197 protein-coding genes, 2 tRNA genes and 18 pseudogenes (1 of these 217 running past the window's edge) are annotated in these 230,686 nt (G+C 49.7%); 142 read left to right on the top strand and 75 right to left on the bottom strand.

Features of this window, described 5'->3' with window-relative positions:
• A protein-coding gene (locus IT774_RS13290; RefSeq protein ID WP_195810188.1) for a glycosyltransferase family 4 protein crosses the window boundary here: on the top strand, nucleotides 1-514 show its 3' end. Its footprint begins 614 nt before the window's first position; only the last 514 of its 1,128 coding nucleotides appear in the window; the start codon falls outside the window, past its left edge; the stop codon is at nucleotides 512-514.
• Entirely contained in the window at nucleotides 514-1,515 is a 1,002-nt protein-coding gene (locus IT774_RS13285; RefSeq protein ID WP_195810187.1) for a glycosyltransferase family protein, read from the top strand. The genes IT774_RS13290 and IT774_RS13285 overlap by 1 nt, the downstream gene beginning before the upstream one ends.
• Nucleotides 1,516-1,608: 93 nt before the next feature.
• Here IT774_RS13285 and IT774_RS13280 read toward each other — a convergent pair whose 3' ends face one another.
• Nucleotides 1,609-2,403 (bottom strand): sulfotransferase family 2 domain-containing protein, encoded by a 795-nt coding sequence (locus IT774_RS13280; protein WP_195810186.1) that lies wholly within the window; start codon nucleotides 2,401-2,403, stop codon nucleotides 1,609-1,611.
• Between the two features lie 88 nt (nucleotides 2,404-2,491).
• On the opposite strand from IT774_RS13280, the gene IT774_RS13275 reads away from it, so the two are divergent.
• Genes IT774_RS13275 through IT774_RS13265 form a run of 3 tightly spaced genes read left to right on the top strand, consistent with a single transcriptional unit; the run spans nucleotide 2,492 to nucleotide 5,025 of the window.
• Entirely contained in the window at nucleotides 2,492-3,355 is an 864-nt protein-coding gene (locus tag IT774_RS13275) for a glycosyltransferase family 2 protein (RefSeq protein WP_195810185.1), read from the top strand.
• Between the two features lie 13 nt (nucleotides 3,356-3,368).
• Nucleotides 3,369-4,163, top strand: a complete 795-nt coding sequence (locus tag IT774_RS13270; RefSeq protein ID WP_195810184.1) for a Stf0 family sulfotransferase — start codon at nucleotides 3,369-3,371, stop codon at nucleotides 4,161-4,163.
• 55 nt (nucleotides 4,164-4,218) lie between these two features.
• Nucleotides 4,219-5,025: a polysaccharide pyruvyl transferase family protein gene (locus IT774_RS13265; protein WP_195810183.1), complete on the top strand. Its 807-nt coding sequence runs from the start codon at nucleotides 4,219-4,221 to the stop codon at nucleotides 5,023-5,025.
• Between the two features lie 102 nt (nucleotides 5,026-5,127).
• Here the strand turns inward: IT774_RS13265 and IT774_RS13260 are convergent, their stop codons facing one another.
• From IT774_RS13260 to IT774_RS17795, 7 genes are all read right to left on the bottom strand, one after another.
• On the bottom strand, nucleotides 5,128-6,591 hold the full coding sequence (locus IT774_RS13260) for a lipopolysaccharide biosynthesis protein (protein WP_195810182.1): 1,464 nt from the start codon (nucleotides 6,589-6,591) through the stop codon (nucleotides 5,128-5,130).
• Nucleotides 6,592-6,666: 75 nt separating this feature from the next.
• Nucleotides 6,667-8,721 (bottom strand): right-handed parallel beta-helix repeat-containing protein, encoded by a 2,055-nt coding sequence (locus tag IT774_RS13255; protein ID WP_195810181.1) that lies wholly within the window; start codon nucleotides 8,719-8,721, stop codon nucleotides 6,667-6,669.
• Nucleotides 8,722-9,016: 295 nt separating this feature from the next.
• Complete coding sequence (locus tag IT774_RS13250; RefSeq protein ID WP_195810180.1) at nucleotides 9,017-9,529, bottom strand: protein-tyrosine phosphatase family protein; 513 nt, start codon at nucleotides 9,527-9,529, stop codon at nucleotides 9,017-9,019.
• Between the two features lie 15 nt (nucleotides 9,530-9,544).
• The gene (gene trhA, locus IT774_RS13245; RefSeq protein ID WP_195810179.1) at nucleotides 9,545-10,180 is read right to left on the bottom strand and encodes a PAQR family membrane homeostasis protein TrhA; all 636 of its coding nucleotides are present in this window, start codon (nucleotides 10,178-10,180) and stop codon (nucleotides 9,545-9,547) included.
• Nucleotides 10,181-10,442: 262 nt separating this feature from the next.
• On the bottom strand, nucleotides 10,443-10,610 hold the full coding sequence (locus tag IT774_RS13240) for a hypothetical protein (RefSeq protein ID WP_195810178.1): 168 nt from the start codon (nucleotides 10,608-10,610) through the stop codon (nucleotides 10,443-10,445).
• A 63-nt stretch (nucleotides 10,611-10,673) separates the two neighbouring features.
• On the bottom strand, nucleotides 10,674-11,336 hold the full coding sequence (locus IT774_RS17800) for a DUF2254 family protein (protein ID WP_332308893.1): 663 nt from the start codon (nucleotides 11,334-11,336) through the stop codon (nucleotides 10,674-10,676).
• On the bottom strand, nucleotides 11,267-11,971 hold the full coding sequence (locus IT774_RS17795; protein ID WP_269749768.1) for a DUF2254 family protein: 705 nt from the start codon (nucleotides 11,969-11,971) through the stop codon (nucleotides 11,267-11,269). The genes IT774_RS17800 and IT774_RS17795 overlap by 70 nt, the downstream gene beginning before the upstream one ends.
• Nucleotides 11,972-12,368: 397 nt before the next feature.
• Here IT774_RS17795 and IT774_RS13230 point away from each other — a divergent pair, with 397 nt between their 5' ends.
• Both IT774_RS13230 and IT774_RS13225 read left to right on the top strand, forming a co-directional pair.
• Nucleotides 12,369-12,893 (top strand): methanogen output domain 1-containing protein, encoded by a 525-nt coding sequence (locus tag IT774_RS13230; protein ID WP_195810177.1) that lies wholly within the window; start codon nucleotides 12,369-12,371, stop codon nucleotides 12,891-12,893.
• Between the two features lie 9 nt (nucleotides 12,894-12,902).
• A complete protein-coding gene (locus IT774_RS13225) occupies nucleotides 12,903-14,849 on the top strand; it encodes a hybrid sensor histidine kinase/response regulator (protein ID WP_195810176.1) in 1,947 nt (648 codons plus the stop codon).
• A 205-nt stretch (nucleotides 14,850-15,054) separates the two neighbouring features.
• On the opposite strand, the gene IT774_RS13220 is transcribed toward IT774_RS13225, so the two are convergent.
• The 3 genes from IT774_RS13220 to IT774_RS13210 all read right to left on the bottom strand — a co-directional run bounded on the left by IT774_RS13220 (nucleotide 15,055) and on the right by IT774_RS13210 (nucleotide 18,561).
• Nucleotides 15,055-15,660: a YigZ family protein gene (locus IT774_RS13220; RefSeq protein WP_195810175.1), complete on the bottom strand. Its 606-nt coding sequence runs from the start codon at nucleotides 15,658-15,660 to the stop codon at nucleotides 15,055-15,057.
• A 241-nt stretch (nucleotides 15,661-15,901) separates the two neighbouring features.
• Nucleotides 15,902-18,124 (bottom strand): catalase/peroxidase HPI, encoded by a 2,223-nt coding sequence (gene katG, locus IT774_RS13215; protein ID WP_195810174.1) that lies wholly within the window; start codon nucleotides 18,122-18,124, stop codon nucleotides 15,902-15,904.
• Nucleotides 18,125-18,291: 167 nt separating this feature from the next.
• The gene (locus tag IT774_RS13210; protein ID WP_195810173.1) at nucleotides 18,292-18,561 is read right to left on the bottom strand and encodes an acetate and sugar kinases/Hsc70/actin family protein; all 270 of its coding nucleotides are present in this window, start codon (nucleotides 18,559-18,561) and stop codon (nucleotides 18,292-18,294) included.
• 38 nt (nucleotides 18,562-18,599) lie between these two features.
• On the opposite strand from IT774_RS13210, the pseudogene IT774_RS13205 reads away from it, so the two are divergent.
• Nucleotides 18,600-18,956, top strand: a pseudogene (locus IT774_RS13205) (tryptophan 7-halogenase); the annotation flags it as partial.
• 97 nt (nucleotides 18,957-19,053) lie between these two features.
• Here the strand turns inward: IT774_RS13205 and IT774_RS13200 are convergent.
• The 3 genes from IT774_RS13200 to IT774_RS13190 all read right to left on the bottom strand — a co-directional run bounded on the left by IT774_RS13200 (nucleotide 19,054) and on the right by IT774_RS13190 (nucleotide 22,214).
• Entirely contained in the window at nucleotides 19,054-19,779 is a 726-nt protein-coding gene (locus IT774_RS13200; RefSeq protein WP_195810172.1) for a MauE/DoxX family redox-associated membrane protein, read from the bottom strand.
• A gap of 256 nt (nucleotides 19,780-20,035) precedes the next feature.
• Entirely contained in the window at nucleotides 20,036-21,625 is a 1,590-nt protein-coding gene (locus IT774_RS13195; protein ID WP_195810171.1) for an ABC-F family ATPase, read from the bottom strand.
• A 208-nt stretch (nucleotides 21,626-21,833) separates the two neighbouring features.
• Entirely contained in the window at nucleotides 21,834-22,214 is a 381-nt protein-coding gene (locus IT774_RS13190) for a winged helix-turn-helix domain-containing protein (protein WP_195810170.1), read from the bottom strand.
• A gap of 272 nt (nucleotides 22,215-22,486) precedes the next feature.
• Here IT774_RS13190 and IT774_RS13185 point away from each other — a divergent pair, with 272 nt between their 5' ends.
• The 3 genes from IT774_RS13185 (at nucleotide 22,487) to IT774_RS13175 (ending at nucleotide 23,940) form a co-directional block, all read left to right on the top strand.
• Nucleotides 22,487-22,888, top strand: a complete 402-nt coding sequence (locus tag IT774_RS13185) for a DUF3718 domain-containing protein (protein WP_195810169.1) — start codon at nucleotides 22,487-22,489, stop codon at nucleotides 22,886-22,888.
• A gap of 460 nt (nucleotides 22,889-23,348) precedes the next feature.
• Nucleotides 23,349-23,408 (top strand): class IIb bacteriocin, lactobin A/cerein 7B family, encoded by a 60-nt coding sequence (locus IT774_RS18075; RefSeq protein WP_408641220.1) that lies wholly within the window; start codon nucleotides 23,349-23,351, stop codon nucleotides 23,406-23,408.
• A gap of 295 nt (nucleotides 23,409-23,703) precedes the next feature.
• A complete protein-coding gene (locus tag IT774_RS13175; RefSeq protein WP_195810167.1) occupies nucleotides 23,704-23,940 on the top strand; it encodes a VanZ family protein in 237 nt (78 codons plus the stop codon).
• A 304-nt stretch (nucleotides 23,941-24,244) separates the two neighbouring features.
• Here IT774_RS13175 and IT774_RS13170 read toward each other — a convergent pair.
• Nucleotides 24,245-24,321: transfer RNA gene (locus IT774_RS13170), tRNA-Ile, on the bottom strand.
• Nucleotides 24,322-24,608: 287 nt separating this feature from the next.
• Between IT774_RS13170 and IT774_RS13165 the strand changes: the two genes are divergently transcribed.
• From IT774_RS13165 to IT774_RS13115, 11 genes are all read left to right on the top strand, one after another.
• The gene (locus tag IT774_RS13165; protein ID WP_195810166.1) at nucleotides 24,609-25,433 is read left to right on the top strand and encodes an MbnP family protein; all 825 of its coding nucleotides are present in this window, start codon (nucleotides 24,609-24,611) and stop codon (nucleotides 25,431-25,433) included.
• Between the two features lie 102 nt (nucleotides 25,434-25,535).
• The gene (locus IT774_RS13160; RefSeq protein WP_195810165.1) at nucleotides 25,536-25,865 is read left to right on the top strand and encodes a hypothetical protein; all 330 of its coding nucleotides are present in this window, start codon (nucleotides 25,536-25,538) and stop codon (nucleotides 25,863-25,865) included.
• Nucleotides 25,866-26,175: 310 nt separating this feature from the next.
• The gene (locus tag IT774_RS13155; RefSeq protein WP_195810164.1) at nucleotides 26,176-26,508 is read left to right on the top strand and encodes a DUF3718 domain-containing protein; all 333 of its coding nucleotides are present in this window, start codon (nucleotides 26,176-26,178) and stop codon (nucleotides 26,506-26,508) included.
• Nucleotides 26,508-27,389: a response regulator transcription factor gene (locus IT774_RS13150; RefSeq protein WP_195810163.1), complete on the top strand. Its 882-nt coding sequence runs from the start codon at nucleotides 26,508-26,510 to the stop codon at nucleotides 27,387-27,389. The genes IT774_RS13155 and IT774_RS13150 overlap by 1 nt, the downstream gene beginning before the upstream one ends.
• A 75-nt stretch (nucleotides 27,390-27,464) precedes the next feature.
• Nucleotides 27,465-27,842, top strand: coding sequence for a CidA/LrgA family protein (locus IT774_RS13145; protein WP_195810162.1), 378 nt, complete (start codon nucleotides 27,465-27,467; stop codon nucleotides 27,840-27,842).
• A complete protein-coding gene (locus IT774_RS13140) occupies nucleotides 27,832-28,578 on the top strand; it encodes an LrgB family protein (protein WP_232364989.1) in 747 nt (248 codons plus the stop codon). The genes IT774_RS13145 and IT774_RS13140 overlap by 11 nt, the downstream gene beginning before the upstream one ends.
• Before the next feature lie 219 nt (nucleotides 28,579-28,797).
• A complete protein-coding gene (locus IT774_RS13135) occupies nucleotides 28,798-29,793 on the top strand; it encodes a response regulator (protein WP_195810161.1) in 996 nt (331 codons plus the stop codon).
• The gene (locus tag IT774_RS13130; protein WP_195810160.1) at nucleotides 29,794-30,285 is read left to right on the top strand and encodes a PAS domain-containing protein; all 492 of its coding nucleotides are present in this window, start codon (nucleotides 29,794-29,796) and stop codon (nucleotides 30,283-30,285) included.
• 66 nt (nucleotides 30,286-30,351) lie between these two features.
• Nucleotides 30,352-32,076, top strand: coding sequence for an Lcl C-terminal domain-containing protein (locus IT774_RS13125; protein ID WP_195810159.1), 1,725 nt, complete (start codon nucleotides 30,352-30,354; stop codon nucleotides 32,074-32,076).
• Nucleotides 32,073-32,582 (top strand): Lcl C-terminal domain-containing protein, encoded by a 510-nt coding sequence (locus tag IT774_RS13120; RefSeq protein WP_195810158.1) that lies wholly within the window; start codon nucleotides 32,073-32,075, stop codon nucleotides 32,580-32,582. The genes IT774_RS13125 and IT774_RS13120 overlap by 4 nt, the downstream gene beginning before the upstream one ends.
• 100 nt (nucleotides 32,583-32,682) lie before the next feature.
• Nucleotides 32,683-33,477: a DUF2884 family protein gene (locus IT774_RS13115; RefSeq protein ID WP_195810157.1), complete on the top strand. Its 795-nt coding sequence runs from the start codon at nucleotides 32,683-32,685 to the stop codon at nucleotides 33,475-33,477.
• Here the strand turns inward: IT774_RS13115 and hemW are convergent.
• From hemW to IT774_RS13095, 4 genes are all read right to left on the bottom strand, one after another.
• Complete coding sequence (gene hemW / locus IT774_RS13110) at nucleotides 33,474-34,613, bottom strand: radical SAM family heme chaperone HemW (protein ID WP_195810156.1); 1,140 nt, start codon at nucleotides 34,611-34,613, stop codon at nucleotides 33,474-33,476. The two genes, IT774_RS13115 and hemW, sit on opposite strands and share 4 nt — an antisense overlap.
• On the bottom strand, nucleotides 34,606-35,208 hold the full coding sequence (gene rdgB, locus IT774_RS13105) for an RdgB/HAM1 family non-canonical purine NTP pyrophosphatase (protein ID WP_195810155.1): 603 nt from the start codon (nucleotides 35,206-35,208) through the stop codon (nucleotides 34,606-34,608). Before rdgB ends, hemW begins: the two co-directional genes overlap by 8 nt.
• 12 nt (nucleotides 35,209-35,220) lie before the next feature.
• Nucleotides 35,221-36,465 carry an ATP-dependent RNA helicase SrmB gene (srmB, locus tag IT774_RS13100; protein WP_195810154.1) on the bottom strand — a complete coding sequence of 415 codons (1,245 nt, stop codon included), beginning with the start codon at nucleotides 36,463-36,465 and terminating at the stop codon, nucleotides 35,221-35,223.
• A gap of 72 nt (nucleotides 36,466-36,537) precedes the next feature.
• Nucleotides 36,538-37,635 carry a CCA tRNA nucleotidyltransferase gene (locus IT774_RS13095; RefSeq protein ID WP_195810153.1) on the bottom strand — a complete coding sequence of 366 codons (1,098 nt, stop codon included), beginning with the start codon at nucleotides 37,633-37,635 and terminating at the stop codon, nucleotides 36,538-36,540.
• Between the two features lie 148 nt (nucleotides 37,636-37,783).
• Between IT774_RS13095 and IT774_RS13090 the strand changes: the two are divergent.
• Both IT774_RS13090 and IT774_RS13085 read left to right on the top strand, forming a co-directional pair.
• Nucleotides 37,784-38,680: pseudogene (locus IT774_RS13090) on the top strand (ExeA family protein); the annotation flags it as partial.
• 6 nt (nucleotides 38,681-38,686) lie between these two features.
• The gene (locus IT774_RS13085; protein WP_195812301.1) at nucleotides 38,687-39,808 is read left to right on the top strand and encodes a general secretion pathway protein GspB; all 1,122 of its coding nucleotides are present in this window, start codon (nucleotides 38,687-38,689) and stop codon (nucleotides 39,806-39,808) included.
• 2 nt (nucleotides 39,809-39,810) lie between these two features.
• On the opposite strand, the gene IT774_RS13080 is transcribed toward IT774_RS13085, so the two are convergent.
• The 9 genes from IT774_RS13080 to mutS form a co-directional block, all read right to left on the bottom strand.
• A complete protein-coding gene (locus IT774_RS13080) occupies nucleotides 39,811-40,965 on the bottom strand; it encodes an HD-GYP domain-containing protein (protein ID WP_195810152.1) in 1,155 nt (384 codons plus the stop codon).
• A 153-nt stretch (nucleotides 40,966-41,118) separates the two neighbouring features.
• A complete protein-coding gene (leuD, locus tag IT774_RS13075; protein WP_195810151.1) occupies nucleotides 41,119-41,727 on the bottom strand; it encodes a 3-isopropylmalate dehydratase small subunit in 609 nt (202 codons plus the stop codon).
• Between the two features lie 3 nt (nucleotides 41,728-41,730).
• A complete protein-coding gene (leuC, locus tag IT774_RS13070; RefSeq protein ID WP_195812300.1) occupies nucleotides 41,731-43,131 on the bottom strand; it encodes a 3-isopropylmalate dehydratase large subunit in 1,401 nt (466 codons plus the stop codon).
• Nucleotides 43,132-43,139: 8 nt separating this feature from the next.
• Nucleotides 43,140-44,237: a 3-isopropylmalate dehydrogenase gene (gene leuB, locus IT774_RS13065; RefSeq protein WP_195810150.1), complete on the bottom strand. Its 1,098-nt coding sequence runs from the start codon at nucleotides 44,235-44,237 to the stop codon at nucleotides 43,140-43,142.
• Entirely contained in the window at nucleotides 44,234-45,796 is a 1,563-nt protein-coding gene (gene leuA, locus IT774_RS13060; RefSeq protein ID WP_195810149.1) for a 2-isopropylmalate synthase, read from the bottom strand. The genes leuB and leuA overlap by 4 nt, the downstream gene beginning before the upstream one ends.
• A 288-nt stretch (nucleotides 45,797-46,084) precedes the next feature.
• A complete protein-coding gene (locus tag IT774_RS13055) occupies nucleotides 46,085-46,789 on the bottom strand; it encodes a hypothetical protein (RefSeq protein WP_195810148.1) in 705 nt (234 codons plus the stop codon).
• Between the two features lie 59 nt (nucleotides 46,790-46,848).
• On the bottom strand, nucleotides 46,849-48,141 hold the full coding sequence (gene eno, locus IT774_RS13050) for a phosphopyruvate hydratase (protein WP_195810147.1): 1,293 nt from the start codon (nucleotides 48,139-48,141) through the stop codon (nucleotides 46,849-46,851).
• A gap of 61 nt (nucleotides 48,142-48,202) precedes the next feature.
• Nucleotides 48,203-49,834 (bottom strand): CTP synthase, encoded by a 1,632-nt coding sequence (locus tag IT774_RS13045; protein WP_195810146.1) that lies wholly within the window; start codon nucleotides 49,832-49,834, stop codon nucleotides 48,203-48,205.
• Between the two features lie 180 nt (nucleotides 49,835-50,014).
• Nucleotides 50,015-52,579, bottom strand: a complete 2,565-nt coding sequence (gene mutS / locus IT774_RS13040; protein WP_195812299.1) for a DNA mismatch repair protein MutS — start codon at nucleotides 52,577-52,579, stop codon at nucleotides 50,015-50,017.
• A gap of 118 nt (nucleotides 52,580-52,697) precedes the next feature.
• On the opposite strand from mutS, the gene IT774_RS13035 reads away from it, so the two are divergent.
• Both IT774_RS13035 and recA read left to right on the top strand, forming a co-directional pair.
• Nucleotides 52,698-53,243: a CinA family protein gene (locus IT774_RS13035; RefSeq protein WP_218958918.1), complete on the top strand. Its 546-nt coding sequence runs from the start codon at nucleotides 52,698-52,700 to the stop codon at nucleotides 53,241-53,243.
• Nucleotides 53,244-53,379: 136 nt separating this feature from the next.
• Nucleotides 53,380-54,426, top strand: coding sequence for a recombinase RecA (gene recA / locus IT774_RS13030; protein WP_195810145.1), 1,047 nt, complete (start codon nucleotides 53,380-53,382; stop codon nucleotides 54,424-54,426).
• A 401-nt stretch (nucleotides 54,427-54,827) separates the two neighbouring features.
• On the opposite strand, the gene IT774_RS13025 is transcribed toward recA, so the two are convergent.
• Together IT774_RS13025 and IT774_RS13020 are read right to left on the bottom strand one after the other, a co-directional pair.
• Nucleotides 54,828-55,139, bottom strand: a complete 312-nt coding sequence (locus IT774_RS13025; RefSeq protein WP_195810144.1) for an EscU/YscU/HrcU family type III secretion system export apparatus switch protein — start codon at nucleotides 55,137-55,139, stop codon at nucleotides 54,828-54,830.
• Nucleotides 55,136-57,106, bottom strand: a complete 1,971-nt coding sequence (locus IT774_RS13020) for a hypothetical protein (RefSeq protein WP_195810143.1) — start codon at nucleotides 57,104-57,106, stop codon at nucleotides 55,136-55,138. The genes IT774_RS13025 and IT774_RS13020 overlap by 4 nt, the downstream gene beginning before the upstream one ends.
• A 355-nt stretch (nucleotides 57,107-57,461) precedes the next feature.
• On the opposite strand from IT774_RS13020, the gene IT774_RS13015 reads away from it, so the two are divergent.
• From IT774_RS13015 to IT774_RS12960, 13 genes and pseudogenes are all read left to right on the top strand, one after another.
• Nucleotides 57,462-57,677: a DUF2061 domain-containing protein gene (locus IT774_RS13015; protein ID WP_195810142.1), complete on the top strand. Its 216-nt coding sequence runs from the start codon at nucleotides 57,462-57,464 to the stop codon at nucleotides 57,675-57,677.
• 947 nt (nucleotides 57,678-58,624) lie between these two features.
• A complete protein-coding gene (locus tag IT774_RS13010; protein WP_195810141.1) occupies nucleotides 58,625-60,325 on the top strand; it encodes a methyl-accepting chemotaxis protein in 1,701 nt (566 codons plus the stop codon).
• Between the two features lie 494 nt (nucleotides 60,326-60,819).
• Nucleotides 60,820-61,437, top strand: a complete 618-nt coding sequence (gene ccmA / locus IT774_RS13005; protein WP_195810140.1) for a cytochrome c biogenesis heme-transporting ATPase CcmA — start codon at nucleotides 60,820-60,822, stop codon at nucleotides 61,435-61,437.
• Nucleotides 61,434-62,102 carry a heme exporter protein CcmB gene (gene ccmB, locus IT774_RS13000; protein WP_195810139.1) on the top strand — a complete coding sequence of 223 codons (669 nt, stop codon included), beginning with the start codon at nucleotides 61,434-61,436 and terminating at the stop codon, nucleotides 62,100-62,102. Before ccmA ends, ccmB begins: the two co-directional genes overlap by 4 nt.
• On the top strand, nucleotides 62,102-62,860 hold the full coding sequence (locus IT774_RS12995; protein WP_195810138.1) for a heme ABC transporter permease: 759 nt from the start codon (nucleotides 62,102-62,104) through the stop codon (nucleotides 62,858-62,860). The genes ccmB and IT774_RS12995 overlap by 1 nt, the downstream gene beginning before the upstream one ends.
• Nucleotides 62,850-63,062: a heme exporter protein CcmD gene (gene ccmD, locus IT774_RS12990; RefSeq protein ID WP_195810137.1), complete on the top strand. Its 213-nt coding sequence runs from the start codon at nucleotides 62,850-62,852 to the stop codon at nucleotides 63,060-63,062. Before IT774_RS12995 ends, ccmD begins: the two co-directional genes overlap by 11 nt.
• Before the next feature lie 3 nt (nucleotides 63,063-63,065).
• On the top strand, nucleotides 63,066-63,539 hold the full coding sequence (gene ccmE, locus IT774_RS12985; RefSeq protein ID WP_195810136.1) for a cytochrome c maturation protein CcmE: 474 nt from the start codon (nucleotides 63,066-63,068) through the stop codon (nucleotides 63,537-63,539).
• On the top strand, nucleotides 63,533-65,533 hold the full coding sequence (locus tag IT774_RS12980; protein ID WP_195810135.1) for a heme lyase CcmF/NrfE family subunit: 2,001 nt from the start codon (nucleotides 63,533-63,535) through the stop codon (nucleotides 65,531-65,533). Before ccmE ends, IT774_RS12980 begins: the two co-directional genes overlap by 7 nt.
• On the top strand, nucleotides 65,530-65,871 hold the full coding sequence (locus IT774_RS17930; RefSeq protein ID WP_332308851.1) for a redoxin family protein: 342 nt from the start codon (nucleotides 65,530-65,532) through the stop codon (nucleotides 65,869-65,871). Before IT774_RS12980 ends, IT774_RS17930 begins: the two co-directional genes overlap by 4 nt.
• Nucleotides 65,872-65,876: 5 nt before the next feature.
• A complete protein-coding gene (locus IT774_RS17925) occupies nucleotides 65,877-66,113 on the top strand; it encodes a thioredoxin domain-containing protein (protein WP_332308850.1) in 237 nt (78 codons plus the stop codon).
• The gene (locus tag IT774_RS12970; protein WP_195810134.1) at nucleotides 66,110-66,553 is read left to right on the top strand and encodes a cytochrome c-type biogenesis protein; all 444 of its coding nucleotides are present in this window, start codon (nucleotides 66,110-66,112) and stop codon (nucleotides 66,551-66,553) included. Before IT774_RS17925 ends, IT774_RS12970 begins: the two co-directional genes overlap by 4 nt.
• 2 nt (nucleotides 66,554-66,555) lie before the next feature.
• Nucleotides 66,556-67,782 (top strand): c-type cytochrome biogenesis protein CcmI, encoded by a 1,227-nt coding sequence (ccmI, locus tag IT774_RS12965; protein ID WP_195810133.1) that lies wholly within the window; start codon nucleotides 66,556-66,558, stop codon nucleotides 67,780-67,782.
• Nucleotides 67,783-67,799: 17 nt separating this feature from the next.
• Nucleotides 67,800-68,581 (top strand): annotated as a pseudogene (locus IT774_RS12960) (MlaA family lipoprotein).
• Nucleotides 68,582-68,630: 49 nt separating this feature from the next.
• Here the strand turns inward: IT774_RS12960 and galE are convergent.
• The 8 genes from galE to IT774_RS12920 form a co-directional block, all read right to left on the bottom strand.
• The gene (gene galE / locus IT774_RS12955; protein WP_195810132.1) at nucleotides 68,631-69,650 is read right to left on the bottom strand and encodes a UDP-glucose 4-epimerase GalE; all 1,020 of its coding nucleotides are present in this window, start codon (nucleotides 69,648-69,650) and stop codon (nucleotides 68,631-68,633) included.
• Nucleotides 69,651-69,652: 2 nt separating this feature from the next.
• Nucleotides 69,653-69,955: a DUF6170 family protein gene (locus tag IT774_RS12950; RefSeq protein ID WP_195810131.1), complete on the bottom strand. Its 303-nt coding sequence runs from the start codon at nucleotides 69,953-69,955 to the stop codon at nucleotides 69,653-69,655.
• A gap of 101 nt (nucleotides 69,956-70,056) precedes the next feature.
• Nucleotides 70,057-71,529, bottom strand: coding sequence for a peptide MFS transporter (locus IT774_RS12945; RefSeq protein ID WP_232365209.1), 1,473 nt, complete (start codon nucleotides 71,527-71,529; stop codon nucleotides 70,057-70,059).
• A 418-nt stretch (nucleotides 71,530-71,947) separates the two neighbouring features.
• The gene (locus IT774_RS12940; RefSeq protein ID WP_195810129.1) at nucleotides 71,948-73,066 is read right to left on the bottom strand and encodes a capsule biosynthesis protein; all 1,119 of its coding nucleotides are present in this window, start codon (nucleotides 73,064-73,066) and stop codon (nucleotides 71,948-71,950) included.
• Nucleotides 73,067-73,070: 4 nt separating this feature from the next.
• Nucleotides 73,071-73,742, bottom strand: a complete 672-nt coding sequence (locus tag IT774_RS12935) for an ABC transporter ATP-binding protein (RefSeq protein ID WP_195810128.1) — start codon at nucleotides 73,740-73,742, stop codon at nucleotides 73,071-73,073.
• The gene (locus tag IT774_RS12930; RefSeq protein ID WP_195810127.1) at nucleotides 73,739-74,518 is read right to left on the bottom strand and encodes an ABC transporter permease; all 780 of its coding nucleotides are present in this window, start codon (nucleotides 74,516-74,518) and stop codon (nucleotides 73,739-73,741) included. Before IT774_RS12930 ends, IT774_RS12935 begins: the two co-directional genes overlap by 4 nt.
• A gap of 2 nt (nucleotides 74,519-74,520) precedes the next feature.
• Nucleotides 74,521-76,392 carry a polysaccharide biosynthesis/export family protein gene (locus tag IT774_RS12925; protein ID WP_195810126.1) on the bottom strand — a complete coding sequence of 624 codons (1,872 nt, stop codon included), beginning with the start codon at nucleotides 76,390-76,392 and terminating at the stop codon, nucleotides 74,521-74,523.
• 2 nt (nucleotides 76,393-76,394) lie between these two features.
• On the bottom strand, nucleotides 76,395-76,694 hold the full coding sequence (locus IT774_RS12920) for a hypothetical protein (RefSeq protein WP_195810125.1): 300 nt from the start codon (nucleotides 76,692-76,694) through the stop codon (nucleotides 76,395-76,397).
• Between the two features lie 428 nt (nucleotides 76,695-77,122).
• On the opposite strand from IT774_RS12920, the pseudogene wecA reads away from it, so the two are divergent.
• The 5 genes and pseudogenes from wecA (at nucleotide 77,123) to galU (ending at nucleotide 82,340) form a co-directional block, all read left to right on the top strand.
• Nucleotides 77,123-78,183: pseudogene (wecA, locus tag IT774_RS12915) on the top strand (UDP-N-acetylglucosamine--undecaprenyl-phosphate N-acetylglucosaminephosphotransferase).
• A gap of 66 nt (nucleotides 78,184-78,249) precedes the next feature.
• Nucleotides 78,250-79,152 carry a glycosyltransferase gene (locus tag IT774_RS12910; protein ID WP_232364987.1) on the top strand — a complete coding sequence of 301 codons (903 nt, stop codon included), beginning with the start codon at nucleotides 78,250-78,252 and terminating at the stop codon, nucleotides 79,150-79,152.
• On the top strand, nucleotides 79,149-80,006 hold the full coding sequence (locus IT774_RS12905) for a glycosyltransferase family 2 protein (RefSeq protein WP_195810124.1): 858 nt from the start codon (nucleotides 79,149-79,151) through the stop codon (nucleotides 80,004-80,006). Before IT774_RS12910 ends, IT774_RS12905 begins: the two co-directional genes overlap by 4 nt.
• Before the next feature lie 94 nt (nucleotides 80,007-80,100).
• Nucleotides 80,101-81,444, top strand: coding sequence for a UDP-glucose dehydrogenase family protein (locus IT774_RS12900; RefSeq protein ID WP_195810123.1), 1,344 nt, complete (start codon nucleotides 80,101-80,103; stop codon nucleotides 81,442-81,444).
• Nucleotides 81,445-81,446: 2 nt separating this feature from the next.
• Nucleotides 81,447-82,340: a UTP--glucose-1-phosphate uridylyltransferase GalU gene (galU, locus tag IT774_RS12895; protein WP_195810122.1), complete on the top strand. Its 894-nt coding sequence runs from the start codon at nucleotides 81,447-81,449 to the stop codon at nucleotides 82,338-82,340.
• Nucleotides 82,341-82,419: 79 nt separating this feature from the next.
• Here galU and IT774_RS12890 read toward each other — a convergent pair whose 3' ends face one another.
• The 7 genes and pseudogenes from IT774_RS12890 to queF all read right to left on the bottom strand — a co-directional run bounded on the left by IT774_RS12890 (nucleotide 82,420) and on the right by queF (nucleotide 90,051).
• Entirely contained in the window at nucleotides 82,420-82,731 is a 312-nt protein-coding gene (locus IT774_RS12890) for a ComEA family DNA-binding protein (protein ID WP_195810121.1), read from the bottom strand.
• 195 nt (nucleotides 82,732-82,926) lie between these two features.
• Nucleotides 82,927-83,934, bottom strand: coding sequence for an isocitrate dehydrogenase (locus IT774_RS12885; RefSeq protein ID WP_195810120.1), 1,008 nt, complete (start codon nucleotides 83,932-83,934; stop codon nucleotides 82,927-82,929).
• Between the two features lie 215 nt (nucleotides 83,935-84,149).
• Entirely contained in the window at nucleotides 84,150-85,805 is a 1,656-nt protein-coding gene (locus tag IT774_RS12880) for a hypothetical protein (RefSeq protein ID WP_195810119.1), read from the bottom strand.
• An 8-nt stretch (nucleotides 85,806-85,813) separates the two neighbouring features.
• Entirely contained in the window at nucleotides 85,814-86,188 is a 375-nt protein-coding gene (locus IT774_RS12875) for a DUF3192 domain-containing protein (protein WP_195810118.1), read from the bottom strand.
• Nucleotides 86,189-86,273: 85 nt separating this feature from the next.
• Nucleotides 86,274-87,637 (bottom strand): annotated as a pseudogene (gene ppnN / locus IT774_RS12870) (nucleotide 5'-monophosphate nucleosidase PpnN).
• A pseudogene (locus IT774_RS17920) lies at nucleotides 87,634-89,099 on the bottom strand (GGDEF domain-containing protein). The pseudogenes ppnN and IT774_RS17920 overlap by 4 nt, the downstream one beginning before the upstream one ends.
• A gap of 112 nt (nucleotides 89,100-89,211) precedes the next feature.
• Complete coding sequence (queF, locus tag IT774_RS12855) at nucleotides 89,212-90,051, bottom strand: NADPH-dependent 7-cyano-7-deazaguanine reductase QueF (protein WP_195810115.1); 840 nt, start codon at nucleotides 90,049-90,051, stop codon at nucleotides 89,212-89,214.
• Nucleotides 90,052-90,152: 101 nt separating this feature from the next.
• Here queF and syd point away from each other — a divergent pair, with 101 nt between their 5' ends.
• A complete protein-coding gene (gene syd, locus IT774_RS12850) occupies nucleotides 90,153-90,707 on the top strand; it encodes a SecY-interacting protein (RefSeq protein ID WP_195810114.1) in 555 nt (184 codons plus the stop codon).
• Here syd and IT774_RS12845 read toward each other — a convergent pair.
• Nucleotides 90,673-90,978, bottom strand: a complete 306-nt coding sequence (locus tag IT774_RS12845; RefSeq protein WP_195810113.1) for a hypothetical protein — start codon at nucleotides 90,976-90,978, stop codon at nucleotides 90,673-90,675. The two genes, syd and IT774_RS12845, sit on opposite strands and share 35 nt — an antisense overlap.
• Nucleotides 90,979-91,207: 229 nt before the next feature.
• On the opposite strand from IT774_RS12845, the gene IT774_RS12840 reads away from it, so the two are divergent.
• The 10 genes and pseudogenes from IT774_RS12840 (at nucleotide 91,208) to IT774_RS12795 (ending at nucleotide 105,486) form a co-directional block, all read left to right on the top strand.
• Nucleotides 91,208-91,567, top strand: coding sequence for a DUF3192 domain-containing protein (locus IT774_RS12840; protein WP_195810112.1), 360 nt, complete (start codon nucleotides 91,208-91,210; stop codon nucleotides 91,565-91,567).
• A gap of 109 nt (nucleotides 91,568-91,676) precedes the next feature.
• A complete protein-coding gene (locus tag IT774_RS12835; protein WP_195810111.1) occupies nucleotides 91,677-92,321 on the top strand; it encodes a GNAT family N-acetyltransferase in 645 nt (214 codons plus the stop codon).
• Between the two features lie 854 nt (nucleotides 92,322-93,175).
• Entirely contained in the window at nucleotides 93,176-94,054 is an 879-nt protein-coding gene (locus IT774_RS12830) for an NAD(P)-dependent oxidoreductase (protein ID WP_195810110.1), read from the top strand.
• 168 nt (nucleotides 94,055-94,222) lie between these two features.
• Nucleotides 94,223-96,490 carry a polysaccharide lyase 6 family protein gene (locus tag IT774_RS12825; protein ID WP_195810109.1) on the top strand — a complete coding sequence of 756 codons (2,268 nt, stop codon included), beginning with the start codon at nucleotides 94,223-94,225 and terminating at the stop codon, nucleotides 96,488-96,490.
• Nucleotides 96,487-98,696 (top strand): annotated as a pseudogene (locus IT774_RS12820) (heparinase II/III domain-containing protein). The gene IT774_RS12825 and the pseudogene IT774_RS12820 overlap by 4 nt, the downstream one beginning before the upstream one ends.
• 16 nt (nucleotides 98,697-98,712) lie before the next feature.
• Nucleotides 98,713-99,057, top strand: a complete 345-nt coding sequence (locus tag IT774_RS12815) for a cupin domain-containing protein (protein ID WP_195810108.1) — start codon at nucleotides 98,713-98,715, stop codon at nucleotides 99,055-99,057.
• A 2-nt stretch (nucleotides 99,058-99,059) separates the two neighbouring features.
• Nucleotides 99,060-100,356 (top strand): annotated as a pseudogene (locus IT774_RS12810) (MFS transporter).
• 64 nt (nucleotides 100,357-100,420) lie between these two features.
• Nucleotides 100,421-101,350 (top strand): sugar kinase, encoded by a 930-nt coding sequence (locus tag IT774_RS12805; RefSeq protein ID WP_195810107.1) that lies wholly within the window; start codon nucleotides 100,421-100,423, stop codon nucleotides 101,348-101,350.
• Between the two features lie 78 nt (nucleotides 101,351-101,428).
• A pseudogene (gene eda / locus IT774_RS12800) lies at nucleotides 101,429-102,045 on the top strand (bifunctional 4-hydroxy-2-oxoglutarate aldolase/2-dehydro-3-deoxy-phosphogluconate aldolase).
• Nucleotides 102,046-102,528: 483 nt separating this feature from the next.
• Nucleotides 102,529-105,486 (top strand): TonB-dependent receptor, encoded by a 2,958-nt coding sequence (locus IT774_RS12795; protein WP_195812296.1) that lies wholly within the window; start codon nucleotides 102,529-102,531, stop codon nucleotides 105,484-105,486.
• Nucleotides 105,487-106,031: 545 nt separating this feature from the next.
• Here IT774_RS12795 and IT774_RS12790 read toward each other — a convergent pair.
• The 4 genes from IT774_RS12790 to IT774_RS12775 form a co-directional block, all read right to left on the bottom strand.
• On the bottom strand, nucleotides 106,032-106,763 hold the full coding sequence (locus IT774_RS12790; protein ID WP_195810106.1) for a FadR/GntR family transcriptional regulator: 732 nt from the start codon (nucleotides 106,761-106,763) through the stop codon (nucleotides 106,032-106,034).
• Nucleotides 106,764-107,197: 434 nt separating this feature from the next.
• Nucleotides 107,198-108,268 (bottom strand): hypothetical protein, encoded by a 1,071-nt coding sequence (locus IT774_RS12785; protein WP_195810105.1) that lies wholly within the window; start codon nucleotides 108,266-108,268, stop codon nucleotides 107,198-107,200.
• A 1,138-nt stretch (nucleotides 108,269-109,406) separates the two neighbouring features.
• The gene (locus tag IT774_RS12780; protein WP_195810104.1) at nucleotides 109,407-109,712 is read right to left on the bottom strand and encodes a DUF3301 domain-containing protein; all 306 of its coding nucleotides are present in this window, start codon (nucleotides 109,710-109,712) and stop codon (nucleotides 109,407-109,409) included.
• Between the two features lie 3 nt (nucleotides 109,713-109,715).
• Nucleotides 109,716-110,771 carry a DUF3549 family protein gene (locus tag IT774_RS12775; RefSeq protein WP_195810103.1) on the bottom strand — a complete coding sequence of 352 codons (1,056 nt, stop codon included), beginning with the start codon at nucleotides 110,769-110,771 and terminating at the stop codon, nucleotides 109,716-109,718.
• A gap of 111 nt (nucleotides 110,772-110,882) precedes the next feature.
• Here IT774_RS12775 and IT774_RS12770 point away from each other — a divergent pair, with 111 nt between their 5' ends.
• Genes IT774_RS12770 through IT774_RS12760 form a run of 3 tightly spaced genes read left to right on the top strand, consistent with a single transcriptional unit; the run spans nucleotide 110,883 to nucleotide 112,410 of the window.
• Nucleotides 110,883-111,209, top strand: coding sequence for a YqcC family protein (locus IT774_RS12770; protein ID WP_195810102.1), 327 nt, complete (start codon nucleotides 110,883-110,885; stop codon nucleotides 111,207-111,209).
• A complete protein-coding gene (locus IT774_RS12765) occupies nucleotides 111,202-111,942 on the top strand; it encodes a pseudouridine synthase (protein ID WP_195810101.1) in 741 nt (246 codons plus the stop codon). Before IT774_RS12770 ends, IT774_RS12765 begins: the two co-directional genes overlap by 8 nt.
• 18 nt (nucleotides 111,943-111,960) lie before the next feature.
• Nucleotides 111,961-112,410 (top strand): flavodoxin, encoded by a 450-nt coding sequence (locus IT774_RS12760; protein WP_195810100.1) that lies wholly within the window; start codon nucleotides 111,961-111,963, stop codon nucleotides 112,408-112,410.
• Between the two features lie 96 nt (nucleotides 112,411-112,506).
• On the opposite strand, the gene dapD is transcribed toward IT774_RS12760, so the two are convergent.
• The 3 genes from dapD to map all read right to left on the bottom strand — a co-directional run bounded on the left by dapD (nucleotide 112,507) and on the right by map (nucleotide 116,945).
• On the bottom strand, nucleotides 112,507-113,331 hold the full coding sequence (gene dapD / locus IT774_RS12755) for a 2,3,4,5-tetrahydropyridine-2,6-dicarboxylate N-succinyltransferase (protein ID WP_195810099.1): 825 nt from the start codon (nucleotides 113,329-113,331) through the stop codon (nucleotides 112,507-112,509).
• The gene (glnD, locus tag IT774_RS12750) at nucleotides 113,328-115,979 is read right to left on the bottom strand and encodes a [protein-PII] uridylyltransferase (RefSeq protein WP_195810098.1); all 2,652 of its coding nucleotides are present in this window, start codon (nucleotides 115,977-115,979) and stop codon (nucleotides 113,328-113,330) included. The genes dapD and glnD overlap by 4 nt, the downstream gene beginning before the upstream one ends.
• Before the next feature lie 171 nt (nucleotides 115,980-116,150).
• Nucleotides 116,151-116,945 carry a type I methionyl aminopeptidase gene (gene map / locus IT774_RS12745; RefSeq protein ID WP_195810097.1) on the bottom strand — a complete coding sequence of 265 codons (795 nt, stop codon included), beginning with the start codon at nucleotides 116,943-116,945 and terminating at the stop codon, nucleotides 116,151-116,153.
• A gap of 349 nt (nucleotides 116,946-117,294) precedes the next feature.
• On the opposite strand from map, the gene rpsB reads away from it, so the two are divergent.
• From rpsB to tilS, 17 genes and pseudogenes are all read left to right on the top strand, one after another.
• A complete protein-coding gene (rpsB, locus tag IT774_RS12740) occupies nucleotides 117,295-118,026 on the top strand; it encodes a 30S ribosomal protein S2 (RefSeq protein ID WP_195810096.1) in 732 nt (243 codons plus the stop codon).
• A 124-nt stretch (nucleotides 118,027-118,150) separates the two neighbouring features.
• Nucleotides 118,151-119,023, top strand: a complete 873-nt coding sequence (gene tsf, locus IT774_RS12735; RefSeq protein WP_195810095.1) for a translation elongation factor Ts — start codon at nucleotides 118,151-118,153, stop codon at nucleotides 119,021-119,023.
• Nucleotides 119,024-119,207: 184 nt separating this feature from the next.
• The gene (pyrH, locus tag IT774_RS12730; RefSeq protein WP_195810094.1) at nucleotides 119,208-119,942 is read left to right on the top strand and encodes a UMP kinase; all 735 of its coding nucleotides are present in this window, start codon (nucleotides 119,208-119,210) and stop codon (nucleotides 119,940-119,942) included.
• A 24-nt stretch (nucleotides 119,943-119,966) separates the two neighbouring features.
• Nucleotides 119,967-120,524, top strand: coding sequence for a ribosome recycling factor (gene frr / locus IT774_RS12725; RefSeq protein ID WP_195810093.1), 558 nt, complete (start codon nucleotides 119,967-119,969; stop codon nucleotides 120,522-120,524).
• 8 nt (nucleotides 120,525-120,532) lie between these two features.
• Nucleotides 120,533-121,312 (top strand): polyprenyl diphosphate synthase, encoded by a 780-nt coding sequence (uppS, locus tag IT774_RS12720; RefSeq protein ID WP_195810092.1) that lies wholly within the window; start codon nucleotides 120,533-120,535, stop codon nucleotides 121,310-121,312.
• A gap of 50 nt (nucleotides 121,313-121,362) precedes the next feature.
• The gene (locus tag IT774_RS12715) at nucleotides 121,363-122,226 is read left to right on the top strand and encodes a phosphatidate cytidylyltransferase (protein WP_195810091.1); all 864 of its coding nucleotides are present in this window, start codon (nucleotides 121,363-121,365) and stop codon (nucleotides 122,224-122,226) included.
• The gene (gene ispC, locus IT774_RS12710) at nucleotides 122,226-123,407 is read left to right on the top strand and encodes a 1-deoxy-D-xylulose-5-phosphate reductoisomerase (RefSeq protein WP_195812295.1); all 1,182 of its coding nucleotides are present in this window, start codon (nucleotides 122,226-122,228) and stop codon (nucleotides 123,405-123,407) included. Before IT774_RS12715 ends, ispC begins: the two co-directional genes overlap by 1 nt.
• Nucleotides 123,407-124,759 (top strand): sigma E protease regulator RseP, encoded by a 1,353-nt coding sequence (gene rseP / locus IT774_RS12705; RefSeq protein ID WP_195810090.1) that lies wholly within the window; start codon nucleotides 123,407-123,409, stop codon nucleotides 124,757-124,759. Before ispC ends, rseP begins: the two co-directional genes overlap by 1 nt.
• Before the next feature lie 62 nt (nucleotides 124,760-124,821).
• Entirely contained in the window at nucleotides 124,822-127,299 is a 2,478-nt protein-coding gene (gene bamA, locus IT774_RS12700; protein WP_195810089.1) for an outer membrane protein assembly factor BamA, read from the top strand.
• A 50-nt stretch (nucleotides 127,300-127,349) separates the two neighbouring features.
• Nucleotides 127,350-127,865: an OmpH family outer membrane protein gene (locus IT774_RS12695; protein WP_195810088.1), complete on the top strand. Its 516-nt coding sequence runs from the start codon at nucleotides 127,350-127,352 to the stop codon at nucleotides 127,863-127,865.
• A 333-nt stretch (nucleotides 127,866-128,198) separates the two neighbouring features.
• The gene (fabZ, locus tag IT774_RS12690) at nucleotides 128,199-128,648 is read left to right on the top strand and encodes a 3-hydroxyacyl-ACP dehydratase FabZ (protein WP_195810087.1); all 450 of its coding nucleotides are present in this window, start codon (nucleotides 128,199-128,201) and stop codon (nucleotides 128,646-128,648) included.
• Nucleotide 128,649: 1 nt separating this feature from the next.
• Nucleotides 128,650-129,420, top strand: a complete 771-nt coding sequence (lpxA, locus tag IT774_RS12685) for an acyl-ACP--UDP-N-acetylglucosamine O-acyltransferase (RefSeq protein WP_195810086.1) — start codon at nucleotides 128,650-128,652, stop codon at nucleotides 129,418-129,420.
• Nucleotides 129,421-129,423: 3 nt separating this feature from the next.
• Nucleotides 129,424-130,581 carry a lipid-A-disaccharide synthase gene (gene lpxB, locus IT774_RS12680; protein ID WP_195810085.1) on the top strand — a complete coding sequence of 386 codons (1,158 nt, stop codon included), beginning with the start codon at nucleotides 129,424-129,426 and terminating at the stop codon, nucleotides 130,579-130,581.
• Complete coding sequence (gene rnhB, locus IT774_RS12675) at nucleotides 130,574-131,149, top strand: ribonuclease HII (RefSeq protein WP_195810084.1); 576 nt, start codon at nucleotides 130,574-130,576, stop codon at nucleotides 131,147-131,149. Before lpxB ends, rnhB begins: the two co-directional genes overlap by 8 nt.
• Nucleotides 131,150-131,167: 18 nt before the next feature.
• The gene (gene dnaE, locus IT774_RS12670; RefSeq protein WP_195810083.1) at nucleotides 131,168-134,632 is read left to right on the top strand and encodes a DNA polymerase III subunit alpha; all 3,465 of its coding nucleotides are present in this window, start codon (nucleotides 131,168-131,170) and stop codon (nucleotides 134,630-134,632) included.
• Nucleotides 134,633-134,705: 73 nt separating this feature from the next.
• Nucleotides 134,706-135,661 (top strand): annotated as a pseudogene (gene accA / locus IT774_RS12665) (acetyl-CoA carboxylase carboxyl transferase subunit alpha).
• A 43-nt stretch (nucleotides 135,662-135,704) separates the two neighbouring features.
• Entirely contained in the window at nucleotides 135,705-137,075 is a 1,371-nt protein-coding gene (gene tilS / locus IT774_RS12660) for a tRNA lysidine(34) synthetase TilS (protein ID WP_195810082.1), read from the top strand.
• A 59-nt stretch (nucleotides 137,076-137,134) separates the two neighbouring features.
• On the opposite strand, the gene IT774_RS18070 is transcribed toward tilS, so the two are convergent.
• Together IT774_RS18070 and IT774_RS12650 are read right to left on the bottom strand one after the other, a co-directional pair.
• Nucleotides 137,135-137,215, bottom strand: coding sequence for a hypothetical protein (locus IT774_RS18070; protein WP_408641219.1), 81 nt, complete (start codon nucleotides 137,213-137,215; stop codon nucleotides 137,135-137,137).
• Entirely contained in the window at nucleotides 137,212-137,961 is a 750-nt protein-coding gene (locus IT774_RS12650; RefSeq protein WP_195810081.1) for a GGDEF domain-containing protein, read from the bottom strand. The genes IT774_RS18070 and IT774_RS12650 overlap by 4 nt, the downstream gene beginning before the upstream one ends.
• Before the next feature lie 251 nt (nucleotides 137,962-138,212).
• On the opposite strand from IT774_RS12650, the pseudogene IT774_RS12645 reads away from it, so the two are divergent.
• Nucleotides 138,213-140,152: pseudogene (locus IT774_RS12645) on the top strand (cation:proton antiporter domain-containing protein).
• A 40-nt stretch (nucleotides 140,153-140,192) separates the two neighbouring features.
• Here IT774_RS12645 and IT774_RS12640 read toward each other — a convergent pair.
• On the bottom strand, nucleotides 140,193-140,429 hold the full coding sequence (locus IT774_RS12640; protein WP_195810080.1) for a hypothetical protein: 237 nt from the start codon (nucleotides 140,427-140,429) through the stop codon (nucleotides 140,193-140,195).
• A 346-nt stretch (nucleotides 140,430-140,775) separates the two neighbouring features.
• Here IT774_RS12640 and tadA point away from each other — a divergent pair, with 346 nt between their 5' ends.
• Complete coding sequence (tadA, locus tag IT774_RS12635; RefSeq protein ID WP_332308848.1) at nucleotides 140,776-141,186, top strand: tRNA adenosine(34) deaminase TadA; 411 nt, start codon at nucleotides 140,776-140,778, stop codon at nucleotides 141,184-141,186.
• 312 nt (nucleotides 141,187-141,498) lie between these two features.
• Here tadA and mltF read toward each other — a convergent pair whose 3' ends face one another.
• On the bottom strand, nucleotides 141,499-142,863 hold the full coding sequence (gene mltF, locus IT774_RS12625; protein WP_232364986.1) for a membrane-bound lytic murein transglycosylase MltF: 1,365 nt from the start codon (nucleotides 142,861-142,863) through the stop codon (nucleotides 141,499-141,501).
• A gap of 220 nt (nucleotides 142,864-143,083) precedes the next feature.
• On the opposite strand from mltF, the pseudogene purL reads away from it, so the two are divergent.
• Nucleotides 143,084-146,972: pseudogene (gene purL / locus IT774_RS12620) on the top strand (phosphoribosylformylglycinamidine synthase).
• 362 nt (nucleotides 146,973-147,334) lie between these two features.
• Here the strand turns inward: purL and smrA are convergent.
• The 6 genes from smrA to IT774_RS12595 all read right to left on the bottom strand — a co-directional run bounded on the left by smrA (nucleotide 147,335) and on the right by IT774_RS12595 (nucleotide 150,914).
• Nucleotides 147,335-147,919 carry a DNA endonuclease SmrA gene (gene smrA / locus IT774_RS12615; protein WP_195810077.1) on the bottom strand — a complete coding sequence of 195 codons (585 nt, stop codon included), beginning with the start codon at nucleotides 147,917-147,919 and terminating at the stop codon, nucleotides 147,335-147,337.
• Between the two features lie 160 nt (nucleotides 147,920-148,079).
• Complete coding sequence (locus IT774_RS12610) at nucleotides 148,080-149,036, bottom strand: hypothetical protein (RefSeq protein WP_232364985.1); 957 nt, start codon at nucleotides 149,034-149,036, stop codon at nucleotides 148,080-148,082.
• A gap of 50 nt (nucleotides 149,037-149,086) precedes the next feature.
• Nucleotides 149,087-149,317, bottom strand: a complete 231-nt coding sequence (locus tag IT774_RS17505) for a hypothetical protein (protein WP_232364984.1) — start codon at nucleotides 149,315-149,317, stop codon at nucleotides 149,087-149,089.
• Nucleotides 149,318-149,592: 275 nt separating this feature from the next.
• Nucleotides 149,593-149,667: transfer RNA gene (locus IT774_RS12605), tRNA-Arg, on the bottom strand.
• A 39-nt stretch (nucleotides 149,668-149,706) separates the two neighbouring features.
• The gene (locus tag IT774_RS12600; protein WP_195810076.1) at nucleotides 149,707-150,009 is read right to left on the bottom strand and encodes a FlgT C-terminal domain-containing protein; all 303 of its coding nucleotides are present in this window, start codon (nucleotides 150,007-150,009) and stop codon (nucleotides 149,707-149,709) included.
• Nucleotides 150,010-150,026: 17 nt separating this feature from the next.
• Nucleotides 150,027-150,914, bottom strand: a complete 888-nt coding sequence (locus tag IT774_RS12595) for a flagellar assembly protein T N-terminal domain-containing protein (protein ID WP_195810075.1) — start codon at nucleotides 150,912-150,914, stop codon at nucleotides 150,027-150,029.
• A gap of 214 nt (nucleotides 150,915-151,128) precedes the next feature.
• Between IT774_RS12595 and IT774_RS12590 the strand changes: the two genes are divergently transcribed.
• On the top strand, nucleotides 151,129-151,599 hold the full coding sequence (locus IT774_RS12590) for an LPP20 family lipoprotein (RefSeq protein ID WP_195810074.1): 471 nt from the start codon (nucleotides 151,129-151,131) through the stop codon (nucleotides 151,597-151,599).
• Nucleotides 151,600-151,634: 35 nt separating this feature from the next.
• Here the strand turns inward: IT774_RS12590 and flgN are convergent, their stop codons facing one another.
• From flgN to flgA, 3 genes are all read right to left on the bottom strand, one after another.
• Nucleotides 151,635-152,063 carry a flagellar export chaperone FlgN gene (flgN, locus tag IT774_RS12585; protein ID WP_195810073.1) on the bottom strand — a complete coding sequence of 143 codons (429 nt, stop codon included), beginning with the start codon at nucleotides 152,061-152,063 and terminating at the stop codon, nucleotides 151,635-151,637.
• A 9-nt stretch (nucleotides 152,064-152,072) separates the two neighbouring features.
• The gene (gene flgM, locus IT774_RS12580; RefSeq protein ID WP_195810072.1) at nucleotides 152,073-152,411 is read right to left on the bottom strand and encodes a flagellar biosynthesis anti-sigma factor FlgM; all 339 of its coding nucleotides are present in this window, start codon (nucleotides 152,409-152,411) and stop codon (nucleotides 152,073-152,075) included.
• A 98-nt stretch (nucleotides 152,412-152,509) separates the two neighbouring features.
• On the bottom strand, nucleotides 152,510-153,295 hold the full coding sequence (gene flgA / locus IT774_RS12575) for a flagellar basal body P-ring formation chaperone FlgA (protein WP_232364983.1): 786 nt from the start codon (nucleotides 153,293-153,295) through the stop codon (nucleotides 152,510-152,512).
• 153 nt (nucleotides 153,296-153,448) lie between these two features.
• Here flgA and IT774_RS12570 point away from each other — a divergent pair, with 153 nt between their 5' ends.
• The 27 genes and pseudogenes from IT774_RS12570 (at nucleotide 153,449) to IT774_RS12440 (ending at nucleotide 182,730) form a co-directional block, all read left to right on the top strand.
• Entirely contained in the window at nucleotides 153,449-154,375 is a 927-nt protein-coding gene (locus IT774_RS12570; RefSeq protein ID WP_195810071.1) for a chemotaxis protein CheV, read from the top strand.
• A gap of 12 nt (nucleotides 154,376-154,387) precedes the next feature.
• Entirely contained in the window at nucleotides 154,388-155,221 is an 834-nt protein-coding gene (locus IT774_RS12565) for a CheR family methyltransferase (protein ID WP_195810070.1), read from the top strand.
• A gap of 81 nt (nucleotides 155,222-155,302) precedes the next feature.
• Nucleotides 155,303-155,710: a flagellar basal body rod protein FlgB gene (gene flgB, locus IT774_RS12560; RefSeq protein ID WP_195810069.1), complete on the top strand. Its 408-nt coding sequence runs from the start codon at nucleotides 155,303-155,305 to the stop codon at nucleotides 155,708-155,710.
• Nucleotides 155,710-156,132, top strand: a complete 423-nt coding sequence (flgC, locus tag IT774_RS12555) for a flagellar basal body rod protein FlgC (RefSeq protein WP_195810068.1) — start codon at nucleotides 155,710-155,712, stop codon at nucleotides 156,130-156,132. Before flgB ends, flgC begins: the two co-directional genes overlap by 1 nt.
• 22 nt (nucleotides 156,133-156,154) lie before the next feature.
• Nucleotides 156,155-156,841 carry a flagellar hook assembly protein FlgD gene (locus IT774_RS12550; RefSeq protein WP_195810067.1) on the top strand — a complete coding sequence of 229 codons (687 nt, stop codon included), beginning with the start codon at nucleotides 156,155-156,157 and terminating at the stop codon, nucleotides 156,839-156,841.
• 14 nt (nucleotides 156,842-156,855) lie between these two features.
• On the top strand, nucleotides 156,856-158,238 hold the full coding sequence (gene flgE, locus IT774_RS12545; protein ID WP_195810066.1) for a flagellar hook protein FlgE: 1,383 nt from the start codon (nucleotides 156,856-156,858) through the stop codon (nucleotides 158,236-158,238).
• A 138-nt stretch (nucleotides 158,239-158,376) separates the two neighbouring features.
• On the top strand, nucleotides 158,377-159,120 hold the full coding sequence (locus IT774_RS12540) for a flagellar basal body rod protein FlgF (RefSeq protein ID WP_195810065.1): 744 nt from the start codon (nucleotides 158,377-158,379) through the stop codon (nucleotides 159,118-159,120).
• Nucleotides 159,121-159,168: 48 nt separating this feature from the next.
• Nucleotides 159,169-159,957: a flagellar basal-body rod protein FlgG gene (gene flgG, locus IT774_RS12535; RefSeq protein ID WP_195810064.1), complete on the top strand. Its 789-nt coding sequence runs from the start codon at nucleotides 159,169-159,171 to the stop codon at nucleotides 159,955-159,957.
• 12 nt (nucleotides 159,958-159,969) lie between these two features.
• Nucleotides 159,970-160,650: a flagellar basal body L-ring protein FlgH gene (gene flgH, locus IT774_RS12530; RefSeq protein WP_195810063.1), complete on the top strand. Its 681-nt coding sequence runs from the start codon at nucleotides 159,970-159,972 to the stop codon at nucleotides 160,648-160,650.
• 9 nt (nucleotides 160,651-160,659) lie between these two features.
• On the top strand, nucleotides 160,660-161,772 hold the full coding sequence (locus IT774_RS12525) for a flagellar basal body P-ring protein FlgI (protein ID WP_195810062.1): 1,113 nt from the start codon (nucleotides 160,660-160,662) through the stop codon (nucleotides 161,770-161,772).
• Complete coding sequence (gene flgJ / locus IT774_RS12520) at nucleotides 161,772-162,725, top strand: flagellar assembly peptidoglycan hydrolase FlgJ (RefSeq protein ID WP_195810061.1); 954 nt, start codon at nucleotides 161,772-161,774, stop codon at nucleotides 162,723-162,725. Before IT774_RS12525 ends, flgJ begins: the two co-directional genes overlap by 1 nt.
• Before the next feature lie 22 nt (nucleotides 162,726-162,747).
• Nucleotides 162,748-164,812, top strand: a pseudogene (gene flgK, locus IT774_RS12515) (flagellar hook-associated protein FlgK).
• A 6-nt stretch (nucleotides 164,813-164,818) separates the two neighbouring features.
• Nucleotides 164,819-165,451 (top strand): flagellar hook-associated protein FlgL, encoded by a 633-nt coding sequence (gene flgL / locus IT774_RS17915; RefSeq protein ID WP_332308847.1) that lies wholly within the window; start codon nucleotides 164,819-164,821, stop codon nucleotides 165,449-165,451.
• A complete protein-coding gene (locus tag IT774_RS17910) occupies nucleotides 165,426-166,040 on the top strand; it encodes a hypothetical protein (RefSeq protein WP_332308846.1) in 615 nt (204 codons plus the stop codon). Before flgL ends, IT774_RS17910 begins: the two co-directional genes overlap by 26 nt.
• Before the next feature lie 571 nt (nucleotides 166,041-166,611).
• Entirely contained in the window at nucleotides 166,612-167,448 is an 837-nt protein-coding gene (locus IT774_RS12505) for a flagellin N-terminal helical domain-containing protein (protein ID WP_195810060.1), read from the top strand.
• A gap of 861 nt (nucleotides 167,449-168,309) precedes the next feature.
• Nucleotides 168,310-169,143 (top strand): flagellin domain-containing protein, encoded by an 834-nt coding sequence (locus IT774_RS12495; protein WP_195810058.1) that lies wholly within the window; start codon nucleotides 168,310-168,312, stop codon nucleotides 169,141-169,143.
• Between the two features lie 373 nt (nucleotides 169,144-169,516).
• Complete coding sequence (locus tag IT774_RS12490; protein ID WP_195810057.1) at nucleotides 169,517-171,088, top strand: glycosyltransferase family protein; 1,572 nt, start codon at nucleotides 169,517-169,519, stop codon at nucleotides 171,086-171,088.
• A gap of 334 nt (nucleotides 171,089-171,422) precedes the next feature.
• The gene (locus IT774_RS12485) at nucleotides 171,423-172,247 is read left to right on the top strand and encodes a flagellin N-terminal helical domain-containing protein (protein ID WP_195810056.1); all 825 of its coding nucleotides are present in this window, start codon (nucleotides 171,423-171,425) and stop codon (nucleotides 172,245-172,247) included.
• 83 nt (nucleotides 172,248-172,330) lie between these two features.
• On the top strand, nucleotides 172,331-172,759 hold the full coding sequence (locus IT774_RS12480; protein ID WP_195810055.1) for a flagellar protein FlaG: 429 nt from the start codon (nucleotides 172,331-172,333) through the stop codon (nucleotides 172,757-172,759).
• An 11-nt stretch (nucleotides 172,760-172,770) separates the two neighbouring features.
• Nucleotides 172,771-174,221 (top strand): annotated as a pseudogene (gene fliD, locus IT774_RS12475) (flagellar filament capping protein FliD).
• Nucleotides 174,222-174,238: 17 nt separating this feature from the next.
• A complete protein-coding gene (gene fliS / locus IT774_RS12470) occupies nucleotides 174,239-174,667 on the top strand; it encodes a flagellar export chaperone FliS (RefSeq protein WP_195810054.1) in 429 nt (142 codons plus the stop codon).
• The gene (locus tag IT774_RS12465; RefSeq protein WP_195810053.1) at nucleotides 174,664-174,984 is read left to right on the top strand and encodes a hypothetical protein; all 321 of its coding nucleotides are present in this window, start codon (nucleotides 174,664-174,666) and stop codon (nucleotides 174,982-174,984) included. The genes fliS and IT774_RS12465 overlap by 4 nt, the downstream gene beginning before the upstream one ends.
• A 1-nt stretch (nucleotide 174,985) precedes the next feature.
• A complete protein-coding gene (locus tag IT774_RS12460) occupies nucleotides 174,986-178,474 on the top strand; it encodes a 6-hydroxymethylpterin diphosphokinase MptE-like protein (protein ID WP_195810052.1) in 3,489 nt (1,162 codons plus the stop codon).
• A gap of 3 nt (nucleotides 178,475-178,477) precedes the next feature.
• Nucleotides 178,478-179,482, top strand: coding sequence for a UDP-N-acetylglucosamine 4,6-dehydratase (inverting) (gene pseB / locus IT774_RS12455; protein WP_195810051.1), 1,005 nt, complete (start codon nucleotides 178,478-178,480; stop codon nucleotides 179,480-179,482).
• Nucleotides 179,479-180,621 (top strand): UDP-4-amino-4,6-dideoxy-N-acetyl-beta-L-altrosamine transaminase, encoded by a 1,143-nt coding sequence (gene pseC / locus IT774_RS12450; protein ID WP_195810050.1) that lies wholly within the window; start codon nucleotides 179,479-179,481, stop codon nucleotides 180,619-180,621. The genes pseB and pseC overlap by 4 nt, the downstream gene beginning before the upstream one ends.
• A gap of 37 nt (nucleotides 180,622-180,658) precedes the next feature.
• On the top strand, nucleotides 180,659-181,681 hold the full coding sequence (locus IT774_RS12445) for a glycosyltransferase (protein WP_195810049.1): 1,023 nt from the start codon (nucleotides 180,659-180,661) through the stop codon (nucleotides 181,679-181,681).
• Entirely contained in the window at nucleotides 181,681-182,730 is a 1,050-nt protein-coding gene (locus IT774_RS12440) for a glycosyltransferase (protein WP_195810048.1), read from the top strand. Before IT774_RS12445 ends, IT774_RS12440 begins: the two co-directional genes overlap by 1 nt.
• 110 nt (nucleotides 182,731-182,840) lie before the next feature.
• Here the strand turns inward: IT774_RS12440 and IT774_RS12435 are convergent, their stop codons facing one another.
• The 9 genes and pseudogenes from IT774_RS12435 to pseF form a co-directional block, all read right to left on the bottom strand.
• The gene (locus tag IT774_RS12435; protein WP_195810047.1) at nucleotides 182,841-184,088 is read right to left on the bottom strand and encodes a glycosyltransferase; all 1,248 of its coding nucleotides are present in this window, start codon (nucleotides 184,086-184,088) and stop codon (nucleotides 182,841-182,843) included.
• Nucleotides 184,085-186,250, bottom strand: coding sequence for a polysaccharide pyruvyl transferase family protein (locus IT774_RS12430; protein WP_232364982.1), 2,166 nt, complete (start codon nucleotides 186,248-186,250; stop codon nucleotides 184,085-184,087). Before IT774_RS12430 ends, IT774_RS12435 begins: the two co-directional genes overlap by 4 nt.
• A 79-nt stretch (nucleotides 186,251-186,329) precedes the next feature.
• A complete protein-coding gene (locus IT774_RS12425; protein WP_195810046.1) occupies nucleotides 186,330-186,983 on the bottom strand; it encodes an HAD family hydrolase in 654 nt (217 codons plus the stop codon).
• Nucleotides 186,980-187,912 carry an ATP-grasp domain-containing protein gene (locus IT774_RS12420; protein ID WP_195810045.1) on the bottom strand — a complete coding sequence of 311 codons (933 nt, stop codon included), beginning with the start codon at nucleotides 187,910-187,912 and terminating at the stop codon, nucleotides 186,980-186,982. The genes IT774_RS12425 and IT774_RS12420 overlap by 4 nt, the downstream gene beginning before the upstream one ends.
• Nucleotides 187,906-188,820, bottom strand: a complete 915-nt coding sequence (locus IT774_RS12415) for a LicD family protein (RefSeq protein WP_195810044.1) — start codon at nucleotides 188,818-188,820, stop codon at nucleotides 187,906-187,908. Before IT774_RS12415 ends, IT774_RS12420 begins: the two co-directional genes overlap by 7 nt.
• A gap of 2 nt (nucleotides 188,821-188,822) precedes the next feature.
• Nucleotides 188,823-189,871, bottom strand: a pseudogene (gene pseI, locus IT774_RS12410) (pseudaminic acid synthase).
• A gap of 1 nt (nucleotide 189,872) precedes the next feature.
• Nucleotides 189,873-190,355: a glycosyltransferase gene (locus IT774_RS12405; protein ID WP_195810043.1), complete on the bottom strand. Its 483-nt coding sequence runs from the start codon at nucleotides 190,353-190,355 to the stop codon at nucleotides 189,873-189,875.
• Nucleotides 190,352-190,903 (bottom strand): hypothetical protein, encoded by a 552-nt coding sequence (locus IT774_RS12400; RefSeq protein WP_195810042.1) that lies wholly within the window; start codon nucleotides 190,901-190,903, stop codon nucleotides 190,352-190,354. Before IT774_RS12400 ends, IT774_RS12405 begins: the two co-directional genes overlap by 4 nt.
• On the bottom strand, nucleotides 190,900-191,601 hold the full coding sequence (gene pseF, locus IT774_RS12395; protein ID WP_195810041.1) for a pseudaminic acid cytidylyltransferase: 702 nt from the start codon (nucleotides 191,599-191,601) through the stop codon (nucleotides 190,900-190,902). Before pseF ends, IT774_RS12400 begins: the two co-directional genes overlap by 4 nt.
• Before the next feature lie 272 nt (nucleotides 191,602-191,873).
• Here pseF and IT774_RS12390 point away from each other — a divergent pair, with 272 nt between their 5' ends.
• The 36 genes and pseudogenes from IT774_RS12390 (at nucleotide 191,874) to IT774_RS12215 (ending at nucleotide 230,259) form a co-directional block, all read left to right on the top strand.
• On the top strand, nucleotides 191,874-192,671 hold the full coding sequence (locus IT774_RS12390) for a flagellin N-terminal helical domain-containing protein (protein ID WP_195810040.1): 798 nt from the start codon (nucleotides 191,874-191,876) through the stop codon (nucleotides 192,669-192,671).
• Between the two features lie 151 nt (nucleotides 192,672-192,822).
• Nucleotides 192,823-194,286 (top strand): sigma-54 dependent transcriptional regulator, encoded by a 1,464-nt coding sequence (locus IT774_RS12385; protein WP_195810039.1) that lies wholly within the window; start codon nucleotides 192,823-192,825, stop codon nucleotides 194,284-194,286.
• A gap of 119 nt (nucleotides 194,287-194,405) precedes the next feature.
• Nucleotides 194,406-195,539 carry a sensor histidine kinase gene (locus IT774_RS12380; RefSeq protein ID WP_195810038.1) on the top strand — a complete coding sequence of 378 codons (1,134 nt, stop codon included), beginning with the start codon at nucleotides 194,406-194,408 and terminating at the stop codon, nucleotides 195,537-195,539.
• Complete coding sequence (locus IT774_RS12375; RefSeq protein ID WP_195810037.1) at nucleotides 195,536-196,900, top strand: sigma-54-dependent transcriptional regulator; 1,365 nt, start codon at nucleotides 195,536-195,538, stop codon at nucleotides 196,898-196,900. Before IT774_RS12380 ends, IT774_RS12375 begins: the two co-directional genes overlap by 4 nt.
• A gap of 237 nt (nucleotides 196,901-197,137) precedes the next feature.
• Nucleotides 197,138-197,467: a flagellar hook-basal body complex protein FliE gene (gene fliE, locus IT774_RS12370; RefSeq protein ID WP_195810036.1), complete on the top strand. Its 330-nt coding sequence runs from the start codon at nucleotides 197,138-197,140 to the stop codon at nucleotides 197,465-197,467.
• 16 nt (nucleotides 197,468-197,483) lie between these two features.
• Nucleotides 197,484-199,180 (top strand): annotated as a pseudogene (gene fliF / locus IT774_RS12365) (flagellar basal-body MS-ring/collar protein FliF).
• A gap of 12 nt (nucleotides 199,181-199,192) precedes the next feature.
• On the top strand, nucleotides 199,193-200,233 hold the full coding sequence (fliG, locus tag IT774_RS12360; RefSeq protein WP_195810035.1) for a flagellar motor switch protein FliG: 1,041 nt from the start codon (nucleotides 199,193-199,195) through the stop codon (nucleotides 200,231-200,233).
• Between the two features lie 22 nt (nucleotides 200,234-200,255).
• Nucleotides 200,256-201,029 carry a flagellar assembly protein FliH gene (gene fliH / locus IT774_RS12355; RefSeq protein ID WP_195810034.1) on the top strand — a complete coding sequence of 258 codons (774 nt, stop codon included), beginning with the start codon at nucleotides 200,256-200,258 and terminating at the stop codon, nucleotides 201,027-201,029.
• Complete coding sequence (gene fliI / locus IT774_RS12350) at nucleotides 201,022-202,356, top strand: flagellar protein export ATPase FliI (RefSeq protein WP_195810033.1); 1,335 nt, start codon at nucleotides 201,022-201,024, stop codon at nucleotides 202,354-202,356. The genes fliH and fliI overlap by 8 nt, the downstream gene beginning before the upstream one ends.
• 18 nt (nucleotides 202,357-202,374) lie before the next feature.
• Entirely contained in the window at nucleotides 202,375-202,821 is a 447-nt protein-coding gene (fliJ, locus tag IT774_RS12345; RefSeq protein WP_195810032.1) for a flagellar export protein FliJ, read from the top strand.
• A 169-nt stretch (nucleotides 202,822-202,990) separates the two neighbouring features.
• Nucleotides 202,991-204,805: a flagellar hook-length control protein FliK gene (locus tag IT774_RS12340; RefSeq protein ID WP_195810031.1), complete on the top strand. Its 1,815-nt coding sequence runs from the start codon at nucleotides 202,991-202,993 to the stop codon at nucleotides 204,803-204,805.
• 75 nt (nucleotides 204,806-204,880) lie between these two features.
• Nucleotides 204,881-205,411, top strand: a complete 531-nt coding sequence (gene fliL / locus IT774_RS12335; RefSeq protein ID WP_195810030.1) for a flagellar basal body-associated protein FliL — start codon at nucleotides 204,881-204,883, stop codon at nucleotides 205,409-205,411.
• Nucleotides 205,412-205,424: 13 nt separating this feature from the next.
• Nucleotides 205,425-206,483, top strand: a complete 1,059-nt coding sequence (fliM, locus tag IT774_RS12330) for a flagellar motor switch protein FliM (RefSeq protein ID WP_195810029.1) — start codon at nucleotides 205,425-205,427, stop codon at nucleotides 206,481-206,483.
• 32 nt (nucleotides 206,484-206,515) lie between these two features.
• Complete coding sequence (fliN, locus tag IT774_RS12325; RefSeq protein ID WP_195810028.1) at nucleotides 206,516-206,926, top strand: flagellar motor switch protein FliN; 411 nt, start codon at nucleotides 206,516-206,518, stop codon at nucleotides 206,924-206,926.
• Nucleotides 206,927-206,954: 28 nt separating this feature from the next.
• Nucleotides 206,955-207,371 carry a flagellar biosynthetic protein FliO gene (gene fliO / locus IT774_RS12320; protein WP_195812291.1) on the top strand — a complete coding sequence of 139 codons (417 nt, stop codon included), beginning with the start codon at nucleotides 206,955-206,957 and terminating at the stop codon, nucleotides 207,369-207,371.
• Between the two features lie 10 nt (nucleotides 207,372-207,381).
• Nucleotides 207,382-208,119, top strand: a complete 738-nt coding sequence (gene fliP / locus IT774_RS12315) for a flagellar type III secretion system pore protein FliP (RefSeq protein WP_195810027.1) — start codon at nucleotides 207,382-207,384, stop codon at nucleotides 208,117-208,119.
• Between the two features lie 9 nt (nucleotides 208,120-208,128).
• A complete protein-coding gene (gene fliQ / locus IT774_RS12310) occupies nucleotides 208,129-208,398 on the top strand; it encodes a flagellar biosynthesis protein FliQ (protein WP_108567840.1) in 270 nt (89 codons plus the stop codon).
• A 2-nt stretch (nucleotides 208,399-208,400) separates the two neighbouring features.
• Nucleotides 208,401-209,183, top strand: a complete 783-nt coding sequence (gene fliR, locus IT774_RS12305; RefSeq protein WP_195810026.1) for a flagellar biosynthetic protein FliR — start codon at nucleotides 208,401-208,403, stop codon at nucleotides 209,181-209,183.
• A gap of 12 nt (nucleotides 209,184-209,195) precedes the next feature.
• A complete protein-coding gene (gene flhB, locus IT774_RS12300) occupies nucleotides 209,196-210,323 on the top strand; it encodes a flagellar biosynthesis protein FlhB (RefSeq protein ID WP_195810025.1) in 1,128 nt (375 codons plus the stop codon).
• Nucleotides 210,324-210,419: 96 nt separating this feature from the next.
• The gene (gene flhA / locus IT774_RS12295) at nucleotides 210,420-212,519 is read left to right on the top strand and encodes a flagellar biosynthesis protein FlhA (RefSeq protein WP_195810024.1); all 2,100 of its coding nucleotides are present in this window, start codon (nucleotides 210,420-210,422) and stop codon (nucleotides 212,517-212,519) included.
• 27 nt (nucleotides 212,520-212,546) lie between these two features.
• The gene (gene flhF / locus IT774_RS12290; RefSeq protein WP_195810023.1) at nucleotides 212,547-214,001 is read left to right on the top strand and encodes a flagellar biosynthesis protein FlhF; all 1,455 of its coding nucleotides are present in this window, start codon (nucleotides 212,547-212,549) and stop codon (nucleotides 213,999-214,001) included.
• Nucleotides 213,998-214,864 carry a MinD/ParA family ATP-binding protein gene (locus IT774_RS12285; protein WP_195810022.1) on the top strand — a complete coding sequence of 289 codons (867 nt, stop codon included), beginning with the start codon at nucleotides 213,998-214,000 and terminating at the stop codon, nucleotides 214,862-214,864. The genes flhF and IT774_RS12285 overlap by 4 nt, the downstream gene beginning before the upstream one ends.
• Nucleotides 214,861-215,589, top strand: a complete 729-nt coding sequence (locus IT774_RS12280) for an RNA polymerase sigma factor FliA (RefSeq protein ID WP_195810021.1) — start codon at nucleotides 214,861-214,863, stop codon at nucleotides 215,587-215,589. Before IT774_RS12285 ends, IT774_RS12280 begins: the two co-directional genes overlap by 4 nt.
• Before the next feature lie 48 nt (nucleotides 215,590-215,637).
• Entirely contained in the window at nucleotides 215,638-216,021 is a 384-nt protein-coding gene (gene cheY, locus IT774_RS12275; protein ID WP_218958917.1) for a chemotaxis response regulator CheY, read from the top strand.
• Nucleotides 216,022-216,057: 36 nt separating this feature from the next.
• Nucleotides 216,058-216,807, top strand: a complete 750-nt coding sequence (locus tag IT774_RS12270; RefSeq protein ID WP_195810019.1) for a protein phosphatase CheZ — start codon at nucleotides 216,058-216,060, stop codon at nucleotides 216,805-216,807.
• A 12-nt stretch (nucleotides 216,808-216,819) separates the two neighbouring features.
• On the top strand, nucleotides 216,820-219,087 hold the full coding sequence (locus IT774_RS12265) for a chemotaxis protein CheA (RefSeq protein WP_195810018.1): 2,268 nt from the start codon (nucleotides 216,820-216,822) through the stop codon (nucleotides 219,085-219,087).
• 29 nt (nucleotides 219,088-219,116) lie between these two features.
• Entirely contained in the window at nucleotides 219,117-220,250 is a 1,134-nt protein-coding gene (locus IT774_RS12260; protein WP_195810017.1) for a protein-glutamate methylesterase/protein-glutamine glutaminase, read from the top strand.
• 26 nt (nucleotides 220,251-220,276) lie between these two features.
• Nucleotides 220,277-221,056, top strand: a complete 780-nt coding sequence (locus IT774_RS12255) for a ParA family protein (protein WP_195810016.1) — start codon at nucleotides 220,277-220,279, stop codon at nucleotides 221,054-221,056.
• Nucleotides 221,049-221,794, top strand: a pseudogene (locus IT774_RS12250) (chemotaxis protein CheW). The gene IT774_RS12255 and the pseudogene IT774_RS12250 overlap by 8 nt, the downstream one beginning before the upstream one ends.
• A 23-nt stretch (nucleotides 221,795-221,817) precedes the next feature.
• Nucleotides 221,818-222,309, top strand: a complete 492-nt coding sequence (locus IT774_RS12245) for a chemotaxis protein CheW (protein ID WP_195810015.1) — start codon at nucleotides 221,818-221,820, stop codon at nucleotides 222,307-222,309.
• A gap of 122 nt (nucleotides 222,310-222,431) precedes the next feature.
• Nucleotides 222,432-222,860: a DUF2802 domain-containing protein gene (locus IT774_RS12240; protein ID WP_195810014.1), complete on the top strand. Its 429-nt coding sequence runs from the start codon at nucleotides 222,432-222,434 to the stop codon at nucleotides 222,858-222,860.
• 863 nt (nucleotides 222,861-223,723) lie between these two features.
• Nucleotides 223,724-224,668 carry a homoserine O-acetyltransferase MetA gene (metA, locus tag IT774_RS12235; protein WP_195810013.1) on the top strand — a complete coding sequence of 315 codons (945 nt, stop codon included), beginning with the start codon at nucleotides 223,724-223,726 and terminating at the stop codon, nucleotides 224,666-224,668.
• Nucleotides 224,665-225,720: a homocysteine S-methyltransferase family protein gene (locus IT774_RS12230; protein ID WP_232364981.1), complete on the top strand. Its 1,056-nt coding sequence runs from the start codon at nucleotides 224,665-224,667 to the stop codon at nucleotides 225,718-225,720. The genes metA and IT774_RS12230 overlap by 4 nt, the downstream gene beginning before the upstream one ends.
• Before the next feature lie 9 nt (nucleotides 225,721-225,729).
• Nucleotides 225,730-228,353 (top strand): annotated as a pseudogene (metH, locus tag IT774_RS12225) (methionine synthase).
• Nucleotides 228,346-228,936 carry a DUF938 domain-containing protein gene (locus IT774_RS12220; RefSeq protein WP_195810012.1) on the top strand — a complete coding sequence of 197 codons (591 nt, stop codon included), beginning with the start codon at nucleotides 228,346-228,348 and terminating at the stop codon, nucleotides 228,934-228,936. Before metH ends, IT774_RS12220 begins: the two are co-directional and overlap by 8 nt.
• Nucleotides 228,937-229,449: 513 nt before the next feature.
• On the top strand, nucleotides 229,450-230,259 hold the full coding sequence (locus IT774_RS12215; RefSeq protein WP_195810011.1) for a transposase: 810 nt from the start codon (nucleotides 229,450-229,452) through the stop codon (nucleotides 230,257-230,259).
• Nucleotides 230,260-230,686 lie beyond the last annotated feature (427 nt).

Here is a 230,686-nt window from a genome sequence, read left to right as displayed (position 1 = left end):
CCGTCTGGTGCCTGAAAAGGGGTTTCATGACCTGGTTGAGGCCTTTGGCCAGAGCCAGTCAGAGTTAACCTTGGTGGTGGTGGGCAGTGCCGATCATGAAGACGAGTACTCCCAGAGTCTGCAGCAAAAAGCCACAGATAATGTGGTATTTGCCGGACGCCGCAGCGGCGATGAACTCAATGCCTTATACAAATTTGCCCGGGTTTTCTGTTTGCCCTCTTACCATGAAGGTCTTCCTATTGTGGCGCTTGAAGCAATTGCCGCAGGGACCGAAGTAATCATCAGTGACATCACGCCAAACCTGGACATTGGGTTACCCGATGACTGTTACTTCAGAGTGGGCGATACCCAGCAGTTGGCTGACAAGCTGACACGAGTGGATGAGCTGGCGTTGCAGATTAATAAAGATAACTTCCTGAGTATGTTCAACTGGGACAATATTTCGGTAGATACCTATGATATTGCTCGCAAACTGACAACTTCAGCGTCGGTATCAGGCCCCGCAGCGCACTGATGCCATTCCCATCCTCACCTTACCTGTACCTGTATCCCATTGAACATAGTAATGGGTTTATTGAGCGAACCAAGGGGGTTTTTAGCCAGCTTGGTTATACGCTTGCGCCATTAAAGCAGCTGTTTCGGCCCGCTAACATAGCGCGGCGTAAACACAATACCGTGGTGCTCAATTGGTATGAAGATCAGCCCTATCGGCGTGGTCTGAATGGGATAAAGCGCGTGCTGTTTATTGCCGGTTTTTTGCTCAGCCTGCTGAGCATGCGGCTATTCAGCAGTCAGATTATCTGGCTGCGGCATAATTTTAAGCCCCACAATGCCGGCAGCCAGACCTTATTGTTTAAAGGCATTGCCAAACTGATGCAGTGGGTAAGTCACCGTACCGTGACCCTTGAGATGACCAGTGAGATTGATGCCAGTGTGGTTAAGCATCCGCTCTATCGGTCTGACGAGGATTTATCGGCATTTTTCCAGCAAACGGTGAATCGGCCCCGGGAGATCGATTTTTTGTATTTTGGGGCCATCAAGCCGTATAAACGACTTGATGCGTTGTTGCAGGTATGGCCAGCGGACCAGCGCCTGCGGATTATGGGGTACTGTTCCGATGCTGAACACACCCGTACCCTGAATCAAATCATCAGTCAGCGAGGCCTGCGTGTACAGTGGGACAATGCGTTTATTGAGCAAACCGTGTTGGAAGAGGCCGTCGCCAATACCCGCTTTGTCATTATTCCCCATGATGACGGGGCCATGATTTCCTCCGGCACCTTTTACATGGCGCTGAGTCTGGGGGCTAATGTCCTGTGTTTTGATTCTGCATTTGGTCGCAGTAAAGCCGCAGAATTTTCTTTTGTACAAATTCTGGAAAAACAGCATCTGGAACAACAATTGGTGAAGCTTGAGTATACCAGCGCAGGGCTGGTGGTAGAGCAGGCGGTACGTCGTTACGGCGATCGGGCGGTAAAAGAATCGTGGCGGGTAGTGCTGGCTGACAGCGCCTGATTGCTCAAGCGATTAAGGCACCAAAAAAGGCCCGTGACTGTCGATTGCACGGGCCTTTTTTGATGGTACTTAGAATGTCAGCCCACGCCTCGGTTAACGCTGTCCGGCTGCCAGCGCCATGGTTTTAACCTGTTCGTAAATTGCCTGGTCCACCGCGCACAATTGCGTGATTTTTTCCATCGCGGTCGTATTTTCAGTGACCTGCGAAGAAGCCTGTTTGTTGGGGCTCTTATTGTTACTGGCGATAGCAATTTTAGTATTGAAGGTGCGATTGAAGCTGGCCTGCCATTGCGCCATATTATCGAGGGTGCCAATAACTGAAAACTGTCGTAGATTAGCGACGGCAGCTTCGATAACTGCTTCTTTATTCGCAAGAATTTCGTCAGGGTTAGAGTATCCAGAAAAATAACGGGCATAAGTCAGTGCTGATCCAAGCCCTTTTGCTGAGTCCAGATAAGCGTCAATGTCCTCATCGTGCTTTTGCCATTGTGAAGGTTTATATTTGTTGTATACAAATTCAGAAATGAACCGGTCTGTAGGGTTTCGCAGTATCGTTAAAAAGTGCCAGTCAGTGTAATACTTACGTGTGACGTCAGGGCGAGCAATACAATGACCATTGGTATAACGCATATAAGGGTCATTCAGATGTGTGATTAACTGGCTTTCCCGGGCCGTCATCATATTGATGCCAAGCAACTCTTCGCTGACCCGGCTACTGCGTAAGTCGACATGGCCGGAAAACCGGGTGGCCTTTAGAAATGCAGGGTACACAGCAGCATAAATGGCTTTTGATAACGACACCCCGGCACACTTTGGAACATGGCAGAAAAAGATTCGGGGATAGCGAGCCAGATACTTCTGCGACTGCTGTTTCAACATTTCTTGCATGATTCTTGCTCCTGGACCTTCATTATTAAGATTTTCATTAGAGTACAAAACCCGTTATTTGTTACTTACTAACCGTTGCAGGGACATTATGAGCTATACAGTCAGTGTTGTGATCACAACCTATAACCGCCCGAATGAGCTAAAAGAAGCCCTGGATGGCGTGTTCGCTCAAATCGTCAAGCCACTGGAAGTGATCGTGGTGAACGATGCATCATCCTTGCCATATGATGACGTAATTAAACAATTCAGCCATCATCCAAACTTCAGTTATCACTTCCTGGAGCAGTCGGCCGGCGCTAATAAGGCGCGTAATATCGGTGTCGATAGTGCCAAAGGCGATATTATTGCGTTTTTGGATGATGATGATATCTGGATGCCTGATTATTTACTCGAGCATCTGACGGCATATGACGACGGCGCGGATGCGGTGGTCAGCGGCTATCAGAACCTGGGTAAAGAATCCGAGGTCTATGTACAGCCCACTTCACAGGTGGAGGCCGACATCCTGAAAACCGGTAATCAGTATTGTGGAATGAGCGGCTTTAGCATACGCCGTCCCCTGGCTATCAAGGAGCGTTTTGATGAAACCCTGCCTAATGGCCAGGACTGGGATATGTATGTTCGCCTGCTGCAACAAGGCTATAAGCTGGTGAATATTCCTAAAGCCATCTTTATGTACCGGTTTATGAATATGGATGGTATTGGCGCTAAGGTGGCCAAAATGTCTCCTGAAGAAGCACTGGTGCGCTTGCGCTCAGCAGATAAGCACCGCACGTTTTTGGGCGAGGATAATTATCGCAAGCGGGTGGCAGCCCAGTTGTTGGTTTACTTACCGCTCAAAAAACAAAAGCTGAAATGGGTGATGATGTCGATGCGCCTGGCCGGGATGAAATGGACACTGTCGCATATCGCCAATGTCACCGCCAAAAAATTACGCAGCCGTCAGGCCTAAGGAGTTTCCGGGTATGGCACTATATGAAGATCAGTTCAGTGAAGAGCACGACTTTTCACAACAAACCGAGACTCGTAAAACCCTGATTATTGCCTCTACGGTGCGCTCAGGCAGTCATATGCTAGGACATGTGCTACATCAGACCGGCGGCTTTGGCTTTCCGCTGGAATATGGCAATAAGCAAAACCTGGAACAGTGGAAACAGCAAACTGGCGAAACCTCTACGTCAGGTTGTTTACAGGCAATTATGCGCCGGCGCACCTCGCCCAATGGCGTGTTTGGCATCAAGGTGCATTATTCGCATCTGCCGGTGTTCGGCGGTCTGGCAGGGTTATCAAAGCTGTTCCCCAACCCGCATTTTGTTTTACTGACCCGTGAAGATGTTATGGCGCAGGCGGTGTCGCTAGCGGTTGCCCGCCAAACCGGCGCGTGGATTGCACAGCAACCGCAGTCCGGCGTCTCGCCTCGTTATAATTTTGAAGATATTGATCAGGGGCTTCGGCGTATTTTGTTTGAAAACAGTTCCTGGCGATACACGCTGGCGGCTTCCGGTGCTAAGTATATGGAGCTCAACTTTGCTGAAGTGAAGGCCAATACCGCCAATACCGTGTTACGTATCGCCGACTTTCTGGAACAGGCTATTGATGCCAGCCGAATTCCTATTACTCCGGTAACCAAAAAGCAAAGCAGCGAACTCAACCAGCAGTGGCTGAACCGCTTTGTTACACAGTTTGACCCGGCCGATGAATTACTACGCTACAACCGTGAGAGCGTATGGCGCCGTGTGTTGAAAAAATTTGTTAAATAATGCGGTGCCGGGTTCAGGCCCGTGGCACTGATTTAAAATTGCAGGAAACCCCCACATGTTTTACGAATGGGCTGAAAAGCAAAAATACGCAAAAGAAAAGTCACTGATATTCTGGTGGCAGTCAAAAAAAGATCCCCGTCCCAATATCGGTGATTTTGTGGCGTATGATCTGGTGAACCGTATTCTGGCCAATAAAGGCAAGCTGATTACTGACAAGACCTCTCACAGCAATAAGCTGGTCAGTGTGGGCTCGGTGCTGCACTTTGCCAATACCGGAGACTGTATCTGGGGCACCGGACTGAACAAAAAGATGGATGACAAAGTTAATAAGTTCTCCACCTTAGATGTGCGTGCGGTACGCGGGCCGTTAACCCGGGAGTATCTGCAAAAACGCGATATCGAGGTGCCGCAAATATACGGGGACCCGGCGCTGTTATTGCCCTACTTTTATCCCCGAGCCCTGATGGAAAAGCCCGAAAAGCAAGACTATATCGTCATTAATCATATGAATGATGATATGAAAAAATATCAGGGCCACGAGGCCAGACTGGTCTCGCCCATGCAGTATCCAGGCTCATTTATTGAACAAATCATCAATAGTAAATTAGTGATTTCCAGCTCATTACACGGCGTCATCATTGCCGAAGCCTACGGGGTACCGGCGATTTTTTTTGACTCCAACAGTGGCGAGTCAATGTTCAAATATGAAGATTATTATCAGGGCACCGGCCGACAGGACATTCCTAAAGTCAGCACTGTGGAGGAAGGGTTAAGCCGCACATTTGCGCCACTTCCCGATTTTACCCCCATCGCCAATAAGCTGTATCAGGCCTTTCCCTTTGATTTGTGGAATGCCAAATAAGCACACATGGTATTGACGAAAAAAAGGCTTGCCCCACCGGCAAGCCTTTTTTGTGTGTGGCTGTTACTTATGACTATTGAAGAGGGTTATTCAAAAGGGCTATCAGGGCGTCACCACCTTCTTTTTGGCGGCGCGCTGAGTTTTTAATTCACCCATTACCGCCAGGGTTTGTTTTCTGAAAAACAACAAAAGAATGCCCGCGTAAATCGCTGCGCCTGTGGCCACCAATGCGGTCAGTTCAAGATAGACATTATCCAGAGCGTAAAGATGACTTCGCTCGATGAATAACACCGCGGCATACATCACCACGGATGCCATCGAGAACATCCAGGTATTGCGCAATGCATCGCCAATCCCTATCCCCAGATGCCGCTTAACCAGCGCAAACTTCAAAAAGAGGGTAATATAATTCGCCACGACCAATGCCCCGACCACGGCATACAGTCCCCAGGGAACCGCGGCCAGGGGCAGGGCCAGGTTAACGGCCAGGTTGATCATATTCAGCTTGAAAGCCTGACGGGGTAAGCCTCTTGAAATTAACAGATTAGGCAGGTAGTACGCCATCACCTGCGTGGGTGCCATCACCGCCAGAATCGATAACAGATAGGCGCTGGTTACCCACTTGTCACCAAATACCACATCAATGAAGGGATGGGCGACGGCCCCAATACCAAAATACACCGGTGATACAAACAGGGCGGTCATACCCACCACCCGGCTGAACACCCCGCTTAGACGGTGGGTTTCTACCCGGGATAACCCCGCCAGGGCAATCCGGTTCAGCGGCTGGAAAGTCAGGTTATTGATTACTGAAAATCCCTGGCGGGCCACCGAGGCGTAAGCAAAAGTGGCGGCACCCAAAAAGGCCGCGATAATGATATTGGAGGTCTTTTGTGAGAAAAAATTCACAAACGACATGGCAATCAGGGGTTTGGCGAACGTGATAATTTCCGGCAGATGTTCGGTGCTGGTAATTTTTTCAGGTCGAAAATCCGAGCGCCAGCAGGTCAGCGCGGTAGAGATAAGGGCCTGTACAATTTTACCAAAAATAATCGCCCAGGCGCCGAAGCCTTGCAGCGCGGTGACCACTGACACCACACCACCGACTAAGATTCCGGCAGCCTCGTAGGCCGCCAGTTTTTTGTTTTCAAAATTACGTTCCAGCTTGGCCTTATGCACCAGTCTGAAGCCGTTGGCAATTGGCACCACTGCCAGCGCTGCGATGAGTTGGGCGGCAAGCTCAGAGTAAGTGAAATAGGCTATGGGCACGGCCACCATAAAAATGAGCAGCGTGATGGCCGCCGATACGCCCATTAACACCCAGAACGATAAACTGGCAAATTTATTGTCCCAGTGGTCACGCTGAATCAGATTCTGGCTAATACCGACTGTGACAAAAAGATTGCAAAACTCCACCACCATCAGGCAGATAGCGACCAGGCCGAATTCTTCGACGCCAAGAATCCGGGCCATAATGGCATAGACTACGAAGTTAACTACCTGGGCAAAGCCATTGGCCGACAGGTTGAAAAAGGCACCCGTAATCGATTTTGCTTTTAAAGACATGAACTACCGCACATTGTTAATGGTGAAGGTTAGTGGTAAAGAATAAACCGTGACAATGGCAAGCAAAAAGCCTGCCTATTGTATTATTCCATAAATAAACGCTTCACCGTCTGCGGATGTCTGACTAAAGTTGTTAATTTTGTACGCGGGGCTTACTGGTAGCGTGATTTGCTGACCGCCATCAAGAATCTCCTGCGCTTTATCCACATTCACCAACTTGGGATATGCATACGGTACGGTAATGGTGCCCATAATTTTGGGCGCGCCCCGTTTCATATTGATCAGATAATTGTTCACAAAGGTGCTGCCATTAAAATCTTCCTGGTCGAACAAATTATAGCCCACGGTATTATTGTCATGTTTGGTAATAACAACATTATTCTGGGCATGGGTCAGCAGCGTGCTGTCTTCCTGAAAACGTGAGGCCGTAAAACCATTACGGTTTACTTCAATCAGGTTATGGAACAAATACGACTTACCATACGCGCCAGCCAGCAGGCCGCCCATTTTTATCCCTGCCCACTGTTTACCGGTGGTGTCGCCCAAATCGTGTATATAATTATTAAACACAAAGCTTGGGCCAACGCGGGTGGGGATCACGCTCACGCCGGTGTAGGTGTTGGAGATATCATTGTTGTAAACCATGACATTATACTGGCCGCCATCAACTTCGATGCCATCGTCGTTGCCATAGGCGAAGGTATTGTTGTAGATAGCTGCGTCACGAACAAAGCCACCCAGCGGCGATGAGTTTTTGCGACCTTCAATAACATCATTAAAACGATGGTCGGGTTTGCCGGTAAATTCGTTGTTACGGATGACTACCTGGCCCTTAAAGCGTGGGTCTGGGTGATTGGCATGGGCAAAAAAGGCATTAGGTCCTTTCGGGTGACCCGAGCGCCAGTCGTTGGCAAAAGGCACCGGATCGTGCACTTTGCAATTTTCCACGGTGACCACGCCGCTTTGGCGCAGGTAAATAGCCGAGTCGTAATTAATGGGTTCGGCCCCTTCCTTTTCAAAGGCAATGCCGTTTTTTATGATGTTGGGTTCGCGGCCCCAGTCGGCGATATCACAGTGATTAATCCAGATGTGATGAGCCTGGTCAGCATAGATACTATGGGTACGGCCGCCACGTACGGTGATATTCTCAAAGTAGATGTAGCTGTTATCACCAATGCGGATGGCGTTTTTATCCCCGTCAGTGGCGCGAATTACGGTGTCCGGGTCGCCGACAATTTTTGCCCAGCCGTCTTCACTACCTTCAATTCCCATCTCTTCCAGATCCAGGGTGCCGCCCTTGTAGATCTCTGACAGGTGATAAACTTTGTCCGGATCAATAGGCGGCGTATCAGCACGGGTTTCAAAGGTTTTCTCATGATTTTCACGACGCCCGTCCGAATACTGAACCTCAATCTGAGCTTCGTAACGGGTGGCCGGTTCCAGGTACACCAGCGGTCCTGTGTGGTTTCCGGTTACCGGTTCATAAACCAGTGGCCGGCCCTGCTGCCAATCGCCGTTGTTGTCTACCGCACGATACCGCAGGGTCACTTCAGCTGTCTCGGGCAGATGTTGTACCGTGATACTGGCCGACTCCATCAATGGTTGCACAAAAATGGCTTGTTGGGTCATCGCTTCCGGATAGATAGGATTGGTCAGCACGCCGGTAGAAGATGCCCATTTGGTTAATGTGTTGTTGTCGAACACCTGCTTTTGCTTTAGCTCGCGAAACAGAGCATAACGATTGAGTGGGAACATCAGCATCGCGGCGCGTACCACCGAACTGGTCCGGTACGATGAATCTTCGGCGGTGGTGATAACGGCCTCGGTCAGAGTATGCCCCTGATGAATGGCCAGCAGCACTGCTGCGGCTTCGTCAAATTCGCTGGGACTGAGCTTTTTCAGCATGCGTTTGTATTTGCTGCTCTTACTCAATGACTCCACAACTGATTCAACAGCGGATACGCTGTCAGCACCTTGTTTATCCATTGTAGCAAATGCAGATTTACCAGGCTGATCAGCGATAAGGGCGTCGCGGGTAAGCGCCGGGAAACTGGCTTCACTGACAGCGGCTGAAGGGCCGCTTAGCAACAATAGAGTGCTTAAGACATTAAGTATTGGCGTTTTGCGCATGTAACAAAGCTCCTTGAAAAGGGAACAAAAACAACAACAGCGTAGCGAGGGGCAAAGCTATATGCAGAAAGAAGCCGTCCTTACCATAACCCATGGCAAAGATATTGAGCGAACTGCCGGTTACTTACCAGTGACACTACTTTATTGACCCGCTGTCGCCCGGATAGGATATCTTACCAGGATACCCTAAGTACTTAGCGTACCGGCCCGACTAAAGCAAATTGCATGCAAGGCTTAATAGATTAAGTTAATTGCAGGCGCTTCAGCACGGCAAAAGGAGAGGAAGTTTAACGCTTCAGAACTGGTAGCGGACCGACTCACCCAGATCCGCAGCCCAGGCTAAGTCTTTGCGCAGCAAAGAATTTGTTCCATGGCTCTGTAAACTATGCAGGGCACTGTAAGCACTGGCAGAAGGCAAGCGAAGATGATGTAATAATGCATAGGTAAACAATAAACAACGGTGCTGATCGGTATCACAATGCAGATAAATACTGGCGCCATTTGCTAACAATTTTCCGGTCGCGTGCAAATATTGTTGCAACATGGACACATCGGCGGCCCGGGTCGTTACGCTGATATCTATCGGCATCCATAGCCATTGCAGGCCCGCTTTTTCAGTTATCGCTGCGACCTCATGACTGTCTTCGGCCGAGGTTTGCAATGAACCAACATGACTCACCTGAGCACGCTGCATCGTGGCCATATCCTGCTTGCCGGGGCGCGGCCCCACAGCCACTCTGCCCACGCTTGTAGAAAACCAGTCAGGGGCGGCGATAGGGGTTGAACAGGGTGTGGCAGACTGAGACATGATTCTCCGTGGTGGTTACATCGCAAAATAATAAATCGACAAAAAATGACAAAGACAACCGCCCAGCACAAACAGGTGCCAGATAGCGTGAGTGTATTTTACCTTTTTTGCGACATAAAACAGAACCCCTATACTAAAACAAAGTCCACCGGCCAGTAACAGCCATAACCCGGTGCCCGGTAAGGCCAGATAAAGCGGGTATATCACACCCAGAGCAATCCAGCCCATTAATAAATAAGTTGCCACCGATACCTTAGGAAAACGGTGTTGAGCCACCAGCTTAAAAATAACGCCCCCCAACGCCAGTACCCAGATCAGTGCGGTCATGAAAATACCCAGCCAGCCGCCCACCGCCACCAGCAGTAACGGGGTATAGGTGCCGGCAATCAGTAAGTAGATCGCGCTGTGATCAAACAGTTTTAACCACCCCTTTGTCGGCGGATGGGCCACCGCATGATACAGAGTAGAGCTTAAGAACATTAGGATCAGCGTTGAGCCATAGATTGCAGCAGCAGACATCGCCAATGGATTGTCTGCCTTTAATAGCAAAAAGATCAACCCGGCGATGGCCGCTATAAATCCTATGCCATGGGTTAGCGTATTCAACCGCTCTTCAATAAGCGAGTATGCCTGAGACTTCAGTGAGGTCATGAACCTGGCCCTTTAACGTCAGTTACCGAATAATATGAGTTCCAGCGCACAAGTGTACACTCAAAATGCAGGTACGTAAGAAGACTAATTAAGGATGAGTTTTACCATCATACATCTATACCTAACGAGAGCTTTGTTATGAATAACGGGCCGTATTGGCTGCCGGTATTGCTGTTATTGCCGCGAAGCGTGTAAATCACGTTGCAGATGCGATAGATACCGCCGCAGTCCTTTTTTGTATCGCTGCAGGCGCTATAACTATTTATTTTAGTGAGAAATCCTGAAGTATCATGCCATCGGGGAGCGACTTCAGTGGCGTCACGGTTGCAGGCGGCAGGGGCACCGGTTGAGCCTGGCTAATATCTGCCAGCACACCCAGGGGCTCCGTCACAAAATGATGCAAAAATGGCTCGTACCAGAACCTGGTCATCACCGGATAGCGGGTTAGATACCCAGGCTAACCGAACTATGATTTGTATATTGAGGCTGGCATTTATAGCTTTTCATCGACGTTTTGATGATCTGCTGTCGCGGTATGTAACGCCTGCAAATCAGCTTCTATATTGAGCGCCTTACTGGCTCTGACAATGGCTAACTCACGATGGTAGTGAGCCGACGCCTGCATCTCTTGGTTATCCAGCAATTCCAACGCGTACAATGCTTTTTGTAACCGTATCCCAACTTCAACCACCGAAGCACCGTCACGGGCGATGGGAGTGAAGGCATCATTGAACATATCTGCTATGGAGATTTTCGGCACCGATATCCGGTCATAGGCAATTTTCGGCGTGTCTTTCACCGCTGTTGCAGCAGGGCTTTGGCAGAATATGCGCTCCAGGGCCCCAATAACTTTAATTGCCGTGCCCGGATCATTTACTGCTGGAGATAAAGCCCGACCAGCGATTTCGGCTAACACGATCAAGCCAAAACGTGGGTCCTCTTCAAAAGTACGATCGTTATCGATATTAAAAAAGCCTGCAAGTTGGGCATTATCAATTTCACTGTCCTCATCAATAAGCTCACTGGATGTAATAACCATCAATGGCTCTGACATTGATACAAAATCGCCAGGAAGGGCATTAATCTCTACATGGCTTTGTGTTTCTTCAGCCCATTTCTGTAAGCTTTCCATGTCGATATGCTGTACATAACCAATTTGGTTGTTAGCAAAAATGCTTCTTCCTTTTTGCGGGGGCCAGTGAGCGGTATGCCTCCATAAGCGGGCTGTTGTTGACGACGCAGCATAGCTTGGGCGGTGGCATGTTCAACTTTATCAATAGTTGAGCCGATGCGACCCAGGCGCGCAATACTATCTACCCACCTGACGAACGTGATGATCACCACCGCGAATACGCAAGCCGTAAGAACGAATAGTACAAACAACCCCGCTTTTTCGTAGTAGGCATTTTTCACCGCCATCAATCCCACCACACTGAAGATAAATGCGCCGACAAAAGTTGAAAGGGCATTCTGAGAAACATCATCTGCTAACACCAGGGAAAAGGAACGCGGGGTAGCTGAGCTACTTGCTGAAGAATATGCCGCGACCATGGAGGCCACAGAGAATGTAGCGATCACTAACATGCTTGCTGCCATAAGAGACAACAGACTTTCGACCGAGTCCTTCGTAATGGCCGGAACAATATTGGCCGTAGTGGAGTTTCCTACAAGCTTGGCGGCGAAGACCCCAATAATAGAAAGCATACAAACCATCAGGGGCCGAACCCAAAGACGCTCTTTAAATCGATTAAGTCGAAAACGCAGCTGATCTATTGAAAACAACCAGGTCATATAGTGTCCTCTAAGAGCGATTACATTAAGGTAGGGAATGAGTTTGTTATTCTTTAAGTACGCTTTTCAGGCCCAGCATAGCATGTATTTTAGACAAAAAATTTACGATGTGTCATGCTATCGTCTAACGAAGGTATAGGTGTTAAACCTTTTTTTGTAGAAAAATGACAAGGTTGCTAAGTTCAGTTTTAATCACCACCGGCCAAGGTTGTGACAGACCTCCAACACACAAAAAGCAGATTGCAACCTGCGGGACGAACCGCCGTGAACGGCTTAAAAAGATGCCAACCGCTGGCTAGACATTCGTCGTGTGTCTCTATGGTTATAAAAAATCGTCTATATAGGGGCCTGTATGCCCACCCATGTGACATGAGCCATGCTAACAATAGAGGTTATTATGAACGATGAAAAACGTATTCCTGTCCTGAACTTGCCCTTAGAGCGTGACAATTTTCTTCGCACACTGATTCGCCATTTGTCCGGTACTTTAGAAGAAGTCATCGGGCTTGATGAAGCCTCGGGCTTTATTAGTGTGGTGGGTCAAAGGATGGGTGAAGAGATTAATGAACAATATCGAAGCGCACTTAGTCTTGATAAACTTTCGCCTACCCAGGTAAGCGCTGTATTGGTAGATTTGAAGCGCCGTATCAAAGGCGATTTCTATGTTATTGAACAAGATGAGCAAAAAATTGTGCTTGGTAACAATAAATGCCCATTTGGAGACAAAGTCCACAACAGACCTTCGATGTGCATGATGACGTCCAGCGTATTTGGCACGATAACGGCCGATAATCTGGGCTATGCCAGAGTGTCTTTAGAAAAAACCATTGCAAACGGTGACGGTGAATGTTGTGTTGTGATTCATCTAACTGAAAGTGACAACAAACAAAAAGACACGGGTATTGAGTATTATCAAGGGTAAGAAATAATAATGGAAGCTGTAATTTATTATCAACGACTCTTGTCTCGCTTCCCAGAACCGGCTTTGTTAGTTGAAAGGGATGGAAAGGTGAGAGCCTTTAATAAGGCTGCTTCGAACATGTTTAAGCAGCCTTTGGTTACGGGTGGCTTTCTCTTCGAAAGCCTGACTGCAGACGCCTGTGAGAAAGACAAAGAGTATATTAGGCGATGTGCCAAAAGCAGCCAGGTGGTTGCCGGAAAAATACTTTTATCTTCTGTTGGCCCGGCCGTTGTTTGTTATGGATCGTTGTTGGAGCCTGCAACAGAACATCAGGCGGCTCTTATTTTTTTGCGTCTATCCAGCGAGGCACCTTCGAAGCTTAAATTCAGTATTTTAAAAGAAAAAATAAATCAACTGAATAACGAAATTGGTCGTAGGTTAACAACACAACGGGCGTTAAAACAACAGTCTCTTTTTTTTGAAACAACACTCAATTCCATCGGTGAAGGGGTAATTGTCACCGATAATCAATCCAACATATCATTAATGAATCCAATTGCAGAAGCAATAACCGGGTGGCATTTTCCTCAGGTTAAAGGAAAAGCAATCACCACAGTTCTCAGGTTTTCCTCTGAGGCACACCAGGATTCCGGTCGCTCGTTTGAAAAGTCTCAATTTTCGACCGATGAAGTTTATGAGCCCCAGCTTTTTACTGCCCAACTCAATACCAGGCAGGGCCAAGCGGTCACGGTGGAGGTGACCCTCGCCCCTATCGTATCTGATACAAAGAAACATGGCTTCGTCATGGTTTTCCACGATATTTCGGAAAAACAAAAGTTAGAGCAAGAACTCAGGGACCGAGCTAAAAAACTGGGTATTATGAATGAAAACAAAAGTCAGTTTATGACCATGCTTGCTCATGAATTACGGGCCCCCATTGCACCCATTAGTTACGCAGCAGAGCTCATTAAGCATAATTTGCAATCTAATTCAGAACACCATAAACCATTGCATACTATCCAAAGAAAGGTCGGTCATCTGAAACGTCTGGTAGATGATTTATTGGATGTATCTCGTATCACGCTGGGTAAAATGAAAATAGTGAAAGCCGACGTGGATATCGCCGACTTGACCAGAATGCTTTGTGAAGAGTTAAGAAGCCAATACCTTGAAAATGGCGTAGAGCTTTCTGTTTCGATACCAACAGAAGAATTGTGGGTAAAAGCAGATGCTGATCGTATGACGCAGGCGTTACACAATATTTTATATAACGCTTTAAAGTTTACGCCTCTGGACGGAGGGGTAAGTGTGACCTTAAACAACCATGGCACCCAGGTACAGTTGTGCGTTGTAGATTCAGGGGTCGGTATTGAGAAGGCAGATTTGGGCAGACTGTTTGAACCGTTTTCCCAGGCTGAACAAACCTTAGACAGAAGCAAAGGTGGCCTCGGGCTGGGGCTGGCTTTGGTCAAAGGAATTGTAGATTTACATGGTGGTAAGGTTCAGGTAGACAGTGAAGGGCGTAGCACAGGCACAACATTTACTATTACGCTGCCTTTAGCCCAAGGCCCTCAACAAAGCCTTACCACTGTGAAATCCAGTCATTCACAGCATAGACATCATCGAATATTGTTGATTGAAGATGATTATGAAACCGCCAATATGATGAGCGAATTACTGACATTAAAAGGCCATCTGGTCAGCATTGCCTACACCGGGCCTGAAGGCGTTGAAATGGCGGCACAGGTAGAGCCCACCTTTATTTTTTGCGATATCGGCCTTCCCGAATTGAATGGCTTTGACGTAGTTAAAAAACTTCGGGACTCACCTGGAACATTACACGTCCCTATCGTGGCCTTATCGGGGTATGGTGAAAAATCTTTTGTCGACAAAGCAATGTCCGTAGGATTTAACGCCCATATTGTGAAGCCGGCTTCATTGCAACAGCTACACAGAGCGTTATCAAAATTTAGTTAAACAAGAACAGCGTATTATGCTTGCTAAGCACGCCAATGCCCTTGTTCGCAGGGCAGCTCTTCATTTTTATACCGCCATGCTGTCTACACATTGATTTATAACCTACCGTTGTACACAACTATTCAGCGAGTTTGATCAAGGCAAATTGCCAGGGGCCGGGGTTGTTCGCCACAGCGAGCCTCCAAAATGCTGCTATGGTGCTACCTTACTGCTGGGCAAGGGGATAAACAGTAAATCCCATGCTGCCTGCTAGCGACACGAGTGGTGTGAGCGCCGTTTCGGGCAGTGCCAGAGTGAGGTGAACCCGATGATCATAGCTGACCTTATCAATCTGACCCTGGTGCTCATCCACAAAATGTCGCAAAAATTGTTCGTGTTTAAAGTCGGTCACAATGTGGCGCTTGACCAGCACAACATGTGCAACTGTGGGCAAACTTTCCAGCGTCATCTGGGTACTTCCGGAGTACGCTCTGACCAGTCCTCCCGCGCCAAGTTTGATACCACCAAAATACCGTACCACCACAATCATCACATCACCGGTCTGGTTATGCTGCAATACATTCAAAATAGGTTTACCGGCGGTGCCTGAGGGTTCACCGTCGTCGGCCATCGCAACACTAACCGGCATTTGAGGATCGCCGAATAGATAAGCCCAGCAGTGGTGTCGGGCGTCAGGGTACTGGGCTTTCACCTGTTTTAAAAACGCCATCGCCTGTTCACGATCAGCCACATGTTGGGCGATACCGATAAAGCTGCTTTTTTTTATTTCAAGGCGGGTCTGGTGCCAGCCACGGGGAATATTATATGCCATAGATTGGCAATTATACGCCGGAGCGTCATAGGATGTATAGATTTAGCCAGAAAAGGGGCAAGCGCTGTCACAGCGCTATGGGAAGCAGGCATCTGGCGACGCGCCGGCCGGGTTAAAAATTTATCGGAATGAAAGCAGCTCAGTTCACACCAGACTCCGTCTCGAGGGTAGGTTTGGTTATAACAAAGGCCAGCATCAGTGCTGGCCTTTTAATGGTTACCAATGTAAAACCTGATTCAGCCTATTGCAGGTCAAACCGATCGTTTTGCATTACCTGCACCCAGGTGCTGACAAAGTCATCCACAAACTTCTGCTCTGCATCTTTTGATGCGTACACTTCAGCAATGGCACGCAGCTCAGAGTTTGAACCAAAAATCAGATCCACCGGGGTGGCGGTCCATTTTTTCTCACCACTTTGACGATTTACCCCCTGGTACACACCAGCCTGGTTGTCGACTTTTTCCCACCGGGTAGACATGTCCAGCAGGTTGGTGAAAAAGGCGTTGTTAAGCTGGCCAGGCGTCTGGGTCAGCACGCCATGTTCTGTATCATTATAATTCGCGCCCAGTGCCCGCATGCCGCCTATCAACACGGTCATTTGTGGTACGCCCAACCCCAATAAATCCGCACGTTCCACCAACATCTCTGTCGGGCCTTTAAAGGCCTCGTCAGAGTAGTAGTTTCTGAATGCATCGGCTTTGGGTTCTAGCCACTTAAATGACTTCACATCGGTCATTTCGGCGCTGGCATCATTGCGACCCGGCTCAAAGGGCACGTCTACCTCGTAGCCAGCCTGTTTTGCCGCTTTTTCGATGGCGGCGGCGCCACCGAGTACGATGGTATCGGCCAGCGAAATTTGTACATCACCGTTGTTCTTATTGAAGTTCTGCTGGATCTGCGTCAGCTGTTTAAGAACGTTATCCAGTTCTTCAGGATTGTTCACCGGCCAGTCATTCTGCGGCGCCAGACGTACCCGGGCGCCGTTGGCACCACCGCGCATATCGGTATCCCGATAGCTGGCTGCCGATGCCCAGGCGGTTCTGACCAGCTCGGGTACCGACAGACCACTGTCCAGAATACGTGATTTCAGCGTTTTAATTTGCGCATCATTTACCAGGGTATAGTCTACCTTCGGGATCGCATCCTGCCACTTCAGGATTTCTTGCGGAACCTCATTACCCAGATAACGGGCCCGGGGACCTAAATCACGGTGATTCAGCTTAAACCAGGCTTTAGCAAATGCCAGTTCAAAGGCTTCTGGATTTTCCTTGAACCTAAGTGCGATTTCACGAAACTCAGGATCTTTCTTAATGGCCACATCGGTGGTGAACATGATCGGCGCATGACGTTTGCCTTCAATATGGGCATCCGGCACCATATTTTTGGCTGATTCTGAATCCGGTACCCATTGAGTGGCCCCCGCCGGGCTTTTGGTTTTCACCCAGTTAAAAGCAAACAAGTTCTCCAGATAATTGGTGGTCCACTGGGTGGGGGTTACAGTCCAGGCGCCTTCCAAGCCACTGGTCATGGTATCTTCGGCATTGCCTTTGCCACATTTGTTTTTCCAGCCCATACCCTGGTCTTCGATATCCGCCGCCGCAGGCTCTTTACCCAGACAGTCGGCTTTTTTGGCACCGTGGGCCTTGCCGAAGGTGTGACCACCGGCAATCAAAGCCACAATCTCTTCGTCGTTCATGGCCATGCGACCAAAGGACAACCGAATATCTTTGGCGGCGGCAAGGGGATCAGGATTACCATGCGGGCCTTCAGGATTAACATAAATCAATCCCATTTCTACTGCTGCCAACGGGCCTTTCAGCTTGCCTTTTTTGTCCCGGCGCTCATCGGTAAGCATTTTTTCTTCGGGCCCCCAATAGACCAGATCCGGCTCCCAGTCATCTTCGCGACCACCGGCATAGCCAAAGGTAGTAAAGCCCATATCTTCTAATGCAACATTGCCGGTCAGTGCCATTAAATCCGCCCAGGAGATATTACGGCCATATTTTTGTTTAATGGGCCACAGCAACCGGCGGGCTTTGTCCAGATTGGCATTGTCTGGCCAGCTGTTCAAAGGGTCGAAGCGCTGTTGGCCGCCACCGGCGCCACCGCGACCATCCACCACCCGATAGGTGCCGGCAGCATGCCACGCCATACGAATAAAGAACGGCCCGTAATGGCCATAATCTGCCGGCCACCAGTCCTGAGAGGTGGTTAATACCTTACGAATATCCGCTTTAACATCAGCCAGATTCAGCTGTTCGAATGCTTCGGCATAGTCAAATTGTGCCCCATAAGGGTTGGATTCAACGCCATGGGCGCGAAGGGGGGATAAATCTAATTGCTCGGGCCACCAGAAAGCGTTACTGCGGGCCTCATTAGTCACCGTTGGCGCTGCTATGGTTACCGCTACCGGCGACAAGGTAAGACTGACCGCCGTGGCGACACGTAGGACTCGTTTAAACATGATTTTCTTCCTTAGAATTGGAGTTTACCTGAGTGGAAACACTTATTAAGAATCGTTCAAAATCCTGAATTTAGGAAATAAGTAAATTAGATTATCCTAATCGTATTTTCTGTCACTGCAGCGTAAAAGGCGTTTGCAGCGTCCGGTTTTTGCTCTGTTTCAGGCAACTATGAGGCGCCAAGTACATGGGACTGGGCCAGCATCAGGTTATAGGCGCCCCAGGCCGCGCCTTCGACCGGGGCATTAGTTGGCATAAAGCTGCGCAAAATAGGCAGTGGGCGCAGCAGGTAAGCTTCAATGCCTTCTTTTAGTGCCTCAGACAACCCGGGGGTCTCACACAGCGGGCCGGTAAGCACCAGTTTATCCGGAGTGACCACGATAGCCGCCGAGGCAATAACGCGACAAAGCTGATTGACCGCCGGTTTCCAGCTTTCCATGTTGTTTTTTGCTATAAAAATCCTGGGCGCAACGGTTTAATACCCTGACCACCCAGCGCTGGCAGGAAATTATCGATTTTTTAAAGTTGCATTATGCGTTAAATAAACGCACCGACAGCCGCTACTGGTGCGATCATCGTCAGCCTCACAGCTCGCCATCATCGCTACGTGATAATCTGACTGTGTGGCAGACCCAGCCGCCGTGGATTTATGACAGCTTGGCCAAACATGAGTTGTTCTCTGCCGCCAGTCAGCAGTATGTGCTATACGGGATGGGTTATGCCACTACCCAGCACACCGATGCTGCACAGGCCATGCGCTTATTTGAAAACACCGAGCGCCAGGCTGGCAAATTACTGGCCGGACTGCCCGGGTTACGCACCTATTTGCAGTAGGTTCAGCAAACCTATCAACAGACCTATCAGCAAAAAACGCACCGTGGCTAGCGCCGACGGTGCGTAGTTGACAGAGTTAGATGAAGACCCATTCGCCTCAGATAAACATCATCAGCAAGGCACCTACAATCATAAACAGATTTTCAGACAAAGACACAAAGCCCAGCGGTACATTACTGCTGCCGCCCACACAGGCACATTTCAATTCGCGCTTGTCGATGTATACGGCTTTGCACACCGACGCTGCGCCCACTACGCCAATAAACAGTGAAAAGGGTGCCACCAGCCAGGCGGAAAAACCGGCTATCATGCCAATCCCTGCGTAGGCTTCCACAAACGGGTACACGTAGGCATAGCGCAGATGGCGCATGGCGAGCAGGTCGTAGGTAATAAACATATTGGTAAAGCTATGCAGATCCTGCAGCTTTTGCACCGCCAGCAGAATCATGGCAAAACCGATAAACAACATCAGGGTCTGCAGTGATAACAGCGCGCCGGGCAAAACCATGGCCAGTGCGGCGGCCAGTGCTACTGAGAAGATGGCTACTACCGGTGTATATGAAGTGCCTTGCTGACCGGCTTCGTCCTTGCCAAAAAAGTCACGAAGTTCTTCGTAGCCGCCCACCCGTTCATCATCGATAAAGGTTTGTGGGGTGGTATCGACACTATGTTTTTCCTTAAATGCGTCAATTTCCTCTCGGGAAGTCAGATGATGATCCTCGACCTGATAGCCCTGACGTTCCAGTAAATCTTTTGAACGCAGCCCGAATGGGCAAATATGTTTATCAGTCATCATCCGATACAAAACGGCGTGCTTACTCATCGGTTCACTCCTTAATTGTAGAGAACAGCTGTGTAAATTATGGACGGTTTTTGTCAGGGAAGCGCAAACTTCTCACACAAAAACGTGATGGTTTAGACATGTGGTGGGTAAAAGCAAATCGTGTTCCGAAGAGGCAAAGACAGGATAGTAAAGCTAACAAAAGCATGGGAGAGAGGGCTGAGGGGATAACCCAAGCATCAGTGGCTTAGTCAGCCATGCTGTTACCTGATACCGGCAACAGCATGGCGCAAATTTATCAGGCTGCGCGGTGGTCCAGAAACTCCTCGTAGGTGCCTTCAAAATTATGAATCTGCTGATCTTTGATTTCGATAATCTGCGTCGCCAGAGAAGAGACAAATTCGCGGTCATGGCTGACAAAAATGACCGTGCCGTCAAAATTCAGCATCGCGTTATTCAGCGCCTCAATAGACTCCATATCAAGGTGGTTGGTGGGTTCATCCATCACCAGCACATTGATGTCCTGTAGCATCAGCTTACCAAACAGTAACCGGTTTTTTTCACCGCCAGAGCACACCTTCACTTTCTTGTTAAAGTCATCTGAGCCAAACAACAGGCGTCCCAGCATGGCTTTGACCTGTAAATCATCGTGTTTGGGGCCGCGCCATTGCGACATCCACTCAAATAAGGTCATGTCGCTGCTAAAGTGAGCACTGCTATCCTGAGGAATATAACCCACAGCGGCATTTTCTGCCCATTTCACCATACCTTCATTAGCGTCCAGCTCATTGATCAGGCATTTTAACAGGGTGGTTTTTCCGGCGCCGTTCTCGCCAATAATGGCCAGGCGCGAACCGGCTTCCAACAACAGATTAGCATTGTTGAATAACGGTAAGTCAGCATAGCCATGGCCCAGTTCTTCTAAGGTAATCGCCAGACGATGCAGCTTTTTATGCTGCTTAAACTGGATATAGGGCTTACGTCGGCTGGATGATTTGATGTCGGCCAGCTCGATTTTCTCCAGTCGGCGGGCCCGCGAGGTGGCCTGTTTTGCCTTTGAGGCGTTGGCAGAAAAGCGCGCTACGAAGCCTTGCAGCTCTTCGATTTCAGCAGACTTTTTCGCATTCTCGCTATGCAATTGTTCCTGCACCAGCGCGGCCGCCTCGCTAAAGGCATCATAATTACCCGGATACACCCGCAATTCACCATAATCAATGTCGGCCATGTGGGTACATACCGAGTTTAAAAAGTGACGATCGTGGGAGATGATAATCATGGTAGACTTACGCTTGTTCAGCTCTTCGGCCAGCCAGTGAATAGTGTAAATATCCAGGTTGTTGGTAGGCTCATCCAGCAGCAGAATATCAGGCTCAGCAAATAAGGCCTGCGCCAGCAATACTCGCACTTTGCGGCCCGGCGCAACTTCCTTCATTAGGCCAAAGTGGTACGACTCTTCAATGCCGGCCGCATTAAGAATGTCGCCGGCCCGAGCTTCTGCCGTATACCCATCCATCTCGGCAAATTGCGTTTCCAGGTCGGCCACCCGCATGCCGTCTTCTTCGCTCATCTCGGGGTTGCTATAGATAGCATCACGTTCCTGTTTGATTTCCCACAGTTCACGATCGCCCATAATAACGGTGTCGACCACAGTCATCTCTTCAAAAGCGAACTGATCCTGGCTCAGGATCCCCAGCTTGGTCCCCGGTGCAAACGAAACATTGCCGGCAGACGGGGTCAGCTCACCGCTTAAAATTTTCATAAAGGTCGACTTGCCTGAGCCATTCGCGCCAATCAGGCCGTAGCGGTTGCCGTGCCCAAATTTAGCAGAAATGTTTTCAAATAATGGCTCAGAGCCAAATTGCATGGTGATGTTGGCAGTGGTAATCAAATCAGGTATCCAGAGGGTAAAATCAGAAGAAAAACAGGCTCTGTACCAGAGCCGAGGGCGCGCAATATAAAGAAATAGGGCCGCTGTGTCGAGGGAATTTTGAGCGATGTGCCAGGTTTAGTTCCATAAAACGCCCCAGGTGTTCTTATAACTTCATGATAAAAATGAATTTATAGGGCTTGCCAGGCTGCAAAGCAATGTTGTTAGCTCAAGGCTTCAGACGCCATCGCTCTAGCCATTGCCAGCAATTTTGCCACCAGGATGTCTTAACGGGGGAAGTGGCCGACTCAACCACCAGGTGATAGCCGGTTTTGGGAATTACCTCAATATGCCAGGCGGGCGTATTGGGTAAGCAATTGAGTTCTTTTTTTAATCGATAAATCAGGTGATTTATCAAATCTTCGCTAACCACATTATTGTGCTGCCAAATGGTCTGGCGTATTTGTTCGCGGGTGACAATGCCCTGGGGCTCTTCCAGAAACATCGCCAGTAATGCCGCACACTGTGGTGATAATGTTTTGGACTCTCCCTGAGCATTGCTTACGGTATGGGTACTGCCATCGTAGTTTAAAAACGAAGAGGGCTTCATAAAAAAGCCTGCTCGGACGGAGTATGTACTTAAAATAATAGCACAGCATGAAAATGTCGGGGTCAGTTACCGCCGAACAGAGTTCCGGTACCGCCTAAAGGGCTGAATGCTATAGAAATAAAAACATCATGTTTTTTTCAGCATATTTTCATGTAACTTTCACGGTTTTATCAGGGTCTGATATCAATAGTGGGTATAAGCTTACCGAGTCTGTGCAAATGTATTGCCAGCGCTGTTCCCGCTCACACCGACTCACGCCGAAGGAAAATGTCATGAATAAATTAAAAGTTCTACCTCTTGGCCTAACAGTTCTAGCGCTATCTGCGGGTTTGAATACCGCAATGGCCGACAGCTACCCTAAAGAATTGGAAAAAGATTTAATTTCTATCTGCCGGCATGCTGCTGAAAATGACCGTGTGGATCTTCATCGTGCGGTATTACAGATAGTGCCGGGCAAAAACATTGCCGGCCCTGCATATCGTATGGTGGGTAAAGGGTTAATGTGCAATGATATGACTGTAGCAAATTTTGCCAGCTATTATGGCGCGGCCGATACCCTGCGGATTCTGGAACGTTTCGGTGACCCGTTAAAACCAAGGGTCGAAATCAAAGATCTGGAAACGGCTCGAATAGTACCTGAAACCATCAATGCGGTACTGGTGGCCGCAAAATAGCCAATTCGCTATTCATTGGCGATAACATCGTACCACCGATACACAAGACGATTCAGCAAGCTTAATTTTCATTCTGGCAGAAGCGTTCAATAGGGCAGTATGCACAGCTTCATCAGATAGCATAACTTGCACTCAAAAGCCAAAAAGCGCAAAGGAAACAGGCACAAACGGCGAACTGTAGGTGACCCAACCATTGTAATAGGCTGAATCATTGTGGCGGTAAGCAACGCGGTTATCGCGACCTTTATTGTCTACAACATTACGCAGGCTTCAGCCCTGACTGCGTAACCTCCTACCTCAAGGCGGATTTGTCGGTTTCAAACCGGTAAATCCGTTTTTCTTTATGCCAGTTTTTCCTCTTTCACGATTCTGTCAAAACCGTGCTACGGAACAGTAGCGCGTAATGCAGTGTTTTTGTACTTTTTAAGTGGCAGGACAATCCTGTCTTAACAAGGAGAATATGATGAAAGAGTTAGATAACAAGGATTTGGAAAATGTCAGCGGGGGGTGGCGCCGATAGTATACGGTATAGCTGGAGCCTATGCCTATGAAGCCATGGGTGGCAAAGCCGGCATTGACCGGTATTTTTCCAATGGCTGGGCATCCACCAAGTCTTCCATACGTTACTGGTATCGTAAACTGAACTGATCAAAAGGCGCCTGCCCCAGGGCAGGCTTTAAGAACATGGAAAGAATATTTTATTTCTTGATTGCTGTAGTGGCTTATGTCCTGTTCTGCTGGCAGGAGGAAGCCGCCCCGGCTTATTGGTTTGCGCAGAATCTACCTAGTTTTTTAAGTGTGTTTATAGGGGGGCGTTGCTGGCAATGTGGCAGGGCAACTACGACGAATCGGATTTTGTGTATTATCTAATTGGCGCTTGTCTGTATGAGATTTTGCAAATTTATATCCCTGAACGCACGTTCGACTGGTGGGATATTCTCGCCATTCTGATTGGCGGTCTGTTGTATTATGGCTCGGCTAAAGCGGTAACAAAGATCAGAGCAATGCTGAAAACCTGGACCGGTAAATTTCTGAGGTTATATTTATCCTGATGATATTTTCAGCGGTATGCAATCCGCCAGGTATATTCCCGGGGTTGCAAAGGGGATCTTCTAAGACAAGTTCAGGGCGAGCTCAGGATACTTTGAGCCGGCTCGCTGAAATTACCTGGCGCGCATTCTTTGTCTGCGTTCTGACTTGTCCCATCCACAAAGACGAAGCAATACGGCGGTTTGTCTAAGCAAAATAGGGTGTAACACCTACCAAGGAAAAAGCGTACCGACTCAGGAATACAGAGGCGATGGGGTTTACACTATCGCTGACAGTTGAAATATGTCAGGCTTTGATTGGAATAGATGGTGGCCCCTCCCAGACTCGAACTGGGGACCTAACGATTATGAGTCGTGTGCTCTAACCAACTGAGCTAAGGGGCCTTTAGATACGTGGTCGTCAGTCATAGTTGACGACAAGTGCCGCGAAGTATAAGCAGTTTTAAATGGCTTGTCACCCCCGCCAGGTTGCCTTTTTATGCCCTCAGATTCTAACCGCTGATTTTATCACCACCGCAGGCGCGATAAATTGCATATTTTGAGCGATAAGCGGATAATTCTGGTAGGTTTGCGGTCTAAACTGCCATAGGCACCCTGAGTTAAAAGCGCTAGACTTGTGCCCTTTTATTGCAATAACAGTGTGCCCGGATACACGACTCAGGAGAGGGACGATGTTGGTTAAACAAGGCTTGGGTGTGATGCTGCCGGTGATATTGCTGGCAGGGTGTGGCTTTTTTGAAGATCCGCCGCCGGCCGGTCATATTCCGTTGCAATTTGTAGATTTAGAAAAAAACGATGCCTGTCAGTATGAGCTGGATGTCAATAATCGCCGCTGGCGAGTGGAACATCTGGCGTTTTATTTATCTGAGCCCAGGGTGCGTATCGAAGGACGCTGGCAAAAGCTGAGCTTTATTCCTGGTCCGATGCAATCCAAAAAACTGGCGCTTATGCAGTTTCATCATGCCTGTGATACCCAGAATAACCATACCACTATCAAATTAAACGCCAACAAGGCGCTGCTTGATCGTGCCTCGGCCATCAGCTTTACCATCGGGGTGCCGTTTGATGATAATCATCAGACGGGAAAGCAGTCACAGGCGCCTCTTAATCATGCGTCCATGTTTCAGTCCAAACAAGCCGGCCATTCGTTTATGCGGATTAACTTGAGTGACCCAGACGAGGACGAAACCGGGAAATCGTGGGCGTTTATGCTGGCCAGTGGTATGTGTCACTCTCCTGACGAGCACGCCCCTATCGTGCGCTGTGATAAACCGAATCGGGTAACGCTGGATTTACCAATGCGGGCGAATGTGGAAGATTTACGGCTGACCGCCAGGCTGAGCCAAATTCTGTTCAGAGCTAACCTGACCACGGCGGGGGATTGTAATCTGGCGACCCCTGAAGGCAGCGAATGCCGTAAAGTCCTGGCCAATTTGACCGGCCGTGAGTGGATCCGCTGGGATGCGCCCACTCGGGTTTACTTAAAGCAGGACTAAGGTATGGTCTTGAATAACCGGTATAATGTGCAACGCCATTTTTTATTTGCTATATTTTGCTTTTATTATTTAACCTGTTAGCCAGCTTGTGCGGAGATAATAATGACAGACAAGCCCTTTCTGGTCAGTGGCCGTAATACCATTATTCATAAGGTACGAAAGTTTGACCTGCTTATACTCAATGGCGATGATAATCCGCCGGTTTTGGTAACATTTCGTGGCCTGAAAGCGTTCGAAGGCGATATCCCCGAAAACAAGCGTGACGCCAAAATGGCGGATATGGAGCTGGTGGATCTCACCGCCGGTGAAGTGTTTGGTGATGAAAAGACGTTAGTGTTTGTGCAAACACTAAATGGTAAAGAATATAAAGTCGATTACAGTAAAACCGGCTCAGGCAGCTTTATCAAAATTCATCAGGACAGCACGTTCTAACCCTTTTGCTCGTCATGGAGAGGCCGCCAGGTTTCTCCTGCATTTTTCCCCCCTTCTTTTTTTGGTTTTGCTCAACCAGACCGCCTTTTTTGTGATTGCTGGCTAAGTAGCTGGTGACGGGTGTAACAAAGTATGTGGCTAACACGATAAACAGCCGCTAAGAAAGTTAAGTTATCGGCCTTAATATGCGCTTTATCGCAACAACGCAAATACCCGCGACTGAACGAAAGCCGCGTCACTTTTTATGATTTTAAGCCTACTGTATCTATGAACCTGGCGCATTTGTCAGCTTCCTCACGGAGATACCACCATGCTTAAATCTATCACACTTTGCAAAAGCCTGATTACTGCCGGTCTTGTGGTTGGCGCCACGTTAGGAGTAACCGCTCCTGCCTATGCTGCTTATCCGGCACATATGGAAGGCGATCTTATAAAAATCTGTACGGCTATTCGTGATAACCGTATCGGCCGCTTACAAATGGCAGTGCGCCACAGCGGGCTGTCTTATCGTCAGCTTCAAAAAGGCCTGGTGTGTAACGGCGATGATATGCTGACATTCGCGGCTAAACATAAAGCGGCCGCCACCGGACAGTTGCTGACCCGTCGCCTGGGCATCCGTCAAACCTTAACGGCTTCACGATAATGGCTGCATCATCACCGGATGTTAGCGACCAGCCAAGCGGGTCTGACAGCCCGCGCCCGGGTCGCTCTGGTGGTGGTATGGTGGCACCGGCAAACGCTGGCTTAACCGCCTTTTTGATGTTCGCCCGCAACGACGCCTATAACCGGCTGGCAACTGAGATTTTACAGTATCCCGGGCTGGTAGGGCAGGTAAGCCACCTTAGCGCCGCCCAGTTGCCGCAGGACACCCAAGACCGCCTGGCGGAGAACCCATTTATTGTATGTGACCAGGCGCATTTTGGTTATCTGCAGTCCCGCAATATTACGGTTCCCTGGGTGGTTACTGGCGACTCCAATGCCCTCGCGATGCAGGCATTTGCTGCTGGCGCCGATGGATTTTTAGAATATCCCTGGCAGATCCCACAGCTTAAAAAGTCTCTGGAGCGAATCCGAATGCTTATACGACGGCGGACCGAACGGCAGTTGTACCGGCAACTTACCCGCTTGCTGACCCATCAGATGCATCTGTTGCCCGAAGACGTATCCGACTGGGTAGAGCAGCATATGCCAGACTCAGCCGACCAGACTGTTACCTTTCGAAGCGACGGGGCCTGGTACAGCTTGCCTTGCAGCCGCATTGTCTGGGTTGAGGCGGCGGGTGATTATATGTGTGTGTACACTGACACGGAAAACCATATTGTGCGCATAACCATGACACAGCTTTGCAAAACGCTGTGCCCGCACCGGTTTGAACGGGTAAATCGCTCGGTATTGGTAAACCGCGCCTGGGTGCGCCAGGTACTCAGAACTAGCTCAGGCTGCTGGGTGGTACTTGATGATCATACCCGACTCAAAATCAGTCGCCGCTTTCTGGCGGCGTACTGGCAACAGCAGATTAAATAAATAATTACCGGCTCACTGGTAGTCACGGTTTGCCTCAAGTACCCTCTTAATCATCACCCATCTTCGTTATTTTTCATGCGTACCTTGTTTTTTTCAGCGCTGGGCTTGCTGATGCTGGTCTTATGTTATCTGGCTGGCGAAGTGATTGTGCTTACTTTTAACTTACCCTTTCCCGGGGCGCTGGCCGGTCTGCTGGTGCTTTTGCTGTTGCTGCTGTTGAAAAAACAGGTGCCTCAGCCACTTCATCTGGGCGCCAAACCATTGCTGACACATATGACCATGCTGTTTGTGCCCGCCGTTACCTCGGTGGTGTTATTTGTTGAGGACATTCAGCATCACTGGCTGGGCCTGAGTCTGGCTATTGTTGCATCGACGCTGGTTGCCCTGGTGTTATCCGCATGGATAAGCCAGTGGATTTTTGCTTTAAAAAAGGGGCCTCACCATGACGTTTGAACAAGCCCTGAATACGGTGGCGACCCAGTTTATGCAGATGACCGAAAATACGGCTACCCTGCCAGCATTGGGGTGGCTGGGCGCCACCTTAGTAACTTATACCGCCGCGTTATGGCTTAACCGGCGTGCAGGGGGTCACCCGCTGTTGCATCCCCTGGTGCTAACCACGGCGACGGTATTGATGTTAATTGCCGTTGTACAAACAGAATTAAAGCAGTATCAACAATATACTGCTTTAATTCACTGGCTGCTGGGGCCTGCCACCGTCGCTCTGGCCTTGCCGATGTACGCACAATGGCAAAAAGTGCGGGAATTGGGCTGGCGTCTGGTGGTGGCGGTGGCAGTGGCCGGAACCCTCGCGCCAGTGCTGGCCTGGGGATGTTTATACCTCACCAATGCGCCGCTGGCTTTGCAGCTCACGATGCTGGCTAAATCAATTACTACCCCACTGGCCATGGAAACCAGTCGTATGATCGGGGGCATTCCGGCGCTGGCCGCTGTATTTGTCATTACCACCGGAATAGTGGGCGCCATTGCCGGGCCATTCACCTTCAGGCTGTTACATCTTACCCATCCTCAGGCCCAGGGCATTGCTTTGGGTAGTGTTACGCACGCAATTGGCACCGCACGGGCGATAAGTCTGGGCGAAGCACAGGCTGCCATGGCCAGTCTGGGTTTGTGTGTGAACGGCATTATGACCGCCCTGGTGTTACCGGTGGTTATTCGCGCGCTCTAGGCAATTATTCGCTCTAGGCAGTCGGCCGCCCTGGGCAGTTCCTTGCGCTGGTTTGTCGGATGCCCTGGGCAGTTATGTGCTCTGCGCAGTCTGGCGTTTTAAACAATTGTGGGTGAGAGGCAATATTGATCTTATGTTGTATGGACATCTGGCCGATACCTGCTAAAAGTTTATCTTTAATTTTTATTCTCAGTTGCAACGGGGTGGTAGCCAAATACAATGTTTTCGGTCTTAGTATGTGACGATTCAATGGTGGCGCGAAAGCAGGTAGCCAAAAGCCTGCCACAAGACTGGCAGGTGTCGGTACACTTTGCCAAACATGGTGAAGAAGCCATGCAATTGCTCAATGAAGGCAAAGGCGATCTGTTATTACTGGATCTGAATATGCCGGTAATGGACGGTTACGACACCTTAAGGGCGATTCAGACTGCCGGGATGCCGGTTAAAACAGTAGTTATCTCTGGTGATATTCAGCCTGAGGCGCGCGAACGCGTGACCGCGCTGGGGGCATGCGATTTCATTCGCAAACCGGTGGATGCTGTCAGTTTGGCTGCGACTTTGACCAAACACGGTGTGCTGACTGGTGCCGATGCGACCCGTGCAGACGACGGTGAGCTGGACCCTTATATTCGCGACTGCTATCAGGAGATCACCAATATCGCCATGGGGCGGGCAGGGGATCACCTGGCTCGCATCATGAACGTATTTGTGCATCTGCCGATTCCTAATGTAAATCTTATCGAAGCCTCAGAGCTACATATGATGCTTTCTGATATTGAGCGTCATGAAGAAGTTTCCGCGGTTTGTCAGGGCTTCATTGGTCCGGGCATCAGGGGCGAGGCACTATGTATATTAAGCGACTCCAGCTTTGACGATGTAGCAAAAATTCTTGATGTAAAAGGCCCGGTCGATGATCGCATTCAACTTGAGCTGCTGATGGATGCTGCCAGTATCCTGATTGGTAGCTGCTTGACAGGTTTGGCCGAGCAGCTGGATGTGGTATTTAGTCAGGGACACCCCGTGGTGTTGGGACAACACCGAGCCATTACTGACATTATCTCGGCCAATCGGCCCACCTGGCGGCGTACCCTGGCCATTGAGTTAAGCTATGGACTGGAGGGGTATGAGGTTCGCTGTGATTTGATTTTGCTGTTTACTGAAGACTCGATGGACACAATGAACCGCAAGCTTGCTCATTTACTGGAGGATTATTAAATGACGGACGCCTTACAGGAGGTGCAGGAATTTCACTGGATGATGGACATGCTCCAAACCGTGGATGTGGGTATTGTGGTGCTGGATCGCCAGTTCAGAGTCAAAATCTGGAATGCGTTTATGGAAAGTCACAGCGGGCTATTACCCAGCGAGGTCCGCGAAAAGTCCTTATTCAGCTTGTTCCCGGACATTAATTCGGCCTGGTTCGAAAAAAAAGCCCGTCCGGTTTTTGAGTTAAAAACCCGGGCGTTTATGACCTGGGAACAACGCCCATATTTATTTAAGTTTCCCAATTATCGGCCGATTACAGGGAATGAGCAGTACATGTATCAAAATATCACATTGTCGGCCCTGACCTCTGCTAACGGCATCGTTGAAAACATCAGCATGATGATTTATGACGTGACCGATATTGCCGCAGGTAACAAACAGCTGGAATCGCTGCAGGTAACACAAAGTGAGATGTTGGAACAACAACAGCGCATAAACTGAGTCTGGCTTTGGCAAATAATAACGGTTGCCAGCTGATGTTGATCTTTAGGATGTTGCGGCGTTTATATGAAAAATTCTCTTTCTTCTTCTTCGGTAATACGGCTGCGCGCTGTGTTGCTCACCCTGGTTTTAATTTTTCTTAGTGGCTGCGGAGGCGGTGATAGCAGCTCAGACAGCGATAATATTTCACCGGTGTTTGCGGTTAATGCGGGCGCCGACGCCCAGGCAAATGAACAAACGGTGGTATTTTTATCGGCTCAGGTTTCAGGTACCAGCGACACGCTGACCTATCGCTGGCAAAGCACGCCAGAGATGACCATCGAGCAACCCGACGCCAGCTTACCCGAAGCCTCGGTGACGCTTCCTGAGCTCAGTAGCCAACAAACCTATACGGTGACAGTAACGGTGACCAATACCCAGGGTAAAGCCGTCTCCGATTCGCTGGTGATCACCGTTTTGCCGGTGAACGAGCCGCCCCAGGTCGCCATCACTGCCCCGCCAGCAAACGATGAGGCCGGACGCTACGCTGCCGGTATTGATATTACCCTTGATGGCAGCGGTAGTACTGATGCTGATACCAATACACCGGCCAGCCCTATCTCAAGCTGGTTATGGGAGCAGCTGGAGGGCGTGGATGTGACCAGCGCGTTGGCGTTAGATGGCCCGACCATTTCGTTTACCACACCGGTGGCCAGTACCGAGCAATCCTTACGGTTTCGGTTAACGGTGGAAGATGATGAAGGAAGCAGCAGCACCCAAACCATTGTTATGCTTATTCAGCCCGACACGGATACTCAGCCGGTGGTGGACGCTGGCCCGGGGCAGGGCGTCTTCAGTGGTGAGCCCATTATCTTAAAGGGGACCGCCAGCTCCAGTGTCTCTTCCGCGCTGCCTTTGCATTACCAATGGGAAGCATCCAACAATCAGCAACTTTCCATACTACAGCCTGACGCATTATCGACCTATGCTATTGCGCCAAACGTCACCAGCGCGCAGTCATTCTCATTTACGCTTAATGTCACTGATGCTAATGGTAATCGGGTTTCGGATAATATCCAGGTGACGGTCAGACCCATGCCGGTTACCCGGCTCAACGATACCGGTGTGACTACCCAGGCAACCGCTACCACGTTGTCAAAAACCCAACAAAATGCCTTCCCCGGCCAGGACGGACAGCGCGGCGCCGACATTGTGGCTGCCCAGGGGTGGCTCGAAAAAGCCGGACGCGGGGTCGCAGGATTTGATTTTACCAAGCTCAACAGCAATGGTGATGAGCAGGATGCGGCCCAGTCGGAGTTTAGCTGTGTTCGCGACAATACCACCGGGCTGGTGTGGGAAGTGAAAACAGATGACGGTGGGTTGTACGATGGCACGCATACCTATACCTGGTTTCAGGGAGAAAACAATGGTGGCAATGAAGGTGAGTCAGGCAGTCCTGAGGCCAGCTGTGCTATTACCGAATGCAATAGCCGTAGCTATATAGCCGCGGTGCGCGCTCAGGGATTATGTGGCTTTTACGACTGGCGTTTACCGAATCATTTTGAGCTGATGAGTCTGGTCCATTTTGGCCAGACCAATACCGCGATGCTAGATACCGATTATTTTCCCAATACCGGGGATATTGCTGATGCCCCGTTATGGTACTGGACCTCACAACCTGGCGCGGACGGCGTGGTCAGCGACGCGGCGCAAAATGCCTGGGCCATCGATTTTGGTTCGGGCGTGGACAACTTTCTGGATAAAGGCAGCGTGGCCCACATACGGCTGGTGCGGGCCGGGAGAGCACAATGAAAGCCTTACTGATGAGTTTTTTGCTGATCCTGAGTCCGTGGACGCTGGCCCAGTATTGTCTGACGACCGGCGAGGCAACGACGCCGGATGAAAATTTCAACGAGCTGGAGGATGCCCAGGTATTACATACCACCACCCAGCTGGTATGGCAGCGCTGTGCCCAGGGGCAGGAGTGGGACGGGACGACCTGCACCGGTCAGGCTAAAAAGTATACCTGGCAGCAAGCATTGGAACTGGCGCATCAGGCCAATGATGACACTCTGGCCGGCTGGCGTCTGCCCAATGTGAAAGAGCTGGCTTCGGTCACCAATCGTTTGTGTGTGCGCCCGGCCATTAATGAAACCTTTTTTCCGGCCACCCCAGCGGATGACTTCTGGACTTCAACCCCGTCGCTGGCTGACCCGCAGCGGGCCTGGGTAGTCGCCTTTTTTAATTCAAGTCATTCGGTGAAACAAAAAGACCGGTTTGTGTATGTGCGTCTGGTAAGAACCTATTTGCAACCATAGCCCACACGGTACCTTAGTTGTTCGAACTTTAACCTGAATATTGGCAGATTGGACTCATTCTGCCTTTTTATTTATCCTGCTGCGGTTCAAACTAAGCAGTATGATGATGTCCACAATACCTAAATCTCTGAGTGCGGTAATCTTCGCCCTCCTATTAAGCTCCGGTTCTCAGGCGGCTGAATTTACCTGTGATATCGATTTTGCCTATGGGCTGGTGGTTAACGATGAACAGGTGCGGGTAATGGAAAAATCCCGCACCCTGGTGCAAATTAATCAGCAAGATCAGCTGTTTGTACAGGGGCGCTGGCAGCAGCTCAGTCCTCAGCAGCAAGAGTGGCTTAGGGAGTACGCCGAAGGTTTGCATTATGTGGTGCCAAAGATGATTATTCTGGCCACCGAAGGCGTGGACTTGGCGGTGGATACTATTGATCATGTTTATCAGGGGTTGGTGGGCAGCGATCATGACAGCTACGAACGCTTGCAGGAATCAATGAACCGGGTAAAAAGCCGGGTTAAAGAAAAATTCCGTCATGCCAGTGATCACTATTTTATCGGCCCGGGATCGCTGGAAAGTGTTGATGAATTTGTTGATACCGAAATAGAAGCACAGCTGGAAGGCACGATTTCCACATCGATTGGTGGCATTCTTTCGGCTATCAGTGGCATTAATGCCACCAATAGTGATGTCGACAGTGACAAGCTGGCTGAATTAACCCGTCAGCTGGAAGCGGTGGGAGAGCAACTGGAGCATGATGTAGGCCCCAAGGCACTATCGCTGAAAAACAAGGCGCACTGGTTTTGTGACAAACTCAAACAGCTGGATAAAACTGAAGAAAAGCTACGCCGCTCAGTGGAAGCGCTGGAGCCTTTCAACGTGATCACTTCAAATAATTAAACAAACGCCGACAACAGACTGTTCAGATAACGACGACCCTTGTCAGTGACCTGCCAGTGGGTTGCACTGATTTCTAACAGACCCTTGTGTTGGGCCTGTTCCAGACTTTGTTGCTGTTCGACAGTAAGACTGGCCCCGGTGAAAGCAGAAAAATCCTCTTTAGGGCAGGGCTCCACAAGCCGAAAGCGATTCATAAAGAACTCAAAGGCTAGATCTTCAGCTGCCACCCTTTGCTCACTGTCCAGGTAGGGCCTGGATAACTCCATATAGCCCCGAGGGTGTTTCACTTTTACCGTACGGGTAATATGACCATGGACCGGGTCAGTAATTTTACCGTGCGCGCCACAGCCAATGCCCAGATAATCACCAAATCGCCAGTAATTAAGATTGTGCTGGCATTCATTGCCGGGTTTACAGTAGCCGGAAATTTCATACTGCGCATACCCGGCAGCCCGCAGGCGAGCGTGACCAGCCTGCTGGATGTCCCACAAAATATCGTCGCCGGGCAGCTCCGGTGGCCGTGAATAAAACGGGGTATTTGGTTCGATGGTAAGCTGATACCAGGACAGATGCGCCGGATCAGCAAAAATCGCTTCGTCCAAATCGCTCATGGCATCGGCAACACTCTGGTCGGGCAAACCATGCATCAGGTCCAGGTTAAAACTATTGAGGCCGGCATGATGGGCCTGGTGAATCGCCTGCTTGGCCTGGGCGGTATCATGGATACGCCCCAACACCGACAAATGCTCGGGCTTAAAGCTTTGGATCCCCACCGAAATACGGTTGATACCCGCCTCCACATAGCCTTTGAATCGATCAGACTCTAGTGTACCCGGATTGGCCTCTAGGGTGATTTCGGCATCGGCGGCCAGATTCACCCGCTCTTTCACTCCGGTCAGCAATTGTCCGATGGCATGTTCGCTGAATAAGCTGGGGGTGCCGCCGCCGATAAAAATGGTGGTGACCTCGCGCTGGCCAATCCGAGTTGCATCATCCGCCAAATCATTAAGCAAATGAGCGACATACTCGCTTTCAGGTAAAGCATCCTTAAGCCCGTGGGAGTTAAAGTCGCAATACGGACATTTTTGTACACACCACGGGATATGGATGTACAGGCTTAAGGGAGGATTACGCAAAAGCCTGTCTCATTTGCTGCAGTAAAAATGCCATAGCCTGACCACGGTGGCTCAGGCTGTTTTTGGTTTTGCTGTCCAGCTCGGCAGCAGTACATTCCTGAGCAGGCACATAAAACACCGGGTCATAACCAAAGCCGCCATGGCCACTCACCTGGCTGGTGATAAGGCCATGCCAGTGACCCTGACTGATAAGCGGCACAGGATCATCGGCATGGCGCAGATAAACCAGGGTGCACATAAAATGCGCGCGGCGGTCGGCCTCACCATTCATGCGGCTTAACAACAGTTCAATATTTTGGGTGTCATTGGCCTCATCGCCGGCAAAGCGTGCCGAATGGATCCCCGGCGCTCCGCCTAAGGCGTTCACGACAATCCCCGAGTCATCGGCGATGGCAGGTAATCCGGTTTGGCGGGCCGCGTGTCGGGCTTTGATAATGGCATTTTCTACAAAGGTGGTGCCGGTTTCCGGGACTTCTGTGACCCCCAAATCGGTTTGACCCACAATATTGACCTGTTGCTCGCTGAACAGGTTAGAAAACTCTTTCAGCTTGCCACTGTTGCCGGTAGCAAGCACAATTTTGTCAGGAAAGGCCATAAAATATCCTTGTTACGATTTCTTTTTGGTGGTCTTCTTTTTACCCGCTTTTTTGGCGCCAGACTTTTTCACCGCGTCTTTTTTCACTTTTTTCTTTTTCGGCGCCACTTTAGGGGTTTTGTTTTGCGGACGCAATCCATCGATAACCCGGGCCTTTAAGGGTTCTTCGGTATAACGGCTGATGCGCCCGACAACCCCTAAATCGTGCGCTTCGACCAGCGAAATGGCAATCCCTTTGGCGCCTGCGCGGCCGGTACGGCCAATACGGTGAACATAGGTGTCGGCTTTACGCGGCATATCGTAATTGATGACATGCGACACATTGGGCACATCCAGACCACGGGCCGCAACATCGGTCGCCAGCAGCACCGGCACCTCACCCGATTTAAAGCGAGCCAGGGCAGCGTTACGTTTGTCCTGGGGCATTTCACCCTGAAGCCAGCACGTCATAATATCCTGGCTGGCCAAATAATCTTTAAGGGATTGCAGTCGCTCACGGGTTTTTACAAACACCACCGCATTGGTGATGTCATGTTTAAGAATGTGGACCAGCAATTCTTGTTTGTGTTTTAACGTATCGGCATGATGGAACCATTGTAAAATCTTGGCTTTTTCTTTGCGCGAGGGCGAGGCTTCTATCACCGCCGGGTCGTTCAAAATTTCGGTGGCGAAGGTTTTTACGCCCTTGCCTTCCAGGGTCGCCGAAAACAACATATTCTGTTTACGCCAGCGCGCTTCAGCGGCTATCTGATTCACGATGGTCGCAAAGCCCATATCCAGCATGCGGTCAGCTTCGTCCAGAATCAGGCATTCGATATTCCGGCAATCGGCAGACTCCAGACGAATATGTTCGTGCAGGCGTCCCGGCGTGGCCACCAGAATATCCAGATTCTGGTTCAGTGTTTCGCGATCGGTGCCATAATTGATGCCGCCGGTGATAACCCCACAAACTAAATTGGTATGGGCGGTAATCGCCTTGGCCTGCTCAAAGACCTGAATCGCCAGCTCACGGGTGGGTGTAAGAATCAATATGCGGGTCGAGCCTGGCTCTTTACGCGGGTAATCAAGCAAAAACTGACATGCAGGCAACAGGAAGGCTGCGGTTTTGCCCGTACCGGTGGGCGCACTTGCCAGAATGTCCTGACCGTCCATGGCCTGTGGGATCACCATAGACTGAATAGAGGTAGGCTTGTCGAAGCCCATGTCCGCCACGGCATGGCAAAGGGTATCGTCAAGATCAAGTTCCTGAAATGTCATAGTTGTGCTAATACTCAATACAAAAACGATATTGTAACACTGTACAAGGCAGCGTGAAGCAGGATTCGTTGCTTAATTGCTGAGTATTTTTTCTATGACCTGCAACCGGGCATTTTCCAACGCCATTTTTATTTGTGCGCCTTTATGACCGGCAGCAATAATTTGCTGCACATCCACGGCGCTGGCGTGTTGATGTGCCTGTAAGATGATGGCGGCGGGCCAGTTTATAAGCTGGGCCTTGCCAATATAACCGGTGACCTGATGTAACAAGTTAAAGCGGTCAGGGCGGCGCCAGGCATCACATCGGTTGAAAATATCCAGTAATTGCCGCGGGTCGGGGCTTGATAGCAGTGCCGGGCAATAGTGGGCGGCTAATTCGGCCAGTTCGCTTACCGGGTTTGGGCATTTAAGCCGTTTTACCAGCGCACTGGCCTCATCCGGGCTCATCAAGCCGGTTAAACAGGCCATTCGTGTTGGCAGTTCAGCGTTATCTTTACAGGCGAGTTTGAGTGGTTTGACCCGCTCGGGGGTAAACGGGGTCAGCTCAGGAAACCAGTCGTTGAGACTGTGGGCACTGTTGAGCACACCAAAAAAAACCGAGCCCTGATCTTCCATTACGGCCCGACGGGTCTCCTGCCAGACCCGCTCCGCGGTCAGCTCGCTAAGCATACCGGTAGCCGCCATTTGTTGCATAAGCTGCTCAGTTTCAGGCGCTACGGTAAACCCCACCAGATGATAACGAGCAGCAAAACGGGCCACCCGAAAAATGCGCAGAGGATCTTCACTAAAGGCTGCCGATACATGACGCAAAGTGCGATCCGCCAAATCCTGCTGACCTTGGTAGGGGTCGATAATCTGACCATTGCTGTCTTTGGCCATAGCATTGATGGTCAAATCACGTCGCTGTAGGTCTTCTTCCAGCGTCACCTCAGGCCCGGCTTCACACACAAAACCGGTATAACCTTTGCCTGTTTTTCGTTCCAGCCGTGCCAGCGCATGTTCATCTTTGGTCTGAGGATGTAAAAACACCGGAAAATCTTTACCTACCCGGGTAAACCCCCGTTCCAGCATCATTTGTTCGGTGGCCCCGGTGACCACCCAGTCTTTTTCGGTAACAGGACGATTAAGCAGCTCGTCACGTACCGCGCCGCCGACCAGATAGGTTTTCATAGATTGCTGTGTGTTCCCGAACGCAGAAGATGGTTGTAAATTATGCCTGATACACAAAAAAATGCACTGTCAGCGCGTGGATGTTTTGACATATGCCCGGGCACTGGGTAGTTTTATTGGCGTATTCCCACACATTTGAAGCTGTTGCATGTATCTGAATTATTTCGGGCTGAATGATAACCCGTTTTCGATTGCTCCAAACCCCGACTATTTGTACATGAGCCCCCGGCACAAAGAGGCGCTGGCGCACTTAACCTTTGGGCTGCGTGAAAGCGGCGGGTTTGTGATGCTAACCGGTGAAGTGGGGACCGGCAAAACCACGGTTTCGCGTAAGCTGTTACAACAACTGCCTGATAATACTCAGGTCGCCATGATATTAAATCCAACACTTTCTGCGCTGGAGCTGCTGGCTACCGTGTGTGATGAGCTGGGTATTAATTACGATGCCGGACAGGCTAGCCTGAAATACTTCACCGATCATATCCTGACCAAGCTGGCCGATAATCATCAGGCCGGTTTTAATACGGTACTGCTGATTGACGAGGCTCAACACCTGATGCCGGAAGTGCTGGAACAATTGCGGCTGTTAACTAATTTAGAAACAAACCGTCAGAAACTCCTGAAAGTGGTGTTGATTGGTCAGCCCGAATTACAACACCTGCTAAAACGCAATGAATTGCGTCAGCTGGCTCAGCGAATTACTGCCCGTTATCATTTGTTGCCCCTAAGCGCCTCCGAAGTCAGCTCCTACATTGACCATCGTCTGCGGGTGGCTGATGGCGATATCAGCCTGTTTAGTGGCGCGACGGTGCGAACGGTGCATCGGATCACCGGCGGCATCCCCCGGGTGATTAACCTGTTATGCGACCGCGCCCTGACCCTGGCATATACGTCGCAACAACCGGTGGTAAAAAAGCATCTGTTTGTTGCTGCCGCCCGCCAAATACTGGGGGATGATGTAGTGGCTCAGCGCCAACAGGGACGCCACCAGGTATGGCTGAGTATGACCTTTGCCATCGCGCTGGCTGTGGGCTTTGTATGGGGAGTGTGTATGTCTGAAAACCGTGTTCAGCGATTAACTATTGAACAGCTGACGCCCGGCATGGTGATTGTGCAGGTCACCCGACAAAACGGTCCGGTGAGAATCAGAAAATCCGGGCTGGTGACCAGTCATAGCATGGTTCAGGGCCTGGCGGAAATGGGTGTGCAGGAGGTTGAAATTGACCCGGCCCAAACCGTGGAGGTAGAAACGCCGGTGGTGGGCCGTACCCAGACCCAGCAATTATTACGCGGTGATCATGATACCCGGGGCGCCCAGGATGCTCAGGTCTCGGAACAATTTAACCGAAGTCTGTTTTTGCCTACCATTCAGGGGCTGCCATCCCCCTGGCGCCATACCCTGATTCAGGCTGGCCAGTTTGTAGCCATCGCTATCCTGGGTATAGGTTTAGGCTTTGCCGGGGGCAGTGCTTCAGGTTGGTGGCCTGCGCTTTTTTCCAGCAGTACGCTGGTACAAAACACCACTAATCCCTCGTCGCAAACACCTTCCAACCCAGTGGATGATGCTACTACTTCGTCTGTCAGTGCAAACATTAAGAATGAGGGCAGCAACCGCGAAGCTCAGCCAGACGAGTCTGCCCAAGGTTTGGACCCGCAGGAATCGGCGAGCGCAGTACAGACCGAGGAGCCAGTTGCCGCCTCCACAGAGGCACCAGCAGTTGCCCGCCAGCACTCAGACGAAGACAGTCAGCCTGAGCCAGCACCGGCAGCCTCCCAGGATGACTATGCCGGCAAGGTACTTAATGAACCAGACCAAAGCAGTCAGGCCAAGGTTTCGCAGGCATTACTGGATAAATTTAATCAGGCCATCGATGATTTGGATGAAACCCCGAAGGCAGAGCGCGGGCCTGAAGTACCGGTCAATGTTTCTGACGATATTATGCGGGTGGACGAATTGCCGGCGCGGCTTCTGACCCGCTTGCCTGCCATGAAGTTTTCGGCCCATATGTACGCCAGCAATCCTGCGGATCGCTGGGTTCGGGTTAATGGCAAACAACGGGGAGAAGGCGATTGGATTAATGATGAGGTACAGGTGGTCAAAATTGAAGGCCAGCGGGTGATTCTGGGCTTTCAGGGCGAGCAGTTTAGTATGGCCGCTCTGACCGACTGGTAGCGTTAGTCCGGCATCTGGTGAATAAATACATCGCGGAAAAATTTTGGCAGGTTGATGCCAAAATCGTCCGGCCGGACCGCAGCTTCAATGCGATCATTGGCTTTCGCCAAATCCACCCGTTTTACTTCGCTGTAATTGTTGTTGCGGATACTATAAAACGTCATCACCACGGGCTTATGCATTTCGTCTGAATTGGATTGCACCACCATCGCCAGTCGGCCGCTTTTTAGTTTCACTAATGAGCCCACCGGGTGGACCCCAAGACAACGGATGAACTGTCGCACCAGGTTCTGATCAAGCCCCTGATTGGCGGCAAGCCGTTTCATGGCAAGGGCCGGAGGCACCGCTGGCTGATGGGCCCGATTCGAAACCATGGCATCGTACGAGTCGACCACAGCGGCCATGCGCCCAAATATGGAAATTTCTTCGCCCTTTAACTGTTGAGGGTAACCGCTGCCATCAACCCGCTCATGATGTTGGCCGATAATTGCTGTAACGGGCTCCTCTATTTGCGCAAAGTGACTGATCAGCGCCAGACCTTTTGGTACATGTGACTGAATGACTTGCCACTGCTCTGCCGATAGCGCGCCGTGGTGATCGCGAATATGTTCAGGGATCATCGACATGCCCACATCCATCAGTAACGCTCCGGTACACAGGGTATTAATGGTGGCGCGATCAAAGCCCTGGTGGCTGGCAAAAATGGCCATCAGGATGCTGCAATTTATAGAGTGTTCCAGCATGTATTCATTGGTATTTTTGATCATAGTCAGACAGGCTAACGCATCCTGATTTTCAAATACCCCGTCAATAATATGCTGCGCCAGCTGATCCGTACCGGTTACATCATTGGCGGAACGGGCTTTGAGCTGTTCAATTAAACCTTTTTGAATAGATACCGCTTCAGTATAAAGCGTATTGGCTTTAGTCAGACCGGCACTGGAGGCGGGTTTTGAAGCGGGCTTACGAGCGCCCGCCAGACGGCTGCGGGCATAATCTACTTCAACCCGGACTATGCCTTTATTACGCAATTGCTCAATAATGCCCTGCGATTTGACCAGTCCGCCTGAGCGGACCCGCATGGTACCGGTTTGCTCAACCACCTGACTAACATACATTCCCGGTACCAGCTCATCGATGGAAATGTTTTTGAGCATGAGACATCCTTTTTGAATACGAACAAATTTGCTTCCGGCACAACTGGCTATCATTTAGATGATTACGTATTAGCCGCGGTTCTACGGTAACCTGTTCCAAACAATACCGCTACCTTGGCCGGTATTTTCTATATACCCGTAATTATAATAGATTTATCGCCAAACAGGTTCGCTATCTTCATATTTTTCAATTTGCGCTGCATGCTCCAGCGTTTGCCCGATGGCATCCAGCCCTTTTAACAAATTCTGTTTATGCTGGGCATCAATCTGAAAGTAAAATGTGTTGGTGCCTGCGATCACCGACTGAGTGGGTAGGTCGATAGTAATCAAGGTCTCAGGCGCGGCGCTGACCTGCGCAAACAGGATGTCCATTTGTGCCGGGGCCAGGCTGACAGGCAACAACTGATTGTTAATGCAGTTGCCATAAAAAATGTCAGCGAAGCTGGTGGCAACAATAACGTTGAAGCCATAATCGGCCAGGGCCCAGGGCGCATGTTCACGGCTTGAGCCGCAACCAAAGTTTTCGCGACACAATAAAATGCTGGCGCCCTGATACTGTGACAGGTTTAACACAAACTCGGGATTTGGCTCTTGCTCGTGCAAATCCAGATAGCGCCAATCGTGAAATAAATGCTTGCCATACCCGGCCCGGGTCACGCCGGTCAGAAATTGCTTGGGAATTATCTGGTCGGTATCGACATTGGCCTGATCCAGGGGCGCGGCGCGGCCGGCATGGGTGCTGATTCCGGTATTGGTGGTCATAGGTTACTCCTGAAAATCTCTGACATCGGCAAATCGACCACGCAGGGCGGCGGCGGCGGCCATCGCCGGGCTTACCAAATGGGTACGGGCGCCACGGCCCTGACGACCTTCAAAGTTGCGGTTACTGGTGGAGGCGCAGCGATCGTGCTTTTGCAAAATATCGTCGTTCATCCCCAGGCACATGGAACAGCCGGGTAAACGCCATTCAAACCCGGCGTCTAAAAATATCTGATCTAAGCCTTCGGCTTCTGCCTGACGTTTCACTGCCGCGGAACCGGGGACCACAATCGCCGTAACTGTAGCGGCGACTTTACCCTGGCGCGCGATTTTAGCCGCGGAGCGTAAATCTTCAATCCGACCATTGGTACATGAGCCAATAAAGACCTGATTAACGGTGATGTCTGCCAGTTTGGTGCCTGGTTCTAACCCCATATACGCCAGGGCTTTGGCGGCACTTTCCCGTTCGCTGGCATCTTCAAAATCACCCGGAGCCGGAATTGGAGTGTTGACCCCGATAACCTGGCCGGGGTTGGTGCCCCAGGTCACCTGAGGGGCAATATCGGCAGCCTGCAAGGTCACGACTTTATCAAATTGGGCATCCGTATCGCTATACAGTGATTGCCAGTAGGTTTTGGCCGCTTGCCAGTGGTCATCGGCAGGGCTATGTTCCCGGCCCTGCAAATAGGCAAAGGTCGTGTCATCCGGAGCGATTAAGCCTGCTTTGGCCCCGGCTTCAATACTCATATTACAGATGGTCATCCGCTCTTCCATGGACAGGGCGCGGATGGCTTCGCCTGCATATTCAATCACATAGCCGGTGGCACCGGCATGACCAATGCGTCCGATGATGGCCAGGATGATGTCTTTGGCGGTGGTACCGGCGGCCAGCTGGCCGTCCACCTGGATCAGCATGCTTTTGGCTTTACTTTGTTTAAGGGTCTGGGTGGCCAGCACATGTTCAACCTGGGAGGTGCCGATGCCAAAGGCCAGGGCGCCAAATGCGCCATGGGTGGCGGTATGTGAGTCGCCACATACCACCGTCATGCCAGGCTGAATCAGGCCCAGCTCCGGCCCCATTACATGCACAATGCCTTGTTTTTGATGGCCCACCGCAAACAGTTCAATGCCATGCTCAGCGCAGTTGTTCGCCAGGGTTTGTAATTGCAGGGCATTTTGCGGACCACAGGCATCCAGAGCCAGGGAGCGGGTGGAAATACTATGATCCATGGTGGCAATGGTGCGATCGGGACGGCGTACCTTGCGGTTTTTTTCATTCAGGCCGGCAAAGGCCTGGGGGGAGGTGACCTCATGAATAAGATGCCTATCGATATATAACAGATCATCATCACCAGGTACCTCAATAATATGGGCATCGTAGATTTTGTCGTACAGTGTTTTGGCCATTTTCACTCTTACTCCTGTGACAAGATAAACTGTACTACCGCATCGCCAACCTCAGCGGTACTGGCGGCATTTTGCTGCTGCTCACCGGTGAGCAGCTCAGCGGTTAGGATGCCGGCTTCCAGGGTTTTGACCACCGCCTGTTCAATGGCATCAGCAGCGTCTGCCTGACCCAGACTAAAGCGTAATAACATCGCCGCAGACAGGATTTGGGCAATGGGGTTGGCAATGTTTTGACCGGCAATATCCGGCGCCGAGCCGCCAGCCGGTTCATACAAACCGAAGCCCTCTTCGTTGATGCTTGCTGAAGGTAACAGACCCATGGAGCCGGTCATCATGGCGCATTCGTCAGAGATGATATCGCCAAATAAGTTGGAGCACAGCATCACATCAAACTGGGCCGGATTTTTCATTACCTGCATGGTGGCGTTATCGATATAGATATGTTCCAGGGCAACATCGGGGTACTGGGTCGCAACCTCTTCGGTCACCTCCCGCCACAAGCGACTGGTTTGCAGTACATTAGCTTTGTCGACGGAAGTCACTTTGTGGTTGCGCAAACGGGCGGCTTCAAAGGCGGCCACCGCAATTCGACGAATTTCCTTACGGCTGTAACGCATGGTGTCAAAGGCGTACTGGTTCTCGCCTTCGCCTTCACGGCCTTTGGGCTGGCCAAAATAAATGCCGCTGGTCAGCTCCCGGATCACCACAATGTCCACGCCGCTGGCGGCAATATCGGCACGCAACGGACTTAAGTGTTCCAATCCCGGGTAAATCCGGGCCGGACGTAAATTACTGAACAAATCAAAATGCTGACGTAGGGTTAGCAGGGCAGCGCGTTCGGGGCGCAGCTCAATCGGCAATGCATCCCATTTAGGCCCGCCGATAGAACCAAATAAAATGGCATCGGCCTGTTCGCATCCTAACAGCGTGGCCGCCGGTAATGCTTCGCCGGTGGTGTCGATGGCATAGCCGCCAACCGGTAATTCATTAAGCTCAAAGTTAATCTCAAATCGTTCACTAACGGCCTGCAACACGCGCCGGGCCTGTTGCATCACTTCCGGGCCAATACCGTCACCGGGCAATACGGCAATGTTAAAGGTCTTCATTTTATACCTGCTACAGAGTCTTGTTGTTGTCGATGCTGGTCTATCTGGTCAGCCACATGGGTGTTGTTGAGGACATAAATCAGCGCATTTACGCCTGCTTCAACAATATCGGTGGCCAGGCCGCGACCATGAAAACGGCGATTTTTGTATTGGGCGATGACACTGACCTGCGCCAGGGCATCAGCGCCTTCGCCTTTTGAATCCAGGGTAAAATCTACAATCTCGATGTCCTGATGACCCAGAATATCCATAATAGCCTCGTAGGCGGCATTAACCGGGCCATTACCGGTGGCACTGCGAGTAACCAGGGTGTCACCGACCTGCAGCCGGACCGTGGCGCTGGGAATAATCTCATGGCCACTGGTGGCTTGCAGGTAAGACAACTTATAAAATGCTGACTCATGTTTTTGCTTGTCGAAAAACAGCAGGGCTTCTAAATCGTAGTCATACACGGTGCCCTTGGTGTCAGCCAGTTGCACAAAACTGGTGTAAATTGCTTCCAAATCATAATCAGTGTCGCTATAGCCTAGCTCCTGCAGACGATGACGAATTACATGACGGCCAGAACGCGAGGTCAGATTCAGGTTGTTCTTATTAATGCCGACACTTTCGGGGGTCATGATTTCATAAGTATTTTGGGCTTTTAGCACCCCGTCCTGATGAATCCCGGAGGAATGACTGAAGGCATTGGCACCGACCACAGCCTTGTTGGCTTGCACCGGCATGTTACAGAGCTGACTGACCAGTTTCGAAGTACGGGAGATCTCCGTAGCATTGATGTTGGTTGACAGTCCCAGCATGGATTGCCGGGTTTGCAAAATCATCGCGATTTCTTCCAACGCACAATTTCCGGCGCGTTCGCCAATGCCATTGATGGTGCTTTCAACCTGGCGCGCGCCGGCTTCTACGGCGGCCAGAGAATTGGCCACCGCCAGGCCTAAATCATTATGACAATGTACCGAGATGGTGGCTTTATCGATATTGGGCACCCGCTCAAACAACTGCGTGATGATGCCGCCAAATTCGGTGGGGGTGGTATAGCCGACGGTATCGGGAATATTGATGGTACTGGCGCCGGCATCAATAGCAGCTTCGACCATGCGGCACAGGTAATCGATATGGGTGCGACCGGCATCTTCACAGGAAAACTCCACATCGTCGGTATAGCGACAGGCATGTTTGACCGCAGCCACCGCCATTTCCACGACTTCATCCTGCGACTTGCGTAATTTTGCATTCACATGAATGTCAGAGGTGGCAATAAATGTGTGAATACGAAACTGTTCAGCAACCTGTAGGGCCTGACCACAGGCATCGATATCGGCTTTGACCGCGCGGGCCAGACCACATACGGTGGCATTTTTTACCTGTTGGGCAATCATTTGTACCGAGGCAAAGTCCCCTGGCGAGGACACCGGAAAACCGGCCTCAATAATATCGACCCCCAAACGCTCCAGTGCCAGTGCGATCTGAAGTTTGTCTTTGGCACTTAAGCTGGCAGACAGCGCCTGTTCGCCGTCTCTTAGTGTGGTATCAAAGATTTTTACCTGATTCGTCATGGCGTTATCTCGTGGTTAATAGGCAAAAAAAAACCCGTGCGAGGCACGGGTTTTTGGTGAAATTTATTGCTGGTCGCAATTTACCCGTACAGTGCACCTGTCATTAGAAGGAGTAGGAGAAGACGGCGAATGTGCATGCAAAGCATAAGGCAGTATCTTGTGTTGCTGACCAGTTTGTGAACATCAATGTAACCATCTACCACCAGCAGGTCAACCTTTCTTTACAAGGTTATGAAAATTAATTATCGAAGGTCGCTTGCATCTTTTGCTCAACAATGGCTTGACCAGTTACTCCGGCCGCGCCATGTGTTTGTGTGGGGTGCGAAAATGCTTCCAGTTGATGGTAGAGGCCAGCAGGATTTCACGCAGGCTGAGCGGCCGTGGCGACACCCGACCCTTATGACTCCATTGATGGCCACAACACGCGGCGGTTATCAAGGTCTTGTCAGGGCGACATAGCTGGCGCTCAGCATAGGCGCCGGGGCTGGCTTCTTCGGTCCGTCCGGAAAAGGAAAACCAGCCATATTTATTGGTATGCAAACACGACTTTTCAGCCATTACCCGATCAATGGAGTCCAGCTCAATATGCACGCCCGATACTTCCTGGACCATGATACCCACGACCAGGCCGTGGGTGGCATAGCGCTCGAACCAGTGCTGGTTTGTCTCATCAGTGATTTTGGTGGCCGGGTTTTGGGTACGTTGTTTGGCGGTCCAGGACGCATTATGACTGTCTAAGGTCAGCGGGGTATTGCTAGCGGCCATAAAATAGGCGGCGCGGCGGATGTGATAAGACAGACCTTTCAGGCGCTGTTGCAGCCGGGCTGTATCGGGGTAAGCGCTGGTGGCCAGGGTAAAAAGCTCGCGTTCGTATAACGCCGTGCAAATCTCGGTATAGTGGAGCGGGGCGGTATCTAGCTGATGCTGGGCGACAAAAAAATTAGTTTGATTCGTATCTAAGCCGGATGCCATAGCCTGTAACGGGTTAACCATAGATAGGGCTAACCTAACAGGAAGTGCGGCCGGTAGCTATACTACCGGCGCAAAAAGTCTTACTGACCTTTAATTTCTGAGCGACCGCGATAGATAGCGGCGCTGCCCAGTGCTTCTTCAATACGTAGCAACTGGTTGTATTTTGCAACCCGATCAGAACGGCACAATGAACCGGTTTTGATCTGGCCGGCGGCGGTACCAACTGCCAAATCGGCAATGGTAGCGTCTTCGGTTTCACCTGAACGGTGCGAAATTACCGCAGTAAAGCCAGCGTCTTTAGCCATCTTGATTGCATTCAGGGTCTCGGTTAACGAGCCAATCTGGTTGAATTTAATCAGGATTGAGTTACCGATGTTGTTATCGATACCACGCTTAAGGATTTTGGTGTTGGTCACAAACAGATCATCACCGACCAGCTGTACTTTTTCGCCAATCTTGTTGGTCAGGCTGGCCCAGCCATCCCAGTCACTTTCATCCAGACCATCTTCAATGGAAACAATCGGATACTGGTTAGCCAGGTCGGCCAGATAGTCACCAAACTCTTCAGAGTTAAACCGCTTGTCTTCACCAGATAGTACATAGCTGCCATCTTTGTAGAATTCAGAGGCTGCGCAATCTAAGGCCAGGGTCACATCTTCGTTCATCTTGTAGCCAGCGTTTTCAACCGCCTGAACAATGACCGCCAGGGCTTCAGCATTAGAGCTCAAGTTAGGGGCAAAGCCACCTTCATCGCCAACCGCGGTACTCAGGCCCTTAGCTGACAATACTTTTTTCAGCGCATGGAAAATCTCAGCGCCCATCCGTAATGCTTCTTTGAAGCTGGCTGCACCTACCGGCTGCACCATAAATTCCTGAATATCAACATTGTTGTCGGCGTGCTCGCCGCCATTGATGATGTTCATCATCGGTACTGGCATTGAATATTCACCAGGCGTGCCATTAAGATCAGCAATGTGCTCATACAGCGCCACTTTTTTGCTCGCTGCTGCTGCTTTGGCGACTGCCAAAGATACCGCCAGAATAGCATTGGCGCCCAGGGTTTCCTTGTTCTCAGTCCCATCAAGTTGCAGCATGATATCGTCGATATCACTTTGAGCCATGGGATCTTTGTCGATGAGCGCCGGGGCAATGACATCATTGATTGCTGCTACGGCTTTGGTAACACCCTTGCCCAGATACCGGCTAGCGTCAGCATCACGTAATTCCAGCGCTTCGCGAGAGCCAGTAGAAGCGCCTGATGGTGCTGCGGCCCGGCCCATTTCACCACTGTCCAGATAGACATCAGCTTCGACGGTAGGGTTACCACGAGAATCCAGGATTTCGCGTCCAACTATTCGACTAATCTTCGCCATGTTTTTTCCTCAACGTTAATGGGACACCCACGGGAGAGTAAAGCGCCCCTATTATTAGAAATTAATGATTTTCTTTTTGGTACTGACCTGCGGCTGCCACAAATCCGGTAAACAGCGGATGGCCGTCGCGCGGGGTAGACGTAAATTCAGGGTGGAACTGACCGGCAACAAACCACGGATGGTCAGGGATCTCGATAACTTCTACAAGCCGTTTATCAGTGGACAAACCACTTACCTTAAGCCCGGCCTGCTCAATTTGATCGCGCAGGTTATTGTTTACCTCGTAGCGGTGGCGGTGACGTTCATAGATGCTTTCAGTGCCATACATCTGATGCACTTTGGTATCTGGAATCAGGTGACACAGCTGGCTTCCCAGGCGCATGGTGCCGCCCAAATCTGAGGTTTCAGTGCGTATTTCAGTGCTGCCATCAGCATCAAGCCATTCGGTGATCAGACCCACCACCGGATACGGGCTGTCTGGATCAAATTCCGTGCTGTTGGCGTTTTCCATACCCGCCACATTCCGGGCAAATTCAATCAATGCCACCTGCATACCCAGGCAAATACCTAAAAATGGTACCTTGTTTTCCCGGGCGTAGCGCACCGCGGCAATTTTACCTTCAACACCGCGCTCGCCAAAGCCGCCAGGCACCAAAATAGCATCAAGATGCTCCAAAATCTGGGTGCCTTTAGACTCCACATCCTGCGAGTCTACATGGTGGATATTGACCGTCAGGCGGTTCTTCAAACCGGCATGTTTAAGCGCTTCATTAACAGATTTGTAGGCATCGGGCAGCTCAACGTATTTTCCGACCATACCGATGTTGATCTCAGCGGTGGGATTAGACTCGGCGTAAAGTACCTGTTCCCATTCGGTCAAATCGGCTTCTTTACAGTCAAAACCAAAGCGGTCCACCACCAGCTGATCCATCCCCTGGGCTTTCAGCGCAGCCGGGATCCGATAGATACTGTCGACATCTTTTAATGAGATAACCGCTTTGTCGACCACATTGGTAAACAAAGCAATTTTTGAACGCTCGGTGGCAGGCAATGCTCCTACAGAGCGACACACCAGAATGTCGGGCTGAATACCAATTGACCGCAGCTCTTTAACCGAATGCTGGGTGGGCTTGGTTTTTACCTCGCCCGAGGCCGGCATATAAGGCACCAGCGTTAAGTGCATGAACATGGCGCGGTCGCGGCCCACTTCGGTGCCCAATTGACGGATGGCTTCCAAAAACGGTTGTGATTCGATATCGCCCACCGTACCACCTACCTCAACAATCGCGACATCATGGCCTTCTGCGCCCTCGATGACCCGACGTTTGATTTCGTTGGTGATATGCGGAATAACCTGGATGGTAGCGCCCAAGTAATCGCCCCGTCGCTCACGCTTTAGTACTTCTTCATACACCCGGCCGGTGGTGAAGTTATTACGCTTGCTCATGCGGGTACGAATAAAGCGTTCGTAATGACCCAGATCCAAATCGGTTTCGGCACCGTCATCGGTGACAAAAACCTCACCATGCTGAATGGGGCTCATCGTTCCTGGATCTACGTTGATGTAGGGATCCAGCTTTAGCATTGTGACGGTCAGACCACGCGCTTCAAGAATTGCGGCTAATGATGCAGCAGCAATACCTTTACCTAGCGATGATACAACACCACCTGTGACGAAAATATAGTTTGTCATGCGAAACCTAAGGCGTTGGATTGTATGGGTAATGTGTGCTGACAGACAAAAGAGGTCGCTGCAACACCTGGACGGCGCAATAGTATACCGAAAGACCTTGCGGCAAACAATCGGTTTGCCTGGGCACCGCGGCCGCTGACAACGTCAGGCAGCGGGCCGCAATAATCAGGCAGTAGCGGTTTATTGCTGACTCAGCCGCTTTAAGGTGTAGATAAGATCCAGTGCCTGGCGCGGTGACAGATCATCCGGGTTGATGGTTTCCATGGCGTTATCCAGCGGGCTGGACGCTGGCTCCAGCGGCAGCTGGGTCTGACCCTGCTGTGTTGGCGCAGGGGCAGAGGGGCGGTGGCTATCTGACGCATCTTCAACGGGTTCGCCGCGACTGGCTTCCAGCTCAGCGAGCTTGTGGCGGGCGGCGGCAATCACACTTTGAGGGACGCCGGCCAGCGATGCCACCTGCAGGCCATAGCTTTTACTGGCAGCACCGGTTTCGACGCTGTGCATAAACCGGATGGTCTCTTCATGCTCCATGGCATCCAGGTGTACATTGACCACATTGTCGTAATGGTCGGGCAGTTGGGTGAGTTCAAAATAATGGGTAGCAAATAAGGTGTAGGCTTTCACTTTGGTGGCCAGGTGATGGGCACAGGCCCAGGCCAGTGACAGCCCATCGTAGGTGCTGGTACCGCGGCCGATTTCATCCATCAAAACCAGCGAATTTTCGGTGGCATTATGCAAAATATTGGCGGTTTCGGTCATCTCTACCATAAAGGTCGAACGGCCCGAGGCAAGGTCGTCGGAAGCGCCGATACGGGTAAAGATGCGATCAATTTTACCAATGCAGGCATGTTGCGCCGGTACGAAGCTGCCGATGTAGGCCATCAACACAATCAGCGCGGTCTGGCGCATGTAAGTGGATTTACCACCCATATTGGGGCCGGTAATAATCAGCATCCGGTGAGTATCATCCAGCGTCAGCGGATTGGCTATAAAGGGGTCATCCATCACACTTTCAACAATAGGGTGACGACCTTCCTGATAACAGATTTTTGTGTCATCGCTTAACTGTGGCCGGTGCAATTGTAAGGTCTCGGCGCGTTCGGCCAGCCCCTGAATCACATCCAGTTTGGCCAGCGCCGCGGCACTGTTAATAAGCGGGGTTAACTGCGGCAGCAGAGTATCAAACAATTGTTCGTACAACTGTTTTTCCAGCGCCAGGGCCCGGCTTTGACTGGTGAGCACCTTGTCTTCGTGTTCTTTTAGTTCCGGGGTAATGAAACGCTCGGTATTTTTAAGCGTTTGTCGACGAATATAGTCTGCTGGCGCATGTTCGCTTTGGGCACGGCTGATTTCAATGAAGAAACCGTGTACGCGGTTGTAACCTACCTTTAATGTTGCAATACCGGTGCGCTCGCGCTCGCGCAGCTCCATCTGATCCAGATAATCAGTGGCGCCCTGGGACAAGGCGCGCAGCTCATCAAGTTCGCTATTAAAGCCTGGTGCAATCACGCCGCCATCTCGCAGTACCACCGGCGGGTTGTCAACGATAGCGCCATTAAGCAACTCTTTTAATTCGGGAAATTCGCCAATGTCTTTACGCAATACATTTAACAGCGGGTTGTCAAAGGCTGCCAGCACGCTTTGCAATTCGGGCAGCGTATTAAACGCATTTCGCAGGCGGGCAAAATCCCGGGGGCGGGCAGAGCGTAATGCCAGTCGCGCCATAATGCGTTCGATATCGCCAATTTGTTTGAGCAGATCAGTAACCGCATGCTCGGGATGGGCCATCAACACCGCAATGGCATCCTGGCGGCTTATGAGCTCGTGACGATCGGTGATCGGTGCATGCAGATAACGTTGCAGTAACCGGCTGCCCATGGCGGTGGCGGTGGCATCTAAAATACTGAACAGGGTGTGCTCATGATTGCCGCCCATATTCTGGGTGATTTCCAGGTTACGGCGGGTGGCTGCATCAAGCTGAACCCGGTGTTCCTGCACATCCTGCTGCAGACCGTTAATGTGCGGCAACGAGGCGCGCTGGGTGTCTTTTACGTATTGCAGAACACAGCCGGCACTGCCCAGCCCAAGGGTCAGATCCTGAACGCCGAAGCCGCTTAAATCTTTGGTTTTGAACTGCTTGGTTAACTGATCAAAGGCCGAGTCCCGGTCAAATTCCCATTCGGGCCGCCGGCGTATGCCTTTACGCCGCTCAATAAGCGCCATCGAGGCAAAGTCATCCGGATACAACAGTTCGGCCGGGTTCAAGCGCTGCAGCTCGGCCAGTAAGGCTTCATCACCCTGGCATTCGAGCACCAGAAAGCGGCCACTGGTGATATCCAGTGTGGCCAGTCCATAGTAATTGTCGTGGCTGCATACCGCGGCCAGCACATTATCCTGACGCTCTTCCAGCAAGGCTTCGTCGGTGACCGTACCCGGTGTGACAATGCGCTGGACCTGACGTTCTACCGGGCCTTTACTGGTCGCCGGATCACCCACCTGTTCACAAATTGCCACGGATTCGCCGGCTTTTACCAACCGGGCCAGGTAGCTTTCGACCGCGTGATAGGGTACCCCCGCCATCGGAATCGGATTGCCACCCGATTTGCCCCTTGCGGTTAATGAAATATCCAGCAACTGAGCCGCTCGTTTGGCGTCATCGTAAAACAATTCGTAAAAATCGCCCATACGGTAAAAGAGCAGAATATTTGGATGTTGCGCCTTAATATTAAGATACTGGCGCATCATAGGAGTATGTTGTTCCAAAGGAGCCTCGGTGTTGTGTTTTACATAGGTACCAAAGATGTGCATTGAATAATGAAATGGTACACTTCGAACAATTCTTTAGCAGCGGTGTATTATTACTATGAGCCAGGTTTTTGCCAACCATTCGCATCAAAAAGATGGCAACGATGCTGAACAACTGGAAATGGTAACACGAATTGGGTCGTACTTAAGAGCGCAACACGCGACGGTCGCCTGTGCAGAGTCCTGCACCGGTGGCGGCCTCGCCTACGCCCTGACGGCCGTGGCGGGTAGTTCTGACTGGTTCGAACAATCCTTTACCACCTATTCCAATACGGCAAAACAAACTTTACTGGGTGTCTCGAAGTACACACTGGAGCAGCACGGCGCGGTGTCAGCACAGTGTGTTGAAGAAATGGCCCGGGGTGTGCGTGAGCGTTGTCAGGCAGAGGTGGGCATAAGCACCAGCGGTATTGCCGGGCCGGGTGGCGGAAGCGCTGAAAAACCGGTGGGGACGGTCTGGTTTGGCCTGGCCGATGCCAATCAAACAGTGTCGGTATGCCAGTTTTTTAACGGTGATCGCGGCCAGGTACGCCAGCAAGCGATTAAGTACGCTTTAGAATTACTGCACCACAGGCTAGTTGAAATTAAGTCTCAGGGTTTGTAGGTTAAGAAAACCAACAGAAGGCTTGAAACTGTATGGTTATACAGTATAAACTGCAGACATTGAAATTAAAGTTATCAAGCGTGGTCAGCGCAAGGGCGCTGTAATAGCCACCGCTTCACTTCTAGAGGAAGTATTTGTGGAAGACAATAAATCAAAGGCGCTTACAGCCGCTCTTGGCCAGATAGAAAAACAATTCGGTAAAGGCGCGATCATGCGTCTGGGTGATAACCAGGGCATGGACATCGAGTCTATTTCCACTGGCTCATTAAGTATCGATATTGCCCTGGGTATAGGTGGCTTGCCTTGTGGTCGGGTAGTTGAAATTTACGGGCCGGAATCTTCAGGTAAAACCACGCTCACCTTACAGGTTATCGCCGAAGCTCAGAAAAAGGGTAAAACCTGCGCCTTTGTTGATGCTGAGCATGCGCTGGATCCTATTTATGCTGAAAAGCTTGGGGTTAACATCAATGATCTGCTGGTTTCGCAGCCGGATACCGGGGAGCAGGCGCTGGAAATTTGCGACATGCTGGTGCGCTCAAATGCCGTGGATGTGGTCATTGTTGACTCGGTTGCCGCGTTAACCCCTAAAGCGGAAATTGAAGGTGACATGGGTGACTCTCATGTTGGCCTGCAGGCACGTTTGATGTCCCAGGCATTGCGTAAACTCACCGCCAACATCAAACGTTCAAACACCTTGGTTGTTTTCATCAACCAGATTCGTATGAAGATTGGTGTGATGTTTGGTAACCCTGAAACGACCACCGGTGGTAATGCGCTTAAGTTTTACTCTTCGGTTCGTCTGGATATCCGCCGTATCGGCGCGGTGAAAGAAGGCGACGAAGTGGTGGGTAACGAAACCCGGGTGAAAGTGGTGAAAAACAAAGTGGCCCCACCATTCCGCCAGGCCGAATTTATGATTCGTTATGGTGAAGGCATCAGTAAAGAAGCCGAGCTGATTGACCTGGGTGTGAAGCAGAAGCTGGTTGATAAAGCCGGTGCCTGGTACAGCTACAAAGGCGACCGTATTGGTCAGGGTAAAGCCAATGTGATTAATTTCTTAAAAGGCCATCCTGAGATTGCCAATGAGATTGAGCAGAAAATACGCGAAGAGCTACTGATGCCCAAAGTCAAAAAAGAGCCAGAAGCTAAAGCAGAAGAAACAGACAACGATCAGGACGCATAAGTGCTCCACTTGAGTTAATAAAAATACCCGCAGCAGCGGGTATTTTTGTATCTGGAGCGTGTTTTCAGAAATCGTCGTTAGGGGCTGTGGCGAATTTTTAATACGAGCATAAAAGAATGCAGGGTTGCTATTGATAAGTACCAGGCATTGATTTACTGAGCAGTTGTTTGGATTGGGTACGACTTCATTTGAAATTTTTTATACAGAGTTTGATTAAACCTGAAAGTCAGCTCATAGCCGCCTGTTAAATAAAACCCGTCCCTTCATTTTAACGATAAGCTTAAATTTGAACTACGAAGCTCTCGCGATTCCGAAACTGATAACCTGTATCTGGGTAAACCCACCATATTCTACCTAAAACCAAAACACTACTGTGGGTCTCACATAGCCATCAGGTAGTTTCAGACTATCTGATTCAACCGGTTGCTCATTTCTTCCCAACCGGCTGGCGTTTTGCCCTGTAATACATAGGAGTAAGCGATGAGTTCGGCGATGACATAATAGAGCGTTTCAGGAATTTCCTGCCCTAAATCCAGCTGGTTCAGGATATCACTTAAATAGGGATCTTCGTGTACCAGTACTCCGGACTCTTTGGCCAGCTCAATGATGGCCTCAGCCATATCACCATGACCTTTCGCCACCACCGTGGGGGCTTGCTTATCGCCCTGATTAGCGTATTTCAGGCCAATGGCGCGTTTAACTGTATCGCTCATGCTTTTGTCTCGAACAATTGGTATGGCCGGTCGGCTAAATGTGCTGGGATCTTGCCTCGTTGTACCGAGCTTGTCTCAATTTTCAGCCCCAAACTTTCCAGTTTACGTAATAAAAAGGGTAGGGTATCAGAGACCTGGGTTAATAAGGTGCTGGTGGAGGTATACAGATTAATCGACAGGATATGACCGTTGATCTCAGATTTAGCCAAAAGCTCCCCCTGAGCGCCGATGTCCAGCTTCATGGTCAGTTGCCACTGCTTATCCGAAGTTTCATCTGTCCCCGTCCTGGATTTGTCTTCTGCATCCCTGCTAATTAAAACCTCCGGGGCCTGGCGGCCCTGACTGGTAAAAGGCAAAATAAAATAAAACTGTTCCTGCCCCTGCAGGCGGGCCTCGGCGTTTGTGAGCTTAGTGGTCTGATGGTTCGCCAGTAAGGTCTTAAGAGTATTTAAAAGCTGGCCTTGTTTGTCCTGACTCGTTACATCAAACCCGGCCCGTATAGCCGAGGCGGTAGGACCGGTGTTGCTTGCATTACTGGCCGCAATACTTTGCTGTAGGGCTGACCTGCCGCCGGCATCAGCGCGAGTCAGAGCTTTGGCGCCTAACGAAATTTGTAATAAGCTCACCAGGGCCGCAACAAAGTTAGACGGCGAAGCGGATGACGGTAAGGTAGTCGGGGTAACCGGCAGACTGGTGGCGGCAAACAAGCTTTGTAGTTGGGCAACCAACGGCGATGGTTTGGTGATTGACGGCTCCAGGTTACCGCTGTGAGGCACAGAGGGTTTTGAAAACAACGCTTCATCAGACAATTGCGTAGTGATCCTGGCCAGCACGTCTGCCGAGTCGCTGCTGCTGGGACGCACGCCTTTTAAGATGCCAAGTAGCTGAGATAACGCCTGTTGGGTAGAGCCGGTATCGGTAAGTAGTTTGCGGGCCAGCTGCGGGATCTGTTGTTGTAGCTGCTGCAATTGTGTTTTATCGGCAGGCAGGGACTCCGCTAATGTTTCAATAGCCTTACCAACGTTTGACGGCATGTTCACCATTGCAGCCTTCGCATCCTGTGATCCTGCCTGCTCTGTGAGCAGGTTTACAGCGACACGTAACTCCGGTAGTTGAGGTAGTTTAGCCGTAGCCAGGGGCGCAAGGTCTTTAAATACAGGTAAGTCAGCCGTGAGTTTAAGGACCGGTTGCCATACCGCTGTAGTTGCATTTAGTTGTGAGCCGTGAAAAGACACGCTCACATGAGGCTGGGCTAACGAAGTGGCTAATTTTGGAGCCTGGGCGCTTAATTGTTTTACCGTATTTGACGGTAAATGTTCGAACACCAGCCCCGGAGATTTTAATGAATGTGCCATCACCGCCTTTGACAGGGAGGTTTTCGCCTGAGGCGACATTGACGAAGAAATATCCACCTCTCCCAAAGACCATTGCCCGGTCTGGGTATGGCGCATCAATGTGGAGGAACCCGTTGTAATAGCTGCAGGATCTGGTACCGATAAGGTTATCGGACGCGCAAGGGTGGCCGCATTAAGGGTTATTTGGTTCGCCGCTGCGGCGACCACCGTGACCGGCATGTGTACGACCGGGGCGCGCACGCTCGACAGCGCTCGGCTAAGCTCGCCCAATACCTGACTTTTTTCAGTCGCCGCCAGCACTACTGCGACATTATGTGCTTTGACTGAAGAAACCAGTGCCTGATTATCGCCAATACGGGAGATCAGCCCGGGGCCTGGCAACGTGTCAGCCGCCAACTTACTGCTAGTAAGGGGCGGCGAAACAGTAGCCAGGGCCCCGGTTAGCTGAGCGTTTATCGCGGCAACGTTTATCTGCAGTTGGTTAGCAGGGGCTAGCTGAAGCTGGGCGTTGGCTGGCTGCTGTGAAACTGGTATGGTCGGAACCTCGCCACTGACAGCAGTAGCTGAGCCGGATAATCCAGTGATAGCAGGCGCAATAATGGAATTGGTCATGGTTGTTTAACGGTACGAAGCTGGCACAACTTTAGTTCCACTATAAAATAAGTAGCAAACCGACGTCACTTAAAAGTAATGGTGATGGACAGGCATTCACAGGAAAAAACAAGTGTGGATGAGCTGCTTGTATGGCTGTATCAGCACTATCCGGTCACAAAAAAATTATGATTCACGACACAGCAATGCTGAATCGCCCTGCATGCTATTCAGCCCTGGCCCTACCCATGCAATCGGGCGGGGCCTGACCGGCGGATAAAATGGGCGATTAAGCACATTGAAAAAAAAGATTGGCATGTGGCGCCTCTAATGATAATAATTATCATTATCGTTTTTAGCGTAAGTGACAGTTAACATGAAAAAGACCATTACTTTTGCCATCATGCATTTTTCCGTCGCCTTTACCGTGGCCTATCTACTTACCGGCAGCTTATTAATTGGTGGGTTGTTGGCCCTGGTGGAGCCTGCCATCAATACAGTGGCTTTTTATTTTCACGAGAAAGTTTGGAACAAACTGGAAACCGGCGCTAAATCGGTTAGTGCTTCCGCCGAACCTCTGGTGGCCCCTTAGCCCCTTTTAGCCCCTTCAGCCGCTCTTTGCCTGCTTGCTGCCGGGTTAGATTCTGCTGGTTTTTATGAACCGGGCCCGCTGACCCATCAGCTTTGTTTTTCTTAGACTTCTCCATGTATCGGGTCTTTGTGACCGTGCGTTGCATCCAACTCAACGCGCGATCACAGCGCCGAACTTGCGCCTAATCTTTACCCGGAACAACTGTGTTTAACCAGGGTTAGGTCATCAGACTAAACATGTCTGGTAACCGCAATGACCGAAGTGCATTGGCCAGGCTGTGTTGTCTGTCAAACGCGTCTCGATCTTGCCAGAAAAGCTGTCACCGCAACATTCAGCAGGACCGCGAACTTTCCTAAACCGGTCTGATACTGGAGGTGACCGCAGTCATGCCCCTGGGGGGGAGAGGAAATTCGTCGGAAGCCCCTGATACAGCTGGCCGCCTCCCGCCACATGCCAGCGCAAGGCGAATAATACATCTCAGGGTAAGTCATACCTCACCCTAGTTGGTCTTTGTAATTGGTCCTAAATAACGAGTAGTCATGCCTGGAATTATCGGGCTGGCGATAGAGCGTGTAAAAGCATCGCAACCAAACCGGCAGGGACCTACAGGCAGGTGCGTACAGTACGCTGTTTAACCAGGCAGGCCTACGAGGTCTTAGGCTGGCTACTGTTGTTAACAAGTCCGGATACCACTCGATCGGCGCTATTATTTGAATGAGCCACTGGTTCTTCCCGATCGAGAGACAGCCTCTTTTCGAAAGTAAAACTTCAATAAACCTTCGCTATTTATAGGGTTATGAAAAAAACGGTTAATGTTTATCCCTGCGCTCTGTGTTCTGCGTAGCGCTGTAGCAGTGCTGGCTTGCTTGAATAGTACAATTTTTAAACTAGACTCAATTTAGCCTTCAGGCGAACATTTGTTTGATTATTGTTCAGGAACCTTTCCCATGCGCACACGCTCACTACAATTCAAGCTTGGAACTAGTTTGGTGATGACAATCGCCGCAATGATCGTCGTTGCCTTTATCGCTATTTTCAACATGGACAATGCGGTGAACAAGCTTGGCCATGTCATTAGTGTGACTAAAGCCTGGGAAAAACAGGCGGATACCGCCAACCTGCTATTTAAGCGGCAGGTTCAGGAGTGGAAAAATGTTTTGCTCAGAGGCCATGATCCAGAACAAATGGAAAAATACTGGAGCCGTTTCCAGGCCAGACAGGCGGAGGTCCAGCAATTGGTGAGCACCTTATCGTCAAGTCTCTCTACCAAACCAGAACTGCAGGCCATCGCCCAGGATTTTTTGAGAACCCACAAAAAAATGGGACTGCAGTACAACAAAGGCCGGCAGGCCTACATCGACAGTGGTTTTGATCCGAAAGTAGGCGATGCAGCGGTAAAAGGGATAGACCGAGCCCCTTCGGCCTCTATGGAGGAGTTGGGCAATAAATTAAAAACGGATGCCAGTCTGGACAGCTCTGGCGCCGACCAGGCCAAGGTGCTTGCTATCCTCATGACGCTGATCTTAAGCCCCACAGTCCTGTTCATGCTCAACTGGTATATCCGTCGAGCCATTATTAAACCTATTCAACAGCTTGAACGTGGTGTTGAGCTTATGAACGCGGGAACATTTGATCAACCCATCGAAACAAACCGCCGCGATGAATTGGGCGATCTGGCCAATAGTATGAACCGGTTGAGAATATTATTGGGTGGGATGATCGGTCGGCTTGAATCAAACTGCGAGGCGCTCGGCGAAGCAACCCAGCGGCTCGATATTATGTCGACTGAAATCAATCGGGCCACCAGCAAACAACGGGAACTGAGTGATCTGGCGGCTACGTCGGTGGAAGAAATGCATACCGCATCCAATGAAGTGGCAGCCAATGCGACCGAAACAGCGACGTCGACGGCGCGTTCCGAGACGCTGGTGAAGTCTGGAAGCAGTGCCATGATAAATGCGCAAGATACAATGACTGGACTGCTAGAGCGCACTGCGGAAACCGATCGGTTGATCAGCCAACTTGCCGTGGAAACAGAAAATGTCGGCTCGGTACTCGAGGTGATTGGGGGGATTGCCGAGCAGACCAATCTGCTTGCGCTAAACGCGGCCATTGAAGCTGCACGAGCCGGCGAACAGGGCAGGGGCTTCTCGGTGGTGGCAGATGAAGTGCGCTCATTGGCCCAGCGCACTCAAGAGTCAACGGTAGAAATTGAAGCCATTTTGCACAATATTGAGAATCGGGTGAAGGCGTCGGTGGCGTCAATGGAGGCGGGCCGGGTGCAGACCGAGTCTACTCATGAGTACATTAAGAACGCAGATAACCTGCTGGCGGAAATTCTAGTCTCCGTCACATTGATCAATGAAAAGAACCATTACATCGCGTCGGCCGCTGCCGAGCAAAGCGGTGTGAGTCAATCCCTGGCGGTGCAGATCCTCGACATGCGCAACCTGGCCGAGAGCACCTCTAATGAAAATCGCGATGTTTGTTCTTTAAGTAGCCAGTTGGCGCAGCTGGCACAGGCGTTACAAGGCGAAGTTGACCACTTACGAGGCCGGAACAAGAGCACCGTTCCCGAGTCACTTTCATCGACCCCAACCTCAGGCGCTGCGCCGGTCTCTGAGTTAGCGCCGCCCCAGCTGGCCTGACGCCAGTCAGCGCCTTACCTGCGCACCGGATCCGTATACGCAGCAGACCTTACTATCGTCAGCATATGCCTGCACACAGTAGGTAATTAGCCCGGGTTCACCGTGTTTGAGGCTTGTTTTTACGGGCACAAAGCCTGCCTCAATTATCTGCATAATAAATATCTCAAAAGCAGCACCCAACTTTCGCCTTCTCGCCTACCCGACTTCTAACTTAGCCGGCTTCTAACTTAGTCGCTTATAAGCCTCACCGAATCCCTGTGTTTAGTTACCCGCCCGTCAAGTTGCACCAGCGCGGGTAGATATCAAACATCTGATGAATCGCTGATACGTCATAATGATGCAGCTGGCTAATTCAGCGGGCGGGACATTTCACCCCGGGCGAGCCCTTTCACAACTTTGGCCAGCCGGCTTACTTTGTTCAATACTCGCGCAGATTTTTTTGTGTGGTAAACTGCGTTTTACCATTGCTAAGTAACGAGAACGGAAGCGCTTTCTTGCCTGAATTAGTCGTACAGGATGTGTCATGTAGCAAACGTGATCGCATTTTGTTTGAGAACCTATCGCTGCAGATTTCATCGGGACAGTTAATTCACCTGCGTGGGCCTAATGGGGCCGGAAAAACCAGCTTGCTGCGAATTATTGCCGGACTGAGTCAGGCCGACACCGGGCAGGTGTTGTGGGATTCCCAGCCACTGAACGCTACTTACTTTGAAACCATGGTGTATCTGGGTCACAAAAGCGGGCTGACCGCGAGCTTAAGTGCGCTGGAAAATCTGCAGTTTTGGGCGCATCTGCATCAGGCTGAATGCAGCGACGCGCAGTTATATGATCTGTTAACCCGTCTGGGGCTGGTGGGTCTTGAAGATTTGCCTGTCAAAATGCTGTCAGCAGGACAGCAGCGGCGGGTGGCTTTAGCCCGCTTATGGCTTAAACCCGCGCAGTTGTGGATCCTCGATGAGCCTTTTACGGCATTAGATACCGCCGGAATTGCCCTGATAGAGCAGCATATTACTCAATTTGTAGCCAGTGGCGGGGCGGTAATTCTGACCTCACACCAAACCCTGCAGGCAACATGCTATCTGCAGGTGGTTGAGCTGGAGTATACTTTGTGAACCGGCTTATTAAAGGGGTATTACATCGGGATCTGGCGGTGGCGTTCCGGCAAAAAGGTGAACTTGCCCAACCCCTATTATTTTTGCTGATTGTGGTAACCCTCTTTCCCATTGCGGTGGGCCCGGCACCCCAGATTCTGCAGCGAATTGGTCCCGGGGTTATCTGGGTGGCAGCAATTTTATCAGCCCTGCTTGGCATGGAGCGTTTGTTCAAACAAGATTATCAGGATGGCTCGCTGGAGCAGTTGTTGTTGAGCGGGGTGCCGGTTTTTCAGATTGTTGTTATTAAATCAGCGGTACACTGGCTGGTAAGCTTTTTGCCATTGTTGCTGCTCTCGCCCTTACTGGCGTTATTTTTAAACTTATCGTGGCCGATGTATCTGGCGCTTTGCGCCTCGCTATTGCTGGGTACGCCCTTGCTATCACTGGTCGGGGCCATTGCCGTAGGCCTTACAGTGGGGGTAGAAAAAGGGGCCCTGTTGCCATCGCTGCTGATGCTACCGGTGTTCATTCCCTTGTTGATTTTTGCTACCTCTGCGGTAGAGTCAGCAGCATTACACGTTTCTTATGCACCCCAGCTTGCCATTATTGGTGCGATGCTGATGTGCGCTCTGGCGGTAGCACCCTTTGCCACGGCCTATGCTTTGAAAGTGAGTCAGCACTGATGTTCAAGTGGTTACATCCTTATGCAAAAACGCAGGCCGCCTACCGCTTATGCCAGCGTCTGACCCCCTGGTTTGCGGCGATCAGTGCAGCATTGCTGATCCCCGGTACGCTGTGGGGGTTGTTGTTTACGCCGGCTGATTATCAGCAGGGCGATTCTTTTCGGATCATCTATATCCATGTGCCCGCCGCGATGCTGAGTATGAGCACCTATGTGGCAATGGCGTTGGCTGCCCTGGTGGGCATTGTATGGCAATGGCGCACCGCCTTTATGGCCATGATAGCGATGGCACCTGTGGGCGCAGCAATGACCTTTATTGCTTTATTTACCGGAGCAGCCTGGGGTAAACCCATGTGGGGGACCTGGTGGGTATGGGATGCGCGACTGACCTCAGAGCTTATTTTATTCTTTTTATATTGCGGCGTTATCGCTCTTTACGGCACATTTGATGACAAGCAGCAAGCAGGTAAGGCGGCCGGCGTTATGGCGCTGGTGGGCGTAGTAAATATTCCGGTCATTCACTTTTCGGTAGAGTGGTGGAATACGCTGCATCAGGGCGCCACCATTACCAAATTTGATAAACCTTCGATTGCCGCCGAAATGCTGTGGCCATTGCTGATGAATATTGGGGGCATGGCCATGTTTATTGCTACGCTCACCTGTTTACGACTGAAAAATGAAATCATCCGGCGCGAACTGCATCGCCCCTGGGTGTATCAGCTTTTACACCGTGACAAAGGAAATCAGGATGCAGTTTGATTCGCTAAGCAGTTTTGTGGCCATGGGAGGGTATGGCTTGTATGTCTGGCTCAGCTTTGGTGTTTCATTTTTGGTGATGGCAGTGCTGGTTGGTTCAGCCAGGGTTGAGCGACGCAGGCTGTTAAAATCGATTACCCAACATCAACAGCGTCAGGCGCGCATTCAAAAAGCCCGGCAGCACACAAAGCCGGCTCAGGAGTAACCTGTGAATCCAAGACGAAAACAACGATTGATTATTGTTCTGGGTGTGGGAGGGCTGCTCAGCGCAGCTGTGGCGCTGATGTTATTTGCGCTCAATGATAATATTGATTTGTTTTATACCCCATCAGAGGTGGTCAGCGGTAAGCAGGGCACCCTTCCCCAGGTTGGCCAGCGCTTACGCATTGGCGGGTTGGTAGTGCCAGGCTCGGTAACCCGGGATCCGGAGTCCCTGGATGTGACATTTGCGCTGATTGATACCGGGCCCCAGGTCACCGTGTCGTATCAGGGCATCTTGCCGGACTTATTTCGCGAAGGGCAGGGGATTGTGGCTACCGGTGTATTGACACAGGCCACGCACATCAGGGCTCAGGAAGTGTTAGCCAAACATGATGAAGAATATATGCCCCCGGAACTGGCAGAAAAGCTCAAGGGGATTAAACATCAGAAGCCGGCGAAAATGGAAGGCGCCACATGGTAGTGCCTGAGTTAGGTAATATCGCGCTGACCCTGGCGCTGGTATGTGCCATTTTACTGGCTGTTTACCCGCTGGCGGGCGCGGCCAAAGGCCATGCTGCGCTCATCGCCTCGGCCCGGCCATTGGCGGCGGGGATGTTTGTATTTACCCTGATTGCATTTATTTGCTTATCGTATGCCTTTGCCACCGATGACTTTTCGGTGGCTTATGTTGCCCAGCATTCCAACAGCCAGCTGCCCATGCACTACAAATTAACCGCAGTATGGGGCGGGCATGAAGGCTCGTTTTTGTTATGGGTGCTGATGCTAAGTTTCTGGACCGTAGCCGTAGCTGTATTTAGTCGCAGCGTACCACCGGAAATGGTTGCCAGAGTGCTGGCGGTGTTGGGGATGATCGCCATTGGCTTCTATTTATTTATGCTGCTTACCTCCAACCCTTTTGAAAGTATGTTGCCGTTTTTTCCGGTAGATGGTCGGGATCTTAACCCGCTGCTGCAGGACTTTGGAATGATCATTCACCCGCCCATGTTGTATATGGGGTATGTGGGCTTTGCGGTGGCCTTTGCCTTTGCGGTAGCGGCGCTGATTGCCGGGCGCCTGGATTCTACCTGGGCGCGCTGGTCACGGCCGTGGGTTATTGCAGCCTGGTCCTTTTTAACCGTGGGGATCTGTCTTGGGAGTTGGTGGGCCTATTATGAATTAGGCTGGGGCGGCTGGTGGTTCTGGGATCCGGTAGAAAATGCGTCCTTTATGCCCTGGCTTGTGGGTACCGCATTAATGCATTCGCTGGCGGTGACCGAAAAGCGTAAAGTGTTCCGATCCTGGACTGTATTGTTAGCAATTGCGGCCTTCTCTCTTAGTCTGCTGGGGACGTTTTTAGTGCGCTCGGGCGTAATTGTGTCGGTGCATTCGTTTGCCAGCGACCCCACCCGAGGTCTGTTCATTCTGGCTATTCTGATTATTTTAAGTGGCGCAGCCCTGGTGTTGTATGCGTTTCGGGCCAGTACCCTTAACAGCGTGGCACGCTATCAGATGTTTTCTCGTGAAGTCTTGCTGATGGGCAACAACCTGTTTTTGTGCGCCGCCACTATCGTGGTGTTGCTAGGCACCTTATTACCACTTATCCACAAGGAAATTGGCCTGGGCTCTATCTCGATTGGGGCGCCGTTTTTCAATAAAATGTTTGTGTATCTGGTGGTACCGTTTGTATTTATGCTGGGCATCGGGCCGCTGGTGCGATGGAAGAGCCAGCCGGTAGGGGCATTAAGCCGACAAATGTTACTGGCATTCGGATTAAGCCTCAGTGCTGCCCTGCTGGTATTTTTCTCCTACTCGCAGCCAGCTTATATGGCCGTGCTGGGTTTAGTGCTGGCCTTCTGGATCGTCATTTGTACGATTATGGAGGTCCTGCAGCGTCTTGAAAGCCTGGGCCAGCAGCATAGTGTGTTACAACGGTTGTCTATGCTCACCCGTAGCCACTGGGCTATGGTGCTGGGACATTTAGGCTTTGCTGTTTCACTTATTGGCATTACGCTGGTCAGTAATTATGAACTGGAACGTGATATTCGTATGAGCCCTGGCGAGCAGGTGACCATAGGCGCATACCAGGTCAGGTTTGATGCGCATACTACGCAGGCCGGCCCCAATTATAATGCTGATGTCGGCCAGTTTACTGTCAGTCAGAGTGGGCAGGAAGTGGCCGTGTTATTCCCTGAAAAACGGCTGTATCTGGTACAAAAAATGCCGATGACCGAAGCGGCAATTGATTCGGGCTTAACGCGCGACATTTTTATCGCGTTGGGCGAGCCTCTTAGTGGCTCGGCGTGGGCGGTACGCATTTATATCAAGCCGTTTGTGATCTGGATTTGGAGCGGCGGCGGGATCATGGCGATGGCCGGATTGCTGGCGGTAAGCGATCGGCGTTACCGGCTGGGCCGGGCGCGTAGCACGGTCATTTCAGGGTCAGGCGCGACAACCACTCCTGCTGAGGTCCTATGAAAAAGTTCTGGCTGGTCATGCTGCCCCTGATTGTCTTTATTGCCGGGGTGAGCTTCTTATATCAGGGATTATTTTCCGATCCCCGGCAACTGGACTCGCAGGCGACCGGCAAAGCGGTCCCGGCTTTCTCGTTACCCGATCTAATGGCGGCAAATACGATGTATACCGAAGCTGCGCTAACAGGTCAGGTCACCATATTAAATGTCTGGGGCGTGTGGTGTATCACCTGTGCAGTAGAATTACCGTATCTAACCCAGTTGCGTGAAGATGAAGGGGTTCGCTTTGTGGGTTGTATTTTGATCAGGATATCGATCCGGACTTCGGTGCCAAGAGCCTGAATCAGGTGCAACAGGAAGTCATTGCCATGCTCAAACGCTTTGGCAACCCTTATCAGTTCAATATTTATGACACCTACCGGGACCTGTCTTTAGATTTAGGGGTGACGGGTGCGCCGGAGCATTTTGTTATTGATGCCCAGGGTACCGTGCGGCTGCACCATGTGGGCGATATTAATGAACGGGTGTGGCGCAATAAAATTCAGCCGGTTTATCAGCAGCTTCAGCAGGAGCAGACCTTGTGAGAGTATTTATCTTCATCGTCCTGGTCTGTGGCAGCGCCTGGGGCTGGGCGGCGCAAAACAACTATCAGTTCGACAATGAGACCCAGCGTGCCCAGTTTACTACCTTAACCCAAACCCTGCGCTGTCCTATGTGCCAGAATCAGAATATCGCTGACTCTGATGCCATGATAGCAAAAGATATGCGCCGAAAAGTCTACCAGCTGACGCTGGAAGGACAGTCCCGGGAGCAAATTATTGCCTATATGAAAGCCCGGTATGGCGATTTTGTTTATTATGAGCCGCCACTTACAGTGGCCACCATCTGGCTGTGGATTTTACCGGTGGGATTTGCGCTTTGCGGTTTATGGATTGTGCTAAAGCGCGGCAAACCTGCACCGCCTGCGGATATGGCCGAACAGCTGGCAAAGGCAGAGCGGCTGCTAAAACAGGATAAGGAGTAGTGATGTCCTGGTTTCATATTGCGGTGGCAGGGCTACTGACCCTGTTGGTGATACTGGTCGCGCTGCCGTGGCTGGGGCGTCAGCGGCTTGCGAGCAAACAGACTGATGACAACACTCGGTTGATTCAGGATCGTTTAGCCGAGCTGGAAGCAGAAGCGTCACAGGGGATGATCAGCGATCAGGATCTACGACAGGCTTGTGATGAGTTAAAACTGGCGCTGGTGGACGAGCATCGGCGCGATTCTGCCTTCGCTAACGCCGCAGGACGTTTATGGGTGGTCTTAGGTGCAATACTGGCGATCGCGGGGGGAAGCCTGACTTATTATAAAGTCAATCAGCTGCCCCAGGTCGCTCATAGTCAGCAGGCTATTGAGGCTTTGCCGGCGTTGTCGCAAAAGTTACAAACAGGGTCGGCCCGGGATATTACTGACACCGATATTAGTCAGCTTGCACTGGCCATTCGTCAGCGCCTGCACCGCAACCCAGAAGACGCCCAGGGGTGGATGTTTTTAGCACGGATGCAGGCCTCACTTAACCGCCGCGCCCAGGCTCTGGAAGCGATGGAAAAAGCCTATCGACTAAAACCCCGGGACGAGGCCATTTTGATGAGCTACGTACAGTTGCTGATGGGCGCTGGCGAGCGTGAGCAGGTAGCCATGGCAAGGGATATTCTGGCCCAAAAGCTAATCCACGAGCCGGATAATTTACGCTATGCACTGATGATGGCGGTGGCCTCTGCCCAGCTGGGGGACTTACCGGCGACCCAGCGTTATTACAGCCAAATTAAGCCCAAACTGCCGCCGGAGAGTGAAATGCTGCGCAGTCTGGAACAGCGCATTACCGAGCTCAGTCAACAAGCAGGGCCACCCGTGCAAACCGCGCTGGCGGTTACCGTTACCCTCAGTGAGTCATTCCCTGCCGAAGCGATTCCGGGGGAAGGCTACCTGCTGGTGTTTGCCCAGCAGCAAGATAGTGAAAACCGAATGCCGGCGGCGGTCGTAAAACAACCCTTGTCCGGGTTTCCGGTCACCGTGACTTTAAGCGTCAGTGATGCCATGATGCCCGGCTTTACGCTGGCAGAACTTGATCAGGTAAAACTGATTGCCCGTATCTCGTCTGACGAGGATGTGATGCCTTCCCCCGGAGACCTGCAGGGCGCTATTTCTTTTGACTTAGTCCAGGGGCGCCTTACTAAACATGCAATCGAGATCAATAAGGAACTCAAGTGAACAAATTTAAACATGCCATGTACATTGGGCTGTTACTGGCCTGTGGCATTCTTACAGGCTGTGCCTCTAATAATTCATCTGAACAGGCTGATGCCCAAACCGAGGCTAATATCTCGGATCCCCGGGACCCCTTTGAATCGGTTAACCGGGAAATCTGGGATTTTAACTGGGACATCGTGGATGCTTATTTTATCCGGCCGGTCACTGTGGGTTATACCACGGTAACCCACAGTTTGCCCGTACCGGATTATTAAATGCAGCCAACAACCTGGAAGAGCCGGCTAATTTTGTAAATAACATGCTTCAGGGTGACTTTGATGAGGGCATGGACAGCCTGGCGCGATTTTTAATCAACTCTACGGTCGGTTTACTGGGAACCATCGATGTCGCAGGTAAGATTGGTGTTGAGCGTCAGCGTGAAAATTTTGGCGAAGTGCTGGCGGTGTGGGGCGTTGAGACCGGCCCATTTTTAATGCTGCCAGGTTTAGGCCCGTCTGATCCCCGTAGTTTTACCGGGCAGGTGGCCGATGGTTATTATTATCCCATGACTGTATTAAGTGCGCCTTATTCTATAGCCTCCTTTGCCGTGTCGCTACTTGAAGGGCGCGCCGCCTTGATGGACCAGGAACAACAACTTGAACAGTCCTTTGACCAGTATTCATTTGTCAAAAATGCCTATTTTCAGAATCTGAAGTTTCGGGTTACTGATGGTCAGGTGGGTGAAGACGCCGTGGATGCCGAGCAAGAGCAGGAAGATTTTGAGAACTTTGAAGCGTTACTCGAAGGTGACGGTAACTAACATACTGATCACCCCGGCTTGGGCATAAGCGCAAGCCGGGGGTTATCGATTACTGGCTATACCCATTCGGGTTATTCGATTGCCAGTTCCAGCTATCCTGACACATATCTTTCAGGCCTTTACTGGCATGCCAGTTTAATTCCCTGGCTGCCAGGGTGGGGTCGGCGTAACAGGCGGCCACATCACCACTACGGCGAGGAGCGACCTGGTAATTGATGGTGGTCCCTGAGGCATTTTCGAATGCTTTTATCATCTCCAGCACCGAATAGCCCTGGCCAGTACCAAGATTATAAATATCCAGGCCCATATTAAGCTCGATGCGATCCAGGGCCTTCAGGTGGCCGTTGGCTAAATCCTCGACATGAATATAGTCCCGTACCCCGGTACCATCTTTGGTATCGTAATCATCGCCAAATACACTTAACTGTGCCAGCTTGCCGGTGGCAACCTGGGCGATATACGGCATCAGGTTGTTAGGAATACCATTAGGATCTTCGCCAATCTGGCCTGATGAATGGGCACCGACGGGATTAAAGTAACGCAGCAGCACAATATTCCAGCTGGTGTCTGACTGATATAAATCAGTAAGCATCTTTTCCACCATCAGCTTGGACATACCGTAAGGATTCGTGGGTTCACCGGTGGCCATTTTTTCGTGCAATGGCAGGGCCACGGGATCGCCATAGACGGTGGCTGAAGAGCTGAATACCAGGCTTTTCACATTGTATCGGCGCATAGCATTACACAGGTTGAGGGTGCCGTAGACATTATTTTCGTAATAAGCCAGCGGCTGTGCTACCGACTCACCGACCGCTTTTAGCCCGGCAAAATGAATCACCGAGTCAATAGGGTAGTTACTGAAAACGGCGTCCAATGCCTTGTCATCACGAATGTCACCTTCCACAAAACTCACAGATTTTCCGGTTATTGCTTCTACCCGGCGCAGCGATTCGGCACTGGCATTCACCAGATTATCCAGTACAACAACACTGAAATTTTGCTCCAGTAACTGCAAGGTGGTGTGGCTGCCGATATAGCCGGCGCCGCCGGTAACCAGAACTGTTTTCATTATCACTCCTTAGATGTGGTTTCAGGCAAGCTGAGATGTTTGACACACAGTGAATACTGCAAAGGTTTTACCACTAACGGATACAGTAAAAAAACCAGAAAAGCCCAAAGTAATGAGGTCCAGTCAGTCGCCGTTTGCAGGATCAGTGCGAATACCGGGACAATAACTAATAGTTTAAGCACATTTAACAGCGTCTTTTCCGGCACACTCATACGTTTGCCGGCGGCCTCCAGCAAGGCCATTCGTTCTGCCAGCGGACGATGCTGCAAACCGGGGATATTTCGGGTAGAAAAGTAAAAAGCCATGCCTGAACCTGTAAGAAAAAAGCCGTCACAACGGTGTGACGGCTTTATATTGTAAAAGATTGTACCCGCGGTTGAAAGACGGGCGATTAGCGATTATCGGTTCAGGTAGGCTCTGTTACCGGGTGACTGCCCTCTTTGGACTTGTTGTCCGCCAGCGCTTCCCAATAGCGGGTTTTCAGCGACAGCAGCAAGACCACGATACCAATGGCGATACTGAACAGGCTAATTTGCATGTACAGGTTGGGCATGGTGTCTAACCGATCGGGGTTGAAATTACCGGCCAGTAGCCCTGCAATAACATTACCAATTGAATAGGTCAGTACAAACACACCCATCATCTGCCCGGCAAAGCGACGGGGCGACAGCTTGCTGACCGCGCTCAGAGCGACCGGGCTCAGACACAACTCACCGACGGTGTGCAGGAAGTAGGTGGTAATCAACCAATAAGGCGCTACTTTTAAACCGCTGGCCGCCAGCTGAGCTGCAAAAAACATCACGATAAAGCCGGTCGCCATAATGATAAGACCAATGGCACATTTGGCGCCGTAGGAGGGATCCATCATCCGCTTGCCTAAGTTTACCCACAGGGCGGCAAAGAACGGCGATAACAGAATAATAAAGATGGAGTTGGCTGACTGGAACCAGGCCGGCGGAATGGAGAAGGCGCCAATCATGCGGTCAGTGTAATCACGTCCGAACAGGTTAAGAGAGGATCCAGCTTGTTCAAAGCCGGCCCAGAAACAGGCAGAGGCCACACAAATCAGGAACAGGGCGCCCATCCGTTTTTTCTCAGCTTCACTTAAGTTACCGAAAAAGAAGATCCCACCAAAATAAATAAAGAAGATAACGGTGAAGGCAATAGCCACATATTTAGCCAGTGCCACCGGGTCAATTACCAGAATTCCCATGGTAGTCGCGGCAGTAACGCCAATCAGTGTCAGTAAAAACACAATGATGCCTGTCCAGCCGGTCTTCTTGATGGAAGGCGAAGGTGCTGCAGCAGGTTCAAAGCCAACATCCTGAAGTTTGGAGCGGGTCGCTTTATACTGCAACAAGCCAATTGCCATACCTACTGCCGCGGCCCCGAAGGCCCAGTGATAACCCATATTTGGTGCCAGCCAGCCACACACGCCGTAGCCAATCAGTGAGCCGATATTGATACCCATATAATAGATGGTATAGCCACTGTCACGTCGGGCATCGTTGTCGGCGTACAGGCCGCCAACCATGGCACTGATGTTTGGCTTAAGCAGGCCAGTACCAAGTACTACCAGAATCAAGCCAATAAAAAAGGTACTGTGGCTGGGGATAGCCAGCACAATATGGCCACACATGATAATGATGCCGCCATACCAGACCGCTTGCTGACTGCCAATAAGCCGGTCAGCAATCCAGCCACCGGGCAGCCCCATAAAATACACCGCACCGGTGTATAAGCCATAAATGGCGGTGGCAGAAGCCACGGTAAAGGCCAGGCCTTCCTCTTGCAAAGATGCGGTCATAAACAGAACTAACAGGGCACGCATGCCGTAATAGCTCATACGTTCCCACATTTCTGTGAAAAACAGCGTCATCAGCCCCCCTGGATGGCCGATAAAGCTCGTGTCGTCAGATGTTTTTATTGTCACAATCAAATTCCGTATTATTTTATTTGTAAGTTCGGTATAGAAGTAGACAGTACTGCGTCTGTTTACGTGACTGTTTGTACCCGAAGGTATCGTCGTTATACTAGAGGCGGTTAGAATACACAAGTAAAGAGAAGGTTAAAAGGTCTATGCTATCAACCGCTGCGAGGTGCGCGACCACTGACCTGCAGATAAAAAAAAGGGGCCGGCTTAAGCCTTTTTAGCAGGATGCGGGTGCGGTTGAGCATTGATTCAGGAGGTAGTGGCGGGCGTTATTAACGGTGTGTAAAGACAACAAGCTCGCCTTAGCGATAAAACGCAAGCCCCGCCAGCCGGGATGAGTCCCGGCTCCAACGGCGACTCAGTCTCAAAGCTCTTTGATGGTTGCCACGATAATCCGGCCCACACCATAAACCAGAAACAAAATAACGCCAAACAAGGTCAGGTTATAGATGATTTGCGGGTATTTATTGCCCTCAGGCTGGGTGGGCCTTTCCACGGTCACCAGATGCTGTAATTTTTCATACGTTTCGACCCGGGTGTTTTCCAGCGTCATCAGTGATGAAGAATACGCCTGAATGGCCAGTTGCAGCTGAATTTGCATATCGCTGAACTGAGCCATCAATTGGGTCATCGTCACATCATTATTATCCCCCAACTCAGCATTGTTTAGTTGGCTTTTTTGCTTTTCTACTGATTGCCGCAGCGCCTTTATCTGGCGTTTGATATTACGCATTTCCGGGGCGATATCTGACATCATCCCGGACATGGTTTGTAGCTCAGCTTCTTTTTGCGCCAGCGTGGCTTCCAGCGAAAACGCGATTTGCTGGGACGCGGCGCCTTCGGCGGTAGGATCCAGCACATTGTATTTTGACTGGAAGGCCAGCAGCTCCTGTTTAGCCGTTTGCAGCTTTTGCTCTACAATATCGTGTTCACTTTTGGCAAACTTCAGTTTTGATTTTGCCAGCTGGTTATTAATATCATTAATGAAGTTTTCCGCATGATTGATGATGGCGGTATTCAGCTTATTGGCATAGTCGGAGCTAAAAGCCTTGGTCTTTAAGGTGATGACCGCCGAGCTGGAATCAACCGTGACATCAATATGGTCCAGATAATATTGGTACTTATCTTCCCGAGTGGCGCTGGATGACAGCCGGCTGAAGATGTCTGCTTCGGTGGTTTGAAAGTGCTCATTCATACCATACTCTTTTACCAGAAATCGGTACATATCCTGAGACTTGATAAATGCCTCTACCAGCACGCTATCGGTAGACAACGGGGCATCGGTGACCGATGACATAAGCAGCGACGAAGCATCAAAGGCACTACCACCATCCGATTTTTTTATGATCAGCTGGCTTTGGCTTTCATACTGGGCAGAGGCCACAAGAACCAGATACAAGGCGTAGATAAACCAGGCACCAAGAAATGCACGCCCCACATGTTGGGTCAACAGCTTCAATTTTTTTTGGGTCTTTTTTAGCACAGCGTTATTTACCTTTTTCTTTTTTCGGCTGATTGGTATAAACCGAGATGCCTTCTTCCAGATCTTCAAAGTATCTGAGTTTGCCATCTTCAATAAGCACCACAGAGCTACAGTACTCTCGAATCTGGTCGAGCTCGTGACTGACCATTATCACACCGCTGGTCTGGCTCTTTTCTTTAAGGGTTTTTTTCGCCTTTTTCCGAAACAGCGGATCGCCCACAGAGGTCGCCTCGTCAATCAAATAGATATCAAAGTCAATATTCATACAACAGGCAAATACCAGTTTAGCCCGCATACCTGACGAATAATTTTTGACCGGCAGATCAAATTTTTTGTCCAGTTCGGCAAATTCCTGAACATGTTGTTCGTATTTTTCCAGCGAGCGAACATTATTAATCCGACCAATAAACCGGGTGTTTTCCCGCCCGGTCATTTGCGGATGGATACCGGTTTGCAGCGCCACCGGCCACGACATCGCCCGGTTGGTCAGTATCTGCCCCCGGTCCGGATACTCACTTTTTGCCAGCAATCGAAACAAGGTGGATTTACCGGCCCCATTTTTTCCTAAAATGGCCACATTACGTTCGGTAGGAAACGTAAAGTTTAAATTTTTAAAAATATACTGCGGCCCCAGTTTACTGGGGTAGCTTTTAGTTAAATTACGAATTTCAATCATTTAGAAAGCACCCGTTTCCAGGTCAGGTGGTACAGCGCCAGAGAAAAAAACAAAAAAACGATAGTAACTCCGGCGGCATATTCGATACTCACACCTTTATGGCCATAGGAGGGGTACAGCGAATACCTGGCCAATTCAATAAAATGGACCATAGGATTCCAGTTCAGATAAGGCCAGTATTTTTCCGGGACATCCTGTAAACTGAAAAAAACACAGGAGATAAAAAACATCGGTCTGGTGAATAGATTTTTTATCTTGTTTATTTCGGGAACATACGAGGTAAGAATACCAAACAGTAAGCCCAACGAGCCCAAAAAGGTCCACATTAAGAAATAAAGGCTGATTAAAAGCAACGGGTTTTCAAACTGTACCTCGATTTGCAGCAGATAAATCGTCAGCGACAGCAACACAATGGCCCCTAGCTTTATCGCACACTCAAGAAACCCTGAGGTGACTAAAGCGGCAATCGGCTGCACCTGCCTGAAAGCGTAAAGAGGCTTATTCTTTTTAATTGAGCCTGCGACAGGCCCAAGGCTGGCCATAAATGACTGTATCGCCACCATGCCCACCATCATAAAGATAAGAATCGGCATAGAATGCACTTCAGAGCCTGAAATAAAGCTACGGGCAAACGACAGCGCAAAAATAAATAAAAAAGGCTCAAAGAAAGCCCAGCCCAGGCCGAGCTTGTCATTAAACTTGCTTTGGAGTTCGCGTAGGAACAAGGCGAAGATGACTCTTCGCCAGGCTGCCAGCTGTTCTTTTAGTGAAAGCATGGTTAGTCTAGAGCAACATTCGCGGCCACAGCAATTTGATAGATAATTTGAGTAATATCTTTCACCGCCTGCAGTGACTTGGCATCGGTGGCCGGCAGTACAATGACCTGATCACCCGGCTTAAGATTCACGTTGCCTTCTTTGCCTGCAATTCGGCTGCCTTCAATCTGATCAAACTCAACGATGCCATTTTTGCGAATCACCAGAATACGCTCATCGTCAGCCCGCTGGGTAAATCCTCCCGCCCAGGCGATGTAGTCTGCCGCAGTGGCTTCAGGGTTAAACACCACCGCCTGAGGCAGCATCACTTCGCCGCCTACCTGCACCAGATCGGTAATGGCCGGCACCACGATGGTGTCGTTTGGCTCCAGCAACACATTGGCCACCTGATCATTTTCAGATACAACCACTTTACCTAACGGCTCAACCTCACGGGCGCGGGTGATAAAATCTGAAACCAGCTGTGCTTCCTGAACCCGAATCGCCCCTTCGCCACTGGAACTGATGGGCGCGGTATAAACGCTTCTTTCCAGTTGCTGCAACGAACGGTCAATAATTTCTTTTTGCTGCTGTGCCACACTCTCCCGCAACAGATAAATATTATCGGTATCAGACAGTTTGGGGTTTACCTTGATGTAATTAAGCACATCTTTTAACCGGGTGCCCTTATCCACCATCACCTGCGAAGGCCCGGTATGGCTACCCTGAATATTAATGCGGTAGACCAGTTGTTCATGATCATCCACAAACTCTACGGTGTCACCGGCCTGCAGCATAAAGTTGTCAAAGTTCTGAAGTTTAACGTAACGGGAAAATTGTTGACCATTACGAACACCGGCTACCGAGACGTGGTTGATAAAATCCCGCGGGGTCGCATAGCGGGTGAGGGTTTCACCCTGCAGCTCATCCTGTTTAAATTCAAAGGTAAAGCTGTTTCTGGCGCCGGTTTGCACCACCACTGTCGAACCGATGGGGCGGACGACCAAAACATCACCATCTTTGAATGATATTTCAGGTAGCTTTCCTTCGCGTAAGAACTCATACAAATCGGCGGTGGCGATGATTTCACCATTTCGCTGAATGTCGATTTTACGAAAACTGCCGCGTTGAAAATCGATCCCGCCAGCACGCTTTAAAAAATACAGAATGCTGTCTGATGCCTGTCCGGCATACTGCCCTGGCCGTAACACCGGACCCGTTATAAACACGGACACTGGCGTAGACGTCAGCAGGTTCACATAGACATTGACATCATTGGTGTAGATTTGTTTAATTTTAGAGGTAACTTTACTGTTTACCGCGCTTGCCGGAGTGTTGGCCACCTGCACCGGGCCAATATTAGGAATAAAGATATTGCCCTGATTGTCGACGGTAACCACGTCAGCAAAATTCACCGCGCCCCACATCCAGATAGAAATTTTATCGCCCTGGGCAACCAGATAGTTGTCATTGAGCCCATCGGCCCGCTCCGACTCGAAGCCGCCGATAAATAAATTAGCCGCATACGGCGGGTTTTCCATAGGAACTTGCTGAGGGTAGACCGTTTCTACAGTGGGCTCACCGGGTAAGGTCTGCCCGCCACGGCTACTATTGTAGTACTGACCGGTAGAAGGCTGACCAGCATTCATGCTCTGGATGGTCCGGGAAGAGTTCATCTCGAAGGGCCTGACCGGAGCTGCTCCGGCACCTGACTGCGACGCTGCGGCGTTACCGGAATTCTGAGCCTGGTTATTCTGGCCATTTTGTCCCTGCTGAGCCTGTTGACGTAACTGTTGTAAGTCACTTAATGACTGCGCGTGAAGGGGCAGACTGGCTAACAGGCTTGAGACGATGGCAACAAGCCCGGTAATGGTTTTAAGTCGAACCAAACTCATGATTAAAGCCCTGTTGCTGATGATGATTGTGGCTGAAGAACGGTGGAGTAGCGACGCCACTGGCCGTTGCTCTTGCATAGCAATGAGCGAGTCCCGGTGTGCTGAGCAGATGCCGTCAATCTGGTCTGCGTAATCTCATGGCAAAACTGCTCTGCGGCAGAATGATACCCGGGGCCGACCCGCCAGCGCTGATCGTCTAATTCAATTTCAGCGCCATGTTCAACCTTAACACCCGGCGCAATTATTGCATCGCCCTGCATGGCTGCTGCGTAGTTAGTATGTACTAACGGTATGTCTGCCACTACCGGCCCTGGGGCCGAAGCGCAGCCAGTGAGCAGGCACACCAGTGCAAAACAAACAGGTGGTAGAATGTCGCTTTTTACTGACATGAACTTTGCTAATCGTCCTTTGGAAAAATTGGCGGCTAGCATACCACAGAATATTGTAAATTCACCTCGGTGTAGCAGCCTTTGCTGCATACTTTGTGAGCAGTTGACCATTTAGTTAACTATTTACCATATGGATCACAAAATATTCGGGGTTGGGGCTGGTCAGTCCATACAATGTTTATTATTATATTTTAACCAGAGCCTGCTCTTATCCAGATCTGTGCGCTTACAATAACGAGCTCTGAAGAAAAACAACACTATCGTTGTTAAAGGATGAATAATGTTTTCCGCTTTAATTAGTGACAGTTTCGGGCACCTGCTGACAATGGATTTTTCATAGAATGTTCGATTATCTTCAATTGGTTCCTCTCTTTACTGCGTTTTTTGTTGCCCTCGTTTTGTTAGTGGTAATGACCCCGCTTGCGCATCAGTTTGGATTGGTCGATCAGCCTAGCCTGCGTAAACGGCACCATGGTCTGGTACCCCTGACGGGGGTGTGGCTATTTTTATGGCGGTACTGGTGGCCAGTGTGATCACCGATGTCTGGATGAAAAACAATCCTTTATTTTTTACCGCCTCAGCGTTTGTGGTGTTGCTGGGAATGCTGGATGATCGCTTTGAACTTAGCGCCAAGGGCCGCCTGATCTGCCAGTTTGGCGTGGCCGCCATTATGGCCTGGAGTGCACAAAATTACATTACTTCTCTGGGAAACATCTTCGGCAACGGCCACATTGATCTGGGCGTAGCCGGATACTTTTTTACGATAGTATGCGTAGTCGGGGTCATTAATGCGTTTAACATGATTGATGGCATTGATGGTCTGGCCGGCGGCATGAGCCTGGTGGTTTTAATGTTTGTGGTCGGCCTTTTGGTGGCCACAGGTCATGGCGGTGCCATTATGGAACCCTTGATTATTGCCGCAGCTATTGTACCGTTTTTGGCCTTCAACCTTAGTTGGAAGGGCTTTAAAGGCAATAAAATATTTATGGGTGATGCCGGAAGTATGTTTGTCGGTCTGACCATTGTCTGGCTGCTGGTGGACCATGCTCAGGGGGCTGAGGCAGCATTTCGTCCAATCACCGCGGTATGGCTTATTGGTTTGCCGTTAATGGATATGGCCGCCATTATGTACCGTCGTGCCCGAAAAGGTCAGTCGGTATTACGACCCGATCGTAAACACCTGCATAATATTTTTATGCGTGCGGGTCTAAGCTCCAATCAGGCGTTGGTGGCCATTCTGGCGTTAGGCAGTCTGTATTGTACGGTGGGCGTATTGGGTGAAGTGTTTGCGGTACCTGATTGGGCTATGTTCTGGGGCTTTATCGCGTTACTTACGGTCTACAGCTATATTATTCAAAATATCTGGCGCCTGATTCGCAAGTTCAAACAACGTGTTGCCTGATTCTTCTTTGTCATAGTGCCGGTGTCTCAGGTACTATTGCGGCTTTTATAGAATCTCTGGAATCCTGTGTCGGTCAAGCCCATTCCCACTCCGCAGTTTATTGTTGCCCCGCGTCAAGCGGCGCTGCAGCCGGTATTAGTGGCACTCACTACCTATGACAACGATCCCGAAGGCTGGCTGGCTCAGGCGATTGACAGTGTCTTAACCCAATCTTTTTCCGACTTTGCCTTACTGATCGTTATAAACGGGCCGGTGGCGGCCTCAAAAACCTCAATGTTACTCAAGTTTGCCGAGCAGGACGAACGCATTATTGTGGCTCAGAATGGGCACAATGAAGGCTTAGCTGCGTGTATGAATCAGGCGATAGAGTGGATGCTGGGCTATGACAATTATCAGTTTTTTGTGCGTATGGATGCCGATGATATTTGTCATCCGGAGCGCCTGCTCAAGCAGTACAACTTTATGCAATTGCATAAAAAAGTCGCGATATTAGGCACTGCTCTGACCGAAATTAATGAAGCAGGGCAAAAGGTAGGCTCGCGGGTTATGCCAGCTTCTAATAATGTCATTGTAAGGATGCTGCCCCGTCGCTGCACGCTTAATCACCCCACAGTGATGATGCGCCGTGAAGTATTTTGTCAGGGGCACCGCTATGATAGCCAGCTGATGAATACGCAGGACTATTTTTTGTGGATCGAGCTGGCCGCCGCCGGGTATGAATTTAGAAATTTGCGAGAACGGCTGTTAGAATTTCGCCGTGTAAATGATTTCTACAAACGCCGCGGTTTGGCAAAATCAGTAAATGAATTTAAAGCACGCTTCCAGGCTATGCGACGTCTGCATCGTTTTACGGTATTTAATGTGGCCTATGCCTGTTCGGTATTAATGCTACGACTTATGCCGGCGCAGGTGATAAAGTTAGCCTATAAACTCGATCGTGTTCTACTAGAGAAACTAATAAGACATTGAAAGTCGGCGCCGTCATAATTTCCTATCATCCGGATACAGTCCATTTATCGTCAATGCTGTCAGCTTTGAACACGATGGGCTGGCCCGTGGCCTTGATTGATAATTCGCCGGTGGCATTAGCCGGTTTACGCGATGCGTTTTCTCATTATGTCCATTGTGCTGACAATGTTGGGATTGCTGAAGCACAGAATATTGGGATTGATATCCTGATTGCACAGGGGGCCGAAGCGGTGCTGATCCTGGATCAGGACAGTCAGCTGACGCCGGCCTTTTTGCAAAATTTGTATGAAACTTATACTTATGCATTACGACGCTGCCCGCGGATGGCATGCTTAGGTCCGCAAATAGTCTGTGAGTTTATAGATAAACCCGTTCAGCCCAAACTGCACAAGTCGCAACCAGTTTGCGACAGGCTGGAGCACGCCAAACAAATTATTGCCTCAGGGATGATAATAAATGTCACTGCATATCATAAAGTTGGTAAAAAAGATGCGAGTCTTTTTATTGATGGCGTGGATCATGAATGGTGTTGGCGAGCGCGAAGCTTAGGCTTCCAGGTTTTAAAAGCTAGCACCGTGGAAATGCGCCATCGCCAGGGCGATGGCAGGCACCGTGTACTGGGATTGAACTTTAAGCGTGGGGCGCCAGTAAGACTTTATTACCAGGTGCGCAATGTGCTTATCCTTTCCCGCAGGCGTCATGTTCCCATGTATTGGAAGTGTCGCCATCTTATGGCTTTGCCACTACGCTGGCTGGTCAACCGCTGGTACTTCCCTGAAGGCAAACTTCGCGGCCACTATGTTCGCCGGGGAATTAAAGATGGTTTGCTTGGCCGTACCGGCAAGTTGAATTGATGATGCTATCGTGTGGATGTCGTAAAAAAGAAACAGTACAAGGATGCCGTTTACCCGGTGAAATTTACAAAACAATCGTGTTGAAGGAAACGTTGTGAAAGTTACAGTTTTTGGTATTGGATATGTAGGGTTGGTGCAAGCCGCTGTACTGGCAGAAGTGGGCCACGATGTCGTGTGTATTGATGTTGATCAGGCCAAAGTGGATAACCTTAAAAAAGGCAATATCCCAATTTATGAACCCGGTCTGACACCACTGGTAACAAGTAACTTTGAAGCAGGGCGTCTAAGCTTTACTACCGATGCAAAGGCCGGCGTAGAACATGGCGATTTGATTTTCATTGCGGTGGGAACGCCGCCTGATGAAGATGGCTCCGCTGATCTGAAATATGTGCTTACCGTCGCCCAGACCGTGGCAGAGTATATGCAAAGCCATAAAATCATCATCAATAAATCTACGGTCCCGGTGGGCACCGCGGATAAAGTGAAAGCCCGGGTGACGGAAACACTGAACAGTGCCAGTAAGTCGGTAACCTTTGATGTTGTGTCAAACCCCGAATTTCTCAAAGAAGGCGCTGCAGTGAGCGATTGCATGCGGCCTGATCGTATTATCCTGGGCGTTGAAAGTGACACCGCTGAAGACAAGCTTCGCGAGTTGTACTCCCCGTTTAATCGTAATCACGATAAAGTCATTACCATGGACATCCGCAGTGCGGAATTAACAAAATATGCCGCTAACTGCATGTTGGCGACAAAGATCAGCTTTATGAACGAGATTGCGAATCTGGCAGAATTGTTTGGCGCTGATATTGAACATGTTCGCCATGGCATTGGCTCGGATCCCCGTATTGGGTATCAGTTCATCTATCCTGGCTGTGGCTATGGTGGTTCATGCTTCCCTAAAGATGTTCAGGCACTGGTTCGTAGCGCTAATAAAGTAGGCTATACCGCTCGGGTGCTGGAATCTGTTGAAGCAGTTAATTATCAGCAGAAAGAAAAGCTGTTCGAATACATCATGCGTCACTTCAATAATGATGTGAAAGGCAAGACCGTAGCATTATGGGGCTTATCCTTTAAGCCTAATACCGATGACATGCGGGAGGCTTCAAGCCGGGTATTAATGGAAAAACTGTGGGACGCGGGTGCTACCGTACAGGCCTACGACCCTGAAGCCATGGAAGAAACTCAGCGTATTTATGGGGATCGCGACGACCTGCGTTTGATGGGTACAAAGGAGTCAGCGTTAAATCAGGCCGATTTCCTGGTTATTTGTACCGAATGGCAGGTGTTCAGAGCACCGGATTTTGAACTTATTAAATCAAAGTTGAGCAATCCGTTAATTTTCGACGGACGTAACCTGTTCGAGCCAAAAAGAATGGCAGATTATGGCCTTCAGTATTATGCCATCGGGCGTGGATTATCAGTTAAAGGAAATCAATAATTATGAGTCAGGTAAAAAAAGCCGTTATTCCTGTAGCAGGACTCGGCACACGCATGCTTCCAGCCACTAAAGCAATTCCAAAGGAAATGCTGCCTGTGGTCGACAAACCGATGATTCAGTATGTGGTTAATGAATGTGTGGCGGCCGGGATTAAAGAAATTATTCTGGTTACTCATGCCAGTAAAAACAGTATTGAAAACCACTTCGATACCTCTTTCGAACTAGAGGCAACGCTGGAAAAGCGGGTTAAGCGTCAGTTGTTAGAAGAAGTTCAGTCAATCTGTCCAAAAGATGTCACCATCATGCATGTGCGTCAGGGCCATGCTGCCGGCCTGGGCCACGCAATTCTTTGCGCACATCCGTTAGTGGGCGACTCACCCTTTGCCGTGGTGCTGCCTGATGTATTGATTGATGATGCTTCCAGCGATCCAGAAAAAGACAATCTGGCGGATATGGTGGCTAAATTCAATACCAGCCGGGTAAGCCAGGTTATGGTGGAGCAGGTTGCACAGCAGGATGTCACCAAATTTGGTATTGCCGATTTGGACGGTGAAGAAGTGGAAGCAGGCGACTCCGCTAAAATTCATAACATGGTCGAAAAGCCATCGCTGGAAGAAGCGCCTTCTGATTTAGCCGTGGTGGGTCGTTATGTACTTTCTGAAAAGATCTGGGACTTACTGGAGCATACCCCACCTGGTGCGGGCGGCGAAGTACAGCTGACCGATGCGATTGATTCATTGATGCGTATTGAGCAGGTAGATGCCTACTGCATGAAAGGTGTAAGCCATGATTGTGGTAGTAAGCTGGGCTATATGAAAGCCAATGTCGAATACGCCCTGCGTCACCCCGACTTAGCCAACGACTTTAAACAGTATCTGGCGTCGCTTGATCTGTAATTGATACCGTCACAAGCATATTTTGTGAGGTATACAACAGGCTCCTTCGGGAGCCTGTTTGCGTGGTAGGCGCGGCTAATTATTCTTCTACAAAAAGCCGGCTTTTTACTTTGTCCAGCATCTTTTGGCCAATGCCTTTTACTTCGGTAAGCTGTTCCACCTCTAAAAAGCGGCCCATTTCATTTCGGTAGTCCACAATCGCTTGTGCTTTGCGCGGCCCGATGCCCGGTAGCTGGGTGAGTTGCTCCACCGAGGCATGATTGAGATCAAAAGGCGCGGGCTGCGCCAGGGTCTGGCTGATGTCGTCTTGCTGCGCAAATGCAGGAGTAAAAGACATCGCCATACCTAATGTCAGTACCAGGGTTAACCAGGTTTGCTTTAATGTTTTCATAGGATTGATTCCTTATCTAAGTAATGTTTGCCGGATAGCCACCTAAGCATACAATTGGCGTAGTGCGGTTATCAGCTGAGCTTAAGGTCAGATAAAGAACAGGCAGCAGGCTACTGTGCGAATTAAAAAACCACAGCACAGACAAAAAAAGAGCACCCTTGGGTGCTCTTGATCACATAGTCTTTAAGACCGTGTTTACAGGCGCTCTAACAGCGCTTCGGTAAACTCAGTGGTGCCATGCTGACCGCCCAGGTCACGGGTCGTGCGATCACCAGACTCGATAACCTCTTTTAGCGCTGAACGAATCTTTTCAGCCTTGTCGCCCATGTTCAGATATTCCAGCATCTGGATTGAGGCCAGAATAACCGAGGTTGGGTTTGCCAGATTTTTGCCGGCAATATCCGGGGCTGAGCCGTGAACGGCCTCAAAAATCGCGCAATCGTGGCCGATGTTGGCGCCTGGCGCCATGCCTAGGCCGCCTACCAGACCGGCACACAAATCAGAAATGATGTCGCCAAATAAGTTAGTGGTAACAATCACGTCAAATTGATGCGGGTTCATAACCAATTGCATACAAGTGTTATCCACAATCATCTCAGTGCTTTCGATGTCAGGATAGCGCTCGCCCACTTCACGGGCTACTTTCAGGAACAAACCCGAAGTTGATTTAAGAATATTCGCTTTGTGGACCGCAGTCACTTTTTTACGGCCTTCACGACGTGCCAGCTCATAGGCAAATGTGACGATTTGCTCAGCGCCTTCGCGAGTAATTTTACTCATTGCTTCGGCTTCAGTACCATCTTCTGATACCACCTGACCCAGACCAGAATACATGCCTTGGGTGTTTTCACGCACAGTAATGATATCAATGTCTTCGTAACGGGCTTTGGTGCCTTTTAAAGACAACACCGGACGAATGTTAGCGTAAAGTTTGAACTGCTTACGCAAGCTTACATTAATAGAAGTAAAGCCTTCGCCAACGGGTGTAGTCAGTGGGCCTTTCAGGGTAACTTTATTTTTCTCAATCAGATCCAGGGTAGATTGAGGCAAAAGTTCGCCGTGGTTTTCCAGTGCTACCAGACCCGCATCAGCATAGTCGTAAGCAAAGTTGCAGCCAACTTTATCCAGAATTTTAGTGGTGGCATCAATGATATCTGGACCGATACCGTCGCCGCGAATGACCGTAATATGTTGCTGAGTCATGTGGAGGGATCCTCTGGTAATTTTCGTTTCTGTTGAGTTAGGTTTCTTGGAGTAGCACTACAGGCTATAGCGTGATGAACAGGGTTACACTTAATCCGGTTGTTTGTTAGACAAAGCGTAGCGCATCACTGACCAAAATCGCGCATATTTTATAACAACACAGGCATTACGCCTAGTACAGAATGCAATTGCTGCTGGCGCCGGTGAAATTGTCGTTATAACCGATAGGGTAATGGCGATGTTAATAAGGCGCTGACACTGTTTTGCAACTCGCTGACCACAGCCGGTTTCAGCCCGAGTAATTGCAAGCATTGACGTAAAGCCCTGATGGAGTCGGGATCCATTTCGCCAGGGACCAATAGCCACTTACGGCTTAACAATAAGCTCAAAGAAATAATGGCAAACTCCTTAAGCACGCCCGGGCTTGCCTGGTCAGGCTCTTTACCAAACTGACGGATAATCGCCTGATGCAAAGCCGGTTGATGCCAGTTAGCCGCCAAACGGGCTGCATAGTCTACCATCGAGTCCGTGGATTTTAAGCGTAACAGGGTATTGATGTTATGCAGCGCATACTCATGGTGGGGTAGTCGCGGCAGTACCTTTAATGCCGGTAACGAAAAAATCGGTGCCAGGGCAAAGCTGCTCACCAGCGCTGCCCCCTGCGAGGACAACCGGCTATTCACTTGCGCGGCAATCAGCGAGGCCAGGTTGGCGCTGACCACCAACAGATTCTGGCAGCAACGGCCCAGCGGAAAGTAATGCTGATTAAGGCGTTGCATAAGCGCTTCGAGCACCAGCATGTCGCCCACCCGTTCAGTGCCATAGGTTAAAATGGCCTGTTTCACTTCTTTTACCGGCAGTTTCAGACGATTGTCCATGGCCGCAGATTGTTTCAAAGCCTCGGCAAACGCCGGTTCAAGTTGCACCTGGTCACTCAATTTGTTGATATTCACATCATTGTTTCGAAGCATGCTCACAATATTAAGAATGGCGGCAGGGGGGTGACTGACCGGGTACCGGCGTCCCTCGAATTTGAAGGCGTTGATTTGTTGCTGATCATCTTTGGCGGCATCGTGAAGGCTACACCACTGGGCAAACCTTATATAATGAATTGGGGGCCGGGGCACTGATGCCTGCCAGTTTAAGGCTTCGGTCTGAGCGCCGCAGCTCAGCGCATAATGACTCTGAGTTTTAAATACTATGGTGTGTTTGCCATTATCATCCGCTGCCTGTCCCCCTGGCCAGTAATCGCCGGGAAAGGTCAGCCAGCTACGGATAATCGGCTCATACGCAGAAGGGCTGGCCAGTGCTACCGGTCTCAGAGCCTCAAAAAAACTAAACGAAAAATGTACGCTGAGATGCGCGCAGCAAATCATCCACCACTGAGGATAATTTATCGCCGGGTTTTGCAGATAGCGATAAAAGTTTGGCTGCCCAACCACTTTGCTGACCGCAAACAGGGTGCGCCACAGACCCAGTTGCGGCCCGGTAAGGTGTTTTTTCAGCCCCTGCAATACGGTGGTATCAAAGTGTATGGTTCGGGTGTCACGATGATAGGTGGCGGCAGTGAATAAGGTGAAGGTGGCCCCGGTCAGATGTTGTAAATAATGATCATTGAGCTGGGTGCGTAACCCCAGAATTGCGGTCATCAAGGCGGTTTTCAAAGGCAGCGGGTGGGTTAGTGAAGATTCCTGCCGGATGGCGTTCACCGCCACTAGCGCCGCTTGGGGGTGATGGCGGGCAAATTCTACGATCTGTTTGCCCATCGACAGCCCGGTCCTGGCCACATTTAACAGGCTGCCCTGACGGATGAGGGCAGCGCTGGCCCGCTGACTTTGCTGAAGTAGCGTGTTGTAGGCAGATTCAACCAAGCCGTGTCCTAACTTTTAAGATAGCTTTGATAAGCGCCTTCTCCCCACGCAATCAACTGATCATTTTCAAACAGCAAAGGGGTACACTCATCCTGGGTGGTTAAGCCGTCCGCCCGAACATGTTGGGTACGATAAAACATAACCTGGATAGAGGTTGAGCGGTCCATTTTGGCTTCGGTGATATCGGGTGAGCCCAGCCGCGCTAACACTTCTTCACGGGTGGCGCCCAGCCGCAACTTGGTAATTTGCACTTTGTTGTATTCTTCCCGGTCCTGCCAATCCATGTTTTCTGGCTTGTCTGGATAAAATGAGATCACCAGAAATGCGAACAGGGCATAAGCCGCCGCGCCAAAAAAAATCAGCCGGGTTACCTTTTTATTCATCCTTAATCACTTGTTAGTAAGAAGACCCCGTCATTTTAGCTTAAAAGCGTGTAAAGAAGGAATGATAAAATCGTAAATGAATGCGTCAGTCACCTTTGGAAATAGTATAGCAGGGCACGTATTCTGAGCCAGGCAACTTCATCCGCTGCTGGGCCACAAACGACTCCAGCAGGGTGTCTATGCGCTCCATAAGGCGAATGTCACCCTGTAATTTAAACGGGCCTTTTTCTCTTATCTGGCGAACGCCTTCGGCCTTTACATTGCCGGCAACGATGCCGGAAAAGGCTTGTCGTAGCACCACTGCAAGGCTGGCCCTATCCTGCTCCTGATGGAGTTGTAAGGCGGCCATCGATTCGTGGGTTGGCACAAACGGCACCTGAAACGGTTCATCGATTTTTAATGACCAGTTAAAACTAAACGAATCGCCCACCGCACGCCGGTACTGTTTGGTTTTGGTTTTGTTGGCAGCCAGGGTGCGTGCTACTTCCTGAGCATCATCCACAATAATCTGATATTTGCTTTGCGCCTGTTCGCCAAGGGTCGCACCGATGAATTCATCAATGGCCTCAAAGTAGGCTTCACTGCCTTTGGGCCCGGTCAGGATGACCGGTATGGGCTGCTGCGCATTGCGCTCGTTCATCAGAATACCCAGTAAATACAACAATTCTTCGGCGGTGCCCACGCCCCCGGGGAAAATCACAATACCATGGGCAAAGCGCACAAACGCCTCTAGCCGCTTTTCGATATCGGGCATAATGATCAGTTCATTTACAATCGCATTAGGTGGCTCGGCAGCAATAATACTGGGCTCTGAAATACCTATATAACGACCATGATTGCAGCGCTGTTTCGCATGCCCGATGGCCGCGCCTTTCATTGGCCCTTTCATCGCACCCGGGCCGCAGCCAGTACAAATGTTCATCTCGCGCAGACCCAGTTGATACCCTACCTCTTTGGTGTACTGGTATTCGTGTTGTTTAATGGAATGGCCACCCCAGCACACAATGGTATTGAGCTCGTCATTGCCTTGCAGGGCTTGGGCGTGCCGTAACATATCAAACACAATGTCGGTGGTACTCAGGCTGTCTACGGTGGACGGCGCATGCACAAAGGCATGTTTGTTGCCCATAAATAACATGTCGCGCAGTACGGCGAACAGGTGCTCGTGCACCCCACGCATCAGCTTTTCGTCGACAAATGCGACTTCAGGGGGTTGATCAGTTCAATTTTCACCCCGCGTTCGCGGCGCACCAGTTTCACATCAAAATCCTGATACGGGGCAAACAGCAATTCGTAGTTGTCTTCATCCACACCGCTGTTAAGCACCGCCAGACAACAGTTTCGAAAAACATCGTACAGCACGCTGTGAGTGGTATCCTGAAGTTGGGTGACTTCCACCTGTGATAGCTGGCTCATCCAGCCAACAGGGTTTAACTGCACTTTTTTCATACGCATCCATTCTCATCTATAACCACACAATTGCGACCGGCGCGTTTGGCTTCATAAAGCTTTTTGTCGACACGCTCAAAGACCTGCTCGGCAGTTTCTTTGGCGCTAAACATGGCCCCGCCCAATGAGGCGGTGATAGCCATACGTTCCTGGCGAAACTTAAACGGCAGATCCATCAATCTGGTTCGCAATTTCTCAAGTTTGTGGTGCAGGCCCGTAACCGGGGTATTTTCAAACAGGAACACAAACTCTTCGCCCCCCAACGCGCCACAAAGCCGTTATCATCGAGTGCCTTTTGTAATTGCTGAGCCACAATCTGCAGGGTTTTGTCGCCGGCGGCATGCCCAAACCGATCGTTAATCGTTTTAAAGTGGTCAATGTCCAGAATCGCCATGCACAATGGGTGTTTGTCAGGGCACGCCCGCGGTCGCACAATGTTGATTTTTTCATTGTAGGCCAGCCGGTTAGGTAAGCCGGTGAGGGCATCGGTGTACATCGCACTGTGTTGCTGGCTGAGCTTTTTCCGGTAATCCTCAGCCTGTGCTTCCAGGGCGCTCACCTGGCGCTGCATGCTGCTTAACAACGTCATGACCGTACGTTGCTCGGTTTGCTCTTTCTGCTCACGCAGAGCAAGCGTAGAGGCCATTTGGTCAAGATAATGCTGGGTTTGGCTTTTCAGCATTTCTATTGAAGTATCGGTTGCCACTACATCTTCAATCTGATGCAGTTGCTGCTTGAACGTGGCATCGTGCTGCTGACGAAGTGAAAAGGCTTGCTGAGTATGTTTGATGCTCTTTCCGACATCCTGATTCAGGCTTCCCAGTGCGTCGTGCAGGCTTTGGATAACCTCCCCGGACATGGCGGCTTCGCCCATGGAGTCTTTAACAATCAGGCGTAAAATACCAAGACAGGCCTGCAGGAGATCATTGTCATCCAGCCCGGCCATTAACCGGTCCCGCAATTTGTCCAGCTGCAGATTGTCCGGTTGCAGCTGACTGTAGCTTTCCAGTAATTGCTGCAACTCGTGTTGCAGAGATTGGGCAACGTCATTCGACAAAGGCGATAAAGCAGGCTGGGAGGCCGTAGCCGGTTGCACGGGTAATTGCTTAAGTAATGAAAAGCCACTCAAACACACCCGTAACAATGCCGGTAGGGTCTCGGTTGGCTGACTGGCCAGGTTTAACACCGAAGCGCACTGGGCTTTAAACGCGTTATCGTTCTGATAGCGCTGCTGCAGGTTACGGATGCTGTGTTCCACCATGCTCACGCTGCTGGCGGTATAGCGCCGTACATTTTTAATATCACTTTGAAATAACTTGTCCAGTTTGCCAATACTGACGGTGGCGAGGGAGAAGTTAGGCGTACCGGCCAAATGGCCTCGCAAAATTTGCAATTCGTTATCAATATCAGCCGAATAGCCTTCGAAGAATCGTGACAGCCGGATAACGAATTGAGCAAGCATTTCATTGTGTTGCTGCAACGACTGAAGCTGACTAGAATTCATTAATGCTTTGATTCCCAATGAGTTTAGTATCTATGATTAATTGTGGCACAGGTTGGCTGGTTTTGCCCGACTATTGTCGGGCGTTGCGATAATTGGGGTAGGGGGCCTCAAAGTTGGAACGGAACGGATTGATATCCAGCCCGCCACGGCGGGTGTAGCGTGCCAGTACCGTCAGTTTCTGCATCCCGGGGAGCGCCAGTAAATCGCAATAAATACGTTCAACACACTGTTCATGAAACTCATTATGCTGGCGAAAGCCAATCAGATAGCGAAGCAGGCTTTCATGCTCAATAGCCTGACCCTGATAGCGGATCTGAATACTGGCCCAGTCAGGTTGGCTGGTGATCAGACAATTAGATTTGAGCAGGTGGCTCACCAGGGTTTCAGATACCGCATTGGAGGTAGTGGTAAGCAGCAACGGGTTCGGGGAGTAACTGGAAATTTCAATATCTAAGTCGTCGATGACCGTGCCTTGCAGTTCACGGGTGGCAAAACGGTCAAACTGGCCAGGCAAAAATACCTGAACCTGCACCGACTCGCCGGCACAGGCGGTTAAATCCTGCGCTAAGGTCGTTTCTACCTGCTGGCGCGACTCAAATCGGGTTTGGTTAAAGCTATTGAGATACAGCTTGAACGACTTGGACTCAATCAGATTCGCCGAGCTTACCGGTACGTGGCACTCCAGAATACCCACCTGCGGCTTACCCTTAGCGTTGAGCCATGACAGTTCATAACCGGTCCAGGTATCGATACCTGAAAAGGGCAGGTTTTGCTCATCAATATGTTGTTGCTGGCGACTCAGCGCCCGGGGCACCCCTTGCAATAGCTCCGGCTTGTAAAAGGCTTCGTATTCCACGGCCTGGCCAAGCGACAAGTTTTCAGGCAATTTGGGTGAGGCTGTATTTGTCATTACTACCACTTCAAACGTAAACTAGGTGCAGATCCAAATAATACCCTGAATCACACAACTTTGCGATTCAACCGCCCTTTGAACAATATGGAAGATGAGCTATGGCGCAATCTATTAATACCGCACTTGATAACTATATTTCTAAGTTGCTGAACCTGGCCGAACAGCAGCAAACCCCGTTGCAGGTGCAGTACGATAGCGCATGGCCCTCGCCGTGTTATCAGCGCGAGGTTGCCGAAGGGGAGTGGGTGACATGGCAGCCGGTAAAGCAGACAGAGACGTTATCGTTTGCAAAACTTGAACAGGCACTGGAAATTGAGCTTAACCCGCAGTACTGCGAATATTTCACCCGCTATTTTTCAGAAAATCTCCCCGCGGCGGCAGATCGGGGCGAGTGCGATCTGCTACAGGTATTAAGCGCCACTGATTTTGAGCGTTTGCAGGAAAATCTGATAGGTCATATTTTAATGAAACGTCGCCTGCGCCAGCCAGAAACCTTGTTTTTTGGCCTGACCAGCGACGATGATTTTATCCTGACGGTGGATAATGCCAGCGGTGCCGTGTTATTAGAGCGGGTAGGCAAAAAGTCTGATGAGGTGCTGGCGGAAGACTTGACCAGCTTTATTCAACAGCTTGAGCCCCGCCTTCCGGCGTAAGTGCCGCCAGCCGCTTTTCCAGTACCGCCACCGCCGCCTCCAGCTCTGTGACCCGCTGTTCTAAGGTAGCGGTTGTGGTCGCCGAAGTCTGATTGGTTGCTGCCGTCGGTGCCGGGTGCCTGTGTTTGAACTGCCGGATAATATTGATAGCCTGCGCCACACCCACCTTGCCCGGCGCCCGGCTGCGCAGCAACGCGACGGTCGGCTGCTGACCCTCCTGTTTTAGCTTATTACAGAGGGTCAGCAAATCATTAGCAGAAACATTACTCATATATGGTCACCATCATTTAAAGAAGCGCTAAAGGTAGCATGGCGGGAAGTTGAGTAAAGATGTGAATATCCGGCTATTTTTTAGCGAAAATCTTAATAAATTCGCTTTATTCACAGATGGGTAATATTAAAATCATTGTATTTCAATAAGTTAAAAATGGCCTCTATCTTGATAGATAGCAGTTACATCACTCAGTACATATTTGTCTATACAATAATAAGGAACAATAATGAAATATTTGCCACTGCTGCTTGCTCTGAGCGCACCGGTGTTACTGTCAGGCTGTATCATTTCGGTGGATGATCACAAGGATGGTTATTCAAATGACTGGCAGGATCGCGAATACAACAACCGTAAACATATCGCTAAATTACAGGAAGGTATGGGGTTTGAAAACATCGTTGGGCGTATGGGTGTGGCCGACTTTAGTGAATTACAGCAAAAAGAAGATGGGGTTTACCGCATCCTGTACTACCGCACACAGCGCTCTACTGAAGATGGCATCACCACCAAAGATGAGTGCACGCCCCTGGTATTTAAAAACGGCGAGCTGATAGGTTGGGGCGAACGCGCCTACACCGCGTTGTAACGCGTCAAACTCTTATTTTCAAAACGAGAGCTTTGCATCGCTGAAATTATCAGGCATGGTATGGTTGTTTTTTGTACACATCATGCCTTTTTTATTTCAGGAGCATACTATGTCACCCCCGGTTACGGCACGGCTGTCCCACGATACCGTTCAGGCTATCTACCTACAGGCTGATGATTTAAATGTGGCCGCCTCTATTTTGTACAAAGCCTATCATGATGATGCTTTATTTGAGCATATCTTTCAGGCCCACCGGGAAGGTTATGAAAATCGGTTGCGCCAGGCAATAAAACAAGAGCTGCAGGCCTGCTGGGACACCGAACAGATACTGCTGGGTCTGTTTGAAGATGCAAGACTGTTGGCGGTGGCGTGTATTACCAAACCCCTTGCCGGTTTTGCCCCGGGTAAAATTTGGCACTGGCGCCTTAAAATGATGGTGACCGCAGGCTTTGTTTCCACCCGGCAGTTTATCGAAAAAGAAGAAAAAATTCGTAGCCTGGTCCCTGCTAATGCATTTCATATGATTTCGTTGATTGGGGTCCGTCCGGACTATCAGCATCAGGGCTTAGGACACCTCCTCATGGGCGCGATTGATACCATAATCGCAGAGGATGACAGCAGTGAAGGCGTCGGGGTATTCGCCACCGTTTCGGCTTATCGGCACTTTTTTGAAGATGGCGGTTATGAATGTGTAACCCCGGTACATTTTGACTCGGTGCAAGGCGATGTCCTGTATAAAAAGCGGGTGGTATAAACCGTATAAAAAAAGTGCAAACTTTGACTCTGACCTATTGTGCTCAGAGAGCCATTTAGCCGCAAATTTGAACAAGGGTATTTAACGCCCCTGTTGCGGCTCACAGGGTAATGTGAATCGTTGGGGTTGGCTAAATAGACACTTTGTGCTTGCGGGTATCTTACCTTTAAAAACGCCAGTCACAGCAATTCCTCCCTCACGCTCATAAGATTAATTGCATCACCACGCTATCCTCCCATCGTAATAGGCCCAGTGCATCGTCAAATGTTAGCGAAGGGTACTGTGTCTGAAGAAAGTCTTGGTTTTTTAAAGATGCCGCGGACGTCCAATTTCTTACCCTCTACTGATAATTGGCAGACCGAATGAATTTACCAATATAATTAAAGCACACCATACTCTCATCTATAAATAACTAAAAGACGAAGACTTAGAGTATTTTTTCTTATTTTTAGCTGCTTCATTGGTAATAAAGTAAATTTTTTATGTTACGGAGCAGTAGTGGGGAAAGGTAATATTCACCACAATAGCTGCTCCCTCATTAATGGCTAAGTGATTGTCAAATAATGATATTTCACCGGCTTCTTTTCTAAGCTTCCGGTTACTGAACTTGCCAGCAACATATGTTACCAAATAAGATTACCTTTCATTAATAATTGGTTGACACATCGTTCATCCGGGTATAATGTTTTTGTATGGTCTAGAGATTGGTCAAAACATTTAAGCTTCAAATGCAGGCCTAAGCCCCTTCGAAAACTTTGGGACTCATGCAGCAATACCGCTGCTGTCACATTCCAGATGGAATGAGTATTGGCTTTACCACACTTAAGTAAGCACATTTTAATGAGGAGATAGAGATGTCTGATCCAGTTATTGGTTTTATCGGTTTGGGCCTGATGGGCGGCAACATGGTCGAAAATCTTCAGAACAAAGGTTTTCAGGTTGTGGTTATGGACCTGAACCAGGACGCGGTTTCTGCCTGCGTTGAACGAGGTGCCAAACAAGCCAGTAATGGCAAAGAACTCGCCCAGGCTGCCGATATTATCATGCTATGCCTGACCACCTCTGAGATCGTAGAAAAAGTAGTCTACGGTGAAAACGGTATTTTAGAAGGGGTAAAAGAAGGTTCAGTATTGATTGATTTTGGTACGTCTATTCCTGCTTCCACCAAAAAAATCGGTGCTGATTTAGCCAGTAAAGGTGTGGGTATGATTGATGCGCCACTTGGAAGAACGCCTGCCCATGCGAAAGAAGGAAAGCTGAATATTATGGCTGCCGGCGAGCCCGATACCTTCGAAAAGGTGAAACCGATACTTGAACAGCAAGGTGAAAACATCTTTTATCTTGGCGAGTTAGGTGCAGGCCATACCACCAAACTGATCAATAACTTTATGGGAATGACCACGGTATGCGCCATGTCTCAGGCGTTTGCTGTGGCTGACAAAGCAGGGGTAGATCGCCAGCAATTATTCGACATTATGTCCACCGGCCCCTCCAGTTCTCCATTCATGCAATTTTGCAAAAACTACGCGGTCGATAACGTCAGCGATTTGGGATTTACTATTGCCAACGCTAACAAAGACTTACGCTACTTTTTACAGATGGTAGATGATCTGGGTACCCGCTCACCTATTGCTGAAGGTTCTTCTGCCAACCTCAGTGCTGCATACGAGGCGGGCATGGGAGATGGCAATGTTCCGGAAATATTCGATTACTTTAAAAAGTTACAAAAGTAACGGCATAGCCATTAGATTGCTTGGGCTAACTTATTGTATAGCTCAGCAATCTAGTAAATTTCTAAATACATATGGCCAGCATGATCCGGCTTGGTATCAGGCGTAATCAGTTATAAAACCCTATGCTGTATGTGTGCTTAAAGATGAATTGTTTTCGGGAAGTTGATAATGATTTTATTGAAGAAACGGACATCGATAGGTTTTTTTTTATTGTTGGGGCTGTTTTCCCACGCCAGTAGTGCAAAAAACTATCTGGTAGAAGATAAAAAAGACTATTCCAACATTGCACAAAGACTAACCGCAGGCGATACGGTTACCCTTAAAAATGGAACCTGGAAAGATTTCGAAATAGTTTTCTCAGGTCAGGGCAACGCGGGTAACCCCATCCGTTTAAAAGCGCAAACGCCGGGGAAAGTAGTTATTAGCGGCTTGTCGAATCTTCAGCTATCAGGCGAATATCTGCAGGTTTCCGGATTAATTTTTAAAGATGGTTATACCCCCAGCAGCTCGGTAATTACCTTCAGACACCAGGATAAAGAAGCTAATCACTCGCGAGTTTCTAATGTGGTTATCGATAATTTTAATAACCCGGACAAACAAGAATCAGATTACTGGGTAGCGTTGTATGGTAAGCGCAATCGACTGGATCATAGTCACTTTGTTGGAAAACGAAATAAAGGTGTCACCGTTGCTGTACGTTTGACGGACGAAAAAAGTCAGCAGAATTATCACCGAATCGATCATAATTATTTTGGCTACCGGCCTGTCTTCGGCTCTAATGGCGGCGAAACCCTCCGTATTGGGACCAGCCACTACTCTCTAACCGACTCTTTTACAAAGGTTGACCACAATTATTTTGATAAAACCAATGGTGAGGTAGAGATCATCTCGGTTAAATCCGGCAAAAACGAGCTCAGAAATAATGTGTTTAATGAAGCTCGCGGAACGCTCACGCTGCGCCATGGAAACGGAAATATTGTCGATGGCAACGTATTTTTTGGAAACGGGCAAGACCATACCGGTGGCATTCGGGTTATCAACAAAGACCAGATTGTTCGTAATAACTATCTTGAAAATCTTACGGGTTATCGATTCGGTAGCGGGCTGACCATTATGAACGGGGTGAAAAACTCGCCGATAAACCGCTATCACCAGGTAGAAAATGCCCTTATTGAAAACAACTCGTTTATTAATGTTCGGCATATACAATTAGCTGCCGGCAGCGATGCAGAACGTACGGCAGTACCAACAGATACGCTGATCAAAAACAACCTTATTGTAAACGATGGGCGTCAGCCTTTTACCTTATTCGATGATATCAGTGGTATTACTTTTAAAGATAATGTCAGTAATCAACCAGTTTTATCCGAGTTGCGCCCCGGCGTAGCCAAACAGAATATCTCGTTGTCACGTCACAAAAACGGCTTACTGTACCCTACAACCCACAGTGAAAACGTGGGCGTGCAACGAGACCTCATTGTTGTTAGTAAAGACGAAACCGGTGTTCAGTGGTATCCCAAAGCACCGGCTACCACGGAATTTGATTCGGGCGCCACGCATCGGGTCGCCCCGACACCACAGGCTTTGTATAAAGCCATAGAAGCGGCCAGGTCAGGCGATACTATTGTGCTTTCTGCCGGCCAGTATGATATCTCCAGACTATTGAAAATCGATAAAGTTCTGACGATTTCTGCGCACAAAAAAGGCCAGAGCAAGCTGACCTTTGCCCGCTCGGCCCTGTTCGAAATTCATGATGGCGGCAGTCTTAAATTAGACGGTCTGGCTTTATCAGGCAAGAACAGTCCTGATGCGGCAGCCAATAGTGTGGTGCGAACTGCAAAGTGGGGAATGTTAGAAAACTATCGTTTCATCATGAAAAATTCGTCGGTAGCGGATTTAGATATCAATCACTCCTTCGACTTTTTTGTCAGTGGTAAAGGAGCCCTGGCTGACCAGTTGGCGCTGGAAAACAATACATTTGAAAACATCACCGGGGATATTCTGCGCCTGGATCGTGAAATTGAAGACTTAGGTATTTACAACGCTGAGTATGTGGTTGTAAACAATAATCAATTTAAAGATGTGCAAGGAACGATAGCCAGTATTTACCGGGGCGGGACTGATGAAAGCACCTTTGGGCCCCATCTGGAGTTTGCAGGGAATACGCTCACCGCGGCCGGCAAGGGCAAGCGCAACAAAACCGATGCTAGCTTATACTTACATGGCGTTCAGGTTTCCAAGGTTACCGATAATCAATTCAGCCATTCCGCACCCCTGGTGATTGAACACACCGTCGGAGAACCGCAAACCGCGATAAAAAATAATAGGTTTGAAGCAACTGCTGCACCTGAGATCAAAGAGCTGCATGCTGAAGGCCCCCATACCGCGACTCTACAAAACAACCAGGTAACCAGCGATAAGGAGCGTCAGTCATGAATGCTAATAGAAAAAACATTTTAGGCGCCTTCTTCGTTTGGTTTGGTCTGGTCGTCTCGCTGCCTTCAGTGGCTGCAGATAGCCATCCGAATCTGGTAATTACCACTGACGACGTGAGCAAAATGCGTAGGGCTTTAGAAGAGCCGGGTCGTTTTAAAACGGCGTTCGAGAAGCTCAGGCAGTCTGTCGATAAACAGCTTGGCGCGCCCATCGAGGTTCCGGTTCCTAAAGATGGGGGCGGTGGGTATACCCATGAGCAACACAAAAGAAATTATCAGCAAATGTACAACGCCGGGGTCATTTATCAGCTGACCGGGGAAAAAAACTACGCAGAACACGTGACAAAAATGCTACTGAATTACGCGCAGTTGTACCCCACCTTAGATGTGCACCCAGAACGTAAAGTGAACTCACAAAATCCGGGAAAGCTATTTTGGCAAAGTCTGAATGAGGCGGTCTGGCTGGTCTATACCATTCAGGCCTATGATCTGGTTTATGATGCACTTACTCCCAAAGACAGAGCGCGAATTGAACAAGACCTGTTAAAGCCAGTGGTTCGGTTTTTGTCAGAAGGTCAGCCCTCGACGTTCAACAAAGTCCATAATCACGGCACCTGGGCCACTGCGGGAGTGGGGATGGCAGGATATGTATTAGATGAGCCTGAGTGGGTGGAACAAGCGTTATATGATCTGAACCAATCAGGTAAAGGCGGCTTTCTGGCGCAACTGGACAATCTGTTTTCGCCCCAAGGGTATTATAACGAAGGCCCTTATTACCAGCGTTATGCATTGTTCCCCTTTATAACCTTTGCCAAAGCAATTGCAAATAACGAGCCTAAGCGAAAAATTTTTGAATACCGCGACGCTATAATATTAAAAGCCATCGATACCACCATTCAGCTCAGTTACCACGGCTTATTTTTTCCTATCAATGATGCCGTAAAAAGCAAAGGAATCGACACTATTGAACTTGTACACGGGGTTACGGTGGCCTACGGATTGACCGAAAATCCTGAGTATCTGGATATCGCCGCCATGCAACAAAATATTATTCTTTCTGGTGACGGCCTGAAAGTGGCAGCCGGGCTGGATGCAAATAAAGCGAAGCCCTATCAGTTTGACTCGGTCGCATTTGGTGACGGGCCTAAAGGCGACAAAGGGGCATTGGTGATAATGCGCAGCAAGCCTGAAGGTCAACAAGCATTACTGTTTAAGCCTGCCTCGCAAGGTCTTGGCCACGGTCATTTCGATAAACTTACCTGGCAGTTTTATGACAATGGCAATGAGATAGTCAGCGATTATGGTGCGGCCCGGTTTTTAAATGTTGAAGCAAAATTTGGTGGCCGCTATCTGCCTGAAAATACCAGTTATGCCAAACAAACGGTGGCCCATAATACGGTGGTGGTGGACGAAAAAAGTCACTTTAATGCCAAGGTTTCAGAGGGTAACAAACAAGCTCCCACACTGAATTTCTTTGCTACCGGCCCAACCGGAAGCGTCGCTCAGGCGGTCATCGATACCGCCTATAAAGATATAACACTTACTCGCACCATGGCTTTAGTAGAGCTTCCTCATTACGAGCATGCCATTGGTATTGATTTGTTTGAAGTTGCCGGTAACACCCGCCATCAATTTGATTTGCCTTTGCATTATCACGGCCAACTGATTGATACCAGTTTTGATATCGATGCTTTTACCTCAAACCTGCGGCCATTGGGCAGTGCCAATGGCTATCAGCATCTGTGGCTAAAAGGTAAAGCCACCCCGAAAAAGGTTTGGCCAAAGTTACCTGGCTTAACGAAAATGGTCGTTTCTACACCCAAACCAGTCTTGTGGACGGCGACGAGAAATTTCTGTTTACCCAGCTTGGCGCCAGTGATCCTAATTTTAATCTGCGCAACGAACACAGCTTTATACGCCGCGTCGGGAAAAGCCAAAAACATCGGTTTATGTCAGTCATTGAGCCTCATGGCGAATACAATCCGGCAAAAGAGTACACCCTGGTGGCCACCAGTCAGCTGCAACAACTGGACTATGAATCCAGGGACCACTTGCTGTTAATTTCCATGCAACTGGCGGGCGCAGAATACCTGGTGGCGATAAATCAGAGTTCGGATAAAAATCTGACAAAGCCAACGACCTTTACCTTCAAAAACAAACACTACTCGCTGGACCGCCGGATGGCTGTTTATCAGTTGAGCAAATAATAGGAGTATTGAAGCAATGAACCAACAAAGTGAAATGTTTTTATTTGGCAGTACTACCGAAATAGAAGATTTAGGCAATGGCCTGAAGCGCCAGATGCTTGGTTACAACGAAGAACTGATGGCGGTAAAAGTCTGGTTTGCCGAGGGCGCTCAGGGCTATACGCATCAACATCGGCACTCGCAGGTAACCTATGTTGAAAAGGGCGAGTTTCACTTTACCATTGATGGTGAAACAAAAGTGCTTAAAGCCGGCGACAGCTGTTTGATCCCCCCTCATGCAGAGCATGGCGCTATTTGCCCGACAGGCGGAATTCTGCTGGATATCTTCAGCCCACCCAGAGAAGACTTCTTAAAGGAATAGCTATGAAACTTAAAGGTGTTCGCTGGTGGGTAATTGCGCTGATTGCATTAGCCACAATCATTAATTATATCGATCGCCAAACACTCAGTGTGCTGTGGCCGGCCATTGTTGACGATTTGTTTCCGGATAAAACGTCTTTAGAGAGAAAACAGATTTATGCCAGTATTTCGGTCGTATTTGTATTTGCCTACGCCTTCGGCCAGGCTATTTTTGGAAAAATCTTTGACTGGGTCGGAACGCGTTTAGGCTTTGTACTTTCTATTGGTTTTTGGTCACTGGCCACGATTGCCCACGCGCTGGCTCAGGGCGTATTAAGCTTTGCCATTGTCAGAGCAGTACTCGGTGTAGCTGAAGCCGGTAACTGGCCCGGAGCCACAAAGGGCAATGCAGAATGGTTTCCCATCAAAGAGCGCGCACTGGCTCAAGGGATTTTTAATTCGGGGGCGGCGATAGGCGGCATTATTTCTATCCCTCTGATTGCGTTTTTGACCGTGTATTTCAGTTGGCAGATGGTCTTCGTGGTGGTGGGTCTTGTGGGGTTTCTGTGGCTTGTGCCCTGGATTGTTCTGGTAAAGGCTCCCCGGGTCGTCATCCGTGGATAACGGAAGCCGAGCGTAATTATATTCTCACCGGCCAGAAAGCCAATCTTGATGATACTGAAGATGAAAAACCCGAATACGCACCGTCTACAGTGGAGTTGCTGTCTCGCAAAGAAAGCTGGGGCGTCATTCTGGCTTCCGCTGCTATCGATCCTATCTGGTGGTTATTTGTTTTCTGGATCCCCATTTACCTGAACGAAGTGTATGGCATGGATGTAAAAGCAATCGGGATCTATGGCTGGGTACCCTATGTGGGGGCGATGTTAGGCGCCTGGTTTGGCGGTTTGCTTGCACAAAACCGGTTGAAGTCAGGTTGGAATGCGGACAAAACCAGAAAGCTAACCATTACCTTAGGTTGTTTGATCATGCTGCCGGCACTTATAGCCATGGCCGATCCGGGTGGCCCCGTAACCGCAGTACTGATCATGGCCGTTATTTTGTTTGGTTTTCAGACCGCCATCGGCAACGTCCAGACCCTTCCCAGTGACCTGCTGAGTAAAAAAGCGGTGGGCACCCTGGCCGGGTTTTCCGGCATGGCAGCAAAACTTGGCGCCGTAGGGCTTACCTCTTTGGTGCCTTATCTGACCGCCGGGGGAATTATACTCCTGCATTTGTGATTGGTGCCTCCCTTGCAGTTTTGGCGATGGCCTCGGTGTGGGTGTTGATTCCAAAGATTGAGCCGTTGCAGGCACCTAAGTAATACATAGGCGCAAAGGAACCATTGCGCCTATGTCAGCCAACCCGCATTACAAAGTGAGACAACCATGAGTTCTATTTATTTTTTCGGCGAGTGTTTAATCGAGCTAAGGGCCCTGCAGGGAAACCTGCTTGAGCAGTCTTATGCCGGAGACATTTACAACTCTGCGGTGTATATGAAGCGGGCCTTTCCCAAGCTGCCGGTACATATCATCACTACCGTGGGGACCGACGCATTTAGCAATGAAATGACAGACCGTTTTACTGATGAACATCTATCGACCGAATTGGTCTTTCGTTCTCGACAAAAGATACCGGGTCTTTACCATATACAGACAGATGTTACGGGCGAAAGAACATTTAATTACTGGCGGGGAGACTCTGCTGCCAGACAGACAATGGACTTTTTTACAGACGTTCATCTTCACCAGTTTAAACATAAAGATGTTTTTTTCTTTTCCGGTATTTCACTTGCTATATTACCTGAAGAAAAACGGGATGAGTTTTGGCACAGATTGAAAAAACTGAACGACCGTGGCATCACAATTGTGTTCGATCCGAATTACCGTAAAACGTTATGGTCCTCTAAAGATGACGCCCTTACTCAGACAGAAAAGGCATTCACTTATGCCGACATTGCCTTACCGGGGGTCGACGATCTAGCCACTTTGCTGGATCTTCACACCTCCAAACAAGTCAGCGACTTTTGTCAGCGGTTTGATTTAGCCGAGCTGATAATAAAAAATGGCCCACAAAGTGTGGTCACGGTATGCAACGGCGCCACTGCCACGCACAAAATCACGCCGGTGAATAATGTTGTGGATACTACTTCTGCCGGTGACGCATTCAATGGCGTTTACCTTGGGGCCCGCTTGTCGGGCAAAGATATCGATAACGCGGTTCAGGCAGCAGCGGCCGCCGCGGCAACTGTTATTCAGCACCCCGGTGCCATAATTCCCCGTACCTTGTTTCTTAATGCGCTACAGGGAAAAATATGATGAGTCCTAAAATATGCACTCATGAGCGCCAGCGTTCAGTATTGTTTCATTCTATTAATTATTTTCAGAGCACATTCAATGAAAAAATTCTCCAGTATGATGGGCGAACAACGCTTGTTGCCTATCATTCAGACCGACTCCCCTGAATAGGGGGTAAATATCGCCAGCGCTATGGAAAAAGCGGGATTAACCGTGGAAGAAGTCGTGCTACGTACCCCATCTTCTTTATCCGCTCTTAAGGAAATTAAGAGCGCCCTGCCTAACTTAAGTGTTGGCGCAGGCACGGTATTAAATGCCCGGATTCTAGACCAGGCGTTAGCCGCTAAGGCTGATTTTATTGTAACGCCTGCCATCTCGACAAGACTACTTGAGGACCTTAAATCTGTTGATGTGTCTGTTTTGCCCGGGGTGTCTGGTACCGGTGATATCTTGTTAGCTCTTGAAGCTGGTTATAATGAACAAAAATTGTTTCCAGCTGCTTTAAGTGGTGGGCCCGAATTTCTTTCTGCGATCGCCTCTGTGTTTCAATCGGTTCGGTTTGCCCAACCGGTGGCGTAAACCCACACAATAAACAAGATTATCTGGCATTGCCAAATTTAATGGCAGTGGGCGGGACCTGGGTCGCCACTGCAAAAATGATCGCCCAAGGAGACTGGGAAGCTATAACCACTGCCTGCAAAGAAGCGCATAGATAAACGTCCGTTAATTTTCAGACCTTTTTACCCCTCCATTATCCTTTCTAAAAGGCCGCTTTTTAAGCGGCCTGCTTAGATTTACATATCAGATACATTATCCCAAATGAATTCACTCATAATTGGTTATCCAATTAGTTTGGTAGCGAAGGCCTCTCTTTCACAAATATGTATTTTTATAACGAATAAGAATAAATGCACTCAAATATCAGCTTTAATAGCATTACGATGTTCAACCAACCTTAATTATTAACGTAGTAAAATCAGTATCTTACTAATCATTGTTGTTGAATATTATTGGTTATGGTTGTTGGTATGTCCAATTGGTAATAGCTTAGTTTTTTATTTAAGCTAAAATTGATTAACAATAGGTTGACCTTTCCGGCTTTGCTTGTAACTATTAGGTAAATTAGTTGTGAATCAAAGCCGACCCTGGCTTCAGTATTTACATCAATCAATGCAATTGCTAATGGATGAAAAACGATGATGCGATACAAACTTTCTAAAATTACTCTAATGATACTTTCTGCCACTGCCGTGGCTGGCAATGTTCACGCCCAGGCCCAGGAAGTTCAGACAGCAGAAGAAGAAGTTGAAGTCATTGAGGTTTCTGGTATTCGGCAGTCTCTAACCAATGCTCTGGCAGAAAAAAGAGCATCAGACAGCTTGGTTGAAGTGATTCAGGCCGTCGATATCGGCAAACTTCCGGATCAAAACCTGGCTGAGGTTCTTGAAAATGTGACGGGCATTCAAATAACCCGGGAGGCCGGGGTCGGCACGGGTGTACAGATACGTGGTACCAATGCCAACCGAACAGAAATTAATGGTGTGTCTACTGTAGGCTCAGGGGCAGGACGAAGCGGAATTGACTTTGAAGATGTATCCTCAGCGATAATCTCAGCGGTAGAAGTTATCAAGTCTCCCGAAGCAAAAACCATTGAAGGCTCGGTGGGCGCTACTATCAATCTAAGAACTATCAGGCCACTGCAGTTAAAAGAAATGTTGGGTTCAATCCGGGTGCAGGGTGAAGAGAGCAGTTTGTCTACAGATGGAATAACCCCAAGAATTTCCGGAGCATGGGGCGACAATTGGGAAACCGATGCCGGAGAGTTCGGGGTGGTGTTAAGTGGTAGCTACAGCGAACAGGATGTAACTGCGTTTCGGCCCCGGGCAGATCGTGACAATATTATTACCTCCGACAGCGGCGTACCCAGCGCTCAGTCTTTTGATTTTTTACCCATCCAGTTTTTGAATCAGGATTATGATAATTACGAATATGAAACGGTCAACTTTGCCGGTACGCTGGAATGGGCCCCCAGTGAAAATACCAAGCTATATTTCGATGCGGTTTTAAATGATCAGGAACGGCGGCAGGAAAGCTCGCGAGTGCAAGCCTCTGGCGTTAGTGACCTAAGAGATGTGTCGGTACCTGAAGAATTCGAGACGGTGGATTTTGGTAGTCTGGATGGCCAGGATCTGGGCAGTATACAAGCCGCGGTGCGAGGCGTGATACCGGTCGAAGAGGGCGGTGGCGATCCTAACCTGCGTTTTTCCAGTGACACTAATTCGCGTATTACCGACAGTAAAGTATTTCGTTTTGGTGGCGAATGGCAGGGTGAAAAGCTTTTTGTCAGTGCTGAGGTCTCCTCATCTTCATCAGATTCCACCACTCCTAGTTTCAATACCACGCTGAACTTCATCAACCCAAATGTAGAGATTAACGAGTCTAATGAAAATGGCACGCCTTTGGCTTACGATCTATCAGGCGGCTCGCTTTCATACGGAATTGCCACAGGTGAGGCGAACGCTCCTACCAGCGAACAACTGCTTGATCCTGATAATGTGGTACTGCGCGATGTAAACATTGGTCAGGATGTAACCGAAAATCAGGAAGACGCCTTCAGAACCGATTTTAAGTATTATTTTGACTCCTACATTACTTCTGTGGATTTTGGTTATCGTTACAGCAAAACGAGCAGTGTATCTGATCAAATCCGCTCTAATGTAGGGCTACGTGACTTCGCCGATAGCCCTCGTGGCAGCCTATTTGCCGATATTCTTACTGCTGGCCCGGCCAACTTTAATGACGCCGATGGTCGTCAGCTATACATACCAGACTTTCTTCTTATCAACCCGGAGTTGGCGGCTTCTGACTCTTCCACGGTACTAGATACTTTAAACCGTGCGATTGAAGCTAATAACGCGATTACTGGCTCTGATCGCGAACCAATAAGCTCTCCCACTTCTCAGGTGAACGCGTTTTTTGATATTGAAGAAGTCACCCATGCTTTATATGCCCAGGGTAACTTTGAATACGGAATGTTTCGTGGCAACTTTGGGGTACGCTATTTACAGACAGATGTTGATTCTGTAGGTAATTCGGTGACAGTGGATGCCGAGGGCAATCAAATTGTAGAGCAGGTGGCATCCAGCGGTGATTATGACTTTGTACTTCCCCGTATTAATGTGGTGGCTGACGTGATGGATGATGTAATCGTGCGGGTGGGGTGGTCTCAGGATATCCGCCGTCCTGACTTTAACGATCTTTCGACTTCGGTCACCTTCAGTACCAGTCCTAACAACTCTACCGCAATAGGAAACCCGGGCCTGCTACCTGAAAAAGTAACCTCCTTCGATATCTCAGCAGAATGGTATTTTGCCCCGGCAGCGCTATTGAGCGTAGGATATTTTCATAAAGAACGGTCTGATTTACATGTAACCCGCCAGAATGACCCGTTTGAAGACCCGACAACAGGTTTTCGCGATATCACGGGTCCGGTGTGTGAAAATGGCGGTATCTTTAATCCTATTGCCGATATCAATGTGTTTGGACCAGAGCCGGGTGTAGGCGTGTGTGTGCCCACCCAAACAACGATAAATGATGATGATGAAACCACGCAGCAAGGGGTCGAAATTGCGTTTCAGTATGATTTATCGAACTTTGAAGAGTCTTTGGGTTGGGCATCAGGCTTTGGTCTGTTGGCAAATTACACTTATCAGGACTTTAGCGGCGGAGCAGCTGTGGATTCGGCCACAAGTCGGGCCAATAGTGTGTTCGCCCGCACGACCGGAATTGAAGATATTAATGTCACGGCGGTACAGTCACTGCTCGATTTATCAGAAAACTCCTATAACGTAACGGTTTTTTATGAAAAATACGACTTATCGGTACGGGCTCGTTATACCTGGCGTGAAGCCTACCGCTCCACCGACTTTGGCAGTACTTCCAGCTTTCCCTGGGGCTTTCCAGTGGTTCAGAATGACCGCGGTCAGCTGAATGCCAGTATTAGTTACGATGTGACTGACCAGCTGAATATCGGACTTGAAGCCGTAAACCTGACTCGCTCAGATGTGGAACAGTCCTGCGTGAGCGAAGGGGCACTGCTGTGCTTCCAGGGCCTGACCGACAGAAGAATTACATTTGGCGCAAGCTACACCTTCTAAACCAGAGTTGCGCTAGCGAAATCTCCCCTTGATCCCGGCTTTAACAGGCTGGGATTTTTTATAATAAGAGGGTGGCTTTGTAGTCTTTTTTTAAGTCGCTCTTATCTAAAGCAATAAAAATAAGATTTAATTGTGGCTTATAAGTTTAGTCATTGAACAACCGGTAGAAGCCGTCTTCTGCTACTGAATTAGATAAGAGTTAACCGTCTTTTTGGATTTAGCAAAGAGCACGAATTAGGATTAAAGGGGCTAAAGGTAAGCGCTCCGGAAAAAAGAAGCAATCGAATAAAGGTTCATAAATTGCGTGTGATAGTGCAACCCGACAGTCTATACCATGCCGCTTGTAGCACGGATCTTATAACCCCGATAGCTTATACCAGAAAACTTTTTAGAGCGTGTTTAGCGCAAAGCTTACAGCAGAACCACTCCACTCATAAAGCGAGACATTTATAAAAGGCACATAAGCGGCTTTGAGCAATGTAATTGTGAGTGACGCCCGGTTCTGGCTTTTTATTAAAAGCTGAGGCTGACGCCACTACAACGACTTAATCCGTTAGGTGAGAGATAGAATAAAGCCCGCGGGTTTCGTCTGTTTTACGTTTAATTTCTTCAAGCGCCTTTGCTTCACTGGCAGCAAACAATGCATTAATGAGCCGGTCAAAGTGATTGTGCATCGCTTTGCGGGCCGCGGATGAGTCACGCTTAGCGATAGCATCGTAAATAGAGGTATGCTCCACCAGTCTTTGATCAATACTTTGGGAACAAACATCCTGGTAGGCTGCAACAATGAGCGGTTCTGAGCGTCTCAGCTTCCAAAGATTCTGAATAGTCATGACCATTGCCCCGTTACGGGTGGCCTGGGCAATTATCTCGTGGAACCGTTGGTCCGCTGAGTCTGCAAATTCAGCTTGCTTCATGTCATCTAAGGTTTGCTTTAACTCGGCAAGCTCGTCGGGATTGATGGTGGCGGCGGCTAGTGCCGCTGCTTCAGCCTCTACTAAAGCCCGCGCCTGCGTAAGCTCAAAAGCACTGATAGTGTGTTCGCTCTGCTCACTCGCGCCAGAATTGATAACAAACACCCCTGAGCCCGTTTTGACCTCAACCCGCTCCCGAACTTCCAGTGCAATAATAGCCTCACGAATTGTTGGCCGGCTAACTTCATAGGCTTCAGCGAGTTCTCTTTCTGCCGGGAGTCGGGTGCCGATAGGGTAGACTCCGTTGTCGATCAATTTTTCCAATTTTTCGACAACCCGCCAAAAACGCCTGCGTCGTTTCATATATCCACCATTCGCCTATCAAAATTAATACAACAATTATCAGTATATCGTGAAGCCCATATGTCAGGCAAAAGCCAGAATACTGGTTGCTACTTGATTATAACCAAATTTTCTAATTGGTTATAATGATTTTTTGATATTGGTCGCCTTTATTGGTTTGGCATTAGTTTCTCCAGGAAAACGGGAATAAAGGTAGGTGGTTTCGCCTTTTCAGGCTGCGGGCAACGCTATCAATAAACCGTTTAAGCACCCGTAGCACTTAATTACTGTAACGTGATGAAGAGCTTTAAATTTATAAAGTTTCGTCTATTCGCATAGACGCCACAGCCTGAGCTCCTAAAGGTTGGCGTGAGCCTGTGAAACCCCAAGAAGCTCTTTGCTTTGTGAGAAGCATCAATGTAACAATGTTCTGTAACTCACATAAGACCGATAGCCTAGTTGCATTTCATCAGCGGCTTCGGCTCACTATGGTCACGTACCTTAAACGCAAATGATGCGCGCTTTTTCACGCTTTTATCAGTGCTGAACATGGCAACCACCGGACAGGTTTGATCGGAATTACGCAGCGAAACCTCTTCTGTGTTATCGTCTTTCACCAGCTTAATACCTGGCACATCCGGCGTGCGATCGTTACCTTTCATATAGGCATTGGCAAGCGTTACCGCGTCTTCCATGCACATGAGCTTGTTTTGAAAGTCTGCCGGGTTGTCGACTTGCAAGCTAAGATCGAGATGTTCGGATTGTTGCCCGTAGGGACCAAAAAGCAGAAAAGAGGAAGGTGCCAGGTCTACTTTTTTGTACTTAGCCTTTTGTGGTTGTTTGAGCCGGGAAAATAAGCGGGCTTGCTCCACCTGGCCAAGTTCAGACACGACCCGACCAGAACAAAAATCGATGGCGGCACTGAAACCATCAGCCATTTTCTGACTGAATTTTTGGGCGCCTTTTGCCACCAGTTTTTCATCTGCCAACGTGTCCGGTGACTCGCCCACCATGGTCGCAGCTCCCGCCAACACGGTGCCCCACAGCCCTTCTTTATCGACATCCACATCGCCGGAGGCATCAAACATCACCTTTGGTTCTTCGACCGGTTTAAACCAGAAAGCAAAGTTTTTTGCAGCAGGATCATAATAGGATTTTACCTGGCCGGTCAAACCTACCTCCACCTGAAAACGGGCAAATTCGCTGACGTTGAAATCCGCTCCGAGCTTTTCCTTATCACGTTCCAGCCAGCGCCATCCTTTAACGCCCAACTCCAGTGTCATTTTGTCCTGGTCATCATCGTCGTGACTGACTGAGCACGAATGAATCCACAATGTACCGCTGTAAACCTGCTCTCCTTGATCATTTTGACGCTGCAGACCTCGAAACCGGTTTTCCAGACGATCACATATCCTGGCACCAGCGACATCCACCAGCGCCGCCGGTAAGTTACTTTCCTGGGCTGGCGAGGTCACACTGAACAGACTCAGCCCCGCTATTGCTGCTGTTACCAGAATGTTTTTCACACATTTACCCCATTTTATCCAATCTTTAAACTCTGCATGCAGCATTGTTGGTGGTTATCAACGTTGCTGGAATACAGCCGACTAGTTTTGAGTACGGCAGGTAGCCGGCGATAGATTGAACACAGCAAAGATTAAACGCAGTGGCCCTGTAGACTCGAGTAGGTCCACTTGGCATGAGGTGTATAAAGGGAGGCAGCCTTCCAATCAGTTTTTGAGCGACAAAAAATTTCAATGAACTCCATACATTGCTGTGAGTCTACCGAGCTAGCACCGTTTACAAATCTCTTTTAAACGGTTGATGAGCGCAACTTCTTAAGAAAACACCGTTCAGGTGTCGTCCACGCCGAGCACATTACGTTCCCATACACGCTCTATCCCCATCTTATAAACGGACATACCGTGTAAGACATATCGTACATTTTCGTAAGTTTTTCGCCGTTTTTTTCATAGGCTTTTATTAGACTTAAGTATAAAGCTCATGTTTTTACAGGTGTTTTTAAGTCTGTTCCGATAGCGTCAAAAAACCGTCTCTAACATTTTTTTAATTCAGTGTCGCAAATAATCTTTAGAGCAGTACTATATTTAATGTCACACGGACACACGACGAGTCAGGATGACACACGAACATACCCAAAGGAACTGATCAGGATTCGTGCACAGGGAATGGTTGCACAAATTGCTTGGAAAGGAATGTTCGAAGGAGTGAACCAAAGGACATCTTCAGGGATGAAGAAATCACAAGGCGTGGAGCAAAGGAAAGGGATCCGGCGAAGGATTCGCTGCCAAAGGACTGGACCAGGGAAGAAGGCACTTATAAAGGAACCACATAAGTGATGCAGGATGCATGGTTAAGGACGAATACCTGAGGATACAGGTAACGGACACTTTCAATGGATGAAAGCCGTAATATAACCGGATGTATTATGAGGTAAAGGATACAGGGAAAGGGACCTGCCAGTTAATGGCAACCTGCAATGGATATGCAGGATAAAAAGGACGGGGTACACACGGAGTGAAGCCAGGGAGGTTTCAGTTACCCGGTAAATGCCGAGAAGGATCCTCGACATTCGAAAAAAGCGATGACCATAAGGTTATCGCTTTTTCGTGTATTCAGGGCTTTGCTTTTTGACGTAAAAGCCTAGTTGGTTCGGTAAGGCGGCAACTGGGTACGCAGTACTTTTTGCCCAATCATCTCCATCTCACCCACATAGCGATCTTCGCCGTTTCCTGAAAACTCAAATACAAACACTGACCACCAGTCAATCTTTGCGTACTTAAACGACAGCCGGGTTTTCTTTCGGGCTACCGACAGCAATTGCAGCTGATGGGTATTGCAGTAATGCTCAACATGCCCATAGGCACGTTCGCTGATGCTACGTATGCGCCAAAACTGAAAGCCTACCGCTAACAGCAATAAAAACAGAGTCAGTTCGCCTAAGGTCACGGATTAGCTCCTGGTTGCCGAAAACAATGCGCCAATGGCGCTAGCCAGAATTTCACTGCGCTCCGGGGTTCTGAGCAGGGTTAACGCGCGGGTGCGCAGATCAGGCAAGCGTACCAGATCGGCAAAAAAGCCCTGAAATAGGGCACCCTGATAATGCTGTTGTGCATCCAGCCAGGCGGCTTTTTCAAAAAAGGCGAGCAGTAAAGCATCATCAAGCTGGTTAAAATGGCGTGCAGCCACGACCGACAGGGTATCTATATCGGTGTGTTCGCTGTTTAACACCAGCTTCAATACTGCCTGTACCGACGCTGCTGTCTCGGGCGTATTCACCGCTCTCAACATGGCCAGTAGTACGGTTTTATTGCGGTGCTGTGGCCATTGTTGTTCAAGCCGTTCGAGCAAAAACTGTTGTAGTGGGGGCGGCAGCGTGGTGTTGTCCAGCGCACTGAGTAATGCTTGCTGAAAGTCCTCGGCATACATATCAAATTGCTGGGTCAGCGCCTGGCTCAGTTGTTCCTGCTCAAGCTGATGGGCAATATCAGCAATGGCCTGTAACGATAGGGTTTGCCAGTCTACCACTGCCGGGTGACGTATATACGAGGCCACCTCTTTGGTGCCGCTGACGGCAGGCTTATTCAGCAGATGTTTTGTCATCGCATTAAAATGTGCCATCAGAGACTGAGGCGGCACAAAATTGTATGGGTTGTCGGGCAGTTTATCAGCCTGTTCGGTATCCTGGGCCAGCGAGTTCCCCAGCGCATCAACAATAATCTGTAAAAAGTGATTGCGCGCGGCGGTCACCAGCAACCCTTGTTCATCCACCGGCAACTTTAAAAACCAGATGTATTCTTTCGACGGCTGGTCCTGGGTATTCCAGAACACCACCCCAAACCAGGCATGCTCCTGACGGGGCCGCGGGACTGTCATGGCCGCGTTTTCGATATCCAGAAACGTCTGAGCGCTTAAAGGAACCAGCCCGCGGCCCATGTCGATAACCTGGAAATTTGTGCCAGCGTGAAGCAAAAACTCACTGATAGATTCGATTGATTGTGCGCCCATATTACCGCCCGTACTGCCTGCAAAAAGATAAGCCAGATAGTTTACCTGTCTGCATAGACGATGACCAGTCATGCTATACTGCCGGTTTTGACTAATTTATTATCCTTAGTAATGATTGACGCTTCTACCCTTGCCGACCAGCTTGATGCTATTGAGCGCTATTTAAAAACGCATCAGTTGTGGAGCACAGACACCCCTGAGCCTGCGGCGCTGGCCTCTACCAAACCCTTTGCCGTTGACACCCTGACCTTTGAGCAGTGGCTGCAATTCTTGTTTTTACCTAAAGCACGACAGTATGCACTCCAACACGGATGCCTGCCGCCGGGGATGAGTATTGCGCCCATGGCCAAAGAGGTGTATCAGCACCAGCACAGTGAGTTAATTCATAAATTACTGGTGTTAGATCACTATAGCGCCCGGGAGGTCACCGATGATTGACGAGACTCTGTTGTCGGTGGTGTATCAGGATGACACGCTGGTGGCCATCAATAAGCCACCGGGGTTACTGGTGCATCGTAGTCCCATTGATAAGCGTGAAACCCGCTTTGCCGTGCAGCTGTTACGGGATCAAGTCGGTCAGCGGGTGTATCCGGTACACCGGCTCGACCGGCCTACCAGCGGATTGCTGTTGTTTGCTTTTAATGGGCCCACCGCCAGTATCATCGGCAAACAAATGATGGCGCGCCAGGTACAAAAACAATACACCGCTATAGTGCGTGGCTGGATACCGGCGCCGGGCATGATTGACTATGCGCTGAAATTCAAAGCCGATAAAATCGCCGATAAGGATCGCGGAGACATTGCACCGCAGCCTGCCTGTACGGTGTATCAGCCCCTGAAGCATTATGAAATACCTGAAGCATCAGGACGTTATGGCAGTTCACGTTACACGCTGGTGCAGCTAAAGCCTTATTCTGGCAGGAAGCATCAGCTACGTCGGCATATGGTGCATTTGCGACATCCTATTGTCGGCGATACCAGTCATGGCGATGGCAAGCAAAATAAATTTTTACGACAACGGTTTGGTTTTGAAAATCTGGCCTTAAGTTGTACCAGCATGGGACTTGAACATCCTGAACATGGTCGTTGGCTTACGCTCACCTGCGAACCCGGCGCCTCAATGACCCGTCTGCTCACAGACTGGCAGCCCTATCAGATTAAAATTCAGTAAAAAAGGTGGTGTTATACAATGGCAAAATTAGGAATTTTTTGCGGCAGTGTTTATGGCAATGCACAGCATGTAGCCGAGCAGGTAGAAGAAAGTCTGGCTGAACAAGGCTTTGATTGTGAGTTGTTTGCCGATGCCCAGGTAAGTGACTTTATCGAAAGTGATGCAATTCTGGTGATCACCTCGACCACGGGGCAGGGCGATGTCCCGCCCAATCTGGAATTTGCATATTCTGATCTAAAAGATGAGTTTCCGCTGTTAAATCAAAAGCCTTTTGCGGTAGCCGGACTGGGCGATAGCAGCTATGAAAATTTCTGTGGCGGCGCCCGTCAGTTTCAGGAATTACTGACTGAGTTGCAGGGTAACCCGGTGGCCGATATGTTAGAAGTTGATGCGATTGAGACGCTGGATCCCGAACAGGATGTGGTGGACTGGGTAAATGGCATTAAAGACAAGCTATTTGGGCAGTAGGCGAGATCCATCACACTGAACTGGCATACACCCGGTAATTACAAAAAAGGCCTGTAAAAACAGGCCTTTTTTAGTGGGTGCTCATCAAAGCACCGATTATTCAGCGCTGCGTAATAGCTCGTTAATGCCCACTTTAGAGCGGGTTTTGGCGTCGACCTTTTTAACGATGATGGCGGCATACAGGCTGTAGTTACCATCTTTACCAGGCAAGCTGCCGGGCACCACCACCGATCCTGCCGGCACGCGGCCATAATGGATCTCACCGGTTTCCCGATCAAAGATACGGGTGCTTTGACCAATATAAACGCCCATTGAAATCACTGCACCTTCTTCAACAATCACGCCTTCAACAATTTCAGAGCGAGCGCCGATAAAGCAGTTGTCTTCAATAATGGTGGGGTTGGCTTGCAGCGGCTCCAGCACACCACCAATACCTACGCCGCCAGACAGATGCACATTTTTACCAATTTGTGCACACGAGCCAACAGTAGCCCAGGTATCGACCATGGTACCTTCGTCCACAAACGCGCCGATATTCACATAAGAAGGCATTACCACCACATTTTTGCCAACATATGAACCAGTACGCACTGCCGCAGGCGGCACAATTCTCACCCCTTCATTAGCAAACTGTTCGGCGCTGTAGTCGCGATATTTCAATGGCACTTTGTCAAAAAAACGGCTTTCGGCGCCTTCAATCATTTCATTGTTATTCAAACGAAAGAACAACAAGACGGCTTTTTTAAGCCACTGATGAACTTTCCACTCACCGTCAATTTTTTCGGCCACCCGGGCGCTGCCATCATTAAGCATATCCAACGCCTGATTTACGGCATCACGTACTTTTTGCGGCGCATCTGAAGGGGACAGGCTATCGCGTTCTTCAAAGGCCTGTTCGATAATAATTTGTAGTTCAGTCATGGTATGTTGATATCTTCAAGTTGATCGAGTTTATACAAAATTTGTTTTTTCAGTTCCACCTGTTGATCGGGTGTCAGCGCGTTGCCTTGTTCATTAGTAACAATAAACACATCTTCTGCGCGTTCCCCAATGGTGGCAATTTTAGCCAGTTTTAGCGTGACATTTTTATCCACAAAAGCGTGACCTACTTTAGCCAGAATACCAGGCGCATCAAGTGCTTCCAGTTCTATCAGGGTGTACTCATCGGCTATATTGAAAAAACGCACCTTTGTAGGGACATCCAGCTGCCGCATTTGTCTGGGCAGCTTTCTCTTATTATCATGGGCAAAACCAGGTTTATTAAGCTGGTTTAAAATGGCTTCTTCCAGGGTATCCGTGCGGCTTTTAGACGACAACCGTGAGCCATCATTTTCCAGTACCAGCATGCTGTCAAACACGTAACCATCGCGGGTCACGGTGATATGCGCATCGTGAATAGAACAGTTACGGCTGTCTAACACTGAGGCCACCTGCGCAAAAAGGGCTTGCCGATCTTTGCCGTAGATCAATATCTCGGTGCCGCCTTTGGCAATATCATCGTTAGCCCGGATCAGCAGATTATCGGGATCTTCCAGAAACAGGCTTTGTTCGGCCTGAATAATTTCCCGGGAATGCCAGGCGATTTGAGCAGGTTTAAAGCGCACAAAGTAATCATCATCCATGCGGCTCCAGAACACATCTATTTTTTCCTGGTCTTCGCCCCGTTCTTTTAGCAGCTGGCCGGCCAGAATCTTGTGCTGCTCCACCCGTTCGTTAATGGTGGCCTGACACTGTAAGCCATTATCCAGCGCTTTCTGGGTCATCAGGTACAGCTCGCGCAGCAATGAGGCTTTCCAGTCATTCCACAGGTTATCATTGGTGGCACGGATATCTGCCAGAGTCAGCGAATACAGTAAATTCAGGTGATTCTGGCTACGTACGATGGTGGCAAATTCATTGATAACATCCGGATCGTAAATATCCCGGCGCTGGGCCACCATCGACATCAGCAAATGGTTTTCTACCAGCCAGGCCACCAGCCGTGTGTCATTATCGCCAATATCATGGCGGGCACAAAAGCTCAGCACATCTTCGGCGCCCAGCACCGAATGGTCGCCGTTGCGGCCTTTGGCGATGTCATGAAAAATGGCGGCAAGATACAACAATTCCGGCTTATCCAGGTTGCGGGCAATACGCCCACAGCGCGGGAATTCCCGGTTTTTGAGACTAAAATAATGATTGATGTGTTTCACCAGCCGGTGGGTATGTTCATCCACCGTATAGGCATGAAACAAATCAAACTGCATCATTCCAACAATTTTATCCCATTCGGGTAAGTAGGACTGCAGTACCCCGTACTGGTGCATAATATCCCAGGCGTAATCAAAAAAGCGCGGGTGTCTGAATAGCACCATAATTTGCTTACGACACGCTTCGCGTTCGATAAAATATTCATTTTCAAAAGCGCGCCTGGTATTACGCAGTTGGCGAATGGTATCGGTATCCAGTCCGATTACCTCGGGCGTGTCCGCCACCACCTGCAAAAACTGCAACACAGCTTCGGGAGTATTGATGGCCTTTTCGTGGCGGGGGGCAATCATGCCATCGAGCAACCAAAAGTCATCGTTGATGATGTGCTGATGCTGCACCGACTGATTCAGCATGTCGTAGCGAAACCGATGCAATAGCATTTTGTTTAGCTCGCTGACCCGACGTACGGTGCGAAAAAAATCACGCATCATGCGCTCTACCGACGTTTTGGCTTCATTGCCATAACCCAGTCTTTCGGCCACCTCGGGTTGATAATCGAATAACAGCCGGTTTTCGCTACGCCCGGCAATTAGATGCAGGGCAAACCGTAAACGCCACAGGTGCATGCGACAGCGAATGAGCTCGCTGTGCTCATCTTCGGTGAAATAGCCGTGGCCTACCAAATTCCAGCCGTCGTATTCTTTAAAGTGTTTTTTGGCGACCCATCCAATAGACTGGATATCACGCAGACAGCCCGGGTTTTCTTTGATATTGGGCTCAAGATTGTATGAGGTGCCATTGAATTTGGCATGTCGGGCTTTTTGTTCATCGTATTTGGCGACAAAAAAGTCCTGGCTGCTCCAGGTTTGGCGGCCATGGGTTTCTTCAAGCAGTGATTCAAACAGGCGTTCGTTACCCATCAGCAACCGACTTTCAATGAGGTTGGTGGCAATGGAAATATCATCTTTAGCCAGGCTGACCGTTTCTTTAATGGTCCGTACGGCCTGACCCACATCTAAGCGGATATCCCACAACAGGGTAATAAACTGACTGACTTTGTCCTGGGTTGAGGGCTGCAGTTCACGGCGGCTGATGATCAGCAGATCAATATCAGAATAAGGCTGCAGATGGCCACGGCCATAACCACCGACGGCACATAATGCTAAATCGTTAACCTCATCTAAGCGCAACAAATGCCAAAGATGCAGCAGCAGCGCATCAACAAACTGAGCGCGGCCGGTCACCAGCTGATTCACCGGGGCAGTGTCAAACGCGGTATCCAGCCAGTGGTAGCTGTCCTGTACGCATTGTTTGATGGCGGGTAGATCTTCCACTGAGGAAATCTGCTCTACCTGAGCAATTAACTTCTGCAGACTCAAAAGCGTATTCTCACCGTTTAAGCTATATATTCAGCAGCACCTTAGCATGAAATTTTGGCTGTGACAGCTCGCTGACTTCAGCATCGGGTAATGCGCTAACCGGGTAACAAAGGCACGAACAATTAGTGGAGCAACAAGCGCGCGCCTGTTGCCCCTTACCGCATCACCGCATCAGCTGTGGTTGATAACCCGTGGCAGACTTTCTTCTTCACGCAGGGTCAGCACTTCGACACCGGTTTCGGTAACCAGTAACGTGTGCTCCCACTGGGCACTCAGGCTGCGATCTTTAGTCACTACCGTCCACTGGTCGGGCAAAATTTTTGAATAACGCTTGCCTGCATTTACCATCGGCTCGATAGTAAAGCACATGCCTGGGACCAGCTCTTCGCCGGTGCCTGGTTTACCATAATGTACAATCTGCGGCTCTTCGTGAAAGCCGGCGCCAATACCATGGCCACAGTATTCACGCACAATAGAATAATTATGGGATTCGGCATGGGTTTGACACAAATGGCCGATATCACCCAGATGCATGCCCGGCTTAACCTGCTCGATAGCTTTGTATAAACATTCCTGCGTCACCCGTATCAGCCGTTCGGCCAGAATAGACGGTTTACCTACCACAAACATCTTAGAGGTATCACCGTGGTAACCGTCTTTGATAATAGTGACATCGATATTAAGAATATCGCCGTCCTTAAGTTTTTTATCAGAAGGGATACCGTGACAGATGCAATGATTTACCGAGGTACAAATAGATTTAGGGAAGGGTGGCTCCCCATAATTTAACGGGGCCGGTACCGCACCTTGCTCATTCACAATATAGTCGTGACAAATTGTGTTTAGCTCATCCGTTGTCACACCTTTTTTTACATACGGTGTGATCATAGTTAAAACGTCAGAAGCCAGCTTGCCGGCTACCCGCATTTTTTCAATTTCTTCAGCGGTTTTGATAATTGCTGCCACCGGAACCCTCTATAATCTTTAGTCAATGTGAAAGTCTAGATATGGTTATAACACGCCCATATCAAGCGATATCCTTATTATCTTAACGGTTCCGGGTAGTCGTGTATAGTTTTGGGCGGGTGGTCCCGGCGATAAAAACGCCGTTTAACTTGAGTCTGGCGGTGGGTCATGGTATAAAGCGCCCGCCTGTTTTTCTGGCCGGCCATAAACTGCCAGCCCAGAGAAGTTAATCGGGTACGAACTTATTAAATAACACACATATACCGACACTTGCTATCGGGGTGTCCGGGAAACCGGATCGATACAAGGGGTATATGGAGGCCTAACCCCACATTTTGAGGAAAATATCATGGCTAATGTTTCAATGCGTGACATGCTAAAAGCAGGTGTTCACTTCGGTCACCAAACCCGTTACTGGAATCCAAAGATGAAGCCGTACATCTTTGGTGCGCGTAACAAGGTTCATATCATCAACCTGGAAAAAACTGTTCCGCTTTTTAATGAAGCAATGAACTACCTTTCTGGTGTTGCTGCGAAAAAAGGTAAAATCCTTTTTGTTGGTACCAAACGTGCCGCTGGCGATGCAGTCAAAGAAGCCGCAGTGAAATGCGACCAGTTCTACGTAAACAAGCGCTGGTTGGGCGGTATGCTGACAAACTGGAAAACAGTTCGTCAGTCAATCAAGCGTCTTAAAGATCTTGAGCAAAAAAGCCAGGACGGTACGTTTGAAAAGCTGACCAAAAAAGAAGCGCTGATGCTAGAGCGTGAAATGAACAAGCTTGAAAACAGCCTGGGCGGTATCAAAGACATGGGCGGCCTGCCTGATGCAATCTTTGTTATCGATGCTGATCATGAGCACATTGCCGTAACTGAAGCACGTAACCTGGGTATCCCGGTTGTAGGTGTGGTAGATACTAACTCTGATCCAGACGGCGTAGATTACGTGGTACCTGGTAACGATGATGCAATCCGTGCAGTTCAGTTGTACCTGGAAGCTGCTGCCGACGCGGTAAACGCTGGCCGTAACAGCAACCTGGAAGCACAGGCTGAGCAGGACGACTTCGTAGAAGCTGCTGAGTAATTGCACCCGGCTTAAAGTAATGGCTTACCAGTTGGTGAGCCATTACTGTGCCATCAGATGAATATTTTTGAAGGGGCATGTGCCCCTTTTACTATTGAATTTATTAATGCTGAGGAATTGAAAAATGGCAGTGACTGCAGCACTAGTTAAAGAACTACGTGAGCGCACAGGCGCAGGCATGATGGACTGTAAAAAGGCGTTGGTTGAGACCGACGGCGATATTGAACTGGCCATCGAAAACATGCGTAAATCAGGTCAGGCGAAAGCTGCGAAAAAAGCCGGCCGTATTGCCGCTGAAGGCGTTATCCTGACCAAGGTCAGCGGTAACCGCGCAACCATGCTTGAGCTGAACTGTGAAACTGACTTTGTTGCTCGCGACGAAGGTTTCCTGAAATTCGGTAACGAAATTCTGAACGTAGCGCATGAGCAAAACATCAATGATATTGAAGATCTGAACAACGCTGAACTGAACGGTAAGAAAATCAGTGAAGTACGTGAAGACCTGATCACAAAGATTGGTGAAAACATTTCTCCACGTCGCGTTATCAACGTTGAAGGCGACAACCTGGGCGCGTATGTCCACGGTGGCCGTATCGGCGTGGTGTCTATCCTGAACGGCGGCAAAGAAGAACTTGCCAAAGACGTTTCTATGCACGTAGCAGCAGCAAACCCGCAGTTTGTTAAGCCTGAAGATGTGCCAGAAGAAGTGGTAGAGAAAGAAAAAGGCATCCAGATCGAGATCGCTATGCAATCTGGTAAGCCTGCTGACATCGCTGAAAAAATGGTTGCTGGCCGGATGAAGAAATTCACTGGCGAAATCAGCCTGACAGGTCAGCCTTTTGTTAAAGATCCTTCAAACACCGTAGGCGAATTGCTAGAGAGCAACAGCGCCGATGTCGTTAACTTCATCCGTTTTGAAGTTGGCGAAGGTATCGAGAAGAAGAGTGAAGACTTTGCAGCTGAAGTTGCAGCGCAAATGGAAGCGGCGAAGAAATAATTCCCGCCTTCTACTTTTGCCTGACGCAATAGTCAGATACACTACGAGCACCTCTTCGGAGGTGCTTTTTTATAAGTGAAACCGCACAAAAATACAGCGAGCAACCGAATAAGAAATCGTTTTGTCCTATTTCTTGCATACCGAGAAATACGACAAGCCGAGTTCACAAAGGACAAATCAAACAATGAGCATCACACCAAAGTCAGCCTATCGTCGAATTTTGCTAAAACTTAGTGGCGAAGCCCTTATGGGTTCTGAAGGGTTTGGAATTGATCCTAAAGTGCTGGACCGCATGGCCCAGGAAATCAAAGAACTGGTTGAACTGGGTGTTCAGGTGGGACTGGTGATTGGCGGCGGTAACCTGTTTCGGGGTGAAGGTCTGGCCAAAGCCGGTATGAACCGCGTAGTCGGGGACCACATGGGCATGCTGGCTACCGTCATGAACGGTCTGGCGATGCGTGATGCCTTACACCGTGCCTTTGTTAATGCTCGGATGATGTCAGCCATTCCTCTAAACGGAGTGTGTGACGCGTACAACTGGGCAGAAGCGATCAGCCTGTTAAAATCGGGTCGTGTCGTCATTTTTTCTGCCGGCACCGGTAACCCGTTTTTCACCACCGACTCTGCAGCTTGTCTGCGCGGTATTGAAATTGAAGCCGACGCGGTGTTAAAAGCCACCAAAGTGGACGGCGTTTACAGCGACGATCCGGCGCAAAATCCCGACGCAGAATTGTATGCCAATTTGACGTATGATGAAGTTCTGGAAAAAGAGCTTAAAGTAATGGATCTGTCAGCCTTTACACTGGCGCGTGACCACGGCTTGCCAATTCGTGTATTCAACATGAATAAGCCGGGTTGCCTGAAAAAAGTGGTGATGGGCGAGCCTGAAGGCACCCTGATTGACCACGCGGACAAATAGTCTAAAGCAAATAGGAAATATATCGTGATTGATGAAATTGAATTAGATGCGCAAGAGCGTATGGAAAAAAGCATCAGCGCACTGAAAAGTCAGTTAAGTAAGATTCGTACCGGGCGGGCGCACCCTAGCCTGCTAGATGGTATTCAGGTGTCTTACTATGGTGCTGATACGCCGCTGAAGCAAATTGCTAACGTAATTGCTGAAGACAGCCGCACCCTGGCCCTGACGGTGTTTGATAAGAGCGCCACGCAGGCAGTAGAAAAAGCCATTATGCAATCGGATTTGGGCTTAAACCCAATGAGTGCCGGCACCACCATTCGTATTCCTATGCCAGCGCTGACCGAAGAGCGTCGTAAAGATTTAATCAAAGTGGTACGGGCCGAAGCCGAGCAGGGCCGGGTGGCAATTCGGAATATTCGCCGGGATGCTAACAGTGATATCAAAGAGCTGCTCAAGGAAAAAGATATCAGCGAAGATGAAAGTCGCGCAGCCGAAGAAAATATTCAGTCACTGACCAATGATTTTATCAAGAAAGTTGATGATACCCTGGCAGTGAAAGAAAAAGAACTAATGGAAGTCTAATAGCTGTCATGTTATCGAAGCGGTCACAACCCGCCCAGTCTGTTACACCGGCGCACCCTGAAGAGCCAGGGCCGCGCCATGTCGCCATCATTATGGATGGCAATGGACGCTGGGCGCAGAAAAAAGGCAAAATTCGTACATTCGGTCATAAGGCGGGTGTAGAGTCAGTACGATCAGTCGTACGTTTTGCCCGTCAAACCGGCATTCAGTCGCTGACCCTTTTTGCGTTTAGCAGTGAGAACTGGAAACGCCCGGAAGAAGAAGTGAGTGTCCTGATGGAGCTGTTTAATCTGGTATTGAACAGTGAGGTGAAGCGCCTGCATAAAAATGGCGTGCGTCTGAAAGTTATAGGTGATGTGTCCGCTTTTGATGACAAGCTAAAAGCAAAAATTCAGAAAGCTGAGAAGATGACCGCGCAAAATGATGCGTTGGTTTTAAACATTGCTGCCAACTACGGCGGGCGTTGGGATATCGCGCACGCTGCGCAGACCCTGGCGCTTCAGGTTCAGCAAGGTAGCCTGCAGCCCGAAGACATCGACGAACATAAGCTGGGTGAATATATTTCAACCCATGATTTACCGGAACTGGATTTATTGATCCGTACGGGTGGTGAACGTCGAATTAGTAACTTTCTACTGTGGCAATGCGCCTACGCTGAGCTGTATTTTACCGATGTACTATGGCCTGATTTCACCGAGCAGGTGTTTCAGGTGGCCGTAGATGATTTTAATGTGCGTCAGCGCAGATTCGGCTTAACCGGTGAACAGGTAAGCGTGTCACACAGCTAGTTGGGTAGTCCTGCTAAGCCTGGCTGACAACAAGGAGCCGAAGAGCCGCTATGCTAAAACAACGTATAATAACCGCACTGATTCTGGCGCCACTGGCGCTGATTGCTATTTTGTTTATGCCGATGTGGTGGTTTCAAATCGCCATCGCCGGGGTCGTGGCCCTGGGGGCCTATGAATGGGCCAACATGTCAGGCATCACCGAACGTCCCAAAAAAGCCGCCCTGATGGTTGCTGCTTTTATTGTGTGCATTATGCTGTCGTTGATCGTGGATGTAGATAAGATCTGGTATCAGGGTCAGCTTCATGGTCTGTATCACTTCATTTTAGGCATCGCGGCACTATGGTGGATTGTATCGCTGGCAATGATCATTGCCTATCCGCGGTATACCGCCTTATGGCGCACCAGCAAGCCAATTCGCTGTACCTTTGGAGCACTTACCCTGATTCCCACCTGGGTGGCTGTGGTGAGTCTGCGCACCAGCCTGTACGATGTTGACCCTTACTATGGCGCGTCATTGCTATTTTATGTGTTGGGTATTGTCTGGGCTGCGGATATCGGCGCTTTCTTTGTTGGCGTGAAATTCGGACGCCACAAACTTCGTCCAAATGTTTCGCCGGGCAAAACCTTAGAAGGGCTGCTGGGTGGCATAGCAGCGTCTTTTGCCATTATCGCGTTTGCGGCACTGCACTATCACGTCACCTTTTCTCGTATCTGGTTACATCTGTTAATTGGCGGCATCACCGTGGCAGTGTCAGCATTAGGAGATCTGAATGAAAGTATGCTTAAACGCTGTGCTGGTATCAAAGACAGTGGCAAGCTATTGCCTGGCCATGGTGGGGTGTTAGATCGTATCGATAGCCTGACGGCGGCCTTCCCGGTCTTCGCATTTTGCTATGTGACCTGGATGGCATGATGCAAACCATTACTGTATTGGGGGCCACCGGCTCCATTGGTTGTAATACGCTGGATGTCATTAACCGGCATCGTGATCGGTATCGGGTTTTTGCCATTACCGGCCATCGCCAGCTGGCCTTATTGACTGAACAAGCCAAAGCCTGCGATCCCCGGTATGTCGTCATTGCCGATGAACAGGATTATAACCAGGCTAAAGCCTTATTATCCGAGGCGGGGGTGAAAGCAGAGCTACTGTGTGGTCAGCAAGCGCTTGAAGATGTCTCCAGCGCCCCGGAAGTGGATGCGGTGATGGCCGCCATTGTGGGCGCGGCAGGGCTGATGCCGACGATGGCAGCGGTCAAAGCCGGCAAGCGCATTCTCCTGGCCAACAAAGAAGCGCTGGTGATGTCTGGCGCCTTGTTTATTGATGCTGCCCGCCAGTCCGGGGCCACGATCCTACCCATCGATAGCGAACATAATGCTATTTTTCAATGTCTGCCCACGGACTTTGCATACGGCGATCTGGCCGGCTCTGGTATTGCCAGTTTATTGCTCACCGGCTCGGGCGGCCCGTTCAGGGAGCGCGACCTGGCCAGCTTTAATCAGATAACGGTGGAACAGGCGTGTCATCATCCTAACTGGGATATGGGCCGCAAAATCACGGTAGACTCGGCCACCATGATGAACAAGGGGCTGGAGTTTATTGAAGCCTGTCGTTTATTTGGCACCGCACCCGATGACATTACCGTGGTGTTACACCCGCAAAGCACCATTCACTCGATGGTGCAGTATGTGGACGGCTCGGTGCTGGCGCAAATGGGACACCCTGATATGCGTACGCCTATTGCCTATGGCCTGGCGTATCCCGACAGAATCGACGCCGGCGTTAAGCCGCTGGATTTTGCTACCTTAAGCGATCTTACTTTTTCTACACCGTGCGCTGAGCGCTACCCTAATCTATACCTGGCCATCGAAGCATGCCGGGAAGGGCAGGCCGCGACTACACGCCTGAACGCCGCCAATGAAATAGCGGTAGAAGCCTTTTTATCTCATCAGATTGGCTTTTGTGATATTGCCCGGGTTAACGAACAGACGCTGAATAAATTGGAACCAACTTCGGTCAGCTCACTCCAACAGATTCTTGAGCAGGACCGACGGGCCAGAGTGACCGCCCGTAATGTCATAAGAGGACTAGGTTAGTGTTGTCGTTTTTGTGGAGCCTGGGCGCGTTTGTAGTTGCCCTTGGCGTGCTGGTAGCAGTGCACGAGTGGGGGCATTTTTATATCGCCCGGTTGTGTGGCGTCCAGGTCGAACGTTTTTCCATTGGTTTTGGTAAGCCATTGTGGCGGCGCACTGACAAACACGGCACCGAATTTGTGGTCGCAGCCATTCCGCTGGGTGGGTATGTACGTATGCTCGACGAGCGGGTGGATGACGTGCCGGCCCAGCTAAAACATAAAGCCTTTAATAACAAGCCGGTAAAACAGCGCATGGCCATTATTGCGGCCGGCCCGGTGGTGAATTTTTTATTCGCCATTGTGGCGCTGTTTGTAATGTATCTGATCGGCCTGCAAACGGTTAAACCCGTGGTAGGCACCGTCACCCCTGGCACGGTCGCACAACAGGCGGGCATTACCAGTGGGCAGCAAATTACCCGGGTAGGCCAGCGCGAGACTGCGGACTGGGAAGCGGTAAATCTGGAACTGGTGTCTTTCATCGGCCAGTCTTCGGTGCCGGTAACACTGACAAACAGTCAGAATGTGTCTGATTCTGTAGTATTAAATACCCAGAATTGGAACTTTGATCCGGAACAGGAGTCTGCTTTAGTCAGTCTGGGAATTCAGCCTTTTCGGCCTGATGCGAAATTAGAACTGGCGGTGGTTGCCGCCGACAGCCCGGCGAGCAAAGCGGGGCTGCAGGTGGGGGATACCTTGCAAACGCTGGATGGTGAACCCATCGAAAACTGGGCGTCACTGGTGGAAAAAATAGGGGACATGCCCGGTAAAAAGGTCGCCTTTGGGGTACAACGGGATGGACAACAGCGTACTATTGATGCCACCATCGCCCGTCGGGATACGCCTCAGGGACAAACTGGCTATCTGGGCGTCAGCCCGGTATTCGAGGAATGGCCACCTGGTTATGTGTTTGTGCATCAATATGGCCCGGTAGACGCGCTGGTAAAAGCGGCGGATAAAACCTGGCGATTGATGACATTGAGTGTGTCGATGATAGGCAAGCTCATTACCGGCGATGTATCGCTGAACAATTTAAGCGGGCCTATCTCTATTGCTCAGGGCGCAGGTGTAAGTGCCGGGTATGGTCTGGTATATTTTCTGAGTTTTTTAGCGTTGATTAGTGTCAATCTTGGCATTATCAACTTACTGCCTCTTCCAATGCTGGATGGTGGCCACCTAATGTATTTTACCATTGAGTGGGTCACCGGGAAGCCTGTTTCTGAAGCATTTCAGGAGTGGGGATTCAAAATCGGCGGCGTGATCCTGCTATTGATAATGGGGATTGCGATTTTTAACGATATTAGCCGCATCGCCTGACAGCAGGTGACGAGCTAACAAATCAAATATTGAAGTAACGCGGCGCAGGATAAAAAGAATAGATGAAGTTAAGACAGTTAGTAGCAGCCGGAGCCATGCTCTCCAGTGCTAGCTTAGCCAACGCGGCTACATCACCGGAACAATTCGTCGTTGAAGATATTCGGGTAGAAGGTTTACAGCGAGTCGCCCTGGGGGCAGCGTTAACCTATCTGCCGGTAGAAGTAGGGGACGAGCTGAACTCTTTCAGGGTAGCTCAGGCTATTCGAAGCCTGTACTCCTCTACGCACTTTGAAAATGTAGAGATGCTGCGAAATGGCAATACCCTGGTGATCAAAGTCTCCGAGCGACCTACTATCAGTAATATTATCTTTGAAGGCAATGATGATATTAAAGATGAGCAGCTTCAGGAAAGTCTGGACGGCAATAATATCCGTTTGGGTGAGCCTCTGGATCGCACCGTATTAACCTCCATCGAAAACGGCCTCAAGGACTTCTTTTACAGCATTGGTAAATACAACGCCGATGTTTCGGCCATTGTGACGCCGCTACCCCGTAATCGGGTTGACCTGAAATTGTTGTTTGAAGAAGGCGATGCGGCTAAAATTGAACAAATCAATATCGTCGGTAACCAGGTCTTTTCTGATCAGGAATTGATGGACGATCTGGAACTGCAGTTTGATGCACCCTGGTGGGATTTTTTATCCGAAACCCGCTATCAGCAGCAAACCCTGCAAGGCGATATGGAGACGGTACGAAACCACTATATGGATCGGGGCTATCTGCGCTTTAATATCGATTCTACCCAGGTTTCCATGACCCCTGAAAAAGACGGCATCTATATAGCCATGAATGTCTCTGAAGGTGAGCAATACCGGATTTCCGGTGTGGAACTGGTGGGTGACTTACTGGGTAATGAAGAATACATCGGTAAGGTTTTGCCGTTAACCGAAGGTGAGCTGTATAACCAGGCCGAGGTTACGTATACCGAAGAGTTTATTTCAAAATATCTGGGCCGCTTTGGCTATGCCTATCCCACCGTTACCACGGTGCCGGAAATCAATGATGAAGATAAAACGGTCAATCTGACCATCTCGGTGGACCCGGGCAAACGTATCTATGTTCGTCGTATCAATTTTAATGGTAATACGGTTACCGCTGATGATGTCCTGCGTCAGAATGTGAACCAGATGGAAGGCGCGTGGCTGTCCAACAATCTGCTTGAGTCGTCAAAAAGTCAGTTGTCCCGTCTGACGTACATGAAAAATGTCGAGTTTGAATCTACCCGGGTTCCGGGCGAAGACGACAAGGTCGATGTTGATTTTAATGTAGAAGAACAACCGTCAGGATCGTTTAATGCAGGCATCGGCTATGGCGACAGAACCAAGCTTAGTCTGCAGGCTGGTATCCAGCAGGATAACTTCTTAGGCACCGGCAAACGGGTGGGGCTGAATTTAAGTACCGTCTCGTATCAGAAGTCAGCTCAGATCACCTATAACGACCCCTATTTCACCATCGATGGCATCAGCCTGGGTGGCTCAATAGGCTACAGCGAGTTCGATGGTTCTGACTTCAATGTTATTCAATACAATTCAAAACGCTGGTCCGTAGGGGCAAATGCCGGTTATCCTATTGATGAAATAAACCGCATCAATTTCGGCCTGACCTATTCCAATACTGAACTGTACAACACCGGATATTACGAGCAGACCGAACAATTTTATAATCAGTTTCGTCAAGACGATCCTCAGGCACCGGTTAAATACGATAGCTACCTTGCCAGTGTGAGCTGGAGCCGTAATACCCTGAACCGGGGCTTGTTCCCTACCGCCGGGTCATCACAACGGGCCACCTTTAGCGTTACCACACCGAATTCGGATGTGAATTACTTTAAAACCGTACTGGATACCAAGTTTTATTTTCCGCTGTCCCGTGACCAGCGCTGGTCGGTACTTGCCCGCTTACGTTTGGGCTATGGTAATGGGTATGGCGATGTGAATGGCGATGACCAGATCCTGCCGTTTACCGAAAACTTTACCGCCGGTGGTGCAGATACCTTACGCGGATTTGAAAATAACACCGTGGGACCACGAGGCGTGATTCTGGCAGCAGGCAATGAATCGATTCAGGGACCGGACGGCCAGGTCTACCCCGGTGCCCCGGTTAATAGTCAAATTGGCGTATCTCAGCGCAGTCTGGGTGGTAATGCTATGGCCTTGGGCGGCCTGGAACTGATTGTACCCACGCCGTTTGTCGAGGCTGACATGGATAACTCTGTCAGAACCAGTCTGTTTGTGGATATTGGTAATGTCTGGGACACCGAATTCGATTACGATAAGTATCGTGATTTAGAGCCAGCCCCCGGGCAGCGCGATACTCTATTGGACTATTCTGACTGGACACAGTATCGTAGTTCCGCCGGTTTATCTGTACAATGGATTTCACCGATGGGCCCGATGGTGTTTAGTTTTTCCAGAACCCTGCAGGATCGTGAAGGCGATGATGCCAAGTTCTTCACATTCAATATTGGGCAAACATTCTAAAAGCAAATTTGACGTAAACGTCGCATAAATAACTATAAAAGGAGTTCCCTTTGAAACAGATGGCAAAACATATTCTTGCAACCGCAATGTTGGGTAGTGCGCTGGTAAGTGGTTCGGCCATGGCCGAGCAAAAAATCGGTGTGGTTGATGTACAGACCGTGTTTCAGGCAATGCCGCAGGCGGCTGAAATTTCTAACAGCATTCAAATGGAATTTAAAGACCAGATTGATGAAGTTAATCAGCTGCAAAAAGATGGTCAGTTCTATGCCGAGCGTCTTCAGCGTGATGCGGCGACCATGAGCGAAAAAGACAAAAAAGAACTGCAGCAAAAGATTCAGGGTGTGCGTGAGCAACTGGCAGAAAAAGGCCAGCCGCTGCAGCAAAACATCCAGCGTCGTCAAAATGAAGAACGCAATAAACTGTTGGGTTTGATTAAACAAGCCATTGACAGTGTTGCGAAAAAAGATGACTACGACCTGATCTTAAGTGCCGGTGCGGTATCTTATTCAAAAGAACAGTTCGATGTTTCTGAACAAGTGCTTGAGCAGGTTAAAAAAACTAACTAATCAAGACGGGCTGTAAGGCCCGTTATTGGACTTGCAAAGCCAGCATAGCAGGTCAGATTTACGTGTTAAGCGCGTTGGTCTGACTTGTTTTTTACGTTAAAAAGCGTATGGTTGCCGCCGTTTACTAATTCCGACCTGGGGTCCATCATCAGCGATGATGTAACGCGCTTCTGCAGTCAAAGAATGTACCGGTAGCTGTAATAACACAATGCTGCATCAACCGCATAATCCTTTGCCTGAGCGTCAGCACAATACAGGTTGGCAGCGACAACGGCTTTACCGCTAGCCGATAAAAACAGTCAGTTACAGCGGTTTGTGGCATAGGAGAGACTTTTGGCCAACTCACTCAACACTATTGATATCCAGGAAATTCTGGAATTACTCCCTCACCGATATCCCTTTTTGCTGGTAGACCGGGTCACCGATTACACCCTCGGTGAATCTATCAAAGCCTATAAAAATATCACCATGAATGAGCCCTGTTTTACCGGCCATTTCCCTGATCGTCCTATTTTTCCCGGTGTCTTGATTCTTGAAGCTATGGCGCAGGCAGCAGGGGTGCTCGGCTTTAAGACCATGGGGAAAAGCGACAAGCTGTATTTATATGCTGGTATCGACTGCGCCCGGTTCAAACGCCCGGTAGTACCCGGCGACAAACTTGAATTTGATGTAAGCTTAGTCAAAGAGCGCCGGGGTATCTGGAAGTTCAAGGGGACTGCAAGCGTCGAGGGCGAGACGGCCTGTAGTGCTGAGTTTATGTGTGCAATCAGAGATATGGTGTAACGTGATACATTCTACTGCGGTAATTTCCGAATCTGCCACTATTGGCAAAGACGTAAAAATTGGGCCGTTCTGTGTGGTGGATGACAACGTAGTCATTGGTGACGGCTGTATTCTGGAAAGTCATGTGGTCGTGCGGGGGCCAACCACAGTAGGCAAAAACAACCGGTTTTTTCAGTTTTGCTCGATTGGCGAAGACTGCCAAGATAAGAAATTTGCCGGGGAAGCCACCGAGCTGGTGATCGGCGACAACAATGTGTTTCGTGAAGGCAGTACCGTGCACCGGGGGACCATTCAGGATGAAGGTATTACCCGGGTTGGGTCCAACAATCTGTTTATGATTAATGCCCATGTGGCCCATGACTGTGTCTTGGGTGATAACATTATTCTAGCCAATAATGTGTCGTTGGCGGGGCATGTGACCCTGGGTGATCATGTCATCTTTGGTGGCGGTGCGGCCATCCATCAATTTGGTAAAGTAGGCGATCATGCGTTTGTCGGCGCCGGCGCCATTGTGCTTCGTGATGTGCCTCCGTATGTCATGGTCAACGGTCAAAAGAATGTTCCGGCCGGTATCAATTCGGAAGGCCTTAAGCGTCGTGGTTTTTCTTCAGGCGCAGTGATGGCCATTAAACGTGCCTATCGCACAATTTACCGGTCGAATAATACGGTTGAAGAAGCCATTGAAAAGCTAACCCAGGTTCAGGACACGCATCCTGAAATTGCGCGTTTGGTTGATTTTCTGCAGACAGCCGAGCGCGGTATCATTCGATAATTCATGACTTCAAAACCATTACGTATTGGGGTAGTGGCGGGTGAGCCATCGGGTGATGTGCTTGCCGCCGGGATGATTGCCCAAATCAAACAACAACACCCCGATGCGATTATTGAAGGGATTGGTGGTGACCACATGATTGCTGCTGGTTGCCATTCGTTGTTTGATATGGAAACGTTGTCGGTGATGGGGCTGTTTGAAGTCTTATCACATTTACCGGCCATTCTTAAAATCAAGAAGGGCCTGATTGCCCATTTTGAAAAACATCCCCCTGATATTTTTGTTGGCGTCGATGCCCCGGACTTTAACCTGCGGATCGAAAAAGCGCTGAAACAAAAAGGCATCAAAACCGTGCATTATGTCAGCCCTACCGTATGGGCCTGGCGAGAAAGCCGTATTCATAATATTGCCCGGGCCACCCATTGTGTATTGGGGTTATTTCCGTTCGAAGAACAGGTTTACCAAAAGTATCAGGTGCCGTACCGGTTTGTCGGTCATACATTAGCCGATTCAATTGAGTTAACGCCGGCCCAGCAGCCTGCCCGCGAGGCTTTGGGGCTGGATTTAACAGCGCCGGTCATGGCGGTACTGCCTGGCAGTCGAAACGGCGAAGTCAGCAAATTGCTGCCTATTTTTTTAGCCACCATCGACTGTGTTTTACAACAAAAGCCCGATTGCCGCTTTGTGATTGCGGCGGCCAATCAGCACCGCTTTAGCTTTATCGATAGCTTTTTAAAAGAACATGCAGAGCAGCTGTATCGGCAGGGCACTATCGTGCTGACCAAAGGCAATGCCAGACAGGCCATGATTGCTTCGGATGTAATTCTACTGGCCTCGGGTACCGCCACCCTGGAGGCGATGCTGTGCAAGCGCCCGATGGTCGCCGCGTACAAACTCTCGGCGATGACCTACAAAGTGATGCAGCGTCTTTACAAAGCCCCTTTTTTCACCCTGCCGAATTTGCTGGCCAACAAGCAAATTGTGCCAGAGTTGTTGCAGGATGAGGTCAATCCGGAAAATCTTAGTGCGCATTTGCTTGAACTTCTGGAAGGCAATAATGAGGCGCTGATACACACGTTTACAGAAATTCATCAAACCCTGGCTCAGAATGCTGATAAAGTTTCAGCGCAGGCTGTTTTGGACCTAATTCCTCATGTATAAAACAATTGCGGGTGTCGATGAAGTCGGCCGTGGCCCTTTAGTGGGTGATGTTGTCACTGCGGCCGTGATTTTAGATCCGGCCCGGCCCATCCCCGGTTTAACCGACTCCAAAAAACTAAGTGCCAAAAAGCGCGAAGCCCTGGCCCTGCAAATTCGCGAACAGGCCCTGTGTTGGTCAATAGGCCGGGCCACTCCTGAAGAAATTGACACTCTCAACATTTTACAGGCGACCATGCTGGCGATGCATCGGGCGGTTGATGGGTTATCCATTCGACCCGAGTGGGTCAATGTCGATGGCAATCGCCTGCCAGATTGGTGCTACCCAGGGCAGGCGGTCGTTAAAGGCGATAGCCTGCATGCGGAAATTTCGGCCGCTTCAATTCTGGCAAAAGTCGAACGGGATAACGACATGGTCGAATTAGACCGGGCCCACCCTCAATATGGGTTCGCCGGCCATAAAGGCTATCCCACCAAAGCCCATTTTGCCGCGCTCAGTGAACATGGTGTCCTGGCGTGCTACCGGAAAAGTTTCAAGCCGGTACGCACGCTACTCGAACAAGCCCAATAACGGTAAATAGCAGGTGTTATGACATCCCCTTTTATACATCTTCGCGTACACAGTGACTTTTCTATGATGGATGGCCTGAACAAGGTCAAACCATTGCTGAACAAAGTGTGTGAACACAACATGCCGGCCGTGGCACTGACCGACCAGATGAATATGTGTGGGCTGGTTAAGTTTTATTCTGAATGCCACGACCGGGGCATCAAGCCTATCATCGGCACCGACTTTTGGGTCACCAATGACACGTTCGGTAATGAGCCGTTTCGTCTCACCCTGCTGGCACAAAACAACGCCGGTTATAAAAACATCACCCTGCTGATCTCAAAAGCCTATTTGCGCGGGCATATTGCGCATCGCGCGGTAATTGATCAGGCCTGGCTGGCCGAGCATGCCGAAGGCATTATTGTACTGTCCGGCGCTCAGCAGGGGGATGTGGGCGTGGCGCTTACAAAAAACAATAATAAATTACTCAGCGAAGCCCTGGAGTTCTATCAGACCCACTTTGCCGATCGCTTTTATTTGGAGCTGCTGCGCACTGGCCGTCCCGGAGAAGAAGACTATCTGCATCGGGCGGTCGCTTTGGCCGAGTCCAACGGCTTACCGGTAGTTGCAACCAACGAAGTCTGTTTTGTCGACCAGGAGGGCTTTGATGCCCATGAAATCCGGGTGGCAATTCACGATGGTTATACCCTGGATGATGTTCGTCGTCCCAAAAAATACAGCGATCAGCAATATTTGCGTTCGGCCCAGGAAATGGTTGAGCTGTTCAGCGACATTCCCGAAGCCATCGAAAATACGGTGGAGATAGCAAAGCGCTGTAATGTAACGGTGCGTCTGAACGAATACTTTTTGCCGCAGTTTCCCACCGGCGGCATGACCACTGCTGATTTTCTGGTTAAACGCTCTCAGGAAGGGCTGGAAGAACGGCTGGAATTTTTATTTCCGGATGAAGCTGAACGTCAGGCCAAACGCCCGCCTTATGATGAACGACTGGATATTGAACTGGGTGTTATCAATCAGATGGGGTTTCCCGGTTACTTTCTTATCGTTATGGAGTTTATCCAGTGGAGTAAGGATAATGAAATTCCGGTAGGACCGGGGCGGGGCTCAGGTGCCGGCTCACTGGTGGCGTATGCGTTAAAGATTACCGATCTGGACCCATTGGAATTTGACCTGCTGTTCGAGCGATTTTTGAATCCCGAGCGGGTGTCGATGCCCGATTTTGACGTCGATTTTTGTATGGATCGTCGTGACGAAGTTATCGAGCACGTGGCGGAATTGTATGGCCGCCAGGCGGTGTCGCAGATCATTACATTCGGCACCATGGCCGCCAAGGCGGTGGTCCGGGATGTGGGCCGGGTGCTGGGACACCCCTACGGGTTTGTCGACCGCATCTCAAAGCTAATTCCACCGGATCCCGGGATGACGCTGGGCAAGGCTTTTGAAGCCGAACCACGCCTGCCGGAGCTGTACGATGTCGATGAGGAAGTCAAAGATCTTATCGATATGGCGCGGATTTTAGAAGGGGTTACCCGCAACGCCGGCAAGCACGCGGGGGGCGTGGTTATCGCGCCCACCACCATTACCGATTTTGCGCCTCTGTATTGTGACGACGAAGGTAAGTTTCCCGTTACCCAGTTTGATAAAAATGACGTAGAAACCGCCGGCCTGGTTAAGTTCGACTTTCTGGGTCTGCGAACTCTGACCATTATTCAGTGGGCCATCGACATGATTGCCGAGGGTCATGGTAAAAAAATCGATATTACCTCGATTCCGCTGGAGGACAGCAAAAGCTTTCGCTCGTTACAGGCGGCCGAAACCACAGCGGTATTTCAGCTTGAATCCCGGGGCATGAAAGAGCTGATCAAACGGCTTAAACCTGATTGCTTTGAAGATATCATCGCCCTGGTGGCCCTGTTTCGTCCGGGACCGTTGCAATCGGGGATGGTAGATAATTTTATTGACCGTAAGCACGGTCGTGAAGCGATTTCTTATCCCGATGCTGAGTATCAGCACGAGTGTCTGAAAGAGATCCTGGAGCCCACCTACGGCATTATCCTGTATCAGGAACAGGTGATGCAGATCGCCCAGGAAATGGCGGGGTATTCATTGGGTAGCGCCGACTTATTACGGCGGGCAATGGGTAAGAAAAAGCCAGAAGAAATGGCTAAGCAACGAACCTTTTTTGCCGAAGGGGCCGAAAAAAATAACATCGACGCCGATCTGGCGATGAAAATTTTCGACCTGGTGGAAAAGTTCGCCGGCTATGGCTTTAACAAATCACACTCTGCCGCCTATGCCCTGGTGTCTTATCAGACCCTGTGGTTAAAAGTGCATTATCCGGCTGAATTTATGGCGGCCGTGATGTCGGCGGATATGGATAACACCGACAAGATTGTGACGCTGGTCGACGAAGTTCAGCGCATGAAACTGGAAATTTTACCGCCTGATTTAAATGCCGGTAAGCACAAATTTACCGTGGATGAGAAAGGCCGGATAGTCTATGGCATCGGCGCCATCAAAGGCGTGGGTGAGGGCCCGATTGAAGCCATTATCGAGGCGCGTGAAAATCATGGCAAGTTTACTGACTTGTTTGATTTTTGTGCTAAGGTAGACCTTAAACGGGTCAACAAGCGGGTGCTGGAAAAGCTGGTACTGGCTGGCGCACTGGATAATCTGGGACCACACCGCGCGGCGATTATGGCAACCCTGCCTGAAGCCATCGCCGCCGCCGATCAGCATGCTAAAGCAGAATCTTTTGGGCAATCTGATATGTTCGGACTGCTTAATACCGAATCTGAAAGTGTGGAACAGGCGTTTGCGGATGTGCCTGAATGGGCCGAAAAAGTCTGGCTGGATGGTGAGAAGGATACGCTGGGTTTGTATTTGACCGGCCATCCAATCAATCAATACGCCCGTGAAATCCGTCACTATGCAGATGGCCGGCTGGTTGATTTAAAACCCACCGGCAAAGAGCAGATGGCGACCGCGGTGGGGTTGGTGCTGTCGGTAAGGGTGATGACCAATAAACGCGGACGGCGTTGGGCAATTGTCACCCTGGATGATAAAAGTGCGCGAATGGATGTTCGTTTTTTCCCCGATACCTACGAGCAATTTGAAAATATTCTTGAATCTGACCGAATCTTGCTGGTAAAAGGACAGGTCAGCTTTGATGATTTCTCCGGGGGCAATACAATCACCGCCCGTGATGTAATGGATATCGTGCAGGCGCGGGAACAACGAGCCCGGGCCTTATTATTACAAATAGATACGCAGCAATGGCCACCAGCGAAGCTGGCTTCGTTGCAAGACATTTTACAGCCGTACACCGGGGGCAGCTGTCCCGTAGAGCTGCAGGTTTTGCATCCCGATGCTGAAGCCGTGTTAAGGTGTGGTGCGCAATGGTACATCACCCCTGAAGATCAATTGCTGCACGAATTGAAGCATTGTCTGGGCGAGCAGGCGGTATCGTTAAGTTATCATTAAGCTTTGGCCTTTTTAGGGGCAAAGCATCATTGTCAGCTGCCCGGACTACAGCGCAGTAAATATAGGACACACAATGAGCATACAATTTATAGAATTTGAACAACCTATTGCTGAACTAGAAGCAAAAATTGAAGAGCTTAGGTTGGTAAATCAGGGCGGTGAATTCGATGTCAGTATTGAAGAAGAAATCACCCGGCTGCGGGCAAAAAGTGCCGAGCTAACGAAAAAAATCTTTTCTGATTTAGGGGCATGGCAGATATCCCAACTGGCACGTCATCCACTGCGTCCGTATACCCTGGATTATGTTGGTCGGGTGTTTACCGAATTTGACGAATTGGCAGGCGATCGTGCTTTTGCCGACGACAAAGCAATTGTGGGTGGTCCGGCGATGCTTGATGATCAGCCGGTGATGCTGATTGGCCATCAAAAAGGCCGTGATACCCATGAAAAGATTAAACGTAATTTTGGTATGCCAAAACCCGAAGGTTATCGTAAAGCCTTGCGTTTGATGCAGATGGCCGAGCGTTTCAAAATGCCCATTATCACCTTGATTGACACCCCCGGAGCCTACCCAGGAGTCGGCGCCGAAGAGCGCGGGCAAAGTGAAGCGATTGCCCGCAACCTGCTAGAGATGTCCGAACTTAAAGTACCTATCATCTGTACCGTTATTGGTGAAGGTGGCTCGGGCGGCGCACTGGCCATCGGCGTGGGCGATCGGGTGAACATGCTACAGTATTCCACTTACTCGGTGATCTCGCCTGAAGGCTGTGCGTCAATTTTGTGGAAAAGTGCCGACAAAGCCCTCAGGCAGCAGAAGCCATGGGGGTAAGCGCCGGTCAAATCAAAGAACTGGGATTGATTAACTCTATCGTCGAAGAGCCATTAGGTGGTGCCCACCGTGATCATGATGGGATGGCGGCCAATCTTAAGGCGACCCTAAAACAACAGCTTAGCCAGTTGATGAGTCTGGATCAGGAAACCCTGATGAATGAGCGTTATCAGCGGCTGATGTCATTTGGGTATTGTTAGATTATGAACTTACCCGTACCTGGTCTCAGTCTCAGGTAATGGTGTGAATACCACTATCAGCGGGATTCACCGGCAGCTTCAGCAGTTACTCATCCAAGGCCCCGGACAGGGGCCTTGTGGTGTCCAGCCGCTGGTTATTGGCTTTAGCGGGGGCTTGGACTCCAGGGTCCTGTTACAGGCAGCCTGTAGCCTTCCGGGCGTCAGTCCGTCACACATTCATGCAGTATATATACATCATGGCCTGAGTGAGCATGCTGATGCCTGGCAATTACATTGTCAGCAGTGTTGCCAGCAGTTAGGCTGCCAGTTTGTGGCATTACCCGTGAGCGTCAGTTTAGCCTCCCGCACCAGTACCGAAGCCAGTGCCAGAGATGCCCGATATGAGGCGCTGTTTGAATACTGTCGTCAGCATCAGGGCACCCTGGCGCTGGGTCAGCATCTTAATGACCAGCTTGAGACCTTTTTGCTGCAGGCACAGCGTGGGGCCGGGCCTAAAGGGCTGGCTGGCATGCCGGCGCTGGTGCACCGGCAGCAGGTCTGGATTGTACGACCGCTGCTTGAATATGCCCGGGAACAGCTGGAGCAATGTGCAAAAGACCTGAATTTGCAATGGGTCGAAGACGAGTCTAATCAGGATACGCGGTTTGATCGTAACTTCCTGCGTCAGCATATCACCCCGCTGTTACAGCAGCGCTGGCCGGTTATCGGTCAAACTATTGCCCGTAGTGCGCGACTGTGCGCGCAGCAAACCGCACTGCTTGAAGAGGTCTGTGATGAACGGCTGGCGCCTTTGCTGGCAGGCTGTTCACCCACCACCGCGAAGGCGAGGGCAGCAGCCGACGCCCGACCCAAGATACAGTTTAAGCTCAGGCAGCAGGGGATATCGTTAGAGGGGTTGTCGGGGTATTCTGAGGCCTGGCAGGAGCAATTGGTACGACGCTGGCTGGAACATCAACAGCAACCTATGCCCGAAGCCCGGCAATTGTCCGAGATTTTGAAACTGACGCGCAGCAGCGCTGATGCTCAGCCCCTTATTCGTCTGGCAAATAAAGAACTACGGTGTTTTCAGCGTTATCTTTATTTAGTCTCGCCATTACCTGAGCCTGGTGAGCCGAGCACGACCGTGGCCCCGGGGCAGGTCTTTGATGAGCCCTGGAGCGTGGTTGCGTTCTCGTGCAGTCAGCAGGTACAGGTAACCGGCAATATGCCTGCAGCAGTCTGCCGCATGCATAAACAGGGCGTGTCTAAAAAATTGAAAGACTGGTTTAAACAATGGCAGGTACCGGCATGGCGTCGACGTCATATTCCGGTGATTTTGGAAAACGGAGTGGTGGTAGCTGTTGTGTTACCCGATCAGCCAGTCTTGTTTACTCAGGCTGATAATTCCTTAACGATAGCGATAGAAAAGCGGTAGTATTCGTCAGCTAAGCGGCTATTGTTCGGCAACATTCTGCCGCTTCCCGGTAACGACAATCAGGCCGCGTGATACGCATTCTTACCACTGCTTTTCACCCGGTAGAGGGCTGCATCCGCGCGGTCAAATAAACTGCTTATATCATCCCCCGGCCGGTAAACGGCGCCACCAATGCTACAGGAAACCCCCGCTGGCGCAGGTAGTCATTCCCGGCAATGGTGTGTTGCAGACGTCGGGCGACGGCATCAATACAGGCATCGGTCACACAGTGCAATAAGCAGCAAAACTCATCGCCGCCAAACCGAAAGGCTTCGTCTTCGCCGCGTAGTGACTGATGGATATCTTCGGCCGCCCGGGCCAGGACCTTGTCGCCTTCTTTATGACCCCTGGTGTCATTTACTGTTTTAAAGTTATCCAAATCGATAATCAGTAAAGCAAAGGCTTCTTCGTAACGAATAGCCCGGCTCAACAGACGGCTGCAGGCTTCATTAAAGCCGTTGCGGTTGCTCAATCCGGTTAACGTATCCTTGGTCGCCAGGGCTTTTAAATTGTTAAAAGCAAGAGCCTGAAGCAGCTGTTTAGAAAAGACACAATGCAGTTGCTCGACCAGTTTTCGCTCGCCTCGGGTTAAGGATCGTGTAAAGTAGTATTGTACGCTGTGTTCAGCGCGATCCGCATGGGCGAGGATAGGTAAGTTTAGCTGTTCACCGGCCGGGTTTTGCGGTGCATATTGACCAAAGCTCATTGGCACGCCCCCGGCCATCAGTGTAAGGGCTCTCAGTGGCAGGTAGCAGGCCAGTTCATGATGATAAAGCTTGCCCAGCTTCTGGAAATCCAGCGTGGACAAAAGTCTGCCTACAAAGGCCTGAAATTGGGTACAGGACATTTCATTACCTGTTGGGATCATTGTATAAGAACGATCTTCAAAAGGGGAGTTGTAATGTGTATTTTGCAAATCCATAACCAGGACCTTTTTAATCAGCACCACATACCGAATGCAAAGCAATCATGTAAGGCTGTCAATATGTTGTCGGTAAGCCTACTTTTGATCAAGATCCAGCAAGTATTGTGCCTATATAAATAATTTGTGAATTAGCAGGAGCGCAGGTGCCGGAACATAATTTTCTTCAGGTCGTCATGTTGATGGTGGTGGCGGTGGTCTGTGTGGCCAGCTTCCGACGACTGAATCTGCCTGCCATTCTGGCCTATCTGGTGGCCGGCGTGGTGGCCGGGCCTGAGGTCTTCAGCCTGTTTGACAATGCCCAGGATATGCATGTGCTGGCTGAAACCGGTATCGTCTTTTTATTGTTTTCGCTGGGGCTGGAATTCTCGCTGCCCAAACTGATAGCCATGCGTAATCTGGTGTTCGGGCGGGGGCCGCACAAATGTGTTGTACCACCTTGTTATTCAGCGCGCTGGCCTGGCTGCTAGGGTTACCCACCGATAGTGCCATTATTGTCGGCGGCATGCTGGCGCTTAGCTCAACCGCCATTGTTATCAAACAGATTAATGAGCTCGGAATGCTGAATCACCAGCGCAGCCAGGTGGCGATCAGCGTGCTGTTGTTTCAGGATCTGGCGGTGGTGCCGTTTTTGATTATTATCCCGCTGTTGTCAATGGAAGCGGATATGGGCCTGGGGCAGGTACTAGGCCTGGCACTGCTAAAAGGCATTGTGGTCGTCGCGTTTTTATTGTCGATAGGCAAGTGGGTTTTACCCTGGGTATTTCGCGAGGTCGCCCGCACCCGCACCGATGAGCTGTTTGTACTGACCACTATTCTGATTGCCTTGCTGGCGGGTGGCCTGACCTATGTGTTTGGGTTATCCATGGCGCTGGGGGCATTTTTAGCCGGCATGATGCTGGGCGAGAGTCAGTACAAATATCAGCTGGAAGCTGACATCCGGCCATTTCGGGACATTTTGATGGGCTTGTTTTTTGTCACCGTGGGGATGCAGCTGGATTTGCAGGTGCTGATTGATAATTTTGCGCTCATCGGTGGCGGGGTGGTCCTGGTCATGCTCGCTAAGGTATTGCTGATGAGGGCGTCGGCCTGGATGGCCGGCTGTGAAGCTCATCATGCCTGGTCTGCGGGTTTGCAACTGTGTCAGATTGGTGAATTCAGCTTTGTTATCGCCGCGCTGGCCACCACCCATAATGTGCTATCAGCGCAGCAATCTTCGATGCTTATCAGTATGGGTGTGCTTAGTATGGCCATTACCCCCTACCTGGTAAGCAAAAGCTTAGCCTTTGCCAACTACATGACCCGCAATCCTGAGGTGACGCCTGATCACAACGATCAGCAACAATTTTCCGACATTAGCGGGCATATCATCATTGCCGGCTTTGGCCGGGTAGGGCAGTCGGTCGCCAAGCTGTTAAAGATGGAAGATATTCCCTTTGTGGTGATTGATGCCGATCCGGTGCGGGTGCACGAAAGCCGAAGCGCCGGCGAACCGGTGATATTCGGCGATTGTCGCAATAAAGATATTCTGCACTCAGCGGGGGTGAGCGGAGCGCGGCTGTTATTAATCAGCTTTGACTACCCCGGCGAAGCCATCCGGGTCATGAGTGCCACGCATCAAGTTAATCCTGATCTGAAAGTAATAGTACGTACCAGACGCGATTATGAGCTGGAAAGCCTGTACGAGGCCGGCGCATCGCAGGTGGTGCCGGAGTTACAGGAAGGCAATTTAATGCTGATTTCGCAGGTATTACATTATTCGGGAGTGCCGATGTCACGAATTTTGAGGCGGGTCAGACAAGAGCGTAAAGGGCGTTATGATCATCTGCATGGGTTTTACCCCGGGGAAACCACGGAGATTACCTACGGCACCCAGGATAAACTCGAGTTTGTTCACGCGGTGGCGTTAGGTTCTCATGCGGCATGTTTAGGCAAAACCCTGGATAATCTCAAGCTTAAGACTATGCGGGTGACCATAAAGGGATTACGACGCGCGGGCAACCAGATCGATCTACCCGCTGACGAGCTGGTGTTAGAGGCCAACGATGTGCTTATCATCGCCGGGAAGCCGCGCCGGGTCGAACGGGCAGAACGCTATTTACTTGAAGGCAGTTAACTCATTAAGGCTTATTTGCGCTACCTGCTGGCCTAATGAGTCAGGCCACTTTATCTTTATCTAAATCTTTGAACTGTCTTTTTAAGTCGTAGCTTTCATCAGTAACAATTTTTTCCAGTACTTCAATACGCTCCCGCAGCTCTGCAATTTCAGCTTCATACTGCTCAGTGCGAGCATCACTGGTTCTTTTACTCTGCCTGACCCGACATCCTGCTTCGACAATCTTGTAAATTACAGACGCCACAATGGCCACAATAGCGATAGCGGTTAAGTTCATTTGGTTACCCTCACCTGTTGATCTATTTTAGTGTAAAATGATTTGACTTAAATTGCTCGAATTTTGTTCAGCTTGAATGGTATCGTTGCAATAAGTAGTGCTTGTAACTAACTAGTAAAGCAAGATATGTACAAACAATTTTTATTTTTAAAGTATTTAATAATCAGATGCTTACTAATTTGCATCGTTCTTCCTGTAAGTATGAAGTAGGAAATAGGCCGATGATTTCGTCAAATTCGCCAACTCAACCACCCGTAGACCATGATGACGCCTACTGGATGGCGGCAGCGCTGGAACGGGCACATCGTGCAGAAGCGTTAGGTGAGGTACCGGTGGGGCCATTGTGGTGGCTGACAACACCATTATCGGGGAAGGCTGGAATACTCCGATTACCGACCACGACCCTAGCGCGCATGCCGAATTAAGTGCTATCAGGATGGCAGCCAAAGCGCTGCAGAATTACCGGGTGGTCGGGGCCACCTTGTATGTCACCTTGGAGCCCTGTCCAATGTGCGCCGGGGCCATTGTGCACAGTCGGCTGCAACGGGTCGTATTTGGTGCGTATGATCTGAAAACCGGGGCGGCGGGTTCGGCGCTACAGTTGCTTGACCATAGTCAGTTGAATCATCAGCCGGAACTGTGCGCAGGGGTGATGAAAGAGCAGTGTGCGAAGCTGATTTCGAGTTTTTTTGCCCGGCGGCGCGCCGAGAAAAAAGCGGCCCGAGCGGCGCTCAAGGCTCAGGAAGCCGAACGCTGAGTGTCCGGTTCCAACTCATTGCACACAAACTGGCGACGGCGATGCAACATACGTTGATGGTTACGCTTAAACATTAAGCGGCGTTGATTATTGTTACGAAGATTCTTTCTTGATTTCATAGTTCGGTTTCTTTTCATTCATACCTTTTTCGTTAATAGTGCACGACAGCAGGGATGAGCGGTTGAGTAGGGTATTGGTTCAATACGTAAATTCTGACTTGCTGGAATTAGCTAAGTGGAAGGTTGCTTCCCTGCTGTATGTGCTTTATAGATTTAGCGTATAGACTAAATATTAAGGCGCAATGACAAAAATTCAAGTCTGCGGGGGATTCTTAGGCTCCAGCAGGTCGGTATTATTATCCAGATAAATCAGCGTGTCGTAATAGCGGCGGATGTTCTCTACGTATTTTTTACTTTCCCGACCCCGGGCAAAGCCATAGGTCGTTGTTTTGTAAAATTGTTTTTGCTCTAGCAGGGGCAGACGCCGCTTCACATCGACCCACAGGTCCGGGTTACCGCCCTGCTGCTCCGTCAGTTTGCGGGCATCTTTTAAATGGCCCAGACCAATATTATACGCGGCCAAAGCCATCCAAATTCGATCAGGCTGGCCCACTCTGGCGGGGATCCGCCGTATGAGACTGGTTACATACCGTGCGCCGCCTTCGATACTGCTTTGTGGATCAAGCCGGGAGGCAATATTCAGATCGCTGGCCGTATCCCGGGTCAGCATCATCATGCCCTGCACACCAGTATACGACACGGCATCGGGCTGCCAGTGGCTTTCCTGGTAACTCATTGCTGCCAGTAGCCGCCAGTCAATGTCTTTGGCGTGCGCACGAAACATGTCAATGTAGGTGGGTAGCTGGTCTTTGGCAGCCTTGATAAACGCCCGGGTATCAACATAGTTGAACTGGCGAATATGTCCAAAATACTTATCTTCCAATGCTTTAAAGACCCCGCTTTGGTGCAGGTCACCAAAATACTGAATAATGGCACCGCGCAGAGAGTCGTCCTGGCTGGCGTTTAACAACCAGGCAATGCCTTTGGGTTCATCCAGCCCAAAGCCGATACTGAGCTGCGGAAACTGACGCCGCTGTACCGACAGGGTGTTGGTGTCCACCACCGTGTAGGCGAGGGTGCCCTGCGCCACGTCACTGAGCAGTTCCCAGATATCTTTATTGTCGGTACTTTGCCATTGCAGCTCTGGGTTTTCCTGTTGTAACCGGGCCACCAGCTGCTCAGTGCTGCTGCCTTTAACCACCAGCAGAGGGGCGGTTAAATCTGCAACCCGCCGTGGGCGGGTCTGGCCCTGCTGAAACACCAGTTTGTGAGAAACCTGCTGATATACCGGGCCTAACTTGAAGACCGCTTCATTATCCGTAGAGACGGCATCGCCGGCGGCCACCAGATCGATGCGACCTTCACGTAAATCCTGCTTCAGCGCATGATAGGAATAGAAGGGCAAAAGCTGTAATTGCACCCCAACTTGCCTGGCAAAGCGCGCGGCCAGTTCGTATTCAAAGCCCTGGGGACCGGTGCTGCCATGATAAAAGGTTGTGCGGCCATAGATGGTCCCCACCTTGAGCACGCCCGCCTGTTTAATTTGTTCCAGCTTGTTTGGCGGTGGCGCGGGTTCGCAGCCGCTGAGCATGCCCGCCAGCCCAAGGGCAAGCAACACTACCAGGGCCTGCCGTACTCGCCGGGCCATGGGTTTGTGAAAGATAAGGTTAAAAAACTGAAGGCTTGTCATGGTGCTAAAGGTAAAAAATCCTGCTCATTCGTTCAATACAAGGTTATCAAATAACCCGAATTGCTCTATAATCCGCGCCGAACCCCGTCAATCAAAAGATAGCAACAATCTATGACGTTGTTATCGATTAACAATCAGGTAAAGCGATATGTTGGTCCTTCGAGGCGCTCCTGCACTGTCTGAATTTAGACAAACTAAACTTATTGAACGGCTTGGTCAATCAGGCATGAAAATTAACCGACTATACGCTGAGTATATTCATTTGGTCGAAACCGACTCAGCGTTAGGGGAGGCGGAGACCGAGGTACTCGATAAGCTGTTAACCTACGGGCCCAGGCAATCGACAGAATCTCCTCAAGGCACTTTATTCTTTGTAACTCCCCGTCCCGGCACCATTTCCCCCTGGTCCACAAAAGCTACCGACATTGCCCACAATTGCGGCCTCACCAATCTTCAGCGAATCGAACGAGGTTGTGCCTATTACCTTGAATTCGACCAGACCCCTACTGCGGCTCAGTTAGAACAAATAACCGCTGTGCTTCATGATCGAATGACCGAAGTGGTGTTTGGCAGTACCGAAGACGCCGGGGCACTGTTTCACCATACCCGGGGGGAAAGCTTTCGGTCTGTAGATATTCTGGCTCAGGGCAAACAAGCGCTGGTGGAAGCCAATACTGTTTTAGGGTTGGCGCTGGCCGATGACGAGATTGAGTATTTGTATGCCAGCTTCAGCCGGTTAGGTCGCAACCCTAACGATATTGAGCTGTATATGTTTGCGCAGGCTAATTCTGAGCACTGTCGTCATAAAATCTTCAATGCCAGCTGGACCATTGACGGGGTTGATCAGCAAAAGTCTTTGTTCAAAATGATCAAAAACACCTTTGAGGTGCTCCCTGATCATGTGTTCTCAGCTTACAAAGACAATGCGGCGGTGATGGAAGGCTGGCCGGCGGGACGTTTCTTCCCTAATCCCACAACGCATCAGTACGACTATCATCATGAAGACATTGCCATCCTGATGAAAGTGGAAACCCACAATCACCCCACGGCTATTTCGCCCTTTGCCGGTGCGGCAACCGGTTCAGGCGGCGAGATTCGGGACGAAGGGGCTACCGGACGCGGCTCTAAGCCCAAAGCTGGCCTGGTGGGTTTTAGTGTGTCTAATCTGAATTTGCCAGGTGCTGCGCAGCCGTGGGAGCAACCCTATGGCAAGCCGGCGCGAATTGTCAGCGCGCTGGATATCATGCTTGAAGGCCCGTTAGGGGGCGCTGCCTTTAACAACGAATTTGGCCGGCCGGCGTTGCTGGGGTATTTTCGTACCTACGAACAAACGGTAAACAGTTTTAATGGGCTGGAGGTACGGGGTTATCACAAGCCCGTCATGCTGGCCGGTGGTTTGGGTAATATTCGCCGTGATCATGTAGAAAAAAATGAGATAACCGTCGGGGCCAAGCTTATTGTACTGGGCGGCCCGGCGATGAACATTGGTCTGGGCGGCGGCGCTGCCTCGTCGATGGCCTCGGGTCAGTCAAATGAAGATTTGGATTTTGCCTCGGTGCAACGGGATAACCCGGAAATGGAACGCCGTTGTCAGGAAGTAATAGACGCTTGCTGGCAATTAGGGGATGCCAATCCGATTCAGTTCATCCACGATGTGGGGGCGGGGGCTTATCCAACGCCCTGCCTGAACTGGTCAACGATGCTGAGCGTGGCGGTAAGTTTGAGTTGCGTAATGTGCTCACCGATGAGCCCGGCATGACACCACTGGAAATCTGGTGTAACGAGTCGCAGGAGCGCTATGTTATGTCGGTTGCCCCTGCTGATATGCCGGTATTTGAAGCTATTTGTCGCCGTGAACGGGCGCCCTTTGCTGTGGTAGGCGAAGCCACCGCAGAGCAGCATCTGACCCTAAATGATGCTCAGTATGACAATCAACCTATCGATATGCCGCTGGATGTGCTATTGGGCAAGCCACCCAAAATGCATCGTGAGGTAACTTCCGCGTCGGTGGCGGCTCAGGAGCTTGACCGCGCCGGTATCACTATTGAAGAAGCGGCTAAACGCCTGATGGCGTTACCCACTATTGCCGAAAAAACCTTTTTGATTACCATTGGCGATCGTTCCGTAACCGGCCTGGTGGCACGGGATCAAATGGTGGGTCCGTGGCAGGTGCCGGTGGCTGACGTGGCGGTTACTGCCAGTGCGTTTGATACCTACCATGGTGAAGCGATGGCGATGGGTGAGCGCACCCCGCTGGCGCTCTTATCCCATGGTGCCTCAGCGCGGATGGCGGTGGGCGAAGCCCTGACCAACATTGCGGCAGCGAATATTGGTGATATCAAGCGGATAAAATTATCCGCAAACTGGATGGCAGCGGCCGGCCACCCTGGTGAAGATGCAGGCTTATATGAAGCGGTAAAAGCGGTGGGCGAAGAGTTGTGCCCGCAGCTGGGTCTGACCATTCCGGTGGGCAAAGACTCAATGTCTATGAAAACCGCCTGGCAGGATGAGAAGGGCAACGAAAAAGCGGTGACCTCACCCTTGTCATTGGTGATCTCTGCCTTTGGCGCGGTCAAGGATATCCGCAAAACCCTGACGCCCGAGCTCAATACCCGTCAGAGCGATACCCGTTTGCTGCTGGTGGATTTGGGCGCCGGTCAGAATCGACTGGGCGGTAGTTGTCTGGCCCAGGTTTTTGACCAGTTGGGTAGCCAGCCTGCCGATGTTGATGACGCCGGTCAGTTGCTGGGCTTTTTCAACGCGATTCAGCAAGCCACTGAGCAGGGGCTACTGCTGGCCTATCACGATCGTTCTGATGGCGGCTTGTTTACCACTATCGCCGAGATGGCCTTTGCAGGTAAAACCGGGGTGTCGGTCAATCTTGATAGCCTGGGGGAGGATGATTTAAGCGCACTGTTTAATGAAGAGCTGGGCGCGGTGGTGCAGGTTGCTCAGCAGGATATCGAGGCAGTCCAGGCTATCTTCAGCAAACATGGGATCGCCCATCTTTGTCATGATATTGGCACCTTGAACCAGGATGACAATATTGACTTCTCGCGGGCCGAGGCCTGGGTCTTTTCTCAAAGCCGGGTAGAGCTGCGTATGGCGTGGGCCGCCACCACCTATCAAATGCAGTCGTTACGGGATAATCCTGAATGTGCCCGCCAGGAACACGAAGCCAAACGTGATAGTAACGATCCGGGATTGCATGCGGCGCTAAGCTTTGATGTAACCGAAGATGTGGCCGCGCCAATGATTGCCACCGGTATTCGTCCGCAAATTGCGATTTTACGCGAACAAGGGGTCAACTCGCACCACGAAATGGCGGCGGCATTTACCCGCGCCGGGTTTAGCGCTATTGATGTTCATATGAGCGATATATTACAGGGTAAGGTGTCGCTGAAAGACTTCAAAGGGCTGGCTGCCTGTGGTGGGTTTTCTTATGGCGATGTGCTGGGCGCTGGTGAAGGCTGGGCCAAATCTATTCTGTTCAATGCGCAGGCACGGGATGAATTTGCAGCCTTTTTCGATCGCCAGGATACGTTTAGCTTAGGGGTATGTAACGGTTGTCAGATGTTATCAAATCTGAAGTCACTGATCCCCGGTACGGAACACTGGCCGCATTTTGTCCGCAATCTTTCTGAACGCTTCGAAGCGCGGGTGGCAATGGTAGAAGTGACAGACTCAGCGTCTGTATTGTTACAGGGCATGCAGGGGTCTACCTTGCCTATCGCCGTCAGTCATGGCGAAGGCCGGGCAGAATTTGCCAATAGGGGGCTTTAGAGCAGGCTCAGTCGCAGGTTGCCCTGCGTTATGTCAATAACTACGGTCAGGTCGCCACTCAGTATCCGGCTAATCCCAATGGCTCGCCCGCTGGGATCACAGGGCTGACGTCGGCTGATGGACGCAGTACCATTATGATGCCGCACCCTGAACGGGTATTCAGAACCGTCGCCAACTCCTGGGCTCCGGAGGATTGGCAGGAAGATGGTGCCTGGATGCGAATGTTCAGAAACGCGCGGGTATTTGTTGGCTAAATCGTAGGAAAGTATGATATCAGGGCGCTATTTACGATTGCGCCTTGTTATCCTGGCATTACTGTTTTATTGTATTTGCTGCCAGGAAGGCGCTTAGTTTAAAAGGAACTTGGGTGTAACCTGATTTTTGTCGATGCGCGCAAAAATCTGTGAATAACAAGAGACGACTATGAATCGTTCATCACGAGGGTTTGGACTTACCGGAGTCGCTTTGGCTGTGTTGTTTATGATCATCACCGCCGTATTCAGCTCTTCGGCCAGTGCTGTTAGCACTGGAATTCAGACTGCTGCGCAGTCTGTGCAATAATAATTTTTTTTGCGTGCAGCTGAACCCAGGTTCAGGGAGTCTGCACGCTCAGAAATTACCGGCGCCGGTTTCGTTCCCGGTTTATCAGTTTTTGATCCGGATGCTTTTTCAGTAGCACATAGGTGGCGCCCCGACCGCCGTGCGCCGGTTGCGCGGTATGAAACGCAATAACTTCTTCTAATTCTCCCAGCCAGTGTTTTACATAGCTTTTCTTGAGTCCGGGAAAGGGTTTACTTTGCTCGCCTCTACCATGATTGATAAGTAACGCCCTTGCCCCTTTTGCGTGGCATTTTCTGATCAGGTTAAACAAGGCTTCCCGCGACTGTTCCAGGGTTAATCCGGTTAGCGATAACCGGTGTTCAATGGTGTATTTACCCAGTCTCAGACTTTTGAAAACCCCATCCTGAATACCGGGTTGCTGATAACTTAAAAAGTCATCAGGGTCGACCGGCTTCACCCCTTCCATACTCAAGGGGTTAACTATTTCGTTTGGGCCCGGGCGGCTGGCGGCACGTTGCTGTTTTTCGGCCAGTTGCTGGGCGGGCGAGTACAAATGTATTTTGTCATCCTGGGCTAAAGGCTTTACATCGCCTATTTCGGCCAAAAAAGATTCAAATTCTGCGATGTCTTGTTTTTGCATAAATACCTCATTGTGATGCATGCAAAAAATAAAAATTCGATAAGACTAGTACGGTGAAGCGAGGCTGAGAAGTTTAACACAGAGAAAAAATGCGGGGTTTAAAGATATGTAACGCAATCAAGGCTCACCAACAGCGCACGTGAGCCTTGATTGGCCTGACTTAGCTGCCCAGAGTTTGCATAGGTTCGAGGTCAGTGGTGTTGGTTTGGATAAAGCCTAACAGGTCATCTATTTTATCCTCACTAAAGCCTAACTTGGCTTTAAGAGAGATTTTTCCGTCAAGATGTTCAGTTACGCTAAAACTATTCACTCCCAGCGCGCGGGAGAAAACCGTATGTACCTGACTCCGGTTAATATCAATAACTTTGACTTTGGTGGAGGTTTTGTAAATAGCCATAGGACCGGCATCGGTGGTAACCCAGTTGATGGCCCAATAATAATGACTGGAATTAGGTAAACCAAGTTTGTCGTATAATGCTTCTTTAAACTCAACATTTTCGCATTTGTTTATTGCGGCATTTTGTCTTCGACAGTTCGAATGCTCTGCCACATTCTTCCCATTTAGGTTTACATCCATTGGCACTACTTTATCGGTATCCAGGTTTACCAGAACATAGTGATCCACCTGATTTAAGCCAAAGGTGTTGCCAAGGCTTTCAAATGAGTCTAATAGCCCACCGACTTTATCGCTGTCGTTACGGGCATCTTTTTCTAAAAGAATATAGCCAGTGGCTGCCGCATCACCATTTTGGTATTTAGCAATATGATAGTTTTCTAGCAGGGTAATAGCGCGAGGTTGCTCGGTACCAATTATATACCGGAATGCCGAACCCGGACGGCCCACAATAAAACCGTCTGACGTGGGGATGACGCTATTCCCCTGAAAGGTTCGGCCCGTGGTGGTAGTGACGGTAAATTGCCCCGCGTGGCGGGTTACTGTCGCTATTTTCAATGGCGCGGCGTCAGAACCCGCACGGTGGTATTTTAAGGTGAAGGCATTGTTATAATTTTCGATGGCATAAGTCAGGCTTCCGGTTAAGCGATCGCCGCCAAAGTTGGCCACACTGCCTTCCGGGTCGTAAAACATTTTACCGTTGATTTTTATGCCATCTTTCACGCGATAAAAAATAGCCGGGCTGCCAGATTCATCGACAAGGTGTTTTTTGGTCAGAAGCTCTGCTTCGGTAAGTGTTGGTTCAGGCTCAGGCTGCGATTGAGCCTGTTGGTTGCCCAGGTTAGCCTGGCCCAGTAATGCCCCGGGCCAGCCTGTTGCAGCTTACTTAGCATTGCCTGGCGCATTTCATTCGCAAATTCGCGCTCTGCCTGAGTCGGCGGGGTAGAATTACAGGCGCTGACCATCAACGCGGCCGTAGTGACACTCAATATTCTTTTTTTCATTTTCTGTTCTCAGTGAAAGGACACAACATCGCACCGACTGCGGCCGGTAATAGCATGATTAATACCGATGTAGTCAGACGTATCAACCGAAAAACCAACAAAGCTGGTTAATACTGAGAAAAAAGAGAAAAGTCTTCGCGAAAAAAAGCAAAATGTTATGAGTGCGTGCAGTCCTTGCCGCAAAAAGAATCCGTTCTTAATCAGTAAGTTTTTGTAATTTCTGGTTTTATCTTATTATGCTAAGCCAGCTGCGTGAATATAGCAACACAGGGCAGTGGCGTCCCCAGCTGGAATCGAACCAACATCTAAGCCTTAGGAGGGCCTTGTTTTATCCATTAAACTATGGGGACACAAGGCTATTATAACGGTTAAAAAAATAAGAAAAAGGTCTATCTTTTAGCAACATAGTCGTTTGGCTGAATATTTATCAGTAAACCATCGCCGCTGGCTGTGACAGTGGCTGAATTCGCAAACGCTGCGGTAACCTGTACCTGCTCCGGATACAAATTATATTGCGTAAAAGTTTGACCATAGGCGTCGGTCACCTGCGCGGTCTGATAGACATAAAGGCTATCGCCCACCTGCAACCCATGGGCACGGCCCAACGAGACCTGTAATTCATTGCCTGAAACCTGTAACACCCGGCCCGTGGCGGGCTGACAGGCCAGCGTGCTTTCTACATCGGCGACCACTGCAGCTAACTTTCTGTCTACGGCTTTACCATAAGCAGATCCCCAAAACTGCGCGGAAGCAACATCAATTTGCGCCGTTCGGTCAAATTGCCAGGGGCAGTTAATTCATAGGCTTTATTCATCAGCGTACCGCCGTGCATGCCATCCAAAATGGTGATGGCCAGGCTGAACTGACGCATGTCAGTGTCATCTTGCCAAAATGCCAGTGAGGAAGCGTTGGAGCGTGCAACATCCAGCCCGGTAATGGTGGCACCAAGAATATACTGAGCCTGATGCTGGCGGGCCAGCGCCGGGGCCTGTTCAATAATTTCGCGTCGGTACCAATTGGCGCTGTAAGGAGCGATAGCCTGAATAGAAACCGCCGGGGCATGCTGGGCAAACCGCTGTTTCAACTGCCGCGGTAACACCTGCGATAACTGGCCAAGCTGACCGTCTAAAGCCTGCTGCGGATATTGAATAGGAAAATGAGTGGTGACCAGCGTTTTTTGAAAACCGGCGGCAGGGCACTGCTCCGGTTTGGGGAAAATATCAGCGCGAATACGTACGGTGACATAACCGTGCTTCCAAATTTCGTCAATCAGTTCAAGCTGATTGACTTCACCATTAGCCTGAACCTGGAACGAGTCTTCAGTAATAAGACCATTAGCAAGCGTTTGCACGCTGTGTACTGAGGCGCCGGCAAACAGCATGGCCTGCTTTAACGCTTCGGCGGTCGCTTCTTCGCGGGCTTGCTGTTTGGGTTTGCCGGCCAGCAGCGCCTGCCCCTGGGCTTCAAACCAGGCGGCACTGGCTTGCCCGGCCGGTAATGTCAGGCACATCAAAGCGGCAAACCATTTCCCGAGTACTTTTAACATACCCTGGGGCGCCAGTGGCAAAGCGGTATTTTTACTAACTGGAAGATTCATTACACTGCCTGAATTTTGTCACACAAACCTGAGATTGCTTCAGCTCTTGCACAATTCGTTCCCAAAAATTACACCGCATCACAGTTTTAATCCAGGCTAAGGGATTCAGGCACGTTCTTTGCCTTTACTTTCATCAACAACATAAAAACGACAAATTTTTGCTGTTTCAGCATGGGTTTTAGGTCGGTGTTATCAACTTGCTGGCAGGTAGCCAATGAAAATTATCTCAAAATTCACCCTTGCATCATGCCTTGCTATTGGTCTGTGCAGTGGGTGCGCATCGCCATTCACCAAGCATGTCGAATGGGAAACGATAGAACCAGAAAAATATCCGGTACTGACCGCGGTGGGGTATGCCCCGATACAGTCTCAAACCGGTGAAAGTGACAGTCAGCGCGAAATTATGGCGATGAAAGCTTCCAAGCTCGATGCCTATCGTGAATTAACCGAGCAGGTTTACGGACAGCGCATTAACGGCGAGCAGTCGGTGGCGAATATGGTCATGGGGAACACCCATTTGCAAGGTTCAGTAGAAGGCGTGATCCGAGGGGCGCGGGTTATTAAAACGTATCCCGCCGGAAAAGATACTTATGTCACGGAACTGGAGCTGGATATGCAGCGGGTCTACGATCTGTATTTGTCTACGGCTAAGCCCAAACGGGTTCGTGACGTTACTTACTACTAGGATTTATTGAGGTTTTATCGTCAGGCGCCAGGCGATTATGCCTGAACGCCCGAGCCTGAGCGCCCTGAATTGGGCTTGCCGCTTTTATCGTACGTCAAAGATTCTTTGGCACGTACTTCAAGCATCAGGTTGCGCAAGTGGGTTAACCGCAGCTGGCCTTGTTCGACCGCACGCTGATTAATCTGGGTCTGGTACTGACATTGTTCCAGTATTTTGCGTGCCCGCGCCACCAAAGCTTCGGCTTCGGCAGGCGGCTGGGTATCTGACATCTGAACCTGATAATGCTTGTTGAGGAAGGCATCGGTGTCCTGAATGGCATCCAGGGTTTGTTCTTTTTGTTGTAGCAGGTTCATCAAATCTTCAGCATTGCGAGTGCTGATAAGGTGAAGCTCTTTATCCAGCAGCGCGGCCAACGATTCTAATTGTGAAATCTGTTGTTCTAGAGCTGACTGTAAAGACTGCATAGTTTATTCCTAAGATTTTAAGCCAAATACCTGCGCCTCTAGCTGTGCGATTTTGCGAGCTAATGATTCAGGATCTACACGGTATGAACCGCTTTCGACTGCTTTTTTAAGCTTATCGACTTTTTCCTGATCAAACGGCGCTTCAGCACTTTTCTTTTGTACCTGAGAAAGCTGCTGAGCTGACTGAGTCAATGATACCGAGTCCTGTCGCGGCGCCGTCACCGTTTGCGACTTCGCAGCCGCCTGCTGTTGCACCGCAGTTTGGTTCTGGTTTTGCTGAGACCCGACTTTGTTGTTGTCTAACGGGGTTTTATTAACACCGTTATTATTTACATTATTAATTGCCATAATTCGTTTCCACTACCTTTGTTTCACCTCAATAGAGTTATCGGCAGTGCACAAAAGTTCTTTAGAGGTATTTTACATATAAATGCTGGTATCACCTATTAAAGTCTCACTACGACTTCATCGGTGCTGGCTACCTCGGCAATGACCAGCTTTTGAGAGCTGGCATTAATGACTTTAATGTTCTCGCCCAGCACGCCATCCTGCTGCGCGATACCAGAGGTACGAACCCGCATACCACCTATCTGAGCACTGATGGTAATACGATCGCCCTTACAGATAAAGCATAGCATATTGGCCTGAATCGGCTGGCCCTGGCGAACCCGGCGTTTCATGCGGGCGCCAATCAACGCATCGGTGGTGTGATAGGCGGTGTGCCGTAACCGATTTGTTTCGACCTGGGCCACACGTAAATTATCGATATCCAGCACCGTCCCCGGGCTTATCATAGACGCGGTCACCACTACCGGTTGGGTGCGCAAAATGCGCGCATTAGCAAACAGATACCATTCGTTGTCGTTGCAGCTTACCCGCACCGAGATATAGGCCTGGCTGAAGCTATTTTCATCGGCATGATAATTAAATCCCGCCGGACAGTTCACGATTTGGATGCGTTGGTCGATATCAGCTACATCAATAGTGATTTGATTGACACTTTGTTTATTCTTTAGTTGGTTTTGCAGGTAGTTTTTCACCCCGCGCTGGACAACTGCATGATTGTTGCTATCTTTCTGGCCAGAAGCGGAACTTGCCTGTGAAGCCGTCAGGCGGTTGCCGTTACTTGCGGCCGCCGGCGATAACGACGTGCTTAACCCCAGCATGCCGACACAGCTTAGCCATAATGCCCGGTGTCGAATTAAACGCCTGATGTCAAATAATGAGTTCATATAGTCATGTTCGTTTGAGCTTGTTTTGTCTATGCTAGAAGAGGGTCCGCTGCGTATCGTGGCGTCACTTTTTTGGCGATTTTAATCCACGATAGGTTATGGCAGTCTAAACGCAATGTTCATGCCCGATTTTTATTTTTTTTGAGGTGATGTATGTCAGGTATTCTCGATTCGGTTAACCAGCGCACTCAGCTGGTAGGTCAAAACCGACTGGAATTGTTACTTTTTCGTCTAAACGGGCGCCAGCGATTTGGTATCAATGTGTTTAAAGTTCGGGAGGTTTTGCAATGCCCTCCGCTCACCTCAATTCCAAAACTAAACTCTTTGGTGCGGGGCGTGGCGCATATCCGGGGCCAAACCATTTCGGTCATTGATTTAAGCATGGCTACCGGTGGTCGCAAAATTGAAGATTTGCAGAGTGCGTTTATTGTTATTGCCGAATACAACCGGTCGGTCCAGGGATTTTTGGTAGGCGCGGTCGAGCGTATTATCAATACCAACTGGGACGCTATTATGCCGCCACCGCAGGGGACTGGCCGCGCCAGTTATCTGACAGCGGTGACGGAGATGGACAATGAGCTGATCGAGATTCTGGATGTTGAAAAGATCCTCAATGAAATTTCACCATTAAATGCCGAGGTCAGCCCAGAGGTAGCGTCTACGTTAACGGCCAGGGTCAATGAAGAAAAAATTATCTTTATTGCCGATGATTCTTCAGTGGCCCGCAGTCAGGTTAAAAAAGCATTGACGGCCTTGGGCCTGGAAATCGAGCTGGCCAAAAATGGTAAGGAAGCATTAACCCGGTTAAAAGAGATTGCGGCAGAGACCGGCGATGTTACCGATAAAGTCGGGGTATTGGTTTCTGATATAGAGATGCCGGAAATGGATGGCTATACCCTGACCGCGGAAATTAAGAATACGCCGGAGTTACAAAAGCTGCATGTGGTATTACATACCTCGCTAAGCGGGGTATTTAACCAGGCGATGGTGAAAAAAGTGGGTGCGGATGACTTTATCGCTAAATTTCACCCTGATGAACTTGCCACGGCCGTTCAAAAATGGCTGGTTGAAGCCCAGTAAGGTTGAACACTGTTGAAAGTTAAAGAGGTATCAGCGCCGGTCTATCAGCGCTTCAGCCAGTTTCTGGAACAACAATGCGGCATCGTATTAGGCGCTAACAAACAATACCTGGTGCGCAGCCGGCTTTCGCCCCTGCTGTACCAGTATGAGTTTGATCGCATTGATGATCTTATTGAGTCCATCATGCTGATGACCAACCGAAGCATGCTACAAAGCGCGATTGATGCGATGACCACCAATGAAACGCTATGGTTCAGGGATGGTTATCCGTTTGAGCTGCTTAAGCAAAAGCTATTGCCGGCGCTGGCGCTAAAGAACAAAAAAATCCGTATCTGGAGTGCGGCCTGCTCTTCCGGTCAGGAGCCTTACTCTATTGCCATGTCGGTGCTTGAATATCAACGACAGAAACCCGGCGCTTTTGCCCAGGGGGTCGAAATTGTGGCCACTGATTTGTCTTCAAACATGCTAAGTAAATGCGAAGCCGGCGTGTATGACGAACTGTCTCTGGCCCGCGGTTTATCTGCACAGCGTCGCGAACAGTTCTTTACGCCACACGATAGCGGCATGTTACAGCTTAATTTGCAGGTGCGCAGGATGGTGTCGTTTCGTTCGCTAAACCTGTTGCACAGCTATGCCGGGCTGGGCCGTTTTGATCTGATATTTTGCCGTAACGTGCTTATCTACTTTGCACCGGAGATCAAACAGCGCATCCTGCAACAAATTGCCGCCCAATTGCTGCCAGGCGGCATCCTTTTCCTCGGCGCGTCAGAATCCATTGGCCGCGCCACCACGCTTTTCTCCATGGAAAAGTGCTATCCGGGCCTGTTTTACCAGCTTAAACCCTGAAAATTCAAATACCTTGCTAACGTCAAAAAAACTTTGGCACCTCATTTGCACAAGCTGATGTGTAAATGAGGAGTGTCAAATATGGCCATCAATCTGGATAAACTGGTTAGCTTTCACCAAAACGCGGTAAATATACGCGAAGATCGTATGGAAGTGATCGCTGGCAACCTGGCGAATGCCAATACCCCGGGCTACAAAGCCAGAGATATCGATTTTAAGCAGGCAATGTCGGCGGCCCAGTCCGGGCAGCAGTCATCGTCGATGGTGCGAACCCATGACAAGCACATCGGCGGCAGTGCCAGCACCAGCCCGTTTGATGTCCAGTTTCGGATCCCTAACCAGCCAGATACTGGTGATGGTAACACGGTCGAAGTACAGACCGAGCGTAATGCATTTTTAGAAAATGGCATGCGCTACCAGGCCTCGATTCAGTTTCTGGATTCAAAAATTAAAGGCATGAAGAAAGCGTTAAGTGGAGGACAAGCCTGATGAGCTTATTTAACGTCATGAATATTTCCGGTACCGGGATGGAAGCGGAAAATCTTCGCCTGAATACCACCGCCAGTAATATTGCCAACGCCAATACGGTGAGCAGCAGCGAAAACGATACCTATCGCGCGCGGTATCCGGTTTTTTCGGCGGCCTTACAACAAGCCACCCAGGAGCAGTCCAAAGGGGTTGGGGTTGAGGTAAAAGGGGTGGTGGAAAGTAACACACCGCTAAATGTGGAATATGCCCCCAATAACCCCATGGCCGATGCTGAGGGTTACATCTATAAGCCCAATGTTAATGTGGTGGAAGAGATGGCCAACATGTTGTCCGCCTCCAAAGCCTATGAGACCAATGTGCAGGTCGCCGATACCACCAAGAAGTTATTCCGGCGGGTATTGCAGCTTGGTAAAGGCCAGTAGTGATTAAGTAAAGGAACATCACGTGAATACAGTAAACAATAACGGGATGATGTCTGATCTCTACTGGCAGGAAGAACAGGTCAAAGTGGCCGATGGCAGTGAGCAGAAGCTATCCCAGGAAGATTTCTTTTCATTACTGACCGAGCAGCTGGCCCACCAGGATCCCAGCAAACCGGTGGATAATGATCAAATGGTTGCCCAGATGACCTCCTTTTCGATGGCCGAAGGCATCACCGATTTGAATCAGAAGTTCAGCAATTTTGCGGCTTCGATGACTTCCAATCAGGCGCTGCAGGCCTCCAGCCTGATTGGTCAGAATGTACTGGTGGAAGGCAATGTGGGGTATATGCAGGGCGATGGCGCCGGGTTTAGTGGTGTAGTCGTCAATGACCAGAGTGTGCAGGATATGAAGATCACCGTTTCTAACCAGTACGGTGAAATTGTGAAGACCATTGATGCCGGCACCCAGGCGGCAGGTAACATTCAGTTTCAGTGGGATGGTACCGATACCGCCGGCAACCCCATGCCGGCTGGTGAATACGTGGTCAGTGCCTCGGGCGTAGCTCAGGGCGAGGGGGTAGCTATCGCTACGGCCGTCAACCGCCATGTGGGTAGTGTCAGTCTGGCCGGCAGTGGTCAGGGCGTAATTTTAAATTTGGATGGTGATGTTAGCATCAGTCTTGATGACGTCATCCAGATCGGCAGTTAGCAGGAGAATGAAAGATGTCATTTAATATTGCACTAAGCGGTGTTTCGGCCGCACAAAAAGATTTGGATGTAACCGCGAACAACATCGCCAATGTTAATACGGTAGGCTTTAAAGAATCACGAGCTGAATTTGGCGATGTTTATGCCTCATCACTACTGGCAGGCGGTAAGACCAAAGTGGGTGACGGGGTATTGACGCAGGAAGTTGCCCAGCAATTTTCACAAGGTAGCTTACAGTTTACCAATACCGCTCTGGATTTGGCGGTGACCGGTAATGGTTTTTTTGCCACTGTCTCTGAGATCACCTCCCGGGATTATTCCTTTACCCGCGCCGGTCAGTTCAAGCTGGATGAAGATAATTTTGTGGTTAACAGCAACGGCGACAACCTTTTGGGTTTTCCGGTCAACAAAGACGGCACCAGCGCCTCGGTGGCCTTAAGTACCTCACAGCCGGTGCGCATTCCGGACTCTTCAGGGTCGCCGCAGCAAACCTCAGAAGTGGATTTGCGGATGAATCTGCCAGCCAGTGATACCGCCCTGGATCCAGCCCAGTTCGATCCGGAAGATCCTTTAACCTACAATGCAGCAACCTCGGTCACAGTGTATGATTCACTGGGTGACAGTCATGTTATGACCTATTACTACATCAAAGACAGCGCACCCTCGGCCACCAATGACTGGTATGTGGCCACCGCAGTGGATGACGAATTAGTGAACCTGGTCAACTCGGATGGTACTACGTCGGATCCAGCCACGGCAGCCAATGCCATCGGCAGCGGAGCCACGGCGGTGTCTGCGGCCAAGTTGCAATTTAGCCCGGGCGGGGATTTTGTCGGCATCCAAGCCCCGGATGGCACCGTACGCCAGGACAATAAAATTGTGACTCAGGCGCTGGGGAACACTATTTTAACTAATGGCTCGGATGATACGCAGCAGATCGCGATTGATTTCAATCTTAATCCGAATAAAGCCACGCCTAATGAACCTACCCAGTTTGCTTCTGCTTTTGAGGTTACCTCGCTGGAACAGGATGGCTTGCCGGTAGGGCGGTTGACCGGTATTGATATCGGTGCTGACGGCCTGGTGCGGGCGACCTTTTCTAATGGTACTTCCGAGCCCATTGTTCGGGTAGCCCTGGTGCGCTTTGCCAATGAGCAAGGCTTGACCCAACAAAGCAGTACGCAGTGGAAAGAAAGTATTGAGTCAGGCGAAGCGCTGGCGGGTGAGGCGACCACCGGTACCTTTGGTGAAATCAATTCCTCAGCGCTGGAGCAAGCTAACGTGAATCTGACCACCGAGCTGATTGACCTGATTATCGCTCAGCGTAACTTCCAGGCCAATTCCCGGGCGCTGGAAGTCAACAACCAGCTTAATCAGACTATTCTGAATATTCGTTAATACCCTAAGTTTCTATTTTTCATACCCTTTAAGGCCGCCATGTGCGGCCTTTTGTTTTTATCCTGAACAAACTTCCAGCATTGGCACTTCCCTTGCAACCCCTTGCTTATCAATTGTCAAAAACGTCAAAAGTCAGTCATGGATAAACTTCTTTATATCGCTGCAAGCGGCGCCAAGCAAGACCTGCTGGCCACTGGCGTACGCGCCAATAATCTGGCTAATGCCCAAACCACCGGCTTTAAAGCTCAGCTTGAACAGGCCCGAAGCATGCCGGCTTACGGCGAAGGATTGCCGACCCGGGTATTCGCGATGACAGAAAGCCCGAGTAACAACTATGAGGGTGGCGCCATGGTGCAGACCGGCCGTGACCTGGATGTCGCCGTCCAGGGCAAAGGCTGGTTCGCCATGCAGGATGCCACCGGCCAGGAGGCAATGTCTCGCGATGGTAGTTTTCAGATGGGTCCTGACGGCGTTTTGACGGATATGCACGGGAATATCGCCCTGGGTGATAACGGCCCCATTTATCTGCCAGTGCCCCTGGATAATCTGAATATCGCCTCTGATGGCACTATTTCAGTACGTCCGGTGGGGGCGCCTGAGAATGTATCTCAGGAGGTGGGCCGTCTGAAACTGGTAAACCCGCCACTGAATAATATTGAGCGTGGTCAGGATGGCTTATTCCGGACCAAGGATGGCAGTGTACCGTTTGCTGATGCAAACGTGCAGATACGCTCAGGCATGGTCGAAGGGTCTAATGTAAACGCCGTAGATGAAATGGTCAGCATGATCAGTTTGCAGCGTCATTATGAGATGCAGGTAAAGCTGATGAAGCAGGCAGATGAACTGTCTACCCGTGGCAATACACTGTTGAGAATTCTTTAATTTTGATTTTTGTAACCAGCCCAAAAAGATACGGCTGAGGAGTATGTTATGCATCCAGCATTATGGATAAGTAAAACCGGTTTAGACGCAGCCCAAACAGATGTTGCCGTCGTCTCTAACAACCTGGCAAACGCCTCAACCGTAGGATTCAAAAAAGATCGCGCGGTATTTGAGGACTTGTTGTATCAAAACATCAATCAGCCGGGAGGGCGTTCGTCGGCCGATACTGAGCGCCCATCAGGCTTGATGCTGGGCTCAGGCTCTAAAGTCGTCGCCACCCAGAAAGCGCATACCCAGGGCAACCTGCTCACTACTGAAAATGCACTCGATATGTCTATCCAGGGCAAAGGCTACTTTGAGATTTTGCAGCCGGATGGCTCCATTGCCTATACCCGCAATGGCCAGTTTACCCTTAATGACCAGGGCCAAATTGTGACCTCCGGTGCCGGCTTTTTGCTGCAACCTGAAATCACCGTACCTGAAGATGCTCAGCAGGTGACGATATCTCAGGATGGTGAGGTGTCGGTGTCGACCCGGGGACAGGCTGAAAACCAGGTGCTGGGGCAGATTAATGTCTCTGATTTTATTAACCCTACGGGATTGCAGCCCATCGGCCAGAATTTATTTGTAGAAACAGCGTCAAGCGGCACGCCCATTCAGGGGATTCCCGGGTTACAGGGACTGGGTACGTTGTCTCAGGGCACGCTGGAAACCTCAAATGTGAATGTGACTGAAGAGCTGGTGAATCTGATTGAAAGCCAGCGTTTGTACGAGATGAACTCAAAGGTTATTTCGTCGGTGGACCAGATGCTTGGTCAGGTTATTCAGCAGCTATAACGGACGACTCAAATGCGTAATCTTATTGTTATCAGTATTACCGCGTGGCTGGTGGGGTGCAACAGTACCCCCGAGCCCCCGGTTGAAGCCAACGACCCTTCGTTTGCCCCCGTGGTGCCTGATATTCCACGCGAGCACATTGCTGAAGATGGCGCATTGTTTCGTCCGCATATGGCCAACAGCCTGTATTCCGATGTTACCGCCCGACGGGTAGGTGACATTATAACGGTTTCGCTGGAAGAGAACACGGCGGCAACAAAATCGGCAGGGACCACCACCTCTAAAGATGCCGGCGTTAATGTTCAGCCGATTGCCGGCCTGGGCGGTAACTCGGTCAATATCGGCGGTGAGTCTATTCAGCTGGGGATCGGCGCCAGTAATGATTTTTCCGGTGATGCTCAGGCTAACCAGCGCAATAGTTTAAGTGGGGCAATCTCTGTCACCGTGGTGGATGTGCTGCCCAATCAGAATCTGGTGATTCGGGGCGAAAAGTGGCTCACCCTCAATCAGGGGGACGAATACATTCGGTTGACCGGCATCATCCGGCCGGCGGATATCAGCCCGGAAAACGAAATTACATCAACCAAAGTCGCTAATGCCCGCATTCAGTATAGTGGCACAGGCAGTTTTGCCCGGGCCCAGGAAAAAGGCTGGCTGACCCAGTTTTTCTCATCTTCATACTGGCCGTTCTAGGATAATATCATGAAGATTTTTTACCAGTGGATGTTGTTGTGTTTATTACTGACAAGCAGCCAGCTACATGCTCAACGAATCAAAGATGTCGCCGATATCCAGGGCGTGCGATCGAATCAGCTGATTGGCTATGGCCTGGTGGTGGGTCTGCCTGGCACCGGTGAACAAAGCCCGTTTACGGAACAAAGCTTTCGTACCATGCTGACCAACTTTGGTATCAGCCTGGATCCAAATACCAAGCCCAAGATTAAAAATGTGGCAGCGGTGGCCGTGCATGCTGAGCTACCGCCGTTCATCAAGCCTGGCCAGACCATCGACATTACGGTGTCGTCAGTAGGTGAGGCCAGCAGCCTGCAGGGCGGCACCTTACTGCAAACCTTTTTGAAAGGTGTGGATGGCAAGGTATACGCAGTAGCGCAGGGCAGTCTGGTGGTCAGTGGCTTTGGCGCCCAGGGCCAGGACGGTTCTAAAATTGTGATTAACACCCCCACCGTAGGTCGGATCCCCAATGGTGCACTGGTAGAGCAATCTGTACCCTCGGGCTTTGCCACCGGCGATACACTGACCCTGAATTTACACTATCCGGACTTTTCTACCGCCAAGCGTCTGGCCGATACCATCAACGAGCGATTAGGTGCGCAGCCAGAGCAAGGCTACAGCATCGCGACGCCGATTGATGCGGCTTCAGTAAGGGTGTCGGCGCCACGGGATGTGGGCCAGCGGGTCGGCTTTTTAGCCACGCTTGAAAATTTTGAATTTGAACCTGGCAAGGCGCCGGCCCGGGTGGTTATCAATAGCCGCACCGGCACCATTGTTATTGGCCAGGATGTGCGGTTGCTACCGGCCGCCATCACCCACGGCGGATTGACAGTGACCATTGCCGAAAACCAACAGGTCTCCCAGCCTAATGCCTTAGGGCAGGGGGAAACAGTGGTGACCACCCAATCGATAGTGGATGTGGATTTGGCAGACAGCCGGATGTTCAAATTTGAACCCGGCGTGACCTTAGACCAGCTGGTTCGTGCGGTTAACGAGGTGGGCGCGGCGCCAGGTGACCTGATGGCTATCCTGGAAGCCTTGCGCCAGGCCGGTGCATTACGTGGCGAACTGGTGGTGATCTGATGGATAGTTTACCGACACGTAATCAACTGGATATGGCACGCAACGCCAACGACCTGAGCGGTCTGAACTCATTGCGTGAAGCCATTGCCAACGGCCAGGATAAAGAAGCATTACAGGAAACCGCGCAGCAGTTTGAATCTATTTTTGTGCAGATGATGCTTAAATCGATGCGTAAAGCCCAGGACGCGCTGGCCGATGAAAACAGTCCGTTTAACTCACAACAAGTTAAATTTTACCGTGATATGCACGATCAGCAACTTGCGGTGGACCTGACCTCCAATGGCGGGATGGGGCTGGCAGATATTATTGTCAAGCAGCTGGGACAGAACAACCCAGACTACACTCCGGCCAGCGCTATTCGCAGCGATGGGAACCTGGCATCACTCAATCTGCAGGTTAAGCAGCAGGTGGCACAGGCGGAGCAGGCGGTGATGGCGCCGCCAGAAACCAGCCATTCAACAGCGTTTAAGGCGCCGATTGTGGCGAACAAAGAAGCCTTTGTAGAAGCCCTATATCCTCATGCCAAGCAGGCGGCTGAAAAAATTGGCGCAGATCCTAAAGCCATTATCGCGCAGGCGGCAGTAGAGACCGGCTGGGGTCAGTATGTAATTCATGATAATCAGGGGGCGCCGTCCTACAATTTATTTGGCATCAAAGCCAACAGCCAGTGGCAGGGCAAGCAGGCGGTGGTGGACACGGTGGAATTTTCTCAGGGCGTGGCTGCACGTCAAAAAGCCAGCTTCCGGGCTTACGACTCGATTGCCGATTCTATGAATGACTATGTTGATTTTATCAAATCGGGCGCACGCTACGAACAGGCAGTGCAAAATAGTCACGATGCCAAAACGTATTACCAGTCTTTGCAACAGGCTGGCTATGCAACCGACCCCGCCTATGCTGATAAACTGATGAGTGTGTATCAGGGCAGCACGCTGGCAGGCTTTAACCCGTAATGCGTAAAGGAATAAGCTGATTATGCGAACCGTAGATTTATTCTCAATTGCCAGTAGTGGGGTGAATGCCAGTAATAAACTGTTGCAAACCACCAGTAACAATATCGCCAATGTTAATACCGAGGGCTATGTACGGGAACGCACCGAGTTCAGCAATACGTTGTTGTCCGGGGTGGGTGAAAGTACTACATCGAGGGTTATTGATGTATTTGCCCAAAATCAGCTTCGTCGCGATATCACCGCCGTGGGTGAAATGGAGGCTTACAGTCAGAAAGCAGGCATTATCGATAATTTACTGGCCAGCGAAGCGAATTCTATTGCCAATGGGTTAAGCCAGTTTTTTGGTTCGGTGCAAACGGCTGCCGATGATCCGACTAATCTGGCTTCGCGCGCCGCCGTGCTCGGTGAGGCCGAAGGATTAGTTCGTCGAATGAGTACGGTGTCTGAGTACATGGAGTCCATTGAGGAAGATCTGAATCTTGAGTTTACCTCCCAGGTAAAAGAAGCCAACGCTCTGATCAAAAATATCGGTGAGCTGAACCGCACGATTCTGCTTAATCAGGGCAATCCGCAGGGCGCACCCAATGGGCTGCTAAATGAACGTGATAAAGCAATCAATAAGCTTGCTGAATTAGTGTCTGTAGAAGTGCGAACCAATGACAATGGTAGCAAGGCGGTCAATTTAAGTTCAGGCGAGTCGCTGGTTCTGGAAAATGGTGGTTTTAACTTATTCGAGCTGTCCGGCGGGCCTGATACCGATGCCAAACAGCTGGAGCTGGCATTTAATGTCCAAAACAATCAACCTCAGGCCTCGGTACGTATTACCGAGGAAAAACTGGGGGGAGCCTGGGTGGTCTGTTTCGTTTCCGGGATGAGGTGCTTGGGGCGGTTCAGCGAGATGTCGGACAAATGGCGGTGGCCATGGCCGATGCCATGAATAGCCAGAACCAACTGGGCATGGACTTAGACATGCAGCTGGGCGGCAACCTGTTTTCATTACCGGAGTTTACCGCTTTACCTTTCCCTTCTGCTGGTGCCGCGCCGCCAGCGGTGGATGCCCGCTTTACCCCGGGCAAAGGCACTGAAGTCACCGATGCCGATTACAAAATAGAGATTGAGTCGGTGGATGGCTCAGGTAATCCTACGTCGATTGCGGTCACCGCATTAAATAGTGATGGTACGCCTAAAAATACTGATGTTAACGGCAATCCGGTTAAACAATCCGGTATCAGCATTATCGCGGGTGATTTTACCCAGTTGCCGGGGGGGTAGAGGTACAGTTTGATAGCGGTGGCGGTTACACCACTGACGATGAGTTTTTATTGCAGCCCACCAAAACCGTCGCTTCTGACTTGAGTCTGGCCACCACCCGACCCGAAGATTTAGCCTTTGCCGCGCCCGTCCGGGTCAACCCGGGTAGTAATAATTTAGGGGATGCCAGTGTCAGTGGGGTCACCATTACAAATACCGCAGTAGGGCAGTCGGCCTTTGATGGTAATCAGGGGCTTGCCACGCCGGCGGGCGCCCCCGGCGAGGCCCCGGTAAAGCTGCAGTTTACTGCCCAAAATACTTTTAACGTGCTCGATAGCGCCGGCAATACGCTCAATACTGTCACCATCAACGATGGCGATTACAGTAATTTGCTACAACAAGCGGCTTATTCTGCAGATTATCCGGGGTATGATCTGAGCCTGAGCGGGATGCCAGCGGCAGGCGATACCTTTGAGTTGGTCTACAATACCAATGGTATTGACGATAATACCAACGCGATAAAAATGGCCGAGCTACAACAAGCCGATTTGGTACAATTAAGCAATCAGTCTTCCAACCCGAAGCGCTCATTGCATGATGCGTTTTCGACCATGGTGGGCCGGGTAGGGGAAAACTCCGCCAGCGCTTCAGTTTCCTTACAAGCGGCCGAAGCAATGAAAGAGCAGTCACAAAACTGGTTTGACTCGGTATCCGGCGTAAGCCTGGACGAAGAGGCGGCGAACCTGGTGCGTTTTCAGCAGTCTTATGCTGCAGCAGCACGTATACTCAGTACTGCGCAGGAATTATTTAACACAATATTATCGGCAGCCAGGTAACGGTTTATGCGTATTTCTACCAGTCAGCTTTATGATCAAAACATTCGCTCGATTATGGATAATCAGCGTGAGATGACCAAAACTCAGGAAGCATTGTCGACGGGCAAACGTATCAACCGGCCCTCCGATGATCCGGTTGGCGCCGCCAAAGTGGTGCGCCTGACCGAAGAGCTGGACAAGCTTACCCAGTACCAGCGTAACAATGATCTGCTAAAAAACGGTCTGGGGCAGCAGGAAGCGGTGCTTGACGGTATTAATAACTCGGTGACCCGGGCCCGCACGCTGATTGTTCAGGCAGGCTCTGGCGCGTTATCGCCAACCGATCGCCGCGCGATTGGCACTGAGCTTGGACAAATTCGTGATGAAGTTATTGCCCTTATGAATTCACAGGATGCCAATGGCGACTATATCTTTGCTGGTTATCAGTCCCAAACCCCTGCTTTTAGCTTAAATGAAGCCAGTAGCGGCCAGAATGTTATTTTTAATGGCGACAGCGGTGAAAACAAAATTAAACTGTCTGACAGTGTGAGTGTAAGAAGCACTGCCAGTGGTCAGGATTTATTTGCTGATGTGCAGGGCCGGCGAACCTTTGCCCTGGGGGGAATAGCCCGGAGTGACCGTTTCGGCCGCAACGATTGATCAGCAAGCCGCCTTTGATGCGTTCAGCAAAGCTAATTACGACGCTCTGACGCCGGCCAATAACAATTACGAATTGGAAATTCTGGCTGGTGGTCAGGCTCGGCTGACAAACACCGGCACCAATACGGTGGTGGAAACAGTGGATTATGCTGCTGACACGCCCTTTACCGTAAAAGGCATGAGCTTCACACTCGCAGGCAGCCCCGGAGATACGGTCTCGTTTTCTTTAGATGCGCCCACCAAAACCAGCTTACCTGAAACCCTGCACGATCTTTCTCGAATACTGGTGCAAAGTACGCCGGGGCAGGACCTGGACGATGCCCTGAGTGATGCCCTGAGCGGAATAGACAACGGCCTGGAAAAAGTTGCATTGGAACGCTCTTCTATTGGCGGGCGGTTAAATATTGCCGAGTCAGTATATGAAACAAATCTGGATCTGGAGCTGGCAGCAAAAGGTGCGCGTTCTGCCATCGAAGATACGGATTACGCCCAGGCTTCGGCTGAATTTGCCAAGCAGGAAACGGCGCTCAATGCCACCCTGGCCACCTTTTCAAAAGTAACTAATTTATCATTGTTTAATTATCTGTAATTCAGGCCGCCAGCATCACCGAGTAGGCTGGCGACGCTGTTTCTATTTAATAAAACAAATCCCAACCACCGACATTATTGTTCTGCAATATAACCTGCTAATACTGTTAGGGTATAAATTCTAACACCTTTGTATGCTTCTCCTATCTTCCTGACAATCCCACTAAAAATAATTAAGATTTTGATTTTTAATGCTTTAATAATTTATTTTCATGGTGCGCTTTTCACATCAAAAAATCAGTGTGGATTTATCTTATTCTGCATCCTTTTTCCTAACTATCCGGCCTATCGGCAATTCATTCAGTCTTTGAGTAAATTTTCATCAAAAAAAATTGCCATAAAAAATGTATATAAAATAATACGTTGCTGTGCTCAATAGGCGGCAAATTGGTGCCGCCAACCGGCAAGTGTTGATTTTTTTCTAAAGGGAACTGGCCAAGGGTCGATAAGAATACCGAGAGAGCCAGTTAATCAAATACCCCTCAGGTGCTTGATGACTACTAATTTTAAAAATCGCCGGTGCCAATCCGGTTTGCCAGCACCAGCTGGACTGAGAGTGTAGGAGAGACTTTATGTCTATGTTCGTCAATACCAATGTGTCTGCGTTAAATGCCCAGCGTCAGCTGTCTAATGTAAGTAGCTCATTAAACACATCTTTTGAGCGGTTATCTTCAGGATTTCGAATCAACAGCGCTAAAGATGATGCTGCGGGTCTGCAAATTTCTGACCGTATGACCTCACAAATTGAAGGTTTGAATCAGGCCGTTCGAAATGCGAATGATGCGATTTCATTATCGCAAACCGCAGAAGGCGCGCTGGATGAAACCACCAATTCATTGCAGCGTATCCGCCAGCTGGCGGTACAGTCACAAAATGGAATTAACTCATCTGCCGACCGGGTCGCGCTTCAAAAAGAAGTATCAGCCCTTAAAACAGAGATCACCCGTATTTCTACTGACACCGAGTTTGGAGGCGCGGACCTGTTAAACGGCAGCTTCTCAGCCAAATTCCTGGTAGGTGCCAACGCGGGCCAAACCATTTCGGTGAACCTGGAATCAAAAAATATCGATGGCTTAAATGGCTTTAGTGCTAAAGGGCTTGGTATAGATGGTAGCGTAGCTACTGCAGCAAAAGCGTCGGCATTACTGGCTGATGTAGATAAAGCTATCTCTGCCATCGGTGGCGCCCGTGCCGATTTGGGTGCGCTGCAAAACCGTTTCCAGTCAACCATTCGTAATCTGAGCAACATTTCTGAGAATGTATCAGCGGCCCGTTCACGTATTCGTGATACGGACTTTGCCACTGAAACAGCCAACCTGACCCGTAACCAGATTATCCAGCAGGCCAGCACCACTGTGTTGTCGCAGGCGAATCAGCGGCCACAGGCAGCCTTATCACTGTTAGGCTAAGCAGATGACCACACCACGCGGGTTTGAGGCCAGGAGGTAGTGAACTTGGGTATCAGCCAACGTTAATAACCAAGGCTGTTGTACAACAGCTTTTCAAAGACCGGTTCTTCCGGTCTTTTTTATACCTGAATCCAAATTTAAGTTACTGATAAATATAAAATTTAAAAATTAGCGTAAAAAAGACTAAAGGTATTTCTATACCCTGACGATACATTAAGCATAAGGCACTGGGAACAACAAAAACAAGCCCGGGCCGAAATGCTGAACAGGTTGCATTAATAATAAAAAACGCACCGCAGCAAGCAGATAAAACAATAATAGCAATGTCTGCAATATTGAAATCGTTAGGAAAGATTGCACCATTATCTGGCGAATCAGTAATACTGAAAAACGCCAGAGACATGAGTGGCAAACAACCCAGCTGATGCACCACTGCTACACGGTGTGATTAAGCTTCCGACAGAAGACATTCGAGATTGAATATTTTCTGGCTGCCACGCGCAGCAGGTTTACTGCAACAGTAAATCTCACAACGCCTTTTCGGGGCATTAATACAACGACGCTCTAAATGCTGAATTTATTGGCAGGGGAGAGTCTTGCCTGAAGAAAGGGATGCTGACTGGCAGGAATGAAGCCAGGAGGTAGTGAGAGGTATGAGGTCTGGAAACAACAGACCTGCAGTCAGCGTTCACCGGGTAGTGTGCCACGGTGTATAACTCGAACCGGCAAGCCGGCAAGAGTGTCAGAATTTTAACTCTGACATGACATATAAAGCACACAATGTGCCAATAAGATAAATAAAGCCGTAAGCGTAAATAATAAAAATAATAGACGCTTTTTAAATTTAGTTAGGAGAAACCCATGAGTTTATTTGTAAATACCAATGTTTCATCTTTGAATGCTCAGCGCCAGTTGTTCAATTCAGGCAACGATTTGTCCACTGCATTTGAGCGTTTATCATCAGGTTTTCGGATCAACAGTGCTAAAGACGATGCTGCCGGTCTGCAAATTTCTGACCGCATGACCTCGCAAATTATGGGTCTGGACCAGGCCGTTAGAAATGCTAACGATGGTATTTCACTGGCACAAACCGCCGAGGGTGCACTTTCTGAGTCTACCACTGCCTTACAACGTATTCGGGTGCTGGCGGTACAATCCCAAAACGGTATCAATTCATCATCTGATCGTTTGGCTTTACAAAAAGAAGTGTCTGCGCTTAAAGCTGAAATCGGACGAATTGCAGATACAACCCAGTTCGGGGGCGTGGATATTCTGTCGGGCGGGTATTCGGCAAAGTTCTTAATTGGTGCAAATGCCGGCCAAACCATCAGTGTTAATATGTCACGTTCAGATGGCTTTAGTTTCAAAGGCTTAAACGGTGGCGATGATACGTTGAATGTCACCACAGAAAAAGGCGCCTCTGCGGCTATGAAAGCCATAGATGCGGCCATCTCGGTAATTGATGCCAAACGGGCCGACCTGGGTGCCATTCAAAACCGCTTCCAGTCGACAATTCGGAATCTGAGTAACATTTCTGAAAATGTATCCGCTGCCCGTTCTCGAATTCGCGATACCGACTTTGCCACGGAAACAGCAAGTCTGACTCGCAACCAGATTCTACAACAGGCAAGCACCACCGTATTATCACAGGCGAACCAGCGTCCACAGGCGGCATTGTCTTTATTAGGTGGTTAATAGGATTTCTAGAATAGAATTGGGAAGGAGTTGAGAGGCCAGCCCGGTAAAGGATGGCGGTCATACGCGACCGCCCCTTAAATAAAACGCCGACTAACAGGACTGAGAGTGTAGAAGATGTGGTTGAGAGGCCAGTTATTTTCTACTATATTTCCTGCCAGCCGACTTGAAACGCTTTTTGCTCTATCTCCTAACGTGAGCAGAAATTGGCCGGAGTATATTACTCCGGCTTTTTTTATTTTTATTATTCTTCACGAATTTTATAAAGCAATCCTAGTGCCAATCCTGAGCTTTACTTTATTAATGATATTATAATGATCGGCCGATATAAAGGAATACGGCTACAGTGCTTTCCCTCAAGGACTTTACCTCCATGGATTCGTTGCAAAAAAATATACTATCGGCACTAAACAGTATCTTCAGTCATCGTCAAATTTCTGACAACGACAAACACATTCTGGCGACCATCGAACACGAAACAGAAAAATTCGATGAAGCTACCCGGCAGAAATTTGCCTCCGAGTTACTTCAACGAGCTTTGCCACCTGACAATCCGGTGCCGCTTTATTTCTTTTTGTATGACTGTTTAAAAGACATTCGGTTATTAGAGCGAGGATTGGACTTTTTGCCGGCCCGACTGAGCCTGTCATTGTTTTATGAGGTGTACTGGAATATCAGCCAGCGTGTATTTACCAGTACGGTTGGATCAGCAAAAATCCACCGTTACTTACGTGCGCAGTTCGACGATATCCGGCAGGATCTTAATGGATTTTTAGCCGAAAACGGGTTGGGGCAGTTTAGCCCCTGCGGACGGGTGCCAAAAACCATTGCCATCATCAGCCCTCAATTACTGAACATGCGCCACTCACCAACCCGCGAAGCATTCAGCCTGGCCCTGCACCTGAAACGATATCATGGTTGTCAGGTGTATATTTTCAACACCAACGCCATGCACTATGAAGGTAACAACAGTCTAAAGCTGGTTAGCTTTAGTAAATATCATGCCAATCTCGAGTTAAAAGGCGCACAAACCACCCGCATCGATTATCTCGACTTTCATGAAGAGGTTAATATTATCAGCTTCGAGCCTGGGCTTATGACCACCCAAAAAATAGCAGGCATTTTGGATACTGCCGCAAAACTTAAGGTTGAAGCGGTGATTGCTCATGGCGAAAACTTACTGGTGATGGAAGCGCTATATAAAAAACTGCCTTCGCTTTTTGCTACTACCGGCGTCGTGGTTCCTTTTCATCATTGTGATGCCTACTTTGTCCCGGGTGATTTGGTAAATGAACATACTTTGAGCCAGGCCAGGCAATACCAGCATACCGGAGAAATCATGTATGAAGGTATGTTGGTCACACCCGAAGGCAAGGCTGAGCAACCGTTAAAACGCGAAGAGTTTGGATTGAACGAAACCCAGTGGCTTTACCTGGTGGTGGGGACACGTTTAAGTGCCGAGCTAACTCCGGGGTTTATTAACGTCATTGAACAAACACTGGAAGCCCAACCGGATGCGGTAGTAATCTTCGCCGGAACCCCGCAGTTATCGGTAGATAAGATTTTCAGCGACCATTTGCTATCTGCTAAACGTCTGTTGAATATCGGGTTTCATCAGGATCTGGCTGGGGTTAGTGCCATGTGTGATGTGTATCTAAATCCCCATCGAAACGGCGGAGGCACCAGTGGCCAAACCGCGATTATCAATGATCTGCCCATCGTTACACTAAACTATGGGCATGTCAGCACTTTGATTCCCAACGCTCTGCGGGCGCAGGACTGGGAGGATTATTTCCGACAAATTTGTTTGCATCGCAGCCCTGAGCACTATGCACAGGTGTTACGCCAAACATTATCGTATTTCGCACAAAACAGTAATGCACGGGCCCAGGTTGAGCGTATGTATAACAGATTATGCAAGATTGCTTTAACGTATTCCCGGTAAGTACTTAACCGCGCAAAAAGCCTGGCATGTGTCAGGCTTTTTTTTGTCTGTAATTCGGCTAACAGCGTGTAATACATGACGCTTAGAGATCAAAAAATATATTTAATTTCAGAAGTTTATTAAATTTTTTAAAAAAAGGTCAAAATTAAACTAAAGGTTCTAAAGCTTTGGTCGATACCTTTAGCTGAGGGGTAATTTAACTGGTGAATGTTGAAGTGATTCAGCGCACCATTAAGAGGTCGATTTGCGGGAGTAGTGACCCGCAAATCAGAAATTAAAAATAAGAAAGGAGCGGGTGCGGCGGTAAAATGCGCCGATCCCCAGGAGGTAAACAATGTCTTTATATGTAAATACCAATGTGTCTGCATTGAATGCGCAGCGCCAGTTGTCTGATGTGGGCTCGAAGTTAAATACTTCATTTGAAAGATTATCGTCGGGTTTTCGAATCAACAGCGCGGCGGATGATGCCGCCGGCATGCAAATTTCAGATCGTCTGACCTCCCAGGTTCAGGGTTTGAATCAGGCAGTACGTAATGCCAACGATGCAATCTCGTTAGCACAAACCTCCGAAGGTGCGTTGTCTGAGGTTACCACTGGTTTACAGCGTATTCGACAGCTTGCTGTTCAATCGCAAAATGGGGTAAACAGCAGCGCCGATCGAAATGCGTTGCAAAAAGAAGTGTCTGCGCTAAAAACCGAGGTAACCCGCATAGCCTCTGACACCCAGTTCGGGGGCGTAGATCTGCTGTCGGGAAGCTTTTCGGCTAAATTCCTGGTCGGTTCAGAAGCAGGACAGACTATTGATGTGACTATCAAAAATAGCGGTGGCTTCAGTGCTGGTGGCTTGGGTGTGGGCAAAGTTGATATCAGTACTGAAGCTGGTGCCGGCAGTGCTTTGAATAAAATTGACGCGGCTATTTCAACCATTGGTAGTGCCCGGGCTGACCTGGGTGCCTTGCAAAACCGGTTTCAGTCGACTATTCGTAACTTAAGCAATATCTCTGAAAACCTGTCAGCGGCACGTTCTCGAATCCGTGACACTGATTTTGCCACTGAAACGGCAGAGTTAACCCGTAACCAGATTGTCCAGCAGGCGTCGGTCTCGGTGTTAAGTCAGGCAAATCAGCGTCCGCAAACCGCGTTGTCTCTATTGGGTTAAGTTAAACCCAAACCATTAAGAGCAACCCAGGCAGACCGCTGATTTTTCAGGGTCTGCTTTTTTGTTTCTTTGAGGGAATAAACATGGATATCATCTCAGTACAAAGTGGCCAGAAATTTGCTGTAAGTGACGCACAGTCGATTTCGGTAACGCCTATAAAATCGACTACCGACAGTACCGCTAACACCGACGAATCATCTGGCCAAAAAGCCAGACAAAATGTTCAAGGAACGGCAGATCTGGTCGATAAAGAGTTATCTAAACCGCAGGAAGCGGATATTGATGTCGCGGTGGAGGAGATCGAATCCTTCTTACAGATACAAAATCGCAATCTTGCATTTTCCGTCGACGAAGAAACAAAGCGCTCGGTGGTCACGGTAAAAGACAGCGCATCTGGCGATGTAATACGGCAAATTCCTTCCGAAGAAGTACTGCGCCTTGCCGAGCGAATTAAAGATTTGCAGCAAGATATAGGCAGCAGTGTTGGGGTGTTGATTAACAACAAAGTATGATGAGGTAAATCATGTCTATTCAATCACTGGGTGTAGGCTCAGGTCTGGCGCTGGATGATTTGGTAACGCAGTTGCTTGAAGCAGAGCGTACGCCCAAAACCGCCCGACTGGACGCACGCGAAGAAAAGATAGAAGCGGAGATATCCGGCCTTGGCCAGATAAAATCTAAGCTGTCGGAATTTCGCGATACCGTTAAGGAGCTGAAAACCGACCGTGATTTGGGAGGGCGTGAACCCACGATTACCAACCCGGAAGAAGAAACAGAAATATTTACGGCTGATGCCTCCAATTCGGCATTACCGGGCATCTATAAGGTGGCGGTTGAGCAAATGGCCTCCGGAAGCCGTATTGAAACCGCAGATGCCGCAGCGGGTGGATTTGCCGGTTCCGATGACAGCGTGTTGAATGCCGGTAGTGGCTCATTGACGTTCAAAGTAGGCAGCACCGGTGACAGTTTTTCGGTCAATGTTACCGCCGGCATGACGCTGGCGCAGCTGCGAGAAGCCATCAACGACAATGCCGATAATTTTGGTGTCAATGCCAATATTATCGATACCGGTACAGCGGCAGGGGGGCAAAACTGGTTTTCACCTCCGAAATTACCGGCACTGGTAATGATTTGTCGATTGTTAATGATAACAATCTGGCGGATCTTAATCGGGTTGCTACCACAGATTCAGCGGAAACCGCCAGTTATCTGACCCCGGTGAAAACGGCAGAAAATGCCCGCGCCACTATCGATGGTATTATCGTGGAAAGCGAGACCAATAAATTCGATAATACAATTCAGAATGTGTCATTTGAAGCCAAAGAAGTCTCTCCCTTAGACTCGGCAGGCAAAGCCATCGCCTCGACCCTGAATATTGGTTTTGACAAAGAAGGGCTGGAAGAAAAAATTCGTAAGTTTGTTGACGATTACAACGGTATTGTCGACGAAATTAAAAAGCTGACAAAATATGGCGAATCGGATCTGGAAGATGATGGTGCGCTGGCAGGAGACTCGCTGCTGCGCGGAATCCAAAGCGGGTTAGCAGGTATTGTCGGTGATAGCGTCGGCGCTTCGGCCTTGGGCGGATTGTTTCGCCTGGGCATTGAAATTGATTCTGATGGCAAAATGGAGATCGGCTCCTCAGATTTTGGCCTGGGCTCAGGCGAAGATCGTTTAAAAGAAGCACTGGAAGATTCCTATGACGACATTTCTTCGTTGTTTACTGATGAAAACGAAGGTATCGCGGTCCGCTTATTTGACTTTGTAGAACAGTATTCTTCATCCAGCGGGCTTATCAGCCTGCGGGAAAAGTCAGCTAAAGACAATCGTGAAGAAATATATGATGATCGCGAGACTCTTGAGCTTCGAATGATGAGCTATGAGCAAACATTACGAGACAAGTATTTAAATTTAGACCAGACCGTCGCCAAGCTTAATCAGACTGGCTCTGCGTTGCTGGCCTCATTAAGATAAGGTAGTTAGGAGTTTTTATGGCACTTAAAGGTATTAATGCTTATCGCAAGGGTAGTCTGAAAGAAGATATTGCTAATGCAGACCCTCATAAGCTGACTCTGATGCTCATGCAAGGCGCCCTGGACCGTGTAGCCTATGCCAAAGGCGCTATGGAACGTAAAGATTATGTGGCGAAGTCAGAGTTTTTATCCCGGGTTACGGCCATACTCATTAACCTGCGCGACACGCTCGATTTAGATGTTGGCGGCGAAGTAGCGCAAAATATGTTCGCCCTTTACGATTATATGATTGAAAAAATCAGTGAAGGCCACGTGCGCAATGATTTAAGCATGCTGGATGAGGTGATTAGTTTACTAACTCCTATTCGTGATGCCTGGGTTCAAATTCCTGAAGCGGCAAAACAGGAAGCTTACGCCGCGCAACGTGAAAAACGTCAAGCAGTGTGATAGCTCTGCAGTTAAATCATAATCATACTCCAACAGCGCTGGCGCATCTTAATGAAAAGCTTGAGGCGTTGTTGGCAGATTCTGAGGTAGAAGACGAAGTACGTTTTGAACGAATGCTTCAACTTGTTCGACAGCGCGACAGCCTCATTTCCCAACATTTATCTTCCCTCGACGAGTCCTCACGTCGACAATTTGCTCAAAATGAACTGAGCGTCAATAATCAGTTGAATGAACTGGCCCAGAGCTTGCTAAACTCTGCTAAGAACGATATAAGTCACTTTATCAAAAGCCAGAGTGCTATAAAAAAGTACAAATAAAATGCTTAAAAACATACATTTGCATGTTGATGTCGAGGAAAGTCGTCAGCATGCAGTAGAGCAGCAGGCCGCCGAATTTATGGCATCTCGCAAGCGCCAGAATATCAGCGCGTTGCAGCGTTATATGCCAAACCTGCTGCAATATCTGCAAGCGCCTGTGCAAAGTAGTGTTTCGCTACTGTGTAACAAACATGGTGAGATCAATCTGATTGACTATCAGTCTGGCCGTGTGTTTTACAGTGAATTTCCCAGACAGGAAGCCCAGCGGCAGGTACAACAGTTTGCTCAAAACCCCTTGTATGTTCCCTTGGCAGGCACCGTTGATACCACCCCCAGAGATTATAAATTGCTGCACGGCCTGGATAGCCCGGTGGCCCACAGATACCGGTCGGCCAAGCCTGTGGCAGGTACGATTGAAGTGTTGGTGGTGTTAGGTCTGGGGTTGGGCTATCACATTGAAGAGTTGATAAAACAATATGATATCCGTCACCTTATTATCTATGAGCCCGAGCCGGACCGGTTAAAGTATTCGCTCACTATTGCCGACTGGAAAGCAATTTTGCAGCAGGCGCAGTCTAAACACACCGGAATTTATCTTCAGGCTGGAAACAGCGGTGCTGACTTAAGCGCCCATATCAGGGAGCTTTCAGAACACGTAAACATCGAAGGTTTTTATCTGTATCAGCATTATCCTGATCGGGTCTTTAACCAGCTAGCCGAAATGCTGGCAACCCACACTTGGCAGGATTTTTCCCAGCTAATGCCAGGCTCGGTAGAACACCGTGCCAATGAAAACTATGTCAGTGTTTGGCAGGGACATAATCAATACCAGCAGTGGTCGACAGAGGCACTGGATACCGCACGCTTCAATGATAATATTGCTGCATTTCGCCAGTACTTTCCGGCTATGGCCAAAGAGTTCGAAAATTATACGCCTTTACACTGGCAGCCGATGGCAAATGCTGAGGGTGAAGTGAATGTTTTTCATAAAAATACCCTGGCTGGATTATACAGCGATCATCCCCGGCAAGATTGTAATGCAAGTTTGCAAAACTTTGCCCGGCGTCCGCATAAAGACAGTCTGGTTTTAGGCTATTCCGGCAATAAGCTACGCAGCTACCTGCATTATCAGCTGGTAGAAAAAGTACAGCATGTACTTAACGATTTGGAAGAAACGAAAGGCGAGTTGCCAGCGACTATCAGGTCTATGATCATGTTTGGCATGGGAGTAGGCTACCAGTTGCCTTCGCTCTACACCGATTATCAGGTCGAAAAGCTGTTTATTTGCGAACCTAATCGCGACTATTTTTTTGCTTCGTTGTACGCCATCGACTGGGCCGCCATCTTAAAACAAATCGATGACAATGATGGTCGTATCTATTTAAATATCGGCGATGATGGCAGCAACCTGGTCCACGATCTTCTGATGCAGTTCCATACCATCGGGCCATATGTGCTAGCAAGTACTTACTTCTATCAAAGCTATCACAATGACGCGCTGTCTAATGCAATAGTGCAGTTACGAGAACAATTGCGGGTGATCATTTCCATGGGGGATTATTTTGACCATTCCCGTTATGGGATAGCGCATACCCAGTGGGCCATAAAACATAACACCCCATTTTTGAAGGCAGCGGCGAAATCGCAATTGTCGCAGGAGATGCGGGAGACACCGGTCTTTATCATCGGTAATGGTCCTTCACTGGATGCGTTGATGCCTTTGGTAAAAGAATATCAGCATCGGGCGATTGTTATCTCTTGTGGTACCGCGCTGCAAAGCCTGCACCGAAATGGTATTACACCGCATTTTCATGCAGAAATTGAAACCAACCGGGCTACCTTCGACTGGGCTTGCCGGGTGGGGGATTTTGATTATCTGAAACAAATCAGCTTACTGAGCTGCAATGGGATGCATCCGGACACCTGTGAACTTTATAAAGATGTATTTTTCGCCTTTAAAGAAGGCGAGTCGGCCACAGTCAGTATTACCGAGTTATATCCTAAACATGAGTGGGCAGTGTTAGGTAAAGCCTATCCCACGGTAACCAATTTTGCCATTGACTTTATCACTCAGGCAGGGTTTGAGCAGTTATATCTGTTTGGCACCGACATGGGGTTTGTGGATAAAAACCATCATCATTCTAAGGCTTCAGGCTATTACGAAAATGGTCAGCCGACCTATGATTATTCAAAAGAAAATAATACCTCGCTGGTCATCCCTGGTAATTTACGGCCATGGGTCAATACCAAATATGAATTCAAGGTTTCTAAATCGGTAATCGAACAGGCATTGGCTGCAAGTGCGGTAGAAGCCTACAATTTGAATGACGGGGCGAAAATCGCTGGCGCTAACGCCCTGCCACCAGAGAACTTGTTGGTTTTGAGCAGCGAAAACGCGGTTACACAAACCCTGCATCACTTTAAACAGCACGCTTTTGAAACTATTGAGCCTGAAGGCTTTGCTGACCGTTTTCATCAGCGTTATCGAAGCGATAAGCTGGCCGAGGAACTTGCTGAATTTCGGGAATTGGTGCAATCGGTCCCTCAGGATCGCGCTAAGGCGCATGCCTGGGTAGAACAACAGCGCCAGTTCACCATCGATTCATTCAAACAGCATCAGTCGTTGTTGTATTTTTATCTGACCGGCACGGTTAATTACATCAATAGCGCATTGATGAAAACACTGAACATCACGGATGAAGCACTGAGTATGCAGGCATTTGGGTCGATAGCCTCAGCATGGAATGAGACCCTGGAGCATATAGAGCATGCGCTAACCCAGTGTCAGTATCATTTTGATGGGATATCGAGTTACCCGCGCGAGCGTAGAGTACAACTGTTTCAAAAGAAGCTCAGCCATATGACTTCTTTTCAGATTATTCCGGCCCGACTAAGTCGTCTTAATCAATTCATCTCCTTAGGTCAAAGCAACATAAGCCCGGGGGCCAACCCAGCCAAAGTTTGTCAGAAAAATATTTTGTTTATTGATGACTTGCCGGACCCTGACAGGGGCGATTGGGTTATTGGTCGCGCTGACTGTATAGTGGTTAAAGCGTTCCCCACCCTTGAAAAATTGCTACGTAATGGCTTGAGCCATCGGCTTATTTATTTACCGGGCGACTTCCGATTGGCTGGTCATCCGGTGAACTGCAATGATATGGCCAGAGTCACCGCTGCAGCGTATATCGCGATGGAAGATCAAACACCTAAGGTGGTTGTTCCATTGTTGGGAAGGTGTATAAATTCTTTATCAGAAGAAAGGTTTTTTGATACAGAATTTTTCAATAGATTTCATGCGTATCGTGCTACTGATCAATTGTGGTTTACTGCTGAAGAGCTACCATCGGAATGTCACAAGACTATCTTGGGAGAACGGCTATCCTATATACACAAACTCAGCGCTTCAGATTTCAGTACGCCTCTTTTAACTCCTGAAAAATTTATGATGCGGTGGGAGCAAAATAAATCTCTACTAGAAGAGGTAAAATAAATCATGTCCTTATTCGATAACAAAACCATATTGGTTACTGGCGGGACGGGCTCTTTTGGGCATCGTTTTGTTAGCCGAGTTTTGCAAGACTACCGGCCTAAAAAGCTCATTATCTACTCTCGCGATGAACTTAAACAATACGATATGCAGCAAATCCATAACGCCTCATGCATGCGCTATTTTATAGGAGATGTGCGGGATAAAGAACGTCTTATCACCGCCATGAAGGACGTAGATTTTGTGGTGCATGCCGCTGCCTTAAAGCAGGTCCCGGCTGCCGAATACAACCCTCAGGAGTGTATTAAAACCAACATTGATGGGGCGCAAAATGTTATTGATGCGGCAATAGCCAATAACGTGGAGCGTGTGGTCGCCTTGTCAACGGACAAGGCAGCGAACCCGGTGAACTTGTATGGCGCCACCAAACTGGCATCAGACAAGCTGTTTGTGGCAGCAAATAATATCTCAGGTGCTCATGGGCCTCGCTTCTCTGTGGTCCGCTATGGCAATGTGGTCGGCTCCAGAGGTTCAGTAGTTCCATTTTTCAGAAAGAAAGTTGCTGAAGGAGATACAGTACTTCCGGTAACCGATCCAAATATGACTCGCTTTTGGATCACCCTTGATCAGGGAGTAGAGTTTGTTTTACAGAGCTTCAGACGCATGCAGGGAGGCGAGATTTTTGTGCCTAAAATTCCTTCAATCCGCATTATAGATTTAGTTGAAGCTTTCACTGGTAAGCGTGAGTATGAGGAAATAGGTATTCGCCCTGGCGAAAAAATTCACGAGATGATGGTGCCTGAAGAGGTAGCGCACCATAGTGTGGAATTCGATGACCACTTTGTGATTCGTCCGCCGATTAACTTCTTTGACAGGAATATCAATTATTTCTGTAACAAGTTAGGGGAGCAAGGCAAAGCAGCTGAAAAAGGTTACGAATACCACTCGGGTACCAATCCGCATTTTTTAAGCGTATCAGAGCTTAAGCAGCTTAATGAGGGCGCTGAATGATTCCTTATGGGAAACATACTGTCGGGGAAGCTGATATTGCCGCAGTAGTCGAGGTGCTGCAACATCAGTTTCTGACCCAGGGGGAACAGGTTCCCAAATTTGAGCAAATGCTGCAAGCTTACTGTCAGGTGAAGTATGCGCTGGCGGTAAACAGTGGCACCTCGGCGCTACATGTGGCTTGTCTGGCGCTGGGCGTGGGTGAAGGCGATATTGTATGGACCTCCCCTATCTCTTTTGTGGCTTCGGCTAACTGTGCTTTATATTGCGGTGCTGATATAGACTTTGTGGATATTGACCCTGCAACACGCAATCTCTGCATTGAACAACTGCAACAAAAACTCCAGCGGGCTTTGAAACACAACCGACTGCCAAAGGCGATAGTGGTAGTGCATTACGCTGGGCTAAGCTGCGATATGGCCGCCATTCGCACACTTACCCAACGTTATGACATCGCCCTTATAGAAGATGCCAGCCATGCACTTGGCGGTTCTTATTGCAATGCAGCGGTGGGAAGTTGTCAGTATAGCGACATTACGGTTACCAGTTTTCATCCGGTGAAATCTATTACCACCGCCGAGGGTGGTGCGTTATTAACAAACGATAACGCGCTCTATGAACAAGCAGTTTTGTTTGCAAAACACGGGGTTACCAGGGATCCTGCAAAAATGTCGGGTCATAATCACGGACCATGGTATTACCAGCAGGTGGAGTTGGGCTACAACTATCGCATGAGCGATTTGCACGCCGCGCTAGGGTGTTCCCAATTATCTCAATTAGATGATTTTATAAGCGCACGGCGAAATATTGCGCGTTATTATCTCAATGCTTTGGCCGAATTGCCATTACACTTACCTGCAGCCAGTGATACCAGTGCCTGGCATTTGTTTGCAGTGGAGCTTACTCAACATTGCCGGCATGATGTTTACCGAAAATTACAACAGGCCGGAATAGGCGTGAATGTGCATTACATCCCCATTCACCTGCAACCTTACTATCAGAAGTTGGGGTTTAAAAAGGGATACTTTCCGAAGGCGGAAGCATTTTATGAAAGCGCTCTAACACTACCTATGTATCCTGGTTTACAACCCGAAGAGCAGAGCAAAGTAATAGAGCAGCTAAGCAATATTTTAAATACCTAAGCGTATTTACACAACTCTGAGAGGTTGAACACAAAGTATGTCTGCCGAATTAACTGCGCTAATGACGACCTTTAATAGTGCCAGCTATATTACGGAGGCTATCGACAGTATTCTGGCTCAGTCTTTTACTGATTTTGAACTTCTTATACTCGATGATGGGTCATCTGATGAGACCGTAGAGCTAATTAAAGTCTTTGATGACCCGCGTATCAGGCTGATAGAAAATCAGGAGAACAAAGGGGTTGGTTTCAGATTAAATCAGGCACTTCGTTATATCAACTCACCGTATATTGTAAAAACTGATGCGGATGATATTAATCTTCCCGAACGATTTGAAGCTCAGCTTTCCCACCTGAAGTTATCAGGAGCAGATATCAACAAGTGCTATATAGAATACTTTGCCGACTCTCCATCGGTGGCTAACTCTGAAAGATTTATTAATTTTGTACAAACAAAACAACCTTTGCTCAATAGCATTGATTCAAGTAACAAAATTCATTGCGAATTGCCCCGGTGGTTATGTTTTTTACACGCTTCGTATATGGCTAAAACCGAAGCAATAAAACAGGCAGGCTATCCAGCCAAACGAATGTTTGAAGATTACGGTATGTTTTATCGTCTATTGGAAAAAGGCTATATTTTTGACTGTGTTGCTTCAGTATTGGTAAAGATTAGAGTGAGCGACACCTCAATAACCGCCACCGCAAGTACCGGTGACCTTGATGAAGGGATGAATACACTGGTGTCGATAAAGTGGCCGTACATAGCAAAATTAGCCCAAAACGGCCCCCTTTTTATTTACGGCAGTGGCGGGGGCGCTCGATCCCTAAAGCGTGTACTGGAACAGCGAAATATGCACATACAGGGTTTTATTGAAAAAGATAAAATGCCTGATGCAGAGGTTGTGGAAGGATTGCCGGTGGTTACCCTTGATGAGACGCTGTACGACTGTCCTGCCGCTAAAGTTATTGTGGCGGCGCAACCGGTTAGAGCCGAAGTTTGTGCTGTGTTAAACCACAATGCCATGCTGGAGTGGCAGGATTATATAGTGATAAACTAATGAAACTATCCATTATTACTGCCACTTTTAATAGCGAAAAAACGCTTCGGCGCTGTCTTGATAGCGTAGCCTGTCAAACTCGATTATCTGATATTGAACATATTATAATTGATGGAAGATCTACTGATAAAACCCTGCAGCTGGCTGCACAATATCCTCATATCGAAACAATACTGAGTGCCAAGGATCGGGGAATCTACGATGCATTCAATAAAGGAATTTCTCAGGCTACCGGGGATCTAGTGTATTTTTTGAATTCCGATGATGAGCTGATTGGTTCGGATATTGCTGATTTTATTATAAGTCAGTTCAAAGACGCTGTGATGTTCCTTTCCGGGGCTGTGTATTGTATCGAAGCAGCTCGTTCGTTTGTGGCGCGCGAATACCAGCCTGATGAACCAAAATCCAAGCCCCGCCATCAGGGATTTGTCTGTCGGCGTGAAGTATTTGAAGAGGTGGGCGGGTTCAATGAGTGTCTGACCATTGCTGCGGATATGTACTTTATGAAAAAAGTGGTTAGAAACTATGAGGGTGTTTGCACTGACAAATTAATAGCAAAATTTCATTTAGGTGGGGTAAGTAGTCAGATAGACAACCGCCAGAATGTAATAGCTCAGGATAAAATTGTAGAATATCTATTAGGGGATCCTGCTGCATTAGATGCCAATATAGCCGATGCGTCAATTCATACCCAGAATAATCTTTACCTAAAGAAAATTTTCAAATTATTTCTCAATGAACAGTTAGATTTCTCAGCAATGAAGGGAAAAAATATTGCTATATTCGGAACAAGGGGGCTTTCTGAAATAATTAGTGGAATAGGCCGACACTGCGATCTCCAGGTAAACTACTTTCTGGTTTCAAATAGTTCTGAGTCTCTTATAAATTCAACATTTCCCTGCTACTCCCTTAATTCAAATTTTGATAAAGAACCTGATTATGTGATCAATTGTATTGAAGGTGGGCATAGAGAAAAAATAAGTCAGAGTATTAGTAAAAGACTTCCAAGTGCTCGCATCTTAAACTGGTTTGAAATTGATAAAGTGTAAATTATATGTGTTAAATTATCTCTGAAGCATAGTTAATAATCAGTGGTGTAAAACATCAGTGAAAAGGCGGACCCTGTTCAGGGCAAATTTAGGGGGCTTCTTCAGGCATGTTATTCTGTAAATACCTCTAAATAGGATTTTGCCTGCTCATCTTCTGAATACCTTTTTCGGGCCGGTGTTAGCGACTCATTATTGACAGCCGAAGCGTCTGACAATAATGAGTCGAGTAATGTCTTCTTAAGCCCCTGGAAAGATACGTCATCACTCAGGTATACACATTTATTATCGGTCACAAAGTCGGTCATCCCCCCTATCGAAAAACCAACTACGGGCGTGCCACAAACCAAAGATTCGATGACGACATTGGGCGAATTATCTTCAAGCGAAGGTACTACTACTCTGTCTGCCAGGATGTAAGCTTCGGCCAGCTCATTTTGGTCAGCTATTCGACCTAAATTAATTACATTGCTCTTGTGACAAGCCAGTTCGCCACCGACATTAATAAACGTAAATTGACTCGCGGGCAGTTCGTCTATGAGGCGTTCAATAAAATGAAAACCTTTGCGATAAGATTTTTTTGCATCAGAGACAAATAAAATAACTTTAGTGCCCTTGGTTATATTAACCCGAGATGCCAGAGTAGCGCTGTCGGATACTTTGAATTCCTCTGGCACACAATTAAATATATGATGATGCGACTTTTTATTGAATAGTGTGCTTTGTTGCGAACACTGTAATAACCATTTGGAAGGTGACACTATAGCAACAGGGATTGTAGACGCGTTCAGGATCGCTTGCTTCTCAGCAAGTAGCATTTTCGATAAATTAGGTTCAGCAGTTTGGCGTAAAAAATGCGGCAATGCATCATCGTTTTTATAGCCCTCAAAGCCATTTGAATAATGATACCCTCCTGTAAAAGGTGCCATATCATGTAAGGTCCATACCACTTTTTTGATAATTTTTGATACGAAAAAACTAGGCCAATTCAAAAAACGTGAAGTCCAGTGCAGATTGATGACATCATAAGAGCCGATATCCGGGATATCCTCTATTCGACAGTCGCTATAGATGGAGGAAAATACATCGGTGAATTGAGATGCACTTTGGCTAATATTTTTTATAGTGGTGGTATCAATTTCTCGGTTACCAATTGTTAAAGAATTCAAACGATTTAAAATATTGGTAGGTTCTGCACCCGACATATCTTCGTAACTGTAGTGAAAAGGGATATCAGTCCGGGTTTTATGCATAGTGAGTAAGTGTGAACTAACGCCGTGTTTTAGTAGCGCATTATGTAACCTTACGCAAGCTGTTCCAGCTCCGCCACTATCGTAGGTGTTAACAAGCAATACTTTCATGATTTAATTAATTGTAGGGGGGGAATCATAGAATCCATTTGATTACAGTCCTCCAGATAAAACTGTATTTTGCCCCCACGGGTGTAATCAATCGCCGTAAAAGGAAGTTTCAGGGTTTGAGCAAAAAGAACCGAATGAAATCTCATACAGATATTATGCGTTGCGTTTTGCATCGCTGAAACAATATTTTCGACGGTGGCAAGCTTGGGGTTAAACGAAATATTCAGATCCTGCTCGTTGCTAAAGTAGGTTTCTATAAAATAACGGCTGAAGTCGCGGTCATCGTTGCCTACCACAAAATTATGCATGTGCTCCAGTCTGATATTAGAACAACCCGTTTGTTCAGCTTTTTCCCGGATAAGCTGTGCTATGCCAGCTTCCAGCTTCTTCTTTTCGGTCTGAAATTCTTCAATAGATAGATGGCGAGAGTATTCGTAGGTCCACTCTCTGAGGAAACAGCGTATAACATTGGCGCTTTGGGCTGAGTTTTGCTCAATGAAGTTTTGTTTAATGTACGGTCGGGCGAAATCGCCGCTAAGGGAGGCGTTACTAAACCCCATTGTGCTTGCTTGCTTTACGCTGGCTGAATCACGTAGATTTATGACCGTCGCCAACTCCAGAAGATTTTTTACGGCGCGTTTGAAACGGTCTTTGTGTAAAGGCCCTAGACCACACCCCTGAATTACCGTTTTAATATTATTGATTTTAGCTACTTTAAAAGCGATAAGTGGAACGTACAATTCATTTAAATCCATCAACGGTCCGCCGCCCATAACGACTTCGTCGGCACTTTTAGCATAACGAAGTAAGTCGTATGTTTTAGTCGAAACCACGGTGGCATTAATATTAAGCTCTTTACAGGTCTTCTGGGTTACAAAAGGGTACAGGCTCCCGATAACCAAGTCTAAAGTGGAGCCATAAGCAGTCTCGTACGCCTGTACTATGCCTCCCAGTATGGCTTTATCGCCCACTGTTTCAGTCCCATACCAGCCTACAATAAAGACTCTCTTTTTACCGGATGGGATAGGTATTGCCGACATAGAATTGGAATAGAGTGCAAGCAAATCTGCATTTTCTGTTCGTAGCGTTCTTAGATTGAGAAAGTCGTTGAGCTCTCGCTTTTTCTCGTTGTAGGTAATGGGGGCATGATAATCGTGAATACAGTTTTTGCAGTCTTTTTGTACAATCGCCTCTTTCTGATGGAATTTTTTTCGATACAACGCTAAAGAGGATTCATGCTGCCCATTACCAATGTCGTTAGATTTTGGAGCACAATAATTTATCTGGCCTTTAGAGCCGACTACGATACCGTCGTTGTGGTAAGGGCAGCCAATGAGTCGCTCACCACCCAGAAGCATGTTTTGAATGCTTGTGTAAGTGCGTTTTACCGAGTTTGAGTTTTCGTAATTTTGTTTTAACTTCTCGAAAAAAAGAACCAGATGATAGGTCTCATCTTCAGTGAAGTTGCGAATTACATTATCCCGATCTTCGTTATAAAGACGGTTAATAAACTCAGCAACGCGAAAACGCCCTCGCATATTATTTTTCTGCGCAAAATAAAGAAGGTCGTCGACTTCCCATACATTTTTCTTAGAGATGGTGCAGCCAAAGGTGGTGGGCACCTTCAATTCTTCGTTCAGATATGTGTAGACGTTATATGCAGACTCAAAGTTATTCTTAATGCCTCTGATTCTGTCATGTGTTTTTTTATAGCCATCTATGGAAACCATGGCAGAAAATGGCACCCCGTGATGCAGACAAAGTTCATTTATCTGACTAATTCGCTGCTTAACAGTGTTTTCTTCAATTGCGTTGGTAATAATGCTCAACCCTTTCAATGCAGGCAAAGAAAGGATTAACTGCTCATACACCTCAATAATGTCCTCCCGAAGAGTGGGTTCGCCACCGGTCACCCCCACATGGGCTAATTCAGAGTATAAGGGGTCAGCGAGCAGTTTACCTAAACCTTCAGGCGTAATCTCTACCTCGTTTTCGTTTTTCCAGATGTTGCACATAGTGCATCTGGAATTACACGTATCGATAATATTAAGGTTTAAAACCTTCGGTTTGCTGGTTGCGGACAACTTCTGCGTTTTACTTACACGGGAAATCGCTTCAAATTCGCGAAAAGTTTTTGTTAAATCTGTTCGGGTTACAATCAAACCGGTTAGCCTCAGTTAATCATATGAGCTGTACTATCTTGCTAAATAAAAGTATTCGTCACTTTTGGTCAGGGTGCCGCTAAAATCTAAAGTCTGAAAATGCATCAAGACAGCTGATACGGTAGTGCGCTTCATAGCCAGGGGCTGCGTCGACTTTCCTATGCACCCCGGTTAACACGCGAACCGTCTGCATCCCCAGTTTATTTAAATTAACAAAGTCCTTGGCGGGGTTGTCACCAATGTAAACCATATCCTGCCACTCGCAGCCTTCCGCCTGTTTTATCAGCTCAAAACAGTGCGTCGAAGGCTTGGCATGTTGCACCCCAAACCTGTGGGTAATGAAAACCCGCTTGAATAAGGCCTCAATGCCAAGGGCTTTCACTTTATTGTGTTGCACTACCTTGTTGCCGTCGGTTACCAGATATAAGGGCTTAGGCAGGCGATGGAGTAATTCAAGATGCGCTGCAGGCATACTAAGGTCAGGCTGATGCGTTCGATAAGCTGACAGACAGCGCTTTATATTGGTTTTAGTGTCCAGAGCGAAAGGCGCCAACCAACGATTGAACACGGCCCCGCGGCCTTCTTTATCCAGGATGGCAAGCATGGATTGCCACGACTCGTCCTGGTTCAGTCCCCATTTTTGTTCAGCAAAACGGGCCACCGCCCTAAAACCACTTTCAACATACTGGCGTTCATCATATAGGGTGTCGTCTAAATCGAAGATATAAATCACAAATAGCAATCCTGAGCATAACGAATCTGGGTAATCGGCGTGGGTGAGGGGCTAAACTCAATTTGCGTTAAGTCAATGCCTGCGCTTTGCGCCAGGCTCCAGTAAAAGCTATCGACGCCCGCTTTAATGCCTAATGTGGAGGCCCCGCCAAAACGGGCATTGCACTCGATAATGTGTAAACTATGACTGGCATCGATAATCGCCTGTAACACCACCGGCCCGGTTAACTGAAGAGAATGTAAAAACTGACGAATAATCGTGTCGAATTGTGGCAGATGCACCGTTTGGGTCACGGTAGACTCACCGTGTTTCACAACTTGTCGGTAGCGATAAATATGACCTTTCACCTGGTAGTGTTTATCCAGCCAGGCATCGATGCTTATCTCACGTCCTTCGATAAACGGCTGATAGATGGGGTGAGATAAACCCAGCCCATGCTGCTGAGCCTCGGTTTTGCGGACATTCAGCAACAGCGATCTGCTGCCGGCACCAAAGCGTTCTTTTACGACAAAGCGGTGGGTGTCCAGGGTCTCCAGAGTTTCGCTCGCAGATATTACCGGGCCCTCTGACCGCGCAAACTTCAGCTTGTCCAGACACACCTCCACAGCGTTAGCCTCTGCACAAATAACGTCTATATTGTGTTGTTCAAGTGCAGCGCTATGCCTTGCCCAAAACAACAGTTCTCCATCACGGCTAGGAACAACATGAGAAATCTGGCGGCGGATAAGCTCATCCATAATCTGCTGCAGGTTAGCCTCGCAGATTGCCGGCATGCACCAAAAGTCATCGGCAAAATACTGGCTTAAGGCAGTGGGTTCGCTATCGCCTGCTACCACCAGCGCCTTATCATCGAGTCTGGAAGCTGCTTGTTTGATGGCCTGTAACATCGGAATTTTAGCTGCTGAGCTGCTTATCAGTATTTTCAGCATGGGCGCTTTATTTCCTGTTTTGCTATTACCGGCCGGGCTGTATGCAAGGGTAAATTAGCACGGCGGCTTTGATATTCGGTAATACGAAAGCTTTGTTGCGGTGTCTGCCAGTTACCGTACATAAATTCAAGAAAGTCTTCGGCGTTGGTGGGCGCCCCAAAGGTCTTGCCCAAAAATTCAATTTGCCCGAAGTGGTCAAAATGCTCGGCCGGCGCAAAAAACAAACCGGCAGAGGAAACCAGTTCGGAATAGCCATTGGTGGTTTCGCGTAATTGCAAACTTAAATCAAACGGCACCCATTGGCTTGCGTCTTCGCAGGTAAACTCGATATTGATACAGGCCGGGCGTCCATCTACCTTTATCTGTATAACCTGCCACTGCACGCCTGGCTGTTGTGGCAAAAAGTGGTACAGCATTTCTGCCCGCTCCAGCAACCGGGTGAAATTGGGCGGGTCCAAAGCAAAGTCGATATCATCGTCCCAGGGGATAAGCCGCTGTTCACGTACCGCTCCCAGCAAGGTTCCCGAGTCCAGGCAGGCCGCAATATGATGCGTATCCAAAAAGCTATGCAGTTGATGCATCAGCGCATGCGCCAGCTTTAGCGTGGCCGGATGTTCGAAGGGTTTCGCGGCTTTCAGCTGCTGTTTTGGCGGAATCTGAATACGCGCTGGGTCAATCTTGAGCTCTTCGGTGAGCTGGCGGCTAATGGCATCCACCCACTGGCTGGTAATGATCAAGGTATCAAACTTCAGCGCTTGTAATCTGGCCGGCGCGATGACGGGGATGTCAAGCAGGTAAGTGCCGTGGCGCCCAGTATCATTGTCGGCCACTGCGACAATATCAACACAAGGATTTTGCTCAATAAAGTATTCCCCGGCTTTACTGGCTCCAAACAGCACCGTACGCATGCTTAAATGAGATCCCAGCTCATGGCGGTGCCTTTGGCCACCGCCTGTTTAACCGGCTTACCCAGCAATAAAGGTAAATACTTGGGTGCCAGCCCTAAACCTGGACGTACGGAGCGCAAATTGGTTTCGGTAAGAATGTCCCCGGCTTGCAAATCCTGAGCAATATACAATGAACGCCGGTGCACCGTCGATGCTTGCTCTTTAGCCGTGGCCCCATAGGTAACCCGGCCTAAGGCAATAGCAGCACGCTCGGTTTCTTCTACCAGGAGTCTGACCTCGTGAGGCTCTAAAGAAAACTCTGCGTCTACTTCACCGCCCGTGCGATCCAGCACAAAATGTTTTTCGATTACCGTCGCCCCCAGTGCTACCGCGGCCACCGCTACGCCTACCCCGGGGTATGATCAGAAAGCCCCACCTGGCAATCGAACAGCTGCGCCATATGCGGGATGGTACGCAGATTGGCATCGACCGGGCGGGCCGGGTAATTACTGGTGCACTTTAATAAAATCAGATCTTCACAGCCATTGGCCTTCAGTACTTCTACCGACTCGGCAAGTTCGGCCTGGGTCGCCATCCCTGTAGACACAATCACCGGCTTTCCGGTTTTGGCCACGGCCGCCAGTAACCCATGATCAATATTTTCAAACGAGGCGATTTTATAGCAGGGCGGGTTCAATGTTTCGAGAAACTCGACGGCAGACGAATCAAAGGGGGTGCTGAAGGCCAATAGCCCCTGCTGCTGCGCATAAGTAAACAGGTCTGAATGCCATTCCCATGGGGTCATGGCTTCACTATATAAATTATAGAGCGAATTACCTTCCCACAAACTGTCGGGATCATTGATAAAAAATTCGTTTTCGTGCACATCCAGCGTGATGGTATCAGGGGTGTAGGTCTGAAACTTGATCGCGTGTGCGCCGGCCCTGGCAGCCGCATCAATCAAAGCTTTGGCTTTTTCCATCGACTGACCATGGTTACCCGACATCTCGGCGATAATAAACGGCGGCTGATCGGCGCCAATGGTGTATTGGCCAATGGTAATATTTTTCATGTTAACCTCTTAAAAACGCGCGAATGTGGCTGGCGACCAAAGCGGCACCGCCGGTGCGTGGAACAATATTCTGGGCTATTTTCGCCATAGCATTCAATGTAGCAGGGGCGCCTAGCAATTGCTCAATACTGGCAGTCAACTGCGCCTGGCTTACCTCACCGGCATCCCCCAGCCAGCAGCATGCCTTTCGGCGCGCCAACTCCGCGGTAGTAGCACGTTGATTATCGGCCACGGTGACCACGATGCCGGCAAGCCCGCTAATACAACGTTCCCAGTGAATGGTGCCGCCGCTACTGATCATCAGCGAAGCCTGCTGCATCAGCCTGGCCATATAGCCGCACTGATGGTGTAAGGTTATGTCCGGACGCTCCGCTATTTGCGCTTGTAACTGTTCGTGCCAGGGATAACTGCCACCCACTACAATATCGGTGCTTACTGATAAATTCTTTAATTTTTGCAGGGCCCTGACGGTTTGACCGGTCATATTGTGTTCATCGGCCCCGCCAAAGCATACCAGAATTTTTTCCGGCTGCCGGGGCAGGGGAGGCGCATAAAATTCCTCACGCAGCAATGCGTATCGGGGGCCAAGCAGCAACCGCGTGGAGGCGGGTACGTAGGCCAGATAACGCTCCTGGGGGTGCTAAACAAATTTTGGTCTAGTAAAAAGTCGCAATAGTGTGGCCGATTGGCAAGATCGTCTATCACAAGGGTCGCCTGCCGCTGGCTTTGCAAAGCCTGACAATACCGTGCGCCCAACGCATAATGATCAACCACCAGCAATGAAAAGGGCCCAAAACCGTTAAGTATCGCTAATGTCGCCTCGGCATCCCGGTTTTCATCGCTACCTTTAACGGCACCAAGCAGCCGGCACTCAAATCCCGCTGCTTCGATGGTATCTTGCATATGGCCGGGTAAATCACGGCATACAAAAACACACTGCATGGGGTGTAAAGCTTTGGCCAGGGTCAGGCAGCGCATAACATGACCGGCGCCAATATGGGTGGAGCCATCCACCCGAAACACCGCTCTCATGACCGGGTCTTTTGTTTTATCAGCTCATACAACATTTCTGCACGCTCCCAGTCTTCGGGGGTGTCAATATCCTGTACCTGGTAATCCGGTAGCACCAACATGTGGGAATTAGCACCGAAAATGTGTTTTTTAGAATCCAGCCAGGTTTCACAGCTGCCCCAGTATAGTTGGCCGGCATCGTGAAACGCGGGGGGCAAATCCTGCGAACGCTGGGTTATGCCATGGGCATCAAAAGGGACTACGCCGCCGCTGTCGGTTTGCATAATAGCGCGCTGAATGGGAAACGAGTAACGGGCCGCCGTAAAGACATAATCCCACTTGCTTTGTTGCAGTTGATGCAGCGCTTCGCTTACCTGCGAGGCCGACAGCAGCGGCGCCGTAGCATAGATGCAGGCGCAGTAATCAAGCGACCAGCCCATCCCCAGCAGTTCTTTAATTGCATGACACACCACCGGCGAGGTACCGGTATAGTCATCCGCCAGTTCGGGTGGCCGCATAAACGGGACTTCGGCGCCGTGATGGCGGGCGACTTCGGCAATGGCCTCATCGTCGGTGGAAACCACGACTTTGTCGACCACGCCGCTGGCAAGGGCGGTTTCAATAGAATGTGCCAGCATGGGCTTGCCACAAAAATGGCGAATATTTTTTCGGGGGATTCGTTTGCTGCCGCCCCGGGCCGGAATGATGACTATATTCATAATACCCCTTTACTATGGCATCGACGCCAGCGTCGGTGGTCCGCCTACTGGCGTGTCAGGTATAAAAAGGACAGAAATATCAATCTTTTTTCGAAGGCGTTGTAGATGAATAAATCTGCAATAAAATCAGAGTATAACGCAAGCATGGCTGAGTGTGAAAAACAGCACAGCAGAGAGTGATACTCGCTTTTTGCGTTATTAACAAACATACCCATAACATGCTGCAAAAATAGTCGGCTGTGCTAACATAAAGACAGTATAAGGAGCATCTCATGATTAACTTCAATTCCGAAGGTCCGTCGAGCTTGTTGCAACAGGTACAGGATAAAAAAACTGATCTGATGGAAAAGCTTGCCAGTGGCAAACAGGTGAACAACGCCTCAGATGGCGCCGCGGCCCAGCAAATTATCGACCGGCTTACCTCGCAGGTTGAAGGCAGTCGGCAGGCTATCACGAATGCCTATGATGGTATTTCACTGGCACAGGTGGCTGAAGGCGGTCTGGCCAATATTAATGAAGATGTCAGCCGCATCCGCGAGCTTACCATGCAGGCGGGTAACGGCATCCTTTCTAGCAGTGATCGCGAGGCTATCCAGTCAGAAATTTCAGCCTTGCAGGACAACATCAGTCTGACGGCTGAACAAACTAACTTCGCGGGCAAACCGCTGCTCAATGAGTCCTCTCAGGTCAGTTTTCAGGTGGGCGCTAATGCCGGCCAGAACGTGGATATCCAGACCAATGATGTGGTGCGTGAACTTAGCGACGTGCTGAGTATTGATGTGACCTCTGGAGATGTCAACCAGGCGTTGGAAGCTACCGATGCTGCACTGGAGAGCGTGGGTGGGTTCCGGGCTGAACTGGGTGCCACCCAAAACCAGTTGGCCAGTAGCGCACGTACTATGTCACAGTCTGAAGTGAACACGGCGGCCGCACGGGGTCGGATTCAGGATCTTGACTATGCCCAGGCTGTCACGCAAAGTGTGTCTCAGGATGTATTAAGTCAGGCCAGTACGTCGATGCAGGCGCAGGCCAATCAACAGCAGGGACAGGTTCTGGCGTTGTTAAGTTAACTAATTTCAGCTCTTTTTGAAAAAGCAGGCTTGCCTGCTTTTTTTCTGAGCACAATTAAGCGATCAACAGTTGCGCCAGATTCGTTTACCGCTAAAATCATGCAAATGCGCTAAACTGTTAATAATAAGAACGCATCTTTTCGGGGAATTAATGAAGGATATTCTGCTCGTTAGCAATAACGGCGAACTGATTCATAAGCTAGAAACCATTGTTTCGTTTATCGGTGAACCTTATACCACCCGTGCGCCGGAAAAAAGCGCACAGTATTTAAAGGACAACCCGGTAGATGCGGTGTTGCTGGACTTCGCCGCGGCGTCGGTTCAGGAGCTTATCCTGCAATTTCCTCATATTCCATTTGTTGCGCTGGTCGAAGAAGACGGCAGTGTCGGGCCCGAGCGCAATCTGGTCGGGGTGATAACCTTACCCATGACTTACCCTGCTTTAACTCAGGCAATTCACCGCTGCCAGGAATACAGCCGGCGGCGTCCGGGTTCTGACAAACCCTCCGGCATCAAAACCCGTTTATTTCGTTCCCTGGTAGGCAAAAGCGAAGAAATTCAAATGGTACGGCGTCTGGTAGAACAGGTTGCGCCCACCGATGCCACGGTACTGATTTTAGGTGAGTCGGGTACCGGCAAAGAGGTGGTGGCCCGTAATGTTCACTTTTTTTCAGAAAGAAAAGATGGCCCGTTTATTCCGGTTAACTGCGGGGCGATCCCGGGTGAGCTGCTTGAAAGTGAGCTGTTTGGGCATGAAAAAGGGGCGTTTACCGGCGCCATCAGTGCCCGCAAAGGCCGCTTCGAGCTGGCTGAAAATGGTACCCTGTTTCTAGATGAAATCGGCGACATGCCCATGCAGATGCAGGTCAAATTGCTACGGGTGTTGCAAGAGCGAACCTTCGAACGGGTCGGTGGCAGCACGCCTATTCGCTGTAATGTTCGGATTGTCGCGGCCACGCACCGCAATCTGGAAACCATGATTGCCGATAACAAGTTTCGTGAGGATTTGTATTACCGGCTAAATGTCTTTCCTATCGACAGTCCGGCCCTGCGCGAGCGTCGCGAAGATATCCCGTTACTGCTGCAGGAACTTATTAGCCGTATCCAGGGCGACGGCGTTGATGCTGTGCGGTTCACCGAAATGGCTATCGCTTCGCTGATGGAACATCAGTGGGCGGGTAATGTTCGTGAGCTGTCGAACCTGGTTGAACGCTTGAGTATTTTGTACCCCGGCCAGATTGTCGATATTCAGGAGTTACCGCCAAAATATCAGTATGGCGATGTACAGGCGTATCAGCCAGAATACCCCGAGGAGCTGCTGGAGCGTGATGCGTTTAACGCCTTATTTGCTGAGGCGGCGTCTCAGCAGGATGCCCCCGATAACGAAGCCAGCCCAGGTGAATTTATTGACCAGTCACAGTTGCCGATGGAAGGCGTCAATCTTAAAGAGTATCTGTCTGAGCTGGAGATCAACCTGATTATCCAGGCATTAGAGCAACAGGACTGGGTGGTAGCCCGGGCGGCGGATAAACTGGGGATGCGCCGTACCACCCTGGTGGAAAAGATGCGCAAGTACAATATTCAGCGTGAAGAAAATTGCTCGTCAGATAATTGACAACCTAACCCTTCTCACAATACACGCTAACTCACTGAAAAATAAGTGCTAATAAGTTGGCACGCCAAATGCTAGCTAGATTGTCATAAGAAACACGTCTGCTTTTTGACGAGGACGATATGACATACGACAGCACGCATCATAGCGCCACGTACGATAATACGTACTCTGCGCCACCTTCCCGCTATTTTGATAGTGGCGCGCCAGCACACTCTGGTGAAGAGTTACAGGCACTGCGTCATCAGGCCGATCGTCTTTCACACTTGTTACAGGTTATGCCCGCCGGCGTTATCGTGCTGGATGGTAAAGGCATTGTACGCCAGGCAAATGGTCAGGCCATGGATTTGTTAGGTGAGCCCCTCGAAGGCCAGCTTTGGCGCACCATCATCGCTCGTTCGTTCAAGCCCCGCGCCGACGATGGTCACGAAGTGTCACTGATTGATGGCCGTCGGGTCAAACTTTCCATTACCCCGTTGCAAACCGAACCTGGGCAATTAATTGTGCTTACCGATCTGACTGAAACCCGGCAATTGCAAGCCCGGGTCAGTCATATGCAGCGTTTATCGGCACTTGGAAAGATGGTGGCGTCGCTGGCTCATCAGATTCGCACGCCATTGTCAGCCGCTATGCTGTATGCCGCAAATTTAACCCGCCCGGATGTGGAAAAAGAAGCCGGCATCGGTTTTGCGCATAAATTAACCGGACGGTTACAGGAGCTCGAAAGTCAGGTCAACGATATGTTGTTATTTGCCAAATCAGGCGAAGAACAGGTCGTATCCCGGCTTAGTCTGAGTGATATCAAGATGGCTATCGTGCCTAATGCCGTCAGCCTGACTGATCCTCACCGGCAGCAACTGGTATTTGAAGGATTTGATACCCAGGTGCAGATTATCGGCAATCAGAGTGCGCTCAGCGGCGCGCTATTAAACCTGATCCATAACGCCAGCCAGGTCAGCGCCCCCGAAACCCGGATACGGATCGTCGCGAAGTATTGTGATGAAAAGGTGCATATCCAGGTCATCGACACGGGGCCGGGCATTCCAGATACCGAAAAAGATAAGATTTTTGAACCGTTTTTCACTACCAAAACCCATGGCACCGGGCTGGGACTGGCAGTGGTAAAGTCGGTGGCCCACGCCCATCAGGGCCAGCTAAGTGTCACGAATCTGGCGCAGGGGGGAGCTTGCTTTTGTCTGACTCTGCCTGGCACTAAGTCTGACATGGGTACTTATACCTCAGGAGAAACAGCATGAGCCAAACCAGTATATTGATTGTGGAAGATGATGCCGGTTTACGCGAAGCATTAATTGATACCCTGAATCTGGCCAGGTATCGGGTAGTGGCAGCCGATAGCGCCGAAGAAGCCATGAGTTGTTTAGGCCAATATCAGATAGACTTAGTGGTCAGTGATATTCAGATGGCCAAAATGAGTGGCCTGGTGTTGCTTAAACATATTAAGTCCCGCTTTCCCCAGATGCCGGTGTTACTGATGACCGCGTATGCCACCATTGATGATGCGGTACAAGCCATGCGTGATGGGGCCACCGATTACTTATCCAAGCCATTTGCTCCTCAGGTGTTACTGAATCTGGTGGAGCGTTATGCGCCTGCTCAGAAGGTGGAGTCCTGTACTCCGGTTGCCGCCGACCCCAGTAGTCTGGAGCTTTTAGCCCTGGCCAGTAAAGTGGCGCGTTCGGAGGCAACGGTAATGGTGTTGGGCCCTAGTGGTTCAGGCAAAGAAGTGCTGTCGCGTTATATTCATGATCAGTCTAACCGGGCGGCGGCGCCATTTGTGGCAATAAACTGCGCGGCCATTCCTGAGAATATGCTTGAAGCCACGTTGTTTGGTTATGAAAAAGGCGCGTTTACCGGCGCGTTACAGGCTAGCCCCGGCAAGTTTGAACAAGCCCAGGGCGGCACTCTGTTGCTGGATGAAATTACCGAGATGGATTTGGCGCTACAGGCCAAATTGCTGAGGGTGTTACAGGAAAAGGAAGTCGAGCGGTTGGGCGGACGCAAAACCGTCAAGCTGGATGTGCGGGTGATTGCCACCAGTAACCGTGATTTACGCGCCGCCGTAGACAATGGTGAATTTCGCGAAGATCTTTTTTACCGTCTGAATGTGTTCCCCATCACCTGGCAGGCCTTAGCGCAGCGCCCGGGCGATATTGTGCCGCTGGCAGATCACTTACTTGCCCGCCATGCCCATAAGCAGGGGCAGGCCACCGCAAAGCTTAATGCGTCAGCCCGCAATAAACTTATCCAGTACGACTGGCCTGGTAATGTTCGCGAGCTGGAAAATGTTATCCAGCGGGCACTGATACTGCACAGCGGTGATACAATTGATGCCGGCGATTTAATGATCGATATGGCAGCCACGCTGGCCAGTCATAATACTGGCCAGACTCATCAGGTAGCGCCGGTTGAGGCCCAGGAGGACAGTAGCCGCTTAGGCAGCGAATTGCGTCAGCAGGAGCATCAGATTATTTTAGATACGCTCCAGGTTTGCAACGGCAAACGTAAAGACGTGGCTGAAAAACTGGGTATAAGTCCGCGCACCTTACGCTACAAGCTTGCCAAAATGCGCGAAGATGGTATTGATGTGCCCGCCTGAGACCATGTGCAATTAAACATACCGTGAGACTGCCCGGCCTCGCGGTATTTTTAACCAATTCTTTTTTATTGCTTCCTCCCCCTCCCTAGCGTCTGTCATTTTTTTGGCTAACCATTCCCAAGCTATTGAAAAATATCAATAATAAAAGTTGGCTCAGCCCTTGCTTCAGTCTTGTTATATTGATGAGTCAGACAAGCTTCTGACGGCATAAATCTTGGAAATCTTGGGAGAATAGCGATGGACGTTAAAGCCGACAGTTTGTATCAGGAAATGCAGGCCATGATTGGCCAGGCGCGCCTGCAAACCAGTGCCACGCCCGAAATTCAGGCTAACCCCGGGGCGGCCGGTGAATTTTCCACCATGCTGAAAAGTGCCATCGACGGGGTCAATGACATGCAGATGAATTCAAAATCAATGCAACATTCTTTTGAAATGGGTGACCCCTCATTAAGCCTGGCCGATGTCATGCTGGCCAAAGAAAAAGCCGGTATTGCCTTTGAGGCCACGGTGCAGGTACGCAACAAAGTGCTTGATGCGTACAAACAAATCATGAACATGCCGGTGTAGGCGAGGAACAATAATCATGGCTGATACTGGAACCAATTTGACTGTGTCCGATCCCGATGCCTTAAGCGGCGCGCCAGAAACAGAAAATAAGTCTGGTTTTATGGATACGCTGGGCAGTGCCGATATGATGCGGCAGATGGCACTGGTGGTGGTACTGGTTATCTGTGTAGCCATTGCGGTATTTATTATGATTTGGGCGCAGGAACCCGATTATCGGCCACTGGCAAAAATGCCCACCGAAGAGCTTATTGAAACCCTGGACTACCTTGATGCCAATCAGATTGAATACAAGCTGGAAGGCAATACGGTATTTGTCCGTAATGATGAGTTTCAGAATGTGCGCCTGGGCATGACACGCCAGGGCCTGGTTAATACCGAAGATGCCGGCTCCGATATTATTATGCAGGACATGGGCTTTGGGGTCAGCCAGCGGGTGGAGATGGAGCGGCTCAAGCATGCCCGCGAAAAACAAATTGCGGCGACCATCGAAGATATGTCGAGTGTGCAGAAAGCCCGGGTACTGCTGGCCATGCCCAAAGAAAATGTATTTGCCCGGCGTGAGAAAAAAGCCAGTGCTACCGTGGTATTAACCCCAAGCGTGGGCAGGTGATTGGCGGCGAAGAAGTTGATGCGGTGGTAGATATTGTGGCCTCAGCCGTGCAAAGCATGGAGCCGGCCAATGTTACTGTTACCGACAGCAATGGACGGTTATTAAATTCAGGCTCCCAGGACTCTATCAGTTCGCGGGCACGCAAAGAATATGAAATTGAAAGCAAACGCGAACAGCAGTACCTGCAAAAAATTGATGCCATCTTAATCCCGGTCCTGGGGATTGGTAATTACACCGCGCAGGTCGATGTCTCAATGGACTTCACCGCCCGGGAACAAACCCAACGCAGTTATAACCCTGAGGTGCCGGCGATTCGTAGCGAAATGATCACCGAACACAATACCGTGGGCGCCGGCGCCGGCGGTATTCCGGGCGCGCTGAGTAACCAGCCGCCCATGGAATCGACGATTCCGGAAGATGCGGTGGGCGGCAATGCAATGAACCCGATGCCCGGTAGCAACAGCAAAGAATCTACCCGTAATTATGAACTGGATACCACCATTAGTCATACCAAAAAACAAACCGGGGTGGTGCGCCGGTTAAGCGTTTCTGTGGCGGTGGACTATATTTCCACCACCGCCGAAGATGGCTCGCAAAGTATGGTGCCGCGCAACCAGGAAGAAGTGCTGAATATTCGTCGTTTGCTGCAGGGCGGTCTGGGATTTGATGTCACCCGGGGCGACTCGCTTGAAGTAGTGAGTGTGCCGTTCACACGGATGGACACCGGTGTGATTGAGGAAACCCCATTATGGGAAGAGCCAAAATTCTTACCCATCCTGAAGCTGGTGGTCGGTGGCCTGGTTATCATTGTGCTGATTATTTTTGTGGTCCGGCCAATGCTGCGTAAGCTGATGAATCCTGAAGCCACGAAAGAGGTGGATGATTACGATGCGGATGAAGGGCTTGACCTGGGCGATGAAACCATCACTATGCTGAATCAGGAATTTGATGAGGGTCAGGTTGGTTTTGCTCCGGATGGCTCGCTGATGCTGCCCGATTTACACAAAGATGAAGATGTTTTGAAAGCGGTTCGGGCGCTGGTCGCCAATGAACCGGAATTGTCCGCCCAGGTAGTTAAGGGCTGGTTGTTGCAGGATGAGTAGGAGCAGTAAGTCATGGCTGAAGAAATAGCGAACACCGAGGAACCGTCTTACGATGTCGGCAAACTCGAAGGGGTTGAAAAGGCTGCCATCTTGCTGCTGAGCCTGTCAGAAGAAGATGCCGCGCAGATCCTGAAACATTTAGAGCCCAAACAAGTGCAGAAGCTGGGCGCTGAGATGGCAAAAGTTGATGATATGACTCAGGCCAAGATCACCTCAGTGCACAAGCATTTTATTGATGAGATACAAAACTACAGCACCATCGGGTTCCAGAGTCAGGACTTTGTGAAACGCGCCCTGACCGCCGCTCTGGGTGAAGACAAAGCCGCCAATTTGATTGATCAAATTCTGCTGGGTAACGGCGCCAAAGGTTTGGACTCGTTGAAATGGATGGATTCAAAGCAGGTGGCTTCCATTATTCGTAATGAACACCCGCAGATTCAAACCATTGTGTTGTCTTATCTTGAGCCTGAGCAAAGCGCCGAGATTCTGGCGCAATTCCCGGAAAAAGTCCGGTTAGATCTGTTAATGCGTATTGCCAACCTGGAAGAAGTGCAACCCGCAGCGTTGCAGGAGCTGAATGAAATTATGGAAAAACAATTTGCCGGTCAGGCCGGAACGCAGGCGGCCAAAATGGGCGGCCTGAAGTCTGCAGCCGATATTATGAATTACCTGGATACTTCTATAGAAGGTCAGCTGATGGATGCCATCCGCGAACAGGATGAAGAAATGAGCCAGCAAATCCAGGATCTGATGTTTGTGTTCGACAATCTGGTGGACGTGGACGACAAAGGGATCCAGGCAATTCTTCGTGAAGTGCAGCAGGATGCCTTGTTAAAAGCCATCAAGGGCGCCGATGAAGAGCTGAAAGTCAAAATCACCCGGAATATGTCGAAACGGGCCGCCGAGATGCTAACCGATGACCTGGAAGCCATGGGACCAGTGCGCTTGTCGGAAGTAGAAACCGCGCAAAAAGAAATCTTGTCGGTAGCCCGACGCTTAGCTGATTCCGGCGAAATAATGCTGGGCGGCGGCGGTGGCGAAGAATTCCTGTAACCGATAATTGGAACCTTGCTCTATGTCTGATGATCAGAACGAAAAGGCGCACGACGCCCGGCTGTGGGATCTGCCTTTTGTGGATGATCCCGGGCACCAACAGGCCGACACCAGTACCAACGCCCTCAACCGGCGTAGCGACTGGGTATACGAGCCGCCTGAAGAAGAAGAGGAAGTTAAACCACCCACCCTTGAAGAAATTGAAGCCATTCGCGAGGCCGCGCGTGAAGAAGGCTATAACGAAGGTCGCCAGGCCGGGTTTGATGAGGGCCAGGCTGCAGGCTTCGAGCAGGGCAAAAGTGAAGGACTGGCCGCCGGTCACGAAGAAGGCCATGCTGAAGGCCTGGCACAGGGCCAGCAGCTTATCGACGAGCAGCAGGCACTATGGCAAAGCCTGGCGGAAACCCTGCACGCGCCGTTAGAGCAGGTCAATGCGCAGGCCCGGCAGGAACTGGCCAGGCTCGCCGTAACGCTGGCCAGGGCGGTTATCCGCACCGAAGTGACCACCAATGACGCGGTCATTATGCAAGCGCTTACCGAAGGCATAAAAGCATTGCCCCTTACCGAAAATCACTACCAGATTCATATGCATCCTGACGATATCGCCTTGCTTCGTGAGCAGTTGGGGAATGAGGCTATTCGTGAAAAAAACTGGCAGCTGTTTGAAGCGCCAGCGATGTCGCGAGGTGGCTGTGATGTGGTCACCAGTCAAAACGCGGTGGATGTCTCTATCGAGCGGCGCTGCCGTGAAACCCTTGACAAATTTTTACTGCAGCAGGGGTTAAGTGGTGAGTGATGATTTCACCCGTTACTTTAGCCAGCTGACCCAGCAGGTCCCGCAGCCGCCGGTGGTGGCCGCGGGTAAGCTGGTACGCGGGATCGGACTGACCCTGGAGGCGGTAGGTTGTCAGTTGCCGGTAGGCAGCCAGTGCATGGTGCAGACCATTGAGGGTGAAATTGAGGCTGAGGTGGTCGGTTTTGGCGATGATATTACCTATCTGATGCCCACCGAAGCCGTACGCGGCATAGTTCCGGGCTCCCGGGTAATGCCGCTGAACCGCCAGAGCGGGTTACCGGTTGGTCCAGGTCTGTTAGGGCGGGTTCTTGATGGCAATGGCCAGCCTTTAGACGGCTTAGGCGCCATTGTCGCCGAACACCGCGCACCCACCACCAAGGCGCCGATGAACCCGCTTATTCGCATGCCGATTAAACAACCTATGGATGTGGGCGTACGGGCAATCAATGCCTTGAACACCGTGGGCGTGGGGCAGCGTATGGGGCTATTTGCCGGCAGCGGCGTGGGAAAAAGTGTGTTGCTGGGAATGATGACCCGGGGCAGCGAAGCCGATGTGGTGGTGGTGGGGCTGGTAGGCGAACGTGGCCGCGAAGTAAAAGAATTTATTCACGATATTCTGACCGAAGAAGAGCGTGCCCGGGCCGTAATTGTTGCGGCGCCGGCAGATACCTCACCCCTGATGCGGCTGAAAGCCTGCGAAACGGCGGTGACAGTGGCAGAATATTTTCGTGATCAGGGCAAAAATGTGTTGCTGCTGGTGGACTCGCTCACACGCTACGCCATGGCCCAGCGCGAAATTGCGCTGGCGGTAGGCGAACCTCCGGCCACCAAAGGCTACCCGCCATCGGTGTTTGCCCGCTTGCCGGCCCTGGTGGAGCGGGCCGGTAACGGCGCTCAGGGGCAGGGCTCCATTACCGCGTTTTATACCGTGCTGACCGAAGGCGATGATTTACAGGATCCGATTGCCGATGCCGCCCGGGCCATTCTGGATGGTCATGTGGTGTTGTCTCGTAAACTGGCCGACGCCGGTCATTATCCGGCTATCGATATTGAAGCCTCCATTAGTCGCGTGATGCCGATGGTGGTCTCAGAAGAGCATTTGTTGCAGGCCCGCCGGGTGCGCCAGGTCTACTCCACCTATAAACAAAATCAGGATTTGATTGCCATTGGTGCTTACGCCCGCGGCTCAGATCCACGTATCGACCTGGCCATTCGTGCCGAACCGGCAATTAATGCGTTCTTGCAGCAGGGCCTGAATCAGGTGTTGTCGTTTGCAGAGTGTCATGAGGCTATGCAGGCGCTCGCCTCGGGGCTGGGCAATGGATAACGATATGGTGGTGAGTTTATGAGCCAGTTACAAACCGTCATCAAAGTAGAACGCGACCGCGAAGACAAGGCCGCGCAGGCTCTGCAAATGGCTGAAGGCAATGTCCAGCAGCAAAAGCAAAAGCTCAGTAGTTTGCAACAATACCGGCTGGATTATGTTCGCCAGATTCAGCAGTCGGGTAAACAGGGTGGGGTAGATGCCCGTGATTATCATCAGCATTTGCAGTTTGTCGGTAAGCTTGATAAAGCCATTCAGCAACAAATGCAGATCATTTCTCAGGCCAGGATGGTGGTAGATCAACGCCGCCGTCAGTGGCTGGAACAACAAAAGCGTCGAAAAGCCGTCGATGTGCTGATTGAAAAAAAACAGGCAGAAGCGGCCATTGCCGCTAATCGCCGCGAACAGGACATGCTGGATGAGTTCGCTAATCAGCGTTTTTTACGTTCCAAAACAACTCGTTGGTAAAATCCTATAGCTAGAGCGTGGTTAATTTTACATAGTGGAACGCGACTTGCTATTTTCTGATTATCTGTACAAAACACCATATTCATGACGCTTAACGCCTGGCCCACGCTATCACTACAGCGCAGGCCGTTGCTGCTAAGCAAAAACCACCCCTAAGAGGACTTTGGTTATGATGCAAAACCTTGCCCCCCAACGCCAGAATGTTGCCGCCTTGCCGATTGATATTGAGCGCCCGGCTCCGGCATCAGACGCTGTTCATGGCTTTGGTGAGGTTATGCAACAGGCGGCAGCAGCCACCAGCAACAAAAGCAGCAAAAACAAGCAACCATCGGAGCCTGCTGGTACGTCTACCACACCTGCGCCAGTTACAAGCAAAAGCAAAACTACTGACGCTGACACCTCGGTTTCTGATAAAGCCAGTGCGACCCCGGCCACCGGCAGCCGCACCGAGTCGGCTACCGACAAAACCAGTGCAATTAATGACAATGCAGATGTCAGCGCTCCAGCCGATCCGGCTCAGGATATTGCCGGCAAACAGGCTGATGCAGCCGACGTGGACTGGCTGGAATATGTCAACCGCATCCGCAATTTAGAGCAGGACCAGGGTAGCCCGGAGCAACCTGATGTTACGGCGCCGATAGCGCCCATCGTAAAAGGTGAGGATGCATTACAAATAATTTCTGATGAGCTGGCCAGCCAGAACAATCAGTTGCTGTTTGAGGCTGGCGACGTCGCGCCTAAAGCCGGGGATGAACAAAAAGTGACGCCCATTCCGGTGCTGGTGGGAACGCTGGCCAAAGAAATGCTCAAACAGCTGGGCGGCAGTGGTGACGATGGTGAGGCGGGAGAGACACAAGCCTCTGCGGAAGATATCGATGCGCTGGCCGCCGCTATCATTGAAGTGTTGGGGGCCGGCCAGGACAATGCTGGCGATACCGGTGAGGAACAACTTGAGTCAGATAGCTTTTTAGCCGAACTCGCCCGACTGCAACAGGCGCAGCAGCGTAAAAACGAAGATACCAGTTTGTTAAGTCAGTTGCTAAATACTGAGCTGGGTCAGACTGAGCAAGGAACAGCAACAGCAACAACAACAGCTTCTCCTGGCGATGGCTCGCTGAATTTACTAGAACAGCTGAGTCAGTTGTCCGTACAAGGTCAGCAGCAGATGTCACAGGCACTGAGTGAGCGTATTGCCGAGCTGGCGCCAGCGCAAACCAGCGAGGCCAATAAAGCGCAGCTGGTCGCGGCGGTGTTAAGCGGCCTTAAAGAGATGCAGGATCAGATGGCGCAGGGCCATCAGCCTGGCTTTAGCGTGACCGATATGGTGGCTCAAGCCATGACCGAAAGTGGGGTTGAAGTGACGCCGCTGCTGCACAACCACATTGACCAGCAAGTAACTCAGCTGGCCGCCATTGCGTCAGCAGGCAGCAGCACTGCACAACTGGCGGCTTCCATGCACAATGCCGCGGCGGTGGCCTCGGTAGATACCCAGATGGCAGAGCATACGCAGTTGCGCAGTGAAGCTTCAGCAGCGACAAAGCAAGCCGAAGGGCTGGACAATGCGGTAAATATCCAGCAGCCTGACGGGCAGAAACAACTGGCGGAGAAGGTTCGCTGGATGGTGAATAGCCGAAATATGATGGCCGAGATTCGACTTGACCCACCGGAAATGGGTAGCATGCAGGTACGGGTCAATGTGCAGGGCGATGCCGCGGCCGTAAGCTTTGTGGTGCAATCTGCTCAGGCTAAAGATGTGTTGCTGGAAGCAGAGCCCAGATTGCGCGAAATGCTGGCCGAGCAGGGTATTGCGCTAGGCGAGTCTTCGGTTGAACAACAAAATCAGTCCGGCGATGATAGTCAGGGGCAGCATGCTGGTAAGGGCTCAGGTCAGGGCGACGCCGAGGCCGGTACCGATGACAGCACCATAGTGTCACAACAGTCATTGTCCCGGCAGGCACAAGGGGGTATTGACGACTATGCTTAATACGCCTATTGCATAATTGCGCTTTTTATTTCACACACGATAATACCTGTACCGGATTGACAAGAGAACACACACGTGGCCGATGAAGAATTACAAATAGAAGATACCGAGAAAAAAAGTAAGCTACCGCTGATTATTATTCTGCTGGTGGTTTTGATTGCCGGGGGCGGCGCCGCCTGGTTCTTTTTGTTTTCAGGTTCACAGGAACCGGCGGCCGCAGCGCAGACTGCAGCAGATGGTTCAGATACCCAGGCTGAGATACAAGGGTCGGCTGACGCAAAGGTGGGTACTGCCTTGTACGTGGCCATGCCACGTCCCTTTGTGTTTAATGTGCCGGGTACCGGGCGGGATCGGCTGGTACAAATTAAAGCCCAGTTGATGGTGCGCGGCGGCGATAATGAAGAAACCGCCAAAATGCATATCCCACTAATAGAAGGCACCTTGTTACAGGTATTTAGTGCCAGTAATGCCGATGAGCTTGTAACCGAGGCCGGCAAAGTGACGCTGCGGGAGCAGGCCGCCACTGAAGTGCAAAAAGTGATGCAGGAAATGACGGGCGACCCGGTGGTCGAGCGGGTTCTGTTCACTGGCTTTGTAATGCAATAACCAGGATGACACTGTGAGCGATTTATTATCTCAAGACGAAATCGATGCGTTGTTACACGGCGTTGACGATGTAGAAGAAGAGGAAGTCAGCAGCGAGCCGTCCGACTCTTCGGCGCTCGAGTATGATTTCTCCTCGCAGGATCGAATTGTGCGTGGACGCATGCCCACGCTCGAAATTGTCAATGAACGTTTCGCCCGGCATCTGCGGGTGAGCCTGTTCAACATGATGCGCCGGTCGGCCGAAGTGTCGATCAATGGTATTCAGATGATAAAATTCGGTGAGTATATTCATACGTTGTTTGTACCCACCAGCTTGAACATGGTGCGCTTCAGACCCTTAAAGGGCACCGGGCTGATTACCATGGAAGCCCGGCTGGTGTTTATTCTGGTGGATAACTTCTTTGGCGGTGATGGTCGTTACCACGCCAAAATTGAAGGGCGGGAGTTTACCCCGACCGAGCGCCGGATAATCCAGATGCTGCTCAAAATCATTTTTGAGGATTATAAAGAAGCCTGGGCGCCGGTAATGGATGTGTCCTTTGAATACCTGGATTCGGAAGTTAACCCGGCCATGGCCAATATTGTCAGCCCCACAGAAGTGGTGGTGATCAGCTCTTTTCATATAGAACTGGATGGTGGCGGCGGCGACTTCCATGTATCGCTACCCTATTCCATGCTGGAGCCCATCCGGGAGCTGCTGGATGCCGGGGTACAAAGTGACAAAGAAGACACCGATTTGCGCTGGAGCAAGGCTCTGCGCGATGAAATTATGGATGTAAAGGTTAACCTGTCCACTCATATGCTGGATGTAGAGGTTAGTCTGCAGGACATTATGGAATTTAAGGCGGGCGATATTATCCCGGTGGAGATGCCTGAGCATATCACGGTGCTAATTGAAGACCTGCCTACCTTCAGAGCCAAACTGGGGCGTTCACGCGACAACCTGGCTTTAAAGATAACCGACAAAATTGCGCGGCCCACCTCGGTGAAGTCGGAGCTACAATTATTAACCCGCGGTGGCCGCGTTATAGACAACGACGCTGAACTGCAAATTCTCGAAGAAGATCTGTAGTACAGACTTTTTGGATGACATGAGGCATTCTTATGAGTGAACAAGACGGAATGGACGATTGGGCTGCGGCCATGGCTGAACAAGCAGATTCAGAAGCCGGTGAAGGCGCGCAATCAGACGAAGATGTGCAACCAGCTGAGCTGGATGAATTTACCGATGATGCGCCCATCAGCGCTGAAGAAAAGCGCAAGCTGGATACTATACTGGATATCCCGGTCACCATTTCCATGGAAGTGGGGCGCAGCCAAATCAGCATCCGTAATTTGTTGCAACTGAACCAGGGTTCAGTAGTGGAGCTTGACCGTGTGGCCGGCGAACCATTAGACGTACTTGTAAATGGCACGCTGATTGCTCATGGTGAAGTAGTTGTAGTCAACGACAAATTTGGTATCCGACTCACCGATGTTATCAGTCAAATTGAGAGAATTAAAAAGCTTAGGTAAATCTTCATGCTTATCAAGGGGCTGCGCTCTGCTGCCCCTGTTATTTTGCCCCTCAGCCTTCGCCCAGTCCACCCAATCCATCACTAACCCAGGGTCGGTGTTGTCCATTTTCTTGTCGCTTTTGCTGGTGGTGGCGATCATTTTTGCGTTAGCGTATGTCCTGCGACGGTTTAATGTCACTCATGCTGGCCAGGGCCAGATGAAAGTGGTGGCCAGTATGGTTGCCGGTGCCAAAGAGCGGGTGATGGTGATCCAGGTTGGCGACGAACAGCATCTTATTGGTGTGACCAGCCATAATATTTCGCATCTGAGTAAACTCGAACAGCCGTTAGCGGTAAAAGAAAGCAATCTGGCCTCCGGCAGTCAGTTTAAAGATAAGCTGGTACAGGCGATGGCAGGCAAAATGAATCCGGCGGTAAAAAAGGATGTATCCGATGATAACTAGAGGACGGTTGATGATGGTACTGCTCATGGCAGGCCTGTTCAGCATGCCGGTACTGGCGCAGCAGGGAATTTCAGCGGTCACGGTATCCACCAACCCTGACGGCACCCAGGATTATTCAATGACGCTGCAGGCGTTGTTTATCATGACCGCATTAAGCCTTATTCCGGCTTTTATCATGATGATGACCTCCTTTACCCGTATTATTGTGGTGTTGTCTATCTTACGCCAGGCCATTGGTTTGCAGCAGTCGCCTTCTAACCAGATTCTGATTGGGGTGAGCCTGTTCTTGTCGATGTTTATTATGGCGCCGGTCTTTGAGCAGGTGAACGAACGGGCCTTGCAACCCTATCTGGACGAACAAATGACCAGTATGGAGGCCTTTGAGCAGGCCAAAGAACCCATGCGGGCGTTCATGCTCTCGCAAACCCGGGTAAAAGATTTGGACACCTTTGTGCGTATTGCCGGGGATGAGGATAAATACGCCGAACCCTCAGAAGTGCCCCTGACCATTCTCATCCCTTCCTTTGTAACCAGTGAACTAAAAACCGCTTTTCAGATTGGCTTTATGCTGTTTATCCCGTTCCTGATTATTGATTTAGTAGTGGCGTCTATTTTGATGGCGATGGGGATGATGATGCTCTCGCCAATGATTGTATCGCTGCCGTTCAAGCTGATGTTGTTTGTGTTAGTGGATGGCTGGAATCTTATTTTTGGCACCCTGGCCACCAGTTTTGGTATGGGCGTTTAGGAGTACGGTATGTCCCCTGAAGTCTTTGTTGAAATTCTGCGCGAATCATTATTTCTGGTTATTTTGCTGGTGTCGGCGGTGATTGTGCCCAGTATGATCGTCGGGCTTATTGTGGCGGTATTTCAGGCCGCGACCTCCATCAATGAACAAACCATGAGCTTTTTGCCCCGTCTGATTGTGACCCTGCTGGCGTTAAGCTGGGGCGGTAACTGGCTGGTGTCTAAGCTCATGGACTTCACGTTTCATATGGTCGAGCGTATTCCGCAGGTTGTTGGCTGACCATGCACTTTGAACTGGCCACGATTACGCAATTTCTGGCGGATATGATGCTGCCATTTATGCGTATCAGCGGTATGTTCGCCGCGATGATTGGGCTTAGCGCAAAATCCATTCCGCCACCGGTACGCGCCTTACTGGCGGTTTTTATGACCCTGGTTATTGTGCCGGTGGTAAAACCGGTGCCCATTGATGATCTGGTTAATCTGGCCACCTTTTTGGAGGTTATCCGGCAATTACTAATTGGGGTGGTTATCGGGTTTATCTCGATGATGGTACTGAACACCTTTGTTATCGCCGGCCAGATTATTGCCATGCAAACCGGTCTGGGGTTTGCCTCTATCGTCGATCCCGTGAATGGCATCAATGTCCCGGCGGTGGGCCAGTTTTATCTTATTCTGGCGACCCTGCTGTTCTGGGGGATGGACGGGCACTTATCGATGATCCAGATGATAGTATTAAGTTTTGATGCCTTTCCGATTACTGAGAGCTGGTTTACGCCGGCTCAGTTTCGTGAAATAGCCCACTGGGGCTCCTGGATGTTTGTGTCTGCGGTGACGTTGTCGCTGGCGCCGATTGTGTCGTTATTGATTGTGAATCTGGCCTTTGGGGTAATGACCAAAGCCGCGCCCCAGCTGAATATTTTCAGCATTGGTTTTTCTATTGCCCAGATCACCGGATTAGTGGTGATGTGGATCACGCTGGAAAACTTTTCTTCTCACTTCTCAGCCCAGTGGGCCAGGGCAGAGCAGTTTATGTGTCAGCTGCTGGCAATTTGCCCGGGATAAGGAGGCGTCGTTATGGCTGATGATGCGCAGGAAAAAACAGAAGACCCCACGAGTAAAAAGGTCGATGAGGCCCGAAAAAAAGGTCAGATAGCCCGGTCTCGGGAGTTATCCACCGCGCTGGTATTAATCATCAGCGGTCTGATGTTTTTATTGATGGGCGGAATGATCGCCAAAGCCATTTACAACATCACACAACGGATGTTCTCGTTATCCCGGGATGAAACCTACGATCCCTCACACATGTTTATTGTTGGCGGTGAAGCACTGATGGAAGTTGCCGGGCCGGTGTTACTCTATATGGTGGTGGCCATGGCCGCCGGCATTTATGGCTCCATTGCTTTGGGTGGGTTTAACTTTTCATGGGAGTCGGCCGCCCCAAAAGCCAATAAAATCAATCCTATCAATGGTTTTAAGCGCATGTTCGGCATGAACGCGCTGGTAGAGTTGATCAAAGCTTTCGCCAAGTTTGCGGTGATCGGCGGGCTGGCGGTGGGCGCTTTACTGTATTACAAAAATGAAGCTTTGCACCTGGATATGGAGATGTATCCGCTTAATATGTTCCATGCCATGGATATGCTGGAGTGGGCCTTTTTGTTACTGACCCTGGGGATGATTCCTATTGCTGCTATTGATGTGCCGTATCAGATATACAAGCACAACAAAGAAATGAAAATGAGCAAGCAGGAAATCAAGGATGAGAATAAAAATGCCGAAGGCGATCCCATGGTCAAGGGCCGCATCCGTCGCTTACAGTTTCAGGCTGCAGCCAACCGCATGATGCAGGAAGTGCCCGAAGCCGATGTGATTGTAACCAACCCGACCCATTATTCGGTGGCCCTGAAGTACGAAGAAGATGGCAATCGGGCCCCGGTAGTGGTGGCCAAAGGCATTGATGAGCTGGCGATGCATATCCGTAAGATTGCCAGTGCCCACGATGTGCCGTTAGTGGCTTCCCCCATGCTGACCCGGGCCATTTATTATTCCACCGAAGTAGACCATGAAATTCCTCACAAACTGTTTATGGCCGTGGCCCAGATCCTGGCCTATGTTTTTCAGTTAAGAGCCTACAAAGCGGGTAAAGCCGCCAAGCCCAAGCCGGTTAAGAAAGACTTACCTATCCCACCAGAATTGCGACGCTAATATAATTTCGGCTATATCACATTGTGGCATGGTAGTTGAACTATCCGCATCAGACAGGCAGTAAGTGTCAATTTTCTGATAGTGAGATAAAACGCGATGGAATTAACAGGTTTTTTGCGCCGGTTTGATAAAAATCAGCTGCAGCAGTTTGCTGGCGGGCTGGGTGTTCCGATCGTGTTGCTGGCCATTATGGGCATGGTTATTTTGCCCATGCCCCCGTTTCTGTTAGACATTCTTTTTAGTTTTAACATTGCTTTGTCACTGGTCATAATTCTGGTGGCGGTTTTCACCGAACGGCCGGTGGACTTTGGTATCTTTCCCCTGGTCCTGCTGATAGCCACGGTTTTAAGGCTGGCGCTGAATGTGGCCTCGACCCGGGTGGTGCTGTTGTATGGCCATGAAGGGGGCGATGCCGCTGGTAAAGTGATTGAAGCCTTTGGTGAGGTGGTGATTGGCGGTAACTATGCGGTCGGGGTCGTGGTCTTTGCTATCTTGCTTATTATCAACTTTAAAGTGGTCACAGCCGGTGCCGGACGGATTTCGGAAGTAAGCGCTCGCTTTACTTTGGATGCTATGCCTGGTAAGCAAATGGCCATTGATGCCGACCTGAATGCAGGTTATATCGACCAGGATCAGGCCCGTGAACGTCGCGAAGAAGTTACTGCCGAGGCTGATTTTTACGGGTCCATGGATGGTGCGTCAAAATTTGTTAAAGGGGATGCTGTCGCGGGTCTGTTCATCATGTTGATTAATATTGTCGGTGGTCTGTTTATCGGCATGATTCAGCACGACCTGAGCTTTGGGCGCGCGGTAGAGGTCTATACCCTGCTCACCATTGGTGATGGTCTGGTGGCGCAAATTCCTTCCCTGCTGCTGTCGGTGGCCACCGCCATTATTGTGACCCGCGAAAATGAAACTCAGGAAATGGGGCGGGAAATCCGTTCGCAGCTGGGTGACCCCAAGGCCTTGTATATTGCCTCAGCGGTGTTGTTTGTAATGGGCGTTATCCCGGGTATGCCTCACATTGCCTTTTTAGGTTTCTCGGCCATTGCCGGCGGCTATGCCTACTGGCAAAGTCTGCAGCTTAAAAAAGCGGCAGAACAGCCGGTGGCCACTACGCTGCCTGCAGAAGGTGATACCGGGGTACCGGAAGCCAAAGAGCTGGGCTGGGAAGATGTGCAGCAGGTAGACACCATTGGTCTGGAAGTCGGTTACCGGTTGATTCCATTGGTGGACAAATCTCAGGGCGGCGAATTGTTGACCCGGATTAAAGGCGTACGTAAGAAGCTGTCTCAGGAGCTGGGCTTTTTGATACCGCCGGTGCATATTCGCGATAACCTGGATTTGGATCCCAATGCTTATACCATTGCGATGCTGGGCGTTAATATTGGCGATGCGCAAATCAGTCATGATGAAGAGCTGGCGATAAACCCGGGTCAGGTATTTGGCGAATTGCAGGGCCGGGCGACCCAGGATCCAGCGTTCGGGCTGGATGCGGTGTGGATCAAACCTGCCCAGCGAGAGCACGCGCAAACCCTGGGTTATACCGTGGTGGATGCCGCTACGGTTGTGGCTACGCATTTATCTCAGCTGCTCACCAATAACGCCTATCAGCTACTGGGTCATGAAGAAACCCAGCAATTGCTGGATATGCTGGCCAAAAGCAGTCCTAAGCTGGTGGAAGGCCTGGTGCCGGATATTCTGCCGTTGAGTTCCGTGGTTAAAGTTCTGCAAACCTTATTATTTGAAGGGGTGCCGATCCGCGATATGCGCACTATTGTGCAAACCCTGAGTGAGTACGGTACCAAGAGCCAGGACCCGGATGTACTGGTGTCTGCGGTGCGTATCTCACTTAAACGTCTTATCTCGCAGGAGATATGTCAGGGCGGTCGAGAAATCCCCGTCATAACTCTGGCGCCAGAGTTGGAACAGATGTTGCACCAGTCTTTGCAAGCAGGTGGGGAAGATGGCGCAGGCATCGAACCTGGACTGGCCGACCGGATGCAAAAAACATTGCAACAGGCCAGTCAGCAACAGGAACTTTCCGGCGAACCGGCCGTGTTACTAACCTCCGGTATGCTACGCCCCGTACTCTCCCGCTTCTTTAAATACTCTGTAGCTGGTCTTCATGTTCTGTCGTATCAGGAAGTGCCAGATGATAAACAGATAAGAATAGTCAGTTCAGTGGGTCAATAATCTGACACCGTTGGTAACGAGGTTGCGATGAAAATCAGACGTTTTTTTGGTAAAGACATGCGCGAAGCGCTCAATGCAGTTAAAGCTGAACTTGGCAGCGATGCAGTGATTATGTCCAATCGCAAGGTTGCCGACGGTATTGAGCTGGTAGCGGCTTTTGACAAAGAGCCCGAAGCGAAACTGGCGCCCCGCCCAAAGCCAGCCGCCCAGCGCGGTTCAGCTCAGCCCCAGGGTCGCAGTAAAAATGCCACGCCCAGTTTAAGTGAAATTATCGGCGATGATGGGCCGGATAGTTTGCGTGACTTGTTGCAAAAGCAGCAGGAAGCGCGTGCCGCAGCAGCCGATAACACGGTAGCGCCTGCGTCTCAGGCACCGGCTTTTAATGAACCACCCAGCCTGCGCCCAGACGCAGCGCCGGTGAGCAGCCCTCGTAGCGCCGGGCACCGTCATTACAGCGAACCGACCAGTGACTTTAGTTTTGATATTGATGAGCCCAGGTTCAATGACTCACCGACGCAATTTACCGGACAGCCACAGGCTTCCGCGGCCAGTGGCAGCAGTGATTTAGACTCCATTAAAGAAGAGCTGGCGTCATTACGTAACGTGCTCCAGTTTCAGGTGGCGGGTCTGATGGAAACCAAACAGCATCAGCAAAACCCGGTGCATAGTTATTTAATGAAATGCCTGGCGGGGATGGGCCTGAGTCAGTCGTTATCCGAACAGCTGGTGCATTACACCCCCAAACAATACAACGAACGCGAAGCCTGGGTGTACTTATTAAATCTTTTGGCTAATCGCATGCATGTCGCGGGTAATGATATTCTGTCGCAAACCGGGGCGGTGGCCTTAGTCGGCCCAACCGGCACCGGAAAAACCACCACGGTGGCCAAACTGGCGGCGCGTTACGCACAAAAATATGGCGCCGACCAGGTGGCGATGATTACCATTGATACCTACCGTATCGCTGCCTATGAGCAATTGGCGACCTACGGCAAAATTATTGGCTGTACGGTACGTAAGGCGCAGTCCAGTGAAGAGTTGGCCGAGTTGCTGTTTCAGTTACGGCACAAACGCATGGTATTAATTGACACCGCCGGGTTTAGCCAGCGTGACAGCCGCCTGATAAAACAGCTTTCTCAGTTTGATCATGGGCAGATGCAACCGGTGAGAAAGTACCTGGTTACTCAGGCGAATACCCAATACCCGGCATTACAGCGTATTATAAATGCCTATGATGCGGTGAAGCTGGATGGGTGCATCTTTACCAAGCTAGATGAATGTTACAGTCTGGGCGAAGTGCTCAGCGTAGCCATAGAACACAGTTTGCCAGTCAGCTATGTTACCGATGGTCAGCAAGTGCCTGAAGATATAAAGGTCGCTGACGCAAAATCTTTAGTATCGGTTGCGGCAAAGCTTTATAAAAAGTACGGTTTGAATCATACTAACCCTAGTAACCTTGTTAACTCAGCACAGGCAGTATGATTGAAGATCAAGCGAGTAGCTTACGAAAGATGAATCAGTCACAATTAATCAAAGTTATCGCCGTTACCGGTGGTAAAGGTGGTGTAGGGAAGACCAACATTACGCTCAACACAGCCATCTCAATGGCCAAGCAGGGCAAGCGCGTCATGGTGTTAGACGCGGACCTGGGGTTAGCGAATGTGGATGTCATGTTGGGGCTGCGTGTGGAGCGCAATCTTTCGCATGTGCTTTCTGGTGAATGTACGTTAGATGAAGTACTGGTCACCGGCCCTCACGGTATCAAGATTGCGCCGGCTACGTCGGGTACGCAATCCATGACCGAGTTGTCTTCCATCGAACATGCCGGCCTTATTCGGGCCTTTAGCGAATTACGTTCGCAGGTCGATGTATTGATTGTGGATACCGCAGCGGGCATCTCAGATATGGTGCTGAGCTTCTCCAAAGCAGCTCAGGATATCATGGTGGTGGTGTGCGATGAGCCCACCTCCCTGACCGATGCTTACGCCCTGATTAAAATTCTGAACCGCGAACATGGGGTTTTCCGATTTAAAATCGTGGCGAATATGGTGCGCGACACCCGCGAAGGCCATGAGCTATTCAGTAAGTTGTCCAAAGTTACCGGACGCTTCCTGGATGTCGCGCTGGAGCTGGTCGCCACCGTCCCCTTCGATGAAAATATTCGTCGGGCGGTACGCAAACAAACTTCTATTGTGGATGCGTACCCCGGCTCACCCGCCGCCGTGGCTATTTCACAGCTGGCGACCAAAGCCATGCGTTGGCCGATCCCGAATCAGCCAGGCGGCCATCTGGAATTTTTCATCGAGCAACTGGTTTCGCATAAAGCAACAGGAACGCAACGTTGAATAGCAAAGCCGCTGCCTACCAACAGCAATCCAGTAAAACGCAACTGGTAGAGCGTCATGCTTCACTGGTTAAGCGAATTGCCCATCATTTGATGGCCCGGTTACCTGCCAGTGTGCTGGTGGATGATCTGATTCAGGCCGGTATGATTGGGTTGTTGGAAGCAGCAAAAAATTTCGATGGGTCGAAAGGCGCCAGCTTTGAGACATTCGCCGGTATTCGTATCCGCGGAGCCATGCTTGATGAGATTCGAAAAGGTGACTGGACCCCACGTTCAGTACACAAAAACAGTCGTGCGATCACTGAAGCGATTGCCCAGGTTGAAAAAGAAACCGGGCGCGATGCGCGTGATGTCCAGATCGCCGCCAAGCTCGATGTCAGCCTTGATAGCTATCATCAGATGCTCAATGAGGTCAACGCCGGTAAGCTGGTGGGAATTGAAGATTTAGGCGTGTCCGAAGATGTGATCACCACTGAAGTCAATCAGGGTAATGACTCGCCTTTGGAAGATTTGATGCAGGGCGCGTTTCAGAAGGCGTTGGCGCATGCTATTACGACCTTGCCTGAACGTGAAGCGATTGTGCTGTCTCTTTATTATGATGAAGAATTAAACTTACGCGAAATAGGCGAAGTGCTGGATGTCAGTGAATCCAGGATCAGCCAGATTCATAGCCAGGCAATGCTGAAATTAAAAGCTAAAATGCAAAGCTGGCGTGCCGATAGCTAATACAACAACAAACACAACAACAATATTTAATCCCCGGTGGAGGCCATTTTGGATAAAAGTATGAAAATTCTTGTGGTAGATGACTTTTCTACTATGAGACGAATCATAAAGAACCTGTTAAAGGATTTAGGGTTTTCTAACATCCAGGAAGCAGATGATGGCAACACAGCATTACCCATGCTTCAGCAAGGTGATTTCGACTTCGTGGTAACCGACTGGAACATGCCTGGCATGCAGGGTATTGACCTGCTCAAGAACATCCGTGCGGATGGCAGACTAAAACATCTGCCGGTCTTGATGGTCACAGCCGAAGCAAAAAAAGAACAAATCGTGGCAGCAGCGCAGGCTGGTGTAAATGGCTATGTGGTGAAGCCCTTTACCGCTGCCACGCTAAAAGAAAAATTAGATAAGATCTTTGAACGCTTAGGTTAATCCCGACGCTCTTACGGTATTAAAAAGGAATACTGGATGACAACGAATGTCAATGTTCCTATCTCGTTGGAAGAAGCCCGGCAACTTGTGGTGCATCTTGAGCAAGGTGACAATGTCGCCGCCCGCGAGCTTTTGGAAGCCATTTCTACCAAAGAGTCTATCGAACTTTTTGCCGAAGTGGGAAAATTAACCCGCCAGTTGCACGATGCGCTCAACAGCTTCCAGCTGGATGAGCGTATTGTGGGCTTAGCCAATGATGATATCCCCGACGCGCAAACCCGTCTGACCTACGTTATCGAAGAAACCGAAAAAGCTGCGAATACCACCATGGATGCGGTGGAAGCCAGCATGCCTATCGCTGAAAGCTTATCCGAGCGCATTAATACCATTATGCCGGAATGGAAAAAGCTGATGACGCGGCAAATTGATGTCGCTGAGTTTAAGGTGCTATGCAGCGACTTGGATGGCTTATTGAATAACGCGGCTGCGGAGTCAGAAAAACTGACCGGTCTGTTAACCGAGGTGCTGATGGCACAAGGGTATCAGGATTTGACGGGTCAGGTAATTCGACGGGTTATCGAACTGGTTAAAGAAGTTGAAGACAGTCTGGTACACATGCTTACGGTATTTGGTGAGCCGGAAACTGAACAGCCAGCTACAGAAAACAAAAAACAAGAAAAAAGTAGTGTCGAAGCTGAAGGGCCAATTGTTAACGCCGCAGAACGCGACGACGTGGTGAAAGGCCAGGATGATGTGGACGATCTTTTGTCCAGCTTAGGTTTTTAAGGGAGCCGGCAGATGTCGTTTGAATTAGACGAAGATATTTTACAGGACTTTTTGGTCGAGGCGGGTGAAATTCTTGAGCAATTACAAGAACAACTGGTCGATCTTGAAAACCATCCAGAAGACAGTGACTTGCTTAACGCAATTTTCCGTGGCTATCACACCGTTAAAGGCGGCGCGGGCTTTTTGGCGTTGACCGAGCTGGTTGAAATTTGTCATGGCGCTGAAAATGTCTTTGATACCATGCGAAACGGCCAGCGAACACTGACCCCCGAACTGATGGATGTCATATTGCAGGCCACAGATGTGGTGGTCGCTATGTTTGAGAAGGTCAAACAACGCGAACCATTAGAACCTGCCGATGCCGGCCTGGTAGAGATTCTGCACAAACTCAGTCATCCTGAGTCTCCCGATGAAAATATATTTGGGGCCACGGCGGCGATGGGCGAACACCCTGCGGGCGGTCTGAATATGGATGACTCTGCCCAGGATGTGGTAGAACCGGTACCCACCGCACCAGAGGTGGCAGCGATGCACGGCAGCACCGATGCCCAGGGCGGTATTGAAGAGATCACCGAAGATGAATTTGAAAAGCTGCTGGATGAGCTGCATGGCACCGCCGCACCAGGACGGTCTCCGTCTCCGGAAACGGCGGTAAGTAATACCGAAAATAAACCGGTGAAAGCCACGTCAGCGCCGGCTGGTGAAGATATTACCGATGATGAGTTTGAAGCCTTATTGGATGAGCTACACGGTAAAGGCCAGTTTTCTGCCGCTGAAGCTGCACAGCCAGCAAGTGCCACACCAAGCTCTGCCACTGCTTCTGCGAGCGGCGATGAAATCAGCGATGACGAATTTGAAGCCTTATTAGATCAATTGCATGGTAAAGGGCAGGGGCCTACCATCAAATCTGAGGAGGATGTCGCGAATACCGGTGAGACTGCCGCACCGGCCAAGCCCAGAGTGAAAGTCGATGAAGATGCCACGGCGGCTATCGCTCAGGCAAAACGGCAGCAACAAGCATCCACTGCGGCATCACCGGCTTCTGAAGCGGCGAAACCGGCGCCCGCCCCGGCTAAAAAAGACGATAAAAAATCTGGCGGTGCGGGTCAGCAGCCGGAAACCACCGTTCGGGTGGATACCAAACGTCTTGATCAAATCATGAATATGGTTGGTGAACTGGTGCTGGTGCGTAACCGCCTGTTGAGTCTGGGCATCAATACCAGTGATGAGTCGATGTCCAAAGCCATTGCTAATCTGGATGTGGTGACCGGTGATTTGCAGGGAGCGGTAATGAAAACCCGTATGCAGCCGATCAAAAAAGTGTTCGGTCGCTTTCCCCGGGTGGTGCGGGATCTGGCGCGCAGCCTGAAAAAAGAAATTACCCTTGAGCTGGAAGGTGAAGACACCGATCTGGATAAAAATCTGGTGGAAGCTTTGGCTGATCCGTTGGTGCATCTGGTCAGAAACTCGGTGGACCATGGGATCGAGATGCCGGATGAACGCCAGGCCGCTGGCAAAGCACGCATGGGGACCGTCAGACTTTCGGCTTCCCAGGAAGGCGACCATATCCTGCTGACCATTGCCGATGATGGTAAAGGCATGGATCCGGATAAGCTGAAAGACATTGCCATCAGCCGTGGGGTACTGGATGCAGATGCTGCAGCCAGAATGTCGGATGTAGATGCCTTCAATCTTATCTTTGCCCCGGGCTTTTCCACCAAAACTGAAATCAGTGACATCTCCGGTCGTGGCGTTGGCATGGATGTGGTGAAAACCAAAATCAACCAGCTTAATGGCACAATCAATATCGACTCGCAACTGGGTAAAGGTACCCGGTTAGAAATCAAAGTCCCTCTGACCCTGGCTATTTTGCCCACGCTGATGATTGTCGTTGGTAAGCAAACCTTCGCATTACCGTTGGGCGCGGTCAGTGAAATCATCAATATGGACATTACCAAAACCAATACGGTCGATGGTCAGCTTACGTTGATTGTCCGCTCTAAAGCTATCCCATTATTTTTTCTGGGCGACTGGTTGACCCGCGGCACCACCAATATTGACCGGGAAAAGGGTCATGTAGTGGTGGTTCAGATTGGCACCCAGCAGGTGGGGTTTGTTGTTGATGCCTTGATTGGTCAGGAAGAAGTGGTGATTAAACCGCTGGATGCATTGCTACAGGGTACACCTGGCATGGCCGGGGCCACGATTACTTCTGATGGTGGTATCGCACTGATACTGGATGTTCCCAGCTTGCTAAAACGTTACGCTCGCAAAAACTGACAATCGGGCGTCCAAGGAATTACCCATACATGGTCTTTAAAGTACTGATTGTCGATGACTCTGCGTTTTACCGTCGTCGTGTACGTGAAATACTCAGCGAGGACCGCGAGCTGGAAATTGTAGGCGAAGCCCGGAATGGCCAGGAAGCCCTGGATATGCTGATAAAGTGTGCCCCGGACGTAGTGACGATGGACGTGGAAATGCCGGTAATGGATGGTATATCCGCGGTAAAAGCAATTATGACCAGGCGGCCGGTGCCGATTCTGATGTTTTCTTCATTAACTCACCAGGGCGCGCAGGCGACCCTGGATGCCCTTGAAGCCGGGGCATTAGATTTTTTGCCAAAACGGTTTGAAGATATCGCCCAGGATCGACGCCAGGTGTCTGGCATTTTGCGTACTAAAGTGCGCTTGCTGGCCCGGCGCAAAGGCAGTCTTAGCCGCACTATACCTAGTCGCAGTAACCGGGCCCCGGACATGCCCGCCAATGCACCCCGTCATAGTTTTTTTCGCAGCTCTACGATGCTTAGCGGCCGCCAGGACAGTGTAACTTTGCCTACCGTATCCAGTGTGACTCGTTCAGGAAAAAAATACGCGTGTCTGGCCATAGGTGCTTCGACCGGTGGGCCGGTGGCGCTGCACAAAGTGCTTGCGCGCTTACCTGCCACTTTTCCAACGCCTATTATTCTGGTCCAGCACATGCCGGGTACCTTCACCAATGCGTTTGCGCAGCGACTGGACAGTCAATGCAACATTCGTGTTAAAGAAGCTGCCGATGGCGATGAACTGAAACCTGGCTGGGCTTATCTTGCGCCAGGCGGTAAGCAAATGGTCGTGGAGCACCGGGGGCCCCAGCCGGTATTACGTATTATTGATGATGCCGACAATCCGGCTACCTATCGCCCCAGTGTGGATGTGACCTTTACCAGTCTTGCCAATATCTTTGGTGGGCAGGTACTGGGAGTTATTTTAACGGGCATGGGCGCGGATGGACGCGAAGGATGTCGCTTGTTAAGTCAAGGCGGAGCCAGCATCTGGGCCCAGGATCAGATTTCTTCGGTGGTGTATGGCATGCCTCAGGCTATCGCTAAAGAAGGGCTTGCCCAGAAAAGTATTGGTATCGAAAATATGGCTGACTGCATTATTACTGAAATGGCAGTGTAGCCACATGCACGGGTATAGACACTAGGATGAAGATCTGGACCATCGCCAATCAAAAAGGTGGGGTGGGCAAAACCACTACCACAGTGACGCTTGGTGGTTTACTGGCTCAGGCTGGATACCGTGTGTTATTGATAGATACCGATCCTCATGCGTCGCTGAGTTATTATTTTGGCATAGAGGCCGAAGGACAAACCTTATCGGTTTACGATATTTTTACTAACAAAGAGCCGGTTACCGCCGATAAGGTTCTTGATTGTTTGTCACCTACCAAGGTGGATGGGTTATTTGTGTTGCCCGCCACCATGGCGCTGGCAACCCTGGACCGCCAGATGGGCAACGCGCCAGGAATGGGGCTGATGCTTAAAAAAGCGCTTAGTTGTGTCACCGATGAATTTGACTATGTATTACTGGATTGTCCGCCTGTGCTGGGGGTTTTGATGGTGAATGCGCTGGCGGCTTGTCACAAGGTTATTGTGCCGGTGCAAACCGAGTTCCTGGCGTTAAAAGGGCTCGATAGGATGATGCATACACTGACCATGATGAGCCGCTCGTTAAATAAGCAGTTTGACACCATTGTGGTACCCACCATGTTTGATAAGAGAACACGGGCAGCAATTCAGGCCCAGGCGAAACTGATGTCCGACTACAGCGAAGAGGTATGGCAGGGGATGATTCCGGTGGATACGCATTTCAGGGATGCCAGCCTGCAGCAGTTGCCGGCGTCGGTGCTGTACCCCAAAACCCGTGGGGTAGCCGCTTACCGTCTGTTACTAAAGGTTTTAGAGTTGGACCCTGTAAATGAGTAAAGGTACCCCATTTGCTAATGAAAAGGTGGTGGCCGACTATCTGGATGGGTTATTGAGTGAACCTGAAGATCCTGTGCAGGCCACGGCCTCCACAGCCCGGTTATTAGAAGCGGCGGCCCTGCAGCTGCAAGAGACAGAGTTAGAGGTTGAAAAGGTTTGTGCAAGTGAAGCGATGGCAAGCCCCTCTGCCCAGCCCATACCTGAAGAAAATGAAGAGACCCTGCTGGAGCAATTTGAAGCGATGCCAGCCCCTGAGCCGGTAGCGGTCGAAAATAGTAGCTTGCAGGAACATCTTCCTGAGCGTTTTCAGGCATTGTTTTTTGAAGTGGGGGGCTGACGCTGGCGGTACCGCTTATAACCCTGGGCGGCATTCACCGGCTGGGGAAAACCGGGCCATTAATCGGCAAGCCTGCCTGGTTTAAAGGTGTGATGCTCCATCGGGAAGAAAAAATTAGTGTGGTGGATACGGCGATGTGGGTAATGCCAGAAAAATACAATCACGCCCTGGCTGATCAGCTAAACTATCAGTATCTTATAATGTTAGGCGATAGCTCCTGGGGGCTAGCCAGTGACAAATTGGTAAATACGGTTACTTTGTCGAAAACTGAGATTAAGTGGCGGGAAGTTACCGGCAAACGGCCCTGGCTGGCAGGGATGGTAAAAGATAGAATGTGTGCATTGTTGAATGTACATCAGTTAATTTCAATGCTTAACCAAGGGCTGGGAAGTCAAGGTTAGTACCCGGCAATCGGAGCAGGTTCATGAACGAAGAAAGAGCAATAAATAATACCCCCGACAACAATGATGAAGTGTTGCAATGGGTGACCTATCGGTTAGGTGATGAAACCTATGGTATTAACGTAATGCAGGTACAGGAAGTGCTTCGTTATACCGAAATTGCCCCTGTTCCAGGCGCGCCTGAATATGTGCTGGGTATTATTAATTTACGTGGTAATGTCGTCACTGTCATCGATACACGATCGCGCTTTGGGTTGCCGCCCAGCAATATCACCGACAATACCCGGATTGTTATTATTGAGTCCGATGAGCAGGTTGTAGGTATTCTGGTGGATAGCGTGGCTGAGGTGGTGTACTTAAAATCATCTGAAATAGACAGCGCGCCTAATGTTGGTACCGAAGAAAGTGCCAAGTTTATCCAGGGGGTAAGTAATCGCGACGGCGAATTGTTGATTCTGGTCGACCTGAATAAGCTGTTATCTGATGATGAGTGGGATGAATTGTCAGGATTATAAGTGACTTGCGAATTTACTAAAAAGCAGGCTTAATGCCTGCTTTTTAGTTGCTGGTCCCAGGCGGTGTCCCGCGCCGCTCAGTTTTTCTGGATGTTTCACCACGGCGTTTTTAAGGAGTTATTATGACCGCACCCCAGCTCACTGTTATCGCAATGGCATTCGGTGCTACAGCAGTTGTGCTGCTAATAGCTCTGGGGTTTTATCTGCTTACCCTGAAGCGCCGATTGCAGCACCTGCAAAATGAACACAGTCACCATCTTAAAGTCACCGAAGAACAGTTACGCCATTTTCAGCATCAACTGGATGAAAAGCAAAATCGTTCTTTAGTGCAAAGTCGGCATTTACAGCAATTACAAAATAGTCTTACCGCGGTGGAAGCACAGGTTAAAGAAGTTAAACTTCAGGACCCCTCCATGCGATTGTACCAGCGCGCGGCAGAACTGGTGAAGCAGGGCGCTTCAGTAGAAGAACTGGTCCAAACCTGTGACATTCCTCATACCGAAGCTGAAATGATCATGAAAATCCACAAGGATAACCCGCCCCCAACGTAACCATCGGCAGTATTGCAAACATAGGTGGATACATCGTGGGTGGATACATCTTGGACACTCACTAACTCGTGGACACCCACCGTGGCCCAGCGCTAAATCGGGGACAGCCACTACATTCTAGACGCTCACCGTGCCCCAGCGCTAAATCGTGGACAGTTACTACATTCTAGACGCTCACCGTGCCCCAGCACTAATTCGTGCCACAGCACTAATTCGTGGACAGTCACTACATCGTGGACACCCACCGTGCCCCAGCGCTAATTCGTGGACAGTCACTACATCGTGGACACCCACCGTGCCCCAGCGCTAATTCGTAGACAGTCACTACATCGTGGACACCCACCGTGCTCCAGAGTAAGCCTGCTTCAGTCAACCCACGTTATCCAGGATACCCAAAAAAGGCACTAATTCGTGGACAGTCACTACATTGTGAACGCCCACCGTGCTCCAGAGTGAGCGTACTCAAGGACATCCATGTTAACCAGGACACCCACAAAATATGCCTGTCCTAGCATGGTTCTAGCATTGTTAGTCTAAGCACGGTTATTTAACTGCTGCGATTCTGAACACCCACCCCAAACTGACATATCTCCGGAATCACAGCTGTCTTTACCAGAGCGGGCAGCTAAACCGTATCATCCGCAGGGCGTTGTATGGGATGGGACCTTAATAGCTTCAACTATTATGCTGATGGACACCCATCGGAATGCATGGCTGTCTAAAAGAGGTCCGGCTGTCCAAAAGAACACCGCCTCACTCTCTTCAGGTAGTAGAATTAGATTTAGACGTCTAGACGTAAAGATGTTGATTATTGCTGAACCTTAAGCCAAAATGACTTTATTACTGTGTGTCATGGAGTCATTATGCCAATTAGAATTCCCGAACAACTTCCGGCTCAGGATGTGCTGTTAGGGGAGAATATATTCACGATGGACAGCCTGCGGGCGGCCAATCAGGATATTCGTCCGCTTGAAGTTGGCATACTCAATCTTATGCCGAACAAAATTGAAACCGAAGTTCAATTGCTGAGGTTGCTTTCAAACACGCCGTTGCAAATAAACGTGGATTTGATCCGGATTGATAACCTGGCGCCTAAACATACCCCGCAGTCACACATGGATGCGTTTTATCATGATTTCTCCAGTGTGGCCGCCAAACGATATGATGGTCTTATTGTTACCGGCGCGCCGTTGGCACATCTGGATTATCGGCAGGTCAAGTACTGGGACACCATGGCCGAGATCCTCGACTGGTCTGAACGCCATGTGCAGTCTACATTGTACCTATGCTGGGCAGCCCATGCGGCGATGTATCACTTTTTCAATGTCGAGCGAAGCCTACGTGCCGACAAACTTTCTGGCGTATTTGAACACCAGGTATTAGATCCTCACCATGAATTACTTCGAGGTTTTGACCCGTATTTTTACGCCCCGCATTCCCGCTTTGGGCACATTAGCTGCGAGGCCTATGCGGCGGTCAATGAGTTGAAGGTACTAGCTCGCTCAGATGAGGCAGGGGCCTACCTTGCTGCTTCGCAGGACAACCGCAAAGTGTTTGTCACCGGTCATCCTGAATATGATCCCGAAACGCTGCACGAAGAATATCAGCGCGATTTGAATAGCGAAACGCCAGCTGTGCTGCCTCAGCATTATTATCCTGATGACAACCCCATCCTAGAGCCCAAGGTGCGATGGCGCTCACATGGCAGCTTGCTATTTACCAACTGGCTGAATTACTGTGTTTATCAGAATACGCCTTATGATCTGAATCTATTAGCCAGCCATGCTGGCAAAAGAGGTAACAAGTGAAAGCAGAACAGACTCTGGCCCTCAATACCGCGGCCAAACAACGAATACTTGTGTTAGATGGTGCGATGGGCACCATGATCCAGCAGCACAATCTATCTGAAGCGGATTATCGGGGTGAGACATTCAAAAACTGGCATTGTGATGTCAAAGGGAACAATGATCTGCTGTCTGTCTCCCAGCCTGAATTGATTTACGATATCCACTGTGCTTATCTTGCTGCCGGCGCTGACATTATTGAAACCAATACCTTTAATGCCACTACGATTGCCATGGCCGACTATGACATGCAGGCGCAGTCGCAGGAGATTAATCTACAGGCGGCCAAAATAGCACGCCGGGCGGCGGATGAATTTACCCGTCAGACACCAGATAAACCCCGGTTTGTCGCCGGCGTATTGGGTCCCACAAATCGCACCGCTTCGATATCACCGGATGTGAATGACCCCGGTAAACGTAATGTGACATTTGATGTTCTGGTGAAAGCCTATGTCGAGTCCTGTCAGGCACTGGTGGATGGCGGGGTCGATATAATCATGATTGAAACCGTGTTCGATACCTTAAACGCCAAGGCCGCGGTTTTTGCGGTTTCCCAGGTTTTTGAATCCATCGGCTATGAGCTACCGGTGATGGTCTCAGGTACCATTACCGATGCGTCGGGCCGCACCTTATCCGGGCAGACAGCCGAAGCTTTTTACTATTCGTTGCGGCATATTAAACCATTTTCGTTCGGACTAAACTGTGCCTTAGGACCAGATCTGCTGCGTCAGTATGTGGTTGAAGTCGCTGCCGTAGCGCAATGTCTGGTGTCTGCTCATCCGAATGCGGGTCTTCCTAATGAATTTGGGGAATATGACATGGGTGCGGCCGAAATGGCCGAGCACATCGGCGAATGGGCCGGTAGCGGATTAGTTAACATTGTCGGCGGCTGTTGCGGCAGCACACCTGAGCATATTCAAGCGCTGGCTGAGGCGGTAGCAGGTACCACGCCCCGAAATATTCCACATCTTGAAACAAAATTGCGGCTTTCGGGTTTAGAACCCTTCGTGCATTAAGGTGATTACGTGACAGCAGATATAGCAACATTTATTAATATTGGTGAGCGTACTAATGTCACCGGTTCTGCACGCTTCAAACGGTTGATCATGGAGGGCGAGTACGAAACCGCTCTGGATGTAGCTCGCCAGCAGGTAGAAAATGGCGCGCAGATCATCGATATCAATATGGATGAAGCCATGTTGGATTCGGTTGAGGCAATGCGTACATTTTTAAATTTGATTGCCTCGGAGCCCGATATCAGCCGGGTGCCTATTATGCTCGATTCGTCTAAATGGGAGGTAATAGAAGCCGGTCTGAAGTGTGTACAGGGCAAAGCTATTGTTAACTCGATTAGCCTTAAAGAAGGCGAGACGCAGTTTTTACATCAGGCCCGGCTTATTCAGCGCTATGGTGCCGCTACAGTCGTTATGGCGTTTGACGAAACCGGTCAGGCCGACACCCAGCAACGCAAAATTGAAATTTGTCAGCGCAGCTATAAATTGCTCACTGAAAAGATTGGCTTTGCGCCCGAAGATATTATCTTTGATCCTAATATTTTTGCTGTAGCGACCGGTATTGAAGAGCATAACAACTATGCGGTGGATTTTATCGAAGCTACTCGCGTCATTCGTCAAACCTGTCCTCATGTGCAGGTGTCGGGTGGCCTGTCGAATATTTCCTTTTCATTTCGTGGGAACAACCCGGTACGAGAAGCCATGCATTCGGTGTTTTTATACCATGCGATCCGCGCCGGCTTAAATATGGCCATTGTCAACGCCGGCCAGTTGGAGGTCTATGACGCGATTCCGGCTGAATTGCGCGATGCAGTAGAGGATGTAATTTTAAATCGCCGCGATGATGCCACTGAGCGTTTACTGGATCTGGCACCAAAGTATCAGGGAGACGGCAAGGCGGCGGCCAAAGAAGATCTGAGTTGGCGAGAAGCGCCAGTCAATAAACGGCTCGAGTATGCTTTGGTCAAAGGGATAACGGACTACATCATTGATGATACTGAAGAGGCCAGACTAGCTGCCGAGCGCCCGTTGCATGTGATTGAAGGGCCGTTGATGGACGGGATGAATGTAGTGGGGGATCTGTTTGGTGAAGGCAAGATGTTTTTGCCACAGGTGGTGAAGTCGGCCCGGGTGATGAAGAAGGCCGTAGCCCACTTAAACCCCTACATTGAGGCGGAAAAAGAAGGCGCCGGCAGTAGCAAAGGTAAGATCCTCATGGCCACGGTAAAAGGAGATGTTCATGATATTGGAAAAAATATCGTGGGCGTGGTGCTTCAGTGTAATAATTTTGAGGTAATTGATTTAGGTGTGATGGTTCCCTGCGAGACCATTCTGACTACCGCCCGGGAACACAATGTCGATATGATTGGCTTATCCGGTTTAATCACACCCTCGTTGGATGAAATGGTGCATGTGGCCAAAGAAATGGAGCGTCAGGGCTTTGATATGCCACTGCTTATCGGCGGGGCCACCACCTCCAAAGCTCACACTGCGGTAAAAATTGAGCAAAACTATCACGGCCCGGTCGCTTATGTGGCCAATGCCAGTCGGGCCGTAGGGGTTTGTCAGAAGTTACTTAGCCCACCGCGCGTCCGGAGTTTGCAAAGGCTTTAAGCGAAGAGTATGACAAAGTGCGCGATCAGCATGCACGTAAAAAACCGCGCAGCAAGCCGGTTACTCTGGCCGAGGCCAGAGCGAACAAAGCTCAACCTGATTTTTTAACCCCGGTCCCCCGGCCTGATAGCCTTGGGGTGACCCCGGTAACCGTCGATTTAGAGACTTTGCGCCCCTATATTGACTGGACCCCTTTTTTCCTCACTTGGTCATTAGCAGGTAAATACCCGCGGATTCTGAATGATGAGGTTATCGGGACTCAGGCCCAGGAGCTATTCGATGATGCCAATCGCATGCTCGAGGATGTTATTGCCAACCACCTCTTACAGGCAAAGGGTGTCATAGGACTGTTTCCTGCCAACAGTAGTGGTGATGATATTGAAATTTACGCCGATGAAAATCGCGAGAAAGTGGCAGGTGTGGCACATCATCTGCGCCAGCAAACCCACAAGCCTAACCATCCAAACTATTGTTTATCGGATTTTATCGCGCCCAAAGATAGCGGCCGGGTGGATTATATGGGTGCCTTTGCCGTTACCGCGGGCATAGGGGAAGATGACTTGGCGCAGGAGTTTATTGCCAACGGTGACGATTATAATGCCATTATGGTTAAAGCAGTGGCCGACCGCTTGGCCGAAGCATTCGCTGAATTTTTGCATGAAGCAGTGCGTAAAACCTATTGGGGTTATGCCCCACAAGAAAATCTTGATAATGATGCGTTGATTCGCGAAAAGTATCAGGGGATCCGGCCCGCACCCGGCTACGCGGCCTGTCCGGAACATAGTGAAAAGCAGCTTATCTGGGATTTGCTGGAGGTAGAAAAGCATACCGGTATGCGTTTAACCGAAAGTTATGCCATGTGGCCAGGGGCGGCAGTGTCAGGATGGTATCTGGCGCATCCGGAGACACGTTATTTTGCGGTGGCCAAAATACAGCAGGATCAGTTGCTCGATTACGCGCAGCGCAAAGGCTGGAATGAAGATATTGCAACAAAATGGTTGGGGCCAAATTTACATGACTAAACCGTTTAGCCAGGCTTGTGAAAATAATCGCAGGCCTATTTTATCGGTATTAAAACAAGCATTTTGCAACAGTCAGGCTGTTTTGGAGATAGGCAGTGGCACTGGCCAGCATGCTGTGTTTTTTGCAAAGTATCTACCGCATTTACAGTGGTACAGCAGTGACCAGGAACAATACCATGAGGGGATTCAGGCCTGGATAGATGAATCGCCAGCGCCTAACCTGCATGCTCCCCAGGTGTTCAAAGTAGGGGAGCATGAGTTTCCTGTAGGTGAATGCGATGGGGTGTTTACTGCCAATACCACGCATATTATGCAACCCGAGGAAGCTCGTCTTATGATGAAGCTGGTTGAAGAGGCTTTGCCTGAAGGTGGAGTATTTTGTCAGTATGGCCCTTTCATAGAAAATGGACGTTTTAATAGCCAGAGCAACTACGACTTTCATCACAAACTTCAAGCGCAGGGTTATGGTGGGTATCAGGATATCGAGACTTTAAAAGCCTGGACCACTAAAATGAGATTGAAGCATAAACATATTATGCCGGCCAACAATCTTCTGTTGGAATGGATTAAGGCGCCACGGTAAGGGCGGGGAAACACACTGCTAAGGCGAAACCTGGTAAGGTGAGAATGAATGGACACACACCGCTTCGACGGATCCGCGATAAAGATCAGAATTTGAAACTGTGGACACCCACTTCACGCGTGGACACCCACGTCCGGCGCGTGCAGAACACTTTGTTTATGATTGGGGCAGCGTAATTTGTAAGCTTGCTGCCTGGCTTGCCATGTAACGAGATTCACCACTTTCAAAACTGTGCAATATGGAGATGGGCTATCGGACACCCACTTTTTTCTGTTATCAATAGTGGTGTGCAGCCTTAATCTGACATTCAGTACAGTCGTTTTTAATTCTTGCCTGAGACATTATGACTTTTTGATTGTTTGAAAAAGATTTTCGATGCCCAGCCCAAGAAAAAATCTCATATCATTAGCTGCAACACCCTATTATCACTGTGTTTCACGGTGTGTCCGCCGGGCCTATTTATGTGGCAAGGATAAGTTTTCCGGTCAAAGCTATGAGCACCGCCGGCAGTGGGTGGAAGATCGTTTGTTATTTTTGGGCAAGGTGTTTTCTATCGATATTTGTGCTTATGCTGTTATGAGCAACCATACTCATATAGTGCTACATGTTGATAAAGCCGCAGCCGAAAGTTGGTCTACCGAGCAAGTTCTGTTGCGCTGGCATCGTCTTCACAAAGGTACGTGGCTTGCCCAGCGTTATCTAAATTCAGAAGAGCGAAAAAACATGTCGCCGCCGGAATTAGAAACAGTTGAGCGTACTGCTTTTGTTTATCGACAACGGTTGTATGACATCAGTTGGTTTATGCGACTGCTAAATGAATTTATCGCTCGGCGTGCCAATAAGGAGGATGATTGTACTGGTCGCTTTTGGGAAGGGCGCTTCAAATCACAGGCATTACTGGATGAAAACGCGTTGGCAGCGTGTATGGCCTATGTTGACTTAAATCCGATTCGTGCTGGTATAGCTAAAGATCTTGAGAGCTCTGCACATACCAGTATAAAAAAGCGTTTGGGAGCATCCCGGAAAAGCACACAGCCTTCGCAGCTCAGGCCATTTATAATGAATGGCGGAAGCAAGCTCGCTGCTAAATTACCGTTCCTATATGATGATTATGTTCAGCTGCTTAGACAAACCGGTAATTATTTCCGTTCTCAAAAACAAGCAAGAATTCCGCCTGCCATTCCAATTCTGGACCAATCCAATGTGAGTGTTGGTAGTTGGTATTGGTCGATAGAAAATCTCGAAATCCAGTTTACCACACAGATAAGTCAGCGGATGATCGAACAACAGTCAGCTCGTCGATATTTAGCGCGCGCTGGATAATACAAAGTGTAAATAGAAGCCTGTTTTGTTAAAAGTTGAAGGTCAGGGTGGGTCGTTCCAGCACTTTTATCTGGGGCATTTTAAATACTTGAATCTCGCCATCAAAACAGGTTGTATTTGCTATTGGGTTATGTCGGTCTGTTAGCCTGTCAAAAGCAATAGCTGTATGGCAACCTCGCATAGTGCCAAGCCTGCGCTTCTGTCGACTCTCAAAAGAAACTTCATTCTCCATCAAATGTCACGAAGATGTCACCTGCAAAGGTTGGGGTCCATAGCCTTAGCTTTCCCTTTTGATTCAGCACAAGCAAGTCTGGTTGTATCCATGTGTCATGGGTGTCCGTTTCTGAAGTGACTGTCCCTTTTTGAGTGGGTGTCCGAGGCTGAGGTGGGTGTCCGGCTTCAAAAGTTCTTGAGCTACCATACTAAA

The sequence above is a fragment of the Salinimonas marina genome, assembly GCF_015644725.1.
GTDB lineage: Bacteria > Pseudomonadota > Gammaproteobacteria > Enterobacterales > Alteromonadaceae > Alteromonas.
The sequence above is the reverse complement of the archived record's forward strand: the minus strand, read 5'-3'. Positions and strand labels throughout refer to the sequence as shown.

Excerpts from the sequence above, each read along its gene's own strand:
- IT774_RS13285 (WP_195810187.1), top strand. The coding sequence starts at position 514 with ATGCCATTCCCATCCTCACCTTACCTGTACCTGTATCCCATTGAACAT.
- IT774_RS13280 (WP_195810186.1), bottom strand. The coding sequence starts at position 2,403 with ATGCAAGAAATGTTGAAACAGCAGTCGCAGAAGTATCTGGCTCGCTAT.
- IT774_RS13275 (WP_195810185.1), top strand. The coding sequence starts at position 2,492 with ATGAGCTATACAGTCAGTGTTGTGATCACAACCTATAACCGCCCGAAT.
- IT774_RS13270 (WP_195810184.1), top strand. The coding sequence starts at position 3,369 with ATGGCACTATATGAAGATCAGTTCAGTGAAGAGCACGACTTTTCACAA.
- IT774_RS13265 (WP_195810183.1), top strand. The coding sequence starts at position 4,219 with ATGTTTTACGAATGGGCTGAAAAGCAAAAATACGCAAAAGAAAAGTCA.
- IT774_RS13260 (WP_195810182.1), bottom strand. The coding sequence starts at position 6,591 with ATGTCTTTAAAAGCAAAATCGATTACGGGTGCCTTTTTCAACCTGTCG.
- IT774_RS13255 (WP_195810181.1), bottom strand. The coding sequence starts at position 8,721 with ATGCGCAAAACGCCAATACTTAATGTCTTAAGCACTCTATTGTTGCTA.
- IT774_RS13250 (WP_195810180.1), bottom strand. The coding sequence starts at position 9,529 with ATGTCTCAGTCTGCCACACCCTGTTCAACCCCTATCGCCGCCCCTGAC.
- trhA (WP_195810179.1), bottom strand. The coding sequence starts at position 10,180 with ATGACCTCACTGAAGTCTCAGGCATACTCGCTTATTGAAGAGCGGTTG.
- IT774_RS13240 (WP_195810178.1), bottom strand. The coding sequence starts at position 10,610 with ATGACCAGGTTCTGGTACGAGCCATTTTTGCATCATTTTGTGACGGAG.
- IT774_RS17795 (WP_269749768.1), bottom strand. The coding sequence starts at position 11,971 with ATGACCTGGTTGTTTTCAATAGATCAGCTGCGTTTTCGACTTAATCGA.
- IT774_RS13230 (WP_195810177.1), top strand. The coding sequence starts at position 12,369 with ATGAACGATGAAAAACGTATTCCTGTCCTGAACTTGCCCTTAGAGCGT.
- IT774_RS13225 (WP_195810176.1), top strand. The coding sequence starts at position 12,903 with ATGGAAGCTGTAATTTATTATCAACGACTCTTGTCTCGCTTCCCAGAA.
- IT774_RS13220 (WP_195810175.1), bottom strand. The coding sequence starts at position 15,660 with ATGGCATATAATATTCCCCGTGGCTGGCACCAGACCCGCCTTGAAATA.
- katG (WP_195810174.1), bottom strand. The coding sequence starts at position 18,124 with ATGTTTAAACGAGTCCTACGTGTCGCCACGGCGGTCAGTCTTACCTTG.
- IT774_RS13210 (WP_195810173.1), bottom strand. The coding sequence starts at position 18,561 with ATGGAAAGCTGGAAACCGGCGGTCAATCAGCTTTGTCGCGTTATTGCC.
- IT774_RS13200 (WP_195810172.1), bottom strand. The coding sequence starts at position 19,779 with ATGAGTAAGCACGCCGTTTTGTATCGGATGATGACTGATAAACATATT.
- IT774_RS13190 (WP_195810170.1), bottom strand. The coding sequence starts at position 22,214 with ATGAAGCCCTCTTCGTTTTTAAACTACGATGGCAGTACCCATACCGTA.
- IT774_RS13185 (WP_195810169.1), top strand. The coding sequence starts at position 22,487 with ATGAATAAATTAAAAGTTCTACCTCTTGGCCTAACAGTTCTAGCGCTA.
- IT774_RS13165 (WP_195810166.1), top strand. The coding sequence starts at position 24,609 with ATGTTGGTTAAACAAGGCTTGGGTGTGATGCTGCCGGTGATATTGCTG.
- IT774_RS13160 (WP_195810165.1), top strand. The coding sequence starts at position 25,536 with ATGACAGACAAGCCCTTTCTGGTCAGTGGCCGTAATACCATTATTCAT.
- IT774_RS13155 (WP_195810164.1), top strand. The coding sequence starts at position 26,176 with ATGCTTAAATCTATCACACTTTGCAAAAGCCTGATTACTGCCGGTCTT.
- IT774_RS13150 (WP_195810163.1), top strand. The coding sequence starts at position 26,508 with ATGGCTGCATCATCACCGGATGTTAGCGACCAGCCAAGCGGGTCTGAC.
- IT774_RS13145 (WP_195810162.1), top strand. The coding sequence starts at position 27,465 with ATGCGTACCTTGTTTTTTTCAGCGCTGGGCTTGCTGATGCTGGTCTTA.
- IT774_RS13140 (WP_232364989.1), top strand. The coding sequence starts at position 27,832 with ATGACGTTTGAACAAGCCCTGAATACGGTGGCGACCCAGTTTATGCAG.
- IT774_RS13135 (WP_195810161.1), top strand. The coding sequence starts at position 28,798 with ATGTTTTCGGTCTTAGTATGTGACGATTCAATGGTGGCGCGAAAGCAG.
- IT774_RS13130 (WP_195810160.1), top strand. The coding sequence starts at position 29,794 with ATGACGGACGCCTTACAGGAGGTGCAGGAATTTCACTGGATGATGGAC.
- IT774_RS13125 (WP_195810159.1), top strand. The coding sequence starts at position 30,352 with ATGAAAAATTCTCTTTCTTCTTCTTCGGTAATACGGCTGCGCGCTGTG.
- IT774_RS13120 (WP_195810158.1), top strand. The coding sequence starts at position 32,073 with ATGAAAGCCTTACTGATGAGTTTTTTGCTGATCCTGAGTCCGTGGACG.
- IT774_RS13115 (WP_195810157.1), top strand. The coding sequence starts at position 32,683 with ATGATGATGTCCACAATACCTAAATCTCTGAGTGCGGTAATCTTCGCC.
- rdgB (WP_195810155.1), bottom strand. The coding sequence starts at position 35,208 with ATGGCCTTTCCTGACAAAATTGTGCTTGCTACCGGCAACAGTGGCAAG.
- srmB (WP_195810154.1), bottom strand. The coding sequence starts at position 36,465 with ATGACATTTCAGGAACTTGATCTTGACGATACCCTTTGCCATGCCGTG.
- IT774_RS13095 (WP_195810153.1), bottom strand. The coding sequence starts at position 37,635 with ATGAAAACCTATCTGGTCGGCGGCGCGGTACGTGACGAGCTGCTTAAT.
- IT774_RS13085 (WP_195812301.1), top strand. The coding sequence starts at position 38,687 with ATGTCTGAAAACCGTGTTCAGCGATTAACTATTGAACAGCTGACGCCC.
- IT774_RS13080 (WP_195810152.1), bottom strand. The coding sequence starts at position 40,965 with ATGCTCAAAAACATTTCCATCGATGAGCTGGTACCGGGAATGTATGTT.
- leuD (WP_195810151.1), bottom strand. The coding sequence starts at position 41,727 with ATGACCACCAATACCGGAATCAGCACCCATGCCGGCCGCGCCGCGCCC.
- leuC (WP_195812300.1), bottom strand. The coding sequence starts at position 43,131 with ATGGCCAAAACACTGTACGACAAAATCTACGATGCCCATATTATTGAG.
- leuB (WP_195810150.1), bottom strand. The coding sequence starts at position 44,237 with ATGAAGACCTTTAACATTGCCGTATTGCCCGGTGACGGTATTGGCCCG.
- leuA (WP_195810149.1), bottom strand. The coding sequence starts at position 45,796 with ATGACGAATCAGGTAAAAATCTTTGATACCACACTAAGAGACGGCGAA.
- IT774_RS13055 (WP_195810148.1), bottom strand. The coding sequence starts at position 46,789 with ATGGTTAACCCGTTACAGGCTATGGCATCCGGCTTAGATACGAATCAA.
- eno (WP_195810147.1), bottom strand. The coding sequence starts at position 48,141 with ATGGCGAAGATTAGTCGAATAGTTGGACGCGAAATCCTGGATTCTCGT.
- IT774_RS13045 (WP_195810146.1), bottom strand. The coding sequence starts at position 49,834 with ATGACAAACTATATTTTCGTCACAGGTGGTGTTGTATCATCGCTAGGT.
- mutS (WP_195812299.1), bottom strand. The coding sequence starts at position 52,579 with ATGATGCGCCAGTATCTTAATATTAAGGCGCAACATCCAAATATTCTG.
- IT774_RS13035 (WP_218958918.1), top strand. The coding sequence starts at position 52,698 with ATGAGCCAGGTTTTTGCCAACCATTCGCATCAAAAAGATGGCAACGAT.
- IT774_RS13025 (WP_195810144.1), bottom strand. The coding sequence starts at position 55,139 with ATGAGCGATACAGTTAAACGCGCCATTGGCCTGAAATACGCTAATCAG.
- IT774_RS13020 (WP_195810143.1), bottom strand. The coding sequence starts at position 57,106 with ATGACCAATTCCATTATTGCGCCTGCTATCACTGGATTATCCGGCTCA.
- IT774_RS13015 (WP_195810142.1), top strand. The coding sequence starts at position 57,462 with ATGAAAAAGACCATTACTTTTGCCATCATGCATTTTTCCGTCGCCTTT.
- IT774_RS13010 (WP_195810141.1), top strand. The coding sequence starts at position 58,625 with ATGCGCACACGCTCACTACAATTCAAGCTTGGAACTAGTTTGGTGATG.
- IT774_RS12995 (WP_195810138.1), top strand. The coding sequence starts at position 62,102 with ATGTTCAAGTGGTTACATCCTTATGCAAAAACGCAGGCCGCCTACCGC.
- ccmD (WP_195810137.1), top strand. The coding sequence starts at position 62,850 with ATGCAGTTTGATTCGCTAAGCAGTTTTGTGGCCATGGGAGGGTATGGC.
- IT774_RS12980 (WP_195810135.1), top strand. The coding sequence starts at position 63,533 with ATGGTAGTGCCTGAGTTAGGTAATATCGCGCTGACCCTGGCGCTGGTA.
- IT774_RS17930 (WP_332308851.1), top strand. The coding sequence starts at position 65,530 with ATGAAAAAGTTCTGGCTGGTCATGCTGCCCCTGATTGTCTTTATTGCC.
- ccmI (WP_195810133.1), top strand. The coding sequence starts at position 66,556 with ATGTCCTGGTTTCATATTGCGGTGGCAGGGCTACTGACCCTGTTGGTG.
- galE (WP_195810132.1), bottom strand. The coding sequence starts at position 69,650 with ATGAAAACAGTTCTGGTTACCGGCGGCGCCGGCTATATCGGCAGCCAC.
- IT774_RS12950 (WP_195810131.1), bottom strand. The coding sequence starts at position 69,955 with ATGGCTTTTTACTTTTCTACCCGAAATATCCCCGGTTTGCAGCATCGT.
- IT774_RS12945 (WP_232365209.1), bottom strand. The coding sequence starts at position 71,529 with ATGACGCTGTTTTTCACAGAAATGTGGGAACGTATGAGCTATTACGGC.
- IT774_RS12935 (WP_195810128.1), bottom strand. The coding sequence starts at position 73,742 with ATGATTGAAATTCGTAATTTAACTAAAAGCTACCCCAGTAAACTGGGG.
- IT774_RS12930 (WP_195810127.1), bottom strand. The coding sequence starts at position 74,518 with ATGCTTTCACTAAAAGAACAGCTGGCAGCCTGGCGAAGAGTCATCTTC.
- IT774_RS12925 (WP_195810126.1), bottom strand. The coding sequence starts at position 76,392 with ATGAGTTTGGTTCGACTTAAAACCATTACCGGGCTTGTTGCCATCGTC.
- galU (WP_195810122.1), top strand. The coding sequence starts at position 81,447 with ATGAGTCAGGTAAAAAAAGCCGTTATTCCTGTAGCAGGACTCGGCACA.
- IT774_RS12890 (WP_195810121.1), bottom strand. The coding sequence starts at position 82,731 with ATGAAAACATTAAAGCAAACCTGGTTAACCCTGGTACTGACATTAGGT.
- IT774_RS12885 (WP_195810120.1), bottom strand. The coding sequence starts at position 83,934 with ATGACTCAGCAACATATTACGGTCATTCGCGGCGACGGTATCGGTCCA.
- IT774_RS12875 (WP_195810118.1), bottom strand. The coding sequence starts at position 86,188 with ATGAATAAAAAGGTAACCCGGCTGATTTTTTTTGGCGCGGCGGCTTAT.
- queF (WP_195810115.1), bottom strand. The coding sequence starts at position 90,051 with ATGACAAATACAGCCTCACCCAAATTGCCTGAAAACTTGTCGCTTGGC.
- syd (WP_195810114.1), top strand. The coding sequence starts at position 90,153 with ATGGCGCAATCTATTAATACCGCACTTGATAACTATATTTCTAAGTTG.
- IT774_RS12845 (WP_195810113.1), bottom strand. The coding sequence starts at position 90,978 with ATGAGTAATGTTTCTGCTAATGATTTGCTGACCCTCTGTAATAAGCTA.
- IT774_RS12840 (WP_195810112.1), top strand. The coding sequence starts at position 91,208 with ATGAAATATTTGCCACTGCTGCTTGCTCTGAGCGCACCGGTGTTACTG.
- IT774_RS12835 (WP_195810111.1), top strand. The coding sequence starts at position 91,677 with ATGTCACCCCCGGTTACGGCACGGCTGTCCCACGATACCGTTCAGGCT.
- IT774_RS12830 (WP_195810110.1), top strand. The coding sequence starts at position 93,176 with ATGTCTGATCCAGTTATTGGTTTTATCGGTTTGGGCCTGATGGGCGGC.
- IT774_RS12825 (WP_195810109.1), top strand. The coding sequence starts at position 94,223 with ATGATTTTATTGAAGAAACGGACATCGATAGGTTTTTTTTTATTGTTG.
- IT774_RS12815 (WP_195810108.1), top strand. The coding sequence starts at position 98,713 with ATGAACCAACAAAGTGAAATGTTTTTATTTGGCAGTACTACCGAAATA.
- IT774_RS12805 (WP_195810107.1), top strand. The coding sequence starts at position 100,421 with ATGAGTTCTATTTATTTTTTCGGCGAGTGTTTAATCGAGCTAAGGGCC.
- IT774_RS12795 (WP_195812296.1), top strand. The coding sequence starts at position 102,529 with ATGCGATACAAACTTTCTAAAATTACTCTAATGATACTTTCTGCCACT.
- IT774_RS12790 (WP_195810106.1), bottom strand. The coding sequence starts at position 106,763 with ATGAAACGACGCAGGCGTTTTTGGCGGGTTGTCGAAAAATTGGAAAAA.
- IT774_RS12775 (WP_195810103.1), bottom strand. The coding sequence starts at position 110,771 with ATGGGCGCACAATCAATCGAATCTATCAGTGAGTTTTTGCTTCACGCT.
- IT774_RS12770 (WP_195810102.1), top strand. The coding sequence starts at position 110,883 with ATGATTGACGCTTCTACCCTTGCCGACCAGCTTGATGCTATTGAGCGC.
- IT774_RS12765 (WP_195810101.1), top strand. The coding sequence starts at position 111,202 with ATGATTGACGAGACTCTGTTGTCGGTGGTGTATCAGGATGACACGCTG.
- IT774_RS12760 (WP_195810100.1), top strand. The coding sequence starts at position 111,961 with ATGGCAAAATTAGGAATTTTTTGCGGCAGTGTTTATGGCAATGCACAG.
- dapD (WP_195810099.1), bottom strand. The coding sequence starts at position 113,331 with ATGACTGAACTACAAATTATTATCGAACAGGCCTTTGAAGAACGCGAT.
- rpsB (WP_195810096.1), top strand. The coding sequence starts at position 117,295 with ATGGCTAATGTTTCAATGCGTGACATGCTAAAAGCAGGTGTTCACTTC.
- tsf (WP_195810095.1), top strand. The coding sequence starts at position 118,151 with ATGGCAGTGACTGCAGCACTAGTTAAAGAACTACGTGAGCGCACAGGC.
- pyrH (WP_195810094.1), top strand. The coding sequence starts at position 119,208 with ATGAGCATCACACCAAAGTCAGCCTATCGTCGAATTTTGCTAAAACTT.
- uppS (WP_195810092.1), top strand. The coding sequence starts at position 120,533 with ATGTTATCGAAGCGGTCACAACCCGCCCAGTCTGTTACACCGGCGCAC.
- IT774_RS12715 (WP_195810091.1), top strand. The coding sequence starts at position 121,363 with ATGCTAAAACAACGTATAATAACCGCACTGATTCTGGCGCCACTGGCG.
- ispC (WP_195812295.1), top strand. The coding sequence starts at position 122,226 with ATGCAAACCATTACTGTATTGGGGGCCACCGGCTCCATTGGTTGTAAT.
- bamA (WP_195810089.1), top strand. The coding sequence starts at position 124,822 with ATGAAGTTAAGACAGTTAGTAGCAGCCGGAGCCATGCTCTCCAGTGCT.
- lpxB (WP_195810085.1), top strand. The coding sequence starts at position 129,424 with ATGACTTCAAAACCATTACGTATTGGGGTAGTGGCGGGTGAGCCATCG.
- rnhB (WP_195810084.1), top strand. The coding sequence starts at position 130,574 with ATGTATAAAACAATTGCGGGTGTCGATGAAGTCGGCCGTGGCCCTTTA.
- dnaE (WP_195810083.1), top strand. The coding sequence starts at position 131,168 with ATGACATCCCCTTTTATACATCTTCGCGTACACAGTGACTTTTCTATG.
- IT774_RS12650 (WP_195810081.1), bottom strand. The coding sequence starts at position 137,961 with ATGTCCTGTACCCAATTTCAGGCCTTTGTAGGCAGACTTTTGTCCACG.
- IT774_RS12640 (WP_195810080.1), bottom strand. The coding sequence starts at position 140,429 with ATGAACTTAACCGCTATCGCTATTGTGGCCATTGTGGCGTCTGTAATT.
- smrA (WP_195810077.1), bottom strand. The coding sequence starts at position 147,919 with ATGCAAAAACAAGACATCGCAGAATTTGAATCTTTTTTGGCCGAAATA.
- IT774_RS17505 (WP_232364984.1), bottom strand. The coding sequence starts at position 149,317 with ATGAAAAAAAGAATATTGAGTGTCACTACGGCCGCGTTGATGGTCAGC.
- IT774_RS12595 (WP_195810075.1), bottom strand. The coding sequence starts at position 150,914 with ATGAATCTTCCAGTTAGTAAAAATACCGCTTTGCCACTGGCGCCCCAG.
- IT774_RS12590 (WP_195810074.1), top strand. The coding sequence starts at position 151,129 with ATGAAAATTATCTCAAAATTCACCCTTGCATCATGCCTTGCTATTGGT.
- flgN (WP_195810073.1), bottom strand. The coding sequence starts at position 152,063 with ATGCAGTCTTTACAGTCAGCTCTAGAACAACAGATTTCACAATTAGAA.
- flgM (WP_195810072.1), bottom strand. The coding sequence starts at position 152,411 with ATGGCAATTAATAATGTAAATAATAACGGTGTTAATAAAACCCCGTTA.
- flgA (WP_232364983.1), bottom strand. The coding sequence starts at position 153,295 with ATGAACTCATTATTTGACATCAGGCGTTTAATTCGACACCGGGCATTA.
- IT774_RS12570 (WP_195810071.1), top strand. The coding sequence starts at position 153,449 with ATGTCAGGTATTCTCGATTCGGTTAACCAGCGCACTCAGCTGGTAGGT.
- flgB (WP_195810069.1), top strand. The coding sequence starts at position 155,303 with ATGGCCATCAATCTGGATAAACTGGTTAGCTTTCACCAAAACGCGGTA.
- flgC (WP_195810068.1), top strand. The coding sequence starts at position 155,710 with ATGAGCTTATTTAACGTCATGAATATTTCCGGTACCGGGATGGAAGCG.
- flgE (WP_195810066.1), top strand. The coding sequence starts at position 156,856 with ATGTCATTTAATATTGCACTAAGCGGTGTTTCGGCCGCACAAAAAGAT.
- IT774_RS12540 (WP_195810065.1), top strand. The coding sequence starts at position 158,377 with ATGGATAAACTTCTTTATATCGCTGCAAGCGGCGCCAAGCAAGACCTG.
- flgG (WP_195810064.1), top strand. The coding sequence starts at position 159,169 with ATGCATCCAGCATTATGGATAAGTAAAACCGGTTTAGACGCAGCCCAA.
- flgH (WP_195810063.1), top strand. The coding sequence starts at position 159,970 with ATGCGTAATCTTATTGTTATCAGTATTACCGCGTGGCTGGTGGGGTGC.
- IT774_RS12525 (WP_195810062.1), top strand. The coding sequence starts at position 160,660 with ATGAAGATTTTTTACCAGTGGATGTTGTTGTGTTTATTACTGACAAGC.
- flgJ (WP_195810061.1), top strand. The coding sequence starts at position 161,772 with ATGGATAGTTTACCGACACGTAATCAACTGGATATGGCACGCAACGCC.
- flgL (WP_332308847.1), top strand. The coding sequence starts at position 164,819 with ATGCGTATTTCTACCAGTCAGCTTTATGATCAAAACATTCGCTCGATT.
- IT774_RS12505 (WP_195810060.1), top strand. The coding sequence starts at position 166,612 with ATGTCTATGTTCGTCAATACCAATGTGTCTGCGTTAAATGCCCAGCGT.
- IT774_RS12495 (WP_195810058.1), top strand. The coding sequence starts at position 168,310 with ATGAGTTTATTTGTAAATACCAATGTTTCATCTTTGAATGCTCAGCGC.
- IT774_RS12490 (WP_195810057.1), top strand. The coding sequence starts at position 169,517 with ATGGATTCGTTGCAAAAAAATATACTATCGGCACTAAACAGTATCTTC.
- IT774_RS12485 (WP_195810056.1), top strand. The coding sequence starts at position 171,423 with ATGTCTTTATATGTAAATACCAATGTGTCTGCATTGAATGCGCAGCGC.
- IT774_RS12480 (WP_195810055.1), top strand. The coding sequence starts at position 172,331 with ATGGATATCATCTCAGTACAAAGTGGCCAGAAATTTGCTGTAAGTGAC.
- fliS (WP_195810054.1), top strand. The coding sequence starts at position 174,239 with ATGGCACTTAAAGGTATTAATGCTTATCGCAAGGGTAGTCTGAAAGAA.
- IT774_RS12460 (WP_195810052.1), top strand. The coding sequence starts at position 174,986 with ATGCTTAAAAACATACATTTGCATGTTGATGTCGAGGAAAGTCGTCAG.
- pseB (WP_195810051.1), top strand. The coding sequence starts at position 178,478 with ATGTCCTTATTCGATAACAAAACCATATTGGTTACTGGCGGGACGGGC.
- pseC (WP_195810050.1), top strand. The coding sequence starts at position 179,479 with ATGATTCCTTATGGGAAACATACTGTCGGGGAAGCTGATATTGCCGCA.
- IT774_RS12445 (WP_195810049.1), top strand. The coding sequence starts at position 180,659 with ATGTCTGCCGAATTAACTGCGCTAATGACGACCTTTAATAGTGCCAGC.
- IT774_RS12440 (WP_195810048.1), top strand. The coding sequence starts at position 181,681 with ATGAAACTATCCATTATTACTGCCACTTTTAATAGCGAAAAAACGCTT.
- IT774_RS12435 (WP_195810047.1), bottom strand. The coding sequence starts at position 184,088 with ATGAAAGTATTGCTTGTTAACACCTACGATAGTGGCGGAGCTGGAACA.
- IT774_RS12420 (WP_195810045.1), bottom strand. The coding sequence starts at position 187,912 with ATGCTGAAAATACTGATAAGCAGCTCAGCAGCTAAAATTCCGATGTTA.
- IT774_RS12415 (WP_195810044.1), bottom strand. The coding sequence starts at position 188,820 with ATGCGTACGGTGCTGTTTGGAGCCAGTAAAGCCGGGGAATACTTTATT.
- IT774_RS12405 (WP_195810043.1), bottom strand. The coding sequence starts at position 190,355 with ATGACCGGTCAAACCGTCAGGGCCCTGCAAAAATTAAAGAATTTATCA.
- IT774_RS12400 (WP_195810042.1), bottom strand. The coding sequence starts at position 190,903 with ATGAGAGCGGTGTTTCGGGTGGATGGCTCCACCCATATTGGCGCCGGT.
- pseF (WP_195810041.1), bottom strand. The coding sequence starts at position 191,601 with ATGAATATAGTCATCATTCCGGCCCGGGGCGGCAGCAAACGAATCCCC.
- IT774_RS12390 (WP_195810040.1), top strand. The coding sequence starts at position 191,874 with ATGATTAACTTCAATTCCGAAGGTCCGTCGAGCTTGTTGCAACAGGTA.
- IT774_RS12385 (WP_195810039.1), top strand. The coding sequence starts at position 192,823 with ATGAAGGATATTCTGCTCGTTAGCAATAACGGCGAACTGATTCATAAG.
- IT774_RS12380 (WP_195810038.1), top strand. The coding sequence starts at position 194,406 with ATGACATACGACAGCACGCATCATAGCGCCACGTACGATAATACGTAC.
- IT774_RS12375 (WP_195810037.1), top strand. The coding sequence starts at position 195,536 with ATGAGCCAAACCAGTATATTGATTGTGGAAGATGATGCCGGTTTACGC.
- fliE (WP_195810036.1), top strand. The coding sequence starts at position 197,138 with ATGGACGTTAAAGCCGACAGTTTGTATCAGGAAATGCAGGCCATGATT.
- fliG (WP_195810035.1), top strand. The coding sequence starts at position 199,193 with ATGGCTGAAGAAATAGCGAACACCGAGGAACCGTCTTACGATGTCGGC.
- fliH (WP_195810034.1), top strand. The coding sequence starts at position 200,256 with ATGTCTGATGATCAGAACGAAAAGGCGCACGACGCCCGGCTGTGGGAT.
- fliJ (WP_195810032.1), top strand. The coding sequence starts at position 202,375 with ATGAGCCAGTTACAAACCGTCATCAAAGTAGAACGCGACCGCGAAGAC.
- IT774_RS12340 (WP_195810031.1), top strand. The coding sequence starts at position 202,991 with ATGATGCAAAACCTTGCCCCCCAACGCCAGAATGTTGCCGCCTTGCCG.
- fliN (WP_195810028.1), top strand. The coding sequence starts at position 206,516 with ATGAGTGAACAAGACGGAATGGACGATTGGGCTGCGGCCATGGCTGAA.
- fliP (WP_195810027.1), top strand. The coding sequence starts at position 207,382 with ATGATGGTACTGCTCATGGCAGGCCTGTTCAGCATGCCGGTACTGGCG.
- fliQ (WP_108567840.1), top strand. The coding sequence starts at position 208,129 with ATGTCCCCTGAAGTCTTTGTTGAAATTCTGCGCGAATCATTATTTCTG.
- fliR (WP_195810026.1), top strand. The coding sequence starts at position 208,401 with ATGCACTTTGAACTGGCCACGATTACGCAATTTCTGGCGGATATGATG.
- flhB (WP_195810025.1), top strand. The coding sequence starts at position 209,196 with ATGGCTGATGATGCGCAGGAAAAAACAGAAGACCCCACGAGTAAAAAG.
- flhA (WP_195810024.1), top strand. The coding sequence starts at position 210,420 with ATGGAATTAACAGGTTTTTTGCGCCGGTTTGATAAAAATCAGCTGCAG.
- flhF (WP_195810023.1), top strand. The coding sequence starts at position 212,547 with ATGAAAATCAGACGTTTTTTTGGTAAAGACATGCGCGAAGCGCTCAAT.
- IT774_RS12285 (WP_195810022.1), top strand. The coding sequence starts at position 213,998 with ATGATTGAAGATCAAGCGAGTAGCTTACGAAAGATGAATCAGTCACAA.
- IT774_RS12270 (WP_195810019.1), top strand. The coding sequence starts at position 216,058 with ATGACAACGAATGTCAATGTTCCTATCTCGTTGGAAGAAGCCCGGCAA.
- IT774_RS12265 (WP_195810018.1), top strand. The coding sequence starts at position 216,820 with ATGTCGTTTGAATTAGACGAAGATATTTTACAGGACTTTTTGGTCGAG.
- IT774_RS12260 (WP_195810017.1), top strand. The coding sequence starts at position 219,117 with ATGGTCTTTAAAGTACTGATTGTCGATGACTCTGCGTTTTACCGTCGT.
- IT774_RS12255 (WP_195810016.1), top strand. The coding sequence starts at position 220,277 with ATGAAGATCTGGACCATCGCCAATCAAAAAGGTGGGGTGGGCAAAACC.
- IT774_RS12245 (WP_195810015.1), top strand. The coding sequence starts at position 221,818 with ATGAACGAAGAAAGAGCAATAAATAATACCCCCGACAACAATGATGAA.
- IT774_RS12240 (WP_195810014.1), top strand. The coding sequence starts at position 222,432 with ATGACCGCACCCCAGCTCACTGTTATCGCAATGGCATTCGGTGCTACA.
- metA (WP_195810013.1), top strand. The coding sequence starts at position 223,724 with ATGCCAATTAGAATTCCCGAACAACTTCCGGCTCAGGATGTGCTGTTA.
- IT774_RS12220 (WP_195810012.1), top strand. The coding sequence starts at position 228,346 with ATGACTAAACCGTTTAGCCAGGCTTGTGAAAATAATCGCAGGCCTATT.